The 202834-nt window shown below is 50.3% G+C and carries 181 protein-coding genes and 1 pseudogene (1 of these 182 running past the window's edge); 22 read left to right on the forward strand and 160 right to left on the reverse strand.

Going from position 1 to position 202834, the window contains the following annotated elements; all coding sequences use genetic code 11:
* From PGL01S_RS02870 to PGL01S_RS02925, 12 genes are all read right to left on the reverse strand, one after another.
* A protein-coding gene (locus PGL01S_RS02870; protein WP_127491193.1) for a DUF4129 domain-containing protein crosses the window boundary here: on the reverse strand, positions 1-369 show its start. 963 nt of this gene lie to the left of the window's left edge; the window shows 369 of its 1332 coding nt (coding positions 1-369); its start codon is at positions 367-369; its stop codon lies off the left edge, out of view.
* Complete coding sequence (locus tag PGL01S_RS02875) at positions 366-1472, reverse strand: DUF58 domain-containing protein (RefSeq protein ID WP_127491195.1); 1107 nt, start codon at positions 1470-1472, stop codon at positions 366-368. The genes PGL01S_RS02870 and PGL01S_RS02875 overlap by 4 nt, the downstream gene beginning before the upstream one ends.
* 11 nt (positions 1473-1483) lie before the next feature.
* Entirely contained in the window at positions 1484-2443 is a 960-nt protein-coding gene (locus PGL01S_RS02880) for an AAA family ATPase (RefSeq protein ID WP_127491197.1), read from the reverse strand.
* A 21-nt stretch (positions 2444-2464) separates the two neighbouring features.
* On the reverse strand, positions 2465-2962 hold the full coding sequence (locus tag PGL01S_RS02885) for a YcxB family protein (RefSeq protein ID WP_127491199.1): 498 nt from the start codon (positions 2960-2962) through the stop codon (positions 2465-2467).
* A 36-nt stretch (positions 2963-2998) separates the two neighbouring features.
* Positions 2999-3919, reverse strand: a complete 921-nt coding sequence (locus PGL01S_RS02890) for a polysaccharide deacetylase family protein (protein ID WP_127491201.1) — start codon at positions 3917-3919, stop codon at positions 2999-3001.
* A gap of 53 nt (positions 3920-3972) precedes the next feature.
* The gene (locus PGL01S_RS02895) at positions 3973-4974 is read right to left on the reverse strand and encodes a phosphotransferase (protein ID WP_127491203.1); all 1002 of its coding nucleotides are present in this window, start codon (positions 4972-4974) and stop codon (positions 3973-3975) included.
* Positions 4971-5660 (reverse strand): MOSC domain-containing protein, encoded by a 690-nt coding sequence (locus PGL01S_RS02900; RefSeq protein ID WP_127491206.1) that lies wholly within the window; start codon positions 5658-5660, stop codon positions 4971-4973. Before PGL01S_RS02900 ends, PGL01S_RS02895 begins: the two co-directional genes overlap by 4 nt.
* A gap of 297 nt (positions 5661-5957) precedes the next feature.
* A complete protein-coding gene (locus tag PGL01S_RS02905) occupies positions 5958-7589 on the reverse strand; it encodes an amino acid permease (RefSeq protein WP_164775353.1) in 1632 nt (543 codons plus the stop codon).
* A 122-nt stretch (positions 7590-7711) separates the two neighbouring features.
* Complete coding sequence (locus PGL01S_RS02910) at positions 7712-8008, reverse strand: hypothetical protein (protein ID WP_127491210.1); 297 nt, start codon at positions 8006-8008, stop codon at positions 7712-7714.
* 50 nt (positions 8009-8058) lie between these two features.
* Positions 8059-8670, reverse strand: coding sequence for a DUF3298 and DUF4163 domain-containing protein (locus tag PGL01S_RS02915; protein ID WP_127491212.1), 612 nt, complete (start codon positions 8668-8670; stop codon positions 8059-8061).
* Positions 8671-8686: 16 nt separating this feature from the next.
* Positions 8687-9193 carry a GNAT family N-acetyltransferase gene (locus PGL01S_RS02920; protein ID WP_164775354.1) on the reverse strand — a complete coding sequence of 169 codons (507 nt, stop codon included), beginning with the start codon at positions 9191-9193 and terminating at the stop codon, positions 8687-8689.
* Complete coding sequence (locus tag PGL01S_RS02925; RefSeq protein WP_127491216.1) at positions 9190-9915, reverse strand: phosphonate ABC transporter ATP-binding protein; 726 nt, start codon at positions 9913-9915, stop codon at positions 9190-9192. The genes PGL01S_RS02920 and PGL01S_RS02925 overlap by 4 nt, the downstream gene beginning before the upstream one ends.
* 161 nt (positions 9916-10076) lie before the next feature.
* On the opposite strand from PGL01S_RS02925, the gene PGL01S_RS02930 reads away from it, so the two are divergent.
* Positions 10077-10301 carry a hypothetical protein gene (locus tag PGL01S_RS02930; RefSeq protein WP_015844261.1) on the forward strand — a complete coding sequence of 75 codons (225 nt, stop codon included), beginning with the start codon at positions 10077-10079 and terminating at the stop codon, positions 10299-10301.
* Positions 10302-10375: 74 nt separating this feature from the next.
* On the opposite strand, the gene PGL01S_RS30715 is transcribed toward PGL01S_RS02930, so the two are convergent.
* Complete coding sequence (locus PGL01S_RS30715; protein ID WP_015844260.1) at positions 10376-10513, reverse strand: hypothetical protein; 138 nt, start codon at positions 10511-10513, stop codon at positions 10376-10378.
* 140 nt (positions 10514-10653) lie between these two features.
* Between PGL01S_RS30715 and PGL01S_RS02935 the strand changes: the two genes are divergently transcribed.
* Positions 10654-11397 carry an HAD family hydrolase gene (locus PGL01S_RS02935; RefSeq protein WP_127491218.1) on the forward strand — a complete coding sequence of 248 codons (744 nt, stop codon included), beginning with the start codon at positions 10654-10656 and terminating at the stop codon, positions 11395-11397.
* A gap of 79 nt (positions 11398-11476) precedes the next feature.
* On the opposite strand, the gene PGL01S_RS02940 is transcribed toward PGL01S_RS02935, so the two are convergent.
* From PGL01S_RS02940 to pdhA, 11 genes are all read right to left on the reverse strand, one after another.
* Positions 11477-13801 (reverse strand): type IA DNA topoisomerase, encoded by a 2325-nt coding sequence (locus PGL01S_RS02940; RefSeq protein ID WP_127491220.1) that lies wholly within the window; start codon positions 13799-13801, stop codon positions 11477-11479.
* Positions 13802-13818: 17 nt separating this feature from the next.
* Positions 13819-14940: a glucosaminidase domain-containing protein gene (locus PGL01S_RS02945; RefSeq protein ID WP_127491222.1), complete on the reverse strand. Its 1122-nt coding sequence runs from the start codon at positions 14938-14940 to the stop codon at positions 13819-13821.
* 51 nt (positions 14941-14991) lie between these two features.
* Positions 14992-15312 (reverse strand): hypothetical protein, encoded by a 321-nt coding sequence (locus PGL01S_RS02950; protein WP_127491224.1) that lies wholly within the window; start codon positions 15310-15312, stop codon positions 14992-14994.
* Positions 15313-15497: 185 nt separating this feature from the next.
* The gene (locus PGL01S_RS02955; RefSeq protein ID WP_127491226.1) at positions 15498-16988 is read right to left on the reverse strand and encodes a glutamate synthase subunit beta; all 1491 of its coding nucleotides are present in this window, start codon (positions 16986-16988) and stop codon (positions 15498-15500) included.
* A 168-nt stretch (positions 16989-17156) separates the two neighbouring features.
* Complete coding sequence (locus PGL01S_RS02960) at positions 17157-17699, reverse strand: dihydrofolate reductase (RefSeq protein WP_127491228.1); 543 nt, start codon at positions 17697-17699, stop codon at positions 17157-17159.
* 17 nt (positions 17700-17716) lie between these two features.
* A complete protein-coding gene (locus tag PGL01S_RS02965; RefSeq protein ID WP_127491230.1) occupies positions 17717-18679 on the reverse strand; it encodes a thymidylate synthase in 963 nt (320 codons plus the stop codon).
* Positions 18680-18798: 119 nt separating this feature from the next.
* Positions 18799-19284, reverse strand: a complete 486-nt coding sequence (locus PGL01S_RS02970; protein ID WP_127491232.1) for an acyl-CoA thioesterase — start codon at positions 19282-19284, stop codon at positions 18799-18801.
* Between the two features lie 110 nt (positions 19285-19394).
* A complete protein-coding gene (gene lpdA / locus PGL01S_RS02975) occupies positions 19395-20810 on the reverse strand; it encodes a dihydrolipoyl dehydrogenase (RefSeq protein ID WP_127491234.1) in 1416 nt (471 codons plus the stop codon).
* A 5-nt stretch (positions 20811-20815) separates the two neighbouring features.
* Positions 20816-22120: a dihydrolipoamide acetyltransferase family protein gene (locus PGL01S_RS02980; RefSeq protein WP_127491236.1), complete on the reverse strand. Its 1305-nt coding sequence runs from the start codon at positions 22118-22120 to the stop codon at positions 20816-20818.
* Positions 22121-22312: 192 nt separating this feature from the next.
* Entirely contained in the window at positions 22313-23290 is a 978-nt protein-coding gene (locus PGL01S_RS02985) for an alpha-ketoacid dehydrogenase subunit beta (protein ID WP_127491238.1), read from the reverse strand.
* Positions 23291-23348: 58 nt separating this feature from the next.
* Positions 23349-24428, reverse strand: coding sequence for a pyruvate dehydrogenase (acetyl-transferring) E1 component subunit alpha (gene pdhA, locus PGL01S_RS02990; protein WP_127491240.1), 1080 nt, complete (start codon positions 24426-24428; stop codon positions 23349-23351).
* 292 nt (positions 24429-24720) lie between these two features.
* Between pdhA and PGL01S_RS02995 the strand changes: the two genes are divergently transcribed.
* Complete coding sequence (locus PGL01S_RS02995; protein ID WP_127491242.1) at positions 24721-25458, forward strand: alpha/beta hydrolase; 738 nt, start codon at positions 24721-24723, stop codon at positions 25456-25458.
* Positions 25459-25524: 66 nt separating this feature from the next.
* On the opposite strand, the gene PGL01S_RS03000 is transcribed toward PGL01S_RS02995, so the two are convergent.
* Both PGL01S_RS03000 and PGL01S_RS03005 read right to left on the reverse strand, forming a co-directional pair.
* Positions 25525-25998 (reverse strand): low molecular weight protein-tyrosine-phosphatase, encoded by a 474-nt coding sequence (locus PGL01S_RS03000; protein ID WP_127491244.1) that lies wholly within the window; start codon positions 25996-25998, stop codon positions 25525-25527.
* Complete coding sequence (locus PGL01S_RS03005; protein ID WP_127491246.1) at positions 25995-26618, reverse strand: trimeric intracellular cation channel family protein; 624 nt, start codon at positions 26616-26618, stop codon at positions 25995-25997. The genes PGL01S_RS03000 and PGL01S_RS03005 overlap by 4 nt, the downstream gene beginning before the upstream one ends.
* 213 nt (positions 26619-26831) lie before the next feature.
* Between PGL01S_RS03005 and PGL01S_RS03010 the strand changes: the two genes are divergently transcribed.
* Positions 26832-27473 (forward strand): thiamine diphosphokinase, encoded by a 642-nt coding sequence (locus PGL01S_RS03010; RefSeq protein WP_127491248.1) that lies wholly within the window; start codon positions 26832-26834, stop codon positions 27471-27473.
* 14 nt (positions 27474-27487) lie between these two features.
* Here the strand turns inward: PGL01S_RS03010 and PGL01S_RS03015 are convergent, their stop codons facing one another.
* The 18 genes from PGL01S_RS03015 to metH all read right to left on the reverse strand — a co-directional run bounded on the left by PGL01S_RS03015 (position 27488) and on the right by metH (position 50143).
* Entirely contained in the window at positions 27488-29443 is a 1956-nt protein-coding gene (locus tag PGL01S_RS03015) for an endonuclease MutS2 (RefSeq protein ID WP_127491250.1), read from the reverse strand.
* 420 nt (positions 29444-29863) lie between these two features.
* Positions 29864-30646: an MBL fold metallo-hydrolase gene (locus PGL01S_RS03020; protein ID WP_127491252.1), complete on the reverse strand. Its 783-nt coding sequence runs from the start codon at positions 30644-30646 to the stop codon at positions 29864-29866.
* On the reverse strand, positions 30643-31314 hold the full coding sequence (locus tag PGL01S_RS03025; protein WP_127491254.1) for a GNAT family N-acetyltransferase: 672 nt from the start codon (positions 31312-31314) through the stop codon (positions 30643-30645). The genes PGL01S_RS03020 and PGL01S_RS03025 overlap by 4 nt, the downstream gene beginning before the upstream one ends.
* Positions 31315-31527: 213 nt before the next feature.
* Positions 31528-32187, reverse strand: coding sequence for a GNAT family N-acetyltransferase (locus PGL01S_RS03030; protein ID WP_127491256.1), 660 nt, complete (start codon positions 32185-32187; stop codon positions 31528-31530).
* A gap of 27 nt (positions 32188-32214) precedes the next feature.
* Positions 32215-33075 (reverse strand): carbon-nitrogen hydrolase family protein, encoded by an 861-nt coding sequence (locus PGL01S_RS03035; RefSeq protein ID WP_127491258.1) that lies wholly within the window; start codon positions 33073-33075, stop codon positions 32215-32217.
* 21 nt (positions 33076-33096) lie between these two features.
* Positions 33097-34452 carry a HAMP domain-containing sensor histidine kinase gene (locus tag PGL01S_RS03040; protein WP_127491260.1) on the reverse strand — a complete coding sequence of 452 codons (1356 nt, stop codon included), beginning with the start codon at positions 34450-34452 and terminating at the stop codon, positions 33097-33099.
* Complete coding sequence (locus PGL01S_RS03045; protein ID WP_015844236.1) at positions 34449-35147, reverse strand: response regulator transcription factor; 699 nt, start codon at positions 35145-35147, stop codon at positions 34449-34451. Before PGL01S_RS03045 ends, PGL01S_RS03040 begins: the two co-directional genes overlap by 4 nt.
* 78 nt (positions 35148-35225) lie before the next feature.
* Positions 35226-36833, reverse strand: a complete 1608-nt coding sequence (locus PGL01S_RS03050; RefSeq protein ID WP_127491262.1) for a serine/threonine-protein kinase — start codon at positions 36831-36833, stop codon at positions 35226-35228.
* A 124-nt stretch (positions 36834-36957) separates the two neighbouring features.
* The gene (locus PGL01S_RS03055) at positions 36958-37977 is read right to left on the reverse strand and encodes a 23S rRNA (cytidine(2498)-2'-O)-methyltransferase RlmM (RefSeq protein ID WP_174806522.1); all 1020 of its coding nucleotides are present in this window, start codon (positions 37975-37977) and stop codon (positions 36958-36960) included.
* Between the two features lie 54 nt (positions 37978-38031).
* Positions 38032-38367, reverse strand: coding sequence for a cyclic-phosphate processing receiver domain-containing protein (locus PGL01S_RS03060; protein ID WP_127491266.1), 336 nt, complete (start codon positions 38365-38367; stop codon positions 38032-38034).
* Positions 38368-38370: 3 nt separating this feature from the next.
* Entirely contained in the window at positions 38371-39201 is an 831-nt protein-coding gene (locus PGL01S_RS03065; protein ID WP_127491268.1) for a deoxyribonuclease IV, read from the reverse strand.
* A 4-nt stretch (positions 39202-39205) separates the two neighbouring features.
* Positions 39206-40021 carry a DNA-formamidopyrimidine glycosylase gene (gene mutM, locus PGL01S_RS03070; protein ID WP_127491271.1) on the reverse strand — a complete coding sequence of 272 codons (816 nt, stop codon included), beginning with the start codon at positions 40019-40021 and terminating at the stop codon, positions 39206-39208.
* 39 nt (positions 40022-40060) lie between these two features.
* A complete protein-coding gene (nucF, locus tag PGL01S_RS03075) occupies positions 40061-40873 on the reverse strand; it encodes a 5' nucleotidase NucF (RefSeq protein WP_127491273.1) in 813 nt (270 codons plus the stop codon).
* The gene (locus PGL01S_RS03080) at positions 40870-42174 is read right to left on the reverse strand and encodes a ribonuclease H-like domain-containing protein (protein WP_127491275.1); all 1305 of its coding nucleotides are present in this window, start codon (positions 42172-42174) and stop codon (positions 40870-40872) included. The genes nucF and PGL01S_RS03080 overlap by 4 nt, the downstream gene beginning before the upstream one ends.
* Positions 42175-42213: 39 nt before the next feature.
* A complete protein-coding gene (locus PGL01S_RS03085) occupies positions 42214-44463 on the reverse strand; it encodes a DEAD/DEAH box helicase (RefSeq protein WP_127491277.1) in 2250 nt (749 codons plus the stop codon).
* Between the two features lie 131 nt (positions 44464-44594).
* Positions 44595-45566: a metal-dependent hydrolase gene (locus tag PGL01S_RS03090; RefSeq protein ID WP_127491279.1), complete on the reverse strand. Its 972-nt coding sequence runs from the start codon at positions 45564-45566 to the stop codon at positions 44595-44597.
* 99 nt (positions 45567-45665) lie between these two features.
* Positions 45666-46595, reverse strand: a complete 930-nt coding sequence (gene rnz / locus PGL01S_RS03095) for a ribonuclease Z (protein ID WP_127491281.1) — start codon at positions 46593-46595, stop codon at positions 45666-45668.
* A gap of 101 nt (positions 46596-46696) precedes the next feature.
* A complete protein-coding gene (gene metH, locus PGL01S_RS03100) occupies positions 46697-50143 on the reverse strand; it encodes a methionine synthase (RefSeq protein WP_127491283.1) in 3447 nt (1148 codons plus the stop codon).
* A gap of 146 nt (positions 50144-50289) precedes the next feature.
* Here metH and mtnD point away from each other — a divergent pair, with 146 nt between their 5' ends.
* A complete protein-coding gene (gene mtnD / locus PGL01S_RS03105) occupies positions 50290-50829 on the forward strand; it encodes an acireductone dioxygenase (RefSeq protein ID WP_127491285.1) in 540 nt (179 codons plus the stop codon).
* 64 nt (positions 50830-50893) lie between these two features.
* Here mtnD and PGL01S_RS03110 read toward each other — a convergent pair whose 3' ends face one another.
* The 4 genes from PGL01S_RS03110 to PGL01S_RS30720 all read right to left on the reverse strand — a co-directional run bounded on the left by PGL01S_RS03110 (position 50894) and on the right by PGL01S_RS30720 (position 52853).
* Complete coding sequence (locus PGL01S_RS03110; RefSeq protein WP_127491287.1) at positions 50894-51682, reverse strand: HAD family hydrolase; 789 nt, start codon at positions 51680-51682, stop codon at positions 50894-50896.
* A 27-nt stretch (positions 51683-51709) separates the two neighbouring features.
* Positions 51710-52219 carry a hypothetical protein gene (locus tag PGL01S_RS03115; protein WP_127491289.1) on the reverse strand — a complete coding sequence of 170 codons (510 nt, stop codon included), beginning with the start codon at positions 52217-52219 and terminating at the stop codon, positions 51710-51712.
* A gap of 78 nt (positions 52220-52297) precedes the next feature.
* Positions 52298-52486 carry a DUF896 domain-containing protein gene (locus tag PGL01S_RS03120; protein WP_015844221.1) on the reverse strand — a complete coding sequence of 63 codons (189 nt, stop codon included), beginning with the start codon at positions 52484-52486 and terminating at the stop codon, positions 52298-52300.
* Between the two features lie 151 nt (positions 52487-52637).
* A complete protein-coding gene (locus PGL01S_RS30720; RefSeq protein ID WP_164775355.1) occupies positions 52638-52853 on the reverse strand; it encodes a LysM peptidoglycan-binding domain-containing protein in 216 nt (71 codons plus the stop codon).
* 316 nt (positions 52854-53169) lie between these two features.
* Here PGL01S_RS30720 and lexA point away from each other — a divergent pair, with 316 nt between their 5' ends.
* The 3 genes from lexA (at position 53170) to PGL01S_RS03140 (ending at position 55359) form a co-directional block, all read left to right on the forward strand.
* Positions 53170-53790: a transcriptional repressor LexA gene (gene lexA / locus PGL01S_RS03130; protein ID WP_127491293.1), complete on the forward strand. Its 621-nt coding sequence runs from the start codon at positions 53170-53172 to the stop codon at positions 53788-53790.
* A 131-nt stretch (positions 53791-53921) separates the two neighbouring features.
* The gene (locus PGL01S_RS03135; protein WP_127491295.1) at positions 53922-54116 is read left to right on the forward strand and encodes a PspC domain-containing protein; all 195 of its coding nucleotides are present in this window, start codon (positions 53922-53924) and stop codon (positions 54114-54116) included.
* Positions 54117-54561: 445 nt separating this feature from the next.
* The gene (locus PGL01S_RS03140; protein WP_127491297.1) at positions 54562-55359 is read left to right on the forward strand and encodes a hypothetical protein; all 798 of its coding nucleotides are present in this window, start codon (positions 54562-54564) and stop codon (positions 55357-55359) included.
* A gap of 135 nt (positions 55360-55494) precedes the next feature.
* Here PGL01S_RS03140 and PGL01S_RS03145 read toward each other — a convergent pair whose 3' ends face one another.
* Complete coding sequence (locus PGL01S_RS03145; RefSeq protein WP_127491299.1) at positions 55495-56436, reverse strand: HNH endonuclease signature motif containing protein; 942 nt, start codon at positions 56434-56436, stop codon at positions 55495-55497.
* A 210-nt stretch (positions 56437-56646) separates the two neighbouring features.
* On the opposite strand from PGL01S_RS03145, the gene PGL01S_RS03150 reads away from it, so the two are divergent.
* Positions 56647-57501: an ATP-dependent DNA ligase gene (locus PGL01S_RS03150; RefSeq protein WP_244935492.1), complete on the forward strand. Its 855-nt coding sequence runs from the start codon at positions 56647-56649 to the stop codon at positions 57499-57501.
* Between the two features lie 53 nt (positions 57502-57554).
* Here PGL01S_RS03150 and PGL01S_RS03155 read toward each other — a convergent pair whose 3' ends face one another.
* From PGL01S_RS03155 to PGL01S_RS03165, 3 genes are all read right to left on the reverse strand, one after another.
* The gene (locus PGL01S_RS03155) at positions 57555-57953 is read right to left on the reverse strand and encodes a YhjD family protein (protein ID WP_127491302.1); all 399 of its coding nucleotides are present in this window, start codon (positions 57951-57953) and stop codon (positions 57555-57557) included.
* A 379-nt stretch (positions 57954-58332) separates the two neighbouring features.
* The gene (locus tag PGL01S_RS03160; protein ID WP_127491304.1) at positions 58333-59391 is read right to left on the reverse strand and encodes an MrcB family domain-containing protein; all 1059 of its coding nucleotides are present in this window, start codon (positions 59389-59391) and stop codon (positions 58333-58335) included.
* Between the two features lie 796 nt (positions 59392-60187).
* Positions 60188-60958, reverse strand: a complete 771-nt coding sequence (locus PGL01S_RS03165) for a hypothetical protein (protein ID WP_127491306.1) — start codon at positions 60956-60958, stop codon at positions 60188-60190.
* A gap of 301 nt (positions 60959-61259) precedes the next feature.
* Between PGL01S_RS03165 and PGL01S_RS03170 the strand changes: the two genes are divergently transcribed.
* Positions 61260-62591 (forward strand): PIN domain-containing protein, encoded by a 1332-nt coding sequence (locus tag PGL01S_RS03170; protein ID WP_127491308.1) that lies wholly within the window; start codon positions 61260-61262, stop codon positions 62589-62591.
* 47 nt (positions 62592-62638) lie between these two features.
* Here the strand turns inward: PGL01S_RS03170 and PGL01S_RS03175 are convergent, their stop codons facing one another.
* From PGL01S_RS03175 to PGL01S_RS03325, 32 genes are all read right to left on the reverse strand, one after another.
* The gene (locus PGL01S_RS03175) at positions 62639-63448 is read right to left on the reverse strand and encodes a GH25 family lysozyme (protein WP_244935493.1); all 810 of its coding nucleotides are present in this window, start codon (positions 63446-63448) and stop codon (positions 62639-62641) included.
* The gene (locus PGL01S_RS03180; protein WP_127491310.1) at positions 63445-63672 is read right to left on the reverse strand and encodes a hypothetical protein; all 228 of its coding nucleotides are present in this window, start codon (positions 63670-63672) and stop codon (positions 63445-63447) included. The genes PGL01S_RS03175 and PGL01S_RS03180 overlap by 4 nt, the downstream gene beginning before the upstream one ends.
* Positions 63673-63677: 5 nt before the next feature.
* Entirely contained in the window at positions 63678-63947 is a 270-nt protein-coding gene (locus PGL01S_RS03185) for a hemolysin XhlA family protein (protein WP_164775356.1), read from the reverse strand.
* A gap of 67 nt (positions 63948-64014) precedes the next feature.
* Positions 64015-64200, reverse strand: coding sequence for a hypothetical protein (locus PGL01S_RS03190; protein WP_127491314.1), 186 nt, complete (start codon positions 64198-64200; stop codon positions 64015-64017).
* A 15-nt stretch (positions 64201-64215) separates the two neighbouring features.
* Positions 64216-64395 (reverse strand): hypothetical protein, encoded by a 180-nt coding sequence (locus tag PGL01S_RS03195; RefSeq protein WP_127491316.1) that lies wholly within the window; start codon positions 64393-64395, stop codon positions 64216-64218.
* Positions 64392-66422: a hypothetical protein gene (locus PGL01S_RS03200; RefSeq protein WP_127491318.1), complete on the reverse strand. Its 2031-nt coding sequence runs from the start codon at positions 66420-66422 to the stop codon at positions 64392-64394. Before PGL01S_RS03200 ends, PGL01S_RS03195 begins: the two co-directional genes overlap by 4 nt.
* A 14-nt stretch (positions 66423-66436) precedes the next feature.
* The gene (locus PGL01S_RS03205; RefSeq protein WP_127491321.1) at positions 66437-67966 is read right to left on the reverse strand and encodes a hypothetical protein; all 1530 of its coding nucleotides are present in this window, start codon (positions 67964-67966) and stop codon (positions 66437-66439) included.
* Positions 67967-67983: 17 nt separating this feature from the next.
* On the reverse strand, positions 67984-69594 hold the full coding sequence (locus PGL01S_RS03210; RefSeq protein ID WP_127491323.1) for a hypothetical protein: 1611 nt from the start codon (positions 69592-69594) through the stop codon (positions 67984-67986).
* A gap of 12 nt (positions 69595-69606) precedes the next feature.
* Positions 69607-69957: a DUF6711 family protein gene (locus tag PGL01S_RS03215; protein ID WP_244935494.1), complete on the reverse strand. Its 351-nt coding sequence runs from the start codon at positions 69955-69957 to the stop codon at positions 69607-69609.
* 13 nt (positions 69958-69970) lie between these two features.
* Positions 69971-72574, reverse strand: a complete 2604-nt coding sequence (locus PGL01S_RS03220; protein WP_127491326.1) for a phage tail protein — start codon at positions 72572-72574, stop codon at positions 69971-69973.
* A 168-nt stretch (positions 72575-72742) separates the two neighbouring features.
* Complete coding sequence (locus tag PGL01S_RS03225; RefSeq protein WP_164775357.1) at positions 72743-73285, reverse strand: SMI1/KNR4 family protein; 543 nt, start codon at positions 73283-73285, stop codon at positions 72743-72745.
* Between the two features lie 10 nt (positions 73286-73295).
* Positions 73296-74333, reverse strand: coding sequence for an HNH endonuclease signature motif containing protein (locus PGL01S_RS03230; protein WP_127491330.1), 1038 nt, complete (start codon positions 74331-74333; stop codon positions 73296-73298).
* A gap of 257 nt (positions 74334-74590) precedes the next feature.
* Entirely contained in the window at positions 74591-74836 is a 246-nt protein-coding gene (locus PGL01S_RS03235) for a hypothetical protein (protein WP_127491332.1), read from the reverse strand.
* Between the two features lie 98 nt (positions 74837-74934).
* Positions 74935-75282, reverse strand: a complete 348-nt coding sequence (locus tag PGL01S_RS03240; protein WP_127491334.1) for a hypothetical protein — start codon at positions 75280-75282, stop codon at positions 74935-74937.
* A gap of 55 nt (positions 75283-75337) precedes the next feature.
* Entirely contained in the window at positions 75338-76045 is a 708-nt protein-coding gene (locus PGL01S_RS03245) for a phage tail tube protein (RefSeq protein WP_244935495.1), read from the reverse strand.
* 12 nt (positions 76046-76057) lie between these two features.
* Positions 76058-76435: a tail completion protein gp17 gene (gene gp17 / locus PGL01S_RS03250; protein WP_127491546.1), complete on the reverse strand. Its 378-nt coding sequence runs from the start codon at positions 76433-76435 to the stop codon at positions 76058-76060.
* Between the two features lie 9 nt (positions 76436-76444).
* A complete protein-coding gene (locus PGL01S_RS03255; protein ID WP_244935496.1) occupies positions 76445-76891 on the reverse strand; it encodes an HK97 gp10 family phage protein in 447 nt (148 codons plus the stop codon).
* Positions 76892-76894: 3 nt separating this feature from the next.
* Entirely contained in the window at positions 76895-77203 is a 309-nt protein-coding gene (locus PGL01S_RS03260) for a phage head completion protein (protein WP_127491339.1), read from the reverse strand.
* Complete coding sequence (locus PGL01S_RS03265; protein WP_127491342.1) at positions 77200-77493, reverse strand: phage head-tail connector protein; 294 nt, start codon at positions 77491-77493, stop codon at positions 77200-77202. Before PGL01S_RS03265 ends, PGL01S_RS03260 begins: the two co-directional genes overlap by 4 nt.
* Positions 77494-77548: 55 nt before the next feature.
* Entirely contained in the window at positions 77549-77716 is a 168-nt protein-coding gene (locus tag PGL01S_RS30725; RefSeq protein WP_164775358.1) for a hypothetical protein, read from the reverse strand.
* 14 nt (positions 77717-77730) lie between these two features.
* Complete coding sequence (locus PGL01S_RS03270; RefSeq protein WP_127491344.1) at positions 77731-78936, reverse strand: phage major capsid protein; 1206 nt, start codon at positions 78934-78936, stop codon at positions 77731-77733.
* Positions 78937-78957: 21 nt separating this feature from the next.
* The gene (locus PGL01S_RS03275; RefSeq protein ID WP_127491346.1) at positions 78958-79575 is read right to left on the reverse strand and encodes an HK97 family phage prohead protease; all 618 of its coding nucleotides are present in this window, start codon (positions 79573-79575) and stop codon (positions 78958-78960) included.
* Complete coding sequence (locus PGL01S_RS03280; RefSeq protein WP_127491348.1) at positions 79520-80818, reverse strand: phage portal protein; 1299 nt, start codon at positions 80816-80818, stop codon at positions 79520-79522. The genes PGL01S_RS03275 and PGL01S_RS03280 overlap by 56 nt, the downstream gene beginning before the upstream one ends.
* A 12-nt stretch (positions 80819-80830) precedes the next feature.
* Complete coding sequence (locus tag PGL01S_RS03285) at positions 80831-82525, reverse strand: terminase large subunit (protein ID WP_127491350.1); 1695 nt, start codon at positions 82523-82525, stop codon at positions 80831-80833.
* Positions 82522-82908: a hypothetical protein gene (locus tag PGL01S_RS03290; RefSeq protein ID WP_164775359.1), complete on the reverse strand. Its 387-nt coding sequence runs from the start codon at positions 82906-82908 to the stop codon at positions 82522-82524. Before PGL01S_RS03290 ends, PGL01S_RS03285 begins: the two co-directional genes overlap by 4 nt.
* A 265-nt stretch (positions 82909-83173) precedes the next feature.
* Positions 83174-83491, reverse strand: coding sequence for a hypothetical protein (locus PGL01S_RS03295; protein ID WP_127491352.1), 318 nt, complete (start codon positions 83489-83491; stop codon positions 83174-83176).
* A gap of 565 nt (positions 83492-84056) precedes the next feature.
* Positions 84057-84371, reverse strand: coding sequence for a hypothetical protein (locus tag PGL01S_RS03305; RefSeq protein WP_127491356.1), 315 nt, complete (start codon positions 84369-84371; stop codon positions 84057-84059).
* 171 nt (positions 84372-84542) lie between these two features.
* Complete coding sequence (locus PGL01S_RS03310; RefSeq protein WP_127491358.1) at positions 84543-85148, reverse strand: GumC domain-containing protein; 606 nt, start codon at positions 85146-85148, stop codon at positions 84543-84545.
* 16 nt (positions 85149-85164) lie between these two features.
* Complete coding sequence (locus PGL01S_RS30730) at positions 85165-85338, reverse strand: hypothetical protein (protein ID WP_164775360.1); 174 nt, start codon at positions 85336-85338, stop codon at positions 85165-85167.
* A gap of 7 nt (positions 85339-85345) precedes the next feature.
* The gene (locus PGL01S_RS03315; RefSeq protein WP_127491360.1) at positions 85346-85558 is read right to left on the reverse strand and encodes a hypothetical protein; all 213 of its coding nucleotides are present in this window, start codon (positions 85556-85558) and stop codon (positions 85346-85348) included.
* A 3-nt stretch (positions 85559-85561) separates the two neighbouring features.
* Complete coding sequence (locus tag PGL01S_RS03320) at positions 85562-85960, reverse strand: RusA family crossover junction endodeoxyribonuclease (protein ID WP_127491362.1); 399 nt, start codon at positions 85958-85960, stop codon at positions 85562-85564.
* A gap of 254 nt (positions 85961-86214) precedes the next feature.
* The gene (locus tag PGL01S_RS03325; protein ID WP_127491364.1) at positions 86215-88473 is read right to left on the reverse strand and encodes an AAA family ATPase; all 2259 of its coding nucleotides are present in this window, start codon (positions 88471-88473) and stop codon (positions 86215-86217) included.
* Between the two features lie 117 nt (positions 88474-88590).
* Here PGL01S_RS03325 and PGL01S_RS03330 point away from each other — a divergent pair, with 117 nt between their 5' ends.
* Entirely contained in the window at positions 88591-89001 is a 411-nt protein-coding gene (locus PGL01S_RS03330; protein WP_127491366.1) for a hypothetical protein, read from the forward strand.
* An 82-nt stretch (positions 89002-89083) separates the two neighbouring features.
* Positions 89084-89497, forward strand: a complete 414-nt coding sequence (locus PGL01S_RS03335) for a hypothetical protein (RefSeq protein ID WP_127491368.1) — start codon at positions 89084-89086, stop codon at positions 89495-89497.
* Positions 89498-89696: 199 nt separating this feature from the next.
* Here PGL01S_RS03335 and PGL01S_RS03340 read toward each other — a convergent pair whose 3' ends face one another.
* The 7 genes from PGL01S_RS03340 to PGL01S_RS03370 form a co-directional block, all read right to left on the reverse strand.
* The gene (locus PGL01S_RS03340; RefSeq protein ID WP_127491370.1) at positions 89697-91283 is read right to left on the reverse strand and encodes a DEAD/DEAH box helicase; all 1587 of its coding nucleotides are present in this window, start codon (positions 91281-91283) and stop codon (positions 89697-89699) included.
* A gap of 12 nt (positions 91284-91295) precedes the next feature.
* Entirely contained in the window at positions 91296-91871 is a 576-nt protein-coding gene (locus PGL01S_RS03345) for a hypothetical protein (protein ID WP_127491372.1), read from the reverse strand.
* Positions 91872-91897: 26 nt separating this feature from the next.
* Complete coding sequence (locus tag PGL01S_RS03350) at positions 91898-92980, reverse strand: ATP-binding protein (RefSeq protein ID WP_127491373.1); 1083 nt, start codon at positions 92978-92980, stop codon at positions 91898-91900.
* Positions 92980-94290, reverse strand: coding sequence for an AAA family ATPase (locus PGL01S_RS03355; RefSeq protein WP_127491375.1), 1311 nt, complete (start codon positions 94288-94290; stop codon positions 92980-92982). Before PGL01S_RS03355 ends, PGL01S_RS03350 begins: the two co-directional genes overlap by 1 nt.
* A 182-nt stretch (positions 94291-94472) precedes the next feature.
* Positions 94473-94727, reverse strand: coding sequence for an AbrB/MazE/SpoVT family DNA-binding domain-containing protein (locus PGL01S_RS03360; RefSeq protein WP_127491377.1), 255 nt, complete (start codon positions 94725-94727; stop codon positions 94473-94475).
* A 184-nt stretch (positions 94728-94911) separates the two neighbouring features.
* On the reverse strand, positions 94912-95205 hold the full coding sequence (locus PGL01S_RS03365) for a group-specific protein (protein WP_127491379.1): 294 nt from the start codon (positions 95203-95205) through the stop codon (positions 94912-94914).
* A gap of 33 nt (positions 95206-95238) precedes the next feature.
* On the reverse strand, positions 95239-95454 hold the full coding sequence (locus tag PGL01S_RS03370; RefSeq protein ID WP_127491381.1) for an XRE family transcriptional regulator: 216 nt from the start codon (positions 95452-95454) through the stop codon (positions 95239-95241).
* Between the two features lie 224 nt (positions 95455-95678).
* On the opposite strand from PGL01S_RS03370, the gene PGL01S_RS03375 reads away from it, so the two are divergent.
* The 3 genes from PGL01S_RS03375 to PGL01S_RS03385 all read left to right on the forward strand — a co-directional run bounded on the left by PGL01S_RS03375 (position 95679) and on the right by PGL01S_RS03385 (position 97704).
* The gene (locus PGL01S_RS03375) at positions 95679-95990 is read left to right on the forward strand and encodes a helix-turn-helix domain-containing protein (protein WP_127491383.1); all 312 of its coding nucleotides are present in this window, start codon (positions 95679-95681) and stop codon (positions 95988-95990) included.
* Positions 95991-95994: 4 nt separating this feature from the next.
* Positions 95995-96459, forward strand: coding sequence for a M78 family metallopeptidase domain-containing protein (locus tag PGL01S_RS03380; RefSeq protein WP_127491385.1), 465 nt, complete (start codon positions 95995-95997; stop codon positions 96457-96459).
* A gap of 75 nt (positions 96460-96534) precedes the next feature.
* Positions 96535-97704, forward strand: coding sequence for a site-specific integrase (locus PGL01S_RS03385; RefSeq protein WP_127491387.1), 1170 nt, complete (start codon positions 96535-96537; stop codon positions 97702-97704).
* Positions 97705-97770: 66 nt separating this feature from the next.
* Here the strand turns inward: PGL01S_RS03385 and glnA are convergent, their stop codons facing one another.
* The 21 genes from glnA to PGL01S_RS03490 form a co-directional block, all read right to left on the reverse strand.
* The gene (gene glnA / locus PGL01S_RS03390) at positions 97771-99099 is read right to left on the reverse strand and encodes a type I glutamate--ammonia ligase (protein WP_127491389.1); all 1329 of its coding nucleotides are present in this window, start codon (positions 99097-99099) and stop codon (positions 97771-97773) included.
* A gap of 152 nt (positions 99100-99251) precedes the next feature.
* On the reverse strand, positions 99252-99662 hold the full coding sequence (locus PGL01S_RS03395; protein ID WP_015844216.1) for a MerR family transcriptional regulator: 411 nt from the start codon (positions 99660-99662) through the stop codon (positions 99252-99254).
* A 77-nt stretch (positions 99663-99739) separates the two neighbouring features.
* Positions 99740-101032: a methionine gamma-lyase family protein gene (locus tag PGL01S_RS03400; protein WP_127491391.1), complete on the reverse strand. Its 1293-nt coding sequence runs from the start codon at positions 101030-101032 to the stop codon at positions 99740-99742.
* Between the two features lie 43 nt (positions 101033-101075).
* A complete protein-coding gene (gene hflX, locus PGL01S_RS03405) occupies positions 101076-102365 on the reverse strand; it encodes a GTPase HflX (protein ID WP_127491394.1) in 1290 nt (429 codons plus the stop codon).
* A gap of 22 nt (positions 102366-102387) precedes the next feature.
* Entirely contained in the window at positions 102388-103368 is a 981-nt protein-coding gene (locus PGL01S_RS03410) for an AAA family ATPase (RefSeq protein ID WP_127491396.1), read from the reverse strand.
* 119 nt (positions 103369-103487) lie between these two features.
* On the reverse strand, positions 103488-104147 hold the full coding sequence (locus PGL01S_RS03415; protein WP_127491398.1) for a YdcF family protein: 660 nt from the start codon (positions 104145-104147) through the stop codon (positions 103488-103490).
* Positions 104144-104695 carry a ribonuclease FAU-1 family protein gene (locus PGL01S_RS03420; RefSeq protein WP_015844211.1) on the reverse strand — a complete coding sequence of 184 codons (552 nt, stop codon included), beginning with the start codon at positions 104693-104695 and terminating at the stop codon, positions 104144-104146. Before PGL01S_RS03420 ends, PGL01S_RS03415 begins: the two co-directional genes overlap by 4 nt.
* 216 nt (positions 104696-104911) lie before the next feature.
* Positions 104912-105526 carry a peptidylprolyl isomerase gene (locus PGL01S_RS03425; protein WP_127491400.1) on the reverse strand — a complete coding sequence of 205 codons (615 nt, stop codon included), beginning with the start codon at positions 105524-105526 and terminating at the stop codon, positions 104912-104914.
* 17 nt (positions 105527-105543) lie between these two features.
* Entirely contained in the window at positions 105544-108126 is a 2583-nt protein-coding gene (locus tag PGL01S_RS03430; protein ID WP_127491402.1) for a penicillin-binding protein 1A, read from the reverse strand.
* A gap of 155 nt (positions 108127-108281) precedes the next feature.
* On the reverse strand, positions 108282-108524 hold the full coding sequence (gene hfq, locus PGL01S_RS03435; RefSeq protein WP_015844208.1) for an RNA chaperone Hfq: 243 nt from the start codon (positions 108522-108524) through the stop codon (positions 108282-108284).
* Entirely contained in the window at positions 108521-109528 is a 1008-nt protein-coding gene (miaA, locus tag PGL01S_RS03440; protein ID WP_127491404.1) for a tRNA (adenosine(37)-N6)-dimethylallyltransferase MiaA, read from the reverse strand. Before miaA ends, hfq begins: the two co-directional genes overlap by 4 nt.
* Complete coding sequence (locus tag PGL01S_RS03445) at positions 109509-110300, reverse strand: class I SAM-dependent methyltransferase (protein ID WP_127491406.1); 792 nt, start codon at positions 110298-110300, stop codon at positions 109509-109511. Before PGL01S_RS03445 ends, miaA begins: the two co-directional genes overlap by 20 nt.
* On the reverse strand, positions 110297-112342 hold the full coding sequence (mutL, locus tag PGL01S_RS03450; protein WP_127491408.1) for a DNA mismatch repair endonuclease MutL: 2046 nt from the start codon (positions 112340-112342) through the stop codon (positions 110297-110299). Before mutL ends, PGL01S_RS03445 begins: the two co-directional genes overlap by 4 nt.
* 44 nt (positions 112343-112386) lie before the next feature.
* Complete coding sequence (gene mutS, locus PGL01S_RS03455; protein WP_127491410.1) at positions 112387-115089, reverse strand: DNA mismatch repair protein MutS; 2703 nt, start codon at positions 115087-115089, stop codon at positions 112387-112389.
* Between the two features lie 259 nt (positions 115090-115348).
* Positions 115349-116776 carry a putative amidoligase domain-containing protein gene (locus PGL01S_RS03460; RefSeq protein WP_127491412.1) on the reverse strand — a complete coding sequence of 476 codons (1428 nt, stop codon included), beginning with the start codon at positions 116774-116776 and terminating at the stop codon, positions 115349-115351.
* Positions 116709-117266 (reverse strand): outer spore coat protein CotE, encoded by a 558-nt coding sequence (locus tag PGL01S_RS03465; protein WP_127491414.1) that lies wholly within the window; start codon positions 117264-117266, stop codon positions 116709-116711. The genes PGL01S_RS03460 and PGL01S_RS03465 overlap by 68 nt, the downstream gene beginning before the upstream one ends.
* 106 nt (positions 117267-117372) lie before the next feature.
* Entirely contained in the window at positions 117373-118341 is a 969-nt protein-coding gene (locus PGL01S_RS03470; protein WP_127491416.1) for an aromatic acid exporter family protein, read from the reverse strand.
* Between the two features lie 38 nt (positions 118342-118379).
* Entirely contained in the window at positions 118380-119246 is an 867-nt protein-coding gene (locus PGL01S_RS03475) for an ABC transporter permease (RefSeq protein WP_127491418.1), read from the reverse strand.
* A complete protein-coding gene (locus tag PGL01S_RS03480) occupies positions 119239-120033 on the reverse strand; it encodes an ABC transporter ATP-binding protein (protein ID WP_127491421.1) in 795 nt (264 codons plus the stop codon). The genes PGL01S_RS03475 and PGL01S_RS03480 overlap by 8 nt, the downstream gene beginning before the upstream one ends.
* Before the next feature lie 17 nt (positions 120034-120050).
* Positions 120051-121061, reverse strand: a complete 1011-nt coding sequence (locus PGL01S_RS03485; protein WP_127491423.1) for an ABC transporter substrate-binding protein — start codon at positions 121059-121061, stop codon at positions 120051-120053.
* A 194-nt stretch (positions 121062-121255) separates the two neighbouring features.
* Positions 121256-122767, reverse strand: a complete 1512-nt coding sequence (locus tag PGL01S_RS03490; protein ID WP_127491425.1) for a carboxypeptidase M32 — start codon at positions 122765-122767, stop codon at positions 121256-121258.
* Positions 122768-122903: 136 nt separating this feature from the next.
* On the opposite strand from PGL01S_RS03490, the gene PGL01S_RS03495 reads away from it, so the two are divergent.
* Positions 122904-123224, forward strand: a complete 321-nt coding sequence (locus PGL01S_RS03495) for an iron-sulfur cluster biosynthesis family protein (protein WP_127491427.1) — start codon at positions 122904-122906, stop codon at positions 123222-123224.
* A 33-nt stretch (positions 123225-123257) separates the two neighbouring features.
* On the forward strand, positions 123258-123821 hold the full coding sequence (locus PGL01S_RS03500) for a beta-class carbonic anhydrase (protein WP_127491429.1): 564 nt from the start codon (positions 123258-123260) through the stop codon (positions 123819-123821).
* Positions 123822-123850: 29 nt separating this feature from the next.
* Here PGL01S_RS03500 and PGL01S_RS03505 read toward each other — a convergent pair whose 3' ends face one another.
* A complete protein-coding gene (locus PGL01S_RS03505) occupies positions 123851-124384 on the reverse strand; it encodes a DUF309 domain-containing protein (RefSeq protein WP_127491431.1) in 534 nt (177 codons plus the stop codon).
* A 137-nt stretch (positions 124385-124521) separates the two neighbouring features.
* On the opposite strand from PGL01S_RS03505, the gene PGL01S_RS03510 reads away from it, so the two are divergent.
* Both PGL01S_RS03510 and PGL01S_RS03515 read left to right on the forward strand, forming a co-directional pair.
* Positions 124522-124950 carry a hypothetical protein gene (locus tag PGL01S_RS03510; RefSeq protein WP_127491433.1) on the forward strand — a complete coding sequence of 143 codons (429 nt, stop codon included), beginning with the start codon at positions 124522-124524 and terminating at the stop codon, positions 124948-124950.
* A complete protein-coding gene (locus PGL01S_RS03515; protein WP_127491435.1) occupies positions 124951-125235 on the forward strand; it encodes a YxcD family protein in 285 nt (94 codons plus the stop codon).
* 69 nt (positions 125236-125304) lie between these two features.
* Here PGL01S_RS03515 and PGL01S_RS30735 read toward each other — a convergent pair whose 3' ends face one another.
* The 6 genes from PGL01S_RS30735 to PGL01S_RS03540 all read right to left on the reverse strand — a co-directional run bounded on the left by PGL01S_RS30735 (position 125305) and on the right by PGL01S_RS03540 (position 132522).
* Positions 125305-125463, reverse strand: coding sequence for a hypothetical protein (locus PGL01S_RS30735; protein ID WP_164775362.1), 159 nt, complete (start codon positions 125461-125463; stop codon positions 125305-125307).
* A gap of 82 nt (positions 125464-125545) precedes the next feature.
* The gene (icmF, locus tag PGL01S_RS03520; protein ID WP_127491437.1) at positions 125546-128776 is read right to left on the reverse strand and encodes a fused isobutyryl-CoA mutase/GTPase IcmF; all 3231 of its coding nucleotides are present in this window, start codon (positions 128774-128776) and stop codon (positions 125546-125548) included.
* Between the two features lie 166 nt (positions 128777-128942).
* Positions 128943-130175, reverse strand: coding sequence for a beta-ketoacyl-[acyl-carrier-protein] synthase family protein (locus PGL01S_RS03525; protein WP_127491439.1), 1233 nt, complete (start codon positions 130173-130175; stop codon positions 128943-128945).
* Between the two features lies 1 nt (position 130176).
* Positions 130177-130665: an SRPBCC family protein gene (locus PGL01S_RS03530; protein WP_127491441.1), complete on the reverse strand. Its 489-nt coding sequence runs from the start codon at positions 130663-130665 to the stop codon at positions 130177-130179.
* The gene (locus PGL01S_RS03535; protein ID WP_127491443.1) at positions 130638-131825 is read right to left on the reverse strand and encodes an NAD(P)/FAD-dependent oxidoreductase; all 1188 of its coding nucleotides are present in this window, start codon (positions 131823-131825) and stop codon (positions 130638-130640) included. Before PGL01S_RS03535 ends, PGL01S_RS03530 begins: the two co-directional genes overlap by 28 nt.
* Positions 131818-132522: a methyltransferase domain-containing protein gene (locus PGL01S_RS03540; RefSeq protein WP_127491445.1), complete on the reverse strand. Its 705-nt coding sequence runs from the start codon at positions 132520-132522 to the stop codon at positions 131818-131820. The genes PGL01S_RS03535 and PGL01S_RS03540 overlap by 8 nt, the downstream gene beginning before the upstream one ends.
* A gap of 192 nt (positions 132523-132714) precedes the next feature.
* On the opposite strand from PGL01S_RS03540, the gene PGL01S_RS03545 reads away from it, so the two are divergent.
* Positions 132715-134646, forward strand: coding sequence for a glycosyl hydrolase family 18 protein (locus PGL01S_RS03545; protein ID WP_127491447.1), 1932 nt, complete (start codon positions 132715-132717; stop codon positions 134644-134646).
* 50 nt (positions 134647-134696) lie between these two features.
* Here the strand turns inward: PGL01S_RS03545 and PGL01S_RS03550 are convergent, their stop codons facing one another.
* Both PGL01S_RS03550 and PGL01S_RS03555 read right to left on the reverse strand, forming a co-directional pair.
* Entirely contained in the window at positions 134697-135839 is a 1143-nt protein-coding gene (locus PGL01S_RS03550) for a DUF2264 domain-containing protein (RefSeq protein ID WP_127491449.1), read from the reverse strand.
* A 47-nt stretch (positions 135840-135886) separates the two neighbouring features.
* Entirely contained in the window at positions 135887-137017 is a 1131-nt protein-coding gene (locus tag PGL01S_RS03555) for a glycoside hydrolase family 88 protein (RefSeq protein WP_174806523.1), read from the reverse strand.
* 112 nt (positions 137018-137129) lie between these two features.
* Between PGL01S_RS03555 and PGL01S_RS03560 the strand changes: the two genes are divergently transcribed.
* Entirely contained in the window at positions 137130-138005 is an 876-nt protein-coding gene (locus PGL01S_RS03560; RefSeq protein ID WP_127491453.1) for an AraC family transcriptional regulator, read from the forward strand.
* 50 nt (positions 138006-138055) lie between these two features.
* Here the strand turns inward: PGL01S_RS03560 and PGL01S_RS31090 are convergent, their stop codons facing one another.
* The 33 genes from PGL01S_RS31090 to PGL01S_RS03725 all read right to left on the reverse strand — a co-directional run bounded on the left by PGL01S_RS31090 (position 138056) and on the right by PGL01S_RS03725 (position 193357).
* Positions 138056-139609 carry an AbfB domain-containing protein gene (locus PGL01S_RS31090; RefSeq protein WP_218032356.1) on the reverse strand — a complete coding sequence of 518 codons (1554 nt, stop codon included), beginning with the start codon at positions 139607-139609 and terminating at the stop codon, positions 138056-138058.
* A gap of 416 nt (positions 139610-140025) precedes the next feature.
* On the reverse strand, positions 140026-142680 hold the full coding sequence (locus PGL01S_RS03570; protein WP_127491455.1) for a PA14 domain-containing protein: 2655 nt from the start codon (positions 142678-142680) through the stop codon (positions 140026-140028).
* Between the two features lie 250 nt (positions 142681-142930).
* Positions 142931-147430: an S-layer homology domain-containing protein gene (locus PGL01S_RS03575; protein WP_127491457.1), complete on the reverse strand. Its 4500-nt coding sequence runs from the start codon at positions 147428-147430 to the stop codon at positions 142931-142933.
* A gap of 24 nt (positions 147431-147454) precedes the next feature.
* The gene (locus PGL01S_RS03580; protein WP_127491459.1) at positions 147455-150142 is read right to left on the reverse strand and encodes a carbohydrate binding domain-containing protein; all 2688 of its coding nucleotides are present in this window, start codon (positions 150140-150142) and stop codon (positions 147455-147457) included.
* A gap of 339 nt (positions 150143-150481) precedes the next feature.
* A complete protein-coding gene (locus PGL01S_RS03585) occupies positions 150482-152608 on the reverse strand; it encodes a glycoside hydrolase family 52 protein (RefSeq protein WP_127491461.1) in 2127 nt (708 codons plus the stop codon).
* Between the two features lie 144 nt (positions 152609-152752).
* Positions 152753-154531, reverse strand: a complete 1779-nt coding sequence (locus PGL01S_RS03590; protein ID WP_127491463.1) for a type 2 periplasmic-binding domain-containing protein — start codon at positions 154529-154531, stop codon at positions 152753-152755.
* A 237-nt stretch (positions 154532-154768) separates the two neighbouring features.
* Positions 154769-155572 carry a sugar phosphate isomerase/epimerase family protein gene (locus tag PGL01S_RS03595; RefSeq protein ID WP_127491465.1) on the reverse strand — a complete coding sequence of 268 codons (804 nt, stop codon included), beginning with the start codon at positions 155570-155572 and terminating at the stop codon, positions 154769-154771.
* Positions 155569-156648 (reverse strand): Gfo/Idh/MocA family protein, encoded by a 1080-nt coding sequence (locus PGL01S_RS03600; RefSeq protein ID WP_127491467.1) that lies wholly within the window; start codon positions 156646-156648, stop codon positions 155569-155571. Before PGL01S_RS03600 ends, PGL01S_RS03595 begins: the two co-directional genes overlap by 4 nt.
* 24 nt (positions 156649-156672) lie before the next feature.
* Positions 156673-157563, reverse strand: coding sequence for a carbohydrate ABC transporter permease (locus tag PGL01S_RS03605; protein WP_127491469.1), 891 nt, complete (start codon positions 157561-157563; stop codon positions 156673-156675).
* 15 nt (positions 157564-157578) lie between these two features.
* Entirely contained in the window at positions 157579-158472 is an 894-nt protein-coding gene (locus tag PGL01S_RS03610) for an ABC transporter permease (protein ID WP_127491471.1), read from the reverse strand.
* 70 nt (positions 158473-158542) lie between these two features.
* Complete coding sequence (locus tag PGL01S_RS03615; protein ID WP_127491473.1) at positions 158543-160291, reverse strand: type 2 periplasmic-binding domain-containing protein; 1749 nt, start codon at positions 160289-160291, stop codon at positions 158543-158545.
* A 190-nt stretch (positions 160292-160481) separates the two neighbouring features.
* On the reverse strand, positions 160482-161840 hold the full coding sequence (locus PGL01S_RS03620; protein ID WP_127491476.1) for a response regulator: 1359 nt from the start codon (positions 161838-161840) through the stop codon (positions 160482-160484).
* The gene (locus tag PGL01S_RS03625; RefSeq protein WP_164775363.1) at positions 161837-163585 is read right to left on the reverse strand and encodes a cache domain-containing sensor histidine kinase; all 1749 of its coding nucleotides are present in this window, start codon (positions 163583-163585) and stop codon (positions 161837-161839) included. Before PGL01S_RS03625 ends, PGL01S_RS03620 begins: the two co-directional genes overlap by 4 nt.
* Before the next feature lie 88 nt (positions 163586-163673).
* A complete protein-coding gene (locus PGL01S_RS03630; protein WP_127491480.1) occupies positions 163674-165362 on the reverse strand; it encodes an amylo-alpha-1,6-glucosidase in 1689 nt (562 codons plus the stop codon).
* Positions 165363-165450: 88 nt separating this feature from the next.
* Positions 165451-166746 (reverse strand): glycosyl hydrolase family 28 protein, encoded by a 1296-nt coding sequence (locus PGL01S_RS03635; protein WP_127491482.1) that lies wholly within the window; start codon positions 166744-166746, stop codon positions 165451-165453.
* Positions 166747-166749: 3 nt separating this feature from the next.
* Positions 166750-167541, reverse strand: a complete 792-nt coding sequence (locus PGL01S_RS03640) for a ChbG/HpnK family deacetylase (RefSeq protein ID WP_127491484.1) — start codon at positions 167539-167541, stop codon at positions 166750-166752.
* Entirely contained in the window at positions 167538-168581 is a 1044-nt protein-coding gene (locus tag PGL01S_RS03645; RefSeq protein WP_164775364.1) for an SGNH/GDSL hydrolase family protein, read from the reverse strand. The genes PGL01S_RS03640 and PGL01S_RS03645 overlap by 4 nt, the downstream gene beginning before the upstream one ends.
* A 13-nt stretch (positions 168582-168594) precedes the next feature.
* Entirely contained in the window at positions 168595-168798 is a 204-nt protein-coding gene (locus PGL01S_RS03650) for a hypothetical protein (protein ID WP_127491488.1), read from the reverse strand.
* Positions 168774-170507 carry a DUF3863 domain-containing protein gene (locus PGL01S_RS03655; protein WP_127491490.1) on the reverse strand — a complete coding sequence of 578 codons (1734 nt, stop codon included), beginning with the start codon at positions 170505-170507 and terminating at the stop codon, positions 168774-168776. Before PGL01S_RS03655 ends, PGL01S_RS03650 begins: the two co-directional genes overlap by 25 nt.
* Positions 170508-170686: 179 nt before the next feature.
* Entirely contained in the window at positions 170687-172360 is a 1674-nt protein-coding gene (locus PGL01S_RS03660; protein WP_164775365.1) for an apiosidase-like domain-containing protein, read from the reverse strand.
* 125 nt (positions 172361-172485) lie between these two features.
* Positions 172486-173508 (reverse strand): NAD-dependent epimerase/dehydratase family protein, encoded by a 1023-nt coding sequence (locus PGL01S_RS03665; protein WP_164775366.1) that lies wholly within the window; start codon positions 173506-173508, stop codon positions 172486-172488.
* Positions 173509-173536: 28 nt separating this feature from the next.
* A complete protein-coding gene (locus PGL01S_RS03670; protein ID WP_127491496.1) occupies positions 173537-175306 on the reverse strand; it encodes a cache domain-containing sensor histidine kinase in 1770 nt (589 codons plus the stop codon).
* Positions 175306-176880, reverse strand: coding sequence for a response regulator (locus PGL01S_RS03675; protein WP_127491498.1), 1575 nt, complete (start codon positions 176878-176880; stop codon positions 175306-175308). The genes PGL01S_RS03670 and PGL01S_RS03675 overlap by 1 nt, the downstream gene beginning before the upstream one ends.
* A 122-nt stretch (positions 176881-177002) precedes the next feature.
* Positions 177003-178679, reverse strand: coding sequence for an extracellular solute-binding protein (locus tag PGL01S_RS03680; RefSeq protein ID WP_127491500.1), 1677 nt, complete (start codon positions 178677-178679; stop codon positions 177003-177005).
* Positions 178680-178769: 90 nt separating this feature from the next.
* Positions 178770-179675 (reverse strand): carbohydrate ABC transporter permease, encoded by a 906-nt coding sequence (locus tag PGL01S_RS03685; RefSeq protein WP_127491502.1) that lies wholly within the window; start codon positions 179673-179675, stop codon positions 178770-178772.
* Positions 179676-179705: 30 nt separating this feature from the next.
* The gene (locus PGL01S_RS03690; protein ID WP_244935497.1) at positions 179706-180635 is read right to left on the reverse strand and encodes an ABC transporter permease; all 930 of its coding nucleotides are present in this window, start codon (positions 180633-180635) and stop codon (positions 179706-179708) included.
* Between the two features lie 184 nt (positions 180636-180819).
* Entirely contained in the window at positions 180820-183234 is a 2415-nt protein-coding gene (locus PGL01S_RS03695; protein ID WP_164775367.1) for a family 43 glycosylhydrolase, read from the reverse strand.
* Between the two features lie 14 nt (positions 183235-183248).
* Positions 183249-184214, reverse strand: a complete 966-nt coding sequence (locus tag PGL01S_RS03700) for a zinc-dependent alcohol dehydrogenase (RefSeq protein ID WP_127491506.1) — start codon at positions 184212-184214, stop codon at positions 183249-183251.
* 123 nt (positions 184215-184337) lie between these two features.
* Complete coding sequence (locus tag PGL01S_RS03705; RefSeq protein ID WP_127491508.1) at positions 184338-186536, reverse strand: carbohydrate binding domain-containing protein; 2199 nt, start codon at positions 186534-186536, stop codon at positions 184338-184340.
* Positions 186537-186606: 70 nt separating this feature from the next.
* On the reverse strand, positions 186607-191385 hold the full coding sequence (locus tag PGL01S_RS03710; RefSeq protein ID WP_164775368.1) for an endo-1,4-beta-xylanase: 4779 nt from the start codon (positions 191383-191385) through the stop codon (positions 186607-186609).
* A 246-nt stretch (positions 191386-191631) separates the two neighbouring features.
* A complete protein-coding gene (locus PGL01S_RS03715) occupies positions 191632-192021 on the reverse strand; it encodes a VOC family protein (RefSeq protein ID WP_127491512.1) in 390 nt (129 codons plus the stop codon).
* A 114-nt stretch (positions 192022-192135) separates the two neighbouring features.
* A complete protein-coding gene (locus PGL01S_RS03720) occupies positions 192136-193011 on the reverse strand; it encodes an AraC family transcriptional regulator (RefSeq protein WP_127491514.1) in 876 nt (291 codons plus the stop codon).
* A 145-nt stretch (positions 193012-193156) separates the two neighbouring features.
* Positions 193157-193357, reverse strand: a complete 201-nt coding sequence (locus PGL01S_RS03725; protein WP_127491516.1) for a hypothetical protein — start codon at positions 193355-193357, stop codon at positions 193157-193159.
* A gap of 442 nt (positions 193358-193799) precedes the next feature.
* Here PGL01S_RS03725 and PGL01S_RS03730 point away from each other — a divergent pair, with 442 nt between their 5' ends.
* Positions 193800-194408 (forward strand): hypothetical protein, encoded by a 609-nt coding sequence (locus tag PGL01S_RS03730; protein WP_127491518.1) that lies wholly within the window; start codon positions 193800-193802, stop codon positions 194406-194408.
* 25 nt (positions 194409-194433) lie between these two features.
* On the opposite strand, the gene PGL01S_RS03735 is transcribed toward PGL01S_RS03730, so the two are convergent.
* The 6 genes and pseudogenes from PGL01S_RS03735 to PGL01S_RS31190 all read right to left on the reverse strand — a co-directional run.
* Positions 194434-195111: an HAD family hydrolase gene (locus tag PGL01S_RS03735; protein ID WP_127491520.1), complete on the reverse strand. Its 678-nt coding sequence runs from the start codon at positions 195109-195111 to the stop codon at positions 194434-194436.
* Positions 195104-195898, reverse strand: coding sequence for an aminoglycoside adenylyltransferase domain-containing protein (locus tag PGL01S_RS03740; protein WP_164775369.1), 795 nt, complete (start codon positions 195896-195898; stop codon positions 195104-195106). Before PGL01S_RS03740 ends, PGL01S_RS03735 begins: the two co-directional genes overlap by 8 nt.
* A 57-nt stretch (positions 195899-195955) precedes the next feature.
* A complete protein-coding gene (locus PGL01S_RS31185) occupies positions 195956-196606 on the reverse strand; it encodes a hypothetical protein (protein ID WP_244935498.1) in 651 nt (216 codons plus the stop codon).
* A gap of 119 nt (positions 196607-196725) precedes the next feature.
* Complete coding sequence (locus PGL01S_RS03750) at positions 196726-199314, reverse strand: metallophosphoesterase (RefSeq protein ID WP_127491526.1); 2589 nt, start codon at positions 199312-199314, stop codon at positions 196726-196728.
* Positions 199315-199316: 2 nt separating this feature from the next.
* Complete coding sequence (locus PGL01S_RS03755) at positions 199317-200582, reverse strand: class I SAM-dependent methyltransferase (protein ID WP_127491559.1); 1266 nt, start codon at positions 200580-200582, stop codon at positions 199317-199319.
* Between the two features lie 148 nt (positions 200583-200730).
* Positions 200731-202834 (reverse strand): annotated as a pseudogene (locus PGL01S_RS31190) (collagen-like protein); the annotation flags it as partial.

Genomic DNA, 202834 nt, shown 5'->3' on the forward strand with positions numbered 1-202834 from the left:
CTGCCAGCTTTTTGTGCTTGCTCCCATTCCTCTAACAGCCGTAAAGGCTCCAAGAAGTACCGGAAGAATAGCTGCTGCCCCCGGCAGATCCGCCTGAAAGGCCATTAACACGGCATAGATCACGCCCGCATGAAGCGCGCCAAGCAGAATCCCCAATAGCAGCCGGTATATTCTGCGGTTATTTTTCAGCTTCCCGATCCACAACGCGCCAGCCATATAAATGAGCGGAACGGTTAAAAGCCATAATGCCGTTAACGCATCGGTTGACGTATAGAAAAGCGCGACAAACCATATAGGCAAGGCGAATAATGTTTCGATGCTCCCTTGAAGCAAATGCAGCATTGGCTGATGCTTTTTCGATTGGTTCATCCTGCCTCACCTGCCTGCTCTTGAACCGGATTGGGAGTCAGCTTCCAATGAACAACCGCATTCCCGTTGCGGCGCAGCCTGTCCGCCTGAAGCTCAAGCTGATCGTTCCAGAAGCTGGAGATCACAAGCACATCGCGCTGGGAGTAACCGCTGTCCGCTTCTCGCGTTAACAGATCGGCAAATGGCTCCGTCCGGACAAGCTCAAGCTTTGCCATGACCTCGAAAATATCAGTCAGATGCCCTCCGCCGCTGCGCGGTTCAACGAACGTGCTTCCAAACTCCCCGATAATGGGCATATTCGTGCAAAAGCCCGCTTCCATTCCGCCTTGTATAACCGCCTGGGCCGCACCCGCCGCCCATTCGATGCCGCGCTCAATCAACTCTTCGTCATTAATGGAACGCCACATGCTTTCGTTGTCTTCCGCATTCAGATAGACCATCAGCCTGCGATCCGCCGTATAGTCGTATTGATGAACCTGAAGATTGCCGGTTCTGGCCGTTGCTTTCCAATTGACCATTTTGTACGTATCGCCGGAACGGTATTCGCGGGTCCCCATCACGACAAACGGATCCTCGACAATCCAGCGTCTAACCGACAGCTCCCCTTGCCAGCTATGGGAGGGCAGCTCATGAACCGGCACCTCTGCCGGCGTCGGATAGACGATTAACTCGCCATTTAACGCAATTTGCTTCGTCTGATGCAGAAAGCCCAGCAGATCGCCTGCCGTCATGGTAACCGACTGAAGCTTATACCACCCCCGCTTCTGGCATACAATGCGGTGTCTTCTCGTAATTTTCGTATAAGGCATGAGGGTGAAAAAGCTTTTATGATTTTGCAGCAGCTTTCCGCTGCTCACTTCCAGATTATCCTGACGGTGGAACCTTAAATCCGAGGACAACTGGGATTCGACCCGCATCCAGGGTACGGGCAGCCACTTGGCATTGGTCAACTGCTCGACCAGCTCGATCGTTTCGCCTCGGTAGCTTACCCTTTTTTGAAATTGCCGTTCATACCCGATTTGACGCAAGGCATACTTATGAAAGATTTTGGCCTGCAGGAAAAAGACGATAATTGCCGCAAACGCTACCCAGAATATAATCATCGGCTGACCCCCTATCGGGAGCCGATTCCAGCTTCCGCAGGCACCGCGGTTTGCCGGATAATATCTTCAATGATGTCTTCCGCATGCTTATGAGACCTCTGCATTCCCCTTAGAGACAGACGATGCGCAAGAACCGGCTTCGCCATCGCCTTCACGTCATCCGGCGTCACGTAATCGCGGCCGCGCAGAATCGCATTAACCTGCGAAGCTCTTAGAAGCGCCTGGCTGCCGCGCGGGCTTACGCCTACAAGGATATCGTCACGCGTGCGGGTCCGTTCGATCAGCTGCAGCAGATAATGCAGCACTTCGTCTTCTATGCGGACTTCCGCATAATGACGCTGGGCTTCCGTAATATCGGAAGCGGCTGCAACCGCATCCAATTGCGATAACGGATCGGCATTATTAAAGCGTTTCAGGATTTGAAGCGCTTCCTCCGTAGTCGGATAACCCATCTGGATCTTGAACAGAAACCGGTCAAGCTGCGCTTCCGGCAGCGGGAACGTGCCCTGATGCTCTACCGGGTTTTGTGTAGCGATGACCATAAACGGCTTGTCCAGACGTTTCGTCTCTCCGTCAACGCTAATCTGCCGCTCTTCCATGCATTCGAGAAGGCTGGATTGCGTCCGCGGAGTTGCGCGGTTGATCTCGTCGGCAAGCAGCAGATTCGTAAAGAGCGGCCCCGGACGAAACTCGAAGCCGCCCTCTTTCTGATTGTAGTATTGGATCCCGCTCAAATCGGAAGGCAGCAGGTCCGGCGTGAACTGTACCCGGCGGAATTGAAGCTTCAGCGATTGCGCCAGCGACTTGGCGAGCAGCGTTTTCCCCGTGCCGGGCACATCCTCGAGCAGAACATGGCCTGAAGTAATTAAGGCGATAAATAACAATTCGGTAACGCTTTCTTTTCCAACAATAACCTGGCCGATATTTGACTTCAGTCTCTCCGCTAATTGGTTAATCGATTGAAATGACATAAGTGCGTCTCCTTTGTCCGGTTATCGGATGACTCCCGTTGTTATGGGATGATGACTTTGAACGATTCGACGGAATACTTGTTCCTGCTCGCTATTACGGAACGATTCTTTCGGGATAATCCAGTACTGCCTCTTATTATGGAATAGAAAATAATAGTGTTCGTTCTCCCAGACCTTCGCGAAGTGACTCCAATTCACATTGGATGTACCATCCGTCACCGTTAATTTAAGATGATCGGAATTAAAGCTGTATTCGAACTCTCCGTTAAGCTTTCTGTCTTTAACGATTCTCCTTGGATGAACAATGCATTGGGTTACATAGTTTAATAGCGCTAATACAACGACCGCGGCCGCAATAACCGCCAGCAGCCTAGAATTCGTAACGACGGCAAGCGAAAAACAAGTTATAACCAATAAAACTTCGAAAACCCACGTCAGTCGAATTCGTAAGGTTTGAAAATATAAACTTTTCATCGCTCTAGCGGCATGCTGGCCATAATGAAAGCGTATGGTTTCCAAAAATTTTCCCCCATTAAAACATTTCCCGTTTCTATGTTACGGCCTTCCGTATACCGTGCTTTGAAGCTGCTGCAAATCTCTCCAGCGGATCAGGCGAATGCCTTCCGACCGCAATGTCTGCTGGACATCCGGGTCGCGGAACAATTGGAACTCCATACCCCGCTTCTCGGGCTGGCCGTGGAAAGCCAGAAGCTCATCGGTCACGAGGGACGGATGGAATATGAGTTCGGATACGCCTGGCTGCAGCTGCTTCAACTGCTGCTTCAGGTCCGCTTTTACGTTATCGAAAGTATCTCCCGCTTTAAGCGGAAACGGAAGCCCTATCAGATAATCAAGCACGACGACTCCCATGGCATGAGCCAGCAAACCAAGCTGACGGGCCTGCTCCTCCAGCTCGGGCGGAACCATCTGACCGTTCGCGGCTGCCACCTTTCGGGGCATCCGAAACGGCAGTCCGTAAGCCGCGCATACCTCGAATACTTCCTTCAGAAAGTTCTTGCCCGTCTCTAGTCCGTACAAGCTTCCCATATGGTTATCGGCATGCGTAGGAGTCATTCCCAATTGAAGCGCGGCTTCGATCTGAGCAATCATTTCCTTCTTCACCTGCTGAGGTTCAGCCTGAAGCTCGAAGCTTCTGCAATCTTTCGGGAAATACCCTTCGGCGGTTACCAGCGACTGCGTATCACTGCCTTTGAGAACCGGCCCCCAACGGTAAGAATCCCATTCGCTTGTAAACGTAAAATGGATGCCCACATCAAATTGCGGATGATTGGCACTCCAAAGAGCCGCTTCGCGAGAGGACTTGCACGGCATCATTAGGGTTGCCGAGCTTACCGCCTGTTCCTGAAGCAGCTGCTGTATTCCTTTATTGGTTGACTGACACAGTCCGTAATCATCCGCGTTAATAATTAACAATCGTTCCTGGCTGCCATATCCAAGCGATGCTGCAACGTTCATCTCGGGCACATCCTCTCTCTAATTAGCAACATTAAGGAATCGGGTTTAACCTCCTACAAAAGCTCATGCCTGAACAATGCCAGCAGCTGCTCTTCATTCCGGTCCACCCAATCGCAAATCCGGTACGTCTGGTCGATAAAGCCTGCAACTAACGCCGCATCATCCAAACCTTCTTTATAGCGGACCGCAAAGTGAAGAAACACATCAAGCATTCTCAGCTTGATAAGAAGCGGCAGTTCCTCCACCTCGGCAGAGGTAAGCTTGTCAATCCTTCCGTAGCCTTTGCAGAATAACCGAAGCCGTTCCCATATTTCCGAATCTTCGCCTTTGAAAAAATCGATCTGCGCCACAACAAGCTCCATCGCCCTGACATCTACGGTACAAAACTCGAAATCGAGCACGCCAACGATAGATTCGCCGTCCGCCACCGTGTTGCTAAAGTTAAGATCGCCATGAATCCATTGATGGGGCAGCTCTTTTACGGCCGTTAACCTTCCGGACAAGTCTTTAACCTGGTTTACGATTGCCGCGGCTTTGTCCGCTCTGGCAATGAATTGTTCGGAAGACTGCATAATGGCGGGAAGCTCATGATGGATCAAGGAGGAATAGGTTTCTTCCAGCAAATAATACGGATCATAGATCGGCTTAAGCGAAATCGTCATGCCGCGAAGCGCCTTTGAGACCCTGGCGGCCGTCTCGCCAAGGGAGTGGATGTGCGCCTTTTGCTCGACGGTCGGCCGTTCTCCCGGAATATACCGGTATAATGCGGCTAACGCACCGTCTTGCAGAACGGAAATCGTATCTCCTGAACGATTCTCCACGGGTACGGGAACGTTGAAGCCCGGCTGCTGCCGGTAAAGGGCAAAGAGCACTTCATGCTCAAGCGTTACGATGTTTCTGTCCCGGTGATTGTTATACACGCGAAGAACGTACCGGTCGTCGCCCGCCTTGATCATCCTTGTTGTGTTATTCATCCCGCTCTCTCCCGGTACAACCGTCCATTTCCCATCGAACCGGTACTGCTCAATCAGCGCGGCGATCTCGGTATCTTTCAATCCGAATGGCCTCCCCGCGTCTCTTGCTGCAGCCTTTCAATGCGTCCGGATAGGGTCTGCTTCCAGCTATCGGACAATTCCTCAACCGCAAGCAGTGCCGACATTCCTTCCAAGTCTGCCTTGCCTTTGTACATAACGCGGTTAGCCTCGGCCAGCGTGATGGCTGCCGGATGCCGTTCCAGAACCTTCAAGTTCTCGCCGGCCCCAACCTCGCCTTCCTTCAGCACGCGGAAATAAAATCCGGTGTATCCGGTTTGCTGGACCTGCGCGGCGATCTCCGGCCTCTGATGACGGATCCCAAGCTTAAAGCAAGGCTGCCTTGGCTGGCTTACCTGCACAACCACCTCTCCGGCTTGAACGACGTCTCCGATGCACAAATCATGCTCCGTCCAATCGGACACCGTCCAGTTCTCGCCGAAAGCGCCGTAGCTCAGCTTATCGCCCAGCCACTCCTCCCAATACGGGAAATGACGCTCGAAGTAGACGCATACCGCTTTATCCGGACCGCCGTGGTTAACCAGATCCGCCTGACCGTCGCCCGTTAACCCGGTCTTGCTTAAATAATGCCTGCTTCTCGAGGCTGTCTTGTAAATACCTGTTTGAATGGGCTTGCTTCCATGCATCGCCTCTACCGGCGTTCCTACATTCAGAGAGACAATGCGGCTGTTTATTATTTCCCGAGACATTTGCTTCTGATGGCCTCCTGTCCATTTCTATCCTTCCACTATTATAATCTGATAAGGGAGAAGATGGCAAAAACATCTTTTGGCTCTCTATTATTAATAGCGTTAAGCAGCCGAAAACAGGTATAAATACGGGCTTTTCAGCCGTATTCGAATAGTCTTCCAAGACTACTCTTCGACACCGTTCGTAACATTCGAGCCCGTGGTGTCGAAACCGTTTTCTTTGTGTAAGATTATGCGCTTCCCCGGGAAATAAAAGCGGTTGTTATTTCCTCATTTCCCGGAATCCAATCCCCCTTTTTAATGAAGATGGAATTTTCGCTCAATTCGGATGATTTCCCCTTTTGGCCGTTTCAAGCGACTCTGAAGCTTTGCCAGATGCTGCTTGCGGTATCTTCGGTCCATGACCGTCACGAGGATCAACCATGCCCCCGTTCCGACCGCTCCCCATACGCCAAGCGCAAAGACAGACACCGCTCCGGATAATAACAGCCAGACGAATGCGGCTCGGTCAACGATTGAACCGTAGGATCCTAGATGCCATGGCGCATCGTCCAGCAGCCGGTGTCTGCCATGCAGCCCGATCTTAATCCAGATCGGAATCATATACGCCAGCTGCAGGCATAACACCGCGAAGCCAAGCAAGCTTGGGATGCCAGCCTCTCCCCCATCCGCCAGCCTGCCCGCGACAAATAAAACAACCGACAGAAGAGCAGCCGTTCCGATCGCCGGAAGCGGCGATTGCCGCCCGCGCGATACATGGGACAACACTCTGTTGAAAGGAAGCGCCTGATCCCTGGCAAGACAAAAGATTGCACGCGAGCAGACCAGCATCTCGCTGTTCCCGCTGCCCCATATGGCTGCGGCAATGACGAGCAAAACGAGCGAATTCCCTTGCCAGCCGTCAAGCGCCGCGGCGGCAAACAGGCTGTCGCCGCTGCTGAATAAGGCTGTTCCGACGATAGCCGGCAGAACAAGGGTCAGACACATCAACAGGACGAAGCCCGCGATCATCGTATAGACCGATGACAAGTAGATTGACCAAGGCACCCGAATTCGCGGATCGCTTGTTTCCTCCGATCCTTGCGCGGCTCCATCCATCCCGAGAAACAGCTTCTGCAGCACAAGCAATCCAATGATAAACGCCCACGGCGTAACATGCCCATCCAGGCTTGCGTTTTGGAACGTATATAAAAGCGCTGGCGAGTAAACGCTTCGCCCGAACGCAATAAAGATTCCGCCGATTACCGCGGCCAGAACAACCGCGTGAAGCATGATCCCGGCTTCCTGCAAAGCTCCCGTCCGCCCCGTTCCCCAATGATTAACCGCAGCTTGAACGACGGTAACGAAACACAGCAACATTCCCATCATCCACCAGGAAGAGTGATAGTCAAGCCATACGGATAATAGTTTATCGAGAATAAAAGCGCAGGCGCCATTCATGAGCGCCATCATGGCGAGATGTCCGGCGAGTTGAAACCAGGCTGCGTACCAGCCCCATCTTCGGGTACCAAGCGCGGAAGCCCAATGGTAGACGCCGCCCGCCGTGGGCACGGCCGAGGACAACTCCGCTAGCGAAGCGCTGACCAGAATGCCGAACAAGGCGAGTACGGGCAGTCCGATGCTGACAACGGAGGGCCCTCCCTTCTGCAAGGCCGGTCCCGCAAACAGAAAGGCAGCCCCGATCAGGCCAAGAGATTGAAACGACAGCCCAAATGATGCAGCCGCTCCAAGACGCCTCCGAAGCTGCTGGGCAAGCCCGAACAGATTCAGGTCATGCTTATCCTGCTGCGCTTGGGCGTATGTGCCATAAGCCGTCATGCTAATATGCCTCGAAGCCCTAACACTGCGCTGCGCCTTCGCCGTCAACATTAAAGCGCAGCCGCAAACAATCGCAAACAGCAGCAATCCGATCCATACCGCCAGCATCATTGAACCCCTCCCTACGATAATGTATGAGGAAGGGCGTTTGGTCATGTCAGGGCGCCAAAAGGCTGCCCGCGTAGGGCAGCCTTTTGGATATGCCGGTTGTCAGCCAGCCTTATGGAAGTTTATTACTCCGTGAACCGAAGCATCGCAAACGATGCAATCGCCCCTGTTGCCCAGCACAGCGTATGAATAACGAGCCAGCGCCATTTTGACCGATAATCCAGCCGTTTCAAGCTCCATAGATTCACCCCGAGGATTAGAAGGGCATAAATCAGAACGATGGCAGTGCCGTAAGCCTTCTGGGAGCCTGTTGACGGCGCCATAAATCCGTAGACAAGAACGATTCCGCCGATCAGCACATAAGGAAATACAATTCCGAGCAGCAGATGAGCAATCGCACCGAGCCATTTTTTCCTGTCCATCCACGGATCAGCTCCTTTGTTCTTCACCGCCCGGCATGTCCTGTGCTCTCCTAATTATTCGGCACCATAGCGCCAAGTGGACCATTCTCGTTCACAATATCCTGAAGATCGTAGGCCGAGATCGGAAAATACGGAAACCCGTAAGCATAAGGCGTTAACTCGTATAAAGCAAAATAAATGACAATCGACCGGTCTGCGATATAGTAGTCTTGATCCGGTCGGATCGTTCCGAATGGCTCCAGCGTGCTAATGTCGCGTTCCTTAATCTGTTCGCTGACCATTTCGGATATGCGTTGAACATAGGCACTGCCAGGCTTGAACAGCTGAGGAAGGCTGTAGGCGTGTCCGGTTGACACGCGAAAGGTCAGCGAGACCTGCAGCGTAAGGCCGTGGCTGCCCCCCGAATAGGCATAGTTGAATAACGACAGGCTGAGAATATCCCTCTCATTCGTCTTCACCTCGTAATACCCGCTCATTTCAGCCCGCGGATCATCAAGCGAGCCCTGCTCGTCTACCAGCTGCTGTGCCGCTTTTCGGATGGATTCATTGATTCGCTTGATTGCATTCTCGTTTGATCCTCCGCTTACATGCGGGATCCAAAGCTCCGCTTTCGGGAATGCCGCTCTTGCCGATTGGACAATGACTGGAGACTGAAAAGCCATATTCGAAGACACCTACCTATTTGGTCAGATGCTCCATTATATGCGGGGTACGTCTCATTTCATGCCATTCAATACCGCCGTGCGACGATGCCGCTTCCCCAACATATGCAAACCCCGCTCTCTCGTAAAAGGGGATCAGATGCCGTTCGCACATCAGGATAATCGCATGGTGTCCGGCCCTGTCGCAGGTTGAGACAAGGCGCTCGAGCAGCATGGCTCCAACTCCCTGTCGTCTTGCCTCCTCCGCAACGGCAACGGTCAGGATGCAGAAGTTATCGCCTTCCTCCTCATCCTGCTGCTCTCCCTTCATCTCGTCCCCGCATGACCAGGCCGAAGTCCGGATTCCGTTCGTAATGCCGAGCAGCTTGCCTCCGGACCAGGCCGACCAGAAATAACCCGGGTAATGCTCAAGCCGGTACCGGAACCCTTCCCTGGTTGCAGCCGCTTCCGGAACGTAGCATTGCTGCTCCAGCCGAAGCGCTTCTTCCAGTTCCTTTTCTGTGATTAAACGAAGCTCGATCACAGCATCATTTTCTCCCGTTCGGTCAATCTTCTGCCTTTTACGTCGAGCACAAGCTCTCCGTTATTCAAACCGATGATCCGGTCCGCAAACCGTTCCGCCCAATCTCCTTGATCAAGCACGGCAATGACCGTAACGCCCTGTTCCGTAGTCAGCCGCTTCAAATCGGACAACACGCGGTCCGCCGTATGCGGATCAAGCCCCGCTACCGGCTCGTCCGCTGCAATCACCTTCGCTCCATGCACCAATGCCCGGGCCATCGCAATACGCTGGCGCTCGCCGCCGCTCATGGTGCTTGCCTTTTGATGGGCTTTATCCAGCAGTCCCAGCTTTTCGATCGTATCCATTGCGCCCATGTAATCGTCGTTTCGCAGCATGCCCGTCCATCGGCGCCAAGCAGGCGTCTGCGCAACCGCACCGATGCTCACGTTTTTAAGCCCTGTCTTGTTCTGGTACAGAACGGGCTTCTCCTCCAGATAAGCAACCGCACGCTTGATTTTCAGCCTGCCCGCCAGCCCTTGCTTGAAAATGTCTTCCCCTTCAAAGAAATAGCTGCCTCCGCTCCACTTGGTCTGCAGCGCCAAGCTTTTGAGCAGCATCGACTTGCCGCTGCCGCTGGCTCCCTTTATCGCGATAAATTGGCCAGACTGAACTTCAAAGCTGATATTTTTCAAGATCGTTGGTCCACCTGGAATTTGTACTCTAAGATTCGATATTCTCAACATAAGTCCATGCCCCTTTTTTGTAAACGCTTCGCCATTCTATGAATCTAGTTTACGAGAAACAAAAAACAGTTTCCACACGAACAAATGTTTGCTATAATAAAAACAGAACAAACGTTCCCTAATTGTTATCCCACAATCATTTTGAAGGAGGCTGAATCACCATGAATAAAAGCTGCGAGAACTTTCGTTATTTAGAGAAAGGATGGCCGCGCCGTGACCTGACGTTTAAATTTTACACGGACGGAACTTTAACGATTATTGATAATCGTGCAGAGGAGGTGATCTCGCCAAATGATTTGAAGGGTGACAGCATGGACTTCTATGTACGGAGGCGTATCGCCTTTATTAAGAATAAATTGATCGCTGCACAGCAGAAATATGCTTAATGTCGCTAAACATTTAAAACAGGCGGAATACAGGACGCTGGAATAATATGCCCCTGGATTCCGCCTGCGTTGCTTTACGGCAGCTGTTTATTAATTCCATTCATGCTTGGAGGACGGTTTGCGAGTTTGTTCAACTTAAGGCCAATGGCTTCCGATTTAAAACTCGATTGGTTTTGACGGTTTTGCGTTTTGTCGGCTTTATTGAATGGCATGCTCATCACCTCCCTGCCTTTATGAGAATGATTAGCATAAATCGCGCGAATTAAACATCGCTTTGGGCTTCGTTGACGTAAGGCTTCGAATAAGGTAGATTGTTCATACGATGAACTTCACCAAAGGAGCCGTGCTTTAAATGAAGCAAAACCTTTTCTTTGACCTAGACGACACCCTCATTCACTGCAACAAATATTTCTACTTTGTGATCGAACAGTTTGTGGACGCGATGACAACGTGGTTTGCGGGTTATGAAGAGGTAAGCGCAGATGCCGTGCGCAATAAACAGACGGAGATCGATATTGCGGGCGTAGCGGTGCTCGGATTCAAGAGCGAGCATTTTCCGCAGTCTTTTATTGATACATACCATTATTACTGCGACCTGACAGGCCGCAAAAAGTCCAAGACGGAGCAGGACTTTCTGTGGAAGCTTGGTTTAAGCGTATATGAGCATGAGACCGAGCCCTATCCGAATATGGAAGCTACGCTTGATAAGCTGGCTGGAGAAGGTCATACCCTTCATCTCTATACCGGAGGGGAAATTACGATTCAGCGTCGTAAGATTGAGCAAATGAAGCTGGAGCGGTATTTCGATACGAGAGTATACATTCGCCGGCATAAGAACAGCGAAGCTCTTGAGCAGATCTTGGCTGAAGGCGGTCATGACCGCCACTTGACCTGGATGATCGGCAACTCGATTCGAACCGATGTTGTACCCGCACTTACGGCAGGCATCCACGCCATCCATATGAGAACGGAATCCGAATGGCAGTACAATGTCATTAATATCGAGGTAGAGCCGAAGGGGGCCTTTTTCACCCTGAGTAACCTGCTCGAGGTTCCTCCGGCAATTCATGACTACGTGAGTCGCAAGCAGCCTTAAGCTTAATGACATAAACAAAAGGAGTAAAGCGACAATTGACCGCCTTACTCCTTTTTCCGTTGAACGATTAATCTAAAGCTTATACGCCTTGAACGGAGACCGTGCCTTTATCCCGGTCCGTCAACACCAGCTTGGCTTTCATGCTGCTGCCATCCTGACGTTTGAAGGTAAGCTGGCTTGTTGCTCCTTTTTCCAGCAGGGAACGAACCATCGGAATCGAGATCGTCTTGCCCTGCTGCTCCTTCCAGATCACAAACGTACAGCCATCACGGAAGGCGCTGCAGCCGAAGCCGCGTTTCCCTTCAATAATTTGCCCGCTGCAGCCTGCTCTCGGGCATGCCGCGATTGGCTCGCGGGCGGAAGGACTTGCGGATGTCCGTGTTGCAGTTGCAGACTTAGGTGCGGCCGTTGCGGTTGCGGAAGCCGAGGATGCCGACCTGGATGAAGATGTCCGGCTTCCGCCGGAACTCTTCGAAGTACGGCTGCCCCGCTTGGAACCGGAACCCGCTGCTCCTCGCTTGCCGCCGTTCTCCCGTTCCTCGAACGTTCCCGGCGCCGCCGGTCGCTGCTGGCGCACCTTATCGACGATCATTGCGGCAAATTGCTTCACCTTCAATATAAACTGGTCATCGGATGCCTCTCCGCGCGAGATCTGGTGCAAGCGCTGCTCCCATCGTCCGGTCATTTCCGGCGACGCCAGCAAATCTACGCCCGCCCCGCGAATCAGCTCGATAGCCGCACAGCCTTTGGATGAAATCTCCAGCTTCTTGCCGGTTAAATCCACGTAACCGACCTGCTTCAGCCGTTCGATTGTCGCGGCTCGGGTGGCAGGCGTGCCCAGCCCCGTATCCTTCATCGCCTCGCGCAGCTCGTCGTCCTCCATCGATTTCCCGGCGCTTTCCATCGCTTTCAGCAATGTGCCTTCGGTATAAGCCTTTGGCGGTTGGGTCGTTTTCTCGAGCGATTCGGATTTTACGCATTTGACGCCTTGCCGAGGATCAATCGCGAACGGTTTATCGGTGAGCAGCTCTTCCTCATCGCTCTCGGCCTCATCCTTCTCGCTTGCTTTCTTCTTGCTGGTCTTCTTGGCGGCTTGTCCCTGATCCTGCAGAACAACCTTCCAGCCAAGCTCGAGCAGCTCCTTCGCCTTTGTCCGGAAAATCTCGCTTTCTACCTCGGTCAGAACCGTGTGGTTCTTATACACCGCGGGAGGATAATACTGCGACAGGAAGCGCCGGACGATCATATCGTAAATATTCTGCTCCTCCGGGCTTAAGCCGGAAGGTCGCTTGGGCGTTGGCATTATGGCATGGTGATCCTCGACCTTCGACGGATTGCATACCGCCTTATTCCCCTTGTGCACCCGGCCACGGTCCGCGCCGTTTGCGAGCTCGCGGTAAGAATCGGACCCCTGCAGCATCGTCAGCACCTTATGCATGACGGGCAAATTCTCTTCGGTTACGTAATTGGAGTTCGTACGCGGATAAGTAATGGCCTTATGCTTTTCGTACAAAGCTTGCGCAATATCCAGCGTCTTCTTCGCCGAATAGCCGTAGCGGCCGTTCGCTTCCCGCTGCAGAAGCGTCAAATCATGAAGACGGAACGGATATTCCTTGCTCTCCGCCGTCTGGTAATCCTTAATAATGCCAGTCTTCCCTTGCGTCTTGGCGGCCAGCGCTTCCGCCTTCGCTTTATCCGTAATTCGATCCCCCTGCCATATCCCTGAATATTGAAAGCCGTTCTGGTCGAATAATGCCTTTACGACATAATACATATCCGACTTGAAGGCCGTGATCTCTTTGTGCCGGTCATACAGCAGCGCCAGGACCGGCGTCTGCACCCTGCCAACCGAGAGCAAAGCCTTATGGCGGATTGTAAATGCGCGGGAGGCATTCATCCCGATCAGCCAGTCCGCCTCGCTGCGCGCCCTGGCTGCCCTTGTAAGCGGGGCGTAGTCCTCATCGCTTCGTAGGGAGTCAAAGCCCTTTCGGATCGTCTCAGGCGTCAAATCCGAGATCCACAGACGGTCTGTCGGCTGGGGAAGCTTCAAATATTGCCGGATCAGATGAAAAATAAGCTGTCCCTCGCGCCCGGCGTCACACGCATTCACGAGACGGCCGCATCGCTTCGCAAGCTCTCCGATCGTCTTGAGCTGATCCTTCGTCCGGGCATTTGGCCACAGCTTGAACTTATCCGGAATAATCGGCAAATCCTGATCGTTCCATCTTTTATAGCGCGCGTCATACTGGTCTGGCTCTGCAAGCGTGACCAGATGACCGATCGCCCAAGTTATAATATAACGGTCGCCTTCCAGGTACGTCCGCTTATTCGCCGCCTTCGGCTCAACAACCGCAGCGATCGTCCGCCCCATGTCGGGCTTTTCCGCAATAATTAATGTCTTCAATTAATCGCCTCTCATATCTAGCTTGTTCGTTCTATTTTGCTTTTCATCGATGCAAAAATTTTACTCACGCCACTTGCCCAATTCTGATCCTCCGCGTATTTGCGATTGATCCAGGCGATCGGGTCCTTGCCCTCCGGCCGGTTTTTGCTCCATTTCAATACGGTCTGGGAGGCAATTCTCGCCGAATCGTGAATGGTCGTATTGTAGTCTTTCCAGCTATAAAAAACATTGAACGGATTGTTGGCGATCTTCATCGCCTGTTTATTCGACTTCGGTACAAAAGCTTGCTCCTGACCGGTAATCGCGAATAAAAAGAGGGGATGTATATCGAATGTTTTTGCCGCGTCGATGATGGCATCCAAATAAGGCTGTTCCGCCAGAAGGGAATCTCTGCTGTTCAAATAGTCGACAAGGCTTTCCTTATTCACATCGGTATACCGCAGCTCGTCCGGAAGCTCGTTGCCCGCTACAGCCGGCATCACTTTCTCGTAGGATTGCAGCGTAACCGGAGGCTGCAGCTTGTTAGGAGAAGGCCTGAGCAGCGACCAGCCGTACAGGAGCGAAGCGCTCACCAGCATGACGGATAAAAACGAATAAACCAACGTCTGCTTTCGCCGGTACGGCTTCAGAGCCGGATTAAGCTGATGGAACGGAATAACCTCGGCCAGCTCGGTAACCGCATCCTTTTTCCCTTCCAACCGGTACTCGGATCCCAGCCATTCCTTTAACTGCTCCCATGAAGCGGATGTCTCCGACTTCCCGTTCTTCGCAAGCTTGTCCAGCTGGATTCGGAATAAATCCCATTCCAACTGCGTGCCGCTTTGCTCCTCCACCCATTTATGAAGCGGCGTAACAACGTCGGAATCAGCCAGGTCAAGGGAAAGGCATGCTTCGAAAATATCGTCCGCGCGGACCGGCATTTGCCTCTCCAGCACGGTTGTCCGGATTAGCCTTGCCGTCACTTCCCGCTTCAGCTTGTCCTCAAAAGGCGGAAGCTGCTTTTGAATAATGCGGCTAACCGCATCGGCAACAATCTCTGCCCTCTTATCCTGCGGCATCGCATCGTACTTATATTGAACATACTGTCTGATTTTGCGTACATCAATCGGGGTTAATACAAAGGCTTCCTCGGCCGGCATGACGAACTCTCCCCTTTACGTCATCTCTAACCGATTTTACCACAATTTTCTTTATATTGGGGAGGACAGATTTGCAATGCGCCGCTGAATTTCTTCGCTTTCAATAAAGGCTTTGATCTGCTCTTTCTCGAACGCCGTAAACTGATATTCGCAGTCTATATCCTCGTCCTGCGGGACGATTTGCGCGACGGCGCCGCCTAATGTGCAAATGACGAGCCCGCTGAAATCGATTAGGTCATCCGGCACGGGAGTCTCCTCCGTCACGTCAAACCGCAGCACGATATCCACCCATTGATTGTCTCTGCGCTCTATTGCTGCCGTCATCGATTTGAATCGCAGCTCCGTCACTTTGTCCAATCCGTATTTAATCAATCCCGCCGCCTCCTAGATAATCTGGCAACAGCCTTATTCTACCATTCGATGTAAGGTATACTCCAAAGCTGAAGCTTGGTAAGAATTGCTCACCTCATAAGTAAATAGGTATTAATCCCTATTCGACAAGAAAAGCGCCCGGAGGCGCTTCCTGTTATCGATTGTTATCTCGGGCTCCTTAAACCTTAAGGCAGCATCGACGATCCCATCAAATATTTATCCACTTCGCGAGCTGCCTCGCGGCCTTCGTTGATCGCCCATACGACAAGGCTTTGTCCGCGGCGCATATCGCCTGCTGCGAACACTTTATCAACGTTGGTTTTGTATTTGCCATAAGTCGCTTTCACGTTCGAACGGCGGTCTTGCTCAAGGCCGAACGAATCGATCAGCGTTTTCTCCGGTCCTTCAAAGCCTACTGCGATAAAGACAAGATCAGCCGGCCATACTTTCTCTGTGCCGGGGATGTCTTTATAAATTCTGCGGCCGGTTTCTTCGTCAACCGTACGCTCGATTTGTACCGTGTGCAGCTCTTTCAGGTTGCCGTTTTCGTCGCCAACGAATTTCTTCGTCAGTACGGAGAATGCGCGAGGATCTTCGCCGTAGAGGGCTTTTGCTTCCTCTTGAGCGTAATCAAGCGTGTACACGTTCGGGAATTGCGGCCAAGGGTTGTTTACGATATCGCGTTCCAGCGGAGCTTTCGCTACCGTACCGAATTGCGTAACCGATTTACAGCCATGACGCAATGCCGTTGCCACGCAGTCCGTACCTGTATCGCCGCCGCCGATAACGATAACGTCTTTATCTTTAGCGGAGATGTAATTGCCGTCTTCCAGGTTCGAATCCAGGTAGCTCTTGATTGTTCCGTTCAGGTAATCCATCGCCATGTGGATGCCGTTCAGCTCGCGGCCTTCCATTTCAACATCGCGTGCTTTTGTTGCGCCACCGCACATAATAACCGCGTCGAACTCTTTCAAAAGCTCGTCTCTCGAAATATCTTTGCCGATTTCCGTATTCGTTACGAAGTCAATGCCTTCTTCTCTCATCAGGTTGATGCGGCGGTCTACAACATGCTTCTCAAGCTTCATCGTAGGAATGCCGTAAGTGAGAAGTCCGCCGAGACGGTCAGCGCGCTCGTATACCGTAACTTTGTGGCCTGCTTTATTCAATTGGGCAGCTGCCGCAAGACCAGCCGGGCCGGAGCCTACAACGGCTACTTTTTTACCGGTGCGTACTTTAGGAGGTTGTGCAACAACCCATCCCTCTTCAAAACCGCGCTCGATAATAGCATGTTCAATGGTCTTAATCGTTACGGGGTCCCCGATCAAGCCAACTGTACAAGAGCCCTCGCATGGAGCCGGGCATACGCGGCCGGTAAATTCAGGGAAGTTGTTTGTTTTGTGCAAGCGGTCAAGCGCCTCACGCCACAATCCACGGTAAATCAGGTTATTCCATTCCGGAATCAAGTTGTTTACCGGGCAGCCGGATGCCGAACCTGCAAGTTCCATGCCTGTATGGCAATATGGAGTTCCGCAATCCATACAGCGAGCGCCTTGCGTACGCAGCTGTTCATCCGACAAATGCTTATGAAATTCATTCCAATCCTTGATCCGTTCGATAGGATCCCGATCAGCCGGCAATTCACGTTGATACTGCATAAATCCTGTAGGTGTAGACATGTGCGAATTTCCTCCATCCAATATTCCCGAAAAGCCTGTATAATTATTCTCTTAAAACTATATCGGGAATCTTTAAATATTTCAACAAAAAACTTCATTGCCTACGCGATTATCGTATAAAAAAGCCTATCATTCTTATTTTCTGTCGTTAATGGATTATCCGCACAATCATTTGCACTTATTAACACAACGTTCGTCATTTGTGCGTTTTTCTTTATTTTTTGCTTTTCGGCGGGCAAATGTTTGGAAAGTGAAGGAGAACGCATTGCGCTCGTCGCTTTCCACCTTCTCCGCATCCACGCGCTCCCACTCGTCTTCGGTAAGCGCAGGGAAAAACGCGTCGCCGCCTTCAATATCGGTTTCTACTTCCGTGAGCAGGATTTTGTCCGCGAATGGAAGAAACTGTGCATAAATATCCGCTCCGCCGATTACCATCAATTCCCCGTCTCCGTAGCGGTCAATGGCTTCCTGCACGGAATGAACAACCTCGCAGCCCTCTTTCGCGTAATCCTGTTGTCTGGTTATAACAACGTTTGTCCGGTCCTTCAGCGGCTTGGGCAGCGATTCAAACGTCTTGCGGCCCATAACAACCGTTTTCCCCGTCGTATGGCGCGTAAAGTAAGCCATCTCGGCCGGAAGCCGCCATGGCAGCCTATTCCCGATCCCGATTGTACGGCCACGGTCCATTGCTGCGATCATCGTAATCGACATCGTGTTTTCCTGCTTTCTTATACGGCTACCGGAGCCTTAATAGTAGGATGCGGCTGATAGTTCTCGAGCTTGATATCTTCAACCTCCGCGTCGAAAATCGAACTCACATCCGGATTTATCGCAAGCACCGGCAGCTCCCGCATGTCCCGCTGCAGCTGTATATCGATTTGTTCCAGGTGGTTCAAATAGATGTGTGCATCGCCAAGCGTATGAATAAACTCGCCAACCTCAAGCCCGCACTCTTGAGCTATCAGATGCGTAAGCAGAGCATAGCTTGCGATATTAAACGGGATACCGAGGAAAATATCGCCGCTCCGCTGATACAGCTGGCAGCTCAGCTTGCCGTTGATCACATAGAACTGGAACATCGTGTGGCAAGGAGGAAGCGCCATCGACGGCACGTCCTCGGGGTTCCAGGCCGATACGATCAAGCGGCGGGAATCCGGGTTTTTCTTGATCGTATCGATAATTCCCTTGAGCTGATCTATCGTCTCTCCTTGCGTCGTGCGCCATTCACGCCATTGCTTGCCGTATACGTTGCCAAGATCGCCGTATTTCTCGGCAAAAGCATCGTCGGTTAGCACGAGATTCGTGAATTTGTCCATCTGCTCCTTGTACAAGGCGTTAAAAGCCTCATCCGTCTGCGAACGAAGGCCAAAGTCCGTCATGTCCGGGCCATTGTAGTCGGTGCTCTCCACCCATCTCTTAAACGCCCACTCATCCCAAATATGGTTATTATGCTTCAGCAAATACCGGATATTGCTGTCACCTTTAATAAACCACAGCAATTCGCTGACAATCAGCTTGAACGGCACTCTCTTCGTCGTCAGAATCGGAAAGCCCTTGGCAAGGTCAAACCGCATCTGGTAACCAAAAGTCGAGATCGTTCCGGTGCCCGTCCGATCCTCTTTCTTAACGCCGTTCTCCAGCACATGCCGCAGCAATTGCAAATATTCCGTTTCACTTGTTTGAACAGTCATTTTTATATCAACTCCTTGTCATTGATCGGCACAACATCCTTCTCCCGCATGCAGCGCCCGGTCCAAGGTATATTTAAAAACTATCTCACTAGTTTAACATTTTTCGCATAGGTTTGTCTTCACGTTTTCGCCGGTTGCTGGCGCTCCCGTTTTCGTTTCATCCGCAGCTCATGCCGCTCCGGGGCGGTTGCAAACATACGGATTTCCTCTTCGGTCTCCGGATAGACTTTGGGCACCATTGCGGGCTTGCCTTTGTCATCAAGCGCCACAAAAGTAAAGAACGCCGTAACTGTTGTGGTCCGCTCGGCCGTATACAGGTTCTCCGATTGAACGGTCACGCACACTTCCATGGAGGAATTGTTCGTCCAGCTTACGTAAGCTTCCACCTCGATAACTTCACCTACTCTAATCGGCGCTACAAAATCAAGGCTGTCCGTCGAAGCAGTCACCACCTGCATCCGGGCATGCCGCATCGCGGCAATCGCGGCCGCCTTGTCCATATATTCCATAACCTTGCCGCCAAACATCGTATCGTGATGATTCGTATCCAGCGGAAAAATGATCTGCGTCATGACCGTTCTGGATGCACTAGCCGGCTTTTCCATAAGCTTTCGCTCCTAGCGTTATGTACAGTTATAATATGCAAAAAGAGGCCCGCATGCTGTTCAAGCCGCGGAACCTCTCTCACTAAATCTCAAATAACGAAGATCGGATATTATTTGGCAACCGTGTGGATTGGATGTCCAAGCGCTACTTCAGCAGCGTCCAGAACGATCTCACCCAGTGTTGGATGCGCATGGATAGTCAAGGCGATATCTTCCAGAGTAGCACCCATCTCGATAGCCAGAGCAAGCTCAGCAATCATGTTGGAAGCTTCCAGACCGATGATTTGCGCGCCCAGTACAAGACCTGTGTCAGCATCGGAAACGAGCTTCACGAAGCCTTCAGTCGCGTTAAGCGACATTGCGCGGCCGTTGATTGCGAATGGGAATTTGCCCACTTTTGTTTTGTGGCCTTTGTCTTTTGCTTCTTTCTCGGAAAGACCAACTGCTGCGCATTCCGGATCGGAGAAGCATACGGCCGGCACGCATTTGTAATCGATAACGCTAGGCAGACCGGAGATTGCTTCTGCCGCGATGCGGCCTTCGTACATGGCTTTGTGAGCAAGCGCAGGACCAGCGATGATGTCGCCGATAGCGTAGATGTGTTGGTTGCTTGTACGGCATTGCGCGTCAACTTCAACCAGACCGCGCTCGCCGACTTTAACGCCAGCCAGATCAAGACCCAGGTCTCCGTCAGTGTTAGGACGACGGCCAACGGTAACGAGCAGGTAGTCTGCGGTAACTTTCTCTTCTTTGTCGCCAACTTTGTAAGTCAGCGTAACGTCTTTATCGGTTTGCTCAGCGCCTTGAGCCATTGCGCCGGTAACGATATCCACGTTAGTGCCTTTAAGTTTCTTAGCAACGATCGAACCCATATCTTTATCAAAGCCTGGAAGAATTGCGTCTCCGCCTTCGATAATGGTTACTTTCGTACCGAACTTGGAGTACATTTGGCCAAGCTCGATGCCGATGTAGCCGCCGCCGATCACGATGATGCTTTTCGGAATTTCAGGCAGCGACAAAGCGCCTGTCGACGACACGATGCGGCCGCTGAACGGGAATGCTTTCAGCTCGATTGGACGGGAGCCTGTAGCGATGATGCAGTTTTTGAAACGGTAGCGCGGTGCTTCTTGATCGTTGAAGACACGTGCTTCGTTCTCGTTGATGAACATAACTTCGCCGTTGAAATATTGCACTTTGTTCGCTTTCAGAAGCGATGCAACGCCGCCGGTCAGTTTTTTAACGATACCGTTTTTGAACTCTTGCACTTTGTTCCATTCCACTTTCACGTCGCCGGCAGTGATGCCGAACGCGGATGCATGGCTGATGGACTCGTATTGATGCGATGCCGAGATCAGAGCTTTCGAAGGGATACAGCCCACGTTTAAGCAAACGCCGCCTACATTCTCCTTCTCGACAACAAGAACGCTTTGACCAAGCTGCGCTGCGCGGATTGCCGCAACATATCCGCCTGGACCTGCACCGATGACTAGAGTATCAATATCTAATGATGGATCTCCTACTACCATTGTAGTTACACCTCCATGATGAATAATTCTGGTTGACCCAGAAGTTGTTTAATGTAATTCATAAAGTTTTGAGCCGTTGCACCGTCGATGAGACGATGGTCGAAGCTCAGCGACAGAGCCATTACAGGAGCTGCCACGATTTCGCCGTTGCGCACAACCGGCTTCTCGGAAATACGGCCAGTACCCAGGATAGCAACTTCAGGGAAGTTGATTACCGGAGTAAAGAACATACCGCCAGCGGAACCGATGTTGGAAATCGAAATGGTGCTGCCTTTAAGCTCGGCGGCAGTAAGCTTGCCTTCGCGGCCTTTTGCAGCCAGGTCGCGGATTTTGTCGGCAACCATGAAAATATTTTTACGGTCAGCGTCTTCGATAACAGGAACGATCAGGCCGTTGTCCGTATCTGTCGCGATACCGATGTTGTAGTACTTTTTGTAGACGATCTCTTGGCTAGCTTCATCCAGCGTAGCGTTCATGATCGGGAATTGACGGCAAGCCGCAACGAGTGCCTTCACGATGAATGGCAGGTAAGTCAGCTTGGAACCTTTTTTCTCTGCATATGGCTTGTATTTCGCGCGCAATGCAACCAGTTCGGTAACGTCAACTTCGTCCATGATTGTTACGTGAGGAGCGGTGTATACCGATTTAACCATCGCGTTAGCGATTGCTTTGCGGATGCCTTTGAACGGTACGCGTTCTTCCGGACGGTAAGCGTCAACTGCCGCTGCTGCCGGTTTAGCTGCTGGCGCTTCTGCTGCTGCAGGAGCCGCCGCTTCAGCTGCCGGTGCTGCTGCCGCTGGTGCTGCACCGCCGCCGTTTGTAACGTCTTCGCGAGTAATGCGGCCGTTTTTGCCAGTGCCGGTAACCGTCGTCAGGTCAACGCCTTGCTCACGGGCAAATTTGCGAACGCTTGGCGTAGCCAGAACCAGACCGCCGGTTGCTTTTGGAGCTTCCGCCGGTGCAGCAGGAGCTGCCGCTGGTGTTGCTGCAGGCGCAGCCGGTGCTTCCGCTGGAGCTGCCGCCGCCACTGGAGCTTCAGCTGCCGGAGTATCTTGCTCTGGAACATCACCTTCCGCATCAATGATTGCCACAACTTCGCCAACATGGCAAACCTGGCCGTCTTTCATGCGTACTTCGAGTACAGTACCGTTAACCGGACAAGGCACTTCTACAACTGCCTTATCGTTTTGTACTTCCATGATGATATCGTCATCCGTTACTTTGTCGCCGACTTTAATGTGCACTTTTACGATTTCGCCTTCGTGCAAGCCTTCGCCAAGCTCAGGAAATTTGTATTCAAATTTCGCCACTGTAGTATCCTCCTTAAAAGAATTAACGCTTACTTGCGGTAATTCTTACCTCGTAAGCATGAGCTTAAAGAATTAGCGCTTACTAAACGGTAATTCTTGCCTAGTAAGCATTCAATGCGTTTGCCGCCTAATGACGGCTTTGCCCGCCGTTAAGCGGGCATGTATATCCATCATCCGTTAGGATGATCAGCATTAGAAGCTCAGTACTTTATTAACCGCATCTACGATACGGGCTGGAGTTGGCAGCCATGTATCTTCGATTTGCGCGAAAGGATACACCGTATCCGGACCGGCAACGCGAAGCACTGGAGCTTCGAGGTGCAGAATCGCTTTTTCGTTGATTTGAGCAATAACTTCCGCAGCTACGCCGGACGTTTTTTGCGCTTCTTGAACAACGATTGCGCGGTTTGTTTTCTTAATCGAAGCCACGATTGTGTCGATATCGAGCGGTACCAGGGAACGCAGGTCGATAATTTCCGCGTTTACGCCGTTCTTCGCCAGCTCGTCCGCCGCTTTCACGGCTGTGTGAACCATCATGCCGTAAGCGATGATCGTTACGTCGGAACCTTCGCGGACAACGTTTGCTTTACCGATCTCAACCGTGTATTCGCCTTCCGGCACTTCAGCGCGGAATGCACGGTACAGGTTAAGGTGCTCCATGAAGAATACTGGGTCATTGTCGCGGATTGCGGCAATCATGAGACCTTTTGCATCATAAGGATTGGATGGAATAACAACTTTAATACCCGGAGTCTGAACAGCAAGACCTTCCAGGGAGTCTGTATGAAGTTCCGCAGCTTTAACGCCGCCGCCAAACGGCGTACGGAATACGATTGGCGAGTTGTAGCGTCCGCCGGAACGGTAACGCATGCGAGCTGCTTGAATAAACATTTGGTCCATTGCTTCATAGATGAAACCAACGAACTGAATTTCGGCAACCGGGCGGAAGCCTTGAATCCCCATACCCACTGCCAGACCGCCGATTGCGGACTCGGCAAGAGGCGTATCGAATACGCGCTCCTCGCCGAATTCTTCTTGCAAACCTTCCGTTACGCGGAATACACCGCCAACTTTACCAACGTCCTCACCGAAGATAAGTACGTTTTCATCACGTTTAAGCTCCACACGCATAGCGTCGCGGATTGCTTCCAACATATTCATTTGAGCCATGATCGTCAGATCCTCCTTCATTTTTGCTCATGCAAAATCCCATCGTCAGGCAAGGGTATTATTGAAAATCAGCCTTTTGCTCTTCCAGGTGCTGAGGCGTTGTTTCGAACATGGAGTCAATCAAGCCGCCAACTGTCATTTTCTCAGTTGCTTCAGCTTTCTTGATGTTCTCGTTAACAGCCGCTTTCGCTTCCTCTTTCACACGGTTTGTATCTTCTTCCGTCCAGAGGCCTTTCTTCTCCAGGAACTTGCCGAAACGAATAAGAGGATCCTTAAGGCCCCATTCCGCTTCTTCTTCTTTCGTACGGTATTTCGTTGCATCGTCAGACAGGGAATGCGGACGGAAACGGTAAGTCAGCATCTCGATCAGAGTTGCGCCTTCACCGTTGCGGCCGCGCTCAGCTGCTTCGGATACTGCTTTAATAACAGCAAGAACGTCCATGCCATCGATTTGAACACCTTTGATACCGGCAGCAACCGATTTATGAGCAACCGACAGAGCAGCTGTTTGCTTCTCGTAAGGAGTTGTGATGGCATAACGGTTGTTTTGAACAACATAGATAACCGGGAGCTTGAATACTCCAGCAAAGTTCATAGACTCGTAGAAGTCGCCTTCAGAAGAACCGCCGTCACCCGTATAAGTAATCGCTACGCGTTTCTCGCCGCGTTTCTTGAATGCCATTGCTACGCCGGCTGCATGAAGCACTTGTGCGCCGATGATGATTTGCGGCATAAGTACGTGTACATCTTCAGGAATTTGACCGCCATGCTGATGACCGCGGGAGTACAAGAAACCTTGGTACATAGGCAAGCCATGCCATACAAGCTGCGGAATATCGCGGTAGCCCGGGCAAATGAAATCGTCTTTATTAAGCGCGTATTCGCTGCCGATCATGGAAGCTTCTTGACCGGATACCGGAGCATAGAAGCCGAGACGGCCTTGACGGCCAAGATTTACAGCGCGCTCATCCCAAGTACGGGTGAATACCATACGGTACATAATTTCTTTCAATTGTTCGTCAGTCAGGTCCGGCATATATTCCGGGTTAACCACGTCGCCATCGAGCGACAACACGGATATTGGTTTTACAGGTTCCGTTTGAACTTCATATGGCAGTTTGTTAAGCACTTTGCTCATTTTGAACGCTCACCTCGATCATTAATATTTGAAAATCGGAGCTCTCTGTTATAGAATCATAATACACCTGTTTGCCGAATATGGTCAAAGAAAAAAACAAAAAAACCGTTGTTTTTCGCTAATCTGGCCGATTTTACTGATGAATTGTATATGTAACAGATTCGTTTTTTCTGTATAACAGCATAATACAATCAAGGTTCAATACCAGACCATGACAGGAGAACGGGCAGATTCTCATTACCTTACTATTGTTTACCCACATGCCAACCATTCCATTCAGGGGGATTCACATATGACTGATGAACGATATTTAAAGCGTACCGTAGTTAAAGAAATTGTAAAAAGCAGCTACTTGCCCGAAGGCGAACGCAGCTTGCGCGTCTATTTGCCGCCCGGTTATAACGAGGTTCTGAGCTACCCGGTCGTGTACTGCCAGGACGGCGAAGACTTTTTCAATTTCGGCAGGATTGCCACAACGGCAAACCGAATCATTCTCGATGAGGGCGTTGAACCTTTTATTATCGTTGGCGTAGATGTCGACAAAACGTACCGAACAGCGGAATACTCGCCTGGCGGCGACCGTCATGAAGCTTATGTCCGGTTCTTCGGGCAAGAGCTGATTCCATTTATTGAAGGTAAATATCCCGTACGTACCGCTCCCGAGCACCGCCTGCTAGCCGGCGACTCCTTGGGCGGAACGATTTCCTTCCACCTCGCTTTGACTTATCCTGAGCTGTTCACGCGCATTTTGTCGCTATCCGGTGCTTATTATGACCGTTCCCGTGAAATTATGGAAGCTCAAAAGGACCTATCTTGGCTGGAGGTCTACATGATTGCCGGCTTCCAAGAGACCGCTTACGATACCGGCCACGGCATCTTCGATTTCCTCGCCATCAACCGGACGGCACGTTCCCTTCTGGAAGCTCGTGGCGCGAAGGTCACCTATGCCGAAAAAGACGGCGGCCATCAGTGGGGCTTCTGGCAGCAGGAGCTGCCTGCCGGCCTGATGCATTTTATCGAAGTGGAATAATATCGAAGAAAAGGCCTTCCCGGTTGTCTTCTGACAAGGGAAGGCCTTTTCTAATTGCCGCTGTACTTATTTCAGGTCGTTAACGATCCGATCGAGAAGCCGTTCGCAGCCCTCGGTTACAAGCTCGTACACATAATCGAAGTTGCCTGTGTAATACGGGTCCGGCACATCGTCCTCAGCCGCTTGGGGCAGCATGTCCATAAACTTGAAGATTTTCGCCGAATGCGACGCGTCTCCGATGATACGGCGTACATCCGCTTCATTTTTCGTATCCATGCAGACGATATAATCGAATGTTTTGTCCTGGGCGGTGAATTGTCTCGCTTTCATCCCGGCATAGGAAATGCCGTGAAGATCAAGCTGCTTGCGCGTTCCTTCATGGGGAGGCTTTCCGATATGCCAATCCCCCGTTCCCGCGGAATCAATCTCGATGACGTCCGTCAGCCTTCTCTTCTCTACCAGGCTGCGGAATACGGCTTCCGCCATGGGCGAGCGGCAAATGTTGCCGAGGCAAACAAACAATACGCGCGCGTTATTCATATAATGCCACCCTCCTTCTGTTTAAGCGATCTGCGGGGCAGTCTCCACTTATAATAAACCGACAACATGCGGAACACGATAACGATAACAAAGAGGAATAATAGCTGTATGGTCGTATGGAACCAGCCTTCGCCTACTGCCAGGCCTGCGAGCATCGCCCATACCGCATAGATTTCATCCTTCAACACAAGCGGCTTCCTGCCTGCCAGCACATCGCGGATAATGCCGCCCCCGATCCCGGTCAGCATCGCGGCCACTAGAACAGCGCTGATCGGATGGTTCATTTCCGTAGCGTACAATGCACCTTGAATAGCAAATGCGGATAAGCCGATGGCATCAAAAAACGCTTCGCTTTTTTTCCATTTGTTAATCCAGGATACAGGCAGCAGAAACGCAATCGTCATGGCAATAACCGCAATTTCCAGCAAGCTCCCCTGGTTCCATAACGTTGTAACCGGCCGGCCGATGAGCAGATTTCGAATAACCCCGCCCCCAAACGCGGTCACAAGCCCCAGTACGAATACGCCCAGAATGTCATATTCTTCCTCCATGGCAACGATCGCGCCGCTGACCGCAAAGGCAACCGTACCGATAATACTGAAAACGCCAAAGATGTCCAACTCCAAACTCCTCCGCTTCCATGATGACCGTCCATTCGCGCATGCTCCGCCACTCCTGTCGGTATGTCCTTCATCATTTTAGCCGCGGATATCCGGTTTGACAATTGCTACTTTTGCCACTTCTTCTTTCTTTTTTCTCAAAAACCTAGTTTTATGCCCCGGCTTCGCATTATACTGGCTTCAGCACTATGCTGGCAGAAAGGAAGATTAACGATGAACAACCGGATAATGATCTGTACGGGAGGCCGTTTAGGCGAGTGGGTCCGTCCCTATATCCGTCCAGGCGATCGGTTAATAGGAGCTGACCGCGGCGCTTTGTTCCTCGTACAGCACGGATACACACCGGATCTCGCGCTTGGCGATTTCGATTCCGTAACTCCCGAGGAACTTGAGCTTATCCGTTCCGTCAGCCGGGAAACGATCACGTACGACCCGATAGACAAGGATTACACGGATACCGAGCTTGCCTTTCGTTACGCGCTTGAGCAATCTCCTGCCGAGATTCGAATGCTCGGGGCATTGGGGAGCCGGTTTGACCATTCCCTTGCGAATGTCCACCTATTGAAGCTTGCAATCGACCAAGGCATTCCGGCATCCATTACCGATGAGCATAATACGATTTCCCTTGCAGAGGAAGGAACTACCGAGCTGCATCAAAGCGAATACAGTCATATCTCGCTCCTCCCGCTGTCCGAAGAGGTAACCGGGATTACGCTGCGCGGATTCGTCTATCCGCTGCACGAAGCAACGCTGCGGATCGGCCAATCCCTCGGCATTAGCAATATTCTTGCGGAGCCCGCCGGCACCTTGACCGTCCGCACAGGTACATTATTAGTTATCCAGAGTAAAGATTAACGGGGCGAAGCCTGTCATTCCCCGGTTACGTCAGGCTTCGTCTCGATCGTTAAGCCCTCTACATACTTGCGGCCCATCAGTTTCCTCTTCTTCCGGTTTTCCTTCGTATCGAATACGATATCCATATCATAATCTGCTCCTGGATACAGCTTCTCTTTGCTGATGTACGGTTTAATCCGTTTCCGGTTGAAGGACATCTTTTTCCCCTGCACCTGAACGATTACTTCTCCCCGCTCGTCAGCGGGTTGAAAGACAATCCCGGCACGTTTCAACGGATAGATCCATACGGCGTCTCCCGTGGCGTAGACTGGAGCAGATGATTTTTCCTTAGAGTTGTTCGAAACGTCCGGCTGCTCTGCCTGTTTCGGCAGAGCATGACGTTCAACAATTGCCGTCTCCTCGTCATGACCTTCTTCATCGACCGATTCATCCAATCGAATCTCCACTCTTCCCTCCGCAAGCTTCTCGGCCCGCTGCATCACATGCTCGGGAAGACCGAACCTTCTCGCAATCGCAAAAGCATGGCTCTCGCCCGCTTCCCCAATCTCCAACCGGTACAGAGGACGCAGCGTTTCGGAATCAAAGGCCATTCTGGCATTCATGCAGCCGCGCGTTCTGGAAGCAAATTTCTTAATCTCGTTAAAATGCGTTGTAGCCCCCGTTAAAGCTCCGCGTTTCAGCAGCTCTTCCAGCACCGCAATGGATAAGGCGATCCCCTCGCCGGGATCCGTACCCGCAGCGAGCTCATCCAGAAGAATAATCGTCCGCTCATCGGCAGAACGAAGCATCTCCTTCAGTACGGCGATATGCGAAGAAAATGTGCTGAGCGACTGCTCCAGACTTTGTCCGTCTCCAACGTCGGCCATAATATGGCGGAAGACGCCAAACCGGCTTTGCGGGGAAGCCGGCACAAGCAGACCGGATTGCACAAGCAACGCCAGCAGGCCAATAGTCTTCAGCGCTACCGTTTTGCCCCCTGTGTTAGGCCCGGTAATAATAAGCTGCTTCCAACCGATACCCAGCTCGACGTTAATCGGCTCGGCATGTCCTCCAAGAAGCGGATGACGGGCTTCTACAAGCTTAATGACCGGTTCTTCGCTAAGCGTCACGGGCTGGCCGTCATAGGACAGCGAGAGCTTGCCTCTAGCCAGCATGAAATCAAACGACGCCATCGCTTCGCGGTTTTGCAGCAGCTCATATTTATACTGCTCCGCTTCGTCCGACAATCTGGACAAAATAATCGTCCGTTCCCGCTCCTCCTCCGCCGACCATTCCTGCCACTCCTGCTGCAGCTCAGCAACGTCAATCGGTTCAATAAACAAGGTCTGGCCGCTTGCCGACTCATCCCATACGGTACCAGGTACCAGCTTCCGATGCTCCCGTTTGACGGATATGACGGATCTTCCTCTCCGCTTGCTGATAATCGGATCCTGAAGCGCCGACTTGTATTTGGAGAGCGAAGCTTCCAGCTTCTTGTGAATGCGGTCCTCAATCACGATGAGATGGCGGCGGATGGTCCCGAGATCGGGACTGGCTTGATCCGTCAACCGGCCGTACCGGATACAACGGTCGAGCTCCTGCCTGAGATTCGGACAGTCATTCATCGAATCGGCATAAGCCGCAATCGTTGGGGCGATCATTCGTTTATTGTTCATGTAACGCTTCATCTGCCCGATGGAAACAAGCCATGCGAGCAGCTGGTCAAGCTCCGTTTCCGTATAGATCCTTCCTTTGCCAAGCAAGGCCAGGAACGGATCTATTCCGTCCATGGCCGAGAGCGGAACGCTTGCTCCGCTCGCCAGCAATGCCGCAGCTTCCTCCGTCTCGTTCAGCCATGCCCGAATTTGTTTCGGATTGGTGCTCGGGACGTGCCGCTCCGCCAAAAGGCGACCTGCGGGGGAAACGGTATAGCCGATCATTTTGTCTTTCAATTTGTCATATTCCAGTCTTTTAAATACAGCCTCGTTCATGTTTAGATGCTCCTTTTTCTGTTTTTGGGTATAAAAAAAGGAACAGAACGCAGAAGCGTTCCGTCCCTGTATCGGCTGCACCTATCCCGTCATAGGCTCCGCAGCGCACAAAAAAACCGTGCTGCAAGAGCACGGGTGATTGGCCGCTGCCGAATAGCATTCAGGCGGAAATCCTCATGTCCTTAACTCATGGCACCGGTCCTTGTCAAAAGACGTCGCAGAAGAAGCATGCGTAACGATGCAAATTTTGCATCCGCAAGCCGTTCAAGCTCATCTAACAAGACCGATTTATCCAATTAAGAGTTAAGAACACCAGCAAACATTAAAATTTCCCCTTTCGGAATAAGCAAAAAAGCTATGAAATAGCTAAATCCGTTAGCTATACACACAATGTACGCTAACGGATTACCATTTGTCAATCTATTTACCTACAGAAACTTCCATACCGGTTAACGCAAACTCCGCAAAGTTAGGCAGAGGGTACGATTTTCTCAGATCAATATCATGCGACATATGCGTAAACAAAGTCCTCTTGGGTTCCCACACGGGAAGGAGCTCAAGCGCCTCAGTCACATCATACACCGACCGCGATTCGTATAGGAAGTTCTCTTTGTAAAAACTAGTGCCGAGCACCAACAGATCGAGTCCGTAAAGCGGCTTCTGCTGCTCGCCTGTCAGTCCGATGGAATCGGAGCAGTATGCCCATGCCATCCCCGAATCCTTCTGGTCAAACCGGAACGCATAGGCGTATCCGTTCTTCCCGTGATTCACTTTCCAGGCGGATAACTCCCAGCTGCCGAAGGTGCAAGGCTGATCAATCGGTATAAAAGACATGTTCCGACCCAGCCAAGGAAAACGCTGCAGAATCTCCGCGATAACCTCGGCAGGAGCGTATGCTTCCCCTTTTACCCCTAACCACCGGCAGGCATCCGCCCATTCGGGCAATCCGCCGATATGGTCGAAATGGGCATGCGTGATAAGAATGAGGTTCACGAACCGGAGCCCCGCAGCTTCCATTTGTCTGCCCCAATCCGGTCCGCAGTCGATCATCATTGTACCAAAGTCGGGCGAGTCAAGCTGGACAAGGGAGCGGAACCGGCGGTTGACGCCGCCTGTACGCGCCTCCCCGCAAACCTCGCAGTCGCAGTAGACGCGGGGCACCCCCATCGCATCTCCCGTTCCGCGGAACGTAATGGTGATCATATCGGCAGCAGCTCGAGTTGATCGCGTCCGCGAAGCCCTTCCACCATATCAAGCCACTGCTGGGGCTTGTTAGGCAATGCCGAGTAGTAGATCTCGAGGAATTGAACAACGAGGGCTGCAGGAATTGCAGCTAATTCTTCATCGGCCGGCAGGAAGCATAGATTAAGACCTTCAACTGCTTCCCCGTTATGCTCCCAAGACGGATGTACGTAAGGGAAATTAATCATTTTATAACCGATATGCGATAAAACCTCGCGGCGGACGAACGGATTCATCGGCGTTACACCGCCGAATTCATGCTCGCCTCTCTCGTATGGGTTATAGATTTCGGCAAACATGCCGATTGGAGCCGTGCCGGATTCGCGGGCAAGTCTCGCCAGGTCCTTCTCGCGGCTCCGCATCAGGAAACGGCCGATCCCCTTATTCGCCACGCCGATAATCGTAAAGTCGGTCATCGCAACGCGAAGCTCGGGATAATAGCGGTATTCGGTCGATCCCACCACTTCGCCGTTGTCTACTGCGACATAGACATGAATGCTTGGATCTTCAAGCGGCTCTTTCCATAGCTCGTAAGCCAATACCTCTTCAGGCGGGAAAATGCGTTTGAGCAACGCGTGAAGCGATGCGAAGTAAGGATCGTTAATGGATGTAATGCGGTGGTATTGCATAATTATTCTCCTCTCACTATGGATAGCCGTGGGCTGGCACTATGAGAAAGCTTGGGCTTTCGGCCGCTGTTGTTTTTAATTTTCTCGAATTGTATATTCTTTTAGGTTGAAAATTAAAAACAAAGGCGGACGCTATGCTCCGATAGCTCTAAGCTTTCTCTCCGTGCCTGCACGGACTATAAAATTCGAAGTCGAAAAAATAATGGCACTAACCTAGAGAAAAGGATTGCGCCATTCCATCAGAGCCGCGTAATTACAGGACTCTTCATCGTCCAGATAGTCGGACGCAATTCCGACCGGCGTGCGGCCGCAGCGCAGAAGGAACGTAATGACCGGATCCTTGTAGATCCCCGTCATCACCTTGCCCAGGTATTGCTCCGGGGTCTCTTCCGCCGCGTACTTATGGTAGCCCGGCATTCTGCCGGCTCCCAGCAGGCGCTTAAGCCGCAGATGAACAACGGTCTCGTACATGGACTGAAGCAGCCATTTGCCGATACCCGCTTTGCGGTAGGCGGGAATAACGCAAATGTCCGCAACGTATAACGTATCCCCTTCGGGATTGTGGTTGCGGATATAACCGCTGTCCGTAATCTGCTCCCAGCTGTGAGATTCATGAGATTGATTCATATCCACGATAAGCCCGGTCATGGATCCGATCACTTTGCCTCCGATTTCGCAGCACAATGCGCCTTCCGGGAACCGGGTAATATGCTCATTCAGCTGCTCCTCGCTCCACCATAGCTCCTCCGGATAAGGAGGCGGGAAGCATTCGCTCTGCACAGCAATCAAGCCTTGGAAATCTTCCTTCGTATACGAACGTATTATAGCTTCCGTTGGAACTCCGTCATGAATGACATATAATTGCTTGCGCATTTCAAGCCCTCCTTCCGCCGCCGCAGCTTATGCCCAGTCCGTATACAGATCCGTACGACGGTCTCTCCAGGTCGTTACGGAGCCGGCATTACGAACATCTTCCAGCAGCTTCAGGTCAAGATCCGCTACGATTAGCATGTCGTCGTTAATGACGCCTTCGCTCAAAATCCCAGCAGGCGGGAACGGTATGTCGTTTGGCGTGATCACCGCGGCCTGACCGTAGTTCGCGCGCATAAAGTCTACCTTGCGCAATGCCCCTACCGTACCGGTCGTTACGATGTACACCTGATTCTCCACCGCTCTTGCATGGCAGCAGTACCGGACGCGGTAGAAGCCATGACGGTCATCCGTGCAGGATGGGCAGAAAATAACGTCCGCGCCTTTAGCGCGCGCCATCCGGACGATCTCCGGAAATTCGATATCATAACAGGTCAGCATAGCGATGGTGCCAAACGGCGTCTCGAACACCTGCAGACCGTCGCCAGGCGACATATTCCATTCGCTGACTTCGGTAGGCGTAAGGTGAATTTTCGCCTGACGGTCAATCTTCCCGCCTGGATGGAACAGATGAGCCGTGTTCTGGCGCTTGCCGTCACCGGCATCAATCACATGCGTCCCGCCAACGATATGCATGTTGTATTCGGCAGCAAGAGACCGGAACAAGCTTTCATACTGCTCCGTAAATTCAGGCAGACGGTCAATCGGCAAAGCCTTGCCCGTATCGTCGCCAATCGATAACAGCTGAGTAGTCAGAAACTCCGGGAACAAAATAATCTCGGTTCCGTACTCGGATGCATTGCGAACATAATGCGTCACCTGCGCTGCAAATTCTTCAAACGAACCAATGTCTTCCAGTTTATATTGCACAGAGGCAACCCGGTATTTCAACGAACTCTCCCCTTTACTCCCTTACTTTCTTTGTTTGAACTGAAGCGTAATGGTTGTCCCTAGATCCGGCAGGCTGAATACGTCAATCTTGCCTTCATGCAGATCCACGATACGCTTGGCAATCGACAGCCCAAGGCCAGCTCCGCCGGTCGCGCGGCTTCTTGCCCCGTCCACGCGATAGAAACGCTCGAACATATGCGGAATCTCATTTTCCGGAATGCCGATCCCCTTATCCTTTACTTCAATCTTCACGATATTTTTCGCCACGCTGAGGGAAACATCGATCGGATCTTTACTGTATTTAATCGCATTGTCCAGCAGGATGACAAGCAGCTGCTGGATTTTGTCCTTATCCCCATACATTCGGATGGATCTCGACAAAGCCTTCACCCGTATCGGCCGTTGGAAGGTGGTCTGGAGCATAACCGCCAGCTCTTCGACAACCAGCACCACGTCGAACATTTCTTGATTCAGCCAATCCTCCTGCTCGGCTTCCGCCAGCATCAGCATGGACTTCGTCAAGGTCTGCAGCCGGCTTGCTTCTTTATCGATGGCTTCGATAGCCTCGTCGCGAATGCTCGCGTCGTCGCGCCCCCAGCGCTTCAGCATACCCGCGTAGCTGCTAATTACCGTAAGAGGGGTTTTCAGCTCGTGGGAGGCATCGGCCACAAACTGCTTTTGCCGCGCGAAAGTTCGGTCAAGCCGGTCGATCATCTGGTTAAACGCACGCACCAGCTGCTGCAGCTCTGCCGATTCCTCGTGACTGGAAGGCTCGATTTTACGCAGCTTGCCGCTTCTGTCGATCTCGCGCATCGTATTGATCATCTGCTGCATCGGCGAAGTGAGCCGCGAGGTGAACCAATACGTCCCGAAGATGGCGAACAGAATGGCCCCGGCACTGGTTACCGACAAGGCTGCGACCAGAATTTGCAAATAATCGTCCAGTTCATTCAGCACCCGGTTGATTTCCAGCATCGCAACCACGTTTGGCCCGTCATAGATCGGCACGCGCATGTACATGATGCGCTCGCTGCCTTTCTTGATCATCCCGGTATCGTGATGGCCCTGGAAAGACGCCGGAAGGTTGAGAAGAACGGGATCCGAACCGGTAATATTGACGATTTTGTTATCCGGCCTAATAATTCGTATCATTTCATTGACATTGTAATATTCGCTTAGCAGATCGGGATCATAGATCCCTTTGCCATCCTGTATCTTCGGATTTTCCAGCATCAGATTCACTTTATTCCCGATCACGCGCTGTTCGCTTTCCGTCGTAATCTTGATCACGTAGAAATAAACAAAAATATTAAAGAGAATGAGAATAAAGATGAGCCAGAAAATCGTAAAAAGCGTGAACCGTTTGCGAAGCGTCATGCGTCAGGCTCCTTAATCATATAGCCGACGCCCCTTACGGTATGAATCAGCTTGTGACGGTAGCCCTTATCCAGCTTTTGGCGCAAGTACCGGATATACACGTCTACCAGGTTGGTTTCCCCGATAAAATCGTAACCCCACACTTCCGATAAAATGTCTTCCCGCGACTTTTCTTCGTTCTTGTTCTCGACTAGATAGACAAGAAGCTCGAACTCGCGGGGCGTAAGCTCAATTACGATTTCCTTGCGGTATACCTTGCGTGTACGCAGCTCGATCGTCAAATCCCCAACCTTGATCAGGTCGGAGCCTTCGGATTCCTTCGGGTACTGCTGGAAGATACGCAAAATGTTGCGGACGCGGGCAAGCAGCTCCTCCATCGCAAACGGCTTTGTAATATAGTCATTTGCGCCATGCTCAAATCCGCTGACCTTATCAGGTACCGTATCTCTTGCCGTCAGCAAAATAACGGGAACCGGGTTGCCGGCCTGCCGCAGACGGCGAAGCACCTCGATACCGTTCAATTCGGGAAGCATCACATCGAGCAATACCAGCTCCCATTCGCCCGTTGAGGCCATTTCATAACCTGTCCGTCCGTCGGCTGCTGTACCGACCGTATATCCTTCATGCTCTAATTCAAGCTGTAAAATGCGGGAAATACCCGCCTCGTCTTCAACTACCAGAACTCGTTCATTCATTGCGAACGTCACCTGCTTCTAAATATGCTATGGACTCGTATTCATCATAAAGAAGGTTTATTTCAATTGCAAGCAAGGTCAGCGCCCAAACCTGACATGAGCAGCATTCCTTTGCGTTTCTTGCGAGATAAAATCAAGCAAAGGCTTATAAGCCTTCTCCAGTGCCTTGCCCATCCCTTTTATATCCGTGGCCCATTTTCCGCGCCATATCGCATCCAGCCACTCGGCTGCCGGCAGCAGCGGAACAGCGGCAACCGGAAGTTCGGGCAGCATTCCGATCCATTCGCTCCTGCCCGAAAATTTGGCATCCTTGTTGGCGATCCACTTTAGGGAAGCGCCGCGAGCTTCAAGCTTTTTGCTCATTTGCTCCAGCTCCAGAATGTGATCCGCCTTCCACCTCGAAGGATAAGGATCGGCAACAACGAGTACAAGGTCCGAATCAAGCAGCCATTCCTTGCGCCATCTTAACGCGCCGCCGGATACATCGGCAACGGATACGGCAATCTCCTTCTCTCTCAAACGCAGCCTGAGCTTATCCATTTCATCTCTATAGTCTTGGGTAGCCGGACGCTTCTGGGCATGCCACCATACCCCTTGCTCGTTCCAGCTGTAATACCTGTCTTCCCGTTGATCTCGTCCACTCATATTACTTCGCAGCAATGCCGCCCATTCAGGCCGTTCGGATGGAAATTCCGCGGCAGCGCAAGGGATTCCGCCAGCCGCAAGCAGCTTAGCCAGGGTGATCGCCACAAACGTTGCTCCTGCTCCGGACGAGACCGGAACGACGGCAATCTTCAACGTACGGCAGCCTTCCGGATTGCCTCCTTGCGCATTAGAAATTCTGGCGAATCGTACAGGAGTCTCTGTATTTGAGGCAATGCCGGCAAAAGCATGAAGCTCCCTCTCGACCTCAGCCATGGAATTGTACCGATCCTCGACACGAGGCTGTACCATTCTCCACAGCAAATCCGCGAACCGGCTTGGTACATCCGTCCGTAATCCCCGGATAAAGCTGCTGTTCCGGGTCACCATGCCTGCATCATTGGCATAGCTCCCTTCGCTGAGCAAGTAATAGAGCAAAGCTCCAAACCCGTAGATGTCGGTCCGAACCTCGCTCCGTCCCAGATGCTGCTCGGGGGCCGCAAAGCCCGGCGTTCCCAGCTTCATTGTCGACTGCGTCTGCAGGACGGTTTTCGATTTGGCGATTCCGAAATCGATCAGCCGAACATGTCCGTTATTTTCAACCATAATATTGGATGGCTTCAGATCGCGATGGATGATTGGCGGAAATTGGCTATGCAAGTATACAAGCGCCGAGCAAATCGGCAGCGCAAGCCTTAATACTTCCCCGAAAGATAGCTGCCGTTTATGCCGGTCGAACAGCTCTCCAAGAGTCAATCCATGGATATAGTCCATAACGATGGCTTCAGCTCCATAGCCCGTTAACGTGAAGCTGTCCATAATATGAGGCAGATTCGGATGACTGAGGCGCATCAGCATTCTAGCTTCTTCTGAAGCACGGTCCGAATCCGTCACTTTGATTGCCCGCAGTTTCCCTTGGAGCTTCAAATCCTCGGCTGCGTACACATCCCCCATCCCCCCGCTGCCAAGCTTACCTACCAGCACGTACCGCTCTCCGATCACCGTCCCGGATTCGAGATGATTCAGCCTGCCTTCATTTTGCATGATAACAACCCCCTTATGATAAAAACATGATTAGTTACAAAAAAATCCCGGCTTGAAACAAAAGTCCAATTGGACTCCTGTTCAAACCGGGATGCTTTCCCTCTTCTATTCCGTTATATCACGCTTACTGCTTCTTTTCCAAATATAACGTAATCTCCTCGCGGTTATGGAATAACTGCTTGGCGCGTTTAATGATAAATGCGGTCGAAAAGCGCTCCTTGACCTCGCGAATGGTCTGAAGCGGCTTTTTGTGCATCAGCTTTATCGTAATAATAGCCGTGGCATGCGGGGCAAGCGTCTCTTCCAAATCCAGCACCAGACGGCACATCTGCATAGGGCTCCAGCTCATATCGCAGACAAGCAGGTCAAAGGAGCCCGGCTTGAACTTGACCTCCGATGCATTCCGTTTGAGGTACGTCAATGCGGGATGTCCGGCCAGCGACGGGTGCATCTCTCCCGGATCAATCGCCGTTACCCGCAAACCTCGTTCAAGCAGTAAGGATGTCCAGCCGCCCGGAGCCGCTCCAATATCCACCGCGTTCCGGAACTTGGAATAATCAAGACCAAATTCCCGCTCCGCTTCAAGAAGCTTGAATTTGGCGCGCGAGATTTGCCCTTCCTCCCGTTGGAAGCGTATCGCTCCCCCAGGCCAGTCGGACAACATGTCCTCCGGCCGGCCAAAGCCGACATACAGCTCGCTTGCCGCGGCATAAATGGCAATGATAAGATCCGGATTCTGGACGACGGGTTCGGCATCCAGCTCCTCCAGTACCGCATCCAGCACAGCCTTTGTGTCCGAAGCGGAATACGGGAACGCCGTCTTGTTCGAGCGGCGGACATGGATAGCCACCTGCTTGTCCTCGAACAGCAGACGAGAACGTCTTATCGTCTCCGACAGCTCCTGCAGATCATCCGCATTCCCTTTGATCTCCACCGTACGATCAACAGGCTGAAGATGTCTCAGGAAAATCGGCTTGTCCGCCGCCACAGCCGCGGCAACGTCATCCGCAGACCGCTCGCTGTCGAATAAAAAAGTTTCTCCGGCGGCAAGCTGCGTTACTTTAACGCCGTCTAAAAGCCGCCGAAGCTCTTCAATTGCATAGGGAGAATACCCCTGATTAGCCGTACCAATCCATCGGCTCACTTCAACACCTCCGTTGTTACACCAAACCAAACCAAACCAAACAAGCATCTATGATCAACTGCCGGCCGCAATTTCGTCAAGCAGCGAGTCCGGCATTGGCCCGTTCATAATTTTCATCTCGATCGGCGCATGGGTCGACAGCATATGATACATGTGCATTCTTCCCGCCGTGCTGGAAGTATGCAGATAGACTTTTTTCGGATAACGGGCCGATTCCACCATATGACGGACGACCTCGTAACCCGTCGGCTCGTTCCAGCCGAGATCATAGTCCAGCGACAAGATATCTATGGCTTCGGAATCAATCAGAAGCTTGCATTCCTCCGCATTCCGGGCGAGCACGAAGCCTTTCGGACAAGGGCGATAGTCATCCAGATATACATGTATCATTATTCATGTCCCCCATTCGCGCATCAGGTTTAATTGCCTTCCATAAGTACCGTCTTCGTCTGAAGGCGTTTCCAGTATAAAAGGAACATTCGCAAGCGCGGGAACGGACATCAGCCATTTCATTCCTTCCTCGCCGATATGACCGCTTCCAAGCGCCGCATGCCGATCTCGCCGAGCGCCAGCCGCGAACATCGAGTCATTGAAATGCACAGCCGCGACATGCTCCAGTACGCCTAATGAGCCGGCTTTCTTCAGCCACTCCGCATCCGTCTCCCCATGCCATAAACCGCTCGCAAACATGTGGCAGGTATCCAGGCAAAAAGCCAGCTTTGCAGGCTCCGCGCATAATCCCCGGATTTGGGCCAGCTCCTCGATGGTCGTCCCCATAAACGTATGCTCGCCCGATTGAATCTCAATCAGCAGCTTGGCATCCCCGTTCCAACGGCTAGTCACTTCATTCAGCGATTGAATAATCGATTGGTAACCGGCAAGCGGTTCCTTCCCTTTATACACGCCAAAATGAACGACAACGCCAATCGAGCCGCAGCTGTTTGCAATATCCAGATCGTTAAGCAGCGATTCAACGGTACGCTGACGGACATCCTCCCGCTCCGAAGCAAGATTCGTCGGATAAGGGGAATGAGCGATGGTCCGTATATCGTACTGCCTGCACAGTTCCGCGCAGCGCTCGGCCTCTCTCCGGTCGAAAGCCTTGATTCCAAGGCTGCGAGGGTTTTTCGGAAAATACTGAAAAGCACTAATGCCGCCCGAATAGGCGGCTTTGGCGGCGGAGGCATAACCTTCTTTTATGCTGAGATGGCGGCCGATGTACATCGCTCTACTGTTCCTTCTGGCAGACCGGGCAGACGAAAGCTTTGCGCGACGAGATCTCGAACTGCTCGATAGCGGTGCCGCAGACAAAGCATGGCTCTCCCCCGCGATCATACACCTGACAGTGATCGTTGAAACCGCCGGTAATCGTATCTCCGGCCGTTAACGGCTGCTCCATGTAGCCACCTTTTGAAATCGCTTCCTTTAACACGATATGCATCGAATTATAGACTCGATCCCATGTTTCGTCTGTCAAGGAAGGAATTTTTGCATCCGGGCGAATTTTTGCCGCGAAAGCAATTTCGTCCGCATAGCAGTTGCCGATCCCTGACAACACATGCTGGTCCACAAGCGCCGTTTTGAGCGCGCCTCTCTTCTTATCGAAGCGTGCTTTGAAACGTTCAAGCGTCAATCTTTTATCGAACGGATCCGGCCCAAGCTCGGAGAGCTTCGCATCCGCTTCCTTCACGGACATAAAATGCAAATAACCGAGCCGCAGACCGATAAAATACAAATTGCCCGTCGCAAAGCGGATCGTTACCTGTACCGTGCGGTCAGGACGTTCTTCGTCGCTGCCGAAAAAGAGCGTCCCTCCAAGCATCAGATGAAGCACGAGACGCTTGCCGTTATCGAGGTGGAATAACAGGTGTTTGCCTCTGCGTTCCACAAACCATATCGTCCGGCCAACCAATTCCGCTTCGAATTGCCCGGCGTTAATATTAATCGATTTGTCGCGGGTAACTTCCGTACCCGTAATCGGCGAGCCGATAATCAGCTCCGACAATCGTAATCGGTAATGTTCCATTTCCGGTAGTTCCGGCATGCAAGCTCTCTTCCTTCCTGTCCGCTCTATTGCTTTCTCTTATATCCCGATTGAGGACGAAATATACGATACCAGCTTATGCAAATCGTCGCAGACGACGTGAGGCCTGCAGCCTGCGCGTTCTGCGTAATAGTCCAGATTATCCTTCGTCGTTAATCCGGTTAGCACAAGTACCGTTCCGCAGCCCGAAGCATGGCCGGCCGCAATATCCGTTGCCAGGTTATCGCCGATGACCCAAGTCTCTTCCGCGGACAAACCAATCTGGCGCAGGGAATAGTCCATTAGAATCTTCGACGGCTTGCCGATTAGCGTAGGCTCCTTGCCGCCAGCCGCCGTAAGCATGGCGCCTATCGATCCGGCGCCGGGAAATAAGCCGCCTTCTCCGGGAAGCAGCAGATCCGGGTTGGTCAACACAAATTCGGCTCCCTGAAGTATCGATCTAACCGCTCTTGTCAACTGTTCGTACGACAGCTGCCGGTCCAGACCCTGCAGGACAAAATCCGGCTGCTCTTCGGTAATCCGCAAGCCCGCTGCTTCCACGGCTTCAATGAGCCCGCTTTCGCCGATAACCAGCACAGAGGCGCCGGGTTTTTGGTTTGCTATGTATTGCGCCGCAGCCTGCGCGGAAGTGCATACGTCGCGCGGCTCGGCGTCGATCCCCATTCCGCGAAGCCGCTCTGCAACGGTTTCCGGGGATACGGTTGAATTATTCGTTACGAACCGGTAAGGCAGCTTCCATTCCCGAAGCTGCCGGATAAGCTCGTCCGCACCGTCAATTCGCTGGGTGCCATGATATAAAGTACCGTCCAGATCAAGGAGCAAGCCCTTCATCGGCGCTGATTGTTCGTTCATTCCGCAAGCTTCCTTCCCGTCTTGCGCAGAAGCCGCTCTCTCCTCTTGCGAAGGCCCTCTATTTCGGCGCGGCGCTTCGCGTCCCTTCTCCCGAGAGGATCGATAAGCGCCAATTCCAATGCTTCTGACACATATGATAAAGCTGAATCGTAGTCCTTCAGCTTATGCTCGTAATACATAGCCAGTTCAATGCTTGCACTCAAGCCAGCCGATCCATGCTGGACCGACTGTATAACAGCCTTCTGCCACAATAACACAGCTCGCTGCCAATTGCCAGCTTTCTTGTCTCTTGCAGCCAGCATGTTCAAAGTGGCGGCTGCGGTGCGTTCACAGCTTAACGCGGCTTCGAACATAAGCTCCGCCCGGCCGGCATGTCCCATCTTCTCCAGCCATAAGCCGGTACGGATAAGCTCCTCCGACTCCGCCGGCATCGGCAGCTGATAGCCGCCCTCCGTGTTCCCGTTCAACAGATGGCCGAATCGGATGGACAAGCATACCAGCGACAGCATATCAATCTCATTATGCTGATAGACGCCTCGCAGCGGCTCCGGATCGCCGTCGGCGAGAAATTGAAAGTAGAGCTGCGGCGCAAGCGAGCCGGGTACGTCGTCGATCCGCTCGATTCCGAGCCGTTCCTCTTCCACATGGCTTAACCGCAGCGACGCGAGCGTGTTCTTCCATATGCTGCGGGAGGGATGCAGAAAATCAAGATGAAGCGGCTCCCACAGCTTCCGGTTGTATCCGTGCAAAATGAACCGGGTCTGCATAACCGGCCAGTCGAAGGTTTTGCCGTTATAGCTCACCAGATAGCGGTAGCCGCCTAATTTGCCGTTGAGGTAAAATAGCATCGCCCGCTCCTCGGCGGGGTGGCGGATCACCGCTTGCTCCACGATCAGATCGGAGCCCGACCAATAGGCCAAGCCAACCATAAACGGCACGTTGCCCGTGCCAACGCCAAGCCCCGTCGTCTCAAGGTCGAGATACAATAGCTGTTCGGCGTCAATCGGGACCTCATGGAATGCCCTCAATCCGGCAGAAGCGGAGGGCAGCTCGCCCAAGCAATGAATGCCATGCTGGTGACCGGCAGGGTATACAAGCCTTCTCATCAGAAAACTGCCCGCTTCATTATGAAGCAGCTTCACTCCCATGGATGACCATTCTTCCGACAAGGTTTCCAGATGATCCGTATTCGCCGCAGGCGGCGGCTCCGGTGCTTGCACGGCCGCTGCGGCTTCTTCGGAAGAAGAAGCCGGGCTGCTGCTTCCGCGAAGCCGGTTCATTTTATCGCGAAGACTGCTCATTTCCCGTTCCTCCTCCTTTTACTAGATCAACATGCAGATTTATAACAGGGATAATAGCTGAACGCTTTTCTGCTTCCCGTTGATTCCTTCGATTTCGTTTCCGATACATGATGGACATCCATCCTTGCATGAGCATTTTTTGATTAGATTGGCGGCGGCCTGCTTCACATCGTCAAACCGTTTGTACACGTCGTCGGCCAGCCCGATGCCGCCCGGATAATGGTCGTATATAAAGATCGTCGGCAGACCCGTATGGGCGGCCTTGATCTGGGAAGTAACGTGAACGTCGCTGCGGTCGCACATCACCATGACCGGCACGATGTGCTGAATGACGTTGGCGATGCCTAGCAGCAGCTGCTCCAAGACCTTGGTTCCGAGCTCCGGATCGGTATCCTTCAGTTCAAGCCAGGTTGCGCGGGTATGAAGCTCCTGTTCAGGCAGATGTATCGGTCCGGATCCGATATTTTCGAACGTGGTAAGCTTGATTTTCTTGAAAATCGTCGGGATCATCGTAACCGCCACATCCCCTTGATGAACGGCGCCGCTGCCGGAGATTCTGGACTTGTCGATCTCAAGAACCTTCAGATTCACCGCAAGATTGGCGTCGGTATAGTACTCGACATCCACCTCTCGCACGTAGGCCTTCTTATGGTCCCAGTCCAGCTTCTCAACCTGATACTGCACTCCTTCGTGCAGGTAGATAGCTTCGTCATGAAGAAGCGTCATCGCGCTGAACCGGTCCATCTCGCCAATAATGCGGACATCGGCCACGCTCGTCTGATCAACGATCACGACATTTTCCTGCGATGCGGAACGCAGGCTGATCTCGCTTGCCGGGAAGGCTTGGTTCGCCCAATAAAACGTATCGCCGCTTCTGTGAAGCACGCGTTCCTCTTGAAGGTATTCGAGAATCTCGCTGATTTCAAGCGGCCCGAATTCCTCCGTATTCTTGAACGGCAGCTCGTATGCCGCGCAGCGGACATGATCGACGAGAATAATCAAATTCTCCGGATTAATCCGCGCGGATTCCGGATTGCGGTCGAAGAAGTATTCCGGATTCTGGACGATATACTGATCGATTGGCGTGGAGCTGGCCACCATCAGAATAAGCGCTTCGCCATGCCTTCTTCCTGCCCGTCCCGCCTGCTGCCAGGTACTCGCGACGCTGCCCGGGTATCCGGTCATCACGCAGACTTGAAGCTGCCCGATATCCACGCCAAGCTCCAGGGCATTGGTGCTCACGACTCCCAGAATCTCGCCTTCCCTGAGACCCTTCTCGATCTCCCTCCGCTGCTTCGGCAGGTAGCCGCCCCGGTATCCCCGGATCGACTTCGTGCCGATTTCATTTTTGACCAGCTCTTGGATATGACTGAGGATAATCTCCACCCTTACGCGGCTGCGGGCAAATACGATCGTCTGAATCTTGTTCTTCAGGAATTCCCTCGCCAGATGATTCACTTCAACGGTCGCGCTTTTCCGGATGTTCAGAGGCACGTTAACGATCGGAGGGTTGTAAAAAACGAAATGCTTCCGGCCCCTCGGCGCTCCGTTATCGTCAATTAGCCGCATCGGGCTGCCGGTTAACTGCTCCGCCAACTCTTTCGGGTTCGCAATAGTTGCGGATGTGCAAATAAAGGTCGGATTGCTCCCGTAAAACTTGCAGATACGCTTCAGCCTGCGAATGACATTGGCCACATGGCTGCCAAATACGCCGCGGTAGGTATGCAGCTCGTCAATGACGATATATTTCAAATTCTCGAACAAACTGACCCATTTGGTGTGATGCGGCAGGATGGCGGAATGAAGCATGTCGGGATTCGTTATAACGATATGGCCGGCCTTGCGGACGATCTGGCGGATCGTAGGCGAAGTATCGCCGTCGTAGGTATAGCTCTTGATGTCGATGCCCATCTCGCTTATGATCTCGTTCAGCTCGCTCTTCTGGTCCTGCGCGAGCGCTTTGGTCGGAAACAAATACAACGCGCGGCTTGTATCGTCCTTGGCAATCGCCTGCAGAACGGGCAGGTTGTAGCATAACGTCTTGCCGGATGCCGTCGGCGTAACCGCGACGATGTTTTCTCCTTTGGATGCAAGCCGGAAAGCCGTTCCCTGATGGGTGTACAGCTCGGAGATGCCTCGTTTTTGCAGTGCCTCCCGGATTCGCGGATCCACGCTGTCGTCGAAAGGCGTTGTTTTGGCCTCCTGCGGCTCCATTTCATGCCAATTCACTATATTTTCATTTGAGCGTAATTCCTCAATTAATTCAGGCAAAGTTTTCTTCTTGAACATAAACGTTCGTCACCCCTTGATACCAACAGTTTAGCGAATATTTGTTCGATTGGCTAGAGGATTCAAGGAAGACATATTTTGGCGACAAATAAAAAACCCGCCTCCCGTAAGAGGCGGGTCATGATTATGGATTATACATGAGGCGATTCCCAGGAACGCTTGCTCCAGCCGACATGATGGCCAAGCACCTTCATATTCCGGTCCAGTTGAACATCAACGCCAAATGCCATTTGATTGTCCCGCCAGAACCGTACGTCTTTCCACGATACCTCGTAGCCGTCCTGTTTTTCCTCCACCTGCAAATGAACCTGGTCGGCAAAACCTAGAAAGGCTTTTACCCCGTCGGCCTCCAGTGCGGCCTTTACGGCCGGAACATGCTCACTTGGCTTATATTTGACCACCGTGGATTCCAGACGGATCCGGCTGCCGGTTACGGTGCCCGTGCGATAGCAATCCCCGCAGTCGGCGGTAAATTGCCAGCTCCTGCCCAACATGCTTGGTACAAGCGTGATGGCCGTGACCCTGCCAAGCTGGAGCTTAAGCCTTCTTTTGATCCGCCAGCGCAGCCGCAGACGTATGGCGATGTAGAGAATGGTTACGGCGTAAATACCGGCAAACATTGGTCCCGGCGGGAAGATGCCACATATCCAGAAGAGCAATCCGATCGCATGAGCTCCGAACAAATACGGATCAAACAGGCAAAGGGCATCCAAATGCCACCATTTCCTGGAGAACGGCCTCAGGCATTGGACGCCATACGTGTTGAACAGATCTAGAGCAATATGGAAGCATACCGCGGCAAGCGTCCATAACATGACCAAAAGGACATGATCCAGCACGCCGAACAGCCATGCGAATGCTCCGCCAATCCCAGCAGCCCAGACAAGCGGAGCCGGCACGGAATGCGTAATCCCCCGATGATTCCTAATATAGGCGGCTTGCCCCTTCAACCTTGCAAATACGTCAAAATACGGCGCATGGCTGCCCAGCACCGTACCGGCCAGAACCGCATACCCGATCTCCGGATGAACCGAAATAACCGGATCCAGCATGGCAAGACCGCCAAGTGTTGCGCCAAACAGCAAATGCCTTCCCGTATCCACCTGACCTCATCTCCTTAGCTGCAGATTTAGTACCAGCATAATACGGGACCGTTATGGGATTATTTTCGAACCGTGTTGATTTTGTAAGGAGCTGGCTCGCTACTCTTTGGGACGGGGAATTTCGGTGTGATACAGGTCGTGGGCGGCATAGGATTCCGGGAAAATCGTCCTTGCTTCCTCTTCAAGGCCCGCAAGATCCTCATCGACAAACCTTGTGCTGAAATGCGTCATGATCAGCTTTTTGGCATTGGCGTTACGCGCGGTAGTTGCCGCTTCCACGGTTGTAGAATGCCCGTACAAATGGGCTTTCTCTTCCTGACCGGCCGCAAAGGTAGCTTCATGCACGAGCAGATCCGCATTTTGAGCCAGTCTTAAAGCATTGTCGCAAGGCTTGGTATCGCCTGCAATGGTAATAATCCGGCCGCATTGCGGTTTTCCCGCTGCGTCTGCCGCTCGGACGAGCGTTCCGTCAGGCAGCGTAATATCTTCCCCTTTTTTAATCCGCCCAAACAACGGACCTGCCGGGACGCCCAACTGCCGCAGCCGCTCGACATTCAGCTTGCCCGGGCTTTCGCATTCGGTAATGCGGTAGCCAAAACAAGGAACGCGGTGCTCCAGAGGCAGTGCTTCAACCGTGTAACGCTCGGTTTTATAGACAATTCCTTCGGACACTTCATGGTAGGTAATTTCGTAATCAATTCGGGTACTGCTAAGCGTAAGCGCTGTCTCAATCATCTCGCGGATACCCGGAGGACCGAACAGCTGGAGCGGACCGTTGCCTCCAACGTAGGACCGGGTGCTGAGCAGCCCAGGAATCCCGTATGTATGATCGCCATGCAGATGGGTAACGAACAGCGCCTCAAGCTTGTTAAGCTTAAGCGGCGTATGCATCAACTGATGCTGAGTCCCTTCGCCAGCGTCAAACATCCATAACGAACAGTCCGGATCCGGCAGCCTGAGCGCGATGGACGTTACGTTCCGATGCTTCATCGGGCGGCCTGCGCCTGTTCCAAGAAACCATATTTCCATTGTGCTGCCACCTCCAGATCACCATATGAATAGGATGAAAGCCCCCGCTAGCCGGGGCTGGTTGGTCAACCAGCCATTGCTTACGGAGGCTTAGCTTGCATCTATCGTTCTACTTTTTCAACGTTGAAATATTGCGCTTCCGGATGGGCGAATACCATCGCGGATACGGATGCTTCCGGCTCCATCATGAAGCCTTCCGTCAATTCCACGCCGATATCTTCCGGCTTCATCAGCTCGAACAGCGGTCCTTGGTCTTCCAGGTTCGGACATGCCGGATAACCGAAGGATACGCGAATGCCTTGATAACGGGCGCCAAAGCGCTGCTTCATCGTCATTGTCGCCGGATCCGGGTACCCCCAAATATCGCGCATCATATGATGGACGCGTTCCGCCATCGCCTCGGCTACCTCCAGGGCTACCGATTGCAAGGCATGCGAGCGAAGATAATCGCCTTTTTCCTTCCACTCGTTTGCCAGCTCGCGTACGCCTTGACCGGCTGTAACGACAAGGAAACCGACATAGTCCATTACGCCGCTATCCACCGGCTTCAGATAATCCGCCAGGCAAAGGAATGGCTCTACCTGCTGGCGCGGGAACGTAAACCGCTTGATCTCCTTCGTATGATCCTGAGGATCATAGATGATGATATCATTGCCGGACGATTGCGCCGGGAAGAAACGGTACATGCCATGTGCCTTAATAATACCGTTTGTTGTGCCTTCCTGCAAAATCCCGTCAACGGTTTCTTTCAATTGCACGGCCTTCTCGTTGCCTTCCTGGAGAAGGTTATCCACGTTGCCCTTCAGCCCCAGGTGATGACCAAGCAGCATTTGCATGTTCACGTAAGGAATGATATGCGGAATCGGAACGTCCCGCAAAATATGTCTGTCCGTATCCGGCGGGATATAGACCGGCGCATCCACGGAGATTTTCGAGCGTTCAACCCGGGTTAGCTGCGGCTGAGGTTTTTTCTCCTCTTCCACATCGCCGCCGGATTCCTTGTAAATCCGCAATTCCTCTTCCATTTTGCCTCGATGCTCTTTATCCATCAGCTTGTTCGCAAGATCCAGACCGTCCATCGCATCCTTCGCATACAACGTCAAGCCGTCGTATTCGGGGCCGATTCTCGTCTTCGTGAATTTACGCGTTAGTGCAGCGCCGCCAACCATGATTGGAGCGGAAATACCCGCGTTACGCATATCCTGTGCGGTTACGACCATCTGTTGAGCGGATTTGACGAGCAGACCGGAAAGACCGATAATGTCGGCATTTTCCTTGCGCTGCGCTTCAATCAGCTGTTCAGGCGGTACTTTGATGCCCAGGTTGATAATTTTGTAACCGTTGTTAGACAAAATAATTTCGACAAGGTTTTTGCCGATGTCATGCACATCGCCTTTAACCGTAGCCAGAATGATCTTGCCCTTCACGGAGGTTTCATTCTTTTCCATGAACTGTTCCAGATGGGCTACCGATGCCTTCATAACCTCGGCGCTTTGCAGCACCTCCGCTACGATGAGCTCGTTATTATTGAACAGGCGCCCTACTTCTTCCATCCCGCGCATCAACGGTCCGTTGATTACTTCGAGCGCCGTATATTTCTTGAGCGCTTCGTCAAGGTCGGGAATAAGTCCTTCCTTCGTGCCTTCCACGATGTAAGAAGCAAGACGCTCCTCCAGAGAAAGATTCGATACCTTCTCCTTCTTCACGACTTTCTTCTCGCGGAATGCCGCAACGAACGCAGCAAGCGTATCGTCATTCGTGTTATAGATCAGATCTTCCGCCAGCTTGCGCTCTTCCTCCGGAATGGAAGCATACCGCTCCAGTTTTTCCGTATTTACGATCGCATAGTCAAGACCGGCCTTCGTACAGTGGTACAGGTAGACGGAGTTCAGTACCTCGCGGCCCGCGTCAGGCAGACCAAACGAGATGTTGCTCAGACCCAGAATCGTCTTTGCTTTCGGGAACTTCTCCTTAATCATCCGGATGCCTTCGATCGTCTCAACAGCGGATCCGATATATTGCGGGTCGCCGGAGCCAACCGGGAACATGTTCGGGTCGAAAATGATATCTTCCGGATTCATGCCGTATTTATTTACAAGGAGATTATAAGAACGTTCGGCCACTTCCATCTTCGCTTCGCGGGAAACCGCCTGTCCGCGTTCATCGATCAGGATCATGACAACCGCGGCACCGTATTGGTGAATGAGCGGCAGGATCTTCTCGAACTTCGATTCGCCGTCTTCCAGGTTAATCGAGTTGATGATGGCTTTGCCTTGCGAATACTTCAGACCAAGCTCGATGATATGGTCATACGTCGAATCGAGCATTAACGGCACTTTAATCTTCTTTACGACCTGCGGCAGGAACTCATGTACCGCATAAGCTTCGTCAATGTCCGTATCCTGCAGGTTGATATCGATAATATGAGCTCCGCCTTTAACCTGGGAACGCGCGATTTCCGAGGCCTCGTCGAACTTGCCTTCTTTAATCAAACGTTTGAACTTCCGGGATCCGGAAATATTAGTCCGTTCGCCGATCATAATCGGACGGTTGTCGTCTTCGATAAACACCGTATCGATACCGGACACAGCAGCAGGATGAGTACCGTACTGCGTACGCGGCGCGTAATTCGCCATCGTATCATGCAAAGCTTTAATGTGCGCCGGAGTTGTGCCGCAGCAGCCGCCCGCAATGTTAAGCCAGCCCTGCTCGGCAAATGCCGACATTTTTCGCGCTAGAGATTCGGGTGATTCATGGTAATGACCGTTCTCATCAGGCAGGCCCGCGTTAGGATAACAGCTGACAGCCGAATCGGCAATTTCGCTCAGCGAGCGGATATGGTCGCGCATGAATTCCGGTCCCGTTGCGCAGTTCAGTCCGATCGAAATCGGTTTCAGGTGTTCCAGGGAAATGTAGAAGGATTCAATGGATTGACCGGCAAGTGTCGTGCCCATCGGCTCAATCGTACCCGAAATCATTATCGGAAGCTCGCGGTTCATAGCCGCAAATGCCTTGCGGATCCCGATGCTTCCTGCTTTAACGTTCAAGGTATCCTGAGATGTCTCCAGAAGGATAGCGTCTACGTCGCCTTCGATTAAGGCAACCGTTTGTTCATAATAGCTGTCTACAAGTTCGTCAAAGGTAACTCCGCCTGTTACGGACAAAGTTTTTGTAGTTGGCCCCAAAGCGCCGGCTACATACCGAGGGCGGTCAGGTGTCGAAAATTTATCCGCCGCGTCTCTTGCCAGCTTGGCGGCAGCAAGGTTAATTTCGCGGGCTTTTTCCGGAATGTCATATTCCGCCAATACGACGCTAGTCGCGCCAAACGTATTGGTTTCCAAAATATCGGCGCCGGCTTCCAGGTACTTCTCATGGATCATCGAAATAACATCCGGACGCGTTAATACGAGCATTTCATTACAGCCGTCAAGCTCTTCTCCGCCAAAATCATCAGCAGTCAAATCCGCCTGCTGAATCATTGTTCCCATCGCTCCGTCCAGGATGAGTATCCGCTGCTGCATCAATTCTTGTATGGTCGGTTTCAACAAATTTCGTACACCCTTCCTCCGAAAATCATTAACAAATAGTGTAACAGAATAGCCGCACTCTGAAAAGGCAGTCCATCGACATTTGACTACATTTGCTATATAATTGGACTTATCAGTTAATTTCTATAGGGAAAGAGGGATTGAGAATGGCTGAAATCCGCATTCGCAATACTAATGAACGTATTTCTGGTGAACAGAACGTTCGTGAATTTTTAGACAAACAAGAAGTTCTTTACGAACATTGGGATGCAACTAAACTCCCTGCACACCTCAAAGAGAGATTTGTTCTCTCCGATGAAGAGAAAGCAGAAGTTCTGTCCACTTTCAATGCTGAAATTACGGATCTTGCCGCTCGCCGCGGTTACAAAACTTGGGACATCATTACTTTATCCGATGCAACTCCAAACCTTGATGAACTGCTGAAGAAATTCGAATCCGTTCATACACATACAGAAGATGAAGTTCGCGCGATTACAGCCGGCAAAGGCATCTTCGTTATCAAAGGCACCGAAGAAGTCGGTTACTTCGACGTTGAACTCGAAGCCGGCGACGTGATCTCCGTTCCGGAAAGAATCCCTCATTTCTTCACGTTGATGGATAACCGCCAAATCGTGGCCGTACGCCTGTTCATTGAAACAGAAGGCTGGATTGCGCATCCATTCGAAGATCCTGCTTTCGTTAAGTGAGACCTGTTCATAAAATTAAGCCCCTCGTTCCATCTTCCGATGGCGAGGGGCTTTGTTTTGTCCATTATTGCTCGAGAAGCAGCAGCAGTTCTTCCAAATGAGCAATCTCATGCGAAGGAATGATTTCGTCATTGCGCACCGCACCGTGACGGTTCACCCATACGGATGTCATGCCAACCGTATTCGCACCGAGAATATCGGTAGTCAGCTTGTCGCCAACCATAATGCCATGATCCGGCTCGATTCCGAGCCGTTCCATCGCATGACGGAAGATGGAAGCGGCGGGCTTGCCCTCACCGTACTCGCCCGAGATAATGATGTGATCGAAGTAAGGAGTCAGCTCAGGAACGCCAGCAAGCTTCTCGCGCTGCAGATCCGGAGAACCGTTTGTCAGCAGGAGCAGCTTATACTTTCCTTTAAGCGCATCCAGCACGCGGAACGTTTCGTCATAGACAAAAGGACGTTTGCGGCGTTCCGCTGGGAACTGCTCTGCCAGCTTAGCGCCAAGCTCTTCGTTATCAACGCCAAGCGCGCGCAAGCCGCGAGTCCAAGCTTCCTTGCGGTAGCCCGGCGCAAGCTGCTCCAGCTTGCGGAACTCTTCCTGCTCGCCTTCGCGGAAATTCGCCCAGAGTCCTTCAAACGGGTTAATACCGATCATCTTCGTGAACGGGAACGTCTCATAGGATTCATAAAGAGCGCGCGCTTCTTTGCGTACGGCTTCTTCAAGCTGCTCCGGATCAACGCCGGCAGCTTCCGCACCGGCTTGGCATGTTGCTTCAAATGCTTCTTTTACGCTGCGGTCATCCCACAACAACGTATCGTCAAGATCAAATAGTACCGCTTGCTTCCCCATAATTCGCATAACTCTCCTACTCTTTTTCTATTTTTGTTCGAAAGGCAAATTGTGTGTTTTGGCGAAATCCTGCAGTCTGCTGCCGATCTCATCCGTTGGGTAACGGTTAAGCAGCCGCGAGAATACCCAGTTTGCGCCCTTTTGCTGCATGATCACGACCGCACCGTTTTGAACGCTGATCCCTTTAATGTTGGATACGTGCAGCTGCTTGTCCCCCGTCATTTTACGGGTCTGGATATAATCCTTGCCGATTGAAATGTAAGGACGGCGCAAGAAGAAAATAAGCGCTAGGAAAATGTAGCAGCCGATCGTTACCCAGAACATAGACGTAGGCTCAAAGGAAGGATCCGTCGTAACGAATACCGTATACATGCTGATCAACAAAATGAGCACAATCGGGAATATGTAGTTGCGGCCGGTAAACCGGTCTACCTTGGGTTTTGATGAAGTGCCAATCTGCGATGCTCCGTGCTTTTTACGCGCTTTGTTGATTTGGTTCGTATTTTTGCGCACTTTGCGCTCCCACGTGCGTGACAAGCTTATTCCTCCCATTGTATATTGCAGACGCCGTTCATGGAACGGCGCCAACGCTAGTTATATAGTTGTATGACTTAATTAATGAGCAACATCGTTAGGATCGCCGTCTACAATCTCGATCGAATCCAACTGCTGGCGGAAATTCCTTTTGAAATTCTCCAAATATTTCTGGCGCAATACGGCACGTTCCGCAATTTCCTCTTCGGTCAAACCTACCGTTTTATTTTTACGGGATAATTCGTTAATACGCGCGATGACTTCTTCCACTGCCTTCACCTCATTTGCTTATTACTCATCCTTCTTACCTATTTTGACTTTTAACGCGAGCAATTGTCAAGGCAATGATAGAAGAATAACAAAAGGACAGGCAATTTCGAACATCCTGTGTCCGAATAGCCTGTCCTTCCGATTATATGGCCTATTGAGGAATAATTAATACCTGTCCTGGCCGAAGCTCAACCGAGCTTAACTGGTTGCGTTCCTTAATCTTGTATATGTATTGTCTTATGTCCTTGGAGCCCTCCGAAAAACGATCTGCAATCCCCCACAGCGTATCCCCCGTCGTTACGATAACCGTTTGCTCATTCGCTGCAGCCTCTTGAATATGATCGGACGATGCATTCGTACGCATCATAAGGAAGCTTGTAAAAAGAAGAACGAACACTGCAGCACACACAATAAGTTTAAAAGCATGACGTTGAACGTGATGACCCCGCGATTTGAACGATTTAACGGTTTTTTCCTTATGGATACTTTTATAAAAAGACGGATTCATGATCATTATTATCGCTCCCCGAACGTTTGTTCTGTTTTCTTATGTTCTTAGAATAACACGAACAAATGTTTGCAGTCAATAAAAAATGCGAACTTTTGTTTTTAAGAACTTATGTTTGTACGAACTCCGGTTCTATGCTATAATTTTCTACAAATATTATATTGGAGTGATTCACGTGTCTAAGATTTCGAACCGCCAACAGTCGATTCTTGAATTTATTAAGAATGAGGTTCGGGACAAAGGATACCCGCCTTCTGTTCGCGAAATCGGCGAAGCGGTTGGCCTGGCGTCAAGCTCCACCGTTCACGGCCATCTGGATCGGCTAGAGAAGAAAGGCCTGATCAGACGAGATCCAACGAAACCTCGGGCGATCGAAATTTTGGATCAAGACGGTGTTGACGGCATTATCCTCCCCGCTGTGGCTCAAGTGCCAATCGTCGGCAAAGTAACGGCAGGCGTGCCGATTACGGCGACTGAGAATATTGAAGAGTACTTCCCGTTATCCGCACACTTCGTTGGCGACGACGAGGTATTTATTCTGAATGTCATTGGCGACAGCATGATTGAAGCCGGCATACATAACGGTGACTATGTTATCGTCCGCCAGCAGCAGACCGCCAACAACGGCGATATCGTAGTAGCCATGACGGAAGATGACGAAGCGACGGTTAAGACCTTCTACAAAGAGAAGGATCATATCCGCCTTCAGCCGGAGAACTCCACCATGGAGCCAATCCGTTTGAACAATGTCACCATTCTTGGTAAAGTAGTTGGCTTGTTCCGTGACTTTCACTAATCATCTGTACGCATAAAAGAGGCTGTTCCCGCTAATCCGATTTTGCATTCGGTTAGGGAGAACAGCCTCTTTTTTTACCTGATTATGGTATTATCGCATTACTTCATCTTTAGGCGACGAGGTGGTTAAGCGTGAAGAAAAAATTAACGAGGTCTTTATTCGATAAATCCATTGCCGGAGTTTGCGGAGGAATCGCCGAATACTTCAACCTTTCCTCCTTGTTTGTAAGACTGCTGTTCCTCCTCTTTACCCCCTGCAATCTTGTTGTTTACATCATCCTTGCGAACGTTATTCCAGCCAGCCCACCGTCCTTGATTAGGAGATAGGTTCAAAATCAAAATTTTTGTGGGCTTTATGGGGGCATTTTGTGGGCAATCCCCTCTATCCACGAAAAAGATTAAAAACGCCCCCAAAAGAAAAATCCCCTGACGCTTAGAGCGTCAAGGGATTTCCATCTTAGTACAGCGTCAGATACTGATCGCGTTCCCATTGATGAACTTGTGTTTTGTTTAAGTACAGTACGCGGGAACGTACAGTTCTGGGCGGTGAACCCCCTATATTATTAGAAGAGATTATTTCTTAACAGGTAATAAACCGCTGCGAAATGAAGAATTGGGGGGCATTTGGGGGGCGTTTTGGGGGGCATTTTCAAATAGAGGATTTTGACCATTTCATGTAGAAAAGCTCCATAAAGGGGCTATTCGATGGCGTAGCGTTCTAGAATCGATATTATTACATTATTTATTAAACGAATAGTTAGAGGGGTACTTTATGGAGAATATAAATAACGAAGTAGATACAATTCTTAAAAGCGGATATGCATTAATGACTGATCTTTTAACCCAAGCAAACAATCTAAGTGTTACTTTTTCCGAAGAATCTGAAGAAAATGGAAATGAGAGCATAACTTCAAGGGCATTAAAAACATCAATAGTTATGCTCACATTTAATTCAATAGAAGCATTTTGCAACTTTATGTCACAATTAGTTGTTCAGATAAGTATCTCTGATGAATCATTTAGTAATAAGCTTACGCAAACGGAAATTGATTTTTTGTTAGAACAAGAAACCTATTTAGATACTCGAACTGGAAATTTGAAGATAAATAAGAATAAGTATTTTTCAATTACAGATAAATTGGCGATTGTCCCATTATTGTTTGCTAAAATACATGGGGATTCATTTCGACTCGATAAGGGGAATGAACAATGGAGAAGTTTCATTAAATACAAAGAAATAAGAGATAATTCTACCCATATAAAATTTGATATAGCAAAGATAGCTGAAAATTTAGTTATTACGAATGACTTAAATAAACAATCTCCAGCGTATTACATTCATGTAAAGGAATTGTTCTTTGGTATTGTTTCTATTAGAGAATACATATTTACTTTCAACAGTATAATTATGCAATATTACACTTCGCAGAAATTGTTTCTAGGTGTTATAGATTTATTTTACTGGATGGTACTATTAAATCTAAAAAAAGCATGTGCTATTACAGATAATGAATTTAGTAAATTAAGAACACCGCCCGTCAATTCAAAGGACAAACCTATTATATCGTAATATCGTATTCATGCATCTGTCCTTCAATCCTAACTGTTTGTGAAAGTCTTGCTTGTATGCTTCCAAACCAGTGGTGAATCATTGACCACTGGTTTGATAAAACACGTGGGCTTATCAAGGGCGGTCGAACGGTATTTATAAATGTTTATTTATAGAAATTTCAAGTGAAGTGCTACTACTGATAAAACTTAAATTTTCTCTATCAAAAACAAATTTTCCAGCATGTATCAAACGATGGTGATTTGGACAAAGTATCACAATGTTACTTGGCGAGTTGTCGATTGTTTTAGAAAACAAGTCAATATGATGTGCTTCAACAATATCAATTTGATGTTCAGGATATGAAGTATATTGGCATATCTGACATTTCCCCTCATACTGTTTCTTTAAATTGTTTATTATCGATTTTTTATATCTCCTTGTTTTAATTATTGCCTCCTTTATTATGATTTTTGCAGTTTCGTCCTTATCCTCTAAAAACCGATCAAAATAAGTGTCCTCTTCAACATCGATATTAGAATTAATAATCCCTTCTAGTAGTGACTCATTATCCCCAAATATCTTCATAATTTCAACCGTAGTTTCTTCCTCAATTTGTGGGATTGGTTTATAAATATCAAAGATAAAAGATCTTCTTAAATCACCATCAAGTGTTTTCCATTCATCTTCACATCTAAGTTCTAAATACACTTTTAAATCGTCCGGTAAAATATCCCTTTTGTTTGATCTTCGGGGTTGACCATTACTATTAAAAAAATAATCATATTGTTCGCTTAATATATCGCGTAAGCATGAATAATATGGATCACTTCGTAATGGATGAAAGCTCAGCTTGTCGCCATCAAAATACGCGAAATCATATTCAATAACACCACTAAATTGAAGGCTAGATAAATCATTCTTAGTATTAGACACTTTAATGTAATCCTCAAAGTAATTACTCAATTCTTGGGATAATCGAATTACTCCACGAAAATCTGATTTCGTTACTAGTTTCCGTGCTATTATATTTCCTTCATTTACGAGGGTCCAATACTTATTCTTAATATTTAGATGTTTGCCTTGTCTATTGGTCATTTATAATGCCACCTCTTATTCGTTGACTTGTCAGCTGTTGAGTCCCGAACCGTTCTACTGAGAAAATTATACTATCTTAATATATGTAAATAGTAGTACAATCTTCTTGCCTTTACACAATCTAATATTTGAATTTAAAAAAGCCCAGCACTTCCCTCGTTTTCAATTAGATTATCAATGTTACAATTGAAACTTAAGGAGGATGACATCATGAACAAAGGACCCCAAGCAATGCTCCTTGAAAAACGAGAAGAACCATTTGATGATCCACGATATATATTTGAACCAAAAATTGACGGTCACCGGCTTCTGCTGGTGAAAGACGGCGAATCCGTTAAGCTCTGGACGCGGCACGAAAACGAAGTCACGCAGAGGTATCCTGAGCTCCATCTTCCACCTCTAAGCTGCTCCAGTTGTATTCTTGATGGCGAAGTTGCATATGTCCATCCCGCTACAGGAGTGATTGATTTCGAGGCAGTTATGGAGCGATTTAGGATGACGAAGCTGCCTGCTATTCAAGAAGGCATGCGCCGACTTCCAGTGCAGTACTTCGTTTTTGATGTGCTCGAGGTAAATGGCCGCGATGTTCGCCGGATACCGCTGATTGAGCGAACAGCGATCCTTAATTCGATAATGACCGAGACGGACCACTTCAGACGAGTGATTCAGATCGATGGCCGCGGCAAAAATTTGTTCGAGGTCATACAACAACAGAAGCTCGAGGGAATCGTCGCGAAGCGTAAGAATAGTAGCTATGTCGGCCGAAGATCGGACCAGTGGCTGAAAATGATTAATTACACCTATGCAGACGTAAAAATTGTGGGCTATCGGAAAGATGAATTTGGTTGGCTGGCGCAGCATGACGGCAGGACGGTTGGAGTTATTGAGTTGTCAGTACCTGGCGATCACCGGAAAGCATTTAACCGAATTGCTCAGAACATCGTAACTGGTGAGGATAAGAATTTCGTCTATGTAAAACCATTGATAACAGCTCGGATCCGGATGCGGAGCTGGTATAAATCAGGCACTATGCGGACGCCGGAATTTGTGCAGTTCGTTATATAAAAATAAAAGAGCCGACGGGTGCTTCCCGATCGGCTCTTCATCATTTTACAACATCATCCAATTTGTGACAAGTACTTAAATAGATTTGCAATATACTTATCTCGCCTGTCGGCCATTTCCTGCCTAACCACATGTCTTAGCAAGGCAACCCTGTGGACATACCCACGCAGCTCAACCTCATAAAGGATGCCCTCATCATTACGGTTAACTTCAGTAATCTTGGCCTTCAACTTACCGACCATCATTCTAGATCGATTAATGTCATCATCAATCATCTGTATCACTTTTAAGCTGGAACGAACAAAGAGCTGCCCAAGCGTCATACCCTCTTCTTTAATCTTGTCGCTATTTGTTATAACCATATTCTTCACAAACGGGAGAATACAGTAGTCCTTAATCAAGGTGTACTCCTCTTCAGTCATCGATTGTCCAATCGTATTTTCACTTAGCATGAGATTGCCACCCAGGAATAACCTTGATGAAATTTAACTTGTCAGAAAGTTCAATTAGCCTTTCCTCCTGCAACCGTTCGAGCGCCTTCTGGATCTGCCCTACATCTCGTTGTGCCAGCCGGGCCAGATCGGGTATCATAACTCGAGTGTTCATATGACCATTTCGATTGAACAGGATCCGTAGCAACTTTCGATCTGTGTCGTTTAACATCTGTTACTCACTCCATCCTTCAAATTATTAATTAGACTTTCATTCACCTGATCAAAATAGAACATTTGTTCCTATTAAAACAAACTTATGTTTTTATTGCAAGACATAAAAAAACCGGCCCATGTCCGGCAATTAATTTGGGGCCGATTTTGAAAAGATAGTATGTACTTATACGCCATACATATTGAGCAACTTTTTAATATTCATGTTATAAAGACCCGTGTAATAAATATGTCGCTTATCATATAATTGTATGATCATTTTCTTCTTATCCTCGTTCAAACCCAAGTGAATTTTTCTATGGCAATTTGGACAGAGACTGTAAATATTATAATGGTGATCTACATTGTTATCAAAATTAAAGTAATATTCCATAGGAATCAAGTGGTGCTTTTCCATATAAGGCTTCCCATCATCTTTGATAAAAGTTTCGTGAGAAGAATCCACTTCACAACGCCAATCAGCATTTATGAGCGCTAATAATCCTTGCTTTCTTTCTCGTTGTGGTAAAACACCCATTTTTATATTTTGTTCCAAAGGGTCTTTCCTGATTCCCGGGGGTTGATGATCATTTTGATCTATTTCCATACCTATCTTCTGAGCCTGATATACTTCTTCTTCAAGAATTAATTGATTATTAAATCTTGAAACTAACTTGTTATAAATGCTACACAGTATCCTTAAATCCTTAATAAAGGTTTCATTTAATTTATCAATACTGTAGCTCTTACCTACTATGTTTGCAAATTCATATTTTCGAGGACGATTTTCACTATTGGCTAATCGATTAGGTAAAGGAAAAGGCCTTAGACTCAATGTTTGAGTGTTAAATAAAGTTGGAAACGCAGGCAATGCTTTTTTTATTTTTTCAACAACTTCGATTATCTTAGAGGTCGAAATATGCTCAGTGCCATGCTGAATTGACATTGAAATTCCTTTTCCGTCTACATGAAATAGCAATGAAATATAGACTCCAGTCTTTGCATCAGAGTTTATTGTTTTATTATGTATTCCAATCCAGGGTACATCAGCTAACTTCCCTGCACCGGTTCTTCCTTCTATATAAAAAGAATGATCTTTTAGTTCATTAGATATGAGTTGTTTAAGCTCAACTCCAATTAGTTTGTTTAAATTCACCTTTTGGTTTTCGGTGAGTCTAACTACTCCATAATCGTCATATATAGGCAGATACTCCGTCATTACTTCCTTTAATTTATTTATCAGCATTATTGTTGGTCTCCAATTGAAATAGTAATTTTTATAACTTTCCTCACTGTACCAATATCTGTATCTTAAAATGCTACGTACAGGTTAAGCAATTCTAAGTAAGTGGATCTTTGTTACCTGCTGATTCACAAACAGGAAATGATTCCCATTGGCGAGATCATTTATATAAACATCCGTTGATTTAGAAACATAAAAACAAAAAACTCTCCATTGGAGAGTTAGTTGTTGCCTAATAACCAAGAGATGATATCGAAAGTAATTTCAAATTCAGTACCATTCTTAGTCCGAAACTTAAATGCAAACATTTGCATTCCCTTTCTAGGCTGCTAGGTTCTTGTCTTTCGACAAGTTACTGCAAGCCAAGGGGATTCGAACCCCTTACTACATTCGCCCTAGCACAAATGAAGTTACTTCCAATTTAGTAGACATTATTATTATATCAATATTAAATGTTATTGTATAGTTTCCACAAAATTCTCCTCACCTTCATTAAATAAACATAGACACCGGAGTTCCTCAGTGAATCATACAAATTACCTGCTGTATTCTATGACAGAAGTGGCAAGCGTTTAGGCTCGTTTAGGCTCCGCATAGGAAACTGTTTGGGATATAAAATCTAAGTCAACAAAGCTCGTGGACTTCATTTTACAACTGAATAATTTTACCAGCCATAAAACAATGAGTTTCAAACAGAATACACACTATATATAGCAAAAAAGCCCTCTAGCCATAAAGACTAAGGGCTTTTCTCCTGGCTACGTTAAATTTTTGTAGTAAATTTTATGTATGTTAAAACTTACCTGTTTCTGATTTTGAAGAAATTCCTATCTGGAGTTTCCTCGATAATACCATCTAGTATCATATCTCCTATAACGATAATAACTATATCTTTTGAAACAGAAATCCCAGACCTCTTAAGTTGTTCGTAAAGAGTTTTAACTGAGAAGGTATTACCATCATGATAATTTTTCAAGATAAAGTTATATACTTGTTGTTCTTTAAAACTAGTTACATTTAAAGAATCATTCGTAATATTTAAGGAAGCCTTAAGATTGGACGTAACTTCTTTGACTTGTTCCTTAACAATATCATTTACTTCTTCTTTTGATAGACCAACAGTATTATTCAATTTATCACTTAAGTTTTCTATTAATTTGTCTTCAGTCTTTTTTATTTTCTCATAAAGTGCAGGATCAATTTTATCAATTTTTGAATCCATTTGATTTATCTTTTCACGCAGTTCTCCTAACATGACGTTAATCTGATCCTTTACATTATCTCCTTTAGTTGCTTCTCTCACAGAAATATAAATAGCTACTGCACCTAGTGCTGTAGAAACAAATGTAGAAACGTAGGATACGACATCCATCACCATATCTTTATATAAGACCGTAAAGATCTGTGCATATAACAGAAAACAAACAAGCCAAATCCAATCTTGTGTTCTCCAGTTTCGTACTTCTATCGTTTTATCCCCTTTCGACTTTATTTGAATATATTTACCGACAATAAGACCGCCTGTGATAGCGAAAATGATGACGAATATTAATGAATCAAGATTGTACATTTTCTAGCCCCCAACTTTTCTACCAAATTTCTACAAAAAATCTTATCTCAGAAGGACAAGCTAGTCAATATGATTTATTTTAATAGTGTCTTTCACGAATCGGAGTAAAGCCGTCATTTATTAAGAGCGGCAAGAAATTACAGGTAGCATTGTATTTAGCTTAATAGCTCGCAATTAATTCGGAGAGGACGAAACCGTGCTACCCGGCAACCGGTCGCGGATTTTTGAAGACATTTCTTAATTAGCGTAGTAAAATATTGGTTATACCCTACTATATAAAAAAAAGCGAGGCTATACTCCCTTGAAAAATAGATTCCCGGGATTTTACGAACCTGAAACAGAATCTTTTGATTCGCTTTGGAAAGAATGTACTTTTATTTTTGATACTAATTCATTGTTAAATCTATATCGATATCAAAGAGAATCAAGAGAACTTCTACTTACAATTATAAAGGGAATTAAAGATAGAATTTGGCTCCCCTATCAAGTGGCTATGGAATATCACTTGCATCTGCATAGCCAAATCATCGATCAAAAAAGCTCATATACTGATATAAAATCATCTATTGAAAAACGATTCATGGATCAAAGAAAAGAATTAATAGATCTGCGGCATTCTAATATCGCTGTAGATGAAATTATACAGGAAATTGATTCGTCACTAGAAAAAATTAAACAAAAATTAAGCCACCAGGAAAATAGCCATCCTGAATTAATTAATATTCAAAAAGAGTTATCTGAGATAATTGGAGATAAAATCGGGAGAAAGTATACGCAAGAGGAACTAGATATTTTATATAACCTTGGTGACGAGAGATTTAACAAAAAAATTCCTCCAGGCTTTAAAGATCGTAATTCAAAAAAAGATCAAACTTCTTATTATGATGGTATAACATATAAAAACGAATTTGGTGATTTTATTTATTGGAAACAAATTCTTGAGTACTCATCTAATGATGACGTAAAATCTGTAATATTGGTAACAGATGATCGGAAACCTGACTGGTGGAATATAGTAAAAGGAAAGAATTTAGGCCCTCTTCCTGAATTAATTCAAGAATTCAAAAACAATACCTCAGGTAAAGATTTCTATATGTATCAAACTAATCAATTTTTAAAATTTGCTAAAGAACACTTAACGATTGATAATCCAGAGTCTGTAGAAAAAGCAATTAAAGATATATCAGATAGTAATGAGTCCCTGGCTAGTCTATTGGATTATCCAATAGATTATGTTGAAGAATTGTATAATCACTTTAAAGAAAATGATGTTAGGAAAGACTATGAAGATATTAGTTTAAAATTAAATTATGAAAAGAGAAGAATCTTAGAAAAAAGAGGTTCAGAAAACGGGGTATTCAATTATTTCATAGAAACAAAACTATATCCCAAATTCTTTAAAGTAAATGAAGATATAGGTCTTGAAACTAACCTAAGAGTACTTTTTAATGGTTTTTTTCAAATTCGAGGAGTAGAGCTTAAAAGATTAATGGTAGTTGGTATTGATGAAGTGAATGGAATTGTTGAAATATCACTGAAGTCTTACTCAAAAATAAATTCGGAAACAATTCAAGAGTTTAATGATTTAAGTGAGTTTTTGAACGCTGAAATTCTAAGTGTTGAGATAATTTAAATTAATTTAGTCCGCTAACCTTGAGATTTTAGCGGACTAAATTTTATTCACCTAACAATTTCAACCCTTTTTAGTTTACTATCCCACTTCACTGTTGCACCGAATATCTCCGCAACAATACGAACAGGTACATATGTCATACCCGCTTTCTCGTCATATAAGCCATCCGTTAGTTTTTTGCCATTAATCAAAACAGGTATTAACTCCAGATTATATCCTCCCTTATTGGCTTTTGGACATTTAGTATACCTTTCAAAAAAAACGTTTTCCATTGCGTTTAGGTCGACTTTACCGGCAATTCCCTTAACATTACTACTCGATGTGAATTGGAATACCGACCATGAATCCCATGTACTGTTTGCCATCGGAGCCTCAACGCCATAATGAGCGATCCAGAGCGGCCAGGCCGCTAGTTGCTTGCCAAGGTATGTTTTCGCAAAGCTGGCGCCGGTATAGATCATCGTCGGATGTCCGGATAACCGTTCGACTTCCTGAAGCCAGGCCATGCACCAGGCTGTCAATTTGACCGCCCCTACTGTCCCCGCCTTGCCCTCTACATCCAGGGCGTGCGGGAATACCGCATTGTATCCTTTGACCGCACCAACGAATTTGGCCGCTTCTGCAAGCGGATCGTTGTTTTCAGGATGCGCGTAGTGATAAAAGCCGACCGGAAGGCCGGCTGCAGCGGCGCCCTTGGCATTGTCATCATGCTTTTCATCAAGACCGGTTTTCCCCTCAGTAGCCTTGATATAAGCGCCAAGAACGCCGTCAGATTTGACCAGACTCCAATTGATTGCCCCCTGATGATGTGAAACGTCAATGACTTTCACGTTGCTTGTTGATTTGCTTTGCATCATTTTGCCCCCTTCGATTTGCTGTGCTGATATAATCCCGAAGCGCCCAGGCCCACAACAGAAATTGCTGTTGCGGTGTCACGCCAGGAATCAGGCGCCAGGACAAAACCGGCAGCCACAACCAGCGCTGCAACCGGCGCGAACTTTGCCGGAATGCCGAGCATCTTGCCCATACCAATATAAGCGGCCACAATAGCCGACAAAGAAAGGATTTCATCGTTCGTCATTCCTATCACCCTTTCAAATTCAGATACGCAAGCAATATTGCAGATGCCAGGCCAAGCAGAGAGGTAAATAAAGTTCTTTTAAGCCATGTCTGTGCGTTTTCAATGCCGTCAAGCCTGTGATGAGCTGAAGCCGCTGATTCATGCGCTTTTGTTGCCGTCTTGCTGATTCCTTGAATATCCTTGCTGAATTCGTTCAGGTTGTCTATTTTGACATTCAGCTTCCCAATCTCAACTAAAATTTCAGTGATTTGGCTTCTTGGCGTATCTTCAGGCATGATTTGCCCCCTCAAATAAAATAAGCCTACGGAAAATATCCGTAGGCTGAACCGGCTTGCTTTCCACCTATACAGAAACAGGCATTGTTTCAATATCAGGGCGCTTTGCATAAACGTAAGCTAATACAGCTCCTTGGTCTACGCTATCTAAGTTATAAGAATTAATAATTTCATTCATATCATTTTCGCCGCGTTCATATCGCGTAATGCACGCATTAGCGATAACACGAATTTTATAATCTGCCATTGCCATTGTTTGTCACCTCCTTTATGCGTTTAGAAGAATATCAGTAAGAACAAGTTCAACATCTGATAGCCTTGATTGTAGTTCTTCGTTTTTTGTTGCAAGATTCGTATTATCTTGTTCAAGCTGCTGAATCTTCTTTTCTTCTTCCGTCAGCGTATCAGTAACCGGCACCGTTTCCCCGCTTAGGTTTTTGTACTTCATTCCAGCGCCCCCGTTATCTCTGTAATGGTTGTATCCTGATTCGTTGCGGTTCTAGTGAAGTTTAGTTTTAACGTGACGTTAGCCAATGCAGCCCCGTTAGGAACGACATAAGTAGACGTGTCCAGGGCCGTAATAGCGTCAATGGTTTCAATTATCTTTGTCATACCCGCATAAACTTCCGCAGGCGTAGACGTTGCCGAAATTGTTGCCGTAACTGTTCCGGCCGGCGCGCTCAATCGTTTAATAAAAGCAGCTATGCCACGGATCGGCTTTGATTGGTTTTTTGCGTTATACCTAATGTCTACCTGTAGAACGTCCAAAGCAGACATATTAGCGAAATATCCATCATACGTGTTGTAAACAATATCGCCTTTCGGGTCTGTTCCAAAGTTGAAATAAAACTGCGTTGAAACGCCGCCGCCGTTGTAGTTCATGGTTGTCGAAACGGTTGATGTATCCGTAAGAGTGAAGCGCCCAAAAGGGCCTGTACTAAAACGCGCTGACGCGTAAATATATAAGCTGTCCGGCGTGATACAAAATGTTTGATAAATATTAGTACCGCTATCGCCCAATGTTTTATATAGCGTCCACGTTGTCCCGCTTATCTTGTAAACGTAAATGTATAACGCACTTCCGGCCGAGCCTGCCATTAAGCAAAAATATTGACCATCCTTCGAAAATGACTTTTGGCCGACATAGGTACTTGTACCTTGTAATAACACCGTGCTGGCTGGCTGTAAAGTGAATACGTCGCCGGACTGTCTATAAACGTTAACCCACGTTCCGTTAGAACTCATGGAACTTGAACTCCAATACGTAAACGTCACCCATTGTTCATCATATGACCAAACTAAGTTGATGAATGGCCCCGATACTGGTTGGGTGTTTACGGTACAAATTGTGGTCGGTATGTCACCGCTCAATTTGTACACGCGTAATTGATAGCCATTCATACACATTGCCACGTAAGTTCCCTTTGGAGAAAAGGCGATAACGTTGCTATAAACCCCTGATCCACTACTCGAAAAGTCCATACGGGTAATGTATTGGTAACTCGTATCCCCTATACGTTTGACAATTGTGATATATTGCGAATAACTGTCGCTGTTGCTTATGCCGTGAAGAATGTACAGATAAACCCCGTCCGGCGAAATAACGAACCCTCTGTAATACGAACCGTTCGTTGGTGTTCCTGTGTTTGTCATGATGCTATAAGGAACCGTGAACAGCGTTTCGAATTTGTCTCCAAACCGTTTAAGCCAATTCCACCCGCCGCTATTTACATACTCAACAACATATTCTGCATCGTAAGAACAAGCAGAAGATACAGAATTACCGCTTGTTCCCGGTGTTGCCGAGCCTGTAATTTTGCTGCCTGTTATGTTTGTAGCTGAGGTATCAACGGGTAAAAATCTTCTTGCTGTCTGAAATTTCATAGCGTTTCTTGTTTTTGACATCCAAGAACGATAGATCAACGCGCCAGCAGTATAACTATTAGCCGTTCCTGGGCTGATTGTGATTGTATTGTTTGAGGGATCAACCGCCGTAATCACCCGCCGTTCTCTTGTTGATTCTGTCGTTCCGTGCTGTATAGTTACTTCTTGCCCGACAAGAAAGCGAGTGGAAAACTTATTGAGTAAAGGTATAACTGTTTGTCCCACGCTGATTGCAGCGGAGGAACTATTCCATGTCCGGTCAATTTCTAGCGCCGAACCTAGCGGGGAGTAAACCCCCGAAAAGTCATCAAAGAAGTAATCAGAAGCGCCGTCAACCTTGTCTTTCAATGTGCTAACCATCTTCAGCGCGGCAATTTCCCGTTCTGCTGCCCGTAGTACATCCCAGGTTGCCCGTTCCTCAATGCCGTCTTCAATGTTGTTCATATTGGCCGCGTTCAGCGGTGTGCCCGCCTGCGTGACGGTGCCAGGGCTTTCGGTCAGCGTGACCAGTGTAGAAGTTTCGCTGGATTTTGCATAACGCCCAGGGAATTGAACGGAACGGTCAACCCATTGTTTTCTTACATATGCCATGTTTAATCCTCCTGTTATCCGGCCCGTATCGCCCAGGTCTGCCCTGCCGAAATAGTACCGCAATAAATAAAGCCCTTTTCGACAGATGCAGCAGCGTCAAAAAGGGCTTGTATATCCGTTTGCCAACGGTTCGGATCGTCAAAACTAATCCGCTGTGTGCTGTCCCAGGTACGCCGCGGCCGGAAGCCTTCCGGCGTCGTTCCTAATCCGTCACGTATGGAAACAAGAGCAGCTTCGAACCGGTTCAGCGAAGCGAACGTTTCAACCGTTGTTGTCGTCCGATTTGTTGTGAACGATAACGCCGGTATGGTATAGCTGAGCGAATTCAGATAATTCGCCAGGTTCGCGGCGTTCTGTTCAATCGCGTTCATATCGGCAGCGTTCAGCTTGTCCGAGCTTGTCCAGGTCTTTGGCGCCGGTACATACCCCGAACCGTTACGATATGGGAACAGGGCTGCAAGGTTCTCGCCGGTATAGTCAGGATGCGCGTCAATAAGGTCATAGACGTCTTTGCTAATCTCGTACAGCCGCATTCCGTCAAAGTTCACATATTGGCCGGTTGTGCCGGACATGAAGCAATGACATGCAGCTGATTGGGCAACCGACAATTCAGTTGGCGATAGCTTCAGGTATGACGTGCCGTAACCAGTTGTAGACGTTATTTTATTGCCTGTCTTTGATGGATAGCCGCTGCCGTTGTAATAATCGAAGTAAGCCCAGCCAGCGCTTCCGGTGCCGCATTTCACATCAACAAGCATGATATAGTATTTCGTTTTGTCGAATACATTGAAGATGCCACCCCAAAACGCATTTGCTGAGTTGGAGGACGTTGCAATTGATAGCTTCAGAGAATTGTTTCCTTGTGTCTTTGTTGTGCTATCCAATGCAATTGCAGCTGAAGCCCCTGTTGCTAACCCGATTATGGTTTCAAAATTCCCCCGCGTGCCTAGCAAGTTATTCAGCGGGCCAATTACCGGCGGTTCCGTGTATGGAAACATAGCCGCAAGGTTGGCGCCGGAATAGGCCGGATCAACGTCAATCTTGTTATATGTCGCCTGATCAATCTCATAAACCCGCGCATTGTCGAATTGTGCCCAACAGGATGTTCCGAGCGCGCCCCAATTCGTTATCCGCATTTGAGCAGCTTCATCCTGCGCCGGCGTGTACTTGATATAATGCGTTTTGTTGTCCGGTGAAGATGTTGTTTTTGCCAGCTCCGCATTGCCGGCGCCGTTGATGATAAGAATGTTAGCCGGTGATATGCCGTCTGTCACAACGTCAACCAGGTAAATATAATACTTTCCGGCGAACAGTAGCGTTGTTGGTTGCGGCCGCTGCATGAATCGTTGGTTGTTGGTATCGGCTGCCGTTCCCGTGATGCGCTGCGCGTAGTTGTCGCCGCCCACGTTTTCCAATGTAGGCATAGAAGTGTTCCTTAGTCCAGACAAGCCATTCCAGCCCAGGGCATACACCCCGCTGCCGTTATACGTCCCGCCCTGGACATTGAAGTTCCCACTTGTTCCGAGCAAATTATATAAAGCCATCCCCCTGCACCCCCTTTCTAGCCCATCGCTTCCGTTTGCACTTGCAGATAACCTTGAAACGTCAACGTTTGCTTCGTGATATAGGCGTTGTTGTCCGTGCTGCTGAATGTCGATTCGATTGCAACCGCGTCTGACAGCTCATGCGCCGGATTTCCGCGCCAGTTGATTGAATACTTGTTACGGTATGCCTTTTGAGCTAGAAGCCAACCAGCAACCGCCTTGGCCTGCGCCTGCGTGTTTATTAAGGTGATTCCTTCCAGGCTGAGCGTGTCACCTATCGTAACCGTGGAATCAACCGCTGAAGCAATGGCCGATGTATTCAGGTCTGTCCAGTATGTGATGTCAACTTGCTTCGTTGATTTCTGAAGCTCAATTTTTGGTTCAGCGTACACGTTGTCTAGGTCAATCCGGTCAACCGGCGTTGTCGGCGGCTTCATCTTTTCCACCGTGATGATGTTGTCACGAGATATGAAAATATTGCACATACCGGCAATGGCAACCATCTGAAGGGCCGTCTTGCAATCCACCGATTTAGCCAGGCTATTGGTTGTGATCGACTTGAGCGAATTGTCCAGGCTGAAGTTCGTAATCCCGCAGATACCGAAGATTTCAACGCCCAGGTCATAGAGCGACTTCGTGACCGGCGTTAACCGTTCATAGGTGTAATTGCTCATTAAGTCCATGTTCGTCCTGGCCTTGAATGTCGCGGTCATTGATCCTTCCTCACTCGTCCATTCCCAAAGGAGATATTTACCTAGTGGCACATATTCCACCTCGCCGGATTCCAAAACAACGCCTAGTTCCGCTTCAACCGTCTGCCGCTGCTGAAGGTATTGGGCAAAGCCCGTGGGATTCAGGATGTTGTATTGACGGTCTGAATTGTCCAGCGTGAACGTAAATTCCGGTGAAGGCAGCTGGCCGCTTGTCATGTCAAATTGCTCTGTCAGGTTGCAAGTGATCAACGAATTGCCATCGAACACTTTGACAAGACCAAAGTCAACTTCTTGCATTCGCAGACGTCTGAAGGGCTTGTTCCATTTCTGAACTTCAACATATACTTTGTCATAGTTCAAAAAGTTACCCGTGACGTCCACCGTTGTCAGCGTGTTGCCAGTAATGGTTATGTCTTCGATTATGACGGCGCCCCTGCCGCTTCCCCGTGAAGCAAATACCCTGAAGTCCGTTGCATATTCATTTTCATCAGGATGGAATGTCACCGTCACACCTGGGCTTGTGTGCTGGCTTCCGAAGTCAAAGACAATCCAAGGCGACAACTGCAATCCAGTGACATCCATCAAGAATAAGCCTTGTGCATCGCTGAGCATGTTACTGGCAAAGCCCACAATTCCATTATTCTCAACCACAGAATCAGGAAAAGAAAAAGAACCATCAAGGCTAAGCCTGTCAGGTTCCCATGTCGCCAGTTTGAAAGTGGATCTTCTTAAATCGTCATTCATCTGCGCTTTGTTACTGATATAAGGCGCTTCAGCCGGTGATCGCGTGTTATTGTTGACCGCTGTCACATCGCCTTCCGCTTCAACGTCAGATACGTCAACGGTGATCCGTGCCAATACCTGGCGGGCCGGCGCGTATACGGCATCTTTATAACCTTGTGTAGTGTCTTGCACGCATACGCCCCCTTACCGTTCTACCACGTCAAATTTTAGGTCTTTGTAACGAACAACTCCGTTCTGAACATCCATGACACCAACGTTCCGGTCACTACAATAAAAGGTTCCGGTCTTCAATTGGCCGGTTCTTGGATGGATAAAAGTAACCGTGAAGAACACGTTTTGAACGGCGTTCAGGATCGTGCTTAAATCGGCTTGCGTAACATAAGACCAAGTAAAGGAAATTTTATCTTTCGTTGCAATGCGTTCAACGATAGCCAGGCCGTTAGCATTCCGTTCCGCTTTGCTCAGGTCTTGAATGCCTGGCTGCATGTCAGAAGGGGAAGGCATGTCCACCCCATTTATTTTGAAAATAGCCAACCCGTTTTCCCTCCTATGTCACATTAATCAACGAACCGCCCAGGCGGGCGTTCTCATTGGTCAGGTATTTATTTAGCACGCGGGCCACGGTCACGCCGTCCATTTGAATAACTTGGCCGCTGCCCTGGTTGTTCTGCCCCATTTGCATAGCCGTCAGGACGGCCGTGCCCAGGGCGCTTGCTATCTTATCCGTGAAGCTCGTATTCTCCAATGGAACAACCATTTCCGCGCCAGCTTCGCCGGCAATGTAGTTGCCCATGTCCGTTTTGCCGTCCACAATACCACCGCGGGCCAGTTTCGGAAGGCGCGGGATATTGAAGCCAAAGGAGCTATAACCGGTTATCTTCTCCACCCAATCCGGCACATCAATTTTAATTCCGTTGATGCCGTCAATGATCGCGTTCACCGCGTCAATGATTTGGTTAAGAGGAAACTTGATCAAGGAATACAGTCCTTCAAATACACCCTTGAAGACTCGCTGAACGCCTTCCCACGCCGTTTTCCAATCTCCGGTGAATACTCCACGGATGAATTCAAGAACACCCAAGAAGGCTGTTTTCATGCCGTTAATAGCACCGCCGATAGAGTCGAAGGCGCTGCTGAAGACGTTGACCAGCTTGCTGCCCACCCATTCCGCAAACGGTTTAAGCAAGTCCCAAAGCTCTTGAATTGCCATTGTGATTCCCTTCCAAAATCCAAGGAATACATCGCCCAAGAATGCCCCGAACGGTTGCAATACGTTTCGCCATATGGAAGTAACAACTATTCCGAGCGTCTGGAAGGCTGGCCCAATCACTTCAGCAATAGCCTGGCCCAATGGGACAAGAACTTTTTGCCAGAAGGCTTTTGCTATTTCGGCAACGGTGCCGAACGCTACACCCAGATAATCACTCAGGACTGAAGCCAACGGCTTGATAACTTGGTTATGGAATTTAACCAGGTAGTCACCCAATGGGACAAGTATGTTCTTCCATACCCAACCGGCCGCTTCCGTCACAGCAGCCCAGGCAGCAACAAAGGCTTTGCCCAGGTATGCACCCAATGGAACAAGAACTTCTTTCCAAAGCCAAACAGCAGCATCACCTATTGCCTTCAGTACGGCATCGACAACCCCGCGGAACTTGTCATTGGTTTGGTAGAAGTAGACAAAGGCAGCCACCGCCGCGGCTATGGCCGCAACGATAAGGCCAATAGGAGATATGAGAAAAGCAAACGCCGCCCCAATTGCCCCTATTGCCTCAGTAACAGTCGCAACGATTGCGCCCCAATTAGCAATTAAAAAGGCCGCGGCAATCGCCGCCGCAATACCGGACAAGGCCGCGATAATGATTTCTTTGTTGCCAGCAATGAAATCAGCAATCCCTTTGATAATTGACTTGACTTTATTCGCCATATCCTGAACCTTCTTCGATACCTCGACAGTAGATGAAATAAATCCACCATCGTCCAGCGGTGGAATAGACAAGGCGCCCATAGCCCCCACGCCCGCGCCAGCTCCGGCATCATCACCGAGGGTATCGCCTGCACCGCTGTCCGATTTATCCGGCAGCGTGTTGAACTCGTCAAATGATGCAAGCCCGCCCTTTGCTTCCTTCGCGGCTTTCTTGGCTGCCTTGCCGGTTTCCTTGTAAGCATCACCCAAGCCGCCAATGCTGGCCGCCTGGTTGTTGATCGCGGCAGCCTGCTGCTTGCTATTGTTCATGATCGCTTTGCCAAAGAGTGCCTGCGAAAACTGCGCCACAATGTTCATGACATGTAGTAACCCTTGCCCCAACTTGGTCAGGATCGGTAGGACTACGTTCAGAATAGGCAGGAAGACTTGTCCAAGCGCCGTCTTTACGTCCTTCATGGTTTCAACGAACATCTGCAATTTGGTTGCCGTGTTGTTCGCTACCGTGTCGCCATATTTCCGCGATGCCTGTTCCAGGATTGCAAAGTATAGAATCTGCTGTTGGGTTTGAAAGCTTAGCTGGCTCCACGATTGATCGCCGGCGAACTTCTTGAATGCTGCCGTGGACGTCAACATGGATTGATTGACGTTTATGCCTAGGTCTTCAATCGCATCCGTTTCCCCTAATAAGCCGGAACGTATTCTTTCAGTCACTTCCTGCATTGACTTGCCGGTTGCTGAAGCCACAATACCGGAAGCCTTCAACAACTCCCGCGTTTTGTCCATCACATCATCCGTGCCGCTTGCAAAGTTGCTGATTAGGTTGCCGAACGTGGCGCCATATTGAATCACGCTTGTGCGGCCTAGGCCGAATGCCTTTGCCCCGTTCTTGGCCCAATCATCAAAGGCTTTCGCGCTGCTGCCCATTTGCCGGTTAATCTGCCCAACAGAAGCTTCAAAGCTTATGGCCTGCTTCGTGGCATCAACAAGCACCTTGCCGATTCCTAGGGTTGCTAGGGTTACCGCAATCACGCCCATTGTCTTGCCCAATTTGCTTTTAAAATCAGCAATATCCTGGCTGGCCTTCTTCATTTCTTTACGCATACTGGAAAAGTCTGCGCCGGCGCGTACTAGCAAGTTCTTTACAACAGGAATGTTTAACGCCTCCTTTCCTATGGTTCTGTAACTCTTATTTGTTGAATTCCAAGCAAAAGAAAACCGCCCCATTATTGGGCGGTTTCCTTAACTATAGTTCACCGTTAAGTGATAACAACCTGCACTAGCAGGTTAGGTTTATTTAGCAGACCACACATACTAAAAACGAAAAAGCCCTCCAAAGAGAGCTTTATCGAACAAACTTAGAAAAGTTGTAATAGCACCACTTATCTTTAAAGATTATTTTGAATAGTTTGTAGAGTTGATTTGATTCCAAAACCAAAAATGGGATCCTTGTGAAACAATTAGGCGCTCAAAGAACAGTTCGAAATTTAATTTAATATCTTCGCCTTCACTATCAATAGAATCATAAATTGAACGGTCAAATAAATAGTCTTCCCTACCCTCGTTTACACGATCTCCATTAACGAAAATAACGGTTTGACCATATGCAGCTATTGGATATAGGTGCTCAGGTACATGATGTATATTCAAATAGTCAATTATATCATCAATACCAAAGATTATCCAAGAGGGATTAGACCGACCAGATTCATCTTGAAAAAGAATAGCACCATCATGAATAAGTAAAAATTCACGATAATCTTGTGGAATTTTGAATGCAGTTTCTTCTGTAAATTCATTGATTCTTTCTTCTGTGCATGCATTATGAAAGACAAAGGAACATTCAAACAAATATCCTAGTTCTCTTTGGCCTTTTATGATTGGAGTGTTAATCAATCGTTCTTTTAAGCTGGTTAGAGTTAAGAACAGATTATTCAATGTATCCTCCTCAATAATATGCCCACCAATTTGTGAATTGAGTATGTTTATCAGGATATAGCGGGATTAAATTTGAGTAGTCATTATTACCACCATATTGTAACGGCCTAATGTGATGAATCTCGCCTTTTGTGGTTACCCAATCTACGTATCCGTAATTAGTATCGTACCATGTTTTGAATTTGTCACGGATTTTATTATCAAACTCTGTACGTAGAGTTTGGTTTACTGTTGATGAAACTGCAGTATAATCTGTTCGCGCAGGTGGATTAGCATTCATCCATCCATTTATATCAACACCATAATAAAAGGGATAGAGAACACCATTTTTATTAAGTAGTATACCATTTTCTTCTGCGTCAACAAATACGTCTGACCCTGTTGGTTTACCTGATGAATCTGTCCAAATTCCTAATCCGGAAGAACGAACTGCATAATAATATGTTTTACTGATTGGAATGATTTTTTTTGTAGAAGCTCCAACGTATACTCCACTGCCCGTGAATGTATGATTTATCCCATCCACCTTGGTGTAAGTTCCCAACTCAGTAACACTCCTATAAAGATCAACAACTCCTGTAACTGTTGTTGCTTTTTGACCATTTAACTCTACAATCCTAAGATATAGATAAGGTGATGTATTACCCGTAACAATGAATTCTGTTTGCAAAACCACTTCACTAATAACGGCGGAAGTGCTACTTAAAGAATTTAGTGTTGCATTTGTTGAGACGGGGCTATTGGCCGAATAATAAGAATGTCCAGATTCTTTTGTAACGTTAATTGTATTTGGTGAATCAGCAAGAGCATTAAAACTATTAATTAATTGTTCCTTTTGCATAGTATTTGCATCGTTTAAAATTTTGTTACTTTCATCAATTTGCACGGTAGATACAGGCTGCCCGTCAATTAAAAGAAGCGAGAATAATTGCTTCTGATGAATTGGTTCTGCCGGTTCTACCTGAGATTTAGCTGCAGATACTGAAAAAGGAGAAACTACTAGCACTGTAAAAAGCATGAATATAAATACTGCCATTCTTAATTTCATAATTAAAAACGCACCTCTCAGTTAATTATTTATGACAGCTGGCCAGCTTACCATAGCACAACAAATAACCATTTTTTGTATTAATACTATAATTCTACTTAAACCACCATTATTAGACAACGAAAACGAAACTGCGATAAACCGCAATATCATTTTCGTTGTCTATTTATAAATTAAATGTTAATATAGCTTGCTTGTCTGCTTAGTATGAACAACAAAACTTGTAAAGCGCCTTGTTAAGCAGTGAGAAGAGCCCTTCAATTTGCCGTTCCGTTGAATACAGCGTGTAGTCTTTTCACCTCTGCGAACATTTCAGCAGCAGTCTGCTTTTTCTTCTTCGGCTTGCTTTTCTTGCCATCGTCAAAAACCTTGTCATAGGATGGGAACTTCTTCACGCGCTGATAATACGCGCTAAGATATGCAGTTTCATGCGCTCTACGGTCAGCCCGCTTCTCATTCGCTACATATTCCCCAACCATTACGCTAAGCTCATAAGGCGTCATTTCGTCATACTCATGAAGCTTCAAACCGATTCGAAAAGCGGTTTGAAGCGATTCTTGCCAATCGAATATAACGCCCTCAGTTGCCTGCTCCTGCCCTTCTACTTCCCCGCCGGTGCGTTTCCCTCAGCTAAGCCGCCAAACGATACAACAAATGCTTCTTGTAGCTTTTCGATGATGTGAGAATAAGTAGGCGCTTCGTCAAGAAGGTCTTCCATGTCTTCAAGCTTCAATTCCTCATTATGCTGCCGTGCATCGGACAGAAGGCCATAGTACAAATAAAGCTCGATGTCATCAAAGCTGATGTTGCCTCCTTCCATTTCCTCCATGCTTTTTCCGGTGGCTGCCGCAATGCGTTTAATGGCCTTGTGACCAAAGCGTAGTTCCCGCGGCCGGTCAAGCTCGATAATAACAACATCATTTTTGTTCGGATTGGGTCTTTTGGACATATCATTTTCCCCCTCAAAGTAGAAAGGCCGGTGCAGGCAGCACCGGCGCAATTAATTAAGACGTTTTAACAACAACAATCTCGTAAACCTTCGTTGTCTTGCCGGCTTCCGTAGCCAGGATGGTTAGTTTCTTGCCTACGCTGATTGTCAACGGAATTGCAGCAGAAGCAGCACCGCTTGTCAGCGATTGAGAGAATACACCATCAATGTACAAAGCAAGCGAATGGTTTGCCGCTGTCGCGGTCACGGTCAAGCTTGTAGCCGTCACGCCGCTGAATGTATAGGAATAGTTGCCATTCGCAAATGCCGGCGTAAGTGTGCCGCCTGCGCCTGTCAGTGCCAGGGCAGTCAGGCCACCTGAAGGAGTAAGAGACATTGAAGGCGCACCGGCAACCTTAATTGTCGCTTCGAAGGAAATGGCATCTTCCAATTCGAAGCTTGTCGAGAAGCCGGTAACAATGCCGGTGAAGTTCCATGAACCGCCAAGCTCAGGCGGAAATAGGATCGAATAAGAATCACGGGAACCCACTGTGAACGCGTTGTAAATTGCAATTTGTCCCGTGTCGCCAGTGTCCAAGAAGCCGGAAATACTCACTTCGCCACCGTCTTTGAAGCCGGCGATAAAGTCGCGGTACCCGCCGTTGCTGTCCAGGGTTGTAGTGTCGATTGTGTCAGCAGACAGTTCAGGGCCGCTAACAGATGTCAAACTAGCAACAAAGTTAGAACCAATCTTAAACTTCGTTCCTACTGCTCTATTTGCCATGATAATTCCTCCTTAAAAAAATGCTCTTAATTCAATAACACAGCGGTTCAGCTTTGGTAAAGGCTCGTACATTTCAACAGGCCCCTGGTGCGTCAGTTCCTGAATGAATGGCCCGCTTTCGCCAAGCTGCCGCTTTTCAAAGGTGTGAAGGATCGCCAGCACGTTGGCCGTGATTTTCTTCAACTCGCTGTATGTTGCACACATGATATTTAACGTTGCTGCAACGTCTTTGCCGTTGCTATATCCGTCTAAGCCTTTTGACGGCAACCCCTCACTTGATACATAGACCATGTATGGGGCCGGTGCTCCATTTGCAGAGAGGGGAAAAATCTTTCCCTGCAATTCGGGAACAGCGCTCAGTTCCGCAACTAATGCTGCTTCGAACGTCATCACTCAATTTCATCCTCTCAGAATCTTGGTCACGTCTTTGCTCGCAACCTCAATTACCTTTTCTTCAATGGCCCAGGCGTTACGCGTCATTGCGTTCCTGAAGTAGTTATAACCTGGAACGTATTCACCGTTTACCGTCATAAAGCCGTATTCTTGGGAAGCTGGATAATAATATCTAGTTCCGTCTTTGGTGATCTTCACAAATTGCTCGTTCATGACCGGATTCATGAGCACGTCATACACCTTTTTCCCTAACTTTGTTCGGCGTTCCGGCTTGAGTATGATGCCTGCCTTCAAGGCTCCGGTATCTTCAGGGGCATCAGCCTTGGCCGCTTTGTAAGGGATGTTAGCGCCAGCCTTGGCCGCTTTAGTCACAACGCGTTGAGGTAATTTGTCTAATCGCTTCATCATGGCTTCAAGTTCGGCCATGCCTTCAATGGTTGCTTTCTTCGCCACGGGTCACCCCTCCATTGGATAGCGTGAGCATACCAGTTCAAGCCGTTCGCCATTTTTGGTAAACGTCCTGATAACGTAGTAAGTCACGCCCTCATGAAGAAGTTGCGGTTGGCCGGTAAATTCGGCTGCCATCACTTCAAAAACAAGTTCCGGCTTCAATCCCGCAGCTAATGCCTGGTAAAACTCAGTTTGTCGGACAGATAGCCGGTTTGCGCAGATTTCAACGTTTTCTATCCCGCCGCTGGCTACTTCTCCATACTCATTGCGTACTTGACCAGGCTGCACAAGCGTTACTACGTCACGCCACATCATGTGGGCGTCACCGACGTATACTCTTGTGATAGCGTCAGGTGCGCTTTCAACGATGTGTAGGAAGCCTGAAGCCGCTTCGCGTCAGGATTGTCAAAGCCAAAATTCGCCTTGCAGTAGACAATCAAGGCCCGTTTTATCAGCGGGTCATTGTCATTCTGCGCTTTGCCAGGTTGAACGCCGGCTAATTGTAAATCCATGCGCGCAGCTGCTATCAGGTCATTAACTTCATTGTCAAAAAGCATTGTGGCCTTGCTTATCCGCAGGGCCGCTTTTGTATCGTCCAGTATCACAGCTGCATCCCCCCAAAAAAGAAAAAGGCGCAGCAGCTACCTGCACCCCAATTCATTATTCTGCTTGCTTGTCCGGTGCCGGCGATTCTTCAACGTCAGCAATCAGGCCCGCTTCTTCAAGCTCTTTGATGCGCTTGGCATCTTTGCCCGCGTATTCATCGCCAACGTGATAGCGTTTTTTACCGGCTGTATCTTGGAAGCCAATGATGACTTGTTTTTTCATCTGTTGTCCGCTCCTTATACAGTCGCAGCTTTGCGAACGATGATGACGCCATTCGGGTCAAGAATCTTGCCATCAGCAATCAGAATTGCCTTGTCAACCCATTGGTTCGTTTCATGATCGAACCAACGGAACATTTGCAGTTGAAGGTTCGAGTTAATAGCGTAATCCGACAGTCTAGCGAATACGGCGATAACGTCACCGGCTGCAGCCGCATCAAACGGTGCAATAACATCGTCTTCAACCAATTGAACCGGCTTGCCGGCAAAGCGTTCTTGCGGGCCTTCAGTGATACCGGCATTAACACGGCCGATTGGTTGGCCTTGTTGATCAGTCATGCCGTCAATGTATGTTTCGAACGTGCCGGCAGCCATGAAGAAAGAACCGCCGGAACGGTATGCCAAAGGAATCTTCGCGAAGACTTCTTTCTTCCAAGCTGTCCAAGTGCCCGCTTCTGCTTCTGTGAGATCCACTTTGTTAGCCGCTGGAACGCGAGTGTCAACCAGCAGGCCAAGCGGTTGGCCCGTGCCTGTACCACGAAGAATAGCAGCTTCAAGTGCAATCAGCATTGCTTCAGCAATCAGATCGGAAATTTGCGCTTCGAACATTGCCAGGGTAACAACAGAAGTCAGCAAGGAAATGGCAACACGGCATTCCAAACCGTAGTAAGAGAATGACACGTTTTGATTCATGCCGACTTTTTGGCGGTCAGAAACTTGGTTTTCGCCAATCCATGTTGCTTTTGGTTTCAGCGTCAAAATAGGAACTTCAACGCCGCCCTGAATGTTCAGCTTGCGAACGCCGGCAAAGATCGAACCGCGAACTTCCATCTTCTTGATGACTTCGTTCAAGATCGTTGTCGGAACAACCGCGGAAGCATCAGTTGTATTTGTCACCGCGTTTGCACGGAACTCTTGACCGGCAAATTGGGAAGCCATAACGCCAGTTTTAGCGAATTCCATGAAGGCAGCACGGTATTCCATTGTTGCAAAACGGTCTTCAACAGCAGCAGCGCCCGCGCCAGCTGCGCCAGGCTGAGGAATAGAGGAAGCTCCAGGCAATTGCAGGCCAGCAAGCAGGGCATTGCGCTGCTCAATTTGGGCGCGTTCTGCGTTCAGTTCATTTACTTCAGTTTGCAGAGTAGCCACGTCCACGGGGCCGGTGCCGGCCAGTGCAGACCGGATTTCTGTCAAACGTGCAAGGATTTGTTCAAGACGGTTCATATATAATTCCACCTTTTCAAATTAGATAGTGTCCAAAAATAAAAGCAGCCGTTGACGCTGTTCCGCGTCCAGGGCTGCTTGTGTTTCACGCTCAATTTCTGCTTCAAAGAAGCTGCGCGCTGATATGTTGGTGTCATCATAGGCCGGAATCGACACGGCAGATACGTCATAAACCTTTTCAATCTTCGTGATGGTTCGCGTTCGCGTTGCCTGGTCGTACTTTTCGCCGCCAGGCGCCACCTTGAACCGGAAGCTCATTTTGTCAACATATCCGTCATGAATCTCCTGGTGAAGCGTCCGGCCTTCAGCGGTGCCGCCAAGATTGGCTTCGATTTTCAAACCGATATTATCAACGGCAAGTTTCAACGTATTGTTCTTCGTGCGGGCCATCACTTTGCCTTTGTGGTCGTATTGGAAAATTACGTCCGACATATCAGCGCCGTCAAATGCGCGGGCGTCAATGACTTCCTTGTATTTTTGGCCGGCATGTTCAAATAACACGGTTGGAGAATTGTGCTTTGCTGCGTAGCCATCGGCTATGTATGCCGGCTCAGCACCTTCAACCAACGTCCGCGCTTCAACGTCAAACGTCCGAATTAGGCGGTCTGTTGTCATCCCCGCCCCTAGAATCATCGTCATTTTGTTCTTCACCTCCCTTCGGTGCCGTCGGTGCTGCCGCCTTGTTTACCTTGCCAAGCTGGTATTCATTCGCCATGTCAGCATCAATAAAATTCAAGCTCATGATGCGCTTTTCCCCGCCTTCAATTGGCGGCAGATTGAACACTTCTAAGCCCTGGTTAATGGACATCATTGCGCGGTCAATAAGCGACTCGACAACTTTAACCTTCGTGTCATTGCTTGCATATTGCAGGCGATTGGCTTCAAAGATGATTTCATTCCCGTGCCCCTGCTGGCCGTCCGTGAAAATCTTGTATGTGAATTCCAGGCCCATTTGTATAGCAAACGGCTCAATCATTGACTCGTAATAGGCGCCCCATTCGACTTCATCGTAGCTCGATTGAACAATTTCTTTGTTGCTGCCGAAATAGCTGTATACCTTATCTTCCATTGCGTTCATTTGCTTATCGTCAATCATTTTCGGATCGTTTTTAAGCTCCTGATATTCCGCTTTGGCGTCCGTTGCAGCAATGCCGCCGCTGTTGGCTGCCGTCAAATAATCAGCCTGGAATTTATCGGTCTGTGCTTTCATGTCATCGGGCTTTAACATGCTGGTAAACTTCAAGATACCACGAATAAAGGCCGATGATTTAACCGCGTTTCCAATGCCCTGGTTCGTGATGGATATAAGGTTCAGGATCGGATTCAGGGCTTTCCTGTTTGATTCGCCCCACATGTCATCATTGAAATAGAACCGACGTAAATGGATGATGTCATAATAAGGCGCGGTATATGTCTTGCCATCATAGAACCGGAATCGAATGTACATTTCGCCCTGGTGTTCTAGCAGCTCACAAGCCGAATTCAGCGGGTAGAAGCCCTCAATCCGGTTCATGGCATCGCGCCTAATCCAAACAAAGACGTTGTTCGTCATCATGAATTGCGTTGCCAGCCGGTAATAAAAGATATAAGCATTCATGAACCGGTTCGGCCGGACAGACAGCAGCCATTCAATGTTATCGTTCGTAGGCGGGCCAATCTTGCCGTTTATCTTCCTGATGTGTTTGGCCTTCAGCTTCCCTACATTCCGCGCAAAGCCGTCAACCGTGCTGCGCACCGTGTCGCTGTCGTATCCATCGCCGGTAAAGTCATAAAAGGTTGGGGAACTGTTCATCATCTGCATTTGCGTGTACTGCTGAGCAGGCGGTTGCTGTTGTTCACGGCCAAAGATCATATTGAAGAATGAACGCTTTTCTTTCATCATTTCACCTCCTTCCTAGATCAGCGCTTTGAAGTCTGTCATCTTGTTGAATAGGACAGTGTAAGCAATGAGAAGAGATACTGCACCGTCAATTCGCGCTCGCTGGTTCTTACCTTTAATCGGTCGTATGTTATCGTTGTCGTCCGTCTTGACAACCGTATTCGTAAGGCACCAAAGAAGCAGCTGATTCTTATTGTAGTTCACTCGATTGGCGTCAAGGTCCGCGGCCAGCTCCTTCATTGGCTGTGAAAGCGTCTGAGGGCCTTGCCGGACAATTTCCATGTCAAAACCCGCTTCTGTCATTTCATCTACCCAATACTTGCTATTCCACGGGTCATAGCCGATCCATACCGGCGTAATGTCGTATTCCTGATGCATTTTTTGGAACCAGGCTGTCACGTCCTTATAATCCACCTTGTTGCCTTCGCAGAGTGTCAGCCAGCCGCGTTCAAGATAAAGGTCGTACGGAATCTTATCTTCAGTTACCTTCTTTTCAAGCAATTCTTCAGGCAGAAAGTATTGCTGAATGGTGTATATAGTCCGATCGTCAGGCCGCATAACAAGCAGCGTGGCGCACGTTAAGTCTGTCGTACTGGATAAGTCAGCCCCGCCTATGGCGTAGGTTCCGCGCAGCTGCTCAATGTCGTATACGGCGTCATTCTTCGCTTCCTCATACGTCAACCAGGCTTCCGTTGAAGTCTCAGGAATGTTGAAGTCTTTTGTCAGCAGGTTTTTGACCAGCATCAGATTCGCTTTGGCCTTCGCAACCTTCGTTGCAAGTTGGTCAGTTTTCTTGATCGTGCCAAGCCCAGGATTGGCCTTCGGCCAGTTCTTAGGGTCAACCCATTCGCTTCTATCGTCCAGCTCATAAATGATCGGTAGGAAACGTTCATGCGGGTCTTCTTCCGGCGGGTCATCAAGCCGGTCAATCTTCTCTTTGCCTTCATCATACTTTTGGTCATACACGCTGCCGCGAACGGTGCCGGCTGTCGTGATCATGACAATTAACGGCTGTTCCCTGGATGTCGTACCGTCAACGATAACGTCATAAAGGTTCTTGTCTTTCCACGCGTGAATTTCGTCCATCATGGCACCGTGTACGTTCAGGCCGTCAAGCGTCTCACTGTCGCTTCCCAGCGGCTTAAAGGTGCTATCGTTGGTCTGTCCAACAAGTTCGCTCACCAAGGGCTTTATGCGCTTCCTGAGCGATGGAGATTTATTAACCATGCGCTTGGCATCTTGCCAAACAAGCTTTGCCTGATCCTTCTTAGTGGCGCACGCATACACCTCAGCGCCTGGTTCGCCGTCAGCTATCTGAAGATACAACCCGATGCCGGAAGCAATGGTTGATTTGCCATTTTTCCGGCCAACGACAAGAAGCACTTCGCGATATTTGCGAGTGCCGTCAATTTTATGGATAAAGCCGAACGTGGCCGCGATGAAAGCCTGCTGCCAGGTTTCAAGCTCGATAGGCTTGCCGCCCCATTTGCCTTTTGAGTGCTTGCAATAATTTTCTATGAACTCAATAGCATGGTTGGCGTGGTTTGGGCTGTATTCGTATTGTGATTTTTGGTCATTTACATCAGCAGCAAGCTTCCGGTACATCTTGCGTACCTTCTCGCCCACCGTGACGCTTCCGTTCTCAATCTGTGCCCAATAATTAAGAATCGGGTTATGGTCAAGCGGGTAAAGCTTCAGGACCGCCGTCATCGTCTGTTCACAAAGGTATCAAACCCATCATCCTGGGATTGTACCTGTTCCCGCGGAATGAGGTCCGTAAGTTGCTTCATTATGGACATATGGTTTTTGATCATGGTGTTGTATATTTCGACCTCAGGAGACTTTTTAGTACCAAACTGGTTTTCACCATTCTTGTAGATGCTTACTATCCCATTCAAATTTATTTCTTGCTGCAGGTCGGAAAGAGTAACGATCATAAACGCTGCATTCTTAATCAGAGACTCCACTATCTTTTTTGACTTATCGTCTAAATCCTTGAACTGCTTGTTAAGTTTATTTAATTCTGTTTTGATCCGCTTTTCTTTTTCAACCTTTAATGCGGCTAACGCCTCTTTATCAAACATATCATTCATTATGAATACCACACCCCCTCATGCGCGCGACTTGTGTATTATTTGAATGGGGCACATCGGTCTTAATTGTCCCTGTCCGATTTTTCAAAAAGGGGGGTTGCCCCCTAAAAACCCAAAACGCTTTAGTCGAATAAAGTAGCACTAGTCTAGTGTTACTCAAGGAGACGACTCAAGAGATTATTCCTGTTCGATGTATGGGGTCAGCTTCATTAGAAAAACAGAATAAAAAAGCCGCAAGTTATTTGCGGCTTAATTAGTGAAAAGTTTATTGATAATCAGCACTGTCAAAATAATTAAGCAAACTACAGGTTAAAACTTTTGGATCTATTGATCGTAAAGGAAATACCGAAATTGTGCAATTTGTTGTGTTAAAATCTGAAGAACTTTGAATGAGAAATTCACGCACTGGCTCGCCTGGTACCAATTGTAGAAAAACAGCGATTTCGGTAGAACCAGCTGGCATTGCATTCCACATTTTTAATAACTGATTAAATCTCATGCAACATGCGGATCCACCACCCCCTCCACCTGGTTTTGGTTTTGTTGGTTTTGATGGTTTAGGCTTGCCTGGTTTTTTAGGCATACTATCATTCCTTTCAATTTTGATAGATTAATAGTATTCCCAATTCGATGATATGCTTGTACTTCTAAATCTCTGTAAGCCTATTTTTTACAGTTATTGTTAATTCAATGTGATGACGCCGAAAGCTTAACGACTGAATCCTCTCCCTACTAGTATTAGATTACCTTGATCATCAAACGCTGTACCACGTGCTGTTACAGGCTCAATGCTTCCATGGTGCTCATTGTTGTGACATAACTGGCACACATACTCCAGCAGTTCAGGGTTAAGCGATATACTCGGATTGTTAATGTTCTGAGGTGTGAGGTAAACGGTGTGATGGACAATGTAACCAGCATCACCACAACGCTCACATAAGCCGTGAACAGATTCTATGTATGCAGTTCTGCAGATCCGCCAGGCTTTGTTGTTGTAGAACTTACGAGCCCATGGCTTCATAAATGGTTATATATCCTTGTTCCTTTCAGTTTAATGGGGCAGGGTTATTAATGAATCATTGTTCAACATCATCACCTAATTTAAAAACAATAAAAGCCACTCAGAAAATGAGTGGCTTTTGTGTTAGTCATTTAATTGTGGATTTTTTTAACTCAAATTTTTCAATTAAAATTTTATCTAATGCTTTATATAATAATTCTTCTTTAGTCCTTGTAACAATAAATTGCGTGAATAGTATGTGCTGTTCTGTATCTGAAATTTCTTCCTCAGTAATCACTTTAGTTAAATTATCTACGGTTAATTCAAATATAATTGGGTTAACACTTTTAAATTTCAATTCCCAGTTATTAATTCCATAGAATTCTTGAAATTCACTAAAAAATAAATTTAAAATTGTTTGGATTCCTTGAATTTTTTCTTCTTTATTAGACCATTGATACATTTCACTCCACCTCCTCGTCATTACATTTCAACAAAAGGAGAAGTTTCCCTGCAAAAAGATCAATCCTTAAGTGGACGAATCTATTAGGTTACATATATTACTATAATACCATAATAACATGGAAATAAGTGTTTTTGTTCTCATTTTAGTCTCAAATAAGTCTCTCCATATTTATCCTGCTAGTGCAATATACTTTCTCACCGCCTTATCTTGCCTCCTGAAGAAAGTCGCTTTAGATAATCCCATTTCAATTGCTACTACATTCCACGGCTCACCGTCGATGTACTTTCTACGTAATAGCATTTCGTATTCAGACCGAAAGTTCTTTAATGCAGTCAACACATTGTCAATCCGAGTGACCTCGTCCAGCAAGTCCTGCAGCTCAGCTACACGTTCAAGCACCAAATCGAGATCATCACGGACATCATAGCCTCTCGCCTCAACAACCTTTTGAATTTTTTGTTGCAGATCTTCCAACAACTTTCTATCCTCTGGATCCACACTATCTTTCCGAATTACGTGTAACTGGCTCTTAATGCCTGCAGGGTATCTCTCTAGGTAAGCGTGTGCAGTAGCCTCGAGCTTTTGTTCATATCCCGATAGATACATGTAGGTCGGGAGCCCCCGCAGTTTTCGGTGCAGCTCCTGCAACTGATCATCTTTATTCAGACGGCTCACTGTTATACCCGCACCAACACTGTAAGTGCTTAACACTTGGATCCGGGCTTGCATCTCACGATAGCGGCTTAACTGATCAATTACATCCTTTTCGTTCAAATCTCTCCCTCCTCCCTTAATCCCCAATCTCATGCGCCTGTACTCGACATGCCAGAAAGTCACGCTCTGCTCGCTGCCGGCGAATGATTTCAGTCTCAGCATGAATTTTATCGGTAAGCGATGCCTCATCATCGCAATAACGAATATCCACTAATTCCTCTAAGCTCGCTTGCTCTATGTGCTTGTTCATAAGCCCCTCACTTTTGATTGCTTGCTTCTTCCAGCCATTCGACCATCATGGTCATCTGCTTAATAGCCAGCCGATTGTCATTGTATTTTCGAACGATAGCGCCGCAGGAGTTGGCAACCCAATGCCAGAACTCAGGCTTATCCATCCCGTATCTTACCGCTGCCTGGTTAGCCTGACCGATCCACTCGAGCACATCTGCAAAGAACGCTTTGTAATCCATCGGCTACAGCTCCTCGATCCGAATGTATATCCCCGGCAGCTCCGCCCAAAACTTCTCCACGATCTCCGATGCCACAAGCGCATCATCCTTCCAGTACCCGCAATCCGTCATGCAGTCCTTCAGCAGCTTCTGCAGGTTGTCCGTATCTGGCTTCGTCGATTTCCATTCACCGTCTTGATGTTTACCCTTGATCGGGAAGCACCACTTCACCATGAGCCGGATCGGGCCGCTATACTTTTTCGCCGGCACATGCTGACCAAGGTGAGCCATCAGCTTCGCCCGGGCTGCCTTCAACTCTTCCGGTTCGTAGAATACAGGCTTACCGTTTACCACAGTTATTTGTTTTTGCTGATGAGTTATGGTCGGCACTTTTTTCATCGGCATAAAGAATTCAGTCGGCATTTTATCACTTCCTATTTTTTCTCGCGCGTTTAAATATCAGGGGAAGGGGGAGTGGCGCTTGCGACACACCACTCCCTATTCCTATATATTTATATATAGAGCCCCCGCCTCCCGGCGGCGGCCACCATGACGTACCAAATCCCCGCCGTAAATCCGCCGAATGGAGGTAATCATCAAAATGTGTATTATACCGTGCGGCAACTACCATAAATGTATGATTGCCGCCGCCGTACGGCATAAATGTTGCGGCGGTATTAATCATGGTTTTCGCCGTTCTTTTTGACGACAACATTGCCATTGTTCTTGTCGATCATGAATCCAAATTTGGCAACCCAATCCCGCACCGTCCGCTCTGCCACCTCTTTGCCCGTCGATGAAAACCACTCCTGCAGGTCCTTAACAGTCGGCGGATCGCCCATATTGCAATTGGCGACGGCATCCTCAAACTCCTCAGCTTTGCTCCGCCGCTCTTTCTGCGCCTTATCCTTGCGGCTGCCGCTGGCCTTCTTCCACGCCGGAGCATCGCCCTCTGGCTCGATGTCCTTCAGGCTGCCGACATCATCGACGCGATGGATCGGGTAGGCAAACCACATATTGACTGGCTTAAACTTGGCATATTCACGCAACGTGCCCTCCACTCGCCACGCTGAACGGCCTCGCACCGCTTCCACCGCGCGTTTAACCTCCGCCGCTGCCATTGACAGCACATCAGAGTAGAGTGCCCGCTTGGCATGATCCTCCATGGCCTTTGCGCTTAGCTCATCGTCCTGGGAAACAGACTGCGCGAGATAAACCGGATTGTGCTGAACGAAATATCGTTTATAAACCACGCAGATTGCCTTGTTCTCTTCCTGTTTCAGTAGCGACTCCGTAATATCCAGCTCGACCAAATCGATCAGCGCGTCCGGATCCCTGGCGAATACGCCACTGCCGCTGGCCCGGTCCATCGACTTCTTGCCGCCTTGAGCACCCTTTGAATGATGATGGCAATAGATGACGCTGGCGCCGAGCTCCGTTGCGATCTTATCGAATTGGTTAGTAAAGTGTGCCATCTGATCCGCGCTGTTCTCGTCGCCTGTGAGGACCTTATATATCGGGTCCACAATGACAGCAGCATATTGCTTCTTTGCCGAGCGCCGGATCAGCTTCGGTGCCAGCTTGTCCATCGGCACCGATTTACCACGGAGGTTCCAAATCTCGATATTATCAATGTTAGCCGGTAGCAAACCTAATTCCGCATATACGTCCTTAAAGCGATGCAAGCAGCTGGCCCGATCGAGCTCGAGGTTCACGTATAGAACCTTACCTTGCGTGCATTGCCAGGCTAACCATCTAACGCCCTCAGCTATAGCAATGGAGAGTTCAATAAGAGAGAAGGACTTGCCTGCTTTCGACGGCCCGGCTAACAAGAGCTTGTGTCCCTGACGAAGCACCCCATGGATGAGCGGCGGGGCCAGTTCAGGCATCTTATCCCAGTAATCCGTCAGCTTCTCCGGATCCGGCAGATCATCATTGATGTCCTCTATCCAGTTCTGCCACTCTTCCCAACTTCCCTTACCTATATTGGTATCAACAATGAATTGTTTCTTGTCCTTCCGCTCAACACCCGGCATGCGTGATAAGCGGGAAGGATTTCGATTCTGCGAATCCACGTTAATGCCATTCTTCCTGCAGATGTCGTAAAGGTAATCGACACGCTTTCGGTATTCGTCGTAATTGGCCGCATCTACCCGAACGATAGCATGCAGGCTTTTACTACCGCTGTATACCATGACAGCGATCGGCAGCTCGAGCTCCCGCATGATAGCGTTTTGCTTCTCGATATCCATCGTATCGGACTCGACTAGCGCGTACCGGAATTCGGTGACGTTCTCGTTCTTCACGCCTTTGCCATCAAGTGGATTGAAGCGGATCCATGCGCCTGCTTCCGGATTATAATCGCCCAGGACGGAACCGATATCGCCATCGCATTGGTTAAGCCGCTGGATCAGCTCCCCGGCCGTACGATCCCAGGCGCCTTTTGTGGGAAGGAACTTGCCTTCATCGTTTTGCCAGGTATCCACAACATAGCCGACTTGCTCCGATGCTTCGAAAAGAATTGAGAGGTAGGTGGTCAGTTGCTGCACCGGATTCCAGACGGCGGGCTCGTGGATCTCCTTGCCTTCGATCCAGTTCTTGTCGACCACCACATAATCGCCCCCGGAGATTTCATCATCCCAGCCAAGCTCCCGATCCTCCCGGCCGCTTCCCCGCGGTACCCAGCCGCCTTCTTTAGCCATCTGCATAATCGTCGCCCCGGTCACCGGCGTTCCCGATCCCTCAAAGCTGATCCACTTCTTGAAACACTCGCCTGGGTGATAGCGACTGACGTCTCGCTTGCTCCAATCATCCCATTCACTGGCGGTATAGCCTTCGTATTTGAGTGCCATGCCTACATTGACCCATTCTTGATAACTCAGATTAGTAGGATCAAGGTATTCCAGTAATGCTATGTGATTTAGTTTGTACTCCATGTCTCTTCACCTATCTTTATCTAGTACTTAAATAGGAAACAAAAAAAATTAGTGCTAAAGTTCCACTTCAATTAAACCGATAATACAATTAACCCAAAATATAGGAGGAAAGTAGATATGTCTCAGCCTGTTTCTTTTCCAGAATTTCTACGATATTTACAAACCAGTTCAAAAATTGAACTTTGTGAACGTCCCGATGAGCCTTGGAACGAAGAATTCTACAAATTTCTAAACCATCAGTTAATTGATACAACTACAGGACAAGTGCTTATCCTAGAGCTTCAGCACTTAAAAAATGAGCAGATCATCAAAGTAAACTACCCTGATATTCAAAATATTGAAATTAACAATCTCTCAAATTCACAAGTTCAGAAGTTTTACATTAACTGCAATTCCCGCAAAGGTTACTTTCAGTATCAAGACATAATTGACCTAGAACAAAATCACGGAGTTCAACACAATCCTGAAGATAAGCATAAAAAATGGACTGCCTCACAAATGGTATTTAGAATCATGACATATCGTTAAAACTACAGCTCACCCGAGGCTGATACAGCAGCCTCGGTCTTTGCCTTACAATTTTTTTGACAACTTGATAGGAGGAAATAAATTGGACTTTATATCTAGAAGCGAACACTACCGCAATCTACAATATCAACTAGAAAGAATTAACGAACTGCCTTGGTGCGAATACATGGAACTCAATAAATCATTACCAGAAGAAGCAGGTATAATTTTGCTTTATAATGATGCAAAAGAGCTAATTGGTTATTCTGCAGCTACTAACAATATCCAAAGAAGAGCAGGAGAACTTCTTGAAGATGAAAGATATAAGGAGACAGTTTTCATCAGGTACACACTAGAAGATGACTCATATATCAGATTTTCTACAAGGACCGAGATAAAGCACTTAATTCAAATACTAAACACGCCCGTAGAAAAGTTTGAAAATGTACTAGATGATACCGATCCAAGGATTCTTGAAAAATATGATGCATTAAAGAAATTGACCGAAAGCAATTAATCTTAATAGAACTCCGTTACTAATCCATCATCTCAAATGTTATCCCCGGAGCCCACTGGACGGGTTCAGCCATAATTGCGAGTTTCTGCTCCAGATCTTCGGGGTTATTTATTTCCGTGTCTTGTACATGTGTTTTGGATTATGATATAGCCTCTTTTATTTGAAGAAATCGAAATACTACTCGTTACCACGAGCTTGCTCAAAGGCCAGACGACAGGTAATCTTTCGGATTAATTCCATCCGGTACCCGCCATCCATTGGCGGCTACTCTATCAATCAGTTTCTTAGCAGAATCAAATTTCCATGTCCCGACATGCTCGAAACCGCGGCTTTCCAAGAAGCGGATCTGCTTAGGTGTTGTTAACCCTTCGATCCTGCGCTTATCAAGTCTCTCCAAGAGCAGTGATGCCTTGCCCGCATTCTCAATCTCGTCAGGCAAGATGCCGAGCTTTTCAAGCGTATTGACTTGTGACTCGCTTGGAGGGGCCATTTCCCAACCGAATGCCGGCACATAACTAGACAAGTCTTCTGCTTGAATACTCATTTCAAATTGAAGCGGATCCACAAGCGTCCGTTTCCGTCGCTTCATCTCTTCAAGCTGCTTTGCCAACGATTCCTCGCGCTGAGCAATAACGTCCTCAACTGCTCTCTTTTCAACAAATTCAAGGTCCATAGGCACAGCGGCCGCTTCGATCTGCTTAGTCATGGCCTGAGCAATTTCCTCATTCTCAGCAATCAGGTGAGCAGGATGACAAAGCTCATGGCGCTCCGTATGCCACAGGAAATCTAGCAGAAGTAATTCAGTTTTTCGCGGATGAAGTCGGGTACCACGCCCAACCATCTGACTATATAAGCTGCGCACCTTCGTTGGCCGCAACACGACAACGCAATCGACACTTGGACAATCCCAGCCTTCCGTTAGGAGCATAGAGTTACACAGAACGTTGTATCTGTCCTTATCAAAATCGGCCAATACCCCAGCCCGATCCTTTGATTCTCCATTCACTTCAGCTGCTTTGAATCCAATTGAATTTAGAATATTCACAAATTTCTGACTGGTTTTTACCAGCGGAAGAAATACGACAATCTTTCGATCCTTGGCTACCTTCCACATTTCTGCTGCTATTTGATCCAGGTAAGGATCTAGTGCGGTGCCGAGATCCTGAGTCTTGAAGTCTCCGGCCTGCTGGCCGACCGCTGATAGATTGATCTGGAGAGGAATGGTCATCGCCTTGATCGGGCTAAGGTATCCTTCCTTGATCGCTTTTGGGAGCGTGTATTCATAGGCTAGTGATTCGAAGTAGGATCCCAGGTTCCGCATGTCGCCGCGGTCCGGCGTGGCCGTTACTCCAAGCACGTTAGCTTTATTGAAATACTGCAGCACCCGCTGATAACCGTCGGAGATACAATGGTGCGCTTCGTCGATGATGATCGTATCGAAATGGCTTTCTGCAAACTGGCGAAGCCGTTTATCCCGCATTAACGTTTGGACACTGCCGACAACCACCCTGTACCAACTGCCAATCGATGTATTCTCAGCCTTCTCTGTTGAACATATTAAGCCGGTTGACTTCTCGAGCTTATCTGCTGCCTGATCCAACAATTCCCCGCGATGCGCCAGAACAAGCACTCGCTCACCTAGGCTTACGCGATCTTCAATAACCTTCGAGAATACGATTGTCTTACCGCATCCGGTAGGGAGGACCAGCAACGTACGCTGGACCCCCTTCTTCCACTCGGCCTGAATAGATTCGCGTGCTTCCTGCTGATATTTCCTAAGCTCCATTGCACGCCCCTCCTAGAACTGACCTTGTTGCCATCCGCCTTGCTGACCTTGCGGAGGAGGGAACGGAGTTTGTTGCTGGTTATAGCCATTCTGTGGCGGAGGCTGTTGCTGATATTGTTTCTGAGGATAGGGCTGCTGATATTGTTGTTGTCCGGATGGCATATCGTCTTTCGCATAGAACGTTTTGATCTGATTATTCGTTTTCGCTTTGCCATCATTGCCTTGGAAATTGTTGATCTCCAATTTCAGTCGACCTTTAGATCCGATAACTGTTTGCCAGTTCATCCGCAGCGGCTCACCTTTCTTTTTCTGGCCGATGCCGGCAAAGAAATTAGACAAAAGACCTTCAGTTTTCGTGTGAAGGAACAGGTTGTGGAATACGACCACATCGCCATGTTCCGGAGAATGAACCGTGATTTCCAGCTTCGCTTGATTGCAGGCAGGCATCTTTGCACTACCGGCGAAACGTCCGCGTTCGAATTTTGTAACGGTGAAGTTATAATCGCCTTCCGGCAGGACGACGAACTCGCCGCCGTCCTTCTGAATCTCGTCGTCCCATCCTAATTCACGTTCAGTATTCTGGTTCATTTATGATTCCTCCTGAGGATTATTGGTTAAAATGGCTGTTCTGCTCTCGCCGTTTGAATCATGGCATATACCTTATCCCACGCGCCAACCAGCACGCCGTCAATAAATTGAGGGTCATAATTGGCGATTGGTGTATGCATTGGATAGTACCCTTTCAATCCGACTACGGTTTGAATCTCAGCTTCATTGACCCTGTGCTGAACCATCAAATCACACAGCGACGCCGGAATGCTTGGATTAAGCCCTTGTTGTGGCTGTGCCGGCGGCGGACTTTGCGGCGCTGGTTGTGATGGCGGTGGTGGCGGAGCTGCTTGCTGTTGTGTTGCCTGCTGTGATGGAGCTGGTTGTTCAGGCTGACTATCAGCTGGCGGAGGTGTAGCTGCTTTGTTGAAAATGTGCGCCAGATAGCCAAAATCAAGCGGGAACTCATCAGGCAGACCATGACGGTTCTTTGCGTCCCACGCTGGATGATGCGTTGCGTAGACTGTGCGCGCGCCGCCCTGGCCTTTATTCTTTTTGCCTTTATCGTCGGTAGCCACACTGAAGGTCTTGTAATTGATAAACAGGACCATATCAGCCCATTCCTTAACGAGCGCTGCTGTACGAGAGCCGGTCTTCTGGCCAAGCTTGAGCTGATACCGGTCATATGCTCCCATCTCGTCCGGCTGTTCGAATTTAACGATCTGAGCGTGAGCAGTTAGAACGACATTGATCCCTGACTCTACAACATCACTGAGAAGATTCAGGAAGCGTCCAAGCTCCTCGGCCACGAAGATATAACCTTTTCCATAGCCAAAGTCTTCTATGCCTTTTTTCGCGTGAGCAGCGCAGATGCTTTCGACACACAACATTTCGGCCCAATCGATCGTATCGATAACAAGTGTTCCGAACTGGCTACCCTGCTGTTTAACCCATTTAACTTGCTGATTCAGCATTTCCCAGCTAGTCGGCTTCGGCAGCCGATCTACATCCATTTCCGTTGTGGATCCTTCTGTATCGATAAAGATCGGCCGCGGGAACTGTCCGGCCAGAGAGGACTTGCCAATCCCCTCAGGACCATACAGAACGACCTTCTTCGCTTTTTGTACTCTACCGCTGATGACCTGCATTAAAATACACCTGCTTTCCAAGATGGACCGGGATCAATCTCGCCTGGAGGTTGCTGAAGCTGTACGCCTTCCTGGCCTGTAACATAGCCATCCTCGATGACGATTGAGCATTCCTCTCCGGTGCTGACACGCGTGGCGATCGCTTGCAGACCTTCCTGCTTAAGCCACTGGCCGAATTCTTTCAATGTCTTCATATCCATTTGCTCGAGCTTATCGAGAAGGATGAAACCGCAATCCGGTTTAAGTTTACGAACGATCGATGCAGCGACAATCAGCTGATCCGCGCCGCTGATATTGTCCCAGCGCTGGCCATTGTACAGGAGCTCGCCACTTTCGACCGACAATCCCGGCAACGGTAGATTCGCATTGGTGAGCAGATCCGTCTTTTGCTGGCGGATTGCTGTGATTTCAGAAGACAGCACGTCGTACTGCTGGCGATATTCGCCAGCATCCGTTTCCGCTTTGTCCTTGTCCAAGTTAGCGCGCACCTTTCGATTGATCTCGTCTATTTGGCGGATGTTGTTTTCCAGCTCTGTGGTCGACTCATCAAGTAGGTCGAGCGCATCCTTCTGAGCGATCGCCAGATCATTTTGCAGCTGTCCGTACTTCTCCTGAGCGGCGTTGAGCATTGCCGTCAGCCGGACAACTTCCCGCCCCTGCTGTTCATATTCGGCTTGAATCTGTGCCACACGCTGCCGTTTCCGCTGGTTCTCCCCATTCCTAGCCAGAATCTCCTGCTGCTGCAGAATCAAATCCGAAGCGGAGACAGGCTCCTTCGGCGCATCTGGGAAGTATGGCTGCTCCTTGGCGAACTTCGCCTTCTGGTCCGCGATCTGCCCGATGGCATGCCGGCGATTGTATACCTCTTGTTCCTTCTGCTCCAGCTCAAAAAGTTGATTGCCTACGCCGATGATTCGGAGTAGGATGTTCGCTTTTTCCTTGGAGCTGGCGTTCATGAATTTCGGAAGGTCAATGGCCAGTTCCTCAACAAAGCTATCCAGCAGCTGCTGTCCGCCTTTCTGGCCGTTCGGATCGATTACCTTTAAATCGTTGTTCTTGCCTTTTCGCTCAACGATCAGGCCGTTGGAAAGCACGATGTGAAGGTATGGGGGAACGACGGATCCGGTCCGCTCAGCCTGGGAAGGGCGGTATTTATTACCGCCGAGCCCCCAAGCGATAGCATCCAATACGCTGGTCTTGCCCTGTCTGTTGTCGCCGCCGACAATAGTAAGTCCGTTTTCTACCGGCTCCAGCTTCACGGCTTTGACGCGTTTTACATTCTCAATTTCAAGCTTATTAATTTTGATCATCTATTTTTTTCGCCCACTTTCTTTGATTCGTTTTACAACTGTATCTATATCTGAATCCATAGCATAAATAATTTTTTTATTAGGGCTGAGTAGCTTATACCAATTGCGGGCAACTCCCCAATGATCGGTTACCTCACCGATCTCGCCGGACTTAAGCTTCACGATGTCACCCTTGAAGCAAATCATCGATTGGGCTTCGGCATGTTTTCAAGACAATCTGAACAGAAAAGTTTCTCTTTGAAAGTCGATAGGTTGTCTACGTTGCCGCAAGTAAGGCACCCCGGAGCGTATTTACGAAGCACAATGGACTCGCCGCCCATAACGTAAAACTCAATCGGATCGCCTTCTTTGATATCCATAGTCCTGCGCAGCTCCATCGGAATAACAACACGGCCGAGATCATCCATTCGACGGACAATACCTGTAGCTTTGGTCATTGATTTTCTCCTTCTGTCAGTGGTAAACTGAGCATAAGAATATTTTCATGCGAAGGTCATTCAAGGCTCCTACCCCTTGATGGCCTTTTTTCGTTTTGCATTATTCCAAGCAGCGAACTCCAAACATACCATTCGCTCATCACAAGTTAACTGCAACCAGACTGAACCCGTAACCAACATTTATTTATTCACCTCCTTTCAATGGTCTTGATGTCACTTTCTGATCGCTTATCCACCGAAGTAAAAATTCACGAGTTTCTTTAGCTGGGAAATACCATTTACCACCGATCTTGTATTTAGGAAAATTAGAATCAAAAAAGAAGTTGGCTTGAATTGTTTCTAGGCTCATACAGGTACGGCGCTTCAGTTCGTTGGTATCCCAAAACACCATTTCCGCATCAACTTCCTTAACTAGCTCCATCACTCTTCTCCGAATGATCTCCTTTGTTTCCACTTCATCAACCTGCACCGTAATCATTCGACACCTCCAGTCAGTAATTTACTTTTCAAGTCATGCAGTCCCTTGCTCCTCTTCCTTTTTAAAAAGGTAATCTAAGGACATTTCAGGGAAAAGTGCGGATTGAATTTTAAAAGCTTCATCAATCAACAAAGGAGATTTCCCATTTAACTTACTCGAGATAGTAGCCGCGCGAGTTTTCAAAACAGGGACCAAGTCCTTCTGCTTTAAGCCCTTTCGGGCTAACTCAGCTGCGAGGTTAGGGTACAATGGATTCACCTCCTAGGAGTTACGATGTGTCGTAACTCATGAATCCAATATATACGACATATAGTAATTAGTCAACAAAAAAACTAGAATTAGTTACTACAGGTCGTAATTCTTGCTTTACACATATCCTTTTGTGTATTATTATGATTATAAAATTACGATAAATCGTAATAGAATATCGAAAGGTCGTGTACAATTTGGAAAGAGGAGAATATCTTTTAAAAGTGATCGAGGAAAAAGGGTTTAATGTAATGAGCCTATCTAAAGCCTCTGGAGTTGCTTATACGACAATTAGATCAATGATTGAAAGAAATTTAACTAATGCATCCATAGATAACGTTTTAAAAATCTGTGCGGTTTTGGGGATTAAAGCGGAGTCATTGAATGAGGAAAACCTTGGCGAGACTTCTGAACCTAAAACTATCGCAGCTCACCATGACGGTGATAAGTGGACTCCTGAAGAACTGCAAGAGATTGAGGACTTTAAAAAATTTATTAAATCAAAACGTCAAAATACAAAGTCACCTCAGGAGTGAAGCCATGCTATTTGAAAAGCTGCTTAATGAAGCGGACAAGCACAGGGTTGAGGTATTTGAGAAGGGGTTACTTCCGCGGACTAAGGGGCTTTACGGGGATAATATTATTTGGATTAACCGCTTCCTCCCCACTATCGCTGAGAAAGCTTGTATCCTCGCGGAAGAACTCGGACATCACCATACATCCGCTGGAAATATCCTGGATCAATCCGATGTAAGACATCGCAAACAAGAGGTTAGGGCCAGACGATGGGCTTACGAGAGGCTTGTCCCGTTAAAATCAATTGTAAAAGCACATCAAAACGGTATTAAAAATCGACATGAACTCTCTCTCTTTCTAAACATCACAGAAGATTTCTTACAGGCAGCGATCAACTACTACATAGATAAATATGGCCTATCCGCGCATGTTGGAAAGTACACTGTTATTTTTGAACCACTTGGGGTTTTGGAGTTATTTGAATTCTAGATTTCTACGCTTTCCAGCCGGAAGGCTGTTTAGTCATAGCATCAAACCGAACATATGTTTGTTAGGAGGGATAAAGTGGCAAATTTTAAGAAGCACGGTACTGGATGGGAATATCGATTAAAGTTTAAAGACCCATTTACACAGGAGAAAAGAGAAAAATCAGCTCGAGGTTTTAAAACTAAGCGTGAAGCAGAATTGGCAGCAGCGGAGTTTATGAGGAAGTTTAATCAAGGATATGAAAAGACTGATATGGCATTAGTTGATTTTCTGTACAATTGGATTGATGTTTATAAACGAGGCGTTGTTCGTAAGAACACAATTCAAACGTACCTAAATAGTATTGATAACCACATTAAACCGTACTTTATTAAACTCATGGTAAATGATCTAAAGCCTGATATGTACCAAAAATTCCTTGATCACTGCATCGATAAAGGCTTAGGCCGAAGAAGTGTAGAGATCATCCACTCCACTGTGTACGGAGCCCTGGAACGAGCAGTAATTCAAGGTAAACTTGAACGCAACCCATGCAAAGGATCTATTATTAAAGCGAAACAGAAAAGAAAAGATGTTTACTTTATCGACTCAAATGAGATACCTTCGTTCTTACAGGCCGCGCATAATTATGGATACATCTATTGGATCTTTTTCAAACTCATGATTGAAACCGGAGTTCGTAAAGGTGAGGCCGCAGCTATCCGATGGAGACACATTGATTTCGTAAATCAAACAATACAAGTGGAGAAAACATTAGATTTTACAGCGGATGATGAAGACGAGGAAGAGTTATTTGGAGAAACCAAAACAGAAAAATCTGATCGTATTATAAAAATCAGTTCGGGGCTAGTTAATGATTTAAAGTTTCATGCCAAATGGCAGGAACAGAATAAGCAGAACCTGCTCGGGATGTATCGCCACGATCTAGAATTGGTACTGTGCCGGAAAGACGGCAAACCGATGCCTAAATCATCTTTGTTCAATGCCTTTTCGCGGATCCTTAAGCGAGCTGATCTCCCTTCCCTACCGATTCACTCCCTCCGTCATACGTGTGCTGTCTTAATGCTTGAAGCCGGAGCAGATATGAAATTCGTCCAGGAGCAGTTAGGCCACGGCAGTATCCAGATCACTTCTGATGTATATTCGCACATCTCCAAAAAGCTCGAACAGCGCAATATGGAGAAGATTGATGAGTACAAAGATAAAATTTTGGGGGGCGTTTGGGGGGCACCACTCAAAGAGCAGTAACCACACCTCAAAATGCCCCCCAATCAAAAACCTCGTTTTACCGCGCCAATACTAGCTTTTTACCCCTTAGTACAGCGTCAGATACTGATCGCGTTCCCATTGATGTACTTGTGTTTTGTACATGTCCCATTCGATTTCTTTCAGTTCGTAGAAATGGGCAAGAGCATGTTCGCCAAGCGCATCGCAGATCACGTCGCTGCGAAGCATTTCGTCGAGCGCTTCCTTCAGATCGGAAGGAAGGCTTGGCACGCCGGACTCCAGGCGCTCCTCTTCCGTCATGATGTAGATGTTGCGGTCTACAGGAGCCGGAAGCGTCGTTTTGTTCTTGATGCCGTCAAGGCCGGCTTTCAGCATTACGGCAAGAGCCAGATACGGGTTGGCAGCCGGGTCCGGGTTGCGAACCTCGATACGCGTGCTAAGTCCGCGGGAAGCCGGGATACGGATCATTGGCGAGCGGTTGCTTGCCGACCAAGCTACATAGCAAGGTGCTTCATAACCGGGAACCATCCGCTTGTACGAGTTAATGGTAGGGTTCGTAATAGCCGCCATCGCGCGAGCATGCTCGAGGATGCCTGCCATGTAGTAACGTGCGGTTTGGCTAAGGCCCAGACGATCCTTCTCGTCATAGAATACGTTTGTGCTGCCTTGGAAGAGCGATTGGTGACAGTGCATACCGGAACCGTTTACGCCAAACAGAGGTTTCGGCATAAAGGTGGCATGGAGGCCATGTTGTCTCGCAATCGTCTTAACAACAAGCTTAAACGTTTGAATTTGGTCTGCGGCTTTGATCGCATCCGCATATTTGAAGTCGATCTCATGCTGGCCTGGAGCAACCTCATGGTGGGAAGCTTCAATCTCGAAGCCCATTTCTTCCAGCGTCAATACGATTTCACGGCGGCAGTTCTCGCCCATGTCCATTGGCGCAAGGTCGAAGTATCCGCCCTGGTCATTCAGCTCGGTTGTAGGCTCGCCGCGCTCATCCGTTTTGAACAGGAAGAATTCCGGTTCCGGACCAACGTTCATCGCCGTAAAGCCCATTTCTTCCGCCTCTTGCAGCGCACGCTTCAGAATACCGCGCGGGTCGCCCGCAAACGGAGTGCCGTCAGGCATATAAATATCACAGATCAGGCGGGCAACGCGGTCTTGCGCAACCCATGGGAATACGACCCAAGTATCCAGATCAGGGTATAAGTACATGTCAGATTCTTCGATACGAACGTAACCTTCAATGGAAGATCCATCGAACATCATTTTATTGTCTAATGCTTTATCCAGCTGGCTTACCGGAATCTCTACGTTTTTGATCGTTCCGAGCAAATCGGTAAATTGAAGACGGATAAATCGTACGTTCTGTTCCTCCGCAATGCGTTTAATATCCTCTTTTGTGTAGCTCACAGCATTCATCTCCTTCAAAAGAATTGTGAAGCAATTCTTGCTTCGGAAGCATACGCTTAAAGAATTGCGAAGCTATTCTTACTTCGTAAGCATAAACTTAAAGAATTGTGAAGCAATTCTTGCTTCGTAAGCATCAGCTTTAATAGGACATGCTAGCGCTTGTTCAAGAAACGGGACAACTGGCCTTGAATAAGCGAAGCCTGGCCAGGGCGTTTCTCCAGCAATTGCTGCTTGAGAAGGCGGTGCAGCTGCGCATCGGAAAGCTCCTTGCGCTTCACTTCGGATTGCTCGCTTACGATTGTTGCATCATCCGATTCTTTTGAAACCGGATTCATGACTTGCTTAATGCCGGCGATATTAACGCCTTTTTCGATTAACGCCTTAATTTCCAGTAACCGTTCAACGTCATTAAAAGAGAACAGTCGCTGGTTGCCCGCCGTTCTGGCGGGAACAATCAATTCATGTTGCTCATAATAACGAATTTGACGCGCCGTTAGATCCGTCAGCTTCATTACGATACCGATCGGAAATAAGGCCATGTTTCTACGAATATCGTCACCCATGTCGCATCAACCTTCCAGTCGCTCATTTATACACCTATCATAACGCCCTACCAAAAACGTGTCAAGTTGTGTTAGGTTTAATTACGTTTAATTATGATAAGCCCGTTGTTAATGAGTCGACGTAACGCTGTGAGAACACCAAACTTCGCATGGGCAAACGTCAAACCGCCTTGCATATAAGCAATATAAGGCTCGCGGATAGGCGCGTCCGCAGACAATTCAAGGCTTCCGCCCTGAATAAACGTCCCTGCCGCCATAATGACGGGATGTTCATATCCCGGCATGTCCCATGGCTCGGGCACAACATGCGAATCTACTGCCGCAGCCTTCTGAATACCCTGTACAAAAGCGATCAACTGCTCCGCACCGCCAAAACGGACAGCCTGTATAAGGTCAGTACGCGGCTCAGACCAATGCGGTTTCGTTTCAAAGCCAAGCTGCTCGAACATTGCCGAAGCAAATACGCTTCCTTTAACAGCTTGTCCAACCAAGTGCGGCGCCAGGAACAAGCCCTGATAAATACCTCGCAGCGTGTCAAGCATCGCGCCAACTTCGCCTCCGATGCCAGGCGCCGTAAGACGGAAGGCAGCCTGCTCCACCGCAGCGGCAGTACCAACGATGTATCCCCCGGTCGAAGCAAGGCCGCCTCCCGGATTTTTGATAAGCGAGCCCGCCATGAGATCAACCCCAACCTGGGTTGGCTCCAGAAGCTCGGTAAATTCCCCGTAACAGTTATCTACAAATACAAGCACATCCGGCTTGATTTGCTTCACGCGCTGAACCATATCGCCAATCTCGGCAACGGTAAATGACGCCCTCCAGCTGTAGCCTCTCGATCGCTGAATGCCGATAACCTTCGTCCGCTCGTTAATGCCGGCTTCTATGCCGGCCCAATCCAGACTTCCGTCCTCGTGCAGAGCCACCTCGTTATAGCGGACGCCCCAATCCTGCAGAGAGCCCGTCCCGTCTCCGGGCTTGCCGATCACCTTGTGCAGCGTATCGTATGGCTTACCTGTAATGTAAAGGAGTTCATCCCCCGGCCGGAGCACGCCAAATAACGCGCACCCGATGGTGTGCGTACCCGATACGAAATGCGGACGCACAAGCGCCGCTTCCGCTCCAAATACATCCGCGTAGACCAGATCAAGCACCTCACGGCCCCGGTCATTGTAGCCATACCCCGTTGAGCCGGTAAAATGAAAATCGCTAACCTGATGCCGCTGAAACGCCCGGATCACCTTCCATTGATTTTTTTCGGCGATACGGTCAATGGAACGAAGCTGGCCTGCAGCCAGCTCCTCCGCTTCGTCCGCTAATTTTTCAAGTTCATTCCATACGGATTCATTGTCTTCCTGCGCATTGTAACTCATTCTAAGCCTGTCTCTCCCTTAAGTTAACGTAAACCCTATTCTATTATTCAATATACGGCTGAAGCTTATAACCGTTTTGTTCGTATGCCTGACGGCTTACCTGTACGGTCAGACGCAAGGATTCGCCATCCTCGCTCACTTCGTTGCCCACTACTTCCCCGCTGCGGTAAGCAAGTGCAATCAGGTCGCCGCGATCCGCCGGCAGAATAAACGCAACCGTGTCGCCGGTCAATTTATCCTGAATTTTATTCCGCACGAGCTCGAGGTCGTCTTTTTGATACGCGCTGATAACAAGCGTGTCCGTGCCCGGCGTCGGCAATTCCACGTGATTTTCTTCGCAAAGGTCTTTTTTATTGTAGATCGTTAAGCTAGGCGTTCCCGCCGCTCCTAAATCGCCAAGAATTTGTTCCACGACTCTCATCTGCTCCTCGCGCATTGGCGAGCTGCCGTCAACGACGTGGAGTACCAGATCAGCTTCCAGCACTTCCTCCAGCGTAGCGCGGAATGCCGCGACAAGGTCATGAGGAAGGTTCTGAATAAAACCAACCGTATCCGTTAGAACGACCTCTCTGCCGTTCGGCAACTCCAGCGTACGGGAAGTCGGGTCAAGCGTGGCGAACAGCTGGTTCTCCACATAAACGTCAGCGCTTGTCAGTTCACGGAGCAGCGTAGATTTTCCGGCATTCGTATAGCCTACAAGCGCAACTTGAATAACGCCAGATTTCTTCCTTCTCTCCCGGTGCAGCTTCCGGTGGCGAACCACTTCGTCGAGCTGCGCCTTCAGATCGGAAATACGGCCTCTAATATGACGCCTGTCTGTCTCGAGCTTGGATTCGCCCGGACCTCTCGTTCCGATCCCGCCGCCAAGCCGCGACAAATTCTTGCCGTGGCCCGACAACCGAGGAAGCAAATAGCTGAGCTGGGCAAGCTCAACCTGGATGATGCCTTCGCGAGTCTTCGCCCGCTGCGCGAAAATATCCAGAATAAGCTGCGTCCGGTCCACAATTTTCAGATCCAGCGTTTCCTCCAGATTCCGAACCTGCGCACCGGACAGCTCTTGGTCAAATATCGCCGTTGTCGCTCCCAACTCGTCGGCAATCGCTCTTAATTCTTCAACCTTGCCCTTGCCGATAAACCATTTGGTATCGGGGGCTTCTTTATTTTGCACCATCGTAGTCAGCACTTCGGTTCCCGCCGTCTCGGCAAGCGCAACAAGCTCCTCAAGCGAATGCTCCGGATCGCTAATGCCACGCTTAATATTCGGGGTAACCAAGCTGACCAATACAGCGCGTTCCAGCATCGTAGCCGTCGTATTAAATGTTTTTTCTCGCATGTTTGCTCCTTCTAGAGTGGAGTTATTTGGTTTCCCATTTGAAGTCCTCCGGCTTAATGGCCATCAGTTCTTGCTTGGGGGGAATGCTGTTGGAATATTGGTTCAGAAGCCTGACAGCCTGGTAACGGATCGATTTCTCAATAATATTCCGCACGTACCTGGCATTGCTAAACGAAAATATGTCGCTCATCTTCTCTTGAATCAAATGCTGCCTTAACTTAAATATGGACTGCGGCATTAAATTATAATCGCGTTCCTTCGCCATCAGCTCGGAAATTTGGATTAATTGGTCAATGGAATAGTCCGGAAAATCGATTTGGATCGGAAAACGCGAAGGCAGACCGGGATTGGTCAGCAGAAAATGATCAATCTCCGCCGGATACCCCGCCAGAATCAGCACAAACTGATTGCGGTGATCCTCCATCGCCTTTACGAGCGTGTCAATGGCCTCCTTGCCGAAATCCTTCTCTCCGCCGCGCGCAAGGCTGTACGCTTCGTCCACGAATAGAACGCCGCCAATCGCCTTCCGTACCATATCCCGCGTCTTCTGAGCCGTATGCCCGATATATTCGCCAACCAGATCAGCCCGCTCCACTTCGATCAGATGCCCCTTCGAGAGCACGCCCATCTTCTGGAACAGCTTCGCCACAATTCGGGCTATCGTTGTTTTGCCGGTTCCGGGATTCCCCTTAAAGATCATATGATAGACATGGGAACCGCCGGACAAGCCGGCCTCCGAACGCATACGGGTTATATATAAAAGCGCATAGACTTCGTAAATAAGGGCTTTTACATTGTCCATCCCCACCATCGGCTCAAGCTCTTTCTGAATATCGGCAAAATGGTCTCCCGGCGGAAGCGGCTTGACGGCTGGCAGAGGTTCATTATCCACGACAGGCGCAGAAGCCGTCATTTGGACCGGTTCCTGGCTTCTCAACACCACATTAATTTGACGGGACGGCCTTGCTCCGTTATTCGATCCCGACATGACATGTCCGCTCATCTATTGCATCACCTATCCTTCGCACCGTCACTAGCGTTTGGCATGCCGGTAAGATAAGCCCGGCATATCCCGCTCTAACAAGTGTATTCTATCGGAATCGGTCATATTAACAGATTTTATTACGGATAGTCAGGAGAACGGTAACCGAAATGCAGCAGGACGGCATCCACCTTCCACTTGGCGTATGCCAGCACTTCGCGCGACTGGTTCTTGAACGGACTCAGCACTTCGGAGTGAAAGGCGGCGGCCTGCACGTTCTCGTAATCGAGATAACGGGCCATCTCCATCGCTCTTGGCGCATGATAGTCGTGAGTTACGATCAAAAGCTTATTCAAGCCGTGTTCCGCGGCGATTACTTTACTGTTCAGCAGATTTTCGTATGTACTTCGCGCCGCGTTATCCAGGAGCATCTTGTCCTCCGGAATTCCCTTGGCAAGCAGATAGACCCGCATCCCCTGCGCTTCGGTCAGCTTGGATCCGTTGCGGTCAAGCCCTCCACTCAAGATAAGCATCTTCACCTTGCCGTCCTTGTACAGCTTGTCCGCAAAATCGAGACGTTCTTTCAATGCCGGACTTGGCTTGTCCGACCACAAAGAAGCGCCAAGCACGATAGCGGCATCGGCTTGTTCAACCGGCTTGGAATCGTCATAGCTGTTAATCAGCCATAACAGATACCCGCAGCACAATACCCCTAACAGACATAAACCTACAAAGAGACGAAACAGGAGCAGCCCGCGCCGTTTGCGTGACTTGCTCCCCGTCTGAACGATACTTTTCATGATTCTCTTAGCTCTCTCTCCGTCAAGCTTTTGCGATGCTTCAAGCTGAGCGTGAAATACCGGAACCTGCCGTTCCGGATACTGGAAAGCAATCTTCCTGCTGTTTTGCGGGCGAGCGCCGCTTCTTTCCCCGTTACCTCTCCGTCACGGAGAGCTTCCTCCAGCTCATCCTCATCGAGAAGAAAAACTTCCCCGCTTGGCAGTACAACCACGTCCAGATAAAGGTCGTCAAACCAAGGCACATGCTGATCCGTCAGCCCTTGCGTTTTGCAAATATCAATGTACCATTGCACCACACGGCCTTTATCGTCAAACATCGTTGTTACGACAAAATGCTCGCCGCGCGGAAAATGCTGCATCCATAAATACCCGCGGTCTGCCAGACACAATCGCCGCCCATTGTATTCCTTCCATAGCGGCTCACGCAACTCATGAATCCGGTAGAACGTGACAAGACCTTTGAATTCATCATTGTCGAGCGCCAGACAATTGTAGCTTTTGCGTATAATGCGACGCCAGTTTGCCCGGTCCGAAAATTTTCGTTTCATACGGAACGTACCTTTCCGTTGAGATAAGCCTGTAATACTTGGCTTTCGATGATGATGGATAGCGTTGTAAAAAGCTTACCATAACTTAACGCTCATCTCCACTACGCATGAAAAATAAACCAAGCTTTTCACGGGATTTATGTGCCGCCGGGCAAAAAAACAAAAAACGGGACAAAGCGGACGAACCGCTGCATCCCGTTGATACTAGCCTAACCCTTACGTTTCCACGATCGTAACCGATTCGATAGTGACCTTATCTTTAGGTACATGCTTGTCGTTCACCGGCGTCTTTGCAATTTCCAGAACCGTATCCATACCGCTGTCCACCTTGCCGAAGATGGAATACGTAGGCGTCTGGTTCAAATTCAAAGAGTCGGGACCGGTACAGATAAAAAACTGGCTGCCTCCCGAATTCGGCTTCCCGCTGTTCATCATGGCCATGACGCCAGGCTCGAATTTCAGGCTCGTATCAAATTCATCCGGTATCGAGTAACCGGGATTGCCTGTTCCATCGCCCTTCGGGTCCCCGCCTTGAATCATAAACGTTTCGATAATGCTGTTGAACGTAAGGCCGTCGTAATAACCGTTACGCGCGAGAAAAACAAAATTGTTGACCGTTACCGGCGATTCCTCCGCGTAAAGCTTTACGGTGAAATCGCCTTTGCTTGTCGCAAATTTCGCGGTGTACTGCTTGTTTAAGTTGATCGACATCTCCGGCATCTTATCCCATTTCAGTCCGGGCGAGCCGCCGGATGAGCCGCAGCTGGTTAACAATACGGCTACTGCTGCGATTATAATGATGCTCCAGCTAAATTTCCCCAGCTTGCCCATACCCTAAGTCCAGCTCCTTACGCTTTGCCGCCTGCACTTCCGGCTTCGTTTTTGTCAGTGGTTCCCTTGCCCGTTACCGCTCCGTTCCCGGTGCCCGGATCGGTCGATTCGACCGGTCCCCCCGCACCTTGGTCAGGTCCCACAGTTCCGTTGCCATTTCCGTTGCCTGATCCGTTCCCGTTATTTCCGGGACCCGGCGACACCGTGCCTCCGTTGCCAGGGGACTCCGATTCAACCGGCTGATTCGGATCCGTGGATGGCGGTGGCGATACTTCTCCTCCGTTATTGCCATTGCCCGGAAGCTCGCCGTCAGACGGCTGATCCGGCTCCATAGGCTGCTCCGGTATATCCACTTCGGTCTTCGGCACGTCAATCGTAATCGTCTCCGAAGGCTTGCTTTCCTTATCTTCTTCCGAGTTATAGGCAACGACGTAGTATTGATACTTCATGCCCGGGAAGACGGTCATATCGTCTACCGTCGGATTAGCTACGTCTACAAATACGGAGAATTCCGATTGCTCCGAGTCTTTGCGGTATACGCGGTAAGTGACGCCTTTGCTGTTCTCCGGCGCAGTCCAGGACAATTGAACCTTCGCCTGGTCTTCCAGGAACACCGCATTGAAATTCGTCACCGGCGCTTGTTCCTTCACTTCCTGCTTGATGCCTTCAGGCTGCTTGAACGAAGATTTCGGTACGTTCTTCATCGCCTGCTTCATTACTTTACCGAACATTGCCGCAGCCTGCGAGCTGCTCTTCTTGATGACATGCTGCTTGTCGGTTTTATCATAGCCCATCCAGACGGCAGCAGTCCATTCCGGCGTGTAGCCCACGAACCAGGCATCCCTGTTCGCGCTGGAATTAAAGTTAGGAATCCCGTGCTGGGACGTTCCCGTCTTGCCGGCTACCGGACGGTCGATTCGCGCTCCCGTACCCGTACCGCCGCTTTCAAGAACGGTTTGCATCATCTGCGTCATATACCACGCGGTCTCCGGCTTCATCAGTTGCTTCGACGCCGGTGCGTGATACGTATAAACCTTCTTGTTTGCTGCAGTTTCAATCTTCGTAATCGTATGAGGATCAACCGATTTGCCGCCGTTTGCGAATACGCTGTAGGCTTCCGCCATTTGCAACGGCGTTACCCCTTGCGTCAGGCCTCCAAGAGCTATTGCAAGGTTGCGGTCTTCCGGAGCCAGTTCGATTCCAAGCTTCTTGGCAAAGGCAATACCATTGCTGATGCCCACCTGATTAAGCGTCCATACGGCAGCCAGGTTGCGGGATTCCTTGATTGCTTCTTGCATAGTCACCGGACCGGCTCCATGAGGATCCCTTGGGCAATAATTGCCGAAGCATTTTTGCGAATCCTGATTCAGAACCGTCCAAGGATAATAATCCCCGGTTTCGAGAGCCGGACCGTATGAAACGATTGGCTTAAACGATGAACCAGGCTGACGTTTCACTTCGACGCGGTTAAGTCCTTTACGGACGTAATCACGGCCTCCGGCCATCGCCTGAATGGTTCCGTCGCGGTGGTCCATAATAATCATGGCGCCTTGCGCCTTCTGATCGTCCGGACTCTTCTCGAAGTTGCCGTCGTCCGCGAATTCTTTCTCTACCGCTTGCTGAGCTGTCGTGTTAAGGGACGTGTAAATGCGGTAGCCGCCAATGCGAAGCTCATCCTCCGTCATACCCGGCATTACTTTGATTGCCTCTTCTATCGCATAATCCACATAAGCTTTATAGGGATCGCTTTTCTTTTGATCGATATTGGCCGGCGGCTCATAAACAACCGCTTTCGCTTCTTCCATTTCCTGCTGCGTAATCAGTTTTTGATCATACATCAGCTTTAAAACGACAGCGCGCCGCGTCATCGATGATTCGGGATCATTAATCGGATTATAACGGTTTGGAGCTTTAGGCATTCCCGCAAGCGTTGCAATCTGCCATAGTTTCAAATCTTTAAGATCCGTATCGAAATAATAATCCGCTGCGCCTTTAATGCCGTATATCCCTTTACCGAAAGTAATCCGGTTCAGGTACATCGTCAAAATTTCCTGCTTGGAATATTTATTCTCAAGCGCTACCGCAATGGAAGCCTCCGTCGCTTTGCGGAAGAAGGTTTTGTCCGCGGTCAGGAATATATTTTTCGCCAGCTGCTGCGTGATGGTGCTTGCGCCTTCCACTTTGCTTCTGGCGATAACGTCCTTCACGACGGCGCGTCCGATGGAGAAAAAGTCAATCCCGGAATGCTCGTAGAACCGCTGATCCTCCGTTGCCACAAAAGCATCGAGGAGCAGCTTCGGCATTTCGTCATACTCGGCAATTTCCCTGTTCGCGCTAGAGTCGTACAGCTTTGTAACCTCTTTGCCGTTTGCATCATATATAATCGACGCTTCGCCGAGTTCAAGCTTATCCGCATTTTCCGTCAAGATCCGTTCGCCGTTCAAGGTAATAAACAAATAACCGATGATTCCGCAGACGATGGCAAACACGATGGTGAAGAAAAACGCGAAAAACCATTTACGGGGCGTCATTCTTTTCTTTTTCTTGACGGACCCGCGCTTCGTCTCCTTTGGTTTGCTTCGTCTTGGTTGTTCAGCCATTAGGTTCCCTCCAGTAGTTCCAAAATCTGTTTTCTCTACCCTTCAATATACCCCGGAATGAAAAGAACAACCCTGCTGGAGCGGGTTGTTCTTGCCTTCCGCTATCAAGTTAAACGTTACCTGCAAGTAGAAGGTTTCACAAATAACGTTACGTTCTATGCTTCCGAAGCACTGTTGTCTTGCATTAATGATACGTTACGCTGAGGAGTAAACGTCGAAATCGCGTGCTTGTACACCATTTGCTGACGGCCTTCGCTGTCAATGATGATCGTAAAGTTATCGAACGCTTTAATAACGCCTCTGATCTGAAAGCCGTTCATTAAGAAAACCGTAACCGGAATGTTGTCTTTACGCAGTTGGTTCAAGAAAGTATCTTGAATATTGATCGATTTGTTCATTGGACGTTACCCCCGTCTAAAAAAGATTGATTAGAAGTATATTCAAGATTGACTTGAAACTTTCCTGCTATTATACCATGAATCCGCCGCAAATTGTTGTGAAAATTTTCCCCCATGTCGATCCACTCGATATCCTTCATGTGCCGGAACCAGGAGAGCTGGCGTTTGGCGAACCTTCTCGTATCCCTTTTCAAAAGCTCTACTGCCGCCTCAAGCGTGCATTCGCCGCGCAGGTACATGACGATTTCCTTGTAGCCAAGCCCTTGCATGGCAAGGCTGTCCTCCGTCACGCCGCGCTCCAGCAGTCCTCTTACTTCCTCGACGAGTCCATCCTCCAGCATTTGATCAACCCGCTGTTCGATGCGGGAGTAGAGCACTTTCCTATCCAAGGCGAGACCCAATATACACAATTCGTAGGGCGATTCTTTTTTTTGTCTTTCCAGCTGGGCCGACATCATCTCGCCTGACAAATGAAAGATTTCAAGCGCGCGGATAATACGGCGCTGGTCATTCGGATGCAGCCGCTCGGCGGACTTCGGATCTACCTCCGCAAGCCTTGCGTGAAGGGCTTCCGCGCCGTGCTCCTCCGCATAACGCTGCTGCTCATCCCGAAAGGCGGGGTCCGAACCGTTTTCGTTAAATTCAAAGCCATAGCAGACGGATTCAACGTAGAGCCCGGTACCTCCCACGATAAAAGGAAGCTTGCCCCTAGCCGAAATATCGGCAATCGCCTCCCTGCAATGCACTTGAAAGTCGGCGACCGAATAAGCCACGTCCGGCTCGCAAATATCGATCAGATGGTGGACAATTCCCTGCCGCTCGGCCAGCGGCAGCTTGGCCGTGCCGATATCCATCTCCTTGTACACCTGCATCGAATCGCCGGATATAATCTCGGCGTTCCATGCTTTGGCAAGATCGAGGCTGAGCTGCGTCTTGCCTACAGCCGTCGGTCCAACCAGAACAAGCAGCGGCTGCTTGCGTTCCTTATTTGCTGCTTCCTGCAACCTCTATCACTCCATAAGCTATTTTCGACGTATTCACATGCCGCCGTTCGAATCCAAGCCGTTCGAATTCCCCGCTCTCGCGGTGCTCCTTCATTACGACGGTCTTGCGCGCGACCCTGATTGCTTCCTGCACGGCTTTCTCCGTCAACGCGCTGCCGTTAGCCAGCTTGCGCAGCGGCTCCAGGGCGCTGGACTCGTGAATCGGCTGGCGGAACATCGGATCGAAATAGACGATGTCAACGCTATTATCCGGAAGTCCCGCCAAATATTCGGCATGGTTAACGTTGATCATATTGATTCTGCGCATGGCTGCGTCCACATCCGGCAAGCCGGATTGATAACCCGCCAGCCCTTCGCGCACAACCGCGCACAAGATAGGCTCGCTCTCTATGGCGGTCACCGCTCCCGATTCGCCTGCCGCGTACGAGAATACAAGCGAATCCGCCGCAAGCCCAGCGGTGCAGTCTATGATGCGGTCTCCCGGCTTGCAGCCCGTCAGGTCAAGCAAGGGATCACTTTCTCCGCGCCGCAGCCTTTTCACCCTTACGAAAGCCATGCTGGGATGAAAATAGAGCGGCGACTCCGTCTGGCCGTCGTAATAACGGACTTCCTTCTCTGTTACGACAATCAGACGGATCTCCTCCATCCTCTCCGCCATCTGCCGAAGCGTTTGTTTGCCTCGCGGAACGTACGGAGCGGATAGCTCTCCCGCAAGCCGTCTGGCGGTCGTTAATGCCCGCTGAGAAGGCTTGTCGGAGGTTGTTACGATCATGACATCACCCGTTTAAACATTTTTTCTAGCTGATAGGTCGAAAGATGAACCACGATCGGACGGCCGTGCGGGCAGGTATAAGGCTGATTGCACGCCGCAAGGCGGGCCAGCAGCGCTTCTCCCTCTTCCCGGGTCTTCCGGTCATTGGCTTTAATCGAAGCTTTGCAGGAGCACATAATCGCCGCTTTTTCCCTGAGCTTCGCAATATTAATGGACTTGCGCTCGCTTAGCAAGAGTTCCGCCATTTCCTCGATAATGGCCTGCTCCTCGCCTTGCGGGAACCATTCCGGATAAGCGCGCACAAGAAAGGTCTGCGCCCCAAACGGCTCCAGCTCAACGCCCGCTTCCTGGAATAAACCTGTCATGCCTCGCAATTGCTCAGCTTCGCCTGAAGTAAATTCCAGGGTGAGAGGAACCAGCAGCTGCTGGCTTGCCGCTTGCGGATTGCCGAATTTCCGGAAGTAATACTCGTAATTAATGCGTTCATGGGCCGCATGCTGATCGATCAGATACAGTCCTTCCTCAGCCTGCGCCACGATATACGTGCCATGAAGCTGTCCGATCCAGTACAAGTCCGGGAAGGCCGGCGTACCGTCCGGCCGTTCGTTCGCCTCGCCCGCAGGCAGCTCCGAATCCAGTGCCGGAGGCGTTGCCGCCGTTGCTTCCGCCGCCTGAAGTGCCGGAGCGGCTTGCTCCCACGGAGCAGCTGCTTCGCGCACGGATGCTTCGCGCTGCTCGGCGGGCTTGTACAGACGTTCCGTCGCATCCTTAGGCACGTAATCGCGCTTCGGAGGCTGAGGGAAGGAAGAATTATTATACGATGTACCCGTGCTGGCGGCTGCGGACGTTGACAGTCCGGCTGGCCTGCCTGAGTTAAAGCCGCTTCCGGACAAATTAGCTGTACCGCCGGGAGCTCCTGATCCGTTAGGTTGGGAATTGCTTCGCTCCTGTCCCCAAGGCATGGACAGCGGATCTGGCCGATGGAAGGAAATCGCGTCCTGTACGAACAGCGGCTTCTCCCGCTCCGGCTTTTCGGCCGGACCCGGAATATGCCGTACCTGTCCAAGCGCTCCTTTTACCGCCTGCTCTACCAACGTTCTCAGCTCGTTTTCCTTGCTGAACCGGACTTCCATCTTGGAAGGATGAACGTTCACGTCAAGCAAGCTTGGATGCATGCCGATCTCCAATACGACAATGGGGAAACGGTTGATCGGCAGCAGCGTGTGATAAGCCTGCAGAATAGCCTGATTGACCGCATGGCTTCGAATATAGCGGCCGTTCACGATGACGGTCATGCCATTGCGGTTCGCCCGCGTCAGCTCCGGCTTCGATATAAACCCGCGCAAATCGTAATCGGACGTCTCGCCTTCCACCTTCAGCATCGCCTTAGCCGTATTCGTTCCATACACGGCCGCAATAACTTGCAGTCTATCGCCGGTGCCAAGCGTCCGAAGCAGCACCGAGCCGTTATGCTTCAGCGTGACCGCTATTCCCGGATGCGCCAAGGCGATCCGGTATACGTAATCGGTTATATGTCCAAGCTCCGTCTGGATGGCTTTCATATATTTCAGCCTTGCCGGCGTATTGTAAAATAAATCCCGCACCGACATGTCGGTGCCTTGAGGGGCGTTGGCAGGCTCATTGGCCGTAACCGTTCCGCCTTCTATTAAAAGGCGCTGGGCCAAGCCCGTCGAATCGATCGACGACACGCATTCGAGCCGCGATACGGCCGCGATACTCGGCAGCGCTTCGCCGCGGAAGCCAAGGCTTGCAATTTTGAACAGATCGCTGCTGGACGAGATTTTACTCGTGGCATGCCGTTGAAACGCAGTTTCCATATCCGCCGGCTCTATGCCCGCGCCGTTATCGGTAACCCGAATAAACGACAATCCGCCTTCTTCGATCGTAATATCAATAACGGAGCTTCCGGCATCAATCGCGTTCTCGACCAGCTCCTTGATGACGGACGCAGGCCGTTCCACAACCTCGCCTGCCGCAATCTGGTTGGCAAGCTGCTCATCCAATACCTGGATTTTCCCCATGCGAACCCCTCCTTGCTTCTAAAACGACTGTGCTCATTTTCAAGCTAATCGTTCAGCTTCTGCTTCATTTCGTTGAGCCATTGCATCGCTTGCATCGGCGTCATATTGAACAAGTCCAGCTTGCGGAGCTGCTCGGCGAGCTGCTCGGCCTTCGGCGAGGCTTTGCGGCGCCCTTGCTCCTGTACCGGCTGAACAGCCGGCGCTGGCGGCTCGTCAAAGATGGAGAGCTGCACGGCGGCCGCCGTTTCCTTGAATGCCATCCCGGACTCGGGAACAGCCGCATAAGAAGGAGCTGAGGAAGCTTCAGCCGCTAAACTCGCGGTCGCAATGGCTGTGTCTGCCGGCGACTTCTCCGAAGCCTCTTCTTCCAAATGCTCAAGCAGGACGTAAGCCCGGTCAATAATGGAATTCGGAAGCCCCGCCAGCCTTGCGCAATAAATCCCGTAGCTTGTGCTTGCCGCTCCGGGAATCAGCTTGCGCAGGAAGGTCACATGGTCGCCGCTTTCCTGTACGGCCATGCAGGCGTTCGACAGCTTCGGCAGGGAAGCCTCCAGATGCGACAGCTCATGGAAATGCGTGGAGACAAGCGCTTTGCAGCCGATATGGTGATGCACGAACTCGATGACCGCTTGAGCGATTGACATTCCTTCGCTTGTTGACGTACCTCGGCCAAGCTCGTCAATGATCACGAGACTGCTTGCCGTCGCCTTTTCCGTCATGAGCTGAATATCCTTCATTTCTACCATAAAGGTGCTTTGACCGCCGATAAGATCGTCAGCAGCGCCAATCCGGGTAAAGATGCGGTCGATCATCGGAATTTCCGCCGTTTTTGCCGGCACAAAGCAGCCAATCTGGGCCATGATGCAAATTAAGGCCACCTGGCGCATATAGGTGCTTTTACCCGCCATATTCGGGCCGGTAATAAGCAGCATCGACTGGTCCTCTTGGCGCAGCGAAGTAGCGTTGTTAATAAACGGTACGCCGTCCATTACCGCCTCAACTACCGGATGTCTTCCTTCTTCGATAACGAGATTATATTGATCGGTTATAACCGGACGGACAAATCTTCTCTCCGCGCTGACCGTAGCGAGCGACTGGTAGACGTCCAGCTCCGCCACAACCTCGGCCAGACGCTGCAGACGATGAAGCTGCAGAGCCAGATGATCCCGAAGCTCGATAAAACGGGCATGCTCCAGATCAACCATCCTATCCTCGGCTTCGAGAATAAGCCGTTCCTTCTCCTTCAGCTCCGGCGTTACGAAGCGCTCCGCGTTCGCCAGCGTCTGCTTCCGCTCGTAACGGCCTTCGGGCAGCATGCCCAAAGCGCCTTTGGATACCTCAAGGTAATAACCGAATACTTTGTTGAAGCCGATTTTAATCGTTTTGATGCCGGTTGCTTCGCGTTCCCGGCGTTCCAGCTCCGCAAGCCATTTTTTGCCGTTCGTGCTGGCTTCGCGAAGCTGATCAAGGTAATCGTCGTAACCTGCCCGGATTAATCCGCCTTCCCGTATCGATACGGGAGGCTCGTCCACGATAACCGTCTCGATCAGATCGGCCAGATCGGAGCAGTCGTCCAGCCCGTCAACAAGCTGGCGAAGCCGCTCGGAGCCGGCTTGACGCGCCAGCTCGACAAGCTGAGGCGTACGGCGGATGGAGCTTTTCAGCGCATTCATATCCCTGCCGTTCGCGCTTCCGAAAGCGACCCGGCCAACAAGCCGCTGGAGATCGTAAACATGGTTCAGCTCCGAACGGATATCGTCGCGGGCAATCAAGTTCCGGTAGAGCGCATCAACCGCTTCGTACCGTTCTTCAATCTTCGAACGATTCAGCAGCGGCTTGTCGATCCAGCGTCTAAGCAGCCTTGCCCCCATCGACGTCTGGGTCCGGTCGAGCAGCCACAGAAGGGAACCTTTTTTGCTCCGGTCGCGGACCGTCTCGGTCAACTCGAGATTGCGGCGCGTGTAATGGTCCAGAATCATATATTGATTCGGCTCATAAGCGCGGATTGTACGGACATGACCAAGGGAGCGCTTCTGCGTCTCCTCCAGATAACCGGTCAAGAGGCCAACGGCGCGGTAACGCGTTTCGTTAAGTCCTTCCAGCTGCTCGTCTTCGAACTGCTGGCGGAGCTTGTCCTCGGCCATAGGCTCGCGGCTTGTCAGCAGTACGGGACGGTTCCATACCGCCTGCTCCTTGAGCTGAGCCAGCAGGCTTTCGTCGCCCACGATTTCGGCAGGCTGATAGACGTTAATCTCATCGATTAACGTATCGATATTGAAAGCCAGCGAAGTCGCGTACAGCTCGCCGGTCGACAAATCACAGGCCGCCATGCCGATTGCCGCCGTAGAGACCGACCCGACGGATACGATAAAGTTGTTGGATTTATCGGCAAGCGACTTCGATTCCATAACGGTACCCGGCGTAATAACGCGGACGATCTCCCGCCGCACAACGCCTTTGGCTGCGCTAGGATCCTCTACCTGCTCGCAGACCGCTACCTTGAAGCCTTTTTCGACAAGCCTTGCAATATAGTTTTCCGCAGAATGATAAGGGACGCCGCACATCGGAATTTTCTCCGACACGCCGCCCTCTCTGCCCGTTAATGTAATTTCAAGCTCGCGCGAAGCATTTATAGCATCGTCAAAAAACATCTCGTAGAAATCGCCGAGACGGAAGAAAAGGAACGCGTCTTTCGCTTGCTCCTTAATTGCGAGATATTGTTGAATCATCGGGGTATAACCAGCCACTGTTGCCCCTCCCAGGTACATAGCATTCGAGTTTCTTATTATTCAATATTTAAAAAACATCATTCTGCTATTATACCAAGCCGATTGCCGCGCGCCAACCTGCATAACCGAAGCCGGGCAGACAACCGGAAGAAGCCGGAAGAAAAAAGCCCGGTCAGCCAGGGAGAAGCCTATAACGGCACCTTGTGTTCTAAAGGCTTAGAAAGCATCATAAAGGCGATTAGGCATGTTGGACGGTAAGCAAATGGCGCATCCCTTATTAACGAGGGATGCGCCATTTGACGCGGATGTCAGCCCGCTCATCCCAGGCGGCGCCGCGCCTTGCCGCATCGAGCAAAGGCTCGATGTACGGCGCCAGCGCGGCGTAGCTTGCCGTCGCCGCCATCGCTGCGGCGACGCCGTCGAGGCAGCCGGCGAGCTCCGCGCGGTCGCCGGCGTAATAGGCTGCGACATACCGCTCGTCAAGAGCCGGTATGTCGTGCAACGCATCCGCCTCGCGCGCGCAGAGAAGCGCAAGCGCGAAGGCGGCTTTCGCCGCGGCCGGCGACACGAGCCAGCTCGGCAGCGTCCGGTATTCGAAGCCGCCATGCGGCTGCTGGCGGTAATCGCCCAGGACGCCGTAGCGGGGGCGCCGCCCGCGGCCGGCGGGATCCTCGACCAGCGCCAGCGGGAACGCGGCGTAGCTGTCGAGCAGGCGCAGCAGGCGCGGCGTCAGCCGCACGCCGCTGAGATGGATATGCCCGCCGAGCGCAAGCCCCGGCACGGGCATGGCACCCGCGGCCCAGCGGAGGCTTGGGTCGCGGACAAGCCCGGCGGCGCGGAGCAGCAGCCGCCGGATGTTAGCCGTGAGCCCGGCCGGGTCAGCGGCCGGCTCGGGCCGGAGTTCGGCGACGGGATACATCAGCCGTCGCCCGATCAGCATGACGTCGCTGCCAGCGGCGCCGCCGACACCTCCCAAATACCGGGAGGCCGGAGCAACCTTGCCATCCGGCCGAATAAACACAAATTCCGGATCCGCCCCGATAAGCAGCGGCGCTTCCTGGAGCTCCGCTTCAGCCTCTTGCTGCTGCAGCGGAGTTATTTTGCGCCTCCTTGCCGCTCTCATCGATACGCGGCCGTCCGAGCCCAGCGCAACATCCGCTTCTCCCGCATCCATGCCTACTGCGTAAAGTCCGGCGATCGCTCTACGGATCACCCTCCGGAGCACGGGATCCGCCGGCCATTCGGCCGGATGTCCGCCAGTGGCGGCGGCAATCGGTTCTCCGCTGCCTAACGTCCTGCCTGCCCCGTTAATCCGCTTAAGCTCAATCAGCGCAAGATCGGCTGCTTGAACGCGGTATAAACGTTCATCCCCCTGCTGCTCCCGGTAAAGACCGGCCCGAAGCCACCTTGCCTGCATCTCGGCTTCCGTCAAAGCAATTGCCCGCCGTTCGTTCTCAAGCCGGTTCAGCCGGTTGCCAGCCATACCCGCCACCTTCTTTTCATTGGATTCGATAACGACTAAGGGCATGCGGCGAATGCCCAAATTAGATGAATTCAACAAAAAGAGGGCTTTCGCCCTCGAATTTACCGCCTTAGCGGCATATCTTACAGTACAGAAGCGGATATGGGCTTCCGGCTTACAGATCGTCGTCCAGTAAGTCGGGATCCAGATCCTCGTAATCCCCGTCGCCGAGACCGAACTCAAGTTCTTTGCCGTCGTCGTAGCCGCCCGGGAAGCAGGCTACCCAAACTTTAGTCTCGGCGATCATTTCAACCGCATACTCGCGCTCAACGCGAACGACAACGCCGGAACCGCTTGACGAGATGTTGGCCTCAATGCAGTTAGGCTCCTGAATGCAATCGGCGGATACCTCTTCCGTAGAAGACCGATGCTTAGGATCCAGGTAAGACAGAGGCACATGCTCTACGTAATGCACGGTTTCTTTTGCTACGTCCGTTTGCGAATTCTTGCTATACGAATACCAAATGTTGAGATCGTAAGTACCAATTACCTCAATTCCGTCGCCCGATCGAACCGCTTCATATTGGTGGTTGATTACCCACGCACCCAATATGCTGGTCGGGTGATGAGGCGGTGTTACGGTATGAGAGACAGTGGAAAACTTACGACCTTTCCCGCAGACAGCTTTCGTTATAATCTCTCTACCTTGTAGCTGTTTATCTGCAAATGTCATCGATTTAACCTCCTCCATACAATCATTCATTTAAAGTGTATGCAGGTCATTCGTCTAGGGTGACTGAATCTTTCCCGCGCCGCCACGAATTTTATCCCTCTTTATTTTATGGCTCCGCTTTGTCTAACATGACATTTCTTTTCTTTAATCGTTTGGCGATTGCCAAATATCTTTCAAGCTCCATCGTCATCTTCAATATAGCTGCGCGGAGCTCGAACTCATCGCGCGTGCGCGGAAGCTCCATCGACTTGTACAGCTGCCTCAATTCGGACAAGCGTTTCTCCGTTATCCCGCGGTACACCTCGGACTTCACTTCCCCGGACAGAAGCTCCAGCAGCTCGGCAAGCGGTTCGTTCTGCGGCAGCTTCTCGTAGACGAGCGCCAGCTCCTCCAGCATCGCCTGCACCGACTCGAGCTGCAGACGCCGCATTTCGAAGTATGTGGACCAATAATGCTCCTGCCCGAAAAGCCGGTTCTCCTTGTTCAGCACGGCCCGGCGGGCCCCTTCATTTATAATCCGGTGAACCTCCAGCAGCTCGCTGCCATTCCAAATATGCGAAGGGTCGCGCAGCGTACTGCCCATCTCGGTGAAAATATCGCCAAAAAGCTTCTCGACGGAAGCTTTGAGCGATTCGAGCAGATGCTGATCCTTCGGCATATAGATGAAATTGATCACGGTTGCCCAGCCCAGACCGCAGATCATGAGCAGCACTTCGTTTTCCAATACGTCAACGGTGACTTCCCCATGAGCGAACAGCTGGAATACGATAACCGCGCTGGTTACGATGCCGTCCTTTAGTTGAAAACGTGCCAATACCGGGAACGTCATCAAAATGAATAACGCCACTACCCAAATATGAAAGCCAAAGATCGTAAAGACCAAAGAGGCAAAAAAAAGTCCCAGCGAAGAAGCGACGAAGCGCTCAACAGCGCTCTTCAGCCCTTTCATCCGGCTGACTTCTACACCGAGAATAGCAAGAATACCCGCACCAAGCGGCGGATCCAAGTTCAAATATACAGCCGAATAAATGGCGATAATGGCTGCTAAAGCTGTTTTGATAATGCGAATGCCCACTTATTTCCCTCACGTTCGGATAGATTAATACGCTTATCCTAACGCTCCCGCCAGCCTGACGTCAACTTACGTTCCAATATCGCCACAAGTTGATACATAATCGTTGCGACTACGGCAATGACAATCAGAGTGGATAAGACGAGGGTGAAGTTAAATACCTGGAAGCCGTAAATCATCAGATAGCCGAGTCCAAGCTTGGCGACCAGAAATTCGCCGACGATAACCCCGATCCAGGCGAGACCTACATTGACTTTTAAAGCCGATATAATGACCGGAAAAGAGGCAGGCAGAATGACAAGCCGGAACAGCTGCGCCCTGCTCGCGCCAAACAGCCGGACCACCTTGATATAACCCGCTTCAATCTCTCTGAACCGGTTGTATATATTAATCGTTGTGATAATAACCGTTACCGACAAGGTTACCGCCACAATCGAAGTAAAGCCCGGTCCGAGCGTAACGATGAAGAGCGGCCCAAGCGCAACCTTCGGCAAACTGTTTAAAACGACCAGATAAGGGTCCAGTACTCTCGATAAAAAAGGAAACCACCACAATAGCGCCGCGATTCCGGTACCGACCAGGGTACCGAGCAGAAATCCGATAATCGTCTCGGACACGGTCATTCCGATATGCGGCCAGATCGAGCCGTCCGCCATCGAATTCCATAGCTGATTGATGATTTTCGTCGGGTAGCTGAAAAGCAGAGGATCGATCCACTTTTGTCTGCCTGCCGCTTCCCATAGGGCAATGAACAGCAGCAAGATCGCAATCTGTGTTGTGCCTACGGCTGCAGTGACCCGTCTAGCTTTTTGCTTGAACTGCGAATGAAGCTGTTTCATACCGCTCTCGCGGTCTTCCTCAACGCCGGATAACCATACGTTCTTGCCCGATTTCTCTTCCTTAGGCATGCCCTCCGCCTCCTTCCGCCCGGTTAAGCTCTGCCCACAGCTGATCGAATACATCCTGAAAGCCCGGAAGCTTGCGCGCCTCCATCGGCGTGGCCTGACGGATTTCGTCCGGCACCACAAGCTCCTTCACGATTCTGCCCGGGTTAGCGGCCAGCACGATTACCCGGTCGCTCATGGCCGCGGCTTCCGCCAGGTCGTGAGTAACGAGAACGGCTGTTTTGCCAAGACGCTTAAGCGTTTCGTCTACCAGATCTTCAAGCTGAAGCTTGATATGCAGATCCAGCGCGGAAAAAGGTTCATCCAGCAGCATCACTTCCGGATTAGTCGCCAGCATCCGGGCCAAGGCAACACGCTGCCGCATGCCGCCCGAAAGCTCATGAGGGTACTTCCCGCCCGAACCAGGCAGCCCCAGCTCCGTCAGCAGCCGGTCTACTTCCTTCATCGCCGCGGCCGTCTTCCCGCCGGCAATTTCCAGGCCGATTGCGGCATTATCCCGGATCGTCCGCCACGGGAACAGGAAATCCTGCTGCAGCATATAGCCGACGAGCCTTGACGGGCCAAGGACAGGCGCTCCCGCGAGAAGCACCTGCCCTCCGGTTGGAGGAAATAAACCCGCAAGCATGCTGAGAATCGTTGTTTTACCGCAGCCGCTCGGACCGACGAGGCTGACGAACTCACCGCGCCGAACCGTCAAATTCAAATTCTCGACGGCCAAGGAAGCACCCTTTTCGTTGACGTAGACATGGGACACATCCTTCAGCTCCAGCCGATTATCTTCGCCAGCCATCGAAAGTCCCCCTTATTTTATTTCTTAACGTCTTCTATCGATTTCTCGGCAAAGCTGTTATCCACGATTTTGCCGTACTCGGTACGTTCCTTCAGCTCGCCGGCCTGAGTCATCACGTCAAGAAGGTTATTCCATTCGCCTTCGTCAATTACGGGATCGGTTGCGTAGGAGCCTTGTTGCTTGTAGCGGTCAATGGAGCTGACCAGGATGTCTTTATCCACGTTGTCAAAGTAAGGGGCTACAACGTCCGCAATCGTTGCGGCATCGTTTTCCTGTACCCACAGCTGCGCGCGGTGTATGGCATCGGTGAACGATTGGATCGCGGCATTATTTTTCTTGATATAGCTTTGTTTCGCCATAAAGACGGTGTAAGGCAGATGCCCGCTTTCTACGCCAAAGGAGGCAACCACCTTGCCCGTTCCTTGCTTCTCGAATACGGAAGCCGTTGGTTCAAACAGCTGTACATAGTCGCCCGTGCCGGAAGCGAATGCAGGCGCGATATTGGCAAAATCGACGTTTTGAATCAGCTCCAGATCCGCATGCGGGTCAATGTTATGCTTTCTTAACGTGAATTCGCCCGCCATTTGCGGCATTCCGCCTTTTCTTTGGCCGAGGAACGTCGCGCCTTTCAGGTTGTTCCAATCAAAGTTTGCATCATTCCGGGCAACCAGGAACGTACCGTCGGTTTGCGTCAATTGAGCAAAGTTGATAACCGGGTCGTCAGAGCCCTGTTGGTACACATAAATCGACGTTTCCGAACCGACAAGCGCAACGTCAATCGTGTTGGAGAGCAGCGCGGTCATCGTTTTGTCCCCGCCTGCCGTTGTCGTCAGCGTAACGTCCAGCCCTTCATCGGCAAAAAATCCTTTCGCCAGAGCTACATACTCCGGAGCGTAAAAGACCGACCTCGTTACTTCGCCGATGGTCAGCTTCACCTTCTCCGAGCTTCCCTTGCCGCAGCCGGCCAGCGCGGCTGTTGTCGTCAGCGCCACAATGAGGAGCAGCGACAGCCATAGCTTCCTTCTCATCCGTTAACCTCCCGTGAATACTCAATTAAAGTAAGTAGTAAGTACGATAGCCTATGCAGGAGCAAAAAAGTCGGTGCATTCCGAACAATGGAGACCCTGTATAGCAAGTGGGCACTCCGAAGTTGTGATCCTTAAACAAAAGCTAACGGAACACAAAAAAAAGAGCCGCCCCAACAAGGGACGGCTGCTTTCCATTACAGCTTATAAATATCTTTATATTTGCGCTCGAGATAAGTGACCAGATGCTGAGGATCCAGCGGCTTGCCGGTAACGCTTTGGATCAGCTCCGACGGCGACTTCAGCTTGCCGTACTTGTAGATGCGCTCGGTGAGCCATTCCTTAATCGGTAGCAGCTCGCCGCGGCCGACCAGATTCCAGAAGCCGTCAAGCTCGCGCTCCATTGTGTCCGCGATTTGCGCGGCGTACATATTGCCGAGCGAATACGACGGGAAGTAGCCGAACGCGCCGCCGGACCAGTGAACGTCCTGCAGCACGCCTTCCGCATTAGTCGGAGGAACGATGCCCAGGTACTCTTTGTACTTGTCGTTCCAGATCGCCGGCAGATCGGCTGCTTTTGCGCCTTCATTAAAGATCATTTTCTCGATCTCGTAACGAATAATAATGTGCAGGTTGTATGTCAGTTCGTCCGCTTCGATCCGGATCAGGGAAGGCTGCACGACGTTGATGCCGCGGTAGAACTGTTCCACCGATACATCAAGCTGGCCGGGGAATTTCTCCTGCAGCTTGCCGAAATACTGTTCCCAGAACGGCTTGCTGCGGCCGATGACATTTTCCCAGAAACGCGACTGCGATTCGTGGATTCCCATCGAGGTGCCCGTGCACAGCGTAGTGCCGATCAGCTCGGGCATAATATTTTGCTCGTACAAGGCATGCCCGCCTTCATGAATGGTACCGAACAGCGCGCTGGTCACATCGTCTTCCAGGTAACGGGTCGTAATGCGGACATCGCCCGGGTTAAGCCCGGTTGCAAACGGATGAACGCTTTCGTCGAGGCGGCCGGCTTCGAAGTTGTAGCCCATCTGGTTCAAGATATACAAGCTGAACGCTTTTTGCGCTTGCTTATCGTATTTTTGCCCGAGGAAGGAAGTATCCGGCTGATGCGGGGACGCCGCGATTGCCGCAGCAAGCGGCACCAGCTGCTCGCGCAAGCCGCCGAATACGCGGTCCAGCTCTGCCGTCGTCATTCCAGGTTCATACTGGTCAAGCAAGGTATCATAACGGGTTGCCTTCGGCCCCCACAGATCAATAAATTGCTGCGTATAATCGATTACTTTTTCGAGAAGCGGCTGGAAGCTGGCGTAATCGTTGCTTGCTTTGGCTTCCTCCCACTTGGATTCCGCCTGCGAAGCAAGCACAACGTATTCCTGATAGAGCTTTGGTGGAATTTTGACGCTTCGATCGTAGTCTTTGCGCGTTTCGCTAACGAGCTTCCGTTCAATATCGGATAACTGCTCCCGGGCAGCAGGCTGCTCCAGCTCGTTCAAATATTCGCCAAGCTCGGGCGAGGTCGAAAGCTTGAACATGTCGCCGGACAAAGCGCCGATAACCTCCGAGCGGGTATCCATTCCTTTTCGCGGCGCCCCGGTCCGAAGATCCCAATACAGAACGCCTAACGCTTCCTCGTAGCTTTTAATTTTACGGATTGTCTCCAAAAATTTTGCGGTTGTTTCCTTATGTACGGTCATTATTCCATCCACCTTCCCTATTCCAAATTTGCTCATTTTGAACAGAGCCTATCTTGATCTTAACGATTACAAAACGTATAATCAACTTTAACCTTTTTTTGTCGTTAATAGAGTAGAGAGAAGGAGAGAATACTACATGCGCATAACCTTTACTCCTGCTGCCGCTAAGTCGCTGACCCCTTACATAGAGGATGGCCGCAAGCAGCTTAAGCTGCTGCATGATACCGAAGGCTGCGGCTGCGTCGTCAGCGGCGTTCCGGCCCTTCAGCTCATTGAAGAAGGCGGCCCGGATGACCGGCTTGCCCAGGGCGACCCGTTCCCCTTCTGGTACGAGCCTCGTCACGAAGTGTTTTTCGAGCCGGAGCTCCGCATTGATTACGATGCCGCGCGCGATGCGTACAGCCTCAAGAGCGACAGCCAGATCTATACGCTTGACCTTCGTTTTCTGAAGAACTAATATTTAATCGTTATTATTTAGGAGGTAATTCACATGAACAATCTGGAAAAAATCTTGAACCACAACAAAGCATTCGTCGAAAACAAGGAATACGAACAATATCTTACGGATAAGTTCCCTAACCGCAAAATCGTTGTAGTCACTTGCATGGATACCCGGCTTGTCGAGCTCCTTCCTAAAGCCTTGAACCTGAAAAACGGCGATGCCAAAATTATCAAAAACGCCGGCGCGATTATTACGCAGCCATTCGGCAACATTATGCGCAGCGTCCTTGTCGCGCTGTATGAGCTGAAAGCGGACGAAGTATTTATTATTGCGCACCACGGCTGCGGCATGACCGGCATCGATCCGGATACTGTAGTCGGCCATATGCTGGAACGCGGCATTTCCGAGCAAACGATCAATACGCTCCGTCATTCCGGCGTAGACCTGAACCGCTGGCTGACCGGCTTTGACAACCTGCGCGACAGCGTTGAGAAGAGCGTTAGCATCGTGCGCAACCACCCGCTTCTTCCGCCGAACACCCCGGTGCACGGCCTTGCCATTCACCCGGACACAGGCGCTCTTGACCTGATCGTGGACGGCTACCAAAAATAGACCAATCAAAAAAGGAACCGAAACCGTGGTTATTCCGCGGTCCGGTTCCTTTTCTTCGTTTCGATGGCTGCTGCCCTCTCCGCCAATACGTCACTGCGGTCTCGCAATTTGTGACGGTGAATCAACGCATCCGCATCCATGGGACTGCTGCTTCCCCATTCCGCTTGCAAGGATTGGCAAAGCTGAATGCATTGCCGCTCAAGCTCGGGGTCTTTTACGATAAGCGTTATGTCTTGATAAGGCGGCGATTGACCCATTTGCAGATTGTTGTATCTGCGCGACAGATCCGCGATAGCACGCGTTCCATCCAGTCCTAACCGTTCAAGCGAGGACCGATCCAGCTTTCCGAGTGCCTTTTCATACATTTTTAACGCACCCTTCGCATTGCCCCGCCGCTCATGATATTGCCCAACCGCAAGCTGGATGAGTCCCACCCAGAGCAATGCCCGCGGATCGCCCGGATGCTCCTTCCAGTACTCCTCCAGAAGTTCATGGCATTCGAAGAAATCCCGCGTCCCGTTAAACTCCGCCAAGTACGATACGTAGGCAGATGGATAATTCATAGGGGTTCTCTCCTTTGCATATATATGTTTTGGTACATTGTGTACAAAAATATTTTGAAACCTCCGTTAATATTAGCCGTAAATGTGTATCATAGCAATGATTGAGCTACACATTGAAGCAGGAGGAGACGTACACAATGAAAAAAGGGTTACTGGTCATCATGGCTTTCGCTTTGTTCCTGACTTTTGGTCTAGGCCAAGCGGATGCTGCAAAACGAGGCGGCGGATTCAAATCGCCAAAACAAAGCTACACGCAAACGCCTAAGAAACAAGCTAACGTACAGGAGTCTAATTCCGGTACCAAGACTGGGGCAACAACGAACAAAACCGGCGCAGCAACAACGAACAAAGGCTTTTTCAGCGGCGGCGGCTTTATGAAAGGGATGTTAATCGGCGGTCTCGCGGGCATGCTGTTCGGCGGTCTGCTTGGCAACATGGGCGGCATGGGTCAATTCTTCGGCCTCCTCATTAACCTGATTGCGATCTTTGTTCTGGTAAGAATCGTTATTTCGCTGTTCCGAATGTTCAAGAAGAAAAACAATCCCGATACGCGGAGACCTTACTAAATGATACGAATTTACACGGACGAAATTATTAATGCCGTTTGTCTGCATATGGCAGATCGAAGAGGCGTGCAACCTTCGGACGTGGAGGTGCAGCTGGCTTGGGACGAAGAGTACGGCTTCACCGCGGAAGTATGGGTTAGCGGTCGGAGCCAATATATCATTGAAGCGAATCTGCTCGAAGCCATCGAGCAATATATGTACCGGCAGTACAACCGCCGAGTCTTCCGCACCAACATTAAGCTGGATGTGGACGAAGAGGAAATGTGGGCGGATATCGAAGAGTAACCGGGCATGTGAAAGCCTCCAATCCTTAAGGGTTGGAGGCTTTTCTATTTCAATCAAGCGCAAGAGTTTCTAGGCGTCGCCAGACTGCTTCTCCTCTTGTCTCTTTCGGTCATTCGCCCATGCCTGATCAACGGCTTCTTGCGCAATATCCCGCTTCGGCAGATTCAGGTATATAATGAGCAGCAAGATCGAGTTCATCAAAGTTAATAGGAATGTAAGCACAAGCACGGGCGCTTCCCTCCGGTTCGTTTAAGCTTGCATTTACGTTTTCTGTCACAAGCCGCATTTTCCTATATCTTCTATCCTGTCCTTACATATTCCTCCTGTACTGGCCGCCAACTTCAAATAACGCATCCGTAATTTGGCCAATCGATGCGCTTTTTACAACCTCCATTAAGGCTTCGAACAGATTGCCTCCGGATACCGCCGCCTCCTTCAAAGCCTCCAAGGCGCCCGAGCATTCCTCCTGGTGTTTCATCTGAAAAGCCTGCAATTGGCGGATTTGAGCCCGCTTCTCTGTTTCCGTCGACCTTGCCAGCTCGATATCCGTGCGTAACTCTTCGGGGTTGGGATTGAGGAACGTGTTCACTCCGATAATCGGCAGCTCCCCGGCATGCTTTTTCTGCTCATAGAATAAGGATTCTTCCTGGATCTTCCCCCGCTGATACTGGGTTTCCATTGCGCCAAGAACGCCGCCGCGCTCATGGATGCGCAAAAATTCCTGCAGCACCGCTTCTTCCATCAGGTCGGTGAGCTCCTCCACGATAAAAGAGCCCTGCAGCGGATTCTCGTTCTTCGCCAGTCCAAACTCCCGGTTGATAATAAGCTGGATCGCCATCGCCCGGCGGACGGAATTTTCCGTAGGGGTGGTGACCGCCTCGTCATACGCATTGGTATGCAAGGAGTTGCAATTATCGTAGGTAGCCATTAACGCCTGCAGAGTAGTCCGTATATCGTTAAAATCCATCTCCTGCGCGTGCAGCGAGCGGCCTGATGTCTGGATATGGTATTTCAGCTTCTGGCTGCGTTCGTTAGCCCCGTATTTAAATTTCATGACGGTTGCCCAGATGCGCCGCGCCACGCGACCCATAACGCTGTATTCCGGATCAAGGCCATTGCTGAAGAAAAAGGATAGATTCGGAGCAAAATCATCGATAGACATGCCCCGCGCCAAATAATACTCGACGTAGGTAAAGCCGTTCGCAAGCGTAAACGCCAGCTGCGTGACCGGATTGGCGCCGGCCTCCGCGATGTGGTAACCGCTTATGCTGACGGAATAATAATGCCGTACGCCGTGATCGATGAAATATTGCTGGATGTCTCCCATCATTTTGAGCGAAAATTCCGTACTGAAAATGCAGGTATTCTGTCCCTGATCCTCCTTCAAAATATCGGCCTGCACCGTACCGCGAACGGATCGAAGCGCTCCAGCCTTAATGCTCCGGTATTCTGCTTCATCGGGCTGACGGCCGTTATCCGCGGCGAATTTTTCCACCTGCTGATCGATCGCCGTATTCATGAACATGGCCAGCAGGATAGGCGCCGGTCCGTTAATCGTCATCGATACGCTGACGGAAGGATGGCATAGATCAAAGCCTTCGTAAAGCTTTTTCATATCCTCAAGGGTACACACATTAACTCCGCTATTTCCGATTCTTCCGTATATATCGGGCCGGTCGCTCGGATCCTGGCCGTATAAGGTTACGCTGTCGAAGGCGGTGGATAACCGCTTGGCTTCGTCATTCCGGCATAAATAGTGGAACCGGCGGTTCGTCCTCTCGGGTGATCCTTCTCCCGCAAACTGGCGTTTAGGCTCTTCGTCGGTTCGCTTGAAGGCAAATACGCCAGCCGTATAAGGAAAATACCCGGGCAGGTTCTCCTTCAGAAGCCAGCGGAGAAGCTCGCCCGACTCATGGAATTTGGGGAGACTGACTCTGGGCACCGCGCTGCCCGAAAGCGATTCCAGTACAACCGGCCGGTAAAGATTGCGAATGGTCGGCCAATCGGCCAGCTGCTTCCGGCAATCCGGGCGCAGCTGTTCTTCCCATTCTGCCGCCATTGCATCAAGCTTATCCGCGAAAAGCGCCGTTTCCTCTCTCGTTAGAAGCCGTTCCTGATTGGCATAAATTAGCTGCCTTGTGCCCTTCAGCTGAGCAAGCGTGCGGACAACCGCAACCTGATCCTCGATATCCTTCTTATACTGCCGGACCGTCTGAACAATCTCGCGCAAATATCCGGTTCGTTCCTGCGGAATAATCAGGTTTCTCTTGGTTGCTCTAATACCGGAATCCTCAAGCCGAAACGGCCAGCTTCCGCCCATTTTGTCCTGGGCAAGCTCCATCACATGCCGGAAGAGCATCGTTACGCCGGGATCGTTGAATTGACTCGCCATCGTCCCGAATACCGGAAGCTCCTCGTTGGGAACCCTGTCAAGCCTTCTGCTTCGCTTGTACTGCTTGCGGACATCCCTCAAGGCATCCTCTGATCCTTGGCGTTCAAATTTGTTAATGACGATAATGTCGGCGTAATCAATCATATCAATCTTCTCCAGCTGGCTAGGTGCTCCGTATTCGCTGGTCATGACATACATGGCAATATCGCATAGCTCTACAATGGCAGCATCTCCTTGGCCAATTCCGCTAGTCTCGACAATTACAAAGTCGTAGCCCGCTTGCTTGACGATCGCGATCGCGTCACCTGTGGCTTCGCTGATCTCCGACCTGGATTTCCTTGTCGCCATGCTGCGCATGTAAGCACGCGGATCATGTATGGCGTTCATTCGGATCCTGTCCCCAAGAAGAGCCCCGCCGGATTTCATCTTCGTTGGATCTACCGAAATGACGGCAATCGAACGGTTCGGAAAATAGTCCAGGAACCGGCGCACAAGCTCATCCGTCAAGGAGCTTTTGCCGGCGCCGCCCGTTCCGGTTATCCCTATCACAGGCACGCCGGGAACTTGTTCCTTCAGCTGTTGCAATACATTTACGGTACCGTCATCTGCGGAAACGCCCGCCGCCATATCCTCGGCTGAAGAGATCAGTCTTGCAATCGCTCCCCAGTTGCGCTGCTTCACCAGCTTAAGATCCTGTTCAGCCTGTCTCGGCGTCGGATGATCGCAAGCTTCGATCATGGCATTGATCATCCCCTGCAGCCCCATCCTACGGCCATCCTCAGGGGAAAACACTTTGGCGACGCCGTAACGCTCCAACGCCTCAATCTCGGAGGGAATAATAACGCCGCCTCCGCCTGCGAATAGTTTGATATGTCCGGCTCCGGCTTGCTTCAGCACATCCATCATATAGGTTAAATATTCGATATGACCGCCTTGGTAGGAGCTTATCGCAATCCCCTGGACATCCTCTTGTATCGCTGCGCTGGCCACTTCCTGAACCGACCGGTTATGGCCGAGATGAATAACTTCGACCCCGGAGGCTTGCAGAATCCGCCTCATAATGTTGATTGATGCGTCATGCCCGTCAAATAAAGCGGCTGCCGTAATAAATCGCACATGGTTTTGCGGGCGATATACGGGTATTTCCATGCTGGTTCCCGCCCTTCCGATCCGGTTATATCGCTTCGACTCCATCCATCCTAGTATTACAATATTCGCTTGCGGGCAAGTGATGCTTGATTCAAATGGCATTTACAATCGAACGTGTTTGCGGAAAAAAGGCCGCTTCCAATGTGACATGGAAACGGCCTTTTCGTTATGCTTTGCGGAATGCCAATACCGCATTGACTCCGCCGAAGCCGTAGGAATTCGATACGGCTGCCTCTGCCTTCACTTCTCTTGCTTGCCTGGCGACCAGATCAATCTCGGCCTCCGGATCCGGATCATTCAAGTTCGTCGTTGGCGGAAGCCAGCCCTGGTTCAAGGAAAGCAGCGTAATCGCCGCTTCTATTGCGCCGGAAGCTCCAAGCGGATGCCCGTACAAACCTTTTGTTCCGCTGACCGCAACCGGACGGCTGCCGAATACGCTTCGGATCACCTTTGATTCCGTCACGTCATTAAGCAGCGTTGAAGATCCGTGCGCATTGACGTACGAGACGTCATCCGGCGACATATCCGCGCTCGAGAGCGCCAGCCTAAGCGCCCGGGCAGCTTGCGCGCCCGTGGGAAGCGGCGCGCTCATATGATGGGCGTCGTTTGTTAATCCAAATCCCGCAAGCTCGCCATAGATCCTTGCACCGCGGGCACGGGCATGATGCTCGGCCTCGATAACAAGAATAGCGGAGCCTTCTCCCATCACAAAGCCGTCCCGGTTCCGGTCAAACGGTCTGCTTGCGCTTGCCGGTTCTTCATTGCGAGTCGACATCGCGCGCAGCATATCGAATGCGCCGAAGGATAAAGGAGCGAGCGGCGCTTCCGAGCCGCCCGCCAGCACGACGTCCGCTTCGCCGCGCTTGATGGCCTGCAATGCCCTGCCGATGGCAACCGCACCCGAGCCGCAGGACATCGAATTCGTCTCGTTTGGTCCGGTAAATCCGAACTCCATGGCTAGATTGCAGGAGGCTGCCCCGCCGAATACGGAAAACCCAAGCGTTGGGGACACCGAACGGAAGCCGCCATGGAAATATTGCCCGCATTGTTCCTCCGCAAAGGCGATACCGCCTAGTGCCGAGCCCATAAAGACGCCGGCCCGCTCGGTTTCCAGATCCTCCGCATCCAATCCGGAATCGCGAAGCGCCATAATGCCGCCGGCTACCGCAAGCTGGGAGTAACGGTCCATCCGGTGCGCCCGCTTCTTATCCATAAATGCCGTCGCGTCGAAATGCGGAATTTGCGCGGCAATCCGGCTGCGAAGCCCTTCCGGCACAAATCGGTCAATCGGTTTGACCGCGCTTTCTCCCCGCTGCACGCCTGCCCATAACGCTTCGACTCCTATGCCAATCGGGGTTACGCAGCCGATGCCGGTTACCACTGCTCTAATCTCGTTCATATTAGCCCACCTCTTCCTGGATGTCCTGCTCGTTCCCGTGCTCTTCGATACGCTGTTTCAGGCCCTGCAAAGTCCGGTCCGCAATCGCGTAAACGAATACCTCGCCGATCATGTCGGCTGCCAGTCTTCTGCCAAGGGGCGGCTGCAGCCAACGATGGATGATCGTCACCTTTACCGGCTCCTTCTCATCCAATGCTTCTATCAGCCATTCGACTTCCATTCCGGCTGTAACGCCGCGAACATGCTTGTAATACACCGAGCATAACTGCTCGTCCACCTTCATTTCGCTAACCCACCAGACCGGCCATTTAAACGGCTTAAACGGCCTTACCGCTCTCATCGTGACGAGTCCGCCCCGGTCGCTGCCGCCCTGCTCGAACTGGACTCCCCGGTAATGCGGAAGCAGCGCCGGCCAATTCTCCACTTGCCGGGCATAACGGAAAGCCGTTTCTTTATCGCAATTTATGGTGATTTCATTACGGGTATACATGTATTCGTCTCCTTCGGGCAATCTCCGATGATCCCCGCAAGCTTATTGGTCAGCAGCGAGGAAGTGCCAACGATTCTAAGGGCTGAACGCCATAGGATAGGCTGTCTGCTTAAACGTTCAATAATGTGCTGCAATCGGGTACCGGCTGCGAATTCGGCCTGCTGGTCCATTCTATATTGACGCAGCGGCTCGTGACTGCGCGTCTGAAGCATTCGTACGATGGCGGGTGCTGCAAGCTCCGCGCTTCTTAATGCCCGATAGATCCCTTGTCCGGTTAACGGATCGTAATAACCCGCCGCATCGCCGAGCAGAAGCATGCCCGCTATGTCATGAGGAATGACGGGTCTGTCGAAGGGACCGCATGTCAGCACGCCGTCTTCGATTTCCGCATCCCGCAGCCGTTCCGTCAGCTCCGGAACAGCCCTCGCCTCGCCAAGGACAACTCCGGAGAGGTCCTTGACCGCTAATGAAGCCGCCTTGGCGCTGCCAAGCACAACGGTCATATTCGCCAGCCCGGCGCCAATCGGGGCGAGGCCAATGACTTTTCCATCGCCGGCCGTAAACAGCTCGACCCTGCCATTTAAACCTCGCACCCCATTCAAACGAGCCGTAAAAGCGGCCTTGCGAAGCGATCCGTACCGGTTCACCTTGGCGTTTCTCGCCACAACGGACCGCAAACCGTCGCTTCCGATGACAAGGGAGGCTCTTATGGACATCGGCTTGCCTTCCGGGGAGCGGGCGATTACGCCAGCCGCCCTCTCTCCTTCCCAGATCAGACGTTCCACCTTCGTACGCTGCTCAAATACCGCACCAGCGCGGCTGGCTTGCTCGGCAAGCCATAGATCGACCTGTTCCCTGCGGCATCCCGCTCCGTACTGTCCTTCCGGATAAACGGCTTCAAGCAAGGCTCGTCCGCTGCTTACTTTCCAGCCTTGTATCGGACTGGACGGGAAATCAAAGGCTTCCCGGGCATGCGAATGCCCCGTTATTCTCCCAAGGGCGGCAACCGCTCCCGGATTCAAGGACTCGCCGCAAGGCTTGCGCCGCGGGAAGGCCTCCGCATCCAGCATCAACACGCGAACGCCGCTGGCAGCTAGCAATCTGGCGGATGCGCTTCCGGACGGGCCGGCACCCACAACAATGACGTCATACCTATTCATGGCCAACCACGGCTAGCCGGAACGGAAAATGTTTATGCACCGCCGCGTTTACGCCAGCAAGCTGAACGAGCTGCCGTGCCTCCTGCGGAGTGAAGGAGCGCATGACAGACAGCGGTCCGTCATGTCTCGTTACCGGGCTTTTCCATACGAATCTGGCCAGCAGCTTGGCCGCCAGATAAGCGAGCCGATGCCGTTCCAAATCCGTTACAACCCAACCTGCGCGGGTTACGCGGGCCATTTCGGCGAACAGCTTTATCGCTGATTGTTCGTCCAAATGGTGCAGTGCAAGATTGCAAAAGGCCAGATCAAAGCTTCGGTCTTCAAAAGGCAGGGCCGTTCCGTCCGCATGCAAGACTTCAATGGATGGATACGCATCCGTCCGCCGGGCAGCGAGCTGCACAATTTGCGGATGGTTGTCCACGGCGACAAGCGAGACGTTCCTGCCTCTTTTTTTGCACCAGTCAACAAATGCAACCGGAAGGTCCGCAAGACCCGTGGCCACATCCAATACCCGCACCGGTTCGCTTGGCGCCAGCTTGCGCATCAGCCTTTCCAGATGAACAAACAAAGCCGGATTTCCGCCAAGATACCGGTTGACGCCCCACACTTCCCGAAGGCTCTTTTCTAGCTCCACCGGTTCTACGCTATCCCCGTCCAGCCATTCCTTCAGGTCCAGCCGTTCGAACAGCTGTGCCATGCCATCACCTCATCCAGATTTTCCCTGCATGACCTTATTGTTATTCTTTTCCACCTCTTTTATCCGTCCCTCTCAAGGTTTGCGCAACGATTGCCATTATTTACACCTGAAAGCCAGCTGAAATTCATCGCAACCTCTCTCTCTCAATTGCGTCTAAATTAGTAGACTTTGAGAGGAGAGTGATAAAGAAGCATGTTCAAAAAACTATCGGCGGCGGTTCTGCTTCTGTTCGTTGCCCAAACCATTGGGACATCCGCGATCAGCATGGCAGCCAGCCCGGTTTCCGGCACAATGACCAAGTATCGCGTCTATCAGAACGATCGTGCATTGCGTGAATTTGCTACCGATAAACAGGCGATTGCTTACGCGTCGAGTTTCGAGTACAGTCATGTGGAAGCGATTACGGGCCGTGAGTGGGTGTGGGACAACCTGCCCAGGTACAAAATCTATCAAGGCGGCACTTCCAGCACCAAATGGGAATACCGCACGTACAACGAGGCAATGGCCGCAGCCAAGAAGATGAAAGGCGTACATATCCGGGATCTGGAAAGCCCGGGCTGGATTTATCAATCCTATCCGAAATATCAGCTCTATCAAGGCGACAAAACTAACGCGAATTGGGGTTATACGACCCTCGATGCAGCCAAGCAGGAAGCGAAGCGCTGGACAAACGCCCATATTATGGAGCTCAGCTCGAATAGCTGGATCTGGGACAACATGACGGATGCTACGGAGAAAAAAATACGGAGCGGCAGCCCGGTCTACTCCATTAAGGTAGATCAGGTACCGGTGGACGGGACAAAAACGTATGCTTTTCTGTACGATGCGATAAAAGCGGCGGCAGCTATTCCAAACAGCACCGTTGTAAACGAGGTGTCCGGACTTGTCGTGCATTCCAATGTGCCGGCTTACGATGTTCAGCAAAGCGGTAAAACGATCAAATCCTTTGTCGCTCTGCAGCCTGCTTTGCAATATGCCAAATATTTCGGTAACTCCGAAGTCAAACATAACGGAACAACCTGGTGGACTAGCGTGCCTTATCTTTCGGTCTATCAAGGCAATAACAAGTTAAAATCATTCTTTACACGCGCATCGGCTGTCGCTTACGCGAAAAGCTACTCCAACAGCTATGTCATCAATGCAGACAGTCGCAAATTATGGAGCAATACCAAAAACCTTGTCTATCTGGCATGGAATGGTTCATCCAACAGTCAGACGATTCTGAATCAAACGTCGAAGACGCAAGGTCTGTCCATCGATTCCCCGTCATGGTTTGAGCTGAAGGATAGCAGCGGCGCATTAACGGACCTGTCGGATCCGTCGATCGTAACGACGCTGAAGGCTCAGGGCATACAGGTGATGCCGCTTGTGTCGAACGACTTCGATAAGCAGATGACAACGGCTTTCCTGGCGAACTCGAATGCTCAGCAGCAATTCATCTCGGGTCTGGTAACAAAGCTTGATACCTTGGGCGTATACGGAGTTAATATCGACTTCGAAGAGGTTGCGGGTACGGACCGGGCTGGATACACCGCATTCGTTACCGCTTTAACGAAAGCGGCGCACGCCAAAGGGCTGAAGGTCTCCATCGACCTGCCGCGCGGCGATACCAGCTGGGATCATCTCACCGCCTACGAACATGCCGAGCTTGCCCAAGTGGTGGACACGATCATCATTATGGCGTATGACGAGCACTGGAGCGGAAGCTCAACGGCGGGTTCCGTAGCCAGCCTGCCATGGGTGGAAAAAGGCGTTCAGCAGTTCCTGGCGTACGGCGTACCCCGCAGCAAGCTGATGCTGGGCATTCCGTTCTACGTGCGGGAATGGAAGCTTGACGGCTCCGGCAATCTCGTCAGCAACCGCGCGGTTCTGATGAGCGACATTCCTAAGCTGATCGCGGACACGAATGCCGTTGGCGTCTCGGATCCTGCCACTCCCGGCCAGACCAAATACAAATACGTGAAGGACGGCTTCACCTATGTATTTTGGGCGGAAACCGCGAGCAGCGTGCAGGCGCGTATCAACCTCGCGATTAAATACGACCTTGCCGGCGTTGCCGCTTGGCGCCTCGGCTATGAGACACCTGATCTCTGGACGATGATGCTTCGTTTAAAGCAAGGGTAAACAAAACCCCCGGTCCTCGCTGCCTAGCGAGAACCGGGGGTTATTTATTTTTACTTTTGGGCCTTATCTATCGGAAACGGCTGTCCGGACCATGCTTTCTTGGAAGTCCAGTCCGCTTCGCCCTGCCAGAACGGGTGCTCGGGTTTCAAGCCAAGGGGCAGGAACACGGCGGCGCATAGATACAAGCTGCCTGTCGAGATGTATCCTTCGCCAATATCCTCTTGGTCGCCGCAGAATCCGATTCGAAGCCAGCCTCCCTCGTCGAAGGTCCCGGGCTGCTCCATCATACGGCGAATAACCGCCGTCAGCGCGCATCTTGCCTGATTAGGAGCAATGTCTGACGGAAGCCAGCCTTGAAGCACGGCCTGCGACAGCAGCTGAAACGCGCCAAACCGGTAAGCAAGCGAGCGCCCGATCGGCGGGAAAGTGCCTTCCGGAGAAATCAAGCGTTCTTGCTGCGCCGCATGGCGGGCCGCCCGGCGGATAACAACAGTCGTTATTTGCTCCCACTCCGGCAATTCCGGTCCGACTGTCCGGAGAATATCAACCAGCATCGGTTGAATGACAAATCCGTTATAGTAGTCCCAATGGAATTCCGGCCCGTCCCCATATACCCCATCGCCCAAATACCATTCCTGATGCTTCTTGAGGGCATAATCGATGCGCATCGGATCCCAATCCTCGCCGAGCAGATACAAGGCCGTCTCGGTCATGGCTGCGAATAACAGCCAGTTGTTATAGCCCGGTTTTCTTGAGCGGGTCGCCTTCAAGCAGGTGACTACGTTTTGCTTTACCCGGTCCTCAAGCTTGCCAAGCAGTTCATGCGGTGCCCGGACAAGGGCATGGGACAAAAAGGCGGAATCGACAATCGGCTGATAGCCGCCGGCGAAGTTCATAATGTCCGGCGATGACGGATCCGTTGCCGCGTCAATGGCTTCTCTGGCCAATTGCGCCATCCCGCTTCGCAGCTTCTCCTCATCCCCGGCTAAGCCGGTCATTTCGAACCAGGGAGCCATTCCGGTCAGCAACCGCCCCAAGACTTCCAGGTATGTGTATTCGCTGCGGTCGTCTGTGAACGCTTGAACCGGCATCCGTTCCTTCAGCTTGCGTTCCGCTAAAGCTTCCAATACCGGCCTTCCGATTCGAAGCATCCATTCTATCCACTGCTCGCGATCCTGCTTAACTTCAGCCATCGTTTTTGCCCCCTGCAGTCTTGTCTTCATTGAAATTTTCAATAACGCTAACGTTCGTACCAGTAACCCGGAACGCCTTTTTCAAGGCGCATCAGCGCTTCGAGGTAGAAGTAATCGCCCCAAATCGTATAATCGTCCGGCGAAGTATTCGTGCGAACGGAATACGAACCGCGGTTCAAGAAGCCTTCCGCTTCTTTCTCTCCATTCGTCGAGTAATGGCTAACGAGTCCTTCCATGGAGCGGTTCACCGCTTGCATCAGCTTTTTGTACGCGGGATCATTGTCCGATAGGAAGCCGCAAATCTCCAGCATGCCGGAAGCAGCGATGGCCGAAGCGGAGCTGTCCCTCATGGTTTCCGGCACCTGAGGCGCGTCAAAGTCCCAATACACTACGCCATCTTCCGGAATTCGGTCTGCAAAATAGTTGGCGAGCCGCTTGGCCGTCTCCAAATATTCCGGCTTTCGCAAATAACGATAAGCCAGCGCAAAGCCGTAGATCCCCCACGCTTGCCCGCGCGTCCAGGTCGAGCCGTCTTTAAAGCCTTGATGAGTTCCTCCCCGGTTGGAATCGCCGGTCTCGGGATTAAACCAGAAGGTGTGGTAAGAGGAATCGTCTCCGCGCACAAGGAAGCGGCGGCTCATCTCCGTATGCTGCTCCGCGGCCTCCCTGAACGACTTGTCCCCGGTCTGCAGATAAGCCCAGTGCAGCAGGGGCAGGTTCATCATACAGTCAATGATAATACGGCCGCCATTGACCGGATCATCCTTTGGTCCCCAAGCCTGCAAAATATTCATATTTTCGCGCCAGCGCTTCATCAGTACTTTCGCGGCATCTATCGTTATTTGCTTTGCGGCTTCATCCTTCTCCAAGATCCATTGCGCTTTTGCGGACAAGGAATACAAGAAGCCAATGTCGTGATGGTCCAGACTCAGGTTGTTCTCGAGCCTCTTCCCTAGGCTATTAACCGTTTGCACGGCTGCTTCCCGGTAAGCTCTGTCTCCGGAATACTCGTAGCTCAGCCATAGAACCCCGGGCCAAAACCCTTCCGTCCAGCCTTCGTTTTCAATGAGTACGTATTGACCGCTGCTGTTCTCGCTGACATGCGGGAATTTGCTCCCAAACCGTTCAATATTGGCTCTAGTTACCCGCAGCGTATCTTCAATGGCTTTCTTCCACATTTCGATGCCCTCCCGATAAGGTTTATGGCCTCATTATAAATCTCTTGGGCTTAAGGGGAGTTGTGCTATAATGTAGCTAAATTGCGATTTTTGCCCCGCCGGGAGGTACGTAATGCCAACAAATGTTCAGCCTATGGATCTTGGCGCTAACGCTTTTTCCTTTACTCATAGATATGAAACCCGCAACGAGAATTGGCTGATGCTGCATGCGCATCAAGGGATAGAGCTGCTGTACATCCACGAAGGATCCGGCACGGTAACGCTGGAAAGCCAGCAGTATAAGCTTGAGGATAACATGTTATTTTGTTTTCAGCCCTACCAGCTTCATAAAGTAGATGTTCCATTAAAGGACGGAGCTACCTATATAAGAACCAATCTGACCTTTGATGCCCGCATATTGGATCCCTATCTGCAGCCTTATCCCAAAATGCAAGCTTTTCTGCGAAGATTAATGTACGGCTTGCTCAGGCGCCAGGTATTTACGTTTTGCGATGACAAGACCTTAGCGAATTTGCTGTCGGACTATGATAAAATGCGAACTCTTACCGGAGGCGAGCCAAGCGTAGAGGATCGGGTACTTTTTCTTCTAGCTCTGTTTAAGCATCTTCAACTGCATGTATTTGAATTAGAAGATACGCACGCTTCCGTAGATAAAAACTCCGGCCATGTCGAGAAAATACTAGACTGGATCGAAACGCACTACTGTCAAACGATATCCCTGGAATCATTATCCCAGGAACTTCATTTATCCTCTTACCATATATCGCATTTGTTCAAGCAGCAGACCGGAATGACCATCTCCGATTACGTGGCGGGACGCCGGATTCGCGAAGCGTGTGCGCTGCTCGAGAATACGGACTATTCCATTAACGAAATCGGCCGAATGATCGGCGGTTTTAGCGCTCCGTATTTCTCCCAGCTGTTTAAGAAGCATAAAGGGGTAACACCCAATTTGTATCGAAGTGCTATCAAGCATACGTACCAGTAGTCTCGTGGCTGCTGCATGCAAAAAGCTGCCGTCTCCGGCAGCTTTTTGCATTAATGGATGATAAACGTGGCGTCCTGTTTATCCGTCGTAGAGCTGGACGAGCTGAGCGGATCAATCCGCATACCGGTGTAATTGGATTGTCTGAGATAATAGGTCGGGAAGTTGTAAGACCGGAACGACACTTGCGAAGAGTTGGCGAGACCCGCCGTTTGATAGAACGTCGCATCCTGCTGGAATGTTGTTGTACCGTCGTTGCGGCTTAATTGCATGACATAGTTGTAATGTCTCAGGTAGTAGCCAGGGAAATTGACGGACTCGAAGGAAACGCCGCCCGAATCCGCAAGTCCCGGCACCATTCTGAATTTGGAATCGTTAACCGGCGAAGGATTCGTATCGATTCGGGCCAGGAAATTGTAGTGGCGGATATAGTATCCGGCATAACGGCTCGATTCGATTTGGTGAAGCTGCGCCGCATCTCCCAGGTCCTTGCTGCCGTAAGTCACCGAGTTGTGTCCGCTGCCAAGCGGTCCGCCCGACAGAACCAATACGCTGTGATTGTCAGCAAGAGGCAGAATCGCGCGGCTGTACCCTTGCGGAACAACCGTACTTACCCGCGTCCAAGTATCCGATGCTCCATTCTCGGAATTCAAAAATAGCTCCGTACTGGAATTAGAGGTTACGGCGATTGTTCCGTTAGGCCCCGTACCCGGCACCCATACGACATATGGGGAGCTGGTAGGAACGACCCCGTCTCTCGTTTTCAGCAGAGTGCCCGGATCGGTAGCCGCGCCAAAGTTCTCGGGGTTGGAAGAGATTTTGTAATAGACGGCAAAATTTCCGTTTGGCGATCCGCCATACTCATAGGTCATTATATAATTTCCGTTCCCAAGCTTTGCAACTGTAGTCATGCCAGGACGTTTCGTCGAATCGGCTAGAGCAATATCTTCAACAGGCGAGCTCCAGGTCGTGCCGTTCGTCGAAGTAACGTGAACCAGCTTTTGGTTATGAGCGGCATCACGCTCATCCGAATAATACATAATCAGCTTGTTATTAGCGACGAGAAGAAACGGCTCCCATACCGGATCGTAAGAGCCGTTAGGATCAGCGCGGCCGCCGGTAGCGATCGAGCTTACGAAAGTCCAGGTCAAGCCTTTATCCGTGCTTTTGTAGAGATCAAGCTTCGTTTGCGACAAATCGGATGGAATTGAATTGCCCGCGCAAAGAAGCGTGCCCGCAGGCAAATTGCCGATGGCTTGAGGAAGCTCGTACAGGAAGGGCTGGTACCGAAGGCCCCATCCGTTCACGGTATCGGCTACTTCCGAAATCTTCGTCCAAGATACGCCTCCGTCCGTACTGCGATAAATCGGGAACGTTGGCGTACCGTTGACATAATGCTCAAAGGTCGCCAGCATGGTGCCGTTTGAGGTTCCGTTGTACTGCAACCGGATGGCTCTTGGGTACAGAGTACCCGGACCGGGATCCGTGGAAGGCGAAGTATACATCGTTGAAGGGCCAAAAGCATTCGCTTCCCCTATGATCATCAAACAGGCCAATAGAGCCAAGCCTATTGTTTTTACCCACATCCTTTTTAACTTTTTTCCCATTATCTTTCCTCTTTTCGATAGAAGATCGGAATCCGGGAACGGGCAGGTTCAAGCTGCAGAAATCCGGACTTCCGTCAGGTATTCGATTCTGCGTTAAGTTTTGGAGCGTTCAGGGATTGAGTAAAATGAGACGGCCGTTTAACCATGTTGGGTAAGGCGATGAAGCAGGATGGTAGGCGCTGCATGGAGTTGTGTGGCTGAGGTAAGCACCTTTTTAGGAAGCTGCAGACTTCACTAATTTATGAAAGCGCTTTATATTTCGGATTATAATATACGTTAAACATTATTTATATAACTAATTGATTATAAAAAACAATAATTTCATCTTAACGTTTTCTCACTTCTTAATTCGCAGTGGAAATGACAAGAAGACCAAGGCAGCTTCAGACTGCCTTGGTCTTCTTCATGCTTTCCGCTTACTGAGTATAAAGCTGAGGCGCCGGAATAATCTGCTTGGCCTGGGTAGCGCTCGACCAGCTCAGCTTCGCTGACGCGCCGCCGGTTTTCTCATAGTAATCCACGCGAATGCTATATTTCTGACCAGACTGCAGGGAAATCGATCCGCTCCACTCAGTTGGTCCCTGGTCAATCCACTTGTCGATAATAAGTTGATCGTTCACCCATACCCGGATACCGTCATCGGATGTCGTATAGAACGTGTACGTCTCGCTATATCTCGGCTGTACAAATCCAGTCCAGCGGGCCAGGAAATTGTCGGTGTTCATGCCGGATACCGGCGCGCCTTCGCCCCAGTCGAAATCAATATTTTCGGTCCGGTTCGCTACCCACTGCTCGAAGTTAAGTCCGTTCCAGTACGTACCGTTTAATCCCGTACCGCTGCCTACGCCGGAATCTCCCGAAGGCGGGTTGCTGCCGCTTGGCGCTCCGTATACAAAGCTGTTCCCTTTAAAACCTACGTATACCTTGCCGAAAACATCCTTGTCTCCGTCAATAGCCGAGACATTGTCGTAAATGCCTTTTGGATAGGTTGCAATCTTGCTCCAGTTCGCTCCTTCGTCCGTGGATCGCCATACGCCGTAGTCTCCTTCCACCTTGCCTGCAAGATAGATCGCGGGATATCCGCCGCTGGTCTCCGCTTTGCCAAATCCGATAGACGTTGCATCTTTTACCGCACTGATCTCCGACCATGTCGTACCGCCGTCAATGGAATGATAGAGCGAATAGGAAGCTCCGTCGAGTTGTCCTAACGTAAGGAAGAGATGACCCGCTTTACCCGGTACGGCTTTTAATTGCAAATTGAACCAGCCCACTGCCCAGCCTTTTGGAAGAGTTGTATTGACAAGACTCCAGGATTGACCGCCGTTTGTCGTACGGTACAAGCCTTTATCATTGTGATACAGATAGAAGGTATGATCATTAACCGTATCGGCTGTCAGAGCATGACGGTTCAAGTAATAGGCAAAATGCGATCCGCCCACATATTGTCCGTTGTCATACGAAGACTCGGTTCCCGGTAAAACGATAGCATTCCAGGATTGTCCGCGGTTTGTCGTATAATACGGCGTCCGGTTGCTGGTCGGCAAGTAAACGATATTATTCGTGTCAGAGGCTGCCACGGCAATATCTCCGAAATGCATGTCCGACGGTACCGATGCGAACGGAGTCCAAGTCTGACCTCCATCGGTTGAGTAGCCGCTTGGGAAAGCTTGTCCGTCGCTCTCGCAGCAGAAGCGGTGATCCGAAATGCTGGCAACCAGGAAATTCGGATTGTTGTACGAATAGTCCAAATCCCATGCGGAGTTGAATCTGGAGCTTGGCTGATGCTGGGACGGATACTGGTCATTGTTCGCATGATAGAATAAAGGCCGGTCCCAGAACGCCGTTACCGGCTTGCCGCCTTGCGGAACAACGATATCGTTTGACACCATCTCCTCAATGCCAGCGCTTAGCGATGTCCACGTTAATTGACTATCGTTAATATCCGTAGAGGTCCATACGCCAATGCCTTGCGCGAACCAGAGCTTATCCGGCACAACGGGGTCAAACGCGACATTGCCGACCGACATCCAGCCTTCGTCTGTCCAGGACAGCCATGGAACGTCGCCCGAACCGGCAGTCCGGTTTTTGTCAAGCTGGGTCCATTGTCCGCCGCCGTCCGTCGTTCGGTAAGGCGTGCCTCCGCCGTTAAACGCCAATATTTTGTTCGGATTTGTTGGCGAGACCGCAATACTCCAAATATCGGCATTAGTATTGATCTGCGACCAGCTTCCCCCGGCATATTTCCATACCCCGCCGCCCGAAACGTACAAGGCGCCGGAGACGATCTCCATGTCGGTATAGTTGCCGTTGTCCGCAGGCCAGGAACCCGTAATTTTGTACCAGCTGTTCCCACCGTTATCCGTCCGGTAAATGCCTTTGCCATAGACCGATGCATAGACCGTCTTCGTACGCGTAACGCCGCCGTCGCTTACCGTGCCGCTTCCGGCGTCAATCGCCACGTCCTGTACGCCATGCACATTTTCCCCGGTACTTGGAATACCCGAATCCGCCGACCAATTGCTGCCGCCATTTCGAGTCACGTATAAACCGTTACCTATGGTGCCGTAGTAAACCACATTCTCGTTAGAAGGGTCAACCGCGAGCCGTTCGCCTGTCGTGCGGGCGTCGCCATTCGCGTTGTTGTCAAGTCCAGAGACATTTGTCTTGCTCCAGGTGTCGCCTTTATTACCGCTTTTGTAGACGCTGTCGCCAAACGCCATATAAGCGGCATTGACATTGCTTGGCGCAGCAACAATACTTACGGCTCCTTTATGTCCGCCGGGTGATTCGTCCGGCATGCTGTTTGCGGTTACGACTTGAATCCAGCCCGTCTTGGAATCGTTAAGGCGATAAGCCCCTCCCACGTCGGTACGGGCATAAGCCACGTTGCCGCTTGGATGGATATCGATCCCCGTAACGAAGCCTCCTCCTCCGGTTTTTAATTGCTGCCAATCGTAAGATGCCGAGATATCACTTGTTGCCGCCACTGCGGTTGCAGGCTTGAATGATAGAATAGAGATTTGCGCAAGCAGCGCTACAACCGCGATAATGGCGGTGCCTTTCTTGAACATAATTTGTTCCTCCCTGTATCTAATAGATTATTATTCCTATTGCAGAAAACGAATCTATGTCATCCGCTTATCGGTCTTCCCGGGATTAGGCCAACAAGACGGTTATTTTAAGATCCTGTCAGACCTGCATGGTTAAAGCGCCTTCAAATCAATTAATTATCACCTCATGTTGTTTGCCGCCGTGGAGAAACGGGACAAATAGGCTTATCGCATGCCTATTCGTCCCATCATTTCCTGCTGGTAAAACAAATTAGTTAGCAGCTTGCAAAATACGATAAACCAGTACGGCCGCCTCAGCGCGCGTTGCGCTTCCGCCAGGCATAAAGCTGCCGTTTCCGTAGCCTTTTAATAATCCCGCTTCGCTTAATTGATGAACGGCTTCCTTGGCGTAAGAGGAGATGGAAGCCTCATCGGCATACTTGGCTGCCGGGATTCCGGTACTTGGCTTCAATCCAAAAGCATTAGCCGCATTCCAGATCATAGCCGCCATCTCTTCCCGGGTAATCGTAAGGTTCACGCCAAAACTACCGTCCATATAACCTTTCACAATTCCTAGCTTCTCGGCAGATGCCACTTCATGCTCATACCAAGCCCCTTGCTTCACGTCTTTAAAGGACGACACAGCACTCGGCTGCTGCAAATCGAAAGTACGGATCAGCATCGTGATAAATTCAGCTCTGGTGACCTTGTTCTGAGGGGCGAAATGCCCCTTTTGCGGGCCATTGACAATTTGACGCGCGGACAATCCGTCGATCGCCTCTTGTGCCCATTTGACCGATCCTACATCCGTAAAGGATGGCGATGATGACGTAATGGCATATTGGCTGAAATGCGGCGGATAAAAGACCAGCATGCCGGACAGGCCGTCATAACGCGAGTTTTTAACCGGCTCCAGTTTGCCGCCTTCGCCTACATAAGAAGCAATAACCGTGCCCCGTTTTTGACCGGACTGCAGGCTGTACGGAATTTCCACTTTCACAGAATGATATCCGTTAAACGTATGAATGGCCGTCCCGTCTACCAACAGGTTGAAGTCATAGACAAGCTTGCCTGCGCTGTCCGAAGCGGCAAGCATGCTGACTTGCAGCTTAATCGTCTGATCATTGGCATGAAGTCCGGCAATTGCGTCTGTCGACAACGTCAACGTAAAGAAAGGCATTACGATTCGAATCTGGTTAATCCCCTGCTTCTTGGCTTCCCGTACGGATGCAGCCGGAATATCGAGATCAAGAGAATCGAACTTGTCCGTTGAGGCAGCTGTCTCTATGGAGATAACATCCGTCTTGTCTTTCACAGCACCTTGGATAGCATCACTTATGGTTTGCGCCTTAAGATGCAAAGCGGCATGCGTTCCCTCCATGCTCGGAACGGCTTGAATAGTCCCGCCCTTCACGGTTGGATCATTGTCTTTTGCCGGTGCCGTTGTGCCAGGTACGGAAGGTACTGCCGGATCCGCCGTTAAGGTTCTGATTTGGACCGGTCCAAGCGCATCCGACACGGTGCCTTCTCCGTCCATCGCTACAATGCGATAGGAATACTCCGTGTCCGGCTTTAGCCCCGTAACCGTGAACTGACGCACGGCATTGCCGTCAACGGTTGCAATTGGAGCCGCGACCCCGTCTTGATAAACTTCATAACGCGATACGCCGAAATCGTCTGCAGCGTTTGCCCAATACAACTTCACGCTTATTGCTCCGCGTTCCGTGTAATAGAGCTTCGCGGTCTTCGGCCAAGAAGGCGCCGTTGTATCCGGGATCGTCGAGATCGCAGGCTGGCTGGCCGATTGGCCGTTATCCCAGACGTACACCTTCACGATATGGCCATCTACGCTTGCCGGCAGCTTTAATTCGGCTCCCAGAACAGCCTTGCCGCTTCCTTTCAAACTTGCCGTTGTTTTGACCAGCTTAACGGGCTTCGCTTGACTGTCTTCGAGCGCAGCGACCAGATTCACTTGCTGCGCAATGCTCGTATTGTTCTGTACAGAAGTCTCGACCTTGACGGTCTGGCCGCCGACCAGGGAGCTAATCGGTTGGCCGGAGCCGTTCTTGTAGCTGATGCCGGTTACTTCAGTCAGATTGCGGACGCTGAAATCCTGCGGAGATGAATATTGCTCTCTTCCTTGACTATCGATGGCTTTGGCAACCACGTAATAGTCTCCAGGCGTATCGGCGTCAAGCTGAATCGAATAAGGTGCTGTCGTATCCTCTCCCAGCTTCAGCTCTCCGTCAAAGAACTCTACCTTAGCGATCGAGCTGCCGGTTGCCGCCGTTGCCTCGGCTTGAATGCCAACGTTTGCTCCCGTCTGGTAAACCCGTCCGGCTTGAACCGCGTTTGGCAGCTCATGATCCGATTGAATGTCTGAGACGTTTACTTCCGGAAGTCCGGCAGGCTGACCATACACGAATCCGCGGCCTTCAAGCGACAGATATACGCGGTCCTTGTAGCGCATGTCGGCTTCGATGCTGTTCGTCCCCCCGAAGGAATGACGGCCATCCGTGATTTTATGCCAGCTCTTCGCATTGTCTTTGGATACGTACACGCCGGAAGTGCTGTCGCCGTTTGCGATACCGTACAGGTAAATATAAGGCTGGTCCGGACTGTCGCCTTTGCCGAATGCTACGTCTACGGCTGCTTGAACGTTAGGCACTTCAATAAAATCAGATACAGAAGCATCCGTGGAACGATACAGCTTCGAATATTGGCCTGCATGGTCATCGCCGAAATCGCCTTGCTTGGAAGCCAGGAATACGTCGCCTTCCTTGGCCGGATTAACCTTGACCTTCACGAATGGAAGAGCAGCAAAGTTTACCTTATGTTCGGGATTGGACGCGGTGTAATCTTCGTCGCCCTGCGCCTCAAAGCCGGTATACGTCTTCTTCCACGTTTTGCCGCCGTCTTCACTCATATAGAATTGGGCGATTTTCGAATCCTTTTCCGTGAACATGTAAAATTTGCTGCCGTTCACTTTATCGGATGCCAGATTCTGCGTAGAGCTCCACCAGTAGCTGTTGCGCTCATACAAATGACCAAATGTCTGGCTTTCAATGCCAATCGAATCCTTCCAGGTTATGCCGCCGTCTTCGCTGTATTTCATGTAGCCGTTATACGGCGACCAGATCAAGCTGCTTGGCGTTGTCGAAGACATGGCAATCATTCCGCCAGTAGTCTCGAGGTCTGACGGTGTGGCGGATTCCTCCCAAGTGCGCCCGCCGTCATGCGTTGTCCCGTAGAAATTGAACGGTGCGCCGTTCCATAAAGCGAACTGATGATAGCCCATATAAGCCATCTCGTTCGGATTCTGATAGCTGTAATCCAGCCCCGACATTTGAGTCAAGTTAATGCCCCACATCGGCGGGCCGTCATAACGCTGGCCCATCAACCTGGTATCCGGCACCGTATTCCGGTCCCGAACCGAGAATCCGGCGGAGTCCGCCGAACCGACATGCACGTCAAAACCTCCGGCAAGAGGAGGTACTTTGGCGATGTAGCCTACCAATTCTTCAACTCCGTGCATGTTGGCATCGGCAACCGGCGTATTCGTATTAATGCCGCGGATCTTCAAGATGCCAAACCCCGTTGAAGTCCATGCCGTTGTTGGATCGAGCGGATCGACAACAAGCGGCGCGCGCTCATGGTTCGACCACCATTCCGGATAATACTCCGGCTCCGTCCCTTTGTGCTCCTGCTTCAGGGTCCAGGTCAAGCCCGCATCCGAGCTGACGTACATCCACGCGTTGCCCGCATCGGAATCGCCGGCTTGCGCGTAGATAAGCGAAGCGTTGGACGGATCGATATCGATGCCGACAACCGTCTTTTGCACGATTTCACTGTGATCATTGGAATCAAACACCTTGGTAAGCGCCGAATCCGTGCGTTCCGCCCGCAGAATGGTCTGTCCGCTAGTTAAAAGCAAGATACCATTCGCATTTACCGCGGCGCGGAAGAAATGATTGGAGTCGCTGCCTGTTGGCCCGCTCAGCTTCGCGAAGCTTGCGCCGCCGTTAGTTGTCTTGTAAACGCTGTCTTCGTAGACGCCGACATAGAAAATCTTGGTATCGCCCGATGCCGTCGTACCCGAATTTTTATCGAATGCGACAAACGAAAATCCGCCGCAGCCCGCTTGGTCCTGGCAGGTTGGCGTATTGGGCAGACCGCCAGCCAGCTTGGACCATGCGTTATTCCCTTTCTTCGACCACAATCCGTCGCCGCGCGAGGCGAAATAAACGCTTCCGGAACGGTTCGGGTCAACCGCCAGCCGCTCTCCCGTTTCCGAGCGGAGCGCGTCGTTGCCTCCCATGTAAATATCGTTCTTTCCCATGCCCGTAGCTACCCAAGTCTCGCCGCGATTATGGGAAACGTAAATTTCTCCGCCTTCGCCACTCGCGCCATTAACGGCCATGTACACATCATCCGCGGCACCCGGATCAATCGCTATGCTCTCCACGGAATAGCCATGGCGATTAGCCAGGCTAAGCCAATCCGATAACGGCTCCCAGCGGTCTTCATCGCGTACATAACGGTACGCGCCGCCAACGTCAGTCTTCGCATACATCAGATAAGGGGCCGTCTTTTGCGCAACAAGACCGGTTACCCAGCCCATGCCCTGCAGATTTACGCTATTCCAATCCCATGGCTGCTCCGTTTCTGCGGCAGGCGATGCTTGAACGCTTGGCGTTCCAACAAAACCTATTCCTTGCATGAGCAATACGGCCGCAAACACGGCGCTCAACCACTTCTTGTTTCTTCTCATGGTCTAACCCTCCATTCTTTCCCGTTAAGACGGATCGGCGGCAACTACCGGCGAATAGGCAGATGATTGCTCAGGCTTTAACGCGTAAGCATAAATGCGGTATCCGGCTGATTCCTCCGGAACGATAAATCCAGCATGCACAACGGAGGATTCGGAAGCGGACACTTCCGCGCGGACCGTTGAGCGATCCACAACCTCGCCGGAAGCGTCCCGCAGTTCAACAACGTACACAGCTTCCAGATTCATGAAAGACTCGTTCATAAATTGCACGGATACATCCTTATAATTGATCCCCGCATAAGGAAGATCCGCCGTGCCATCGGTTATCTTAATCGAATCAACCGCAACATAATCAGCCGGTTTCGGCAGCGGGACGACCGCATCGGAGGTAAGAAGCTGAACATCATCCAGATAACCGATCCAGTTCTCTGACGAATCTCCTTCAACGGACCAAGTGATCTCCGCTTTCTGAGGAACGGTCGCCCCGGCTCCGGGAGTGAAAGTCACTTCGTATTGACCAGGTACGGTTGTCGTTTCGATTACCGTTGATTTGATTAGATCATTTCCTTCGTTTCCTGCAATGTTCACGTTCACATCGGCCGGCGTGGATCCTCTCATGGAGAATCTAAGCGTATAGCTTTGTCCGATCGCAACATCCGCCCCATCCAGCTTCACTACTGCCTGGCCTTGGCCAGCCCCGATCGTTATTTTCCCACGCCCATTTTCATTGGCTAATCCAGCACCGGTCCCCGATACGGTCCAATGATCCAAACCGCTAGTGAAATCGCCATTCCGGACATGATTGTTCACGAACGGCAACGGCTGCATCCTTACGTTATCGATATAAGTCGTTGTAGCCGTGGACCAGAAAATATGGCCGATCGACAAACGGTCGATCTTGTCCACGTCGCCCAGGAATGGAATATTTTGTCGCTTCAGCTCTCCGTTCAAGTAAATATCATAGGTATGCGTTGGGACATGAACGATCAGTTTGTAGTCGCGCCATTCGTTTGTATTGAAGTCCCCATCCACAATGCGGTGTCCGGGTGCTTCCGTGCTATCGAAGTTCTCGCCGACCATATTGAACCGCAAGCCCCAAGCTTCAACAAGCGACAAGGCATCCTGGCCGGAGGTGCTGTCCCAGAGCCGGACGATCGATACGGCGCTTTGATCCGTATTTTTCATGCGGTATTCAAAAGTGAAGTTTCCGCTCTGCGGGTCAAACGATTTCGTAAGACCGTTAGGGGAGTTTTGCAAATCATGCTTCATCTTAAGCAGCTTGCCGCCATCCTGGGAAACGACCTCATAGGAGCCTTCGTCAGGATTGGTGCCGTTTGGAGTCCAGCCTTCCGGAAGTCCGCCAATCTCCGTAGTCTCGAAGTTCTCGTTAACGGCCGCGGGCTGAACAAGCCTAAAATGTACGATATAGCGATCCGAGCCTCCGCTATCGGACACGGTAATATCCGCTTGTCCAGGCAAGCTTTGCGCTTGTTCAATCGCTACCTGATTGCCGTCTTGCGCCGTTGCCGTGACTGCCGGAACGGCCGTCGTGCCAACAGCTAGATCATAATAGTAAGTGTGTGTAGCGGGATCAAAATCAGGAATAGCCGTATCATCGATTAGAAGCCCGGATAAAGAATGGGGAGCAGCAGGCGTTTCAGGCTCTTCTCCCGAATCCCCGTCCGAAACCTCGCTTAAAGTGAAATCATCCAGGTAAACCTGATCTGCGCCTTCGCTCCAAACGGATACGAATTGCGTGCCCCACTCCTCAGCCATATCAGCAGGTGTCTCGAACGTAATCTCCTTGTAAGTGAAATCCGCATCGCCCGGACCAAACTGGAAAGAGCCGTAAGCTTGGGAAGAAGCGTCTCCTGGCCTCTTATAATTAACCATGACCGTAGCGGTCTGCGTACCTGTACCCGTTCCCGCCGTTTTGCCCCATACGCCAAGCTTGTACGTCTTTCCTGGCTGGAGAGTAACTACTTGACGGCCTCCATTATTCAAAAGCACTTGAAGGCTCGCATTCCCCGCGTGTGCGGTATCGCCTGAAGCCGTAAAGCCTTGGCCCCATGCCTGCCAATTCGTTATTCCGTCCTCCATACCCGGATTAAGAAGCAGCGTATTGACTGGAGGCTGCGGCGAAGTGCCTGTGCCGCCTTCTCCTGGATCTTCACCCCCGGGCGTACCGCCCAAGGTTGGACGGATGGAGATCTGCTTCAAGGAAAACGCCGTCATATTGCCGCCAAATGGAATTTGCAGCGTTGCGCTTTCCAAATCTTCGGACGGCGTAAAGGTCACGGAGTAATGGTGCTCCTCACCAAGCGTCAAGGTCTGCTGAGACAGGACGATGTTGTTGCCGCCATTTCCGCTTGCCCTGAGCCAAATTTCGATGCCCCGTTCTTCCAGCGCCTTGGCGTCAAAGGAAAACGTATATTCCACGTCTTTGGCAAGCGCGCCCGTTGTCTGCCCTAGAGATTGCGCCCACATGTCATCTTGAACCAAGGGCGTGAAGGTTGCCCAACCGTTTGCCGTTTCAAACGAGGTTTTTCCCGTATCCAGCCACCAATCCGCAAGCCCCTGCGCGAAATCGCCGTTATGGACAATTTCGCCGCTACCTTCTGCCATGGCCTTGTTGGAAACGCTTCCTAAACTTTGAACAAATAGTACGGCCGTTACGACTAGCATAAATAATCTTTTCCTGCGTCTCGACACGTGTACCTCCCCCTTTCAATTCCAAAAACACTCCTATTGTAAGCGGTTGCAAATTGATGCGATTATTCGGCAACTCCTCCCCTTTTATTGGATATTTCCTTTCGTGTAAGAGTGTATATGATCCGGCCGAAAATTGGAGTGGGAGAAGAGAATGATCAGGGTAGGAAGGATTGATGGGAACGGTTAAAAGAAGGGCTGAAAGTCCGGGGTCTAGTCCACCGAAACGGCGATCCTTCCCCCTACGGTAATCTCAATTTCCTACCTGCCTTAAGGCTCGGGCAGAAGGAAAGGCGCCTCCAATGGCCGAAGGCGCCTTTCCTCATCCCTATTTCTTATTGCTTATTTCTTGTTTCTCTCGTCCAGCCATAGAATCGAGGTTACGCCTCGCGGATAATACCGGCTTCCTTTTACGATGCCTTCATGGGTCTGGTCGCTCCACGCCCAATAAGCATTTTGCGGATCCTTAAGCCAAGATACGTGGGCGTGATCAGCCGCAGTATGCTGCTCCGGTTGAATAACGCCAAGTACCTTTCTGGCAACATACTGGTTCAAATAAATTTTGCTGGACCAGGAATTTATGCTCGTTGACGATAACTGCCATCCGCCGTCCGAGAAAAGGCATATGCCGGGTACAAGGATGTTCTCCAAATGCTTCTTCAAGGCGCTTAAGTAACCCGCATACGGGCTTTCCTTGCCATAGACATCAAACAAACCTGCTGCATACGGATATACGAGACCTTCAACGGCAGGAATGATGCGGGATACGCTCTTTCCATCCAATATGGCGGGAATCGTACCGTCTTTCTCCACTCCCGAAGCTACGGTTGACGCGCAGCGGCAAGCCTGTTCAGCCGCAAGTCCGGCAAGCTCCGCTTCTCCTTCTTCTTCAAACCGGTGAGCTAGCAAAACATAGACCGCCCAGCATTTGCTCGCAATGTAGATATTCCGGCGGGATTGTCCAAGCGAGACGTCCAAGCTGTCGTAGGTCGTAATTTCCGCGCCGCCATTCGTCCGGCTGCTCTCCAGATCCATCAGGCCGTCTCTTTGTTCAGCCTGATGATGATCGCGGTTCAGCATGCTGGTGAAGCAGCTCTTAATGAGCGGCATCTTGCTTGCCAGCCAAGCACGGTCTTGCGTCTTCTCCGCATAAATCAGCGCGCATAACAGCCAATTCGTCAGTTGCTCCTGTGTCATGTACGAGAAGCAATCCTCGATCTCCGATATTTCATAGGCCGAATATTGCGGTCTTGAAAAGACGTTTGCCACTCCCATATCATGCGTAAAGCTGATGCCGCCTTCATATTTGCGTAGGCTGCCGTATTCTTGAACTTCATCCGTATAGCTATAACGTTCGGCGAACAAATCCAGCACGTTGCGAACCGTCCAAGGGTTCATTTTCATCTCGAAAAATAATTGGTCCACGGTCAAATCAAGAGTATTGATCATGCGATATTCGCCTTCGTTGACGATCCATACCGGCTTTCCCTGTACATCGAGCAATTCCGTGCTGCCGTAATAGCTGTGAACGGAATGGCGAATCAGGAATTTCTGATCCTCCGAGAGGCCAACTTCATCCATCTCATCTTCCAATTGTCCGGAAGCGGCAAGAACAGAATCGAATCGTTCTAGAGCATAACGAGCAACTGATTCAATCGAATCAAACAGCTTCGAATAGTAATATGATCCTTGCAGTCCGGAAGTTACGATGCCAGCCTGGTAGAAGCAAATGGCATATCGGACCGTCACCTTCTCGCCGGCCGGCACTTCGGTCAATAAGGCCCCACATGATCCGAGACCAAACGTATGATGGGCTTTCGAACGGGGCTTTAGAATGCTCTCCATATCAAATCCTAGGGAGGAATACGTCTCCTTATTCTCGGTCACGATCGCAGTCCGGAGCCCTTGGCCAACTCCGATATATCCTGCGGTCATGGTATCGTCGATTCTTCTCATGTTAGAATACGGATCATTGCCTTGGTATCCGAAGAATATCGTCCTAGCCTTGTCTCCGCTCGTATTGTCCAGAGTCAATTCCGCCCACACCGCCGGCACCAAAGCCGCCTTAAGCTCTTCCGCCTCTGCCAGCTCCGGATCGGGTACCGGCTGAATTTGCGTCAAAATGCGGAAGCTCAAATCTCCGGCGCGCCATACATCGGTTGCGGCTTTATAGTCCCGCGTAATCGCGTCTAAAGGGAAAGCTTTAAGAATAGCAGATTCCGCTTCAGCCTCCCCCCCGGATTGGACGTAACGTTGTCTTTCGTTATCGCTTCCCGCATAAAACGGAAGCAGTTCATAATGGCCGCCGTCTAGGCTGGAGCAGCCAATATATATATTTTGGTCAGCTGGTTTGCCCAGCTCGAGACCAAATCCTCCGTTTGCACCCGGATATCCTAACGTAAAGCTGGCAAACGCACCTAACGGGGAATGCTGTGCATTAAAGAAGATCGATTCGTGGTTGGCTTTCATAGTTACTCCACCTTCATTTATTAATTAATCTCTCCTATTATAAGAAGTCACAGAGTCCCGCAGAGAGGGACAACTGATTGCGCAAGGTAGCAAAAGAAGACGCAAACCGATGAATTCGGCTTGCATCTTCTCTGACGATCAATCTTATTTTCTCTTATCCACTTCGGCTTGAACCTCTTGCGTGATCTTGTCGCCGCCTTGCGCTTTCCATTGGGATACGAACGTATCAAACGAATCAAGCGGCTGTGTGCCAAGAATAATTTTCAGGTAAGCTTGCTTTTGCAGCGACTGCAAATCTGCCCACGACTTCGTCATTGTTTCGGTTTGGCCGCCATACACGTTAGGCGTCACCACGATATTGCTCTCGTTGTCGGTTACAACTTTCATCGCATTGTTGTAAGCGAGGTAACCAATGCGGTTGGCAATCGCCGTATTCAATTCTTCATCTGTAGGTTTGCCCTTCACCACGTTCTCGAGCGGATTGCTGATTTCTGCTTGAAGCTGCTTCAAACCATCCACTTCCGTTGGGAGAAGAATGCTTTCGTCGGCTTTGCCTGCCAGAATGTCGTTGTATTTCTTTTGCTGGTTGTAGATCAATGCCGGGTCATTAACGCTCAAATCCACGTATTGCGCATGCGCGGCTACGGATACCGTGCCTGCCTTTTGATACTCCTCGCTTACCGGTACCAGTTCAGGAATTGTTTTGTCCTGGAATTCAGTCGAGAGGTTGATCAATTGAATAAGGAGCTCCGGATGCGCAAAGCCTTTTTTCACGACCATGTAACCGCCTGGGCTAGGGTTCGAGCCCACATTCAGCTTTCCGTCGGAACTAAGGAGCGCATAAGCCTTCCAGTCCGCGTTCGGATTATTGTGAATCGTGTTGCCGAGCGGATAATACGGAGCATACCAAGCTTCAAACACCATGCCCGCGCGGCCGGAGCTTACGTCTTCCGTTGTTTTGCCGCCGTCTTTCAGACCATATTCTTTATCGAGAGAACCTTCTTTGTACATATCGCGCAATACGGAAAGAGCTGCTTTTGCCTCCGGTTGAATGCCGCCGTATTTCACGGTGCCGTCTTCCCCTTGTTCCCAAGTTGCAGGGAAAGCATTCATTGCCCAATAGATCGCATCAAGCGTATGCAAATCGAATTGCGTGCTGTACATGCTGTTGCTTTGCGCCACTAAGCCCAATGTATCGTTTTTGCCATTGCCGTCCGGATCTTGAGTTGTGAACGCTTTCGAAATGGTGCGGATATCGTCAATCGTTTTTGGTTCCGGCAGGTTAAGCTTTTTGCGCCAATCTTCGCGCACCCATACAAGCATCGGCTGTTCTTTTTCCATGCCGTAAGGAATAGCCATCATCTTGCCGCCAAAGTTAACGGTATCAAAAGCATATTTATTAGCCGCATAACGGTCTTTAACCTTTTGAGAAGCATATTTCTCGAAGTAAGGCGTCAGATCTTCAATCATATCGCCCTGTACCAATGTGTTTAACATGCTGACCGTTGTTTGCCCTTCAAGCGGGAAAATATCCGGAATCCGGTTGCTCGCAATGTCGAGCGACAACTTCTTCGCATATTGATCGCCATCGGAAGGGGCTGTCCATTCCAGCTTGCCTTTAACGTTCAAGGTTTTCTCTACATAATCTTGGAACGCGTTTTTCTCATAGCTTTGTCCCGCCGGGAACTTTGGATCCTGGTTGATGCTTTTTACAGCCGTATAATTCACGACGTCTTTGTAAGGCGCCATTGGATTAAAGGCCGCATCTGGACTTGCACTTGCATCCGTGTTGGTACTCGCCGTGGCACCTGTGTTGTTTGAATTCTTTGTAGCGCTTTCATTTGAGTTATTCGAGCAGGCTACCATGGAGAACATCAAGCAAGATGCAAAAACAACGGATAATGCTTTTTTGCTGCGCTTCATTTCTTATTTCCCCCTTAACAAGTGTCTTTCAAACAAGTTTATTGTACCAACCCATAGGGAAATAGCCGTCAGACGACTGGACGCAGCTTGGTAGAGAATAGGCGGATATTCATTTGTTAATGTAAGCATTTTCATTCATTCTTCCACCCTGTTCGCTCAAAATTCCAATATCTTTAGTCCTACTTAGATTATCGAGAAAAAACGACAGCCGTCAACAAAAAAATAACCTCTGAATCATCAGAGGTTATCGTTAAGCAATTGTCTGACATGGATTAAGCTCTTCATCACTTCATCGGACGGATCATGATCCATCGGCTCATGCTCAATGGTCAAAGCGCCTTGATAGTGGATAGCTTTCAGGTGACTTATGACGTCCGCGATCGGAACGATGCCTTGTCCAAGCTCGCAAGAATCATGTTCTCCTGCTGCCGCTACATCCTTGAGATGAACATGTACAAGATGATCCTTCAGCTCCCATACGGCTTTAACCGGATCGTAACCTTGCGTGGCGAACCAGCCCGTGTCTAGCGTTGAGCCTATCCACGGCGCGAAGCCTTCTATCTGGCTTAATACTTCCTGCGCGTTTTTCTCCGGGTGATTCTCAATGCCGTACTTGATGCCATACTGCTTGCCCAGCTCATAGATGACCGGGGCGTTTGAAGCATGAAAGCCGTTTGCAAGCACGGGCGCGCCGATGGCTTTGGCCGTTTCATATACTTTCTTGATCTCTTCCTTGCCTGTATGCGGCGTGCGGAAGGAAGGCGTATAGGATACGACTTCCAGCTCGTAACGCTCCAACAGACCTACCGCCGTTTTGATCATTTCCGGCGTAGCCTGAAGAGGATCCAGATGCGCAACCCATAATTCCAAAGCATTAAATCCCAGCCGCTTGATCCGATAGAGCAGTTGTTCGAATTCATAAGCGAAGGAAGCGCTGTGGAACTTGCGGAAGGTTTCTTCCTGATAGGCCCCCCATTCCAGGCCTGGACGATATTGCAAAGCTTCAGCCACATAATTGGCTGTCATGAACGCCAGCTTCATCCCTCTACACCTCCCAGGTCTACCAGAGCAAGCTTGCCTTCACGCGCCGATTCATAAACCGCTTCGATAATTGCCATGTTCACGAAACCGCTGTAAGCATTTGTTATTGGTTCTGCGTTCTGCTGAATGCAATCTGTAAAATGGCGGATCATGAGCGAGCGCGGGTCTTCCGCGCCTGGAGAAGGCGAAATGTCTATATCGCCCGTCCGGTTGAATTGTTCCAGAAGGAATTTGCCGGAATCTCCTTGAATGGCCACTCCTCCCTCCGAGCCCATCAGATGCAGGAACGAACCATTATTCTCGGCAACCGTGTGAGCGGCCCAGCTCGCTTCCAGCTGCAAAGTTGCGCCGTTATCGAACCGGATCATCGCGGAAGCCAAATCCTCTACGTCAAAGCTGCCGTTCCAATTAGGCGTTCCCCAGGTCCCGATTCCTTTCTTCTTCTCGCCAAACTCCGAATAAGCAGCGGCGAAGACGGAAACCGGTTTGGGATTGCCCATCAAATAGATGGCCAGATCCAGCATATGAACGCCAACGTCGATAAGCGGTCCGCCGCCCGATAGCTTCTGCTGGGTGAACCAGGAGCCCCAGCCCGGAATGTTTTTTCTGCGGAACCAGCCGGTTTTGGCGTAATAGATCTGACCAAGAGCTCCTTTTTCCGACTGTTCCTTAACGGCCAAGGAAGCCGCATCCCAGCGCAATTGATGCGGGATCATGACCACTTTGCCGGATTCTTTTTGCGCTTTCACGATATTTCTGGCGCTTGCCGAATCAATGGCAAGCGGCTTCTCAATCAGGACATGCTTTCCTTCCCGCAAAGCTTGGATGACCAACGCTTCATGAAAGAGATTAGGCACGGCGATAACGACCGCGTCAATCTGCTTGTCTTGCAGCAACGCGTCAATGCTCTCGTGAACGGTTGCGATTCGATATTGCTCCGCTACCAGGCGGGCTGCCGCGAGCTGCACGTCCGCAATAGCCGCAACCTCCGTATCCGGTTGCTGCTGGAAGTAAGAAGCATGTACTTTGCCAATTGTACCGGCTCCAATGATGCCTACTCTTATTTTATGATTCACCTTGCATCCTCCTCTATCGTTCAACTACTCTTTGACGGAACCCATCATAATGCCATGAATGAAGTAACGCTGCAGAAATGGATAAATGGCAATAATCGGAACAAGCGACAGGATGATTTTTGCTGCATTAAGCGTCTTGTTGGAGACAAGGCTTGCTTCAATAATTTCTTGGCTTGTCATGCGCGACGGGTCAATCTGGATAAAGATGGACTGCAAATACGTTTGCAGCGGCATCATTCCGGGGTCGCGGATGAAGAGCAAGCCATTCAGATATTCGTTCCATGTCCCTACGATGGTAAAGAGGGAAACGGTTGCAAGCACCGGCATCGAGAGCGGGAGGAAAATATGAAACAGCATTTGCCAAGGGTTTGCCCCGTCAATGCCCGCGGATTCTTCCAGCTCCCTAGGAATGCTTCTGAAGAAATTGATAACAAGAATCGTGTTGTACACATTGACGATTCCAGGCAGAACAAGCGCAGCCATTTTGTCAAACAACCCTAAATCGTTGACGATCATGTAGAAAGGAACAAGACCTCCGCTGAATAACATACAGAAGATTAGAAGCCACATAAACGGGTTCCGCAGCGGGAACTGTCTTGTATCTCGCGACAACGGGAACGCGAGCAATAGCGTGACAAGAAAACTACCGGCCGTTGTATAGACAACCCGTTCAACCGATACCCATGCCGCTTTGAAGAACGCAGCATCCTTAAAGATGCTTACATAAGATTGGAACGTAATGTCCCGCGGAAAGATGGAGACCAGCCCCGCCTCTGCTTTGGCCTGCGCACTAAGCGAGACGGATAACGTATGAAGCATGGGCGCAATGGATAGCAGCATGACGATAAGCATAAGCAGATACACCATGTAATCAAATGCCGATTTTGATTTCTTCTTCCGAATGGAAGCTATCATTCGTTGTCCCTCCCTCTAAAAGATGCGATAGCCCGCAAATTTCGATGCCAGTTTGTAAGCCGTAGCGATCAAGAGCAAGCTGATGACGGATTTAAACAATCCGACGGCTGTACCCAATTCGTAGTTGACCTGTTCAAAGCCGATGCGATACACGTACGTATCGATGATATCGCCCGTAGGTTCAACAACCGGGTTATACAAGTTGAAGACTTGGTCAAATCCGGCGTTCAGAACGCCTTGAAGACTTAATGTCGCGAGCAGAATGACCGTTGTTGTAATACCCGGAAGGCTGATGTATCTGATTTTCTGCATGCGGGTAGCCCCGTCAATATCCGCGGCTTCATAAAGAGATGGATTAATATTCGTAAGAGCAGCCAGGTAGACGATTGCCGAGAACCCAAACTCTTTCCATACGTCGGTCACGACGAGAATCGGACGGAACCAGGTGTTGCTGCCGAGAAACAGAATCGGGTCGTGCACGCCAAGATGACCGAGCATGACGTTAATCAGACCGTTCGCGCCCAAAATATCTTTAATGATTCCCGCGATAATAACCCAGGATAAGAAATGCGGGAGATACACGATCGTTTGCACCACTCGCTTGAAGAACATATGTCTGACTTCGTTCAGGAAGAGAGCGAATACAACAGGGACAATGAGACCCGTCACCATCTTGGAAATGGAAATAATCAACGTATTGCGTATCGCTTGCCAGCTTGCCTGGTTATGAAACATGTAACTGAAGTTCTCAAACCCGACTAAAGGAGAATGCCACATCCCTTTACCCGGATTAAAATGCTGGAATGCCATAATAATGCCGAACATGGGCGCAATGCTGAACACGGCAAGCAAAGCAAGGCCAGGAATCAGCATGAGCAAGTAGTGATAGCTGTTTTTGGATAATCGCATGGGTCCCCCTCATTTCCCTGTCATTTTTAGAAATGGGCGCTAACTGCCGTTTGCGCCCATTTCTCTAGTCTTATTTGCGTTTGTCTAGCTCGGCCTGTACTTCTTGCGTAATTTGGCTGCCGCCTTGCGCATTCCATTGTTTCACGAAGGTGTCAAAGGAATCGATCGGCTGGGAGCCGATAATGATCTTCAGATAAGCTTGCTTCTGAAGCGATTGCAGATCCGCCCAGGATTTAACCATCGTAGGGGTCTGTCCGGCAAAAGCGTTTGGCGTAACTACAATATTGCCCTCGTTATCAATGACGGTTTTCATGGCATTGTTATAGGCCAGGAATCCGATCCGGTTGGCAATAGCCGTACCCAAAGCTTCCTTCGTCGGATTGCTTTTCAGCACATTTTCAAGCGGATTTTTCATTTCCACTTCAATTTGTTCAAAGCTTGAGATTTCCGTTGGAAGCAATATCGATTTGTCTGCCTTGCCAGCCATGATGTCATCGTATTTCTTCTGTTGGTTGTAGATCATGGCAGGCTCAACTACGGCAAGGTCCACGTATTGCGGATGCTGGGCAACGGATACCGTTCCGGCTTGCTCGTACTTCTCGTACGCATCCTGAAGCTCCGGAATCGTCTTGTCCTTGAATTCAGTCGAAAGATTGATTAATTTCATAAGCAATTCCGGATGCTTAAAGCCCTTCTTCACAACCAGATAACCCGCCGGACTAGGATTTGAGCCCACATTCAGCTTCCCGTCGGCACTTAATAGCGGATACGCCTTCCAATCCGCGTTTGGATTGTTTTGCAGCGTGTTGCCAAGCGGATAATAAGGAGCATACCAAGCTTCAAATACCATGCCCGCTCGGCCGGAGCTCACGTCCTCCGTTGTTTTGCCGCCGTCCTTCAGACCGTATTCTTTATCCAGCGAGCCTTCCTTGTACATATCGCGCAGGACGGATAACGCGGCTTTGGCTTCCGGTTGAATGCCGCCGTACTTCACCTTGCCATCTTTGCCTTGAATCCAAGTCGCAGGGAATGCGTTCATCGCCCAATAAATAGAATCTAGCGTATGGAGGTCAAAAGCCGGGCTGTACATGCTGCTGCTTTGCGCAACGAGACCCAACGTATCTTGTTTGCCGTTGCCGTCCGGATCTTGGGTTGCGAAAGCTTTGGATATCGTCCGAACATCATCAATTGTCTTCGGTTCCGGCAAATTCAATTTCTTGCGCCAGTCTTCCCTAACCCAGACCAGCATGGGCTGTTCTTTTTCCATCCCGTATGGAATAGCCATCATTTTGCCGCCGAAATTCACGGTATTGAAAGCATATGGATTCTGAGCGTAACGATCCTTCACGGTTTGCGATGCGTATTTCTCGTAGTAAGGCGTTACGTCCTCGATCATATCCCCTTCCACCAGCGTGTTCAGCATGCTGACAATGTTCTGGCCTTCAATGGCAAAGATGTCGGGAATGCGATTGCTCGCGATATCAAGAGACAGTTTCTTCGGGTATTGATCACCGTCGGACGGTGCCGTCCAGAGCAGCTTCCCTTTTACGTTTAGCGTCTTCTCCACATAATCCTGGAAGCTGTTCTTCTCGTAGCTTTCGCCCGCCGGGAACTTAGGATCCTGGTTGACGCTGCGGACAACGGTATAATCAACCGTCTCCTTGTAAGGAGCCATTGGATCCGCATTGTCGTCTACTACCGGGTTGTTCTTGTTCTCAGAGTTGCTTGATTCGTTCTTGCTCGAACTCGAACATGCCGCCGTTGCCATGATCATGCTGCATGCGATTACGACTGAGAGTATTTTCTTGCTGCGTTTCACTTTCGTCTTGCCCCTTTCGATGCTGTCCTTTCGTTCTTGCTCTCCTATTTTACCAAGCAAGACGGAAATTCTACTCGTAGTTATGGTCGGGGGGCGGTAGATAACAGATTGCAGTTTATTTGTAAAATAACATTTCCGAATAAGCTCTTCGTTCATTTTTCCTACTTCGTTCACTCATTTGTCTATCCGGTTATTTGCGGTATTTCTCCCGGTATTCCTTCGGCAGCAGATTCCGGTGCTGCTTGAACACCTTGCTGAAATATTTCTCGTCCTGGAATCCGGATTGCTCCGCAACGGAATAAATGTATTCATTGGACGTGACGAGAAGCTCTTCGGCTTTGCGGATTCGCATTTCCGTTAACAGTTCATGGAACGACATGCCTACAATAGGACGGAAGCATTGGCCGAAATAGCTTCGGCTTAACGCAACCCTTTGCGCCACGTTTTCTTGATTCAGATTCTCGGATAATTCGTCATGGATAAGCAAAATGGCTTTATAGATCCCGATTGCCGTCTCTTCCGGGAAATTGCGCTGCTGCAGGAAAAGCCTCAGTTCGGTCAAGCTTTGCAGCAGCTCATGCCAATCCCATTGCTTCAGCATGGATCTATTTTCTACAAGCTCTGTCGGAGAGCCTTGAATAACGGACAACGCCTTCAGAAATTTGCCGACTACATCGCTCATGTACGAGGAGTTTGGCTCTGCTTCTTCCACCAGCTGAATCCAGGTTTGATACAAGCCCATATCAAAGATCCAGTGCATGGAGTGAAACATTCGGTCGATCTTCTCAAGAGGTTCCATGCCTTTCGCCGGGCGGCTGACCGCGGGAATGAATCGCAACGGGGATGGGAGATCTCGCCGGAAACGGTAAAAGACGCTTTCTTTCACTTGAGCGACCCAATCTTTCGTCGACATAAATTCCTTCTCCGGTGCCGTTTCGTATACAACGGGGATCCAGCTTTCGTATAATTGCTCTTCCTCCCAAAACTTATGAAGCGGTTTGACGTCGTAAATGCCATAGTCGGCAATGCGGAAGCAGCCTTGTTCGATAGGCATAATCGTAGGTGATGCCGGCCATGGAACCATATCCAGCTTCGCATGGGCTCGGGCCGGAACGACAATCAGCTCCGGGCACGATGATTTATGAACAACCGCCTGTTGCCGGTGCCTGGTTCCATCGCTAATCCGTTTCTCGATTCTGGCTAATGCCTCTTCCATCTTGCCTTCTTCAATTTGCGTCTTCACCAAATAGTCAATCGCTCCGGCATGCATCGCGTCTACCACGTACCCGAAATCCTGATGGCAGGTCAGTACGACAATCCAGATATGGGGATACTGCTGCTGCACCTCTTTCATCAATTCAAAGCCCGACATTTTGGGCATCGTCAAATCCGTGATCAAAACCTCAATCGGCTGAGCCGCTAGCTGTTCCAATGCTTTTTGTCCATTCTCCGCTTCCCCGACAATGTCAAAGCCATATTCCTTCCATGGGACCGTCAAAATAAGCCCTTTTCTCACAAAATGCTCGTCGTCTACAATTAATGTTTTCATTGAACAGCCTCCTTGTCCAGAATCGGAAGACGGATTCTTATAATCGTCCCCACGCCAATCTCACTCGTTATTTCGAATACATGCTCTTCGCCGAAATATTCCCGGATCATATGGTTTACGAATTTAAGGCCAATTCCCATTCCGCTCTTCCGCTTCTCGTTATCCGAGTACAGCAGTCTTTGAATCGTAGCGGGATCCATTCCCTGCCCGTTATCTTCGACCTCAATCATGAAAGAGGTTTCGTTTTCTTTGAACACGCGTACCGTAATTTGCCCGTTATCGTCCACAAACGCATGATACATCGCATTTTCTACCAAAGGCTGGATCAGGAACCGGATAATCGGCAGCTCCTCCGTATCCGGATCAATCTCGAATGCGACGTGGAAGTGATGATTGTAACGAATTTTCTGCAGCGCCACGTAATCCTTAAGCGCGGATATCTCTTCCCGGAGATGGACGATTTCTCCTTCTTTCCCCAAGTTATAATGCAAAATCCGGGAGAAAATAGAGACCAAATTCACGATTTCCTCCTGCTTGTGCATTCTTGCGATCCATTGAATCGTGTTCAGCGTGTTATGAATGAAATGCGGGTTAATTTGATACTTCAGCTTCTGCACTTCCAGCTTCCTCTTATTCTTCTCCTTCTCTTCCACTTCAACGATTAGATCCCGGATTCGGGTCCTCATCAGGTAGAACCGGTCCACCACTTCGTCGAATTCGATAATGTTCATGGGGACGTAGGGACGGTCGAACTGAAGATCGGTTGTCTGTTTAATTTCTTCCTTAAGCAAGCTCAGCTTCTGATTGATAAACCGCCAGGTCATCCAGGCCAGCAGAAGACAGATGATTAATGAACCAACCGCAATTAACCCGTAACGGATGGACCAGGAAATAATTTCGTCGGATAAATCTCTTTTGTTCACGACCGCGACGATCGACCAGTTGCCTTCGCCGCGCTGCACGAACAGTTTTTTTCCATTATCGTTAATTACCTGGCTGGATGAGCCGGATAATGACATTTCGGAGTTAATGGGATACGTATCCTTTAAATCGCTGTACAAAATTTTGTTCGTTGAATCAAGAATGAGGTAGTTCACGTTAAAGCCAAAGGCGTCTTTCGGAAACAAGTCTTGAACGACTTTGAAGTTGGTTTCGATATAGACATAAGTTTTGGGCAGGTTCCGGTTGCCCGTCATCTCCTGAACAATCGAGAATACAATGTTGTCGCTGTACAAATAAATGCTCGGATGTGGCCCTTGATATAAAGTAAGCGGGTCCGTGAACAAGGTTGGATATTCCATGGGATCTACGTTTTTCTTGAGCAGCATCGTTTGGAACAGATTCATCTGCTGCTCCGGAATGAAATAATACATCGGGCCAAGGCCTTGGTTCGCATAGCTGATTAACGTAAGCCGCGATTCAATGTCGCTTTGAATTTCCGATTTCAGGTTGTTCGGGATGGTTGGATTCATGTATTGTTCCAGACGTTTGCCAATATCCCCGTCCAGAGTAAGCTGCCGCGAGGCATAGCCCAGATTATCAAGGGAAGACTGCATCGAATGCTCGATCTCCTTCATCCGGCTCTGTACGCCCTTCTCGATGTTATTCTGCAAGATGGAATAAATCGAGTAATAGGAAATGCTGCCGATCAGCAGAATCGGAATGAGAAGATTGAGCGTCATGACGCTTCCTAATTTAAACATTAATGTATTGGTCCGTACAATTCTCGCTAATCCTTTTACCATCCTAATCCCCCGCTGCTCTGTATAGGAAAAGGACGCCCCCGCTCGCGGGAGACATCCTATGTTCATGTTACCATTATAAGTTTATTAATTATGCGTATTTACTGCCAAGCAGCAAGAAAATGCTCGACGTCCAAGTTATGCCGGGATCGCGCAATGCTCGTCCGGTCTTGGCATGGAAATTCTCAGCCATTCCGCTCTTCGCGACCAAGTTGCAGAATCTTCCGGCAAGATCCTTGGCAAATTCCTCTTCGCCTAACTCCCTTAAAGCATGGGATAATAGGAACATGGGAGGCGCCCAGATCGGACCTCTCCAGTATCCGTCCTCTTCGAATGAACTGCTGTCCAGACGTTCGCTCGCCAGTCCGTATTCCGTCAAGAAAGCTCCTTCAACCTTTAGCTCTTCTATCATACGGTCTCGGATCTCCTTAGGCAATTTTTCGCCGAGCAGTAAAGGCAGATACAGAATTAACGATTTGCTCTCCACAAACGCATGATTGCCTGCGCGTCTTGCCTTAAGCTTGCCTTCGTCAATAAAATGCTCAAGCATGTTGTCGAGCAGCTGCTGCGACCTTGTTCTCCAGCTGTTTGCTTCGGCCAGCATGCCAAGCTTTCTAGCGATCGTCTCAAGGGTCTCCATTTGAATAATCAAATAGGTAGCGAGATCGGGACTTTCAAGCGGCATGCCATCCGCGAATATCGTGCTGTTGTCCCATCCGCAGTCGTTGCCGTTATGATATTCCGGCATGCCGTCCTTATCGCTGTCCCGGTGATTGAACCACCAAAGCGTCCATTTCGCCAGCGAAGGATAAGCCTCAAGCAGATGGTCATTCGTCACCCATTCCGTTTGCTCCATCATCCATCGCAGCGCAAATCCATGGATTGGCGGCTTCACGTAACCTCTTACGAGATAGTTGTCCGTGATTGTATCCGGCAAGGCTCCAAACCGATCCTGGTGATCAAAAACAAGCATCCATTGATGCCAAGCCAGCTCCGGATCCTGCTCCGCAACAGCCATCGCATGGAAGCAATGGTCCCAGCTCCAGATGCCGCACATTCCGCTTTTGGATGCATACATTGTTGGCCGCGTGATATTCTCGTAAGGCCGAACCTGTACCATCCAGTTCAAATAGACGGCCAGCTGCCTCGCTTCCGAATAACGCTCGGGGAGCTGGAGAGAGGCTTGTTCATACGCCTCGAACTTGTACGCTGCAGCTTGCAGGCTGTCCGAGAAGGAGGAATACGTCCGTTCCTTCCACGAAATGCTGTCCCGGTATAGCTCCAGAACGCCCTCGGCAGAAGCTTCTCCCGCACTTGGCGCAATGTCGATGTTGACGTAATCCGCATTATCGCCGTTCCAGCTCGTGTTTACGTTCAAATCTCCCGCAGCGGCGGTTAAACGGATATGCTCGCGCGAGCCGTCCGAATTCACTTCGCATTGATTCGCGCCATAGGGAACAACGTGCGAGGCTCTAATAAATTGGAATCGAATGCTTACGTTTTCCGTCTGGACCTGCAAGGTAGTCGGATCTTCGAAGCAAATGACCGCGCTGCCACATTCCGACCGAAGCGCGATGCTTGCGGCTGATGCTTCTTCCTTGAACGGAACGGGATTCCCATCATGAAGGAGAACCAATCTAGCCACCCGCTGGCGGTAAACGTCTTTATGAAGCGATCTTATATAAAGGCCTTCCGGCTCATCTTCGTACGTCCCCATCCGGTTAATGGCGAAATAAGAGCCCGGATAACTAAAAGGTATTTTGGATACATCGACCTGCATAAACGAGATGCCCCCCTAATGTAAAGTATAAAAAGCCGATTCCGCGAGCCGGTAGGAAAATCGTTCGAAAATAGTCGATAATCGGCTGTTATTTGAACTTCATGTCTTTTGCTTCCTTTACGAAGAGATCAAGCTCATTGCCGTTCATGATTTTGTGGCCGCCAAGCTTGAAGTTGTCAAAGGTTACGCGTTCAACGGGATGTTGCGCATCGTATCCGCCGATAACGGAAATGGAATATCCGGGATTGTAGAGCGAGGATAAAACCTCGATATCCTTCAGAAGGATATCCTGGATTCGACCTCTTTCATTGTCGGTGTTGTACATGGAGCGCATGACCCGAAAATCGATCAGTTTATCGTAATAATGCTCGATTCGGATATTCTCGAATACGATGTCCCGTACCGTTGCGCGATCGCCTACATGAATGCTGAGCGCGGCGCCGTAACCGTTGACGGAGACGATATCGATATCATGGAACTTGACGTCTCTTACTTCGTCAATCGTCAGCTCATGGCCGATTTCAACCGCATTGCCTGATGGTCCGTTAACGAAGACGCAGGAGCGTACTTCAATGCTATGCACGTCTTTAGCCGCATACAGCATGGGGCTGTTCGGATTCTCCGACCAGTCAAACGCTTTAATAACAACGCAGTCATCGTTATTGCGGAGAATGCAATTCTCGATCAGCACATGCTGGCAGCCAACAATATCAATGCCGTCTGAGCTGACCACCTCGCCGATCTGCTTGATGCGGTCGATGTGCACGTGACGGCAGTTCGCCAGCATGATCATCCAGCACGGCGGTTCGACCATAATAATATCCCGAATCTCAACATTTGAGCAGTCGTACAGCAGGATCGTCCTGTAATCTCTCGTACCATGGAAATACGAACCGTCCAGTACGCCATTGCCATAGATTTTGATGTTCGACGCTCCGCTGGCGCGGACGCTGCCTTTAACCACGGCACCGTCTTCAATATAAATGGATTCATTGTCGCGAAGAACAAGCTCGCCAACTTCATAAACCTGTCCGCCCTTGAAATACAACGTCGCTTTTCCGTCATACGCCTGCTCCTCATTTCCATAGAAGAACAGGGGCAGAGAGATGCCCTCGATTTTGAGATGCAAATACCGGTTATCCTCCAAGGTAAATCGCGCGGAGTTGCCCGAAACCTCAACGGGAATATTTAGCTTTAGAGGGCTAATGGCCACGGAGCGGATTGGCGATGCTGCCTCGATCTCGACTACGGCTGAACCGGAATAAGAAGCCGGAACGAAATAAGCAACGTTTGTGCGAAGCACGTCAACCTTTCGGCCGTTTACTCTAACCGTCACCTCTTGGGCGCGGGGATAAGATATTGGGTAATGATGATGAATATTCATAGGTTAACTCCTTTCCTCCAGCTCGTCGTAACGAACGGAGATCACGCCGTATTGGCTGTAAAAAGATTCAAGACGCGGATCCAGAAGCATCCTGCGTTCGGCAGCCCGCTCCGCGGCGATGTCCGCGCCGTCCAACTCGGCGTTGCCGAATTGCCGCATCTCGACGCTGTCTAGACCCGGATGCAGAATGACGGTATATAGCCCTTCCGGAGCTGCTTGTATATCTTGCATATGCCGGGATAGATAAATCTGGGCCAGATCATTCGGATCTGCCAATTCCACTGCCGCAGCTTCGGCTGCCCTTGGAAGCGGCTGAAAGTAACGATGGAAATTGACGAGGTCTTCCTGTCGGCACCAGTTATCGAGCCACTCCGCATAACCCTTCACGGAATAGCTGAAAAACATATGCTCGTCGACGTACGAAATCGGGAATCCGACCTCTCGGAGCCGATCATATTGCGCGAGAGTCTCCGCAATGGCTTCTTCTAAATTCACATTCCCCATAAGGGATGGATGAGACAGGAAGTACCCTTGTTCATCTATAAGGCTTGGCACTTGTTCACAAGGAAGCACAGGCTTCCATTTCACGCGGTCCCATTCGGCATTCATCGTAATATGCATGCCGAAGCAAATCTCTTTGCAATCGGCGAGCAGCAAGGCACCCTGCTCCAGGTAAGACCCCGGAGCCATCACGCTGACGTTTCTCAGAAAGCCGTGCTCGCAAGTTTCCGCAATCGCTTGATTCGCCGACAGGCTGCCTCCGAAATCATCGCCCCGAAGCAAGAGCCGTATCATACCGTCACCGGCAAATAACGGCTGATCTGCTCCGCCAAATGATTCGAAATCTCGAGATGTCCTTCTTCGGAGGGATGAATGATGTCGTAAGTTAACAGAGATGTTTTGGTAAGCAGCTCTTTGCCGGGGATATGAATCAGCTTTGGTCTGTTCATTTGCTTGACTTTTTCTGCTACGATGCTGCGGAATTGCTGTCCAAGCTCTCCGTTTCTCACGTCTCCCATGTAGGTGAACAGATCGGTTACAAAGATCCACTTATCCGGATGAGCATCCGCGATGGTCGAAATAAAATAATCGACGCGCTTCCTGAATTCCTCCGGCGAACCCGGGACTCCATTCTTGACGTCCCAAATCATGTTTATGCCGAGCTCGATAAAGGCAAACTCCCAACCGTGCAGCTGCGCGATATAATCCGCCATCTCCGCGTCAATCATAGCCGCGCCGGCCATGGACAAGCTCCATAGATCCACGCCAAGCTTCTCGGCCGTGCGCATGCTGTAAGCTCCAGTTGGACGAACGGCTGACGCGCCACTGGAGATCGACGAACCGTACAGGAGCATTTTACGCTCCGGCATGCTGCCTTCTCTTGGCAGCTCCGTCTCCCCCTCCACGCCAACTAGAGCGATATGGCTCTCATAAGGGAGGATGACGCGTACGAGATCCGGCGAAAAACGGAGCTGCTCTTTGCCTGCAATCATTTGCATAAGCTCCATTTCCTTCGGACGTTCAATCTCGATTTCCGTCACATGGGTACCCAGAATCCGAGGAGCGTTCTCCTGGAAGGTTCCGTGATATACCTCGGCAACGGTGTGTCCTCCTGTCAGCTGATCCGCGTTCAGCACGGCAAACTTTAGCTTTACGCGATCCGATTTCATATGAAAACGGATCTCGACGGAGCCTGTCTTGAGTGCCGAATCATGCGCAATTTCGTGCAGCTGCAGCCGCAGAGCATTCGGAATGCGGCACAATTGCACCTCTTCTCCGCCTTGCACCGGCTTGAGCTCCACGACATTATGCAAATAGAGATTTTTATAATTCACAAAGGATCCTCTCCTAATAAGTGACGTTATAAAGTTTATATTTTTCATTGCGGAATACTTTGTAGAACTCTAGTACGTTCTCTTCTGTACCCGCATAACAGCAACGCTGGCAATAATATTCATCTTCCTCCTTGTCATAAGCGAGCAAGTAATCGATCTCTCTGGCGAAGCAGGAAGGGCATAGCAGCAATTTCATCGTTTTTCCGCGTTGAGCCATGATGACAGGACACCTCCGAGCTGAACTTTTTTCTCAAGCGTGAGCTTGTAGTAGGGTTTGAACAGGACGCCTTCCTTCACGCTGCCCCAATCCGCTTCCCCTTCGGGAGTCAGGGACAACTGCGTGCGGATTTGCGGGATAATGGCCTTCACTTCCGCCGGAGCCGCAACGCGCGCTTCCTTCGAACGGTAAGTAAACGGGATCGTGTGCTTCTCCTCTTGATGCGACAGTACGGTCAATTCAATGCCTCGCATATCCTCCGGATACACCGTTGTTCCGTAACAGCCGTCGAGCACTTCCGTCAGTGTAATTTCAGCCGTTGGATCGGACAGCTCAAGAACGCGTCGTTCAATAAGAATTCTGCCATCTCCCGTGAAGGTGAACGCGGATTCCAGCGTAACCTCGAGACCGCCAACTTGAATGCGGATCGGCTCGACTACAAGCTGCTGCTTGCCATCCGGCGTACGTTCGATTCTTCCCTTGGCGCGTTTTCCTTCAATGCTGGCCGATGCATCTTCATACTTGATCACGCAGCGGTGTCCGGAATGGCCGCGATGCTCCCGAGCAATGACATACGGATAGTTGCCGTTCCACAAAATGTCCGTATCCGGTCCGGTATCGCCGGACAACTCCCCGACATACGGGCGGAAATCGCAAATAACGCCGCCAATATTCAAATCAATAGCCGCGCGGAAATAGGAATCCGCGTACCAGAACGTTTGGCGTTTCGTGCCGGCGAGGATGTCCTTCCACAAGGTGACTTCCGCCGCTCCGGCACCAATCTCCGTTTTGTAAAAGTCGGCGAATTCGCTCATCGTCATGAATTCCACTTCGCCTTGCTCCGCCTTCCCTTTCAGGTATTGCAGGGAATCGATATATAATGCGCGCGCATGTTCAAAGTTATCGACAAAGATATTGCCGGGCACTACCCACGGCGTGCTGACAAATACGTTGTAATAGGAGAAGCCGTTATAGTTCTTCTGCTCAATCCATTGGTCAACGAACCGGTGCATGTACGGGCTGTTTGGGCCATCATTTGCTTTCGCTCTCATCACATTGGCGGGATGGGAAGAGAAATAATCGTCACGGCTTGTCAGCGCAAGCACCATGTCACGATTCAGATGCGGTAGGGCAACGAGATCAATGGAGTTTTCCTTATCCCGACCGGGAGCCAGATAGTGATATTTCGAAGGATAGAAGGCCCCCCAAGGTCCGCCGTCGCTGAACAAATACCAGGAGCCGTTATTGCCCTCGAACATCTTGACGCCTTCTTCGAAACAGTTCGTGATGGACGTTTTCACCTGCGGATATTTTTCTTTAATATAAAGCGTTGTTTCTGTGTCCATGATATAACCGCCTATGGCAGTTGGCACAAACCCGAATTCCGCTTGGAATACCCCGAAGATGCGGTCCACGATATTCTTTTTCGACGAATAGGAATGCAAATACAAGGCCTGCTCATCGCTTTCCGCGTATGGAAGCATTTCCTCGCACATCATGTTGTGGAAATGAATGCCTATTTCATCGCCTAGCGCCATTTGGGTCTTTACGTAAGCCACCATATCCGGATCGCATAGCCCCTCGTATGACAACAGAATCGTTGTTCGAATGCCGGCGCGGTGAGCTTCATCCTGTTGAAATTTGATTCCTTCCAGCATAGACGCCCCCCGGTCTGCGCGGTGAATGACGTTTACGTACATCTTGCTCATGCCTGTCCCTTCTTTCTGCTCGTATATCCTCCTCATTATAGAGGCGGCTACCGAAACTAGAGTGGGACAATAGATTGCTGCAGGTAGGAAGATCGAGTGATTATGCTCTCGAAAAAAAAAGCAGGCTTGTGGCGAATTCCACTTTCAGGATTCTCCACGGCCTGCCGGGTATAACGATATTAGGCTTCGCTTCGTCTAAGACGGAGCACGTAATCATCATTTGTAGCGCTGGCGCTGCTCCCTACCTTAGGGCACTCGAACTGAACGGCTTGTCCCGACGCTTGAACAACATGCGGTTCCATAAATTCTCCTGTTCTCGGGTTATACCAGGTCGTTTCGTAGCTCCCGGCTTGCAGTTGAAGCTCGATGTTCTGGGGAACCGGGGTATATACGATGTACAGATCACCCTCATCGGCCAGACAGAACGCATCCGGCTGCTTGACCAAAGCTTCACTCGGATTCGCCTTCCACCACGCACAGGTTTCGAAGAACGCCGCAATATGGGCAAAACCTTCGAGCAGCCTCATCGAATCATCGCCGCGCCCGTTAACCCAGCCGCCGAGTCCATGTCCCGCGTATTCTCCGCTTGTCTGATAACAGCCTGCCATATAGATTTCCCACGCTCTGCGCCGCAGCGTATCGCGGCTTCTCATCGGGTATACTTTACCTTCGCCCCAAGCCGTCGGGTAATGATCCTCATAGCCAAACTCTTCGTTGATTTGGGGGATGATTCTACCTGTTTGCAGCTGCAATTCCCTGTTATGCCGCATGTACGAATAGCCGCCGCTCTCATCCCAGCTTTGATAGACGGCAAAATCAGCCCAACCGGACATCCGGAATTCAAAGGTTCCATGCCCGTGGCAGGTCATAAGATGATGATAGGGATCGCATGATTGAAGATAATGCCCCATCCGTTCCACCCATTGATGCGGACGAATCAAACGGTATTCATTCGTCAGGTCCCAGGTTATATTAGGGAAAGCTGCCAGCCGTGACGCCGCATAACGGAAATACCTCTGTTCGTCTTGTCCGCCCATCAGAAACTTGCCAAAGGGATCAGCACCCTTTCGGTAAGCGTCTACATACATAATGATAGAAAGAACGATATCTTTCTGACGGGCGTATTCGACTGTCCGCTCCAGCTTATGCCAATAAGCCAAGTCGAACCTTGTTACGTCCCATCCCGGATTTTCCGCATCATCCGGACGTTCTGCCTTCCAAGGGCCATAGCAGAAGGTGAAATCCTCCGACTCGTATACCGGTTCGAACCAGGCCATCGCATTGCGCACCCGGCTGGAGCTTAACCCGATTCGCACCCGGTTGACTTTATGGTGATGAAAGCGGTCCAGCGTGCGCCTGATTTCTTCTTCCTTGCGAATGCCGGGCAAATGGTAAGCCGTCATCCCGTTATAGAAGTAATGCTCGCCCGTTCCCTCCCATACGAAATGAAAAGGATGCTCCTCATCTACCCGGATCAGTCCTCGGTTATCGCCTGCTATGGCATCGAAATGCCCTTCATGTGACCATGCCTTGCCCCCGTATTGGAAAGAGACCGTGTAAACGTACCGCCCCGCCGAACGCGGCATGAAACGAATCCGATACAAGCTTCCGTCTTCCGAATCGCAAAACCCGTCTACCGGAATAAGACTGTCGCGATTTTCCGCCGTTCCGAGCTCGCCATCGGGCGTGCCGTGTTGAAAGGTAAATAAGTCTTCATCGCGTCCGAATTGTCCAATGATCTCCACTTCGGTGAATGGATTGCGAAATGCCGGTTCATCAACCTGAATAACGATCTCATAGCAATCATAAGCGGCAACCGCGCTTGCCGTAACCGGTACAAAGGAAATGTTCATCCAGATAGCTCCGTTCCTAGTCATAGTAGTCTTGATATGAATTTCACCCTTATCTTACAGGAGAGCTTCCATCAGATGCGTAGGAGTTATGACTGTTCTTGGATAGAAAATGGTCAGGTATTTCCTTAATCCTCATAAGGACGTATCTCTTGAACGAGACTGCACGAATGCTCTTCCCAGCGCTCCAGCAACCGGTCGTAAAAGGGAAGCTCCTCGCTGCCCGCGATCAGCCCCCGCTGATCCAGCTCGCGGATAAAAGCCCGGATGCCGTCTTCCCAGCGGATTGTATACCGGAAACCCAACACCTCACGGGCTGCCGAATTATCGAAGATCGTTACATTCCTGAAATTCTCGGCGCACCATTCCGCCCGCTTTGGCAGCATCGCCTGCAAAAGATCCGTCGGTATATGGACAAGCTTCGGAACGGGTGCTTGAAGCGCCTTGGCAACAATCGTCCAGTATTGATTGAAGGTCATCCACTCTTCACCGGTTACGTTAAAGGCGCGGCCAACGGCCTGCTTATTGCCGATTGCGTTCACGAAAGCGGCCGCCGCATCATCCCGATGGCAGGCAACCCATAACGACGAGCCGTCGCCGTGAACAATAATCGGGCGTCCCTCCCGCAGCCGGCGCATCTGATACTCCCCGCTTCCGATGGAAGCAATAGCGCCGGATGTACCTCCATAGGTCTGGGCAAGCCGTATGATCGTAACGGGCAACTTTGCTGAGGCGTCCAGCAGAATATCTTCCGCTTCCTTCTTGCCGCAAGCATAAGGGAAGGTTGCAGCCGGGTTCCTCTCATGCGCCTCGTCAATCGGATAATATTTTGCCGTCTTCGTATATACGTCAACCGTGCTGCAAAAAACATACTGCTTCGTCTTGCCGCTTAATAATTCAACCGCGTCTCTGGCATGCTGCGGCGAAAAGGCAGCCATGTCGATAACGCAATCGAATTCCGATTCACATTGAATGGCTTCCAGCAGCGACTGCTTGTTGCCACGGTCCGCTTGAATGCGGCGGACGCCATCCGGCGAAGGCCTGCTGCCCCGATTCAGATGAACCACTTTCGTCATTTCCTCTGCGAGCAGCCGTCCGGTAATCGCTTCGCTGATCATGCCCGTGCCGCCGATGATTAACACTTTTCTCATAACGGTAATCCCTCCATCCTTAACAGCTTCACACGCCGGCCCGGATCGCCGGAACCGTAATCCGCACGGAGGTTCCCATCCCTTGACCCCCGCCAAACTCCACGCCGTAAGCCTGACCGTATTGAAGCTTGATTCGTTCATCGACATTGCGTACGCCGTAGCCTATCCTTGCGCCATCCGGATCATTCATTTGCCGAAGCTGCTCTCTGCTCATCCCTACTCCGTCGTCAACAATGCCAAAGACGATGGTTTCCCCTTTCCGTCTAGCCGTCAGCTTTAACGACATCCGATCCTCGAAAAAAGCATGCTGTAGCGCATTTTCCAGAAACGGCTGCAGAATGATTTTGATCGTCTCATACCCGTATACCGAAGGCTCGATGTCATACCATACCTGAATCCGGTCCCGGTGCTTGATTTTCTGAATTTCCAAATAAGTAATAGCCTGCTCCAGCTCTTTCGTAACGGGAATATGCGTCTTGCCCTCGTTAAGCGTAAGTCTGTAAAATTTCGCTAACCCCATAACCATGTCGTGCAGCCTGTCGATCTCGCCCATCTTGGCCAGTCTGCTGATCGAGGATAACGTATTGTACAGGAAATGCGGATTAATTTGCGCTTGCAGCGTCTCGAGTTCAGCTTCCTTTTTCTCAATGTTAGCCAGGTATACCTCTTGAATCAGCCGGTCGATGTCTTTGCTCATTTTATTGAAAGCCCTTGCAATTTGAGCGAATTCATCGGCGCCATTAATCTCCATCCGGTTTCCGAAATCGCCGCTCCGGAACGCGTTCAAGGAAGCGATGACCCTTTTTACCCCATTAGAGAAATAACGCGAAATTAATATACCTATCGCAATAAGGACGATCGTGCTTATAAAACAAACGAGCAGCGTCAAATTCCGGACATGCCTGGCATCTTTCTCCAGGACCGATTGCGGAAGCGACGCGACAATTTTCCAGCCTAACCCGGGCAAGACATCCTCTATCTTAAAGGTTTGCGTTCCAGCATGCTCTCCGGAGATATCCGGTCTCACGCCCGACAGACGCATGGTCGCGCCTTTGCCGTCCGCAACCAAAATCGTGCTGGATTCTCCCAGCTTGCGGTAATCGGCAGCTTCGAGCAAAGCATCCACCTTGACCATAATGCGGAGAATGCCGAATGTCCTTCCCTTATCGAAATCGACAAGGCGGCGGATCATCGATACATTGCCGAATTGCCCGTCATTCTCAACCTGGCTCCAGACATATTCTTCTCCCCTGTATACCTTAGGGTCGATGACCTCCGGATTGGCTTGCCAAGGCAAGTCTTTGTACCAGGATTCTTCCTCGATACGCGACAGATGGTAAATATCAAACCGGTTGTTCTCGTCAAGCGGATCCTTCCGCGAATCCAGTTCACCGTAGATCTCGGGAAAAGACTCCTCGGCCAAATAAAGCCGGACCTGCAGCTTCCCGCTTGCCCGGAGCATAATGTTTTGCAACGTTGGCAGCATGTAATTCTGCAGCGAGTCGTAGCTTGTCCAGCCCGCCTTGTAGGTTCGCAGCAGCTTCTGAACGGTAAGATCATAGAACAGCTGGTCCGAGCTGCGTTTGATTTCGGATGATTTATAATCGATATTGTCCCGCATCTGCTCCAAGGTACCGCTAAGATTAACCCGGGTCTGTTCCTTAATGGAGTGGACCGAGGATTGGTAAGCGATCATGCCGACAACGGCGGTTGGCGTTAAGGCGAATACCAGGTAAGAGATCATTAGCTTGAAGCCGAAGGACATCCGCTTATCCTTAAGTCCAAGCAATCGATTCATCAACGCTGCCTCCTGAACTCGTTCGGCGAAAGCCCGTAAGCATCCCGGAACAGCTTGTTGAAGTGGGTCAGATTTTTGTAACCGACGCTGAACGCCACCTCGTACACCTTGCGTACCGGATCCTGCAGCATTTCATGGGCTTTGGTGAGGCGCTGGCGGATAACGAACTCGCTGAAGGTAACGCCCCTCTCTTCCTTGAAAAGATGTCCCAGATAGTTGGGCGAGAACGAGAAACGGTCCGCAACTTCCCTCAGCTCAATGCTCCGGTCTAGATGGGCATTGACGTAATCTTCAATCTCTTTCATGATCTTATGATTTTTCTTCTGTTTTTTTCTTTGCAAGGATTCCGAAATTTCGAAAAACCGTCTGCGCATCCACGACTGGATGTCGTATACGGTCTCGAAATGATAGAGAATATCCAGCTGCTCGAAACGGATGCCCAAGAGACTTTCCAAATTCTCGTTAACGCTTTCAAGATACGTATCAAGCTTGGAGAGAATATGCTGGGCGAAGGACTGGACATGAAGCTTCCGGTCGAGCCGCTTGATGAATGCGAATAAACTCTCGAGGCAATCGTCTATCTTTACAAGATCGTATTGCATCATAGCGTTGAAAAGCTCGTCCAGCATCATTTCCGGACGGCTGCCTTCCGAATCTCTTTCTTCAATATTCATGGATCGTATCAAGCGGTTTTTCCCTGACAGCCATTTATGCTCCAATATCCGGCTTGCCTCCGAGTAAGCAGCCGGCAATTCGGCAAGCGATGAGAATGGAGTTCCTGCGGCAACCGTAATGGTTCCGTTTAATCGCTCTCTGACCATGGAAAGGAGCTGGGCTCCCCGTGCTTCCGCCGACTCTTCGTTAATGTCAATGACGAGAAGCATCCGAATCGAATCGATCCGGAACGCAAATAAAGCTCCCAGCAAGCGGGAACAGCTTTCTATTACCTTCATCGCTTGATCGGCTTGCTCATCGCCGGAATCGGACTCCGTTCGTTTTAAATAATTGAGGCCGGCATCATCCAGCTCCGCTAATAAGGCTGTATAGATGGATTCCTTTTTTTCCAATTCCGCCTCGGCAAGCCAGTCTTCTTCCGCGGCAGGCAAATATTCTCCCCTCAGCCACCTTTTCATTTTTTGTTCCCGGATAAGCGGAGCAGACTCTCTATACTTCTCGTCCAGAGCGCCGCGATAGCGTTCGGTATCCAGCTGAGAACGGATTTCCTGGAGCACTCGAATAAGCTCTTCCTGGTCAACCGGCTTCAGAACATAACCGTTTGCATTCATCTGAATCGCTTGCCTGGCGTATTGAAATTCCTCATGCCCGCTTACGAATACGACCTTAATACCCAGATGCGTATCCTTGAGTTTGCGAACGAGCTCCAGTCCCGACATAATCGGCATGCGGATATCCGTGACCAGCACATCCGCCTCATTGTCTCTCAAATACTCCAGGACTTTATATGCGTTTGTCGCCTGGTACACAACCTCCATACCAAGCTCCTTCCAAGGCATGAGGAGCTCCATGCCCTCCAAATCAAGCATCTCATCATCGGCAAGTATTACGCGATACATGGTAGTCACCTCGATTCCCGTCTTTACCGGCGGCTCTAGCAAATAAAGGCAGAGCCGAGCAGATATAGCTATAGTATATCTGCTCGGCCCCTTCGCTCACAGTGCAAAATATTCTTATTTGCCTATTTGCCGGCTATTTGCTTCAGGTTGTTCTGCCAAGCCTCCGTCTCGAAATCCAGCAGCTTCTGATAGCCTTGCGACATGGCTTCTTCTTCCGCTTTTTTCAGAATGGCATCTACTTCCTCATCGCTCTTGGCGAACAACGCTTGCGCATAATATTTCTTGAAGATCTCGTCAACAGCCGTTTTGGCAATGCCGGCCTCGGTATCGCCGGCAGGCATCAGATTAACGAAAGCCGTCAGATCCTGGGACGTTTTCCAGGTTACCGCCGCCTGCTGCGTATCCGGCCATTGCACCTGCTCCGGCTTCATCTTCGCGTTGTTGGCCATCTTCATCGTATCCAAATACGTCGTGTTGCCAACCCATGCCCAGCGGCCAAGCTTATCCTTGTCCTTTTCCTCTTGCGGCGTATTAAACCAGGTATCGTTCAGGATGGGATACTCGTTTGCATCCATTTCATCCCAGTACTTTCCTTTGGGTCCGAAGTATATAGTCGACATGCCTTCCGGACCTGTAAGCCAGTCTAAATAGGCAAAGATGGCTTCCGGATCCTTGGCAGCCGTCGTGATGACGTTAACGTTCCAGCCCAGCTTGTTATAATTGTTCGGATACACCTTGTCCTTGCTCACGCCGTCTTTGTGAACCGGCCAAATGACTTCGTAACCGCTGTCCGGATCGTTTTTCCGCATCAAGGTATTGGCCGCGCTGATTTGATTTTCCAGTACGGAATAAGACACGAATACGGCTGCTTTTCCGTTCGTAAGCTTCTCAAATACCTGCTCCTTCTTCTCCGTTAACGAATCCTGCGTCATCAGCTTCTCTCTGAACAGCTTGCTTGCGTATTTCATCGTTTCGTTAAACACCGGATCGGTGAAAATCGAGACAAACTTGCCGTCCGCAGGCACTGCGCGGTTCTGACCCGGCCAGTTCGGCGAATAACCTTCGCCAAAGCCGGAAGCGAGAATTTGAACGCCTTGTGCCTCAACGTCCGTCTCAAGCGGCACCATATCCGGGTAAGCTGCTTTGACCTTCTGCAGATACGCATACAAATCGTCAAAGGTCTCGAGCTTTGGAGAGCCCAGATCCTTATATACCTTGCGATTAATTAAATAACCCGCGTTCCCGTTAGCGGAGGTCGTGTACCAGTTCGGCATTTGATAGATATGGCCGTCCGGGGAGCGGAGCATGTTAATTGTCTCGTCGCCCATCCACTTCTTGAAGTTCGGATATTTGTTATAGTAATCGTCGAGCGGAACCAGCTTGCCGGCTTGGCGGAGCTTCTCCACATCCGGTCCGCGGTCCAGTAGAATGACGTCCGTCAGATCGTCGGTAGCGAGCATGGTGCTGAATTTCTGCTGCGCGGCGCCGCCTGATTGAACCGGATCAATCGTGACTTTCAGGTTATCCTGAATCCACTTCGTGGGAACGTCGTCCGCCCAGGGATCAAGCGTCAGCCAATCATAATTGCCGTACATGGAAAACTTAAGCGGTTGGCTGCCAAGCTGGAAGCCGGCCGGCGATGCGGATGCGTTATCGGAGGATGGCGTTGATTCACCGGATGTTCCGGTCGTCGGAGAAGCTTCCGGTTTGTTGTTGCCATTACTGCAGGCTCCGAGAACCGAGCTTGCAATAAGGAGCGCGGACGCGATGGCAAACCATGATTTCCTTGATCTCTTCATTGTCTAAGTAATCCCCTCTCGTCATTCTTTATTATATATAGAAACTCTTCGGGAGGAAGCAGCTAGGCTAACAGCCTATCCGAAGAAACTCTACCCCTTGATGGAACCTACCAGAACGCCTTTTACAAAGTATTTCTGCAAAAAGGGATAGATAAGAATGATAGGCATAGAGGCGACAAGCATCGTAGCCATGCTGAGCGATTTGCTTGTGACGGTCTGAATCTTGCCGACGGCGTCAATCGCGGAAGCATTTCCCCCGGTCTGGGTCGCGAGCATTTCGGTCGCCAGATTGGAGTTCAGAATCTGCTGCAGAATGGAAGAGATGGGAAGCAAATTCATCTTATTGATATAAATAGCGGCGGTGAACCAGTCGTTCCAATGGAAGACCGCCGTGAACAACGCCAACGTGGCGAACACCGGCCCCGATACGGGAATAACGATTCGGACGAAGGTTCCGATATTCGTGCAGCCGTCCATTCTGGCCGACTCCTCCAATCCGTCCGGCAGCTCGCGGAAGAAGGTCCGGAAGATAATCATGTTGTATACGCTGATCAAGGATGGAATAACGAGCACCCAGAACGTATTGTTCAGATGAAGTTCCTTGTTCAGAACGAACGAAGGAATGAGTCCGCCGCTGAAGAACATGGTGAAGATGCAATAGAACATATAGGGCTTGAAGAATAAAATCTTCGGCTTCGATAGTCCGTAAGCCAGCATCGAGGTTAAAGCAACGGATAGCGTGGTCCCGACAAGAACACGCAAGACCGAGATCAGAAAAGCGTGGGTAAGCCGTCCGTCTTCGAAGACCAGCTTGTAGTTGTCCAGGGTAAATACTCGCGGCCACAAGGTGATGTCGCCCCTCGCCGTATCGGCACCTGCATTAAATGAAATGACAATGGCGTTCCAGAACGGATACAGGGTTACGATACCCAGCAGAATCAATGCGACGTATACAATGGATTGGAATACCTTCTCGCCAGAGCTAAGCTTTGTCATATGAGAATCCTCGTTTCTTCGTTTCTAGCCTTACCACAAGCTTTGACCCGATCTTCGGGCCAACCGGTTTGCCCCGATGAGCAGCAGCACGTTAATGGCGGATTTGAACAATCCGACGGCAGCCGCATAAGAGAAGCGCTGGTTCTGAATGCCGATCCGGTATACGTAAGTATCGATGACATCGGACACGTTGCGGACAATCGCGTTAACCCCGTTGTTCGTCAAGATCAGAATATCCTCAAAGCCCGCGTTCATCACATTGCCAACCGCCAGGATCATGAAGATGACGATGACGGGCATGATGCTTGGCACCGTAATGGAGAACATCTGCCGGAAGCGGTTCGCCCCGTCGATGGAAGCCGATTCGTACAAGTGGGGATCTATGCCGGAAATGGCGGCCAGGTAGACGATGGATGCGAAGCCGATGTCCTTCCACACATTGCTCGCAATCAGGATTCCCCAGAAATAATTCGATTCGGAAAGCCAATTTACCGGCTCGTCGATTAGGTGCAGCTTCATCAGCAGTATATTAATGCTGCCATTGTCAACGGATAACATGGAGATGACGAATCCACCGACAATAACCCAAGACAGGAAGTGAGGTAAATAACTTACGGTCTGGATGATTCGCTTAAAGGCAGCCTTGCCTACTTCATTCAGAAGGAGCGCAAGCGCGATGGGTGCCGGGAAGCTGAAGATCAGCTTCAACAGGCTTACGACAACCGTGTTCCGCATGATGGTCCAGAAATCCGGAGAATGGAAGAACATCCGGAAGTGTTTGGTTCCCGCCCATGGACTGTCGGCAAAGCCCTTGAACAAGTTATAATCCTGAAACGCCGTCACCACGCCGTACATGGGCAGATAGCTGAACACAAAGAGCAGCAGCACGCCCGGAATAATCATGAGGTGAATATCCCATTCTCGTCTTAATCGTTTTTTTAACGGTAATTGTGTTCTCATCCTAACTGTCCCTCCAGTAACCAATTGCCTTGTTTTGTCTGTATTCAGCATACCTTCCGGCCGCCTGGACCATCAATCGACGCGAACAACGAAAAATAGACGGCAGCAACTGACTTCTGCAAATCTCTCTTACAAGACGATAGAAAGCCCTCCGCGAGGGGCGCGGAAGGCCTTCTATCAACCTCTATATCACAACATCGTTTGCTTTGCCCGGCATGCGAATAACAGGCCGGTTATCCTCCCAGTCGAGAGGAAACCAGGCATAACGAGAGTTCTCCAAATCATCCTTATTCCACCGGTCGGCCATAAAAATCCCCGGCTTATCCTTACCTTGCGGTTGAACGACCCAAGTTCCCTGCGCTTCAAAAGTTCGGTCCGCCCCTTCGCCCCGGCACGGATTGCCGACCGCCGTCCAAGGCCCTTCAGGAGCGGACGATACCGCCCATTCTGCCTCATTAGGCTCCCATCCGGTACAGCCGGAGGTAATCATGTAATAGCGGCCGTCTTTCTTGAAGACTGCCGGCGCTTCTCTATAACGTCCTTCGAAATTGCGGGTATACGCCTCTTGTACTCCCGTGTAATCGACGGACAGCTCCGTCACATGAAGAGTGGCATTACCTTCGGAGGAATAATAAAGATAGGCACGGTTATCCTCGTCTTGAAACAACGTAAAATCCCGGCTTTCTTCCCTGTTCGGCCGAAAGCTCCCGAGGTAACGGAACGGTCCTTCCGGCGCTTCCGCCACGGCAATCCCGCAGCTGGCGGCTTTGTAATCCTCGTCGTCGGCATGCACCCACATGACGAATTGCTTGGCGATATCGTTATAGAGAACCTTGGGACGCTCCACCACCCTGCTTGCATGCAATTCGCTCGCCGGATTCTTCTCCGCTTTAAGGGCAAGACCCCGGAACTGCCAGTTGGTCAGATCGACCGAAGAATAACAGCCGATGCCCAGAAAGTCGACCCGGTTGATGCCGGCGGGACTCGTGGACGTCGAACCATGCTTATACTCGCCATACCAGTAGTAAATGCCATTGTGGAACAGCATGCTTCCTCCATGAGCATGAATGGGATGCCCTTCCGTATCCAGCCAAAGCTCGCCGGGCTTGCGTATGCGAGCAGGCGCAAGCTCCGCTCTCAGCGGTGCTGCTGGCAGTCCGGTGCCATTCTTCAGATTGGCGTTCATCCAGTTCCGCCAGCCGTAGCGGACAACCCTTGGATCCGGGACCTTTCCGCTGCATGCTTGAATCGTTCGGCCGTCTGCCAGCGCAAGCGCTGACGCGGGATGGAATACACCGTCCTCTCCAGCCAGCTCAAAGCCTTCTACGCCTTGCTCTCCCCCTTCCAGCCCGCTATCACAATGCCCGAAGCGAAGGCATGCTCCCCCGTTATCCGGCCATACGGCTTCGAGGACTGGCCCTTCGCAAACCGTTGGCGATCCATAAACTTTATTCAAAGCTGTTAGGGCTAGACGCTCCCCGACCGGCTTCTTATTCTTCGGATGGATATCCTCCCGCTCTCCGCAATCCAGTACCACAGCCATATGCGCATGGGGCACGATACGCGCGACCGCTTGTTGGGCTTCTCGCAGCAGCGGCCAATCTTCGCCCGATGCCGCGCTGCCCTTGCCAAAGAACGGCAGCTGAACATAGAGAAAAGGCAGAAGATGATCATCCCAATCCTCTCTCCATTTGTGAATCAAGGCGGATAGAAGCCGCTCGTATCGCCCGCCAAGCGCGACATCGTTTTCGCCCTGATAGAAAATAAAACCCTTTATTGCATAAGGGATAACACGCTTAACCATAGTGTAATAGAGTCCGCTTGGGCGTTGTCGGCTGTGAGGCCCCAGAGGCATAGGCCAGGGATAGGGCTGGAGCAGCTCTGCTGGCAAGCGTTGCCGGATTCCTTCTTCGTGTTGCTGTACCTGCGCGAGGTAATGACTCATTTGCTGCTCGTATTCCGCGGCATTAAACTCTTTCATCGCCTTCCGGTGGTTCTCCAGAATCGGTGTCAGCCCGGGATCGGCAGACATCGTCTCCTCCGGGATCCAGCAGGCAGCCGATGTGTCTCCCCAGTTACAGCCGATTATCCCGATTGGAACGTCCAGCTTCTCGCGCAAGCCAGCCGCAAAATAATAGGCTGCAGCCGAGAATTTTCCTGCCGCTACCGGCGAAGATGACTCCCAGCGGGGTTGTCCATGCTCTTCTTCATTGTATAAGCTTTCGTGGGCGACACGGGGAACATGGAAATAACGCAGTAGGGCATCCTGCGAACGCAGCAGCTCCTCTTGCCCGCCAAGTGACTCTTCCAAAGCCCACTCCATATTCGATTGGCCACCCGCAAGCCATACGTCTCCGATCAAGAGATCGGATATCGTCAAGCAATCGCCGCGCCCCGTATCCTCGATACGCAATTCATAGGGGCCTCCTGCTTCAAGTGCTGGCAGAACAGCCTCCCAATCTGTTCCGCTGCCGGAGGCGGATGAAGAATAATCCCCCAAGCTCACATGCAGTTCAACATCCGTTCCTTGCCTGCTGCCCCAAATCCGGATGGGCTTGTCACGCTGCAGCACCGCACCGTCCGCAAACAAAAAATTCACGCTGAATCTTCTTATCATAGCTTTGGAATCACGACTCCTTTCAAGTAACCGGCAGGCCGCTTCTCAAGCGATTCAAACGCCAATTGAATCTGATCCAGGGAAAACTTGTGGCTTACGATGCCTTCAAGACGGAACACGCCTTTATTAAGCAGCTGGACGGCTCTTCTCAAATCATCTTGCTCATTTAGGGAGTATCCCGGATGAGGCACGCGTATCTCGGCGGAACGCTCCACCATGCCCACGACATCCAGGCTCTCTGCTGCAGACTTGTACGAGCTCATCAATACGAGCCGGCCTCGGCCTGCCTTCAGCATTTTTATCCCGTCGTTGATAACCTTCGTATTGCCCGTTCCTTCGATCACGAAATCCGCCATATGGCCCCGCGTAATCTCGCGAATGGCTTCGACGGTATCCACAGTTGCCGGATTAATCGTGTGCGTGGCTCCGTATTGCGCGGCCAGCTTGAGCTTCTCTTCATCCACGTCTACGGCAATCAAAGCACTGAGCGAATTGCCCGCCAGCGCTTGAACCGCCCATATCCCCATGGGACCCGCTCCAATAACCACCCCGTAATCGCCTGCCTCCGGGGCGGCGCCGCGCAGAACGGTAACGACGCATTTGAGCGGCTCTCCCAGCGCATGCTCCGGCTTAATGCCCGGCGCTATTTTCTCGCAGTTCTTCGCCGCTACCGTCATGTATTCGGAGAAACCGTCAAGCGCGCCGGGCAGACCGGTGACAACATCCCCCGGCTCGAAGCTGGAAACGCTTGATCCCATCTCTATTATTTTGCCTACGAACTCGTGTCCCAGCGACATTGGAGCTTCTCCAATCCGTCCTTGGAAATGGTTCAGCTCCCATGTGCACAAGCCGCAAGCCAATACTTCCAGCAGCAGTTCATCGTGCTGCAGCTGCAGCTTCAGCTCCGTTTCCTTCACCTCCAATTTGCCCGGTTCAATTAGATAAGCTCTTCTAGTCAACATTCCGTTTCCGCCTCTCACCCATAATTTCTCTATTATTCTTATTCCCGCGCGCCCACTCTTTCCGTTCTTCAATGGCAGAGAAGCCTCCCCGCGATACGCGGGGAGGATAGGGACAGCTGTATGCTATTGTTTGACTACCTTGAAGTCATCCGCATAACCGGTATTGCCCTGCGGCTCCCATACATAGACTTGCGCGGTTGTCGCGCTTGACCCCGTCGTAAACGTAATCGGGGTAATGGCCGCCCAAGAGCTCGATGAGACCTGCCTGCTGATCTCGGTTCCGCCGTAATTTGTAATGCCGATATTCATATATCCCGTTACCGCCTTGCCCATGGCGGTTAGCACATAAGTGGTATTAGGCTCGACTGTTATCGTCTGGGCAATGCCATTGCCCGAGGAAGACAATCCGTAGTTGCCTGAATACTTCGCCGCAGCTGCAGCTTGCTGCGTCCCTCCCCATGAGGACCAGCTGTCTAGCGTCCCCGACTCGAACCCGCCGTTTGCGACAAGGTTTGAAGCCGTTCCGCTCCCGCTCGTCAGAGAGATTTGATCAAGATAGACATCGGCGCTGCCTCCTCCGACATTAAACTTGACGTATACATTGCCGGACGCGTTAGGCGTAAAGGTATACGAATAGGTTTGACCACTTGCCGTAAGGCTTGCCGTCTGGCTCAGGAATGTGGAGTAAGGCGACCCTTCCTGCGAGACGCTGACGGTTATGCTGCGGGCGGAATCCGCCTTCCCCTTGAAGCTTAACGTATACGTTGTTCCGGATGAGAGCGAAGATACCGTCTGTCCCAGCTGCGCTTTCCAATCGGCATCCCCGCCGTTGCTTAGGTCGAACTTAAGCGCGTTGGTCCCGCTTAATCCCGCGCTTGTCGTCGCAGCGATTGTCCCGGACGCGGAGGCGTCGAAGTACGTCCACCAGCCGTTTGTTCCGTTGTCAAATTCCCCGTTTGATATCAAATTCGTTCCCGGTCCTCCCGTGCCGCCTCCGGTAGCCGTTGATTCGAAAGCTCCTTTGTCGTAGCCGCCGCCTTGCGGCCTGGAGACGGAAGCGAATAGATTCTTCACCTCGCCTTTGCCCTCAATATACGCAAAGTCAGGCGCATACCGGTACCAGCTGACCGGTTGATTCAATGTCGTCTTCAGCAGCGCGTTCTTGTCGAAGCCGATGCTGTCCGAAGGCGCGCCGGAGGAAGTCCCCGTATCGATGCTGGAGGAACTGGATTGCAGCCGGAAATCCGCGTTATTGGCGTCCGTGAAGGCCGGATCGGAATAACCGGATTGACCGGCAATATTGTTGTTTGCAAACGTGCTATTCGTCATGCTTTGTGATGTGTACAGCCCATTGCCAAACGACTGGTAGACGATATTGTTCTTGACGGTCATGCCGTTTGTTCCTTCCGTGCCGTAGAAGCCAAGGCCCGTTCCTCCGTTGACATAGGTCGGCTCCTTGCCGTTCTCGTACAACGTATTGTTAATGATTGTGCCTCCCGCGCTATGGGTCATGATTATCCCCGCTCCCCCGTTCTCGAAGGCGAGGTTATTCTCGATTCGGGCACTGCCGTTGTAATAAGACAAATCGACGATAATGCCGTTGCCGTCCGTATGGTAGCCGGAGACATCGATATTGTGATAAGTCACATTATTGCGCACGACATTGTTCGAACCGTAGATTTGATAGAGGTTAATACCGCTTGACCATGAGCCGGTACCCGCATCCCATCCCGTCCGGCCAACCAGATTGTTCTCTACCGTTACATTCGCGGCATTCATCAACGTGATGCCGTTCTGTCCCATCCGGTCAACGACGTTATTGCGAATGGTCACGTTGCTCACGGTTTGATGCGCTCCGTTTACCTCGCAGCAGCCGATATTAATGCCGCTCCGCCAGTAATTGCGGATAATGAAACCTTCAATCGTAATATAGCTTCCTTTGCCCGCTCCCTGATTCCCTTCGCCAAAATAAAACGCGACTCCGCTTGAGCCGCCGCCGTCGAGAATCGGGGCTTCGCCGGGGTAATTCTTGATCGTAATGTTGCCTCCGGATGCGGTTCCCGACTTGGACAAATAAGTCTCTCCGATCGAATAAGTCCCTCCGCGCACAAGCACGGTATCCCCCGGCAGCGCAACCGACATGAATTGATTGATATTGGCAAAAGGCTGGCTGAACGTACCCGGATTCGAAGTGGTTCCGTTTGTGGCTACGTAATAGGTCGCAGCCGCGTGAACAACGCCAGGCGCCAAACCAAGTGACGACAGCAGCATCATGGTGACAAGTAAAGACAATCCCCAATCCCGTACAGATTTAATAGACATGCTTTTTCCCTCCCTGATTGTTTTGCCCGCTTACGGGCATAATCCAGCTCGCTTCCATGATGCAAATGGTCTATTGCTCGATAAGATCAAGCAGCTTCGTCACAACAGCCGCCGCTTCGGCGCGGCTAAGCGCTGCCTTTGGCTTAAACGAATGATCCGGATAGCCTTGAAGCAGTCCGAGCGACATCGCCTCTTGAATGGCTTGCCCCGACCATTTCGCCTGCGTTGATTGATCGCTGAACATGGCGTTATTTGCCTCAATGCTTCCAGCTTCTTCTTTGGACAGATGGTAGGCACGAACTATCGCAACCGCCATCTCCTCCCTTGTCATGGCCTCGTTTGGCGCGAATTGTCCGCGGCCGTTCCCTTGCATGATGCCGTTGTCCGCGGCTGCTTCGGCAAATGGAGCGTACCAATCGTTTACCCCAATATCCGTGAAGCTTGCATCTCCTGCTTCCCCTTTAAGCTCCAGCGCGCGGAACAGAAGCGCGGCAAATTCGGCACGGGTAACGTTCTTATCCGGCGCAAAGGACGAATCGGTGATGCCCGTCACGATCCATCTTGTAGCAAGCCGTTCAATTGCCGTCTTTGCCCAATGGTTCGCGATATCCGCAAACGTCTTGTCGTTTACGACTACGGCGTAAGCCGAGAAATGTCCGGTTGCAAAAGCCAGCATTCCGTCTGCCGCATGCCCGCCGACATATTCCCATTTGCTTGCGGATTCGTTATACGTATAAGCTCCGGCTTTGTCCTGCACGGCGAGCTGAGAGCTGTCCAGAGGGATGTGAATGCCAAGCGGCTTTCCAAAGGAAGTCGTCTTCTGACCGTCAATAACAAGACCAAAATCATAAGCGAAGGTCGGCTTTGCACCTGCGCCTGGAAGCCCCGCATCTACCTTCGCGGCATCGGCAAACGGCATCTTGGCCACATGCAGCTCAACCAGCTTCGCGGTATCCTTGATCTCGAACGTGCCCGGTTCGATCGTAAATAAAGTGTCGTTCAGCTTCAGGACAATCGTGATTCCCTTGGCTTGTGCTTCTGCGATTAACGAGGCGGGAATTTGCACGTTTTCCTTCATAATGGCTGCCGCGCTTCCGCTTTTAGCCTCAATAACCATCTGTTTGGCATTACCGTCGAGCAGCTTGCTGATAACTTCCGCGTTAAGGCTTAAGGTTGCGGTATCCCCTTTAATCTTCACGCTCACGGGACTTACTGCTTTGCCGCCGTTGCCGCTTCCTCCGGAGCCGGTATTCTCGTCCGAACCGGACACCAGCTTAAGGACGCCATAATCGGTTGTGCTCCGCCAACCGTTGTCTGCCGTTCCCGACCATGTACGGGTATTAATCCGTTTTCCGGTTTCGTCGGCATCGTTCACCTGCGCGTCATAACCAAGCAGCATGCCTGCTTCCGCATGACTAATCGTTTGGAACGGGATAAGGGTCTCGACGATATAACCGTCGTCCGTCAAGGTTGTCGCGGATTGAACGTCCGAATTTAAGGTTTTTCCGTTGAAGCTGTACTCATTGTTGTAGTTAATCCGGTATTGGGCATCTCCCGCTTCCTCGTATTCGGAGGTCTTGGCATTATTCTCGTCGAGGAATACCTCGATGCTGTCCTGTTCGTACGTATTCACGCTGTCTTTATTCAGCAGCGGATCCGTTACTTCCGCTAGGACGTATAAGCCGTCGCTGGTCCACATGGAACGGAAAATGCCCTTCGCGGCGGTCGTTCCTTCCTTCGAGCTGACCGCAACATCCGTCGTTACCGGTACGGCAGCGTCCCATGCCGATTCGGCCAAGCCGTCGATAACCGGCTTTACCTTCGCCTGCACGGCTGTCGTAAACGGAACATGGGTCAGCGTTAAATTGCCATAGTTCAGCGTACTTGTCTCCTGCGAGTTAGCCGCATCGTTCCAGCTGAAGACGTTTTCCCCGTCCGTCACCCGAATATCGAAGCCAAGCGTCTTGCCTAGCGTCAAGTCGTTCAGCGGTATTACGAATTCAGCGTTGTATGCATCGCCGGCCTGCTCCCCGCGCTCATGGACAGCCTTGATATCCTTCGACGGATCGAAGGCATCATCCGAATTGTCGGGATCAACGAATACTTCTACCTTATCCGCCGTGTCTGCCGAGACATCCGATACTCGGACGAACAAGGACAGATGACCGGCGTCCCAAGCCGCGCTGAACGAGACCGGCGAATTCGATGGAAGCTTGGTTGCCGCCAAATACCGATAGCCCTCATCCTCCAGGCCGTCATTCACGGCTTTGACATCCGCCGCCCATGCTTCCCGAATCAGGGCCGGCAGCTTCGACGGATCAACGATTCCCCAATAAGCGCCTTTTGCTTGCAGGTTGCGATCGAACGGCAGCGGATGCGACTTGTTAAGCGGTTGAATATAAGCGTTCAGCCAGGAACGCCCGTCATGAATATTCCAGAACGTTGCCGCCTGGAATTTGCCTTCGGCGGCTTTTTCCTTAAAGACATCAAACAAAGCCTTATACCGGTAACCCAGCGCGGCATCCGCTTCCGGGGTCAAGGTGTCCATGGCCAGCGGGTAGACATCGAAGATGTTGACGTCCAGTTCCGTTGCCTGCACCTTAAGACCAAGCGCCGAATACATGTCAATCGACTTCGAAATGGCATCGACCGAAGGCGAAGCAAGGCCGATATGCATCTGCATGCCAAAGCCGTCTATCGGCACCCCGTCGTTCTTGAGTCCTTGAAGCATGCTCAGAATAAACGCCCGTTTCTTCGGATCGTATTCGTTGTAGTCGTTGTAGAAGAGCTCAAGATCCTTGTGCCCGTCTTCCATATCGGCATCATGCGCGTAAGTGAAAGCCTTGGCGATATAAGCGGGGCCAAAAAAGGCATACCATGGACTCCGGCGGAAGCCGTCCGGCTGGGACTCGTCTATGGCCTCGTTGACGACATCCCAGGCATAGACGGCATGATCCATTTCCTCGTAATGCTTAACGACGGTTTCAATGTAAGTCTTCAGCCTGCTGTCCACCAACTGAACGTCTGCCGGATGATCCGGACTGAGGTTCCCCCCGCTATCATTCTTGAATACCCAATCGGGAGTGGACGCATGCCAGACCAAAGCATGCCCGCGAAGCCTCTTGCCCAATTCCAGGGCATACTGCGCGACCGTATCGCCAGCCGTAAAGTTGTAAACGTCCTTCGAGGCTTCCAGCACATTCATTTTCATCGAGTTCTCAAGCGTCATGCTGTTGAAATGCTTGCTTACCAGTTCTCCGCTTCCTCCCTCCAAATCACGCGGTTCGACCGAAGCTCCGATCGGGAACTTCCCGTCGTATGCTTCCCACATGGAAGGGATGTCGTTTTGGATAACGGATGGCGGCTTGCGGACAATGCTGGCCTCATCCACGAAATAGTCAAACGTACCAATCGCCGAATCCAGCTTGACGTTAAGCGTCGTATACGAGGCACCTTCGGTTAAGGACGGAATCAGATATTCGCCGCTTACCTTCGTCCATTCCCCTTCTTGTACGGCAGCCGCGGCAACCCGATCGTAGGTTGGTCCCTCGCCCGAATCCCTCGTCAGCGTAATGACCATCTCATCGCCGGACGCGACGGTTCCGGCCGGTTTGAACCAGTAGGTGAATACATAGGCCGTCCCGGGCTGGGCTTTGCCCAGAAGATCATATTGCGCTCCCTGCCAATTATCAGCGCGTCCCGTGACGAGCATGCTCTTCTGTCCTTCATGGGCTTCAGCTTCCGAAGACGCCAACGCAGGCGCGCCTGCCAGTGTCCATCCGGTCGTCAGACCGTCTTCGAATCCCGAAGCGTAGAGCGTCTTCCCGTCATAAGGAATGCCGTCCACCGTCAGCGACACATCGTCCAGCCATACGCTGTTTGCCCCTTCCCCGACGAAAAAGTTCAAGGCGGCTTTCAAGTCCGTATCCGACGGCTTAAACGTATACTCATAAGACTCCTTATCCGTTGTCAGCTCGAAGGTTGTGTCCATATACCGGGTCCAGGAGCCTCCGTTTTCCTGAATATCCACGCCGATGACCTTGCCCGGTTTCTCCGCCTTGGCTTTGAAGCGAAGCGTGTAAGTAAGCGTCTTGTCGGCCGGAACAACCTGCAGCGCCTGCACGTTCCAGTTGGCCGAGCCTCCCTTGACTATGTTGGCGTAGAAGGATGCTGCGCCCGTTAGCGGAGAATCGTCGGAAGCGGTTATTTCGGCTTCCGCGGGACTGATACTCGAGATTCCCCAATGCTCGAGGCCGTTCTCGAAATCCCCGTTCTTCAAAAGCTCCAGCGGCTGACCGCCGCCCCCCTTGTCCGTTCGGACCAATTGAACATTATCGATGTCTCGTTCCGAGCCAAGTCCCCATACTTCAAGACGATAGCCTTTCTCGCTCAGCGTCATGGGCATCGTAAAGGTCTTCTCCACCGTCAGCCAATCCATGCCCGCGTCATCGGCCGCATTAACATAAGTCTCGTATTTAGTCCCGTCGATATCAACCGGCGCGGCTTCATTCGTTCGTACGGCGAAGAAGAAGTACCGCTCGGCTCCTACCTTTGCCCCAAGCTTGACATCCACGCTCAGCTTGTATGTAGCTCCTGCCTCCAGCGGCAGATTTTCCTGGACGATTCCGCCTTGAGCGGGCTGCATCTTCGCGATGCCGTCAACCGCGCTCCAGTCTGCCCCCCAGGTTTTCCAGCCCGTCGTTCCATCCGCGAAATCTCCGTTAACCATCAGATTGCTTCCTTCCTCATCCGCGGCCCAAGACTTGACCGGCCCTGCTCCAATTGCCAGAGTTGCTGTCAGCAGAAGACTCATCGCCAAGCTCACGAATCTCCTTTTTCGTCGATACACAAGACAACCTCCTTCATAGTGGATGAATGCCATCCCAGAATATAGCGCTTACAAAATCAAGCATAGTTTGCCGCGCCATTCTCCATCAATCTACCGCAGCAACGAAAAATACACCGCGGCAACGAAGTTCGGATCAAGCTGCAATTTCAACTCGCCTCTAACAAAAAAGCTGTACAGGAATAGTCCCTGTACAGCTTTTGACACCTATATTCAACCTTCCTTAAGAGCTAACGCCATGACGCCATATTAAGATTCCTCATTCTTACTCCCGGAACCAAATCCGATGACATAACCGTCCGGATCCTTCACCGAGAATTCCTTCCACACTCCCCAATCATGCTCGGATAGGACAGGCTCAGCTTCAATGATTGCCCCGTTTACTTTCAGCTCCGCATAGAGAAGATCCAGTTCTTGATGAGTCTGTACGTAAGCATACGTATTCCATATCCCTTTGTTTGGACGTACATCCTTGCTGTCCTCCGCTTGAATAAGCTTGAAACCTAGGCCAAAGTTATCCCGAATAACCCAATAGTCATTCACTTCGCACCCTAATGCTTCCGCATAATATTTTTGTGAATCAGCCAGATTGGACACCACTAAGACCGTAAGAGAATTCTCGACTTTCGCCTTCTTCATCACCATTCAACACCCCAGTTACTGGAAATTATACTCGCAAACAAAATAATACCAAACGTATGTTCTTAAGTAAAGCAAAAAAAGAAGAGGTTCTCCCTCTTCTTCTCGCTTGATCTATTCCTTCTGAATGACCGGTATCCAGATTTCGCTCCGGAACGTCGGAGAACTGGTATCCTTATGCTCATTCCACAAAATCTCGGGACCTTGCGCCGCTTCGTAATTCGAGGACGGAAACCATTCCGAGTAGATGCGTCCCCAAACATTTTGCAGCGTTGCAGGGAATGGCCCTACCGCTTCGAATACGGCCCATGTTCCGGCTTCAACCAGCAGTTCGCTGTAATGCTCCGGACATGCGGAACTCGTTGCTGCACCGATATAATGGTCTAGCTCTCCTTTTTCCTCCATACGGCCCTCGGAGAAATTTACGGAGGCGCTAATTAAGCCTGTAGGTGTCATATTGGATAATGTTTTAAGCTCGCGGATCCGCTCCTCGGTCAAGCTCTGCCACATTGCCGCAATTTCCGGGTTCACGCCTTCAAATACAATTGGTACCCGCTTCATCAGCCCAACAATGCGGAACGCTTCCTTATCTTCAATCCGGTAATTCATTTCGTCTCCCCCTGTTATGGTTAATTGAAAGGACATGCGGGGAAAAGCTTTCAAAGACTGCCCTTGCTGCCTTGCCTCGGACGGTGTAAGCCCGTGAACAACCTGGAATGCCTTGCTGAACGAATCCGCGGAGGTATAACCGTATTTGACCGCCACGTCGATCACTCTGGATGAAGAGTTCATCAGATCAAAAGCCGCCAACGTAAATCTTCTCCTTCGGATATATTCAGACAAGGAAACCCCGGCAAGAAACGAGAACATGCGCGAAAAATGGTACTCCGAGCAGCGTGCCCTTCTGGCCGCTTCCTTAAGATCAATCTCCTCGGCCAAATGATCCTCGATATATTTCAAAGCCTGATTCATTTGTTCCAGCGTATTCATCCGTTTCCCCTCCTTTCCTCACCAATAGATTAACAAAAGGGAATTCTCCCTATCCGACTTTTCTTGCACAAGATTAACGGCAGGCAGCTTAGGAGCTCTTAGAATTTAAAAAAGGCAAACCTATGCAGGCTCGCCTCCTCCTTGCCTAATATTGCCTAACTTCCTCGATAACAGAGATCGGAACATGCACAAGCACGTTGGACTGGTAACGCAGCTGCACGAACTGTTCCTCTACCTTTTCGATTTTCCCGCTCCATACTTTTCCCTTGCTGGTTCTTACGGCTACCGACTGCTGTGCAATCTGCGCATGCAATAAGTGCAATCGAATCGTTGAGATTGGTATCATCTCCTCTTCTGTTACCCGAAGTCCTCCAGCTCTTACCTATCCGGGACCTATTTCTTGATTTTAAAGGACCCGACGTTTTTGCACAATTGTTTAATTGCTTACTTAGAAAATTAAATATGATACTCCAATAAAATTACTTCTTCGTTTCATTTCGTTGCACTCCCGCATACCCGATGCCACTAGGTTTTCTTTTTCCCCCTTCCCACCGCAACTTACCAAACATAAAGACGTACAATTGTATAATTCAGGAAGATGGTAATAGTAATACCATAAGGGATGCCGACTTATCCTGCCCCTCCTTTACGAAAATGTATATTTGAAATAAAGACTTTAGAAGGATGGAAGTGAGCACATTGGTACTTTCGAACATTTCCATACGGGTTCATATTTTGGTACACTAAACGTTACGATTGTCACAGTCAGCTAAGGGAGGATTTATACATTGCGAGTAAAAGAGAATCTGATTGGCGCTGCAATCGCTTTTGTACTCATCTGCGGTGCGGGAGCCATCGGCGCGAATTACGTTCTTAAAGCCATGGATAGTGGGGATAAGACTGAAACAACCGATAAAACGGAAACAACGGATACAGTACAACCGCTGCATGTTCCGCAAGTTGACTTTGCGGCGAATTCGACGGAAGGTAAAGCGATCGCGAAGATTAAGGAGTATCATTCGACCTTCGATCTCAAGGTAACGGGCGGCGGACTGGATAATTTCAAGCCGGACAACGATACCGCCTGGGAGGAGTTTCTCGCGTCGGAAGTCTTCAACGCCAAAAATTACGAAGACATTGGCAAAGCCCTGTCTAGCGTCGAAGGTCTGCAGATTGATATGAACAACCTGATCGAGCTTGCCGATATTGCCCGCAAGAAGCATGATCCGGATGCTTTGCGTTTCATGCACCGTATTTTGCATGATTTGGACTTATACGCATTCCCTAATAAAGATACCGTCCAGCGCGATTACTGGGGGGTAACGAACACCGCTCCCTCCGGCGACAATGCGAACCGGGATGAGATGGAGAAGTTTCTGGCCGCTAATAAAAAGTAATGGAAAAACCGGGAACACGAAAGTGTTACCCGGTTTTTGTCTGAATGAAACTGTAGATAAGATTCGGTATCTCCGATAAATCATCGCATACGAAGTCCGTATACTCGTTAGGATCGGCCCTTTGCTTCCATACGGTCCTCATCCCCAGCTCCTTCGCCGGTATTATATCTTTCTTCATGTTATCGCCTACAAAAACGGCCTCCGCTGCGGATACGTTCAGGTTGGATAGGGATAATTGAAAAATGGCGGGATCCGGCTTTCGCAAACCTACCGCTTCCGAGATGACAATGTCGTCAAAATAATCCTCGATGCCTAAAGCCCGTATTTTGTCCCGCTGATAAAACGCTCTTCCGTTCGTAATCATGCCTAATTTGCATGCGGCCTTCTTCAGACCGATAAGCATTTCCGCAAGCCCCGGATAACCGATAGCATGCTTCGAAAAATTACAATTCAGATCCTCCAGCATAACGGGAAGCAAGGAGCTGTCCATGTCGAAAAACCCGATTAAATCCTTATAGACCTCTTCCTTCGGACGAATGACATGATTCATTTCCGTAAACTTTCGAACATACTCCCCTTTGTCTATACGATAGGCTTCCAGAGCATAAGCATCATATTGATAATTGGCGAATCCGATTAAGGATTGATGTTTATCCAGCAACGTTTGGTCGAGATCGAAAATAACGGCAGCGATCTTATTCATTCAAGCACTCCTTAATCATATAGTCCATATAGGCTAAGGCATCTTGTCTGCGTTTGAAGACGTTAAGGTACAAGGATTTGGAGTTGCCCTCTCGCAAACGAATGGATTCCCGTATAATAAGATGCCATCTTGCCGGTACATGCCGCATGGCATATTGACCTGCCCCTGATTTCGAGATCAGATCCCGTTCCTTAATCGAGTAATAAATGCGGGAAACGCCAAGCACACCCCACTCAATCATCCAGCCTTTCATGAACATGCCGAAGTAAGGCAAGGAAGGAAATTTCTCAGCTCGTCTTTTCCAGTTCCGCCAATAGTGCTCTAGATTAAGCTTCATGTTACGGGTTAAAACATCCCAATCAATCGTATAGCCGAAGGTTTGGGGAGACGGCCCGATTATCGCCATTCCGTAATGCTTGAGCTGGAACGCATCAACCGAATTTTTGGATAACCGCTCTAATCCGACCAACCTGCCGCTATTAAAATAATAGTAAGGGCAATCCTGATCTTCGATACTATCCAAATCCGCCTTCCGTATGTACCTGCCGTCCAAGCTGATCTTCGGACGGCTTTTCTCCAGATCGAAATGGATCCGCTCGAGGACCTTCACTTCTTGCTCCGTTAACGGCCGGTAGGTGACTGCCGCAAAATCCAAATCGCTAACCCCTTCCTGAAAGGAGGCAAGCGAGATGGATCCGAACAGGTAGAAGGCTTCCAATAGGCCGGGCAGATCCTTGTTCATTCTGGCGAAGTATTGATCCAATACCGTTTGGACTTGCTCAGGCATCGTCATTCGCTTCACCCTCAATTGTAGGATAAAGAGAGAATAGCACAGGATACGAAATTATAAAATACTGGAAATTCCATGGATATCTCCTAACCGAATGACTGTCAGGACAGGCTCGAACGCGGCAACGCTGCCCGTCATGCTCTCTACGACTAGACTGATTGCCGCTCCTTCAGGAAGCGACAGGACATGCGTTCTGCTTATTCCAGCCGTAATGGAATCCCCATTCTTGCCATTGCCAAGCCTTCCTCTTGTTTTGCCAATACCTTCACCATCTACGAAAAGGATAAAAGTTACATTCGACACGGGAGGTACCGTAGCGTTAACGGAATACGAGACCATATATAAGCCGGCATGGGACACTACAATGGCACCGTCCCGCAAATCCGTATTCTCCGAATCATAGAGCACCGTCACCTCGATCGCCTCACCGCTCACCAGCTTAATTTCCGAGACTGTTCCGGCATCTCCAAAGCTTGTAAACGGATTACCCGACGGTCCCGGTACTCCTTGCGGCCCGGACGGCCCGGGCGGTCCGGTTAATCCCGTTGGTCCTGTTGGTCCTGTTGGCCCGGTTGGTCCCGTAGCGCCGGTTCTTCCCGTTAATCCGGTTGGTCCGGGAGGTCCGGGCGGACCTTGAATGCCTTGCGGCCCGGGTGGTCCTGTCATACCTGTCAATCCCGTATAACCTGTTAATCCATCACTCATCCGCTGCTCACCTTCCATCCTTTTTCTACTAGATTATATGTGCCATTCGGCAAGCTTGTCTGTACATTAGCAATAGAAAAAACGCACCTGAACAGTGCGTTTTTCCTGAAATAATCTACTCATAGCCTTGGGTCGATTTCCTTCTCTTTAGCCACCTCGAACAGCAGATTTGCTGCGATATTTTTGTAATGCTCATTATCCGGCGAGATCTCTGCGAGAGGAACAGCCAGCATCCGTTGACCGATCCGGTATTCCGCAGCAGAGGTGCGAAGCTTCTGACTGACATTCTTTTGCTTCATCAGCTTGTTGTATTTATGAGGGAATCGATAGTCATACCCGTACACGATCGACAAGTACTCCGCATTCCGAACCTTGATGAATGGAACAACCTGATCTCCGTTCGTTTCCGGCTTAATGACGACGCCTTCCATCTTCTGTTCGACGGTCAGCTTGGAGAAGAATTGCTCCGCTTGCTCAGCTGCGTGCTCATTCGTCAAGTCCAGGAGCAGGAATTCGTCGTCCGAGAGAAAGCGATACATTTCGGAGGTTTTCCAGCTTACCGGAAGCTCCTCTTGACCGGATTCATAGGTGATTTTCAGCAGAGCAAAAGGCTTATAGGCAAGCTCGCCTTCTTCCGCATACAGCTCCATTTGTTGCTTATAGGTTTCGTAAGCAGCCCGGTGGACATCCAGCGGCACATAGGAATCAAGAACGGCAGGCAGATGCTTATAGTTCTGATAGGTAATCGATCCGTATTTTTTGTTTAACTCCGCCTTTGGCGTATGGTGTTGATCCTTCTCGAAGCCGCTTGCGCGGTAACCCTCGGTTAACTGATGAAGAGCCTCTTCAAATCCGTTCTGCTGCAGAAAAGCGATCTCGGTCTCTAGCGCCTTCTCGATAGGCTTGAATTGCCGCTGGATCAATCCCTCCCCCATTGCCTGCCAAGGAAGCAGTTCGCCGTCGAGGATAAGCATTTCTATTGCATGATCTCTCATAAAACCGCCAAATTTGTTAAGCAGCCCGGAATAGATGCCGTTCATATCCACTTTCTTGATTTTGTATCCGTTACGGCTGATCGCAAAGCATTGCTCCGCATCGGCATGGAGATAAATATTGCATCTCGAGCCCATATACTTCGGCTGCAGCACAACTTCCTTCACACCGCGCTCCGCGTAATACTGCAAACCTTTGCGGATAGATTCTAATTGGCCCGCCGAGTCATCCTTATCCGCCGGAGCCATCGTTCCGGAAATATAATTGATCTTGTGATGAGTGACGTAGCGTAGGCGGCGCAGCTCCTCTTCCCCTAAATCCTGAACCGCTACTTTTCGTACCGACACAAATAATGGCTTCAGCTCCTCGGTCATATAAGCCTGTTTGGATGGCTGGGACTTATAAAATGGCTTATAAGACAGGCTCACAGCGGTTAGTGCGTTACCATGCACGCAGCCGGAATCGACATGGACTTTATTTTTGATCCGGAACGCATTCTTTGCGGCGACATGCCCGAATACATGAAACGGATAATTGCTCACCGCTTCTTCCTCCAGAAATTTCAGCTGCGACTCCAAGTCTGCTTCGCGGTCAATCCGAAAGTTCCGCTGATGGCGAACCGAATGCGTATCCAGCTTGCCGATATATTTGTTCCGGCATGGCGCATGAGTGACATAAAAGGAAGAACCATTGCCGCCAACCAGGCGGTAAAAAGGCTTCGACACCGCAACAAGCAGATGAAATTGCTCAAGCAGCTCCGGATCGCCGGCAAGCACCTGCGTGGAGTCGAAATACGTATGCAGCAGCTCCTGGTCGACTCCCTGTACATCCCCTTTTAAATACTTGTGAACGAAATTTTCGTGATTGCCCAGCACAAAATAGAAATGCTCCCGATTCTCATAAAGAAACCGAATCGTTTCCCTGGTCTGTTTTCCTTTGTCAATCCAATCACCCACAAGGACGATTTTCGTATCTTTGACCCGGTCAACAGGCGTTAAGGTATTCCCTTCAATCTGATAACCGTAGCTGCGCAGCAGGGATTGGAACGTATCCAGGCATTCGTGGATATCTCCTATCACGATATATTTATAGCGGCTTGGCAGCGCGGTTGCCAGGTAGTCATCCAGATTCTCAATTTGAACCCGGTATTCGGGATTTGTTTTCTTCTCCGTAACGGAGTAGAAATCTTTGGCCCTTATTTTGTGAACGGCGGTATAGCCTTCTCTGGATAAAGAACGCAGCACTTCGGTCTTGAGACGGTTAAGGTGTGCCGTGATCACCTTTTTGGAACGCTCGGAGGCGTAATAATCGGCACGGTTGCGATAATCGAACAGGATAACTTCCACATTGTAGTTGTTCTCATGGGCGATTTCTCTCACTTTTGCGCGGAAATCCTCTGCCAGCCCCGTTGTATCTACAATGACGAATTCCGCATTGACCGGAAAGGAGGTTACAAGCTTCAGCTTGGTAAACAACAATTGAAAAGCCTGATCGCTTGCTTCCAGCATAACCCGGTCATATTTATCGTAATCAAACCCCAATACCTCCTGCCGGATGGAATCCGAGGACAAGTATTGAATATTGGATGTAATGCCCTTCTCTTCATCCCGGAACTTCAGGCCCGGAATCAATATTTCGTTCGCGAAGGTAGACTTCCCGCATTCCGTTGAGCCGACCATTAGAAAGATGGTATGGATTTTTGTTGAGATCTGCATGGTTATGCCCCTCTTTTCTTCAAAATAACGCCTTGCGTTGTCCGGATGCCGTTCACGCCATCGCCGATTGCGATAAATTCGACATTCCATTTGACCTCATGAATGATATCCTCGAACCAATGCCGGAATTCTTTTTGCGTCATCTCCCATTTGTGATCTTCGTGCCTCATGTTCTGAAGCTCGTAATAGGGATTAAAGTCAGCATTAGGCGTTGTCAAAATAAATTGATCAAAATCAATATGGGCACAAATTGTTTGAATAAGCTGCTTGGCTTCATCCATGCTCATATGCTCGATAACCTCGGTCAGAATAATATCGACCTGTTCCCCGTTGTAATCCTCCAAGAAATGCTCAATCGACCGGTAAAGCGCAATGTTCTCGATTTCTTTCAAGCTTGCTTTACGTTCAACGGCTGCAAGCTGCTCCTCGTTAATATCGATCGCATAATAGCTTCCCTCTATCTTTTTGGAGAAAGGTATCGCGTAAAAGCCTTCCCCGCAGCCGACATCCAATATAGATTTATCGAATGTAAGGGAGCTGCCGATATAATTCCTTCTCTGGAACGCCGTTCCTCCGAAATCAAAGTCAATGGCGTAACGTTCCGTATGCTCCAATGCCTGTTTGTATTTCCAGAAGCTCGACTTGGACTGCAGGAAGTTTCTAGCGAATAAGCTGCGAATATAAAAGGGAGCATCAATGACTTGAATGCTATGAATATATTTGTCCAGAACCTCATCGTTGATATCGATATACTCCTTGCCCGACATGGCCAGGAACAAGCAGAGGACGCTAACCACATGAAGGAGATGATACAAGCTCTTCTCGGTTGTGACCGTTAACGCATAGCTCTTGCCGGATAACGATTGATATTCGAAGCTGCAATCCTGCATGTGCTTCTCGAACATCTCGACGTAGCGGACCCATTCCACATGAACCATATTGATATGGAAAGCATGCACGAAGCCGTCTATATCCTCTTCGTGCCGGGTTTTGTAAGGCGCCGAAAAATATTCGTTGATGGCATTAAGCGGAAGCAACGGCGTATTGTACCTGGAAACATTCAAATATTCGAATTGTTCCTCTTCGCTTTCTTTATAGGAAATTTCATTATCCGCATCCTTGAAATAGACATTGTAAGCCGAGTCGTTGGTATACCAGCCATAGGCCATACCTTTCCGGACGGATCGGATTTGCATGCCGGAGCCCGGATTCTTTTTTAAGAGATAAGAAAATTTCGGATTCGTAGATTTCAACTGCACGATGGCCATAAGGTTCATTCCCTTCTTCCTTCACAACTTCTAATCGCATTTTCACATATCTTCCAATCAAGGAACACGGCAAAAGTATTACGACACCGCTTTTTAAGAAAAAAAACAGCACGTTGGCCTGTGGAACCATCGTGCTGCTGTCTCATTTTTAAGTTAAACGATGCATGCTCCAGACAATCCCTCCCGAGTTCGCCCCGCCTAATATAAGCGCAACGGTTAACCCATCCGCATTGTAAAACAACCCGATTACGTCTCCCGCATTCAAAGTTACGTCTCCGGATAAGGTAACCGTGCCATTCCCCAAAATGGCCCTGAGGTTGAGAAGCGTAACGTTAACATTGAGAAGCGGAAATAATCCGCTTATTAGTGTCGTAGCCGTTGGCGAAGTTCGTTGGACGGCAAAGGAGGGATTTATACCTGCTCCTAGAGATAAGGTTATTGCGGCTGTTGTTGAATAGTTGATCGTCGCCAGGATTTCATATCTGCCTGTAACCGGAACGGTATAATTGCCTGTGACGGCGTTAAAGCTGGCGCTTGTAAAATACGGCGAAGCCGTCGACCAGTTGGTCAACTGCTGGCTTGCCGCCAAGTTCAGCGTACTTATAAATCCCGAAAACCCTTCCGTCAGGATGTTCGGACCGGTAGCTCCTGTTGCTCCTGTTGCTCCTGTTGCTCCTGTTGCACCTGTTGCCCCTGTCGCTCCCGTGGCTCCCGTCGAACCCGTAGCTCCCGTTGCACCTGTCGCTCCTGTAGCTCCCGTTGCACCTGTCGCTCCTGTAGCTCCCGTCGCTCCTGTGGCTCCTGTAGACCCTGTAGCTCCTGTTGCTCCTGTTGCACCCGTTGCCCCCGTCGCACCCGTAGCTCCCGTTGCTCCTGTGGCACCCGTTGCCCCCGTCGCACCCGTAGCTCCCGTTGCTCCTGTGGCACCCGTCGCTCCTGTTGCTCCTGTAGCTCCCGTTACCCCTGTCGTTCCTGTCAGCCCCGTCGCTCCCGTTGCACCCGTCGCACCAGTGGCTCCCGTCTCGCCTGTAGCTCCTGTCATACCTGTTGCTCCTGTCGCTCCCGTCACGCCTGTCGCACCCGTCGCTCCCGTTGCACCTGTCGCACCTGTCGCCCCCGTTGCTCCTGTTCCACCTGTCACTCCTGTTGCACCCGTTGCACCTGTCGAACCCGTTGCACCCGTTACTCCTGTGACTCCCGTCGCACCCGCTGCTCCTGTCGCTCCCGTCGCACCTGTTGCCCCTGTCGCTCCCGTGGTTCCCGTGGCTCCCGTCGCACCAGTTGCTCCTGTCGCTCCCGTTCCCCCTGTCGCTCCTGTCAGCCCCGTCGCTCCCGTTGCACCCGTCGCACCAGTGGCTCCCGTCTCGCCTGTAACTCCAGTCGCACCTGTCGCTCCCGTCGCTCCTGTCGCCCCCGTTACTCCCGTCTCGCCTGTGGCTCCTGTCGCACCTGTCGCACCCGTAGCACCCGTAGCACCCGTTGCTCCTGTTGCTCCTGTTGCTCCTGTTGCTCCCGTTGCACCTGTCGCACCCGTTGCACCTGTCGCTCCCGTTGTACCTGTCGCTCCTGTCGCACCCGTTGCTCCCGTGGCTCCCGTTGCACCTGTCGCGCCTGTTGTTCCCGTGGCTCCAGTCTCACCCGTCGCCCCCGTTGCTCCCGTGGCCCCTGTCGCACCTGTAGCGCCCGTTACACCCGTCTCGCCTGTCGCCCCTGTCGCTCCCGTGGCTCCTGTTGCTCCTGTTGCTCCCGTCTCGCCTGTGGCTCCTGTCGTACCTGTTGCTCCCATTACTCCCGTCGCGCCCGTGGCACCCGTCGCTCCCGTCGCTCCCGTGGCCCCTGTCGCACCTGTTGCTCCTGTCGCTCCCGTTACTCCCGTGGCTCCCGTTGCACCTGTCGCACCCGTAGCTCCTGTTTCGCCTGTCGCTCCCGTCGCCCCCGTCGCTCCCGTTTCGCCCGTAGCACCTGTGGCTCCCGTTGCCCCCGTCACCCCCGTCGCCCCCGTAGCTCCTGTTGCACCTGTAGCTCCCGTTTCGCCCGTCGCCCCTGTAGCCCCTGTAGCTCCCGTGGCCCCTGTCGCACCTGTCGCACCTGTCGCTCCCGTCGCACCTGTTGCCCCTGTCGCTCCCGTGGTTCCCGTGGCTCCCGTCGCACCTGTCGCTCCCGTTGCTCCTGTTGCTCCCGTCGCACCTGTCGCACCTGTTGCTCCCGTCGCTCCCGTCGCTCCCGTCGCTCCCGTCTCGCCTGTCGCTCCC

It is taken from the genome of Paenibacillus glycanilyticus NBRC 16618 (assembly GCF_004000805.1).
In the GTDB taxonomy this organism is placed as follows: Bacteria; Bacillota; Bacilli; order Paenibacillales; family Paenibacillaceae; genus Pristimantibacillus; species Pristimantibacillus glycanilyticus.

Coding starts and splice junctions, on each gene's coding strand:
- PGL01S_RS02875 (WP_127491195.1), bottom strand. CDS start 1,472: ATGATTATATTCTGGGTAGCGTTTGCGGCAATTATCGTCTTTTTCCTG.
- PGL01S_RS02880 (WP_127491197.1), bottom strand. CDS start 2,443: ATGTCATTTCAATCGATTAACCAATTAGCGGAGAGACTGAAGTCAAAT.
- PGL01S_RS02890 (WP_127491201.1), bottom strand. CDS start 3,919: ATGAACGTTGCAGCATCGCTTGGATATGGCAGCCAGGAACGATTGTTA.
- PGL01S_RS02900 (WP_127491206.1), bottom strand. CDS start 5,660: ATGTCTCGGGAAATAATAAACAGCCGCATTGTCTCTCTGAATGTAGGA.
- PGL01S_RS02905 (WP_164775353.1), bottom strand. CDS start 7,589: ATGATGCTGGCGGTATGGATCGGATTGCTGCTGTTTGCGATTGTTTGC.
- PGL01S_RS02910 (WP_127491210.1), bottom strand. CDS start 8,008: ATGGACAGGAAAAAATGGCTCGGTGCGATTGCTCATCTGCTGCTCGGA.
- PGL01S_RS02915 (WP_127491212.1), bottom strand. CDS start 8,670: ATGGCTTTTCAGTCTCCAGTCATTGTCCAATCGGCAAGAGCGGCATTC.
- PGL01S_RS02925 (WP_127491216.1), bottom strand. CDS start 9,915: ATGTTGAGAATATCGAATCTTAGAGTACAAATTCCAGGTGGACCAACG.
- PGL01S_RS02930 (WP_015844261.1), top strand. CDS start 10,077: ATGAATAAAAGCTGCGAGAACTTTCGTTATTTAGAGAAAGGATGGCCG.
- PGL01S_RS30715 (WP_015844260.1), bottom strand. CDS start 10,513: ATGCCATTCAATAAAGCCGACAAAACGCAAAACCGTCAAAACCAATCG.
- PGL01S_RS02935 (WP_127491218.1), top strand. CDS start 10,654: ATGAAGCAAAACCTTTTCTTTGACCTAGACGACACCCTCATTCACTGC.
- PGL01S_RS02945 (WP_127491222.1), bottom strand. CDS start 14,940: ATGCCGGCCGAGGAAGCCTTTGTATTAACCCCGATTGATGTACGCAAA.
- PGL01S_RS02955 (WP_127491226.1), bottom strand. CDS start 16,988: ATGTCTACACCTACAGGATTTATGCAGTATCAACGTGAATTGCCGGCT.
- PGL01S_RS02960 (WP_127491228.1), bottom strand. CDS start 17,699: ATGTCGATTACGATGATCGCAGCAATGGACCGTGGCCGTACAATCGGG.
- PGL01S_RS02965 (WP_127491230.1), bottom strand. CDS start 18,679: ATGACTGTTCAAACAAGTGAAACGGAATATTTGCAATTGCTGCGGCAT.
- PGL01S_RS02970 (WP_127491232.1), bottom strand. CDS start 19,284: ATGGAAAAGCCGGCTAGTGCATCCAGAACGGTCATGACGCAGATCATT.
- lpdA (WP_127491234.1), bottom strand. CDS start 20,810: ATGGTAGTAGGAGATCCATCATTAGATATTGATACTCTAGTCATCGGT.
- PGL01S_RS02985 (WP_127491238.1), bottom strand. CDS start 23,290: ATGGCTCAAATGAATATGTTGGAAGCAATCCGCGACGCTATGCGTGTG.
- pdhA (WP_127491240.1), bottom strand. CDS start 24,428: ATGAGCAAAGTGCTTAACAAACTGCCATATGAAGTTCAAACGGAACCT.
- PGL01S_RS02995 (WP_127491242.1), top strand. CDS start 24,721: ATGACTGATGAACGATATTTAAAGCGTACCGTAGTTAAAGAAATTGTA.
- PGL01S_RS03000 (WP_127491244.1), bottom strand. CDS start 25,998: ATGAATAACGCGCGCGTATTGTTTGTTTGCCTCGGCAACATTTGCCGC.
- PGL01S_RS03010 (WP_127491248.1), top strand. CDS start 26,832: ATGAACAACCGGATAATGATCTGTACGGGAGGCCGTTTAGGCGAGTGG.
- PGL01S_RS03015 (WP_127491250.1), bottom strand. CDS start 29,443: ATGAACGAGGCTGTATTTAAAAGACTGGAATATGACAAATTGAAAGAC.
- PGL01S_RS03020 (WP_127491252.1), bottom strand. CDS start 30,646: ATGATCACCATTACGTTCCGCGGAACGGGAGATGCGATGGGGGTGCCC.
- PGL01S_RS03025 (WP_127491254.1), bottom strand. CDS start 31,314: ATGCAATACCACCGCATTACATCCATTAACGATCCTTACTTCGCATCG.
- PGL01S_RS03030 (WP_127491256.1), bottom strand. CDS start 32,187: ATGCGCAAGCAATTATATGTCATTCATGACGGAGTTCCAACGGAAGCT.
- PGL01S_RS03040 (WP_127491260.1), bottom strand. CDS start 34,452: ATGACGCTTCGCAAACGGTTCACGCTTTTTACGATTTTCTGGCTCATC.
- PGL01S_RS03045 (WP_015844236.1), bottom strand. CDS start 35,147: ATGAATGAACGAGTTCTGGTAGTTGAAGACGAGGCGGGTATTTCCCGC.
- PGL01S_RS03050 (WP_127491262.1), bottom strand. CDS start 36,833: ATGCAAAATGAAGGCAGGCTGAATCATCTCGAATCCGGGACGGTGATC.
- PGL01S_RS03060 (WP_127491266.1), bottom strand. CDS start 38,367: ATGATACATGTATATCTGGATGACTATCGCCCTTGTCCGAAAGGCTTC.
- PGL01S_RS03065 (WP_127491268.1), bottom strand. CDS start 39,201: ATGTACATCGGCCGCCATCTCAGCATAAAAGAAGGTTATGCCTCCGCC.
- mutM (WP_127491271.1), bottom strand. CDS start 40,021: ATGCCGGAACTACCGGAAATGGAACATTACCGATTACGATTGTCGGAG.
- nucF (WP_127491273.1), bottom strand. CDS start 40,873: ATGAACGAACAATCAGCGCCGATGAAGGGCTTGCTCCTTGATCTGGAC.
- PGL01S_RS03080 (WP_127491275.1), bottom strand. CDS start 42,174: ATGAGCAGTCTTCGCGATAAAATGAACCGGCTTCGCGGAAGCAGCAGC.
- PGL01S_RS03085 (WP_127491277.1), bottom strand. CDS start 44,463: ATGTTCAAGAAGAAAACTTTGCCTGAATTAATTGAGGAATTACGCTCA.
- rnz (WP_127491281.1), bottom strand. CDS start 46,595: ATGGAAATATGGTTTCTTGGAACAGGCGCAGGCCGCCCGATGAAGCAT.
- mtnD (WP_127491285.1), top strand. CDS start 50,290: ATGGCTGAAATCCGCATTCGCAATACTAATGAACGTATTTCTGGTGAA.
- PGL01S_RS03110 (WP_127491287.1), bottom strand. CDS start 51,682: ATGGGGAAGCAAGCGGTACTATTTGATCTTGACGATACGTTGTTGTGG.
- PGL01S_RS30720 (WP_164775355.1), bottom strand. CDS start 52,853: ATGATGCGTACGAATGCATCGTCCGATCATATTCAAGAGGCTGCAGCG.
- PGL01S_RS03140 (WP_127491297.1), top strand. CDS start 54,562: ATGGAGAATATAAATAACGAAGTAGATACAATTCTTAAAAGCGGATAT.
- PGL01S_RS03145 (WP_127491299.1), bottom strand. CDS start 56,436: ATGACCAATAGACAAGGCAAACATCTAAATATTAAGAATAAGTATTGG.
- PGL01S_RS03150 (WP_244935492.1), top strand. CDS start 56,647: ATGAACAAAGGACCCCAAGCAATGCTCCTTGAAAAACGAGAAGAACCA.
- PGL01S_RS03155 (WP_127491302.1), bottom strand. CDS start 57,953: ATGCTAAGTGAAAATACGATTGGACAATCGATGACTGAAGAGGAGTAC.
- PGL01S_RS03160 (WP_127491304.1), bottom strand. CDS start 59,391: ATGCTGATAAATAAATTAAAGGAAGTAATGACGGAGTATCTGCCTATA.
- PGL01S_RS03165 (WP_127491306.1), bottom strand. CDS start 60,958: ATGTACAATCTTGATTCATTAATATTCGTCATCATTTTCGCTATCACA.
- PGL01S_RS03175 (WP_244935493.1), bottom strand. CDS start 63,448: ATGATGCAAAGCAAATCAACAAGCAACGTGAAAGTCATTGACGTTTCA.
- PGL01S_RS03180 (WP_127491310.1), bottom strand. CDS start 63,672: ATGACGAACGATGAAATCCTTTCTTTGTCGGCTATTGTGGCCGCTTAT.
- PGL01S_RS03185 (WP_164775356.1), bottom strand. CDS start 63,947: ATGCCTGAAGATACGCCAAGAAGCCAAATCACTGAAATTTTAGTTGAG.
- PGL01S_RS03190 (WP_127491314.1), bottom strand. CDS start 64,200: ATGGCAATGGCAGATTATAAAATTCGTGTTATCGCTAATGCGTGCATT.
- PGL01S_RS03195 (WP_127491316.1), bottom strand. CDS start 64,395: ATGAAGTACAAAAACCTAAGCGGGGAAACGGTGCCGGTTACTGATACG.
- PGL01S_RS03200 (WP_127491318.1), bottom strand. CDS start 66,422: ATGGCATATGTAAGAAAACAATGGGTTGACCGTTCCGTTCAATTCCCT.
- PGL01S_RS03205 (WP_127491321.1), bottom strand. CDS start 67,966: ATGGCTTTATATAATTTGCTCGGAACAAGTGGGAACTTCAATGTCCAG.
- PGL01S_RS03220 (WP_127491326.1), bottom strand. CDS start 72,574: ATGGGGCGGTTTTCTTTTGCTTGGAATTCAACAAATAAGAGTTACAGA.
- PGL01S_RS03230 (WP_127491330.1), bottom strand. CDS start 74,333: ATGAAATTAAGAATGGCAGTATTTATATTCATGCTTTTTACAGTGCTA.
- PGL01S_RS03235 (WP_127491332.1), bottom strand. CDS start 74,836: ATGACGCCTTATGAGCTTAGCGTAATGGTTGGGGAATATGTAGCGAAT.
- PGL01S_RS03240 (WP_127491334.1), bottom strand. CDS start 75,282: ATGTCCAAAAGACCCAATCCGAACAAAAATGATGTTGTTATTATCGAG.
- PGL01S_RS03245 (WP_244935495.1), bottom strand. CDS start 76,045: ATGGCAAATAGAGCAGTAGGAACGAAGTTTAAGATTGGTTCTAACTTT.
- gp17 (WP_127491546.1), bottom strand. CDS start 76,435: ATGACGTTCGAAGCAGCATTAGTTGCGGAACTGAGCGCTGTTCCCGAA.
- PGL01S_RS03260 (WP_127491339.1), bottom strand. CDS start 77,203: ATGATGTGGCGTGACGTAGTAACGCTTGTGCAGCCTGGTCAAGTACGC.
- PGL01S_RS30725 (WP_164775358.1), bottom strand. CDS start 77,716: ATGAAAAAACAAGTCATCATTGGCTTCCAAGATACAGCCGGTAAAAAA.
- PGL01S_RS03270 (WP_127491344.1), bottom strand. CDS start 78,936: ATGAACCGTCTTGAACAAATCCTTGCACGTTTGACAGAAATCCGGTCT.
- PGL01S_RS03275 (WP_127491346.1), bottom strand. CDS start 79,575: ATGACGATGATTCTAGGGGCGGGGATGACAACAGACCGCCTAATTCGG.
- PGL01S_RS03280 (WP_127491348.1), bottom strand. CDS start 80,818: ATGATGAAAGAAAAGCGTTCATTCTTCAATATGATCTTTGGCCGTGAA.
- PGL01S_RS03285 (WP_127491350.1), bottom strand. CDS start 82,525: ATGACGGCGGTCCTGAAGCTTTACCCGCTTGACCATAACCCGATTCTT.
- PGL01S_RS03290 (WP_164775359.1), bottom strand. CDS start 82,908: ATGAATGATATGTTTGATAAAGAGGCGTTAGCCGCATTAAAGGTTGAA.
- PGL01S_RS03295 (WP_127491352.1), bottom strand. CDS start 83,491: ATGCCTAAAAAACCAGGCAAGCCTAAACCATCAAAACCAACAAAACCA.
- PGL01S_RS03305 (WP_127491356.1), bottom strand. CDS start 84,371: ATGTATCAATGGTCTAATAAAGAAGAAAAAATTCAAGGAATCCAAACA.
- PGL01S_RS30730 (WP_164775360.1), bottom strand. CDS start 85,338: ATGAACAAGCACATAGAGCAAGCGAGCTTAGAGGAATTAGTGGATATT.
- PGL01S_RS03315 (WP_127491360.1), bottom strand. CDS start 85,558: ATGGATTACAAAGCGTTCTTTGCAGATGTGCTCGAGTGGATCGGTCAG.
- PGL01S_RS03320 (WP_127491362.1), bottom strand. CDS start 85,960: ATGCCGACTGAATTCTTTATGCCGATGAAAAAAGTGCCGACCATAACT.
- PGL01S_RS03325 (WP_127491364.1), bottom strand. CDS start 88,473: ATGGAGTACAAACTAAATCACATAGCATTACTGGAATACCTTGATCCT.
- PGL01S_RS03330 (WP_127491366.1), top strand. CDS start 88,591: ATGTCTCAGCCTGTTTCTTTTCCAGAATTTCTACGATATTTACAAACC.
- PGL01S_RS03340 (WP_127491370.1), bottom strand. CDS start 91,283: ATGGAGCTTAGGAAATATCAGCAGGAAGCACGCGAATCTATTCAGGCC.
- PGL01S_RS03345 (WP_127491372.1), bottom strand. CDS start 91,871: ATGAACCAGAATACTGAACGTGAATTAGGATGGGACGACGAGATTCAG.
- PGL01S_RS03350 (WP_127491373.1), bottom strand. CDS start 92,980: ATGCAGGTCATCAGCGGTAGAGTACAAAAAGCGAAGAAGGTCGTTCTG.
- PGL01S_RS03355 (WP_127491375.1), bottom strand. CDS start 94,290: ATGATCAAAATTAATAAGCTTGAAATTGAGAATGTAAAACGCGTCAAA.
- PGL01S_RS03360 (WP_127491377.1), bottom strand. CDS start 94,727: ATGACCAAAGCTACAGGTATTGTCCGTCGAATGGATGATCTCGGCCGT.
- PGL01S_RS03365 (WP_127491379.1), bottom strand. CDS start 95,205: ATGATTACGGTGCAGGTTGATGAAGTGGAAACAAAGGAGATCATTCGG.
- PGL01S_RS03380 (WP_127491385.1), top strand. CDS start 95,995: ATGCTATTTGAAAAGCTGCTTAATGAAGCGGACAAGCACAGGGTTGAG.
- PGL01S_RS03395 (WP_015844216.1), bottom strand. CDS start 99,662: ATGGGTGACGATATTCGTAGAAACATGGCCTTATTTCCGATCGGTATC.
- PGL01S_RS03400 (WP_127491391.1), bottom strand. CDS start 101,032: ATGAGTTACAATGCGCAGGAAGACAATGAATCCGTATGGAATGAACTT.
- hflX (WP_127491394.1), bottom strand. CDS start 102,365: ATGCGAGAAAAAACATTTAATACGACGGCTACGATGCTGGAACGCGCT.
- PGL01S_RS03410 (WP_127491396.1), bottom strand. CDS start 103,368: ATGAGCGGACATGTCATGTCGGGATCGAATAACGGAGCAAGGCCGTCC.
- PGL01S_RS03415 (WP_127491398.1), bottom strand. CDS start 104,147: ATGAAAAGTATCGTTCAGACGGGGAGCAAGTCACGCAAACGGCGCGGG.
- PGL01S_RS03420 (WP_015844211.1), bottom strand. CDS start 104,695: ATGAAACGAAAATTTTCGGACCGGGCAAACTGGCGTCGCATTATACGC.
- PGL01S_RS03425 (WP_127491400.1), bottom strand. CDS start 105,526: ATGGGCAAGCTGGGGAAATTTAGCTGGAGCATCATTATAATCGCAGCA.
- PGL01S_RS03430 (WP_127491402.1), bottom strand. CDS start 108,126: ATGGCTGAACAACCAAGACGAAGCAAACCAAAGGAGACGAAGCGCGGG.
- hfq (WP_015844208.1), bottom strand. CDS start 108,524: ATGAACAAATCGATCAATATTCAAGATACTTTCTTGAACCAACTGCGT.
- PGL01S_RS03445 (WP_127491406.1), bottom strand. CDS start 110,300: ATGATCGTAACAACCTCCGACAAGCCTTCTCAGCGGGCATTAACGACC.
- mutL (WP_127491408.1), bottom strand. CDS start 112,342: ATGGGGAAAATCCAGGTATTGGATGAGCAGCTTGCCAACCAGATTGCG.
- PGL01S_RS03465 (WP_127491414.1), bottom strand. CDS start 117,266: ATGACATTTGCAGATAAACAGCTACAAGGTAGAGAGATTATAACGAAA.
- PGL01S_RS03475 (WP_127491418.1), bottom strand. CDS start 119,246: ATGCCTAAGGAAGAGAAATCGGGCAAGAACGTATGGTTATCCGGCGTT.
- PGL01S_RS03480 (WP_127491421.1), bottom strand. CDS start 120,033: ATGGCTGGCGAAGATAATCGGCTGGAGCTGAAGGATGTGTCCCATGTC.
- PGL01S_RS03485 (WP_127491423.1), bottom strand. CDS start 121,061: ATGAGAAGGAAGCTATGGCTGTCGCTGCTCCTCATTGTGGCGCTGACG.
- PGL01S_RS03490 (WP_127491425.1), bottom strand. CDS start 122,767: ATGACCGTACATAAGGAAACAACCGCAAAATTTTTGGAGACAATCCGT.
- PGL01S_RS03495 (WP_127491427.1), top strand. CDS start 122,904: ATGCGCATAACCTTTACTCCTGCTGCCGCTAAGTCGCTGACCCCTTAC.
- PGL01S_RS03500 (WP_127491429.1), top strand. CDS start 123,258: ATGAACAATCTGGAAAAAATCTTGAACCACAACAAAGCATTCGTCGAA.
- PGL01S_RS03505 (WP_127491431.1), bottom strand. CDS start 124,384: ATGAATTATCCATCTGCCTACGTATCGTACTTGGCGGAGTTTAACGGG.
- PGL01S_RS03510 (WP_127491433.1), top strand. CDS start 124,522: ATGAAAAAAGGGTTACTGGTCATCATGGCTTTCGCTTTGTTCCTGACT.
- PGL01S_RS03515 (WP_127491435.1), top strand. CDS start 124,951: ATGATACGAATTTACACGGACGAAATTATTAATGCCGTTTGTCTGCAT.
- icmF (WP_127491437.1), bottom strand. CDS start 128,776: ATGGAAATACCCGTATATCGCCCGCAAAACCATGTGCGATTTATTACG.
- PGL01S_RS03525 (WP_127491439.1), bottom strand. CDS start 130,175: ATGAACGAGATTAGAGCAGTGGTAACCGGCATCGGCTGCGTAACCCCG.
- PGL01S_RS03530 (WP_127491441.1), bottom strand. CDS start 130,665: ATGTATACCCGTAATGAAATCACCATAAATTGCGATAAAGAAACGGCT.
- PGL01S_RS03535 (WP_127491443.1), bottom strand. CDS start 131,825: ATGAATAGGTATGACGTCATTGTTGTGGGTGCCGGCCCGTCCGGAAGC.
- PGL01S_RS03540 (WP_127491445.1), bottom strand. CDS start 132,522: ATGGCACAGCTGTTCGAACGGCTGGACCTGAAGGAATGGCTGGACGGG.
- PGL01S_RS03545 (WP_127491447.1), top strand. CDS start 132,715: ATGTTCAAAAAACTATCGGCGGCGGTTCTGCTTCTGTTCGTTGCCCAA.
- PGL01S_RS03550 (WP_127491449.1), bottom strand. CDS start 135,839: ATGGCTGAAGTTAAGCAGGATCGCGAGCAGTGGATAGAATGGATGCTT.
- PGL01S_RS03555 (WP_174806523.1), bottom strand. CDS start 137,017: ATGTGGAAGAAAGCCATTGAAGATACGCTGCGGGTAACTAGAGCCAAT.
- PGL01S_RS03560 (WP_127491453.1), top strand. CDS start 137,130: ATGCCAACAAATGTTCAGCCTATGGATCTTGGCGCTAACGCTTTTTCC.
- PGL01S_RS31090 (WP_218032356.1), bottom strand. CDS start 139,609: ATGGGAAAAAAGTTAAAAAGGATGTGGGTAAAAACAATAGGCTTGGCT.
- PGL01S_RS03570 (WP_127491455.1), bottom strand. CDS start 142,680: ATGTTCAAGAAAGGCACCGCCATTATCGCGGTTGTAGCGCTGCTTGCG.
- PGL01S_RS03575 (WP_127491457.1), bottom strand. CDS start 147,430: ATGAGAAGAAACAAGAAGTGGTTGAGCGCCGTGTTTGCGGCCGTATTG.
- PGL01S_RS03585 (WP_127491461.1), bottom strand. CDS start 152,608: ATGAAAGCCAACCACGAATCGATCTTCTTTAATGCACAGCATTCCCCG.
- PGL01S_RS03590 (WP_127491463.1), bottom strand. CDS start 154,531: ATGAAGCGCAGCAAAAAAGCATTATCCGTTGTTTTTGCATCTTGCTTG.
- PGL01S_RS03595 (WP_127491465.1), bottom strand. CDS start 155,572: ATGAAGCTGGCGTTCATGACAGCCAATTATGTGGCTGAAGCTTTGCAA.
- PGL01S_RS03605 (WP_127491469.1), bottom strand. CDS start 157,563: ATGATAGCTTCCATTCGGAAGAAGAAATCAAAATCGGCATTTGATTAC.
- PGL01S_RS03610 (WP_127491471.1), bottom strand. CDS start 158,472: ATGCGATTATCCAAAAACAGCTATCACTACTTGCTCATGCTGATTCCT.
- PGL01S_RS03620 (WP_127491476.1), bottom strand. CDS start 161,840: ATGAAAACATTAATTGTAGACGACGAGCATTTTGTGAGAAAAGGGCTT.
- PGL01S_RS03625 (WP_164775363.1), bottom strand. CDS start 163,585: ATGGTAAAAGGATTAGCGAGAATTGTACGGACCAATACATTAATGTTT.
- PGL01S_RS03630 (WP_127491480.1), bottom strand. CDS start 165,362: ATGCAGGTCGATGTATCCAAAATACCTTTTAGTTATCCGGGCTCTTAT.
- PGL01S_RS03635 (WP_127491482.1), bottom strand. CDS start 166,746: ATGAATATTCATCATCATTACCCAATATCTTATCCCCGCGCCCAAGAG.
- PGL01S_RS03640 (WP_127491484.1), bottom strand. CDS start 167,541: ATGATACGGCTCTTGCTTCGGGGCGATGATTTCGGAGGCAGCCTGTCG.
- PGL01S_RS03650 (WP_127491488.1), bottom strand. CDS start 168,798: ATGGCTCAACGCGGAAAAACGATGAAATTGCTGCTATGCCCTTCCTGC.
- PGL01S_RS03655 (WP_127491490.1), bottom strand. CDS start 170,507: ATGAGCAAGATGTACGTAAACGTCATTCACCGCGCAGACCGGGGGGCG.
- PGL01S_RS03660 (WP_164775365.1), bottom strand. CDS start 172,360: ATGAACATTTCCTTTGTACCGGTTACGGCAAGCGCGGTTGCCGCTTAT.
- PGL01S_RS03665 (WP_164775366.1), bottom strand. CDS start 173,508: ATGAGAAAAGTGTTAATCATCGGCGGCACGGGCATGATCAGCGAAGCG.
- PGL01S_RS03670 (WP_127491496.1), bottom strand. CDS start 175,306: ATGAATCGATTGCTTGGACTTAAGGATAAGCGGATGTCCTTCGGCTTC.
- PGL01S_RS03675 (WP_127491498.1), bottom strand. CDS start 176,880: ATGTATCGCGTAATACTTGCCGATGATGAGATGCTTGATTTGGAGGGC.
- PGL01S_RS03680 (WP_127491500.1), bottom strand. CDS start 178,679: ATGAAGAGATCAAGGAAATCATGGTTTGCCATCGCGTCCGCGCTCCTT.
- PGL01S_RS03685 (WP_127491502.1), bottom strand. CDS start 179,675: ATGACAAAGCTTAGCTCTGGCGAGAAGGTATTCCAATCCATTGTATAC.
- PGL01S_RS03690 (WP_244935497.1), bottom strand. CDS start 180,635: ATGAGAACACAATTACCGTTAAAAAAACGATTAAGACGAGAATGGGAT.
- PGL01S_RS03700 (WP_127491506.1), bottom strand. CDS start 184,214: ATGTTGACTAGAAGAGCTTATCTAATTGAACCGGGCAAATTGGAGGTG.
- PGL01S_RS03705 (WP_127491508.1), bottom strand. CDS start 186,536: ATGTCTATTAAATCTGTACGGGATTGGGGATTGTCTTTACTTGTCACC.
- PGL01S_RS03715 (WP_127491512.1), bottom strand. CDS start 192,021: ATGAAGAAGGCGAAAGTCGAGAATTCTCTTACGGTCTTAGTGGTGTCC.
- PGL01S_RS03720 (WP_127491514.1), bottom strand. CDS start 193,011: ATGAATACGCTGGAACAAATGAATCAGGCTTTGAAATATATCGAGGAT.
- PGL01S_RS03725 (WP_127491516.1), bottom strand. CDS start 193,357: ATGATACCAATCTCAACGATTCGATTGCACTTATTGCATGCGCAGATT.
- PGL01S_RS03735 (WP_127491520.1), bottom strand. CDS start 195,111: ATGAATAAGATCGCTGCCGTTATTTTCGATCTCGACCAAACGTTGCTG.
- PGL01S_RS03740 (WP_164775369.1), bottom strand. CDS start 195,898: ATGCCTGAGCAAGTCCAAACGGTATTGGATCAATACTTCGCCAGAATG.
- PGL01S_RS31185 (WP_244935498.1), bottom strand. CDS start 196,606: ATGAGTGATGGATTAACAGGTTATACGGGATTGACAGGTATGACAGGA.
- PGL01S_RS03750 (WP_127491526.1), bottom strand. CDS start 199,314: ATGCAGATCTCAACAAAAATCCATACCATCTTTCTAATGGTCGGCTCA.
- PGL01S_RS03755 (WP_127491559.1), bottom strand. CDS start 200,582: ATGGCCATCGTGCAGTTGAAATCTACGAATCCGAAATTTTCTTATCTC.